The organism is Vibrio sp. 2-1-2a (assembly GCF_032648565.1).
GTDB classification, from domain to species: Bacteria; Pseudomonadota; Gammaproteobacteria; order Enterobacterales; family Vibrionaceae; genus Vibrio; species Vibrio diabolicus.
The window spans coordinates 1-230,686 of sequence record NZ_WBOH01000004.1; the positions used below are offsets into that span (position 1 = coordinate 1).

Genomic DNA, 230,686 nt, shown 5'->3' on the forward strand with positions numbered 1-230,686 from the left:
CATCTGACTTAACAAACCACCTGCATGCGCTTTACGCCCAGTAATTCCGATTAACGCTCGCACCCTCCGTATTACCGCGGCTGCTGGCACGGAGTTAGCCGGTGCTTCTTCTGTCGCTAACGTCAAACGATGCAGCTATTAACTACAACGCCTTCCTCACGACTGAAAGTACTTTACAACCCGAAGGCCTTCTTCATACACGCGGCATGGCTGCATCAGGCTTGCGCCCATTGTGCAATATTCCCCACTGCTGCCTCCCGTAGGAGTCTGGACCGTGTCTCAGTTCCAGTGTGGCTGATCATCCTCTCAGACCAGCTAGGGATCGTTGCCTTGGTGAGCCCTTACCTCACCAACTAGCTAATCCCACCTAGGCATATCCTGACGCGAGAGGCCCTAAGGTCCCCCTCTTTGGCCCGTAGGCATCATGCGGTATTAGCCATCGTTTCCAATGGTTATCCCCCACATCAGGGCAATTTCCTAGGCATTACTCACCCGTCCGCCGCTCGACGCCGCTATCGTTCCCCGAAGGTTCAGATAACTCGTTTCCGCTCGACTTGCATGTGTTAGGCCTGCCGCCAGCGTTCAATCTGAGCCATGATCAAACTCTTCAATTTAAGATTTTGTTCGGCTCAATGAATACTGAACATTACATAAAGTAATGTTTGAATTGACTGTGCTGAATCCGAAGATTCAATGGTCACTTCGTTTCATTGAAACCTAATTTGATACCGAAGTATCGAATTGGATTATCATCAACGAGTGCCCACACAGATTGATAGGTCTATATTGTTAAAGAGCACACTTTGAACTTCTCTTCAAAGTGGACGGCCATTTTAGCTAGATAACTTATCGTGTCAAACACTTTTTTAAGTTATTTATCTGCGAGTTAATTCTTAACTCACTGACCTTGTTGTCTAGGCTTCGCTTAACTTGCTTTCCCTTGACAACGGAGGCGCATTATAGGGCGTTCATTAAGGAACACAAGTGCATTTTAAAAAAAAACTCACCTTTTTAGTTCATTCGTATAGAAAACAGGCAAAAGGTTCTAAAACATTATAGAAAAGGGGCCAAATGGCCCCTTGAATGTGATTTTTATCTCATTTCTTATTGTATCTGTGCAATTACTGATGGGCACGAATTTGGTCATTAGTAACGATTAGCTGCACTTTCTTGTCTGGAACAATTTCACCAGAAAGAATCGATTTGGCTAATGGGTTCTCGACATTCTGTTGAATTGCGCGTTTTAAAGGACGCGCACCGTATACAGGGTCGAAACCAACTTGAGCGATCAAATCAAGTGCTTTGTCAGAAACCTCTAGTTGATATCCTTTTTCTTCTAGTCGTTTCGCCAAACGTTCCAATTGAATAGAAGCGATGGACTTGATGTGTTCTTGACCAAGTGGATGGAACACCACGATTTCGTCAACACGGTTCAAGAACTCAGGACGGAAGTGTTTGCTAACCACATCCATTACCTCACTCTTAATACCTTGATAGTCTAACGTTGCGAAATTCTCTTGGATACGAGATGAACCCAAGTTCGATGTCATGATCACCACCGTATTACGGAAGTCAACAGTACGACCTTGACCATCCGTTAAACGCCCATCATCGAGAACTTGCAGCAGAATGTTAAATACATCCGGATGCGCTTTCTCTACTTCATCTAACAAAATTACCGAATACGGCTTGCGACGAACCGCTTCCGTTAAGTAACCACCCTCTTCATATCCGACATAGCCTGGAGGCGCACCAACCAATCTTGCCACTGAGTGTTTCTCCATGAACTCAGACATGTCGATACGGACCATCGCATCTTCGCTGTCGAACATAAAGCTCGCAAGTGTCTTACAAAGCTCTGTTTTACCTACACCAGTTGGACCTAAGAATAAGAAGGAGCCAATTGGTCGGTTTGGATCAGAAAGCCCAGCTCGACTACGACGAATGGCATTCGATACAACAGAGACCGCTTCGCTTTGCCCTACCACACGATTATGCAGTACGTCTTCCATACGAAGTAGTTTCTCTTTTTCCGCTTCTAGCATCTTGGATACTGGGATGCCAGTTTGCTTAGAAAGTACTTCTGCAATCTCGTTGTCGGTTACTTTATTACGCAATAGTGTCATTTCCTGCATTTCCGCTTGGGTTGCAAGATCTAACTGCTTCTCAAGTTCAGGAATACGACCATATTGAAGTTCCGACATGCGGTTTAGATCACCAGCTCGGCGAGCAAACTCCATGTCCATACGAGCTTGTTCAAGCTCAGACTTAATATGTTGAGTGCCAGAAAGTGCGGCTTTTTCTGTATTCCAAACCTCTTCTAGTTCAGCGTACTCACGTTCTTTTTCATTGAGTTCTTCATTAAGCGCTTTCAAACGCTTTTCACTCGCTTCGTCGTGCTCGTTACTAAGCGCCTGTTGCTCAATCTTAAGTTGGATGATTTTACGTTCAAGCTTATCTAATGACTCTGGCTTAGAGTCAATTTGTAAACGAATGCTTGAAGCCGCTTCGTCGATTAAGTCGATCGCTTTATCTGGCAGTTGACGGTCAGAAACATAACGATGTGACAAACTCGCCGCTGCAACAATCGCTGGATCAGTAATTTCAACGTGATGATGAAGCTCATAACGCTCCTTCAAGCCACGTAAAATCGCCACGGTATCCTCAACGGTCGGCTCATCCACCAGCACTTTTTGGAAACGACGTTCTAACGCCGCATCTTTTTCGATGTACTGACGATATTCATCCAGTGTTGTTGCGCCAACACAGTGCAGTTCACCACGGGCTAATGCAGGTTTGAGCATGTTCCCCGCATCCATTGAGCCTTCACCTTTACCCGCACCAACCATAGTATGGAGCTCGTCGATAAACAGAATGATATTACCTTCTTCTTTAGCGAGTTCATTCAATACCGACTTCAAGCGCTCTTCAAATTCACCACGGTACTTAGCACCAGCAACCAGTGCGCCCATATCTAATGACAGCACGCGGCGACCACGTAAACCTTCTGGCACTTCATTGTTGACAATGCGCTGAGCTAAGCCTTCAACAATTGCGGTCTTACCTACGCCAGGTTCACCGATGATCACAGGGTTGTTTTTAGTACGGCGCTGCAATACTTGGATGGTACGGCGAATTTCATCATCACGGCCGATAACCGGATCCAGTTTGCCCTGCTCTGCTCGCTCGGTAAGGTCAATGGTGAACTTTTCCAATGCCTGGCGAAGCTCTTCTGCATTCGGGTCATTAACTTTTTGACCACCTCTGATCTTTTCGATTGCTTGGCTAACTTTTTGCTCTGTTAAACCGATCTCTTTGAGTAATTGCCCCAATGGTCCGCGATCTTCTAAAGCAGCAAGCAGGAAGATTTCAGACGAGATATAGGAGTCTTGACGCTTTTGCGCCACTTTGTCACACAGGTTAAACAACGTGCCCATCGAACTAGAGAGCTGTACATCTCCACCGATGCCACTGACTTTTGGTAATCGATCTAGCATTTCACTCAATTTAGAGCGTAAATGCGTTACGTCCACATCCAGCATAGTAAGCAATGGACGAATTGGACTGCCATTTTGGTCAAGCAAAGCCACCATGAGGTGAACTGGCTCGATATATTGATGATCGCGCCCTAACGCTAGTGATTGAGCATCAGAGATAGCGATTTGAAACTTACTTGTGAATCGATCAAGACGCATATCTACCTTCCTAACCTCAACTAAAGGAAATTCTTTTGACAGTTAGAAAGATGGATACTCAGAGGAGGAATTTCAAGGGAGTGAATGAATAAAGATAGCTTTGCAAAAATAGCACTATGCATCTTGGCACTTTAGTGCTTATAACTAATCTTCAATCCAAATAAAGGTGGCTTGTCGACCAGTTTTACCATCACGGCGATACGAATAAAAAGAGGCTTTATCTTGGTAAGTACAAAGTCCAGAGTCAAACACTTGTGTCACTCCAGCTCGATTTAGACGTTGCGTTGCCAGCACCGACATGTCAGCAAACCATTTGCCGTCGATATCGCGTGGAGTGAATGCTTGATGCGCCTGTGAGTCAAAATCAACAAAAGCTTGCAGAACATCTTCACCCACTTCAAAGGCTTGAGGGCCAATGGCAGGGCCAAGCCACGCTATCACTTCACCTGAAAATAACGCTAATGCATTTTCGACAATACCATTTGCTAAGCCGCGCCAACCTGCATGAACGGCGGCTACCTGAGTGCCTTGTGTATTCGTCAATAATACAGGTAGACAATCGGCGGTCATCGCTGAACAAACAACATGGCTTGAAGAAGTAAATACACCGTCCGCATCAAGCACTTGTGTTGTTGGTTCATTTGCTTGAGCCACAACAGTCGAATGTGTTTGGTTTAACCAGATTGGCGCATTGGGCATGTTCGCCTGCTGCGCCAACCAAGCTCGGTTCTTCTCTACTAAAGACAAATCATCCCCAACGTGAGTACCTAAATTTAGCCCTTGATAAGGGCCTGTCGAAAAACCGCCTATGCGTGTTGAGGCAAAAGCTTTGACATTTTTAGGCGCACGCCAATTCGGAATGATTGTCTTCATCTTAGAACTCTTCCGGTAAACCGTGCTCTTCCGTATCTTGACGAAGCGCTTCAGTCATCGCCACCATGTCATCAGGCACAGGAGCATGGAACTCAAGTACTTCTCCCGTAATTGGATGTTCAAAGCGTAGCATTACGGCGTGCAATGCTTGGCGATCGAAGCCACGGATCATTGCCGTTAGCTCTTCAGAAGCACCTGTCGGGATGCGAGCACGTCCACCATATGCAATATCACCAAGCAGCGGATGCTGAAGGTAAGACATGTGCACACGGATCTGGTGCGTACGACCCGTTTCAAGACGCAGACGGATACGTGTGTGTTCGCGGAAACGCTCAGCGACACGGTAGTGCGTTACCGCTGGTTTACCCATTGGTGCTACCGCCATAAGCGTGCGCTTGGTAGAATGACGACCAATAGGTTGGTCCACTTTACCGCCCGCTGTCATACGACCAATAGCGATCGCTTCGTACTCTCGAGTAATATTACGTTTTTGCAGTGCGCGAACCAGACGAGTTTGTGCAGGAACGGTTTTCGCCACCACCATCAGACCCGTTGTGTCTTTATCCAGACGGTGCACAATGCCAGCACGAGGCACTTCTGCGATATCAGGGTAATGATGCAACAACGCATTAAGCACCGTACCATCTGGCGTACCGGCACCTGGGTGAACCACAAAGTCACGAGGCTTATTGATAACGATAATATCGTCATCTTCAAAAACGATATCTAGCGGGATATCTTGCGCTTCCCAGCGTTCTTCATCTTCTAACTCGGCTTGCAATGTAATTTCCTCGCCACCCATTACTTTGGTGCGAGGTTTGGTGACAACTTCACCATTAACTTGAACTTTCCCATCAAGCAGCCACTCTTTCAGGCGCGAGCGAGAGAAGTCCGCGAATAATTCGGCGATAGCTTGGTCTAAACGTTGACCTAACTGGCTATCTTTTACGGTATTTGTTAATACAATCTGCTGAGCCATATCGAACTTTTTTAAAAACTGTGAGACTAATGCTCACGACTGTGAAAAAATAGACTATTACGTCATTGTATCTGTTACTGGAAAGAAAGTAACGGCAGCTTAAGAAATATTTAGATTCAAGGAACAGACTCCTGATATGAAACGTCAGACTTTAACAGGCCTTTTAGCGGTATCCCTTCTGTTTGGATGTGCAAGCAAAGAAGAAATCGTTCCTGATGTGCCGCCTTCGGAACTGTATGCAGACGCACAGATTTCTCTTCAAAGTGGTAATTGGCTTTCTGCAATTGAGAAACTGGAAGCATTAGACTCACGTTACCCATTCGGTGCCTACTCAGAACAGGTGCAGCTTGACCTAATCTATGCGTACTACAAAAACGACGACCTTGCTTTGGGCTTGGCAACCATTTCTCGCTTTATGCGTTTAAACCCAACCCATGAAAAAATGGACTGGGTACTGTACATGCGCGGTCTAAGCCATATGGCGCAAGATCGTAACTTTATGCATGATCTGTTCAGCGTAGATCGAAGCGATCGCGATCCTGAGCCAGTAAAAAAAGCGTTTGATGACTTCAAAAAACTGCTCCAACGCTACCCGAACAGTCCATACGCAGAAGATTCACAAAAACGCATGGTTGCGCTAAAAAACCGCCTAGCGAACTATGACTTAGCGACGGCTGACTTCTACCTCCGCCGTGAAGCCTGGGTAGCTGCAATTAATCGCAGTCAAGAGCTACAAAAAGCATTCCCAGACACAGAAGCGGCACGTAAGTCACTGACTATCCAGCTAGAGGCCTACAAGCAACTCGGTTTGGAAGACGCCGTAGCAAGAACTGAAAAGCTTATCGAGCTCAACCCTGTGAAGTAACTGAGCCGCTTCAAACTAAACCGCCACCGTTTTTACCGTGGCGGTTTTTTATTACCCGCAATAGCGTGCTCTGCCCTTGCTTGATGATCTACGGGGCTCTACATATGCTTAAAGTTCCCCTCCCCTTTATAAAAGGATGTGAACGTGACGATACCTAAGCTATGCGCAGTTATGCTGCTCTTATTGTCTGCTTCCGTTTGCGCACTGCAAATATCACCACTCAAGCAACCTCCTTACACTGGGGATCTCGATGTTATTAAAGAGAAGAATGTTTTACGTGTCCTCGTTTCTGCTGATCTAGGCTTCTATTACATTGAAGGCGGTACACCAAAAGGAATAGGTGCAGAACTCCTGGCGCATTTCGAAAAAGACCTTCGTAAGCTCAAACCGAAACTTAACGTGCAAATTATTCCTCTAGCCCGTGACCAACTTCTGCCAGCCTTAGAAAATGGCTCCGGTGATCTAGTCGTCGCCAATCTGACCATTACCAACACACGTAAACAGAAAGTCGATTTTAGTTCACCCATTCTTACTGGTATTGACGAGTGGATAGTCACGAACAAAAGCACACCAGCCATGACTAACATTGAGCAACTGAGCGGCAAAGAGGTTTGGGTACGTGCCAGTTCTAGCTACTTTGAGAGTATTCAAGCACTAAATAAGAAGCTAAATAAAAAAGGCTTGCCACCCGTTGTCGTACATTTTATTGAAGAAACACTGCAAGACTACGAACTGGTTGGGATGCTCAATAACGGCTACGTCAAAGCCATTGTTCTCGATAGTCATAAAGCCAAACTTTGGCTGAAAGTGATGGATGATATTCGAGCTCACCCAGAAATCCCTATTCGTGAAAATGGTAAAATCGCTTGGGCAATGCGGGAAAACAGCCCAAGTTTGAAAGCCGTCGTGAACAAGTTTATTCAGAAATCTCGTTCTGGGACACTGCTCGGTAACGTCATTTACGGAAAATACATCGATAACACAGGTTGGCTAAACAAAGCCCTTAACCCCAACAAAATTGCTCAACTAGAAAAGCTTGCTACGTTGTTTTCACGCTATGGTGAGAAGTACGATATCGACTATCTACTGATCGCAGCCGTCGCTTATAAAGAGTCCGGCTTTAATAACGACCTCGTTGGAAGTCGAGGTGCAGTCGGCATAATGCAAGTTCTACCCAGCACGGCTCGAGACCCTAATATCAATATCAAAAACGTTCGGCAGCTAGAAAACAATATTCATGCTGGCGTGAAGTATTTAGCATTTTTGCGTAAGCAGTACTTCAGTGATCCTGCTATTACGGAGGAAAATAAACTCTACTTTACCTTAGCGGCTTACAATGCTGGCCCCGGGAATGTAGAACGAATTCGTAAACGTGCAGCCCAGCAAGGCTACGATCCTAATGTTTGGTTCAATAACGTGGAAGTCGTTATGCGGAAAAGTTTAAGCTCAACGGTTGGATACGTTACCAGCATTAATCGCTATTACGTTATATACAAACAGCTAGAAAGTTTGGACCAGGTCAAAAGTCTAGAGCGGGTATCACTGGCTCCAAAGGATCCCTTCTTCATGATACCGCTACGAAAAGTCAGTCAAACGCCAGACACAAAAAAGCCGCTTGTACAATAAGCGGCTTTGTAAATAAATTCGTCTGAGATACTCAGTGACTGTCATCACACTTTACGTATAGTTAAATTTTAACCACCTCTAATATTAGGCCGTAAAACTTCCCTAAAAACGAAGACGTTTTCAGCTGAGTACTCTATCCAATCTACGGATTTACTAACCGATAACAAGCAATTTCACGATAAATCTCAGCAGATCTTGAGTGAGATCACATTCATTTTTCATCATAAAAACCCCGAACAAAATAATGATCTTAATCACATTTTTTTATGCTTAAAGCGGTAATCTGAACTCAACCCATGAGGGATGCAACAGAGGAAAAACACTTATGACAATGAATATCACTGGCAAAAACATCGAAATCACCTCTGCAATCCGAGCTCATATTGAGAGCAAGTTTAAAAAACTGGAGAAATGGCAAGTAGACCTAATTGGTTGCCAAGCAACTTTCAGTGAGGAACCAAACAAACAGAAGAAATTCGAAGCGGTTATTAAAGTTCCTAAAGGCCAGCTCATTGCCTCAGCAACTCACGAAGATCTTTACGCAGCTATCAACGAAGTGGAGCAAAAACTAGAACGACAATTGAACAAGCTGACCCACAAACCTGAAGCTCGACGTGCAAATAAGCCTGAGCTAGTGGAAGAAGAAGAGTAAACTGACCAGATTGAGGAAATAGCGCCGAAAGGCGCTATTTTTTTGCTTGACGCTCTCCCCCGCCTTGCTTATTGTGTTTAAACACTCATAAATTAAGCACTATTTATGCATTTAACCTCACTGTTTATTTTTGACTTCTTTTTCCTCCCATAGTCGGAGGGGCGAACTCGTTTGTGAAAGAAAAGTCAAAAACAAACAGAAAGCCTCCCAAATCGGGAGGCTTTTTTATAAGGAAAGAATTGATGACTGACCAACCTATTTCCCTCGAAGAAATTCGTTTGCGCTTGAATGAGTTGGATGACCAACTCCTCAGCTTATTGTCTGAGCGCCGTAAACTCAGCATTGAAGTAGCCAAAAGCAAAGTACAAACCTCAAAACCCGTTCGTGATGCCGTTCGAGAACAACAACTATTAGTTAAGCTGATTTCTAATGGCCGAGATAAATACGAGCTCGACGCGCAGTACATCACTAAACTTTTCCATACCATCATTGAAGACTCTGTGCTTCTTCAGCAAAGTTACCTGCAAAACCTCGTTAACCCGCAACAAAGTCGTAAGCCACTTGCTCGCGTCGCTTTCTTAGGAGCCAAAGGCTCTTACTCGCACTTGGCAAGCCGCGAATACTTCAGCCGTAAAAATACAGAGCTTATCGAGCTCAACTGCGAACACTTCAAAGAAGTGACTCAAACAGTAGAATCGGGCCATGCTGATTATGGTGTTCTGCCAATCGAAAACACCAGTTCAGGCTCTATTAATGAAGTGTACGACCTACTACAACACACGACGCTTTACATCGTTGGAGAGCTAACTCAACCAATCGAGCACTGCTTAGTTGCGAAAAAAGACATTCGTCTGGAAAACATTAAAACGCTGTATTCACATCCTCAGCCACACCAACAGTGCAGTGAGTTTTTAAGCCGTATGAAAGGTGTAAAACTGGAGTCTTGCGCCAGCACAGCAGATGCAATGCAAAAAGTCCAAGAGATGGATCGTGATGATGTTGCTGCAATTGGTAATGCATCAAGCGGTAAGCTATACGGCTTGCAAGCAATTCAAGGCAACATCGCAAACCAAACTGAGAACCATACTCGTTTTATCGTGGTTGCTCGCAAACCAGTTGAGGTTTCAACTCAGATTCCAGCAAAAACCACCTTGATCATGTCGACCTCCCAAGAGGCTGGCTCATTGGTTGAAACACTATTAGTGCTGCAACGTTACGGCATCAATATGACCAAGCTAGAATCACGTCCAATTATGGGGAACCCATGGGAAGAAATGTTCTACGTAGACTTGGAATCCCATCTTGCTTCGACAGAAATGCAACAGGCACTAGAAGAGCTAACAAAAATCACTAAACACTTGAAAGTATTAGGCTGTTACCCTAGTGAAAACGTAAAGCCTACCCAAGTAAAATTGAGTTAATAGACACCAGTGAGTAAAAAGATCATGGCAACCCAAAAAGTCGTAATCGCATCGCTAAACCCAGCTAAAATTAATGCCGTTCAAAGTGCATTTAACAGTGCATTTCCGCACCAAGAGTTCAACTTCGTTGGCGTCAGTGTACCGAGTGAGGTCGCAGATCAACCTATGACTGATGAAGAAACTCATCGCGGTGCACTAAACCGCGTTAAAAACGCAAAAGTAGAGATGCCAAACGCGGAGTACTATGTCGGACTTGAAGCGGGAATTGAAACAAACGTGACGTTTGCGTGGATGGTGATTGAATCGAATACTCACCGTGGTGAATCTCGCTCTGCGAGCTTAATGCTGCCGCCTAAAGTATTGGACAAACTCAAGCATGCGAATGAGCTGGGAGATGTCATGGATGAGGTGTTTGGTACCGAGAACATCAAACAGAAAGGTGGTGCCATCAGCCTGCTCACCCAAAACCAGCTGACTCGAAGTTCGGTTTACCATCAAGCCTTGATTCTGGCTCTGATTCCATTCACAAACCCTGAGCACTTCCCTTCAAATTTATAACGCTCCCCCCATTCGCTAGGTACGAAAAAGGGCGGATATTTCCGCCCTTTTTAACACGTTATCTTAACCACTTGTGATACCAATACCTAAAGGCGAATTGGACTCACTAGCTACTTAGATACCGCAACTTGCTCTAACAAAACCTTGAGTTTGTCTTTCTCTTCATCAGATTTAGACTTTAACTCGTTAGAGCCACGAGTAATAGTGGCAATACCCACGCCAAGCATCTGGCTGATCTGACGTTGAGATAATTCTCCTTTAAGAAGCTCGTTAATAATATTAACGCGTGATATTAATGATTCTCTCTCATCACGTGACATCAGCATGGTTAACAGCATGTCATCTTGCTCACTGTCCATGCTAGTTCGAATTAGCTCAATAATCTGTTGCCAGTCTTTGTACTCGGGTTCGTGCGACATCAAGTTACCTCACTCAATACTTGGTATTGATCTCATGTTGATTCAAGAACGCGCCATCGATACCCAAAAGATCACGGTAATATGTTTCAAACATCAGGATGTTTTGTACATAACCGCGTGTCTCTCTAAATGGAATTGCCTCAATAAAGGCATAAGCATCCACTTTTCCTTGGGTACGCTCTCGCCACGTTTTTACTCTGTTAGGACCTGCATTATAAGCAGCAAGAGCAAAAATACGATTATTATCGTAATCCTCTAATAAGCCTTGCAAATAATGGCTACCAATTTCGATATTTTTGCCCACATTGTAGAGATCCTGCGTACCTTGATAACTCAACTTATATTTACGTGCCGTGTACTTCGCTGTAGCGGGCATGATCTGCATAAGACCACGAGCACCAACTGGAGAACGGGCTTCGACATCCAACGCACTTTCCTGTCGAGCTAGGGACATCATCGTCACGGGATCTATGTTGTGTTTTTTTGCATAAAAGTTAAACCACCAGCGATGCGCAATCGGGAACCTCAGTTCGATATTATCCCACATCTGCGCTTGGATACTCGCGGTCACCGTTAGGTTATGCCAACGCTTAGAAGACGCATAAGCCGCCAACATCGCCTTTTCATCTTTCCCTACGCGGCGCAATAAATGTGCCCATTCACTTTTCGCTGCTGCGATTTTATCCGTCGCGATCAACTCTTCAATACGAACTAACGAGTCTTGGTAGGGTTGAACCACTCGCTTATCAAACTTAACCGTATGCGTAGGGTATTTGATTGATTGTCCAATCGCATTGGCGGCTGCCACACTATAGAAGTTTCGCTGCCCGACCAAAGTCGCTAAACGCTGTTTCCCTGCGATATCATCACCTAACGCAATTTCACTTCGTCCAAGCCAGTATTGCCAGCGAAGCGACGCTTGCTCTTCTTTATTGAGAACGGCAATCCACTCTTGTACGCCCTTCCAATCCGCGTTCTGAATCGCTAAGCGAATGCGAGTTTCAATGAGCGGTAAGTACTGGCTGGTTTTCGTTTTATCATCGCGCCACTTAGCTAGTGACTCAGACTCAGTACGGGTCAATCGAAATGCGATATAGTCAGCCAGGGCTTGCGCCGTTTCTGGAGAAAACTTCTGCCCTTTAATGACGGCATCATACGCACTCTGCGCTTGACTAGTATTCATGCGAGCTAGCTTTTCCAACGCATATTCGCTTTGCGCTCGATTAAAATCATTAGCCGGTTTTTTCTTCGCGAACTCCGCAACGCTTGAAGGGTTATCAAACAACGCCTTCATTTCTTTCGCTTGTTGCCTTGCCTGCGAGGATTTAGGCAGTTTAAGTAAGTAACTCATCAAACTGCCATTACGTGCATCAAACGCCAGTAGCATACGCTGGAGAATCAATTCATCAGTACGTTCACCTGCCTTGTCCCATGCTGCGAATAATGGATCGCACTCATCGGCAATACTTCTGCCACGCAACCACATATGCTCAGCCCCTTTAAACGCGGCGACTTTCTTACCTTGCTCTAACTGAGCCACGTAGAAAATACATTGGTAACGCTCGCCACTTGGAATGACTTTTTGAAACTCAGTAATGGTTTTCCAATCTTTTTGCTTATAAAGATGGTTGAGGTATGGAGCGCGCACACGACGAGAAAAAGGAAACGACTCGTGCTCCGAAATAAATTCGTTCACCTGCTGTGGCGATTTTTCCGGTAACTGTCTAATAAATGTTCGGTAGTCCACATAAGGCGTCAGTGGATAGTCAGAAATTTTAGGACGGATCGAAAGGTATCCGTCGATGTCATTTTTATCTAATAAATCTTGAGCTTGCTCATAAACTTCACGCTGCTTTTCCAAGCTCAGCGCAGCATTAGCACTCAAACTCATCGCACACAGCGCGGCGGCGCAGCATACGTTTTTAGCCAATTCAGATACGTTGAATCTCATTTGTGTCATTTTCCCCAGACATATACTGCCCCAAAGCCTCGTTTTGTTAGCGTTCATGTGATGTTAAGGCAATTTTCACACATGCATCTATTTACACAGAATGCAGATGTACATGTAAAGCAACTTAGTGTATTAAAAATTGTACTCGTGAAACTTTTAAGACGATGGAGACAAGGAGTTCCTAACTTGTGCAGAAAGCACTTCGTCATTTATAACGAATAACAAAAGTGTATACCCTAACCGTGTAAGTTTCCGGTCAGCTCAAAATAAGAAATCCATTCGAAAGGGAAATTCTTGCAATGCGGTAACAAAAACAAAGCACTTGGTATAAAATGATGGGTTTGAATGACAGTTAATTTAGGAACGATCGGCAATGGCTGAATACGTATATACCATGTCGCGGGTGAGCAAGATTGTGCCACCTAAGCGTCAAATTCTTAAAGACATCTCTCTGAGCTTCTTCCCTGGTGCGAAAATCGGTGTTTTAGGTCTGAACGGTGCAGGTAAATCCACACTGCTACGTATCATGGCAGGTATCGACACGGATATCGACGGTGAAGCACGTCCACAACCTGGTCTAAACGTAGGCTACCTACCCCAGGAGCCAGTATTAGACGAATCAAAAACCGTTCGTGAAGTTGTTGAAGAAGCGGTTGCTGACGTTGCTGACGCACTGAAACGTTTAGATGCGGTCTATGCGGCTTACGCAGAACCAGATGCAGACTTCGACGCACTTGCAAAAGAGCAAGGCGAACTTGAAGCTCTGATCCAAGCGAAAGATGGTCACAACCTAGAAAACGCACTTGAGCGAGCAGCAAACGCACTTCGTTTACCTGAATGGGACCAAAAAATTGCGCACCTATCAGGTGGTGAACGCCGCCGTGTCGCTATTTGTCGCCTGCTACTTTCTAAGCCAGACATGCTGCTGCTTGATGAGCCTACCAACCACCTAGATGCAGAATCTGTTGCTTGGCTAGAGCGCTTCTTAGTGGATTACACAGGTACTGTAGTCGCTATCACCCACGACCGTTACTTCCTAGATAACGCCGCGGGTTGGATCTTAGAGCTTGACCGTGGTGAAGGTATCCCATGGGAAGGTAACTACACTTCATGGTTGGAGCAAAAAGACGCTCGTCTACAACAAGAAGCGTCTCAAGAAAGCGCTCGTCAAAAAACCATCGAGAAAGAACTTGAGTGGGTACGTAAAAACCCTAAAGGTCGTCAAGCGAAATCAAAAGCACGTATGGCACGCTTTGAAGAACTGCAAAGCTCTGATCACCAAAAACGTAACGAAACCAATGAACTGTTTATCCCGCCAGGTGAGCGTCTAGGTGATAAAGTTATTGAAGTGAAGAACCTAACGAAGTCATTTGACGGCCGTGTTCTAATTGATGACCTATCATTCAGCATCCCTAAAGGTGCGATTGTTGGTATCATCGGTGCGAACGGCGCAGGTAAATCGACCCTATTCAAGATGTTAAGTGGTACTGAACAACCAGATTCAGGCACAATTGAAATGGGCGATACTGTGAAACTTGCATCGGTCGATCAGTTCCGTGACAGCATGGACGATTCTAAAACCGTATTCCAAGAGATTTCTGAAGGCGCTGATATTATTAAGATCAACAACTTCGAAATCCCTGCTCGCGCGTACTGTTCACGCTTTAACTTTAAAGGCAGCGACCAACAAAAAATCATTGGTGAGCTATCAGGTGGTGAGCGTAACCGTGTCCACCTTGCGAAACTGCTTAAAGCGGGCGGTAACGTGTTACTACTCGACGAACCGACCAACGACCTTGACGTGGAAACACTGCGTGCTCTAGAAGAAGCACTACTAGAGTTCCCTGGTTGTGCAATGGTTATCTCGCACGACCGTTGGTTCCTTGACCGTATCGCGACCCACATCATTGACTACCGTGACGAAGGCCAAGTTAACTTCTACGAAGGTAACTACACCGAGTACATGGACTGGTTGAAGAAAACGTTGGGCCCTGAAGCCGCAGAACCACACCGCATCAAATACAAGCGTATTGCGAAGTAATAGCAACCCGCAAAGTTTGATTGTAATTTGTACAAAGGCCGCTATCATAGCGGCCTTTGTTTTCTTTGTTATAAAAAAGAGCTCATTAGCCCGTCTCGTTCGTTAAGAACATGACATTGCACTTACGTCACTCTGTAGCGACCTCGACACTTTTCAAACAGCAATCGAACATTTTTTGTTCGCATTGATATACTATTCAATTCTGTTTGAAGACATGACGAGAAAATGCACATGGCAGAGAGACGACGCTTTTCACGCATTCTCCATCAAGCGCCAGCGAAGGTAGAACAACGTGACTTGGCAATTGAAGCTAGGATTCAAGATCTTTCCTTACATGGTTTACTCATGAAAGTGGAAGAGACTGAGGCTTTGGATCCAGCCCTTCCAGTCCATGTGACTTTTTCATTTGATCAATCCGAACAAGTGATTACGTTAAAAGCGCAAATTGTGGATGTTTCTAAGTGTGAGATTAGGTTAAAGATCATCAAGATAGACATCGAGAGCATTAGCCAACTAAAACGATTTATAGAATTGAATGTAGGCAATAACGACCTTCTGAACCGAGAGTTAGAACATCTCTCTGATTTAGGAGAAAAATAAATGAACGCCTATTTAAGTAACAATAACTATGTCTAAAAAAATCATCATGCAGATCCCGACGAAAGACGGCGATCAGCAGTTCTATTTGGGCCGCAGTTCGGTCCTAGCAGTATTTGCTTCGGTATTGGCATTACCCGCCGTCGTTGGTGGCGCGTGGTATCTCAATCAACAGCAGATACACAATAAAGACGAACTAACACAAACCATCGCCAAACTAGAAAGTGAAAAGGCCGAAATCACCGCGCTTTATGAAGAACAGCTTGATACCAACCACTCGCTTTCTCAGTCATTGACCGATAAAAACAATCAAATTCAGCTATTAGGAAAACGGGTATTCGACGTCGAATCGGTTCTAGGTCTCGCTGACGAAGAGCTGATGATCGATGAAAACAACATGGCGTTAGAAGAGCGAATTGATGCAGCAGCTATCGATTCCGCGGTTCGAGCAACCATGTTTCGTTTGATTCCAAATGATAGCCCAGTGACATACCAACGTATTTCTTCTTCCTATGGCAGTCGCATTAATCCTATTTCAGGTAAACGACACGTTCATACTGGTATCGATCTTACCTGTAAACGAGGAGAAGAAATCCTCGCACCTGCAGACGGAGTGGTGGAAACCGTTCGCCCGAGTAATCGTGGCTATGGCAACTATGTCACTATTCGTCACTCATTTGGCTTTATGAGCTCCTTTGCTCACTTACAACGCTTTAAAGTGAAAAGCGGCCAATTTGTCAGTAAAGGCGATGTGATTGCTCAATGTGGTAGTTCAGGTAATTCCACTGGCCCGCACCTGCATTACGAGGTTCGCTTTCTCGGGCGAGCACTCAACCCTCAATACTTGATGGAGTGGACACCTGAAAACTTCAATTATGTATTTGAAAAAGAGAAAAAAGTGAAATGGGGCCCTTTAGTTCAATTGATTGATAATGTCGTGCGTCTGCAAGTCAATTTAACCAACTCCCCCTATCGCGACACCAGTATCAATACAGTATCAAGTGAAGATACCAGCAATACCGCGACTAACTGATTTATCTCTCGACATAAAAAAGAGCAGCGTAAGCTGCTCTTTTCGTTTCGGGCTCCACACGGATAGATAACCCGCGATTAACCGCGATGAATATTATCATTCGCCTGTTTGAGTAAGTTTTGGCTCTCATTCATAAATTGTTGTGAATAATCACCAAACCACTCACTCACCTGCTCAAAGCTTTCGACAAATTTGGCTTTATCTTTGCTATCCAAAATCGCAAGTGCTTCGCCGAAGCGTTGGTGGAATCGCTTAATCATGTCGATGTTTTCTTGCGATGAGAGAATAATGTCACCGTAGAGGTTTGGATCCTGACCAAACAGACGCCCTACCATCGCCAACTCCAGGCGGTAGATTGGTGAGCTCAACTTTAACAGTTGCTCAATGTTCGGGTTCTCTTTGCTTAGATGCATGCCGTAAGCAAATGAGGTGAAGTGACGCAGCGCTTGGATTAACGTCATGCCATGATCGTGCTCTTGCGCATCAATCTGACACAAGCTCGCACCCCAAATACCAAACTGTTGCAGCAACCATTGGTATTGATCATTTCCACGCCCATCACAGTACACAATCACCTGCTTGGCAAGGCTCGGCACATCTGGACCAAACATTGGGTGTAAACCAACCACCGGTCCTTGGTGCACATTCAACATTGCTTGCAGTGGCTTAGATTTGATAGAAGTCAGGTCACACAGAATACAGTCTTGTGGCAGATTACCTAGCTTTTCAATCACACCTTCTGTTAGGTGAATTGGTACAGTAACCACCACCAGGCCCGCATCTTTTAGGATGTCATCCGCACGCCCCCAGTCTTTGCTACCAAGCACTTTGACTTGATAACCAGATAACTTGAACATACGTCCAAACAGGCCGCCTAACTGGCCATTACCACCAATAATGACCACTGAGCGTAATTCAGGGTTCAAACACTTAAAACCGGAGTCTTTTTCACTGGCATAAGACTCACGCATGGTACGACGCAGAATATCTTCAATAAGCTGTGGAGGAATTCCCATTTTCTCAGCTTCTGCTCGGCGAGAAGCCAGCATCGCCGCTTCACGATCAGGGGCATAAATAGGCAAACCATGTTCGCTTTTTACTTCCCCAACTTTTTCTACGAGCGCCAAACGCTGAGCTAATAGCTCCAACATTTGCTTGTCGACTGCATCAATCTGATCGCGTAATGCGTTAAGTTCAACTGCCATTGATGTTCCTTAAATCCTGTATTAATTAGCCTTTAGACGATTTTCTAAGAAAGGCACTAGCTCTTCATGTGCATGACGTAATAGTGCCTCAGTTGAATCCCAATTGATACATGCGTCGGTGATAGATACACCGTATTTCATCTCTTCAAGAGCTAAGTCAGAAGATTGATTTCCTTCATTGATATGGCTTTCAATCATAAGACCGATAATAGATTTATTGCCTTCACGGATTTGATGAATCACATCCTCCGCGACTAATGGCTGGCGACGGTAATCTTTACGTGAGTTGGCGTGACTGCAATCCACCATTAGTGATGCATCAAGACCAGATTTCGCCATTTCTTGCTCACACTCAGTAACTGATACTGAGTCGTAGTTAGTTTGCTTGCCACCACGTAAGATCACATGCCCATTAGCATTACCCTGAGTGGTCAATAGCGCTACTTGTCCCTCACGGTTGATCCCCATAAAACGGTGGCTAGAAGACGCAGCTTGCATCGCATTGATTGCAGTTGCCAAACTACCATCCGTGCCATTTTTAAAACCGATTGGCATAGACAGGCCACTTGCCATTTCACGGTGAGTTTGTGACTCCGTAGTACGTGCGCCGATCGCAGCCCAACTAAAAGTATCCGCCAAGTATTGTGGGCTAATTGGGTCCAGAGCTTCAGTCGCGAGCGGGATTTCCATCTCTGCCAATTCCACTAGCAGTTCGCGTCCAACATGCAGACCATGTTCAATATCGAAGCTGCCATCGAGGTGCGGATCGTTAATCAGCCCTTTCCAGCCGACCGTGGTGCGTGGTTTTTCAAAGTAAACACGCATAACAATATACAGTTGGTCACTTAGTTGTTCAGAGAGCGCTTTAAGACGTTTTGCGTAATCCTTCGCCGCTTCCACGTCGTGGATAGAACATGGACCACATACAACCAGCAGGCGATGATCCTTTTTATGAATAATATTAGCGATAGTTTGGCGAGACTCTTGAATAAAGCGGCGCGCTTTTTCACTCAAAGGAAGCTTGGTTTTTAGCTCCTCTGGGGTAATAAGAACCTGCTCTTCGCTAATATTAATATTGCTCAACTCACTTTTCTGCATAACTCTAACCTGTATATTTATTTTTACACCCAACCAAATCCTTGGTGAGACAACTAAGCTTTAACGACAAGATAACAGGCTAAAAAAGAAAAACAAGCGTACACAATAAAAAACATTTGGTGTAAATTTTTATTTACACACAAATAAAAAGCCAAAGTATAATTAACTTTGGCTTCTAATCGGTGTTTTGAATCGTTTACAAGAGGTTTAGCTGGTCAAGCGTTTCATCGCTTCACTCGCCGCTTTCCACTCTTGAGATAACTTGAGATCGCTTAGAAAAAACGACTGTTTTTTCAGTAACGCATCCGCCAGTGGCACTGTTGATACTGGCAAGTTATCCAACACCTCAATGTGTGCTTCACGCTTATTACACATCAATAGCATATCACAACCGGCTTTCAAGGCTTGAGCCCCACGCTCGGCAGGACTACCCATGATGGCAGCGCCTTCCATCGTCAGATCATCGGAGAAAACCAAGCCTTTAAAACCGAGTTGCTGTCGCAAAACTTGTTTCAACCAGTATTCTGAACCACTCGCAGGCTGAGAGTCGTAGTTCGGAAAAATCACGTGAGCAGGCATCATGGCATCTAAAATACCGGCATCAATTTGCGCTTTAAAGATAGCCATGTCTTGTTCAAAAATGTCGCTGCGCTCGTCGTATGGCGTTTCTAAGTGTGAATCAGCAATCACACCACCGTGACCTGGGAAGTGTTTGCCTGTTGTTGCCATTCCAACGCTCTTCATACCCTGCATGTAAGCGGTGCTAAATCGAAGAATGGTATCGGCATCTTCGCCAAATGCTCGGTTACCGATCGCTTTACATTGATGACCTTTATCGAGCACGGGTGCAAAGCTTAAATCAATGTCGTGTGCTATCAACTCCGCTGCCATTAGCCAACCGCCCATACGTGCTAACTCTTCACCATTTTGATGTTTGGCGTATTCTTCGGCTGCAGGGATCAACGAGAAACCTTCACGGAAGCGTTGTACTCGCCCCCCTTCTTGATCCACACCGATCAAAATCGGGCGCTTGGCTGCCTTGCGGATTGATAGAGTAAGTGCTTGAAGCTGTTCACTATCATGATAGTTGCGAGCAAATAGAATTAAGCCACCAACCGTAGGATGTTCCAGAATTTCTTTGTCTTCAGCGGTCAGTTCATAACCCGCGACGTCAACCCATAACGGTCCCATGTTTTCTCCTCAAAATCGGCTGAATATCTCGTATTCGATGAGGTTATTCGCTTCAGATTTGCTTTACAATAAGTGAATGAAGAATTGACGAGATCGGCTATGAAATTTAACGAACTGTACATTGGTGTGATGTCTGGAACGAGTATGGACGGCGTTGATACCGCTCTGGTTGAAATAAGTGATGAGCACGTTCGTCTGGTTGCGCACGACGATTACCCAATGCCCACAGCACTGAAAGAAATGCTGTTATCTGTTTGTACCGGTCAAGCCACAAATTTAAAAGCCATAGGTGAATTGGATCACCAACTTGGCCACCTCTTCGCTGACGCCGTTTTACAACTTCTCAATAAGTCTGGCTACGTCGCGGAACAAATTCGTGCGATTGGTAATCACGGTCAAACGGTATTCCACCAACCTACTGGAGAGTTACCCTTTACCACTCAGTTGGGTGATGCCAACATCATCGCAGTGAAAACAGGGATTGATACGGTTGCAGATTTTAGACGTAAAGATATGGCGCTAGGTGGTCAAGGTGCACCGCTGGTTCCCGCTTTTCATAAAAGTATCTTTGCCATGCAAGATTCCACCACCGTCGTGCTAAACATCGGCGGCATTGCCAACATTTCGGTTTTGCATCCGCAGCAACCCGTGCACGGCTACGATACAGGGCCGGGCAATATGTTGATGGACGCGTGGTGTGCGCTGCACACTGGGCAAAGCTTCGACAAAGATGCACAATTTGCACTGAAAGGAACGGTAAACGCTACTTTGTTGACTCAATTACTTAAAGAAGCTTACCTCGCCATGCCAGCACCTAAAAGTACCGGGCGAGAACTGTTCAATATTGACTGGCTGCATCAGCAACTGGCTCATTACAATTTACCAACCGAAGACGTACAGCGTACACTCTGCGAATATTCTGCGATTACCATTGCCAACGAAGTCGACAAGTTTTCTCATGGCAGCATGCCTCAACTATTGGTCTGTGGCGGTGGAGCAAGAAACCCACTTTTAATGCAGCGATTGACTAAGTTATTGCCACAATGGCACGTTGCGACAACGGCAGAAAAAGGCGTTGATGGTGACTACATGGAAGCCATGGCATTTGCTTGGCTTGCGCAGCGCTATATTCATAGCCTCCCTAGCAATTTACCGGAAGTCACAGGGGCAAGTCGTCTCGCTTCACTTGGCGTACTCTACTCAAAAAATTAATCACGAAGGCTTAAATTACTATGACAAATGACGCGCTTATTGCGGCTCTTTCTCACCTTGTCTCTGAAGGTCGAAATCCTGAAACAATGGATATCGATCTTCTTCCTTCATTCGATATTGTGCAGCGTTTAAACCAACAAGATAAACTCGTCCCAATTGCGGTCGAGAAAGTGCTACCAGAGATCGCTCAAGCCGTAGATAAGATCACGGAAGCATTTAAGATCGGAGGTCGGTTGTTTTACATCGGTGCAGGAACCAGTGGTCGGCTCGGCGTCTTGGACGCTTCAGAATGCCCGCCGACTTTTGGCACGGATCCTGAGATGGTCGTTGGTATTATTGCGGGTGGAAAAGAGGCAATGTTCCGTGCAAAAGAAGGGGCAGAGGACGATCCTGCACTAGGCGAGCAAGATCTTAAAGAGAATGCGCTAACACAACGCGATGTCGTCGTTGGTATTGCGGCAAGTGGACGAACACCGTACGTGATTGGTGGCTTAGAGTATGCGAACGAACTTGGTGCCACCACTGTAGCGTTATCTTGTAACCCTGACTCTCCGATTTCCGATATTGCCGATATTGCGATCAGCCCCGTTGTTGGACCTGAAGCGTTAACGGGATCCACTCGCTTAAAATCAGGGACGGCGCAAAAGCTCGTACTGAACATGCTCACTACTGCAAGCATGATTCGCCTAGGTAAAAGTTATCAGAACTTAATGGTAGATGTGAAAGCGACGAATGCAAAGCTAGTTGCAAGAGCGGCTCGTATTGTTATGCAAGCAACAGATTGTACTAACCAAGAGGCTAAAACGGCTCTCAAAGAAACGGACTACGACGCCAAGTTAGCGATTTTGATGATTTTAACCGGGCTGGATAAAGAAAGCGCGACTGAGCAACTGAAAGCCAAACAAGGATACTTAAGAAAAGTCGTGATCGATCAAGCGAATCAATCTTAATCAATAAAGCGCCTCACTTATTTAAAAGTCAGGCGCCTTTTATGGCTTAATTTAGTAGTTCAATCGTTCAATGTGAGTAATACCGACTTTACCTTCAAGGTCGCTGAACATATGAACCATTGCTGGGTATGGTTGTGCTCCAGGATAGACAACTTCTGCATTACAGAAAAACGCATAGTTTTGTCCGGCTACGACTTGAGTAGCCACAACCAAAGGGGAGTATTTGACGCCGACAAACCCCTCGATACCTTTAGCAAATACTTCTTTATCCTCTGCTTTGAGTTCATTAAATGGACTCCAGCCACCAGCCATTTGCGTTGACATAATGTGATTCCTTTTTTCTGTGCTCACTATCAAGCAATATGAACATAGTTTGATAATGGGAATTTTGCCACAATTATGTTTTGCGGACGGTATCACAACGGCTTTATTGACTATTAATTTGAGTACTCATTCCAGCCACGCTGCCATTCCATACGGAATTTTTGTGCTTGCTCAGTACCCTCACAAACCCCTTCATAATACTGACCAGATAACCCCATTTGATACGCAAAAGCAGGGTTACAGTATTCACGTAGACCCTCTAAATAACCTTGGTCGTAGTCACTTTGCTTAACGCTACCCAACTCACGCAGCTCGCTCATCGTGCGTGATGTGTGTCCGGCTACACCATCTTGATATCCGATCTGATGCCAATCTCCTGACTTGGCAAGATCTTCCGTCGTTGCAGCGCATCCTGCAAGTAAAGCCAGCGCCAAACCTAACGTTGCCTTTTTCATGGTTCTTCCTTAAGTAATTGTTTTCAAAAATAAGCTTACCACTAATTATTGGCGTTTGCCGCTTAGCTTGCAGATTAAACCACTGACGCCTCGAATCAGCCGCTCACTACTGCAATCAACCGTTCGCCATTTTTAAAAACCGCTCAAGCAGCATATCGACCACTCAGTGCTCTATTCGACCACTCATCTACTAACCGAATGCATTTAACACAAGTGACGCATAACATGCATCCTGAGATTAAAAAATTACCCTACCCAACTAAGACCAAGGACAATTGCTATGATGTGGTTTCTAACCTGTGTCGCAGCCCTAATCGGCGGATACTTCATCTACGGCGCTTTCGTCGAGAAGATTTTCGGCATCAATGAAAAACGCCAAACGCCTGCTCACACCAAATCGGACGGTGTTGACTTCGTTCCAATGTCAACAAAGAAAGTTTATCTAGTTCAGCTACTTAACATCGCTGGTGTGGGTCCAATTTTCGGCCCAATCATGGGTGCACTATACGGTCCAGCGGCAATGCTTTGGATTGTTGTCGGTTGTATTTTTGCTGGCGCAGTACACGATTACTTCTCTGGCATGCTTTCAGTGCGTAACGGCGGCGCATCTGTACCTACTATCACAGGTCGCTACCTAGGTAATGGCGCAAAACACTTTATGAATATTTTTGCCATTGTCCTACTGCTTCTTGTTGGCGTAGTGTTCGTTTCTGCTCCTGCAGGCATGATTACTAACCTCATCAATGATCAAACAAGCTTGAGCGTAAGCATGACTACAATGGTTATCGCTATCTTCGCTTACTACATCATTGCGACGATTGTTCCTGTCGATAAAATCATTGGCCGCTTCTACCCACTGTTTGGCGCTCTACTTATCTTTATGTCTGTTGGTCTAATGACAGCCGTTGCGTTTTCTAGCGAACACACAGTAATGGGTGACTTCCAAGTTTCAGACATGTTCTCGAACCTTAACCCAAATGATATGCCACTATGGCCAGCACTGTTCATCACTATCGCATGTGGCGCTATCTCTGGCTTCCACGCGACTCAGTCTCCACTGATGGCGCGTTGTATGGAAAACGAGAAAAACGGTCGTTTCGTTTTCTACGGAGCAATGATTGGTGAAGGTGTTATCGCGCTAATCTGGTGTGCTATCGCTCTGTCTTTCTTCGGCTCTCTAGACGCACTATCAGAAGCTGTGAAAAACGGTGGTCCTGGTAACGTGGTATACAGCGCATCATTTGGTCTGCTTGGTGTGTTCGGTGGTATCCTTGCGTTCCTAGGTGTGGTTATCCTACCAATTACGTCTGGCGATACAGCATTCCGTTCAAGCCGTCTGATCCTTGCTGAATACTTCAACATGGAACAAAAGACGCTACGTAACCGCCTACTGATGGCACTTCCACTGTTCGTTATCGGCGGCATCTTAACTCAAGTAGACTTCGGTATTATCTGGCGCTACTTCGGTTTTGCTAACCAAACAACAGCAGTAATGATGCTTTGGACTGCGTCCGCTTACCTACTACGTCACAACAAGCTGCACTGGATTACCACTATCCCTGCTATCTTCATGACCACGGTATGTGTCACGTTCATCTTAAACAACAGCTCGCTAGGTTTTGGCCTGCCAATGCAACTATCAACTATCGTCGGTATTGTGTTTGCCCTAGCAGTGACTGGTTACGTTATCAAAACCTCTAAGGGTAAAGGTGAAACTGAACTGGCTGACGAAGAGAAACCACAAGCCGTGTCAGAAACAGCGTAATACTCGTCACATCCGAGTGACTAAGATAGGAGCCTGCCAATTGCAGGCTCTTTTTGTTTTATACCCAAGTCACTTTAAGATTCAGAACTCGGAGCGCAGCGTCATTTACTTAGCTGTTCTTATTTATCTGAGCCAAGCATCTTGAGGTGACTTAGGTATACAATAACAACATTGATTCTAGGTTAGGTTCACTATGGAACTGGTCGTTTCCCTTTTACAACAGATGTGTGTGTACTTAGTTTTGGCTTACATGCTAAGTAAAACGCCAATCATCTTACCTTTGCTGAGTATTTCTTCGCGCTTAAGCCACCGCCTAATTTGTTACGTACTCTTCTCTGGCTTTTGTATTCTCGGCACCTATTTCGGTCTGCACATCAACGATGCTATTGCTAATACTCGCGCGATCGGCGCGGTCATGGGCGGGCTGTTTGGTGGCCCAGTGGTGGGTTTCGCCGTCGGATTTACTGGTGGTATCCATCGATACTCTCTTGGTGGCTTTACTGACCTCGCCTGCGCAATTTCAACCACCGCCGAGGGCGTAATTGGTGGCTTGCTCCACGTTTACCTTATCAAGCGAAATAAAGGCGCATTGCTGTTTAATCCAAGCGTCGTATTCAGCGTCACGTTTGTTGCAGAAGTTGTGCAAATGATTTTGCTGCTCGCCGTCGCTAAACCCTTTGATCAAGCCTATGAGCTGGTGTCTGCCATTGCAGCACCGATGATCATCGCGAACTCATTTGGTGCGGCATTGTTCATGAGTATCCTGCAAGACAGAAAAGCGATCTTTGAAAAGTTTTCTGCGACGTTTTCGCGTCGAGCACTCACCATTGCTGATCGCTCAGTGGGAATTCTAAGCAACGGCTTCAACACCGAAAACGCTGAGAAAATCGCGCGTATTATTTATGAAGAAACCAAAGTGGGCGCTGTCGCGATTACCGACCAAGAAAAAATCTTGGCGTTTGTGGGCATTGGCGATGATCACCATAAACCGAACACGCCGATTTCATCGCAAAGCACATTAGACTCCATGGAGAAAAACGACATCATTTATCTTGATGGCGCAGAACGTCCATACCAATGTTCCATCGCAAAAGACTGCAAACTTGGCTCCGCGCTAATCATCCCACTGCGTGCGGGAAAAGAGGTCATTGGTACCATTAAGCTGTATGAACCGAAGCGTAAATTGTTCTCCACGGCCAACATGTCAATGGCGGAAGGGATAGCTCAGCTTCTCTCTAGCCAAATCCTGTATGGCGATTACCAACAACAACAAGCCTTGCTCGCTCAAGCAGAAATCAAACTGCTTCACGCTCAGGTGAATCCACACTTTTTGTTTAATGCACTCAATACTATTAGTGCGATTACTCGTCGTGATCCTGACAAAGCGCGCGAGCTAATCCAAAATTTATCGCACTTCTTCCGCAGCAATTTAAAGCAGAACATTAATACCGTGACGCTAAAGGAAGAGCTTGCACATGTGAACTCGTACTTGAGCATCGAAAAAGCTCGTTTTACGGACCGCTTAGAGGTTGAAATCGATATTCAGCCTGAATTGCTGGACATCAAATTGCCAAGCTTTACACTCCAGCCTTTGGTTGAGAATGCCATTAAGCACGGCATTTCAAACATGCTTGAAGGTGGTAAAGTTCATATATACAGCGAAGCCCACCCACAAGGTCATTTGATTACTGTCGAAGACAATGCAGGCAGTTTTGAACCGCCAAAAGAAAACCACTCCGGGCTAGGTTTGGAAATTGTCGACAAACGTCTCACTAATCAATTTGGGCGTGATGCATCGCTAAAAATTACGTGCGAGCCACATCAATTTACTAAAATGAGCTTTATCATTCCCCCAAAATCATAAAAGCACGCTGAAGCAATAAAGGTAATGTTGGATGTTAACCGCACTCGTCATTGATGATGAACAGTTTGCTCGTGAAGAGCTGACAGAGTTATTGGATGAAACAGGCCAAGTTGAAGTCGTGGGCAATGCCTCAAACGCGATCCTTGGCCTAAAAAAAATCAATGAGCTCAAACCTGATGTGGTGTTTCTCGATATCCAAATGCCTCAAGTCACTGGGATTGAACTACTTGGAATGCTCGATCCAGAAACCATGCCTTATGTGGTTTTTGTCACGGCTTACGACCAGTATGCAATTCAAGCGTTTGAAGACAACGCCTTTGATTACTTGCTCAAACCTGTCGACCCATGCCGTTTAACCAAAACGGTCAAACGGCTAAATAAAGTCATTAGTCAATCCGCCCTAACTCAACAACTGTCTGCTATTACGCCCGACACTTTAGATCAGATTCCGTGCATCGGGCACAACCGTATCGTCATCATGGCCACCGACACGGTAGAATGTGCATACAGTGACATCAGCGGCGTGCATGTACGCTCCACCAGCCAAGCCGCGAGCACTCAACTAACATTAAAAACGCTAGAAGAGAAAACCCCACTGGTACGCTGTCATCGCCAATACTTAGTCAGTATTAAGGCCATCAGCGAAATCAAATTACTCGAAAACGGATTAGCAGAAATCATCACCAAAACTGGCTTTGAGATACCAGTAAGCCGCCGCTACCTTAAAGTGCTCAAAGAGATGCTGGGCATTAGCCACTAACACAAAAAGTTCACACATCACCGCTGAGTTTCCGCTAGCGTATAAATAAGACGCTCCGAAAAGACGAGGCGATGATGTATAAAGTTTTGTTCATATGTAAGCACAATGCTGGACGAAGTGTGCTCGCTGAGTCGATCGCAACCCATATCCTGCCAGCAGAGTTTAGTGTCGCCAGCGGTGGCTCTCATCCCACAGGCACAGTTCACCCGGTGGTGCAAAAATATTTAGATGACCACCAACTTCCCATTCCGCATACCCACACACACTCATGGGAAGAGCGAACTCAGTTTCTTCCTGACATCGTTATTATTCTCTGTGACTCTTTACATCAAGAGGCAGCTCCTCAATGGCTTGCGGGGGGCGTTCGAGTAAACTGGCAAGTTGATGCCTTTCCGACTGAAGGTTCTGATGAAGAGGTGTACGCACATTGCAAAAGGGTTGCTCAGTCGCTTGAGCGAAGAATCACGAAGATGTCCGATATGATTATCGATGGTTTAGGAAAAGACCAAATTCGTGATTACCTAAATGAGTTAAGAGAGATGTAAAAAAGGCGACCCACAGGTCGCCTTTTGAATATTCGATAAATGGAGACTAATCCACTTGCTTGATTTGCAGTTCTTTAGGTACTTCAAAGAACATATTCTCTTCGCGACCAAGTACTTCATCAACCGCTTCGGCACCGACGAGTTCTTTGATTCGCTCTAGAATCTGATTAACGAGCTCTTCCGGAGCAGATGCCCCCGCAGTCACGCCGACCTTTGTTTTGCCTTCGAACCACTCAGGTTTGATATCTTCCGGACAGTCGGTTAAGTAGCCAGGCGTCCCTAGCTTTTCAGCTAGTTCTTTAAGACGTGTAGAGTTTGATGAGTTTTTAGAACCCACCACAACCATCACATCTACGTCACCAGCTAATTCACGTACGGCATCTTGGCGGTTTTGTGTCGCGTAACAGATATCGTCTTTACGTGGACCTTGGATATCTGGGAACACGCGGCGTAGCTCTTCGATAACATCGGCAGTTTCATCGACAGAAAGCGTCGTTTGGCTTACGTAATGAAGATCGGATGGATCTTTCACAATCGCCTTCAGTTTCTCAACATCGGCTGGAGTTTCAACCAAGTACATACCACCGGTTTCACTCGCGTACTGCCCCATTGTGCCTTCCACTTCAGGGTGACCTGCGTGACCAATCAGAACCACTTCCATATTGCGGCGGCTTGCTCGCGCTACTTCCATATGCACTTTGGTTACCAACGGGCACGTCGCGTCAAATACGGTCAAATCTCGCTGCTTGGCTTCCTGACGAACCGCCTGCGATACACCATGAGCAGAAAAAATCACAATGTTGTTGTCTGGCACTTCATGCAGCTCTTCAACGAAGACAGCGCCACGTTGTTTTAGCCCTTCAACCACAAAACGGTTATGCACCACTTCATGACGCACATAAATCGGTGGCTGATACATCTCTAGCGCACGCTCTACGATGCTAATCGCACGGTCTACACCAGCACAAAAGCCGCGTGGGTTAGCTAATAGGATTTTCATTTCATTGCTCATGGAAATTATCTTTATTGGGTTCGCTATTCTACTGACAAAATTTCAACTTCGAAAGTCACGTCTTGTCCCGCTAGAGGATGGTTGAAGTCCACAGTGACTGAATCGCCAGCAATCTCTGTAATAATGCCCGGAATTTCCATACCATCAGGACCACTGAACGCCATGATTGTACCCACTTCTACTTCTGCATCACCTACAAACTTAGTGCGATCCATATGGTGTACATGGTCTGGGTTTGGCATGCCAAACGCGTCTTCTGCTTTTAGCTCAATCGCTTTTTGTGCGCCTGTTTCGAGGCCTATCAAGCACTGCTCAAAGTTTTCACTCAAGCTGCCATCACCCATAACAAATTTCGCTGGTTTACCCATGTTATGAGTACTATCCGCAACCGATCCATCTTTCATTTTAATCGTAAAGTGAAGGGTTACTACAGATTCATTGGTTATTGTTGTCACGTTACTGCTTCCTTGTTCTTGGGTTATTACGCTGTCAGCTTGGTCTTTTTATACATTGATATGCTGATTGGCGCTCCAACATAATAAAAAGCGTCGCTCGAATCAACGGGCGACGCTTAGGGTTATTCAACTTTTCGCAATATACACTGCCACTACTTAGGCTTTCGCCTCGTCTTTCTTTCGAAAGCCGTCAAGAATAATCATCGCGGCACCAATACAGATCGCCATGTCTGCAAGGTTGAACGCTGGCCAGTGATAATTACCCCAGAAAAAGTCCAAATAATCCACGACAAACCCATGTATTACTCGGTCGAATACGTTGCCTACTGCGCCACCAATAATCATGGCATAAGCAATATTATTCCATTTCTCTTTCGCTGGTAGTTTGCTCATCCAGTAAGTCAAAAGACCTGTAACGATAAAAGCAATACCTGTAAATAACCAACGTTGCCAGCCCGCTTGATCACTCAAAAAGCTAAAAGCAGCACCATAGTTATGTACGTACAAAAGATTAAAGAATGGCAAAATTTCTATGCGGTTTGCCCAGCCATATCCCATGTTGTTCATTACAACATACTTAATGCCAATATCAGCTAAAAAGATAACCACCGCTAACCATAACCAGCGAATACCAGATTGCTTTAAAGACAGTGCTTTTTCATTCATTACTTTACCTACAAACAGCCCCAGTAAATACTGGGGCTGTTAATTTTAAAAAAAGTTCAGTCGTTCTAGGTAATTACGCGAATTTACGTACTTCACCTTCGCCTTCTACGTTAGACACACAACGACCACAGATTTTCTCGTGACCTTCAATTGTGCCTACGTCTGGCGTGTGGTGCCAACAACGATCACACTTCTCGCCTTCAGCTGCTGCTACTTCAACAAACAAGCCTTCGATATCCGTGGCTTGTGCTGCATCAGTCTTCTCACCTAGAGGCTTAACTTTCGCCGCAGAGGTTAGTAGAACAAAGCGCAGTTCATCTTCAAGTTTGTTGATCTTCGCCGCTAAAGCGTCATCAGCAAATAGAGTCACTTCAGCTTGTAGTGCACCACCGATGGTTTTCTCTTTACGCGCATCTTCTAGAAGTTTGTTTACTGCACCACGAACCGCTTGGATCTCAGCCCAGAATTCATTGTTCAGCTCTTCACCTTCAGCAAGGCCGAATAAACCGTCGAACCACTCACCAGTGAATACGAACTTGTCGCGCTCGCCTGGCATTTCGTTCCAGATTTCATCGGCAGTGAACGACATGATAGGCGCCATCCAACGAACTAGCGCTTCAACAATGTAGTAAAGCGCAGTCTGACAGCTACGTTGAGCGTTGCCGCCACGTTTTGCTGTGTACTGACGGTCTTTAATTACGTCTAGGTAGAAAGAGCCCATTTCGATCGAACAGAATTGCATTAGACGCTGAGTCACACCGTGTGTGTTGTACTCTTCGTATGCTTTAACAATCTCTTCTTGTGCTGCTAGCGCACGACCAACTGCCCAGCGATCTAGCGCAACCATCTCTTCAACAGGAACGATGTCTGTTTCAGGGTTGAAGCCGCTTAGGTTAGCAAGGAAGAAACGCGCTGTGTTACGGATACGACGGTAAGCATCTGCGCTACGTTTTAGGATTTCATCCGAAACCGCAACTTCACCAGTGTAGTCTGTTGAAGCAACCCATAGACGAAGAATGTCAGCACCTAGCTTGTTAGTTACGTCTTTTGGCGCAACCACGTTACCGATAGATTTAGACATCTTACGACCCTGACCATCAACCACGAAACCGTGTGTCAGTACTTGTTTGTAAGGCGCTTCGTCTTTCATCGCGATAGATGAAATTAGAGAAGACTGGAACCAACCACGGTGTTGGTCAGAACCTTCTAGGTATAGGTCTGCACTGTTGCCGTTGTACTCTTCACGAGCATCAACAACGGAGAAGTGAGTGACACCTGAATCGAACCATACGTCTAGCGTATCGAGTACTTTTTCGTATTGGTCAGCGTCAGCACCTAGTAGTTCAGCGGCATCTACATCCCACCATGCTTGGATGCCTTTCTCTTCAACCAGCTTAGCGACTTTCTCGATCAGCTCTAGCGTGTTTGGATGAAGTTCTGCTGTTTCTTTATGAACAAACAGAGCAATTGGCACACCCCAAGTACGTTGACGAGAGATACACCACTCAGGGCGACCTTCGATCATACCTTCGATGCGGCTTTGACCCCACTCAGGCATCCACTCTACGTTCTTGATTGACTCTAGTGCTTTAGCACGTAGGCCAGCTTGGTCCATAGATACGAACCATTGAGGCGTAGCACGGAAGATGATTGGAGTCTTATGACGCCAACAGTGTGGGTAGCTGTGCTCGTAAGCGTGGTGGTGTAGTAGCGCACCTTTTTCTTTCAGTACTTCTACTACCGCATCGTTCGCTTTAAATACGTGCTGACCAGCAAATAGCTCAGTGTCTGGTAGGTAAACACCGTTTGAACCAACTGGGTTTGCTACTTCTAGGTTGTACTTGTTACCAACCGCGAAGTCTTCTTGACCGTGACCAGGTGCAGTGTGAACAACACCAGTACCTGAATCAGTCGTAACGTGATCACCTAGGATCGCCGGTACAGTGAAATCGTAGAATGGGTGTTGGAATTGAGAAAGCTCTAGAGCCGCGCCTTTAGCAAAACCAAGGTTGTGGAAGTGCTCGATACCAGCACGGTCCATAACGTCTTTCGCTAGTTCAGCTGCAACGATGATACGTTCAGGTTGCTCGCCTTCAACTTGGATAAGCACGTACTCAAGGTCATCACGTAGACACACAGCACGGTTCGCAGGAAGCGTCCAAGGAGTTGTCGTCCAGATGACAATAGAGATATCGCCTTTACCTTCATGGCCTTCAGTCAGCTCAAACTTAGACAGAAGCGCAGCTTCGTCAGCCGCTTTAAAACGAACGTCGATAGATGGCGATACTTTATCTTTGTATTCTACTTCCGCTTCAGCAAGAGCAGAACCACAGTCTGTACACCAGTGAACAGGTTTGAAACCTTTTAGCAGGTGACCATTGCTTGCGATCTTACCAAGAGCACGAATAATGTTCGCTTCAGTTGCGAAATCCATAGTGCGGTATGGCTTGTCCCACTCACCCATGATACCAAGGCGTTTGAAGCTCTCTTTCTGACCTTCAACCTGACCTGCTGCGTATTCACGACATTTCTCGCGGAATTCTGCTGCCGTCACTTTTTGGCCTGGCTTGCCTACTTTTTTCTCTACCATTAATTCAATAGGTAGACCGTGGCAGTCCCAGCCAGGAATGTAAGGTGCGTCAAAACCTGAAAGTGTTTTGGATTTAATAATAATGTCTTTAAGAATCTTGTTTAGTGCGTGACCAATATGAATGTCACCATTTGCGTAAGGAGGGCCATCGTGCAATACGAATGACTTTTTGCCTTTCTTAGCTTTACGGATTTCACCGTAAAGATCTTCTTTGTACCAACGCTTAAGCATTTCTGGCTCACGATTGGCCAGATTGCCGCGCATTGGAAACCCTGTTTCAGGTAAGTTCAGGGTATCTTTATACTCACTCATCGATTCTTAATTCCGTTATATTGGGCGAAAATTAGACATTATGTTGAACGGTGGAATAAACCGCTCAACGCTTAAGCTGACGCAGCCACACCCTTGCTGCTTCAGCATCCAATTCGATTTGTTGTTTAAGTGCTTCAAACGACTCAAACTTTTGCTCATCTCGAAGTTTATGCAAAAGTTCCACTTCTAGTTGCTTGCCATATAAATTGGCATGAAAGTCGAATAAGTGTACTTCTAACTGCTGGCGAGCGCCATTGACAGTCGGTCTTTGACCAATATTAGCGACACCACCAATTGGCTTATTTCCTAAGCCAAGCGCTTGAACAACATAGACTCCGGAAACCGGAGAAACACAGCGTTTCAAAGGAATATTCGCAGTAGGAAAACCTATCGTTCTTCCCAGCTTTCTTCCGTGAGAAACACGACCGCTGATGCTGTAGTTTCTTCCCAGCATCTGTTGCGCGGAATGCAAATCGTCACGCGCCAGCACTTGACGGATAGCCGTACTGCTGACACGTAATTGTTGTAAACAAAAGCTCTGGGTACTCACGACATCAAAACCGTACTTTTCCCCTGCTTCCTGCAGCATTGCAAAGTTGCCAGTTCGGCCTTTGCCAAAGCAGAAATCATCACCAACGACAAGAAACTTAACACCCAAACGCTCGACCAACAAGTCACGGATAAACTCTTCCGCGGTTAAACTTGCAAAATGACGATTGAAATTGACGCAGAGCAAGCGATCAATATCGAGCTTACTCAATTGCACGAACTTATCGCGTAATCGCGTCAACCGTGCAGGTGCCTTGTCTTTGGCAAACAGCTCCATCGGCTGAGGTTCAAAGGTCATCACAACAGAAGGCAATGATAGCCTGTCCGCTTGCTCAGACACTTGCTGCAATACTTGTTGATGGCCTTTATGGACACCATCGAAATTGCCAATAGTCAGCACGCAACCATGATGTCGCGGGGTGATATTGTGAATGCCTCTAATCAGTTCCATTGGATACTGCTTTCTGCCTCTGTTTTTACTTTACACTGTGTGAAACTGACGGATTATATACTAATCACCCTTAGTCTGTCCCAGCTTTTAGGTCTTTTAAGCGTGCTCCAGTTAAAAATAGAACCACTAGGTAAACCACGGCTCCTAGACCGATCAACATTCCTAGTACACCGCTGCGGTGAGCAAAGCTCCAATCTAGCCACACTGACATGTCTTCCAATTGCCATAAGATCGCAGCCACCATCGCCGCACCTGCAATAACCAAACGTATAATAAAGAAGACGGTTCGTTTGGTGATTTGGTATACCCCTGCGATATGTAGACCACGATACAGCAATGCCATATTCACAAACGCCGAAAGTGCCGTCGCGATAGCCAAACCAACGTAACCATAAAAGTACGCAAAAATTGCGTTAAACACCATGTTGGTCACCATCGCAATGATGCCGTACTTTACTGGCGTTTTAGTATCTTGACGCGAGTAATAACCTGGCGCGAGCACCTTGATCAACATGAAGTTCAACAAACCTGAAGCGTAGGCAAAGAGCGACAATGATGCTTGATGTACGTCTTGAGGAGAAAATTCACCTCGCATAAACAGAACCATGAGCATAGGTTTTGCCAGTACCATCAGACCAAGCATTGCAGGAAGGCCTAGCAAGATCACCATGCGCACCCCCCAATCCATGGTTTGCGCGAAGCCTTCACTTTGTGCGTCAACGTGTTTACGTGAAAGCGCGGGTAAAATCACAGTCGCAATCGCAATACCAAACAGACCTAAAGGAAATTCCAATAAGCGGTCTGAGTAATATAGCCAGCTGATCGAACCGGTTTGCAAAAAACTGGCGATGAACGTATCAAACAACAGGTTAATCTGACTGACCGATACACCAAATAAAGCGGGGATCATCAAAGTACGGATTTTCACTACACCCGGATCGCGCCAGCCCCATTTTGGCTTAACCATGACGCCTGCTTTAATAAGGAAGGGAATTTGGAATAAGAACTGGACCAAACCACCTAAGAAAACACCAATGGAAAGCCCTATTTCTGGCATTTCCATTTGCGGCGAGATAAACCACGCCGCCAAAATAATCATCACATTGAGGAAAACAGGGGTAAAGGAGGAGACAGCAAATTTACCTAATGTATTGAGGATAGCGCCCGATAGAGCGACAAAGGTAATGAACCATAAATAGGGAAAGGTGATTTTGAGCATCACGCTAGCAAGCTCAAACTTTGCTGCAGCCGGGCCACCATGCATCCAGTCAAGGAACCAACCAAAACCAAACACTGCAGTGACCACGCCGGAGCCTAGGACACCTAAAATGGTAACAATAGAGACTATCACCCCTAACGTACCCGCCGCTCTAGCAATCAGTTCCCGAGTTTTATCCATGTCGCCTTGAGCATGGCTTTCCGTTAAAACAGGTACAAACGCTTGGGAAAAAGCCCCTTCAGCAAACAAACGTCGTAAAAAATTAGGAATTTTATTGGCGAAGAAAAAGACGTCTGCGCTTGCTCCTGCCCCCATTAAATTTGCCACTACAACATCACGAACTAGGCCAAGAACGCGGGAAATAAATGTCATAGCACTGACGATCATGCCAGACTTGAGTAGTCGTTTACTCACTGTAACCTCGGAATATCACCATAAGACAGCTAACCCTATACTGTTTCTCTGACAGGTGCTGTAAATAGACGTCAAAAATCTATCCGCGGGTTGTAAGGAATAAGTGTGCCTTTCGCGGATAATTATTAGCATTGGTATAAAAATGCTGTTAGAATCCCCGCCATCTTAACCGCGATAACCTCTCTTACCAAAATTTGTTTTGGCTTAGATCGGTTTTTGCACAAATCATTTGACATTTAAGCGCAAATGAGGGATATTCCTCGCCCTTAAATTGTCACAGAACTAAGTTTTTGGGAGTTAGACCCTTGGCAAATAGTAAATCTGCTAAGAAGCGCGCTATCCAAGCTGAGAAACGTCGTCAGCACAATGCTAGCCGTCGCTCAATGATGCGTACTTACATGAAGAAAACTGTTGCTGCTATCGAAGCAGGCGACAAAGAAGCTGCAACTGCTGCATTCGCTGTAGTTACACCTATCCTAGACCGCATGGCAACTAAAGGCCTTATTCACAAGAATAAAGCAGCTCGCCATAAGTCTCGTTTCGCTGCACAAATCAAAGCTCTTTAATAGAGTCCTGGTTTTACAGTGAAGAAAAAACCGACCTTGTGTCGGTTTTTTTATATCTACAAAATTTTCTTAATAAAAAAGCTGGCAATGCCAGCTTTTCTTTTTTCTGCACGCCTATTCAAAGGCATCAGCTTATTTACCTTATAAAGCTCAAACTGGAAAGCACCAATAAAACACTTGAGAACAAAGCAAATTGGTCGATGCGCAGCAACTCTACCATCAAAAGTTTAACGCCACTCTCAAATATTCCAACGAGTTAGATTCACAGCCTAAAATGAACGATATATTAGGTATATGTAATTAACGCTAAGCGCTTTCAGCACAATAAAGACTATGCAGTGTTTTTATTAACGCTTTCACTTCATCACTCTTTAATGTGTAGTACACGGTTTGTGCTTCTTTCCTTGTCGTGACTAGCTCATCACGGCGAAGCCAAGCAAGATGCTGAGATAATGCCGACTGGCTTAGCTCTAACTTTGCACACAGCTCTCCCACGGACAGCTCTTGGTTATGCAGCATACAAAGGATTTGTAGGCGTCTCTCGTTTGCCATCGCTTTGAGCAACACGACGGCTTTTGCGGAGTTCTGCTCCATTTCTTGTAGATTCATGTGTTGGACCTCTAGCTACAACTTACTTATTCCAACCCTGGCCAGCTTGTTGTGTTGCACTGATTTATATATCTAAGAAAATCAAGATACACTTCCAGAGTCTTCATTATTAGAACCTCTAATTTAGTTGTTAGTGATACACCAATATTATCCACCAAAGTGGAGAATTGATGCGCCATCAATAATTAATAGTTTTGCTCACTAAAACAAGTATCTTGAGTTACTTAGGTATTATTTAGAATTATATTTTTATTGATAGTAATCTATTTATTTGCGCAACGATACGGGTTTACTCAAACATTTGACTGAAATCAGCATCACAAACATTTTTTACCGCTGGGTGTTGGATCATTCGTTCCGCAAAAATCACGTAGTACTCTTCTTTTAACCCATCGACATGACCAATTAGCTGTAGATTTCGGTCGTCCTCAATCTCCGACATGTATACGGTCGGCGCTAAGAAAATCACATCATCGTGGTACCGTGCGAAAGCCTTCATCAACGCGACATCATCAAATTCTCCCAACACATTAGGCTGAAGACCTTGACGATCAAACCACTGAATAACCTTACGCCCCATTGCTGTTCGGCTTGCAGGAATCAAAAGCTTTTTCTGTTCCAGAATCTCAGGAAAACGCACATTTTCAATTTCAGAAGAGGCGAAAAAGCTCATACTGCTCTCACCTAGCTTTTTGCTATAAAGGCCAGGGCTTTGAGTTGAGTCAACGGGACAATCCGAGAGGATCATATCCAGCTTGTGCTGAGACAGTCGTTCAAGTAGCAATTCGTGGGTTGACTCATAACAGCGTAAATGAATACTGTTATCTTCCGGGACAGTCGTCATTAGTACTTTACTGACCAAGCGCTTAGATAACGCATCGGCTACGCCAACTTCAAACAGAATGTTCGAGTGCTGACTGTAATTGACGATATCTAACATCTCATAACTCAAACCAAACATTCGGTCGGCGTACTTAAAAACAAGTTGCCCTAACTCAGTTGGCTCAACTGTACGACCATTTCGTTTGGTTAACTTTCCTTTCATGCGTTCTTCAAGCGCTTTAATCTGCCCTGTCACGGTTTGCGGTGTTAGGAAAAGCGCATCGGCCGCTTTAGTTACAGAGCCCTGTTTGCACACCATCCAGAAATAATATAGATGGTTGTAGTTTAGATGTGACATGATCAAGTCCCGAAAAGAAAGTGATGCTTTTTATACCAAATGTGACAGAGACAAACAATAAACTCGACAAAACCATACAATACATTACAAAAACATAAGTTTTACCGAATATATAAAATTAACACTGTCATAAAAGTTGAACTGAGGCGCATTTTCTTTCTAAAGAAAACGCAAAAACCACACAAAACAAAAGTCAAATTTATTCATTAAATTCAAAGGGTTAAAAACCATCAATTTTCCCTGCTCACACCAGTATCAAAAAGAACAATAAAAATTACTCACAGCAAGAAATCTGTAATATTACTGAAATATTTGTTCTCTAACATCGCCCGCAGTTTCAACTACAGACCGAAAAATGAACTGAAAGGTCAACGGAGAAAATTATGATGAACCAAGCTACTTCAACAGTGGCGCCAATTTCGAGCACTGCTCGTTGGTTACGCTGGGCTAACTTGGCATTCATGTTGTATCTGCTTCTTCTAGCAGTATCTATGGTTGGTAGTGGCTTCAAATGGGCAACTGGCGATCAAGCTAAGGTGCTATTTGAGTTTGCCGCTCACCCTGTTGCAGGTCTAATGATCGGCTTGGTGGCAACAGCCTTAATTCAGTCCTCAAGCACTGTAACGTCTATTATTGTAGGTTTAGTTGCAGGTGGCTTACCAGTAGAAACCGCGATTCCAATGGTGATGGGTGCCAATATTGGTACCACAGTGACTAATACGCTTGTTTCTCTTGGTCACGTACGTTGTAAAGAAGAGTTCAAACGTGCATTTGCAAGCGCAACTATTCACGACTTCTTCAACTTACTTGCTGTTGCTATTTTCCTTCCGTTGGAAATGATGTTCGGCATTTTAGAGAAAGTTTCTCATTGGCTTGTTTCTCCACTACTTGCTACTGGCGATATGAGCATTAAAGGCTTCAACTTCATTAAGCCAATAACAAAACCAGTTGTGGGTGCAATTAAAGAGCCACTTTCAACATTCGGTGATACTGTTGGTGGCATCATGCTTATCGTTTTGGGTATTGCGACAATCTTCGTTGCAATTACGGTAATGGGTAAGCTAATGAAGAGCCTAATGGTTGGCCGTGCACGTGAAATTTTGAAAAACGCGATTGGTCGTGGCCCTATTCACGGTATTGTATCGGGTTCAATCGTGACTGTGTTGGTACAATCTTCATCAACAACAACTAGCTTGATGGTTCCACTTGTGGGTACAGGCGTTCTTAAAGTTCGTGATATTTACCCATTCACGCTAGGTGCAAACATTGGTACTTGTATTACGGCGCTACTAGCAGCAACAGCCGTATCGGGTGAGTTTGCGGTATTCGCGCTTCAAATCGCTCTGGTACACCTAGTATTTAATATCATGGCAACACTGTTTATCTTTGGTATTCCGTTCCTACGTGAAATTCCAGTGAAAGGCGCTGAGATGATTTCTGAAATGGCTATCAAGAACAAAGCTGTTGTCGGTGGCTACCTAATGTCTGTATTCGTTATTTTACCAGGCGCGATCTTAGCCCTAACGACATAACAATAACTTACATACCATCGCTTATTGTTTAGGCTCCACATTGTGGGGCCTTTTTTGCGTTAATGACGCTGTTCAAATTCGTTGTCTGGTGATAATTTGCATACTTATGCTGGGCTACCTCATTTGGAGTCGACAACATGACGCAGCTTAATGGCACTATTTCTGATCAGCTACTCGCAATAGACGAAAACCTAACTCAACTGGTTGCTGATATTGATATCCTCAGTAGCGTGAATCCTCTCAATTATGCTCAGGAAAGAGAGCGCTTTATTAAGAACAAATACTCTCAAGAGCCTAACTTCCAATACTCAACTACCAATCTAGATACTCACAGCGCAAAGCGACGTCTGTATGAACTGCCTTTAGAAAATATTCAAGACACCCAATTACAAAAGCTGTACGCGGATGTGATTCAGTCTTACGCAGATAAATTGGATCAAGTGAATACTATCGGTACACAAGAGTTTCTTTATAACTCCTTGCGCTATTACGGAGAGCCGAGCGCCAAAGATATTGCCAACGCCCATTTCATTTTACACCTTCCCACGGAAGAAGAGAGCAAACCGCAGCATGATAGCCGCGCGATAGCACACTTCATGCAAAACTTTGCTCAACGTAATGGATATGAATGTGAAATACAGGTGTTGGATGGGATGTTAGCAAACGCACTCGTTTCGGGATCTCGAGTCAAAATTAACCACGCAGCATACATCACGACCGATGAGTTAGAAGCTCTCGCACATCATGAAATGGGTGTACACCTTCTTACTACGCTTAACGGTCGTCAACAACCACTAAAGGTCCTGAGCTTAGGGTGCCCAGCTAATACAAACACCCAAGAAGGGCTGGCTATATTGTGTGAATATCTGTCAGGACATTTCAGTATCAAACGCCTAAGAACCTTAGCCTTACGAGTCCTGGCGGTAGAGTCGATGATCAAGGATCGCGATTTCCGCCATACGTTCATGCTATTAAAAGAACAGTATAAAACGTCTGACCTTCAAGCATTTACAACGACTGCTCGTGTGTATCGAGGAGGCGGTTTAACGAAGGATTACTTGTATCTAAGGGGGTTCCGAGAGGTGCTCAATGCCTACGATAAACTGGGCGATGACTTTTCATTGTTGCTATGTGGAAAAACAGAACTGAAGTATTTTGAGCTTATCCGCTCATTAGTGAGCAAGCAAATATTCACCCAACCCAAGTTTATTAGCCCGGCACTGTCTGCACCGATGCAGACCAACCCTATTCACCGCTATATTGTCAGTGCACTCAAGTAATACCTTCAAAGTACAAAAAGCAAAAAAGCTCCATTTGGAGCTTTTTTCATATCTTGAAGAACAATACTGGTTACACTGAGAATGGGTAACGAATAGGGTCGTGATGCTCATACCCTTCAACCCAAAAGTCATCCAGTGTGACCCATGTTTCCAGATCTTCTAGAGATTTAATCTCTGGATTGATGTGGAACGTCGGCGCTTTTAATGGTTCACGTTTCAACTGAACATCACGCATCAGTTCAAGCTGATCTTCATAAATGTGCGCATTCACAATCTTATGAAATGCCTGACCAGGTTTCTTGCCCGTGATTTGCGCCATGATCGCCAAGAATACGTAAACTTGAACCATATTGAAGTTTAAGCCAAGCGGTACATCACACGAACGCTGAGTACTGTTCAGGTAAAGCGTATCATCCAGCAATGAAAAATGGTGGCTATACATGCAAGGACGCAAGCACCCCATGTGGAATTCACCCGGGTTGTAGAAGTTCAAGATTTCACCGCGATCATCAACACTACGCGTTAAGTCATCCACTATCTTGCGTAATTGGTCAACATGCCCGCCATCAGGCTTCGCCCATGCGCGCCCTTGGACACCGTAGACACGGCCCATGTCGTCTTCGCCCTTACGATATGGATTATTTAACCAAGCATCATTTAGGTTGGCATTGGCATCCCAGGTTTTCGTGCCCAGCTTACGAAAATCTTCCGCATTATCGTAACCACGAATATACCCTAGTAGCTCTGCAACGGCCGCTTTCCAAAAACTTTTACGTGTGGTGACCAACGGAAATTGATTGTTCGCAACATCGTAGGTTAAATCCGCGTTGATTACGGTCAGGCAGCGCTTGCCTGTACGCTCATTTTCAACCCAAACACCTTGGTCAACGATGCGTTGACACAAATCTAAATACTGTTTCACACCAATACCTTACTTCGTCTTTTGTGGTAATTCGTCTTTGTAATGACCACGTTTGTATGCCCAAACCATCATGAGGACACCGATAACCACCATTGGCAGGGATAAAATCTGTCCCATGGAAATAAAGCCACCGAATAACCCCAAATGAGCGTCTGGTTCGCGCACGTATTCTACTAGGAAACGGAAGGTTCCGTAACCCGCAAGAAAGAGTCCTGAAACAGAACCTAGAGGACGAGGTTTCTTGATGAACCAATTCAAGATGAAGAAAAGTACGATACCTTCAAGCGCCATTTCATAAAGCTGCGATGGATGACGTGGCAGTGGACCACCATTTGGGAAAACGATCGCCCAAGGCACATCCGTTACTCGGCCCCACAATTCGCTGTTCATGAAGTTACCTAAACGCCCCATACCCAAACCAAATGGCACAAGCGGCGCGATAAAGTCGGCAACGCCGAAGAACGTTCGCCCGTTTTTGTGTGCATACCAGAACATCGCGGTAATCACACCCAGTAAGCCCCCGTGGAAAGACATACCACCGGTCCACACTTTAAACAGATACAAAGGGTCAGCCAAGAAGAGCTCAAAATTGTAGAAAAGCACGTAGCCTACACGGCCACCAATCACCACGCCAAGGAAGCCTGCGAACAACAAATCAGAAACCTGCTCTCGTGTCCAACCACTTCCCGGCTTATCCGCACGTCGGTTCGCTAACCATAGAGCAAACATAAAGCCTACAAGGTACATCAAACCGTACCAACGAACCGAAACAGGACCAATAGAGATTAAAACCGGATCAATATTGGGAAATTCAATATATCCCTGAGACATAAATCATTCTCTTCTTATCACAACAAAATAAATATACCCAAGTAACCTCTAGATGCTTGGTTCAGCGAGAATGACTTGGGTACAAACTTAAAGCAGCATGGTCGCTGCAACAAACATTAAGAACACTGCGAATATCTTTTTTAATACCGCAGTTGGAAGGTTAGTTGCCAGCTTCGCACCCACTTTTGTTGTGAGCATCGAGGCCATAGCAATCGCTAATAAAGCGGGAAGATAAACATAGCCAATACTGTATGAAGGTAAGCCTTCCACTTTATAGCCATGTAAGATGAAACCGATCATACCAGAAATAGCAATCACGCAACCACAAACGGAAGATGAACCTACCGCTTTACGCATTTCTATCCCGTGTTTATTTAAAAATGGGACCGATAGTGAACCACCACCAATACCAGCAAGGCTTGATACAACGCCAATCCCCGTGCCATACGCAACGGTCACCGGGCTGCTCGGCATAGGTTTACTGCTCGTAACTTTAATGGAACGGAACATTTGTACTGACAGGCAAAGAACAATGACACCAAATACTTTCGGCAAGTAGTGCGTAGGGATCCACTCAGCAATATTGGCACCGACAAAACCACCTATAACCACACCTGGCATCAACCATTTTACGACGAACATATCGACATTGCCGAGCTTAAGGTGATTCATCGCCGATGAGCCTGACGTGACAATAATACTCGCTAACGAAGTGGCTAGGGCCATGTGCATACTCATTTCTGGAGAGATTCCAGCAAGAGGAAGCAAATACAACAAGGCAGGAACAACTATCAAACCACCACCGATACCGAGTAACCCCGCCATCACACCCACAAAAGCGCCTAGCGCCAACAATAACAAAAATAAAGAGACGGTCACGATTTCCTACTTTTTACCTGCACGGATAAAGCCCGCAAAACCCTGTTGGATGAAGAAGTCATGCATCATTTGATGAATGTCCTCCCCGTAGGACTTTGTCATTGCTTGCTCCGCTAGTTTTTCTAATTCTTCTTGTTGGCTATGACGAATCAAATATTTCACCTTAGCCACGTTGGAGGTGTTCATACTCAAACTGGTATACCCTAACCCAAGTAAGAGAAGAGCGCCAAATGGGTCACCCGCTAGCTCACCACAAATACACACGGGCACCTGATATTTATCACACACCTCATGGATTTGCTTAAGCGCTAGTAGTACCGCAGGATGCATAGATTCATAGACATCCGCTACGCGCGAATTGTTCCTATCTACCGCTAATAAATACTGGGTTAAATCGTTTGTCCCGACAGAAACAAAATCAACACGGTGAGCAATCGTTGGCAATAAATACACCATTGATGGCACTTCGATCATGACCCCAACTTGTGGGAACTGAATTCTATCATCAAGCAACACGGCTTCGCTGTGAGCTTGGTTAATCAAGCTAATGGCATCGTCTAGCTCTTTTACCCCTGACACCATTGGCAATAAGATACTTAAGTTACCGCTTTCTGCACTCGCCCTTAACATTGCACGCAGCTGGATCAAGAAAATATCTGGGTGATCTAATGTAAAACGAATGCCACGCCAGCCTAGAAACGGATTATCTTCTTCGATGGGCAAATACGGCAAAGGTTTGTCACCACCAATATCCAAAGTGCGCATCACCACTCGTTGATTCGGATAACTGTTGAGTATCGCTTGGTATTGATGATACTGCTCATCTTCCGACGGAAAGTGATGCTGAAGTAAAAATGCAATCTCAGTTCGGTACAATCCAACACCATCAACACCTGTATTGATGGCAATATTACTGTCTGCACTGAGCCCCGCATTGAGCATAATTTCGATGTGGTGATTGTCTTGCGTAACCGCTGGGAGTGCTAGGTCCTTGTTTACCATTGCAAACAATTCTGACTCTTCACTCACTAAGCTGCGATACTCTCGCAATAATTGACGGTTTGGCTCTAGGAAGATCTCACCCGTATAGCCGTCGACTATCCCGAGTTTGCCATTCACCACATCCGGATTAATGTTGGCACCCATGACTGCAGGGACCCCAAGAGCTCGAGATAAAATGGCAGCGTGAGAGTTTGCGCCTCCCTCTAATGATACGACAGCTAACAAAAACTCTTTAGGTACAGACGCGAGCAAGGTGGCTGTGAGTTCACTCGCCACCAAAATAATGGGACGATCAATTGCAGAATTTTCTTGCTCACTGTTATGTAGAAAATAGAGCAGCCTTTGCCCTAACTCTCGGATGTCTTGCGCTCTCTCGCGCATGTAGACATCCGACATTCTGGCAAATCGATTCGAGTATGATTCTACCACTTGGCGTAACGCCCAATCTGCCCTGTCTCCTTTTTCAATCTGCTTCTTCAAATCACCACGAAGCATCGGGTCATTGAGTAAGTGCGTAAACAGATCGAAGATCGCCAGCGCATCTTTGTTGATTTCACTGTCCAGCTTTTTCCGCATACGGCGAAAATCATTTAACGCTCGCTCTATCGCCACCAGCAATGTCTCGTGCTCACGTTCCTTATCTAACGTGGACGATGGGAAAACATCCGATAAACTCGGTTGGGTATTGTCGAACCAAAACTCTCCAATCGCGACACCAGTAGATGCAGGCAAACCTTTTAATACCGTGGGTTTAGATGCCAACTGCCAATGCCCAAGATTCTGCGCATGCGCAATAAGCACTGCTAGCTGAGCGGATAACGTGACAAGAAACGACTCTTCCATTTCACTGAACAAGCGCGGTGTTTTTTGCTGGATCACCAACACACCTAAAACTTGTTTGCGATGAATGATTGGAGTGGCTAAAAAGGAGTGGTAAATCTGTTCACCGAGTTGAGGGAAGAATTTAAACTCGGGATGTTTTGAGGCTTCGGCAAGGTTGAGTGGCTCTGCGCTTCGTTTAACCAACCCAACCAAGCCTTCATTGAAGTTGATATGAATACTATCACCTTCAAAAATAAGGCCTTGAGTTGCCATTAACTCAAGGCGCTGCATTTCTTCATTAGCAAGATAGATAGTACAGCACTCAGTGCGAAGGGCAGCACAAGTCTCTTTCACCAATATATCGAGTGCCAGATGCACATCATCGACCCTGGAGACTTTCTCAACTATTTCCCTTAGCTGACTGAGCATGATTATCCTCTACGTTGCTTTTTTCTTTTCCCTTTCGCTTTTCTCTCTCGAAAAGGCATGGCTAAGGATGCAAACTCTTTCATCGCTCGTCGATAAACATCTCGCTTGAAAGAAACAACTTGCCTAACTGGATACCAATAACTCACCCAGCGCCAACCATCAAATTCAGGGGATTTTCCGCGTTGCATATTAATACGAGATTCATCGCATTCTAATCTCAGCAGAAACCATTTCTGTTTTTGGCCGATACAAACAGGCTTGGAGTCCCAACGCACCAATCGTTTTGGTAGCTTATATCTTAACCAATGACGACTTGTTGCAATGATCTTAACGTCTTTTTTCGTTAAACCGACTTCTTCGTATAACTCCCTGAACATGGCTTGTTCAGGAGTTTCACCTTCGTCAATTCCACCTTGTGGAAATTGCCATGAGTGTTGCCCGTATCGTTTAGCCCAGAAGACCTGACCATGGTTATTACATATCACAATACCAACATTAAGTCGGTAACCATCGCCATCTATCACTGGCTAACCTCTATGAATAAATTTTTTATTACCGTGATTTTTCCACATATCCCCATTACTAGCAAACTTACTGATGTGATATGAGCAAGATTTATTACCTTTTCACCATATTTGGATATCTTTTAATCAAACCATACCTTATCAACACAAGAGTGAGACATTGCCCACATTTATTCACCTTTTCTGTGAATAACTTTGTGAAGAATTCAATTCAAATGAGTAATTCTGTTCAACCCCATCACAATCAAAACAAATAAAGAAACAAAAAAACAAACACAACACATTGATAAAAAAGTCTTTATTTTAAAAAATAGCGATAAATCGATCTTCAGTTTCTTGATGATCTTTTCACCAAACTCAGATCGGTCAAAGATCCACCAACAGGCTATTTATCCACACTCACCTGCTATTCGTTTAGATGATTACAACAAAATCAACCCCAAAAATGCATTTTAACCCCTGTTTATTCATACAGACCCCGTCAGGATCTTATCAATACCTCCTTCACCTGTGGATAAGTTATGAATTGATCGTTCTTACACCGCCTCGGTGAAATCTTAAACAGTAGATTTGGCCGGAGTTTGATAAACTATATTTTTTGTAATACCACCTTGTGACTATGAAACCAGAACCACAAACAGAAGCAGAGCTGTTGGAACGCGCGCATGATATGGCAGGACTCAGTTTTGCTGAGTTGGCCGCCGAGGCGAATATGATTGTTCCTGAAAACTTAAAACGTGATAAAGGTTGGGTGGGTCAATTACTCGAATGGCATTTGGGCGCTCCGGCTGGCAGTAAACCTCAACAAGATTTCGCTAAGCTAGGGATCGAGCTGAAAAGTATTCCGATCAGTCACTCTGGCAAACCATTGGAAACAACCTTTGTTTCGGTGGCTCCTCTCACAGGTGTTCATGGTCTTACATGGGAAACAAGCCACGTACGCAACAAGCTGTCTCGTGTGCTTTGGGTACCAGTGGAAGGGGAACGAGAAATTCCACTTGCAGAAAGACGTGTTGGTAGCCCACTGATTTGGTCACCAGACGAAGACGAAGAGCGTATTTTACGAAACGACTGGGAAGAGCTAATGGAGATGATCGTCTTGGGGAAATTTGATCAAATTTCCGCCAGACACGGAGAAGCGCTGCATCTTCGCCCTAAAGCCGCGAATGCAAAAGCCCTCACCGAAGCATATAGCTCAAATGGCAAGCCGATAAAAACTCTGCCCCGAGGTTTTTACCTCAGAACACAGTTTACTGAGCAGATCTTACTCAAGCACTACATCAGCACGCCATCTGAGTAATGTTGTTTCCGCCATTTAGTGCGTCACGAGCGATAACTCGATATCACAGTACGAGGCTGCCTCTTCAGTGCCACATTCGTCATACGCATTGTGCAGCCTTAAGTACGCTTTATCTACCCCTAACCTCAGCAGCTCTTCTTTCACCAAATCTAGCGAACCGAAATGTATCGGATCTTCACCGTCTTTAATCGGCTCAAGTTGATGCTTGTACTCCACTGCTAGCAAATAGTCAGAGACATCAGAACACCCAATCACAAATACTTTGGGAGTTTTATAAGTATCTTTATGGGGACCGTGTAACCACATGTCCAATTGATGCTTCTGCATAACGTACCTCCTTTACACGATCATTTAAGTGTAGTTAGGCTATGTATAGCTTTCGAGTTTGGTCTTCCTTTATACGTAAATCATTTGCGATAGCGGTTAAAAATCCCCTATATTGGAATCACTTATTTAGTCGGTAACTCTTCAAGGACGTGATATGCAATACACAAAACTACCGCACTCATCACTTGAGATCAGTAAAATCTGCCTCGGAACCATGACGTTTGGCGAGCAAAATACAGAAAAGGACGCCTTTGAACAGCTCGACTTTGCCCTTGATCATGGGGTGAATTTCATTGATACCGCAGAGATGTACCCTGTACCTCCCAAAGCGGAAACGCAAGGACTCACCGAGCAATACATCGGTAATTGGTTAGCAAAGAGCGGCAAACGTGAAAAAGTTGTGCTGGCAACAAAAGTGGCTGGCCCTCGTGGTGTCCCTCACATCCGAGACAACATGAGCCTTAATCGTCGCCACATCCATACAGCAATTGATGACAGCCTTAACCGCCTGCAAACGGATTATGTCGATTTATACCAATTACATTGGCCTCAACGCCAAACTAACTGCTTTGGTCAACTCAACTACCCTTACCCAGACAAACAAGAAGAAGTCACATTAATTGAAACCTTGGAAGCGCTGACTGAGCTAGTGAATGCAGGCAAAGTACGCTACATCGGTGTATCAAACGAAACGCCATGGGGTGTGATGTCATTACTGCGTTTAGCTGAAAAGCATGATTTGCCACGCATTGTCTCGATTCAAAACCCATATAACTTATTGAACCGCAGCTTTGAAGTGGGCTTGTCTGAAATCAGCCACTATGAAGGTGTCCAGCTACTGGCCTACTCTCCACTGGCATTTGGCTGCCTGAGTGGTAAATACCTAAACGGGGCAAAGCCTGAAGGTGCTCGATGCACGAAGTGGGAGCGTTTTGCGCGCTACTTTACTCCTCAGGGGATAAAAGCGACCGAAGCTTACGTCAATTTAGCCCAAGAGCATGGTTTGGATCCTGCACAAATGGCACTCGCATTTGTCAATCAGCGCCCATTTGTAACATCTAATATTATCGGCGCGACCAACCTCGACCAATTAAAAGCCAACATCGACAGTATCGATCTAAAACTAAGCGATGAGCTCCTTACTGAGATTCAAGCAATTGGTACAACCTACTCGAACCCTTGCCCTTAACAGTAAAGCTCCCCTCAAACGAAAACAGCTGACCTTCAAGGTCAGCTGTTTATCAAATGAAGTATGACTTCATATCGCACGTTAAGCGTGTTGAATGACTCGATAGCAACTCAGTCAGTCCAACACGCTAACGATTACGTCATTATTCGCGACGTTAAAACTCGACGAAGGTGACGAACTCGACGTTCAACTTTTACTGCATCCGGAACATTGGCGCGTGTGGAACGACCATCGCTATCTAAACCAATATCCCTCAATAGATGAACATTCGTCCATGGAACATCATGAGCAGTGCGGCGTATGGTTCGCTGCCATTGCTTTTCTTCGCGTTTAAGGTCTGCTTTCAATAGCAAAGTTGCCAGTTGTAGGTAAATAGAGTGACGCATAATATTTTCTCCGATTATCGATGTATTCGACTGGGAAAAATAGTGCGTAAAATGAACAGAGGCGCTCTGTTGATACTAAGCCGCTACTTTTCCGCAGCCTAGTAATAAATAAGATAGGTTACGGATTAATTTTTATCTTGTGAGCCAGTGGTATTGGTATCATCCGACTTAAGAGTCATCGGAGCGATAGGCATACGATCAGCGCAAGCAGTGGTGTTAACAACGTAATGTTTCATCTTGCGCCTCCTAGCTAAAAATTAATCCGTTTATGAAAGGTATAACTCATTGAGTTACGGTTAAATTGTAAGCTTTGATGAATATATATCAAACATTTTTTGTCTTTTTGATTAAAAACAAATCAATACACCGCAATTCAGTTTCATATACTTTTCTATATAACATATTCACCTAGGGAATATATGAAATTACGGATTTTATAAATCAAACTGAATACAAAACAAAAAGAGCGGCTTTGTAGCCGCTCCTTCACTGATATTCATTCACCAATTTAACTTCAGAAAGAACAAATTTACATGGCTTGATCAGAAATCAAATTATGTTTGTTCAGTAGTCGATACATCGTCGCGCGTGAAACACCAAGCTCCTTCGCCGCATTCGAAACTTGACCAGAATGCGATTCCAAAACAACCAGTAACGCGTCACGCTCACTCTTCTCACGAATCGATTTCAAACTACGCTTTGAGTCATTACGCTGAGGCAAATCTAGGTGATGCTCTTCAATCATTACGCTGTCAGACATCAGAACCGCTCGTTTCACTTGGTTCATCAACTCACGTACGTTACCTGGCCAGAAATAACGTGTCAGTGCCTTGAGTGCATCCTCAGAAAAGCTTTTTGCTTGCGAGTTATACTCTTTAGAAAACTCTTGTAAGTAGTAGCGCGCTAACAAAGAAATATCGCTCGCGCGCTCTTTTAAGCTCGGGACATTAATGCGTAATACGTTAATGTAGTGATAAAGCTCTTCATTAAAATCTCCGTCAATCAAGGCTTTTTCTACATCTGACGAGTTAGCCGCAAGGATGCGCACATTGACCGCTTTTACACCATCTTTGGTATCAATGGTGCCTTCTTGCAAGAATCTCAGCAGATTCATTTGCTGCTCTTTTGAGATAGTAAGAATGTCATTAAACAGCACCGTACCGCCATCCGCTTGTTCGAGCATACATGCTTCCATATCTTCATCGGCGTTAATGCCAAACACTTCCGCTTGGAAACGTTGCTCATTGAGTGCGCGACAGTTAATTGCCATAAACGGTTTATGAGAACGTGAAGAGACTTTGTGGATAGCGCGAGCAACCGCTTCTTTACCTGTACCACTTTCCCCAGAAATCAGAATACTGACGTCCGTCGGACCGATTCGCTTTACTTGATCGCGTAAACGCTTCATCGGGATAGATTCACCGATCAGCCCCATGTCTAAGCTGCTACCAAAACTAGGCCAAACTTTTTTCTCCAACTTGAGCATACCAAGCTGGTGACCAATCGTGCTTAAAAGCTGGGCATCCGGGATTGGCGCAGTGAAAAAGTCGATACAAAAGTTAACAATGAACTGGCATATGGTGTCAGTGCCAAGCTGAGATTCACGAATAAACGCTAACCAACGCACGTGTTTGTGAGAACTGACTAAGTTCGCCAAACCGTTCAAACTGAATTCGTCATGGCTGAGATCGACAATACCGATACATGGACCAATATCCTCTAACAAAGTATTAGCTTTGCGTAAGTCACCCACTTGGTGACACTTCCAGCCCACTTGCTCAAGTACTGATAACCAAGGCTCATAAGTACCGCCAACTACCACAAGCGATCCCGGGATGGAATCCATCTTAAACTGCCCAGCCATTCTCTAACCCTTTTTCATTGTTAATAGAAATTTTGCGCCACAAACCTATCTTTGCGAGCGGGTAACATTATCGAGACTCCGCGCCCCCACGTCTGTCTCAGTATTAAGACTATGCAATAGATTGAGATTTGGCGAATGTTTATTTGCATATCCTATTAAAAAGCAAATGCAACAACTTGAACTTATTTAACTAAAAGGCATAAAAAAACCACCCGAAGGTGGTTTTTTTGATCATCCTGCCAAATTACGCTTGTGGGCGCATTGCTGGGAATAGGATCACGTCACGGATAGTGTGCGTGTTAGTCAGTAGCATAACCAGACGGTCGATACCGATACCTTGGCCTGCCGTTGGTGGTAGGCCGTGCTCTAGTGCAGTGATGTAATCTGCATCGTAGAACATGGCTTCGTCGTCACCAGACTCTTTAGCTTCAACCTGTGCTTTAAAGCGCGCGTCTTGATCTTCTGCATCGTTAAGCTCTGAGAAGCCATTCGCCACTTCACGACCGCCGATGAAGAATTCAAAGCGGTCTGTAAAGAACGGGTTGTCATCGCTACGGCGAGCTAATGGAGAGATGTCCGCTGGGTAGCCAGTGATGAACGTTGGCTGCATTAGCTTAGGCTCTGCTGTTTCACCGAAGATTTCTTCTAGAAGCTGACCACATGTCCAGAAGTCTTCTACTTCAACATGTACTGATTTCGCGATAGAAACCATCAGCTCACGGTTTTGTAGATCTTCTTCGGTTAGCGCTTGGATTTGCGCGTGATCTGGGTTGTACTGCTTGATTGCTTCAAACATGCTCATACGAGTGTAAGTGCCACCAAATTCAACCGTTTCATCACCGTAAGGCATTGATGTTGAACCTAGAACTTCTTGCGCTACCGAGCTTAGTAGTTCTTCAGTAAAGTCCATCAGATCTTTATAATCCGCGTACGCCATGTAGAATTCCATCATAGTGAATTCTGGGTTATGACGTGGAGAAAGACCTTCGTTACGGAAGTTACGGTTAATTTCGAATACGCGATCGAAGCCACCAACTACTAGACGCTTCAGGTATAGCTCAGGTGCAATACGTAGGTACATTGGCATGTCTAGCGCGTTGTGATGCGTGATGAATGGGCGTGCACTTGCACCACCAGGGATCACGTGCATCATCGGCGTTTCTACTTCCATGAACTGTTTTGAGATCATGAAGTTACGAATTGCAGACATCACTTTAGAACGTACAATAAATGCTTTACGTGAATCTTCGTTCACAATCAGATCAACGTAACGCTGACGGTAACGCATTTCTTGGTCAGTAAGACCGTGGAACTTCTCAGGAAGTGGACGAAGTGCTTTAGTTAGCAACTCGTATTCTTCCATGTTCACGTATAGGTCACCCTTACCAGATTTGTGCAGCGCACCTTTAACACCGATGATGTCACCGATATCAAGACCTTGGTATTTCTCTTTTAGCTCTTTTTGTACGTCTTTAGCAGCGTAAGCTTGGATACGGCCAGATGTTTCTTGAATTACTAGGAATGGACCACGCTTAGCCATAATACGGCCAGCAATTGCAACCACGTGGTTAAGCTCTTCTAGCTCTTCCTTCGTCTTTTCACCGAACTCTTTTTGAAGGTCGCCCGCTAGTGCGTCACGACGGAAGTCGTTTGGGTGGCCGTTTGCTTTGCAGCTCTTTCGGATTTCATCCAGTTTAGCGCGGCGTTCAGCAATCAGCTTATTTTCTTCTAGTACAGTTTCGTTTTGAACAGCATCAGTCATTTTCGATGTATCCTGTTTTTGTCGGTGAAAAGCTTTATAGGCCTGATTTCAGGCTAGCTTCAATAAATTTGTCCAGATCGCCATCAAGAACCGCTTGAGTATTACGGTTTTCAATGCCCGTACGGAGGTCCTTAATACGTGAGTCATCCAATACGTAAGAACGGATCTGGCTACCCCAGCCAATGTCAGACTTAGCGTCTTCATTAGCTTGTTTTTCCGCGTTTTGCTTTTGCAATTCAAGCTCAAATAGCTTCGCTCGAAGCTGTTTCATTGCCTGATCTTTGTTCTTATGTTGAGAACGGTCATTCTGACACTGAACCACGGTGTTCGTTGGTACGTGCGTAATACGTACCGCAGATTCTGTGGTGTTGACGTGCTGACCACCTGCGCCTGACGCACGGTAAACGTCGATGCGTAGGTCAGAAGGATTAATGTCGATGTCGATGTTTTCATCAATCTCTGGATAGATGAACGCAGACGCAAATGACGTATGGCGACGGCCGCCTGAATCGAACGGAGATTTACGAACAAGACGATGAACACCCGTTTCAGTGCGCAACCAACCGTACGCATACTCACCAGAGATGCGAACTGTTGCCGACTTAAGACCCGCGACCTCACCTTCAGAAACTTCAATCACTTCAGCTTTGAAGCCCTTCGCCTCTGCCCAGCGTAGGTACATACGCAGCAGCATGTTGGTCCAGTCTTGTGCTTCCGTACCACCAGAGCCAGCTTGCAAATCGATGTAGCAATCTGAACTATCATGGTCACCCGAGAACATACGACGGAATTCAAGCTTTTCTAGCTTCTCTTCCAACTCAGCAAGTTCTGGTTCAATTTCGTCAAATGTTTCTTGATCTTCTTCTTCTACAGCCAGCTCAAGAAGACCTTCTACGTCTTCTACACCTTGCTCTAGTTGATCAATAGTTTCAACAACCGCTTCTAGCGATGCACGCTCTTTACCCAGTGCTTGTGCACGTTCAGGTTCGTTCCATACATCAGGTTGTTCAAGCTCTGCGTTGACTTCTTCTAGACGCTCTTTCTTCGCGTCATAGTCAAAGATACCCCCTCAGGACATTTGTGCGCTGAGACACGTCCTGCAGACGGTTTTTAATTGGATTGATTTCAAACATGTTTACTCAACATTTTAGAATAGAATTTAACCGAGAAATTCTACTGAAAAATGTGACCGAGATACAGGAAAATTTCGGATGAGAAATCAGATTGCGGTTAGAGAGAGCACGGTCATAAAATTTTACACCCTCTTAGGGGCAACCGTACTCTATAAGAAAGGTTAATCTAGATATTACTTAGCTTCGATATGATCGATCATCAATTGCAGTGATTGATTACCACGAAATTCATTCACATCCAATTTGTAAGCTAAACGTACCGTTTTAACTGATGCATCCGGCCAGCGACGCAAATCGACATTAAATGCAATGCCGTCGATCATCACATTGGTAGGGTGACCTTTGTAAAGCGGCTCTAACATCAATTTAAGATGCTTCTCACCCACCAGCTTTTGATGCAACACTTTAAACTCACCATCAAAGATTGGTTCAGGAAAGGCTTGTCCAAAAGGGCCACCAGACCGTAGCTGTTCAGCGACATGCATAGAGAATTCTTCAGGCTTAAGTTCACCATCTGACATGATCACGCCTTTTAGCGCCGCTTCATCGAGTTCTTTTTTTACCACTTCATCAAATAAACGGCTGAAACGTTCAAAATCCTGCTCTTTAATTGTTAAGCCTGCCGCCATCGCGTGACCACCAAATTTGATGATCAAACCTGGGTTTTGCGTGTCGATGAAATCCAACGCATCGCGCATGTGTAACCCTGGAATTGAACGACACGAACCCTTAATTGTCCCTTCTCCGCCATCAGCAAATGCGATGACTGGACGGTGAAACTTCTCTTTGATGCGCGAGGCCAAAATACCAATCACACCTTGGTGCCAATCACGTTGGAACAAGGCTAATCCGTAAGGAAGCTCACTGCCTTCACCAAACTGGAGACGCTCGCAGAAAGCCATCGCTTCTTGCTTCATGCCTTCTTCAATCTCTTTACGAGTTTGGTTCAAACCATCCAGTTCACTTGCCATACGACGAGCGGCGTGAATGTTGTTACACATCAACAGTTCAACACCAAATGACATATCATCAAGGCGACCTGCAGCATTGATACGAGGACCTAAAGCAAAACCAAAATCGGACGCCACCAAACGACGCGCATCGCGCTTCGCGACCTCAATCAATGCTTGAATGCCAGGGCGCGCTTTGCCCGCACGAATACGCTGAAGGCCTTGGTGCACAAGAATGCGGTTGTTTTCATCCAGTGGGACAACGTCGGCAACTGTACCAAGTGCAACAAGGTCAATCAGTTCCATCAACTTAGGCTCTTGCATGCCCTGCTCAGCAAACCAATTGTGTTTTCGCATATGAACGCATAGTGCCATCATGAGATAAAATGCGACCCCGACACCAGCGAGCGCTTTAGACGGAAAATGACAGCTCTCAAGGTTTGGGTTCACCATTGCATCTACATCAGGCAACACTTGTCCCGGTAAATGGTGGTCGGTAACGAGCACGGTAATACCGTTTTCTTTTGCGTAACGCACGCCTTCGATTGATGACACACCGTTATCTACCGTCATGATCATCTCAGCGCCAAGCTCTAATGCTTGGTCAACGACTTCTGGGCTTAACCCATAACCGTCTTCAAAACGATTCGGTACTAGGTAGTCCACATTGTGACTACCAAGCATACGCAGCGCGAGCACCGACAATGCAGAGCTCGTCGCACCATCAGCGTCAAAATCACCGACAACGATGATGCGTTTTTGTTCTTTTATTGCCTGAAACAAAAGCTCGACAGCTTGCTCAATCCCCCCGAGTTTTTGGTAAGAATGCAAACCACGAGCTGACGTTTCTAGTTGCGCAGGATCCGTAATCCCACGGTTGATGTAGATACGTTTGAGAATCGGAGGAATGGAATCAGGAAGAAGGGAAAGATCAGGTTCAGGACGTCGTTGAATTTCTATCATGCTTGAAAAGAGCCGGCGACTTTGCCGACTCTGCTCCTAAAGGATTATTGTTGCTTTAAACGTTTCAGTAGCTCTGCAGGTGGTAGGTAACCGCCAACCATTTCGCCATTCGGTAAGAAGATCGCTGGCGTACCAGAAATTCCCAATTGGCGACCTAGATTGTAATGTGATTGGATGGTTTCTTTACACTGTTTTAAGTCTTTCGCAGGGTTATCAAACGTACGATTCACTTTCGCGTTGTGCATTGCCGACTTTGGATCTTCAGCACACCAAATCGTCGCCATTTGCTCTGCCACTGGGCCAGTAGCACCTTGGCGAGGGTAAGCCATGTAACGCACTGTAATGCCTAGATCGTTATAGCCTTGCATTTGGCTGTGCAGACGCACACAGTAACCACAAGTGATATCAGTAAATACCGTCACAGCATATTTTTCATCGTCGGCTTTGTATTCAATCATGCTATCGGAGAACTGCGCGATTTTCTCCGCATTAAGCGGCGCTTGGCGCTCTGCAATGACATCTTTGTAACTGCCATCGTCATTGATGGCATAAAGCGTACCGGCGATAAAATGGCTACCATCATTTGAAGCAAACAAGATCCCGCCATTAGTTTGGATTTCCAATAAACCAGCAACTTCTGATGGCTGAATATCAACGATAGATAAACCAAGCTTTGAGAACTTAGTTTTTAATGCTGCTTCATCAAAACTGCTTTGCGCAACTGGTGCCACTTGCTGTGCAGGAGTGTCCGTTTTAGCCTGACTTTCTTCTGCACCACACGCGGTAACAAAAAATGGTAAAGTCAGCAGAGTTAGTCGGCGTAATACGCTCATGAAATTCACCTTAATATAAAATCGTTTTTCCAAGAGGACATGGATGAATCTAACCATTGTTATGCTCTTGGGTGGTGTTGACTGTGGATCTGCTTCAATCGTTCAGTCGCCACGTGAGTATAAATTTGCGTGGTCGATAAGTCACTATGTCCTAATAGCATCTGTACGACCCTGAGATCTGCGCCATAGTTCAATAAATGCGTGGCAAAGGCATGACGCAGTACGTGCGGCGACAGCTGTTCAGTGTCAATCCCTGCTATCAAAGCATAGTACTTAATACGATGCCAAAACGTCTGACGAGTCATTTGCCTTGCGCGTTTGCTAGGAAAAACAATATCAGATGATGTATCACCAAGTAACGCAGGGCGCCCTTGTTGAATAAACGTCTCGATCCAATCTACCGCGTTCTCCCCCATTGGCACTAAGCGCTCTTTACCGCCTTTACCTGTGACACGTACAACACCTTGACGCAAGCTTATGTTTTCCATAGTTAAACTGACCAATTCCGTCACACGCAAACCAGTCGCATACAGCAGTTCCAGCATCGCTTTATCCCGCAATTCCACAGGATCATTCGGGTCTGGCGCTTCGAGCAAGGCGTCCACTTGCTCTTCACTAATATCTTTGGGCAAGCGTTGTGGCAGTTTAGGACTGACCAAGAGCGCACTCGGATCATCAGCACGTACTTTCTCACGATGCAGATATTGGAATAAACGGCGAATTGCCGACAACATACGCGCACGGGACGTCTGCTTGTAATCCAAGTCTACAAGGTAGCTTTGGTATTCTTGCAAGCCAGACAAACTAATGAAATCAAGACGGTAGCGATGTTTCTCCATCCACGTGAGCAACTTCATCAAATCATTTCGATAGGAAGCCAGCGTGTTCTCTGATAGCCCACGCTCCATCCACATCGCATCTAAGAATTGCTCAACAAGCGAAAAATCTTGTTGATTGACAGGCTGTTGTGCCGTCATGAACGCTTCCTTATCTGTTTATATTTACAGTATTTAGATTAAGGCACCTGCAGATCCAATACCATAAAAAAATCATCCCGCTTAGGATATTCGCTGCAATCTTCCTCAATTTATGGTTAGAATCTTCCACAACAGCAACACAAATAACGATGAATATAATGAAAATCGGACTCTTTTACGGCTCAACGACCTGCTACACCGAAATGGCAGCAGAGAAAATTCGTACTATTATTGGTGAAGACCTTGTCGACATTCACAATGTGAAAGAGACACCGTTATCACTAATGGCGGACTACGACTTATTACTCCTTGGCATCTCAACTTGGGACTTTGGTGAAATTCAAGAAGATTGGAACGCGATTTGGCAAGACATCGCAACAACACCATTAAAAGGTAAAGTTGTCGCGCTGTTTGGTCTGGGTGACCAAGAAGGCTACGGTGAGTGGTATTTGGACGCGATGGGCTTACTTCACGATGAATTACAAGCGACTGGCGCAACCTTTATCGGTTACTGGCCAAATGAAGGCTACGAATTTGAAGCATCGAAAGCACTGATTGAAGATGGCAGCAAGTTTGTTGGACTAGCGTTAGATGAAGACTCGCAGTACGAACTGAGTGATGAGCGCATCGAAAAATGGTGTGAACAAGTTCTTGTGGAGTTCCACGACACACTTTAATAGTGTGAACTCTTCAAAGATAAAAATAAAAAGCCCGATGAAGTAGTTCATCGGGCTTTTTAATATCTTGATAGTGCGAAGTTATTACGCTGTTTCTTGTGCTAGCTCTGGACGAGGTTTCGCGATGAAGAACATGCACACAATAGCCGCAAATGTTGGAAGCACCCAACCCATGCCCACTTCGAATAGTGGCAACATGTTAAACGCAGAAACATCAACACCCGATACTTTTGCTGCATCAACCAACGCAAACAACAGAGATACAAGCAGTACCGCGCGGTAAGCAAAACGTGGATTTGGCAGTTTGCTGCGTACAAATGTTAGTGCAACCAACGCAATCGCCACAGGGTACAGCGCAAACAATACTGGCACTGACAGAGAAATCAGTTGTGCAAGGCCGACATTCGCAACCAACGCACAAACAGAACCGTTAATAAGTACCCATTGCTTGTATGACAGTGGCGTTTTCGAGCTGAAGAAGTCTGAACACGCAGAAATCAAGCCAATAGCCGTTGTCAAACACGCTAGTAATACAATTACAGACAGAACGATTTGACCGTATGGACCAAACAGCGCTTGAACGTATTGGCTAAGTACCAGACCACCGTTATCTGCACCAGCAGCAACAGTTGCACTCGTCGCGCCCAAGTAGAATAGTGAGATGTAAACAAACGCAAGACCGGCAGCGGCAATACAACCTGCATAGATCAGATACTTAGTGGTTGCAGAACGCTCAGTAATGCCTTTACCGCGCAGTGCATCAACCATCAGCATGCCAAACATCAATGACGCGAACGTATCCATTGTGTTGTAGCCTTCTAGGAAGCCTTTGGTCAGTGGTTGCGTTAAGTACTCACCGTGCGCGCCCAGCATGTCACCCTGAGGATCAATAAATACCGCGACAGCAAGAATGATCAAACCCACGAACAATGCCGGCGTCAGTACTTTACCAATAAGGTCAATCAAACGGCCTTGGAACCATGAGAACATCATCGCCGCAATAAAGAAGATCACTGAAAATGCAGTGAGATGCGTTTGTGACGCTTCAAGGAAGAAAGGTTTCACCGCCATCTCGTAAGCCACTAGGCCAGTACGAGGCGCAGCAAACGCAGGACCGATGATGATGAAGATCAACGCAGCCATAATAACCGCTGCTTTTTTCGGAAGGTCTTGCGTTAAGTGATCCCAAGAACCACCAGCAACAGCAATAGCAACGATAGTAATAAGAGGTAGACCTACCGCTGTTAGCAAGAAACCAAACATCGCTGGCATTAAGTTTTCACCGGCTAGCTGACCCGCTAGAGGTGGAAAGATGATATTGCCCGCACCTAAAAAGAACGCAAATAGCATAAAGCCTACTGCGATAATATCTGTTAGTTTTAACGTCTGCTTCACAGATAACCCTTGTCTTTTAATTAATGAATGTTGTGTATGCTTAGACCACTTTTTGTATACCTAAAGTCAATAAGTATACGTGGTTCAATCTATAAAATTTTCGCCGCATAATGACGAAAGACTCATCATTTGGCAACCTTTAAGAAAAAAACACCATATTAATTTAGTTTTCAAACTTAAAAGCAGTGGATATAACCAGATCTAAATAACAGACTAGTTCTTTATCTCGATCAATTAACAATACAATTTAATAACCAACAAAACAACAATCTATACAATTAAGAAACAATAGAGAAATTCACTTAATTATTGAGCAAACATAAAACAATCATGAAGAGCAAAAAACTGAAAACTAAAGGCTTCAATTTTAAGCAATTTTGTATTGAGGGCGGCGAGAGTGGTATGCCCGTCAGCACTGATGGGGTCATGCTTGGTGCTTGGATTCAAAGCCCGAACAACGCTCAAATTCTCGATATTGGCACTGGCACCGGGTTGCTTGCCCTGATGTGTGCCCAACGCTTTACAGAAGCTCAAGTAACCGCGGTCGATATTGAATTAACAGCCATTGAAGCTGCGCAAAAAAATGTGGTTCAGTCGCCTTGGTCAGCTCGTGTGAGTGTGCATCATTCTGACGTACTAGACTTTACGCCGACGCATCCATTCCAACGTATCATTTGTAATCCTCCCTACTTCAATAGCGGCGAGCAATCGAAACACAGTCAACGTGCAACCGCGAGGCACACTGATACGCTACGCCACAACGCATTGCTACAACGTTGCTATCAGTTGCTTGATGAACAAGGGAAAGCTAATTTTGTGTTACCAATCACCGAAGGCGAACGGTTTATTGAACTAGCATTACACCAAGGTTGGCATCTATCGCGAGTCTGTCGTGTACAGCCATCAGAAAAGAAACCGGTACATCGACTGTTATTTGAACTGGCGAAGCAGCCTTGCGATACTCAAAAATCACATTTAATAATTCATTCGCATGACGGTTACAGTGACGATTTCGTCCAATTAACCCGCGAGTTTTATCTTAAGATGTGAAATAACATGTGATCCTTATCACCAATCACTTTATAATGTGCGACCTTTTTGTATTCTATGCTGTTGTGGCGAACCATTAACCAAGCTTTGCTTGTGGAGAACTCATTGTGATCAGAACCTTTGCTGAACTTGATCTAGACCAAAACCTACTTGAAGCCATTGAAGAGATGGGTTACGAACGCCCAACAAAAATTCAGGCAGAAGCGATTCCACAAGCGTTGGATGGTCGTGACATTCTAGCGTCAGCGCCAACAGGTACTGGTAAAACGGCAGCCTTCGTTCTGCCAGCATTGCAATACTTGCAAGACTTCCCTCGTCGCAAGCCTGGACCTGCGCGTATTTTGATCCTAACGCCGACGCGCGAATTGGCGATGCAAATCGCTGATCAAGCACGAGCTTTGGCAAAAAACACTAAACTGAACATTTTCACCATCACAGGTGGCGTTCAATACCAAGAGCACGCCGATATCCTTGCGACAACACAAGACATTGTGGTTGCAACGCCTGGCCGTTTAAAAGAATACATTGATGCAGAGCGTTTTGATTGCCGTGCGATTGAATGGTTAATTCTGGATGAAGCAGACCGTATGCTAGACATGGGTTTTGCTCCTACTGTCGATCGTCTATCTAACGAGTGCCGCTGGCGTAAACAAACCCTTCTGTTCTCAGCAACTTTAGAAGGTAAAGGCGTAGAGGGCTTTACCGCTGATCTGTTGAATGACCCAGCAGAGATCGATGCAAAATCGCCACTGCGTGAGCGTAAGAAGATTGCTCAGTGGTACCACCGTGCTGATGATGCAGAACACAAGCTTGAATTACTAAAACACATTATTACTCAGCAAGCAGAACGCACCATTGTCTTCTTGAAGACACGTGAGCGTTTGGCAGAGCTACGAGCGCAGCTTGAGAGCGCACAGATTCCATGTTCTTGGATTCAAGGTGAAATGCCTCAAGATCGTCGTAACAATGCGATTTCTCGCTTCCGCGATGGTACTGTAAACGTGCTGCTCGCAACGGACGTTGCTGCGCGTGGTATCGACCTTCCGGATGTGTCACACGTTATTAACTACGACATGCCACGCACGGCTGATGTCTACCTTCACCGTATTGGCCGTACGGCTCGTGCGGGTAAGAAAGGTAACGCTATCTCAATCGTAGAAGCACACGACCAACCAATGATGGATCGCGTTGCACGTTACGTGAAAGAAGACATCAAAGAGCGTTTCGTGAAAGAGATGCGTCCGAAACACAAAAAACCTGTGTTTAAGAAGAAAAAGAAAAAAGAAGACAAGAAGAAGCCAGCGAAAAAGAAAACCGCTAAGAAGAAGTAATCTTATTGGGGCGAAATAGCCCAAGCTAAAACATAACAAAGGGTTGGCAGTGCCAACCCTTTTTCGTTTGTACTGATAGAGATTAACGTAGACTACGTCTCAATAAGTTTTAGTTTTGCTCTTCGCGTTTAAATACTAACTCTGTTGGTGTCGATTCATCTTCAACAAAGTAGTAACCCGCTGTATCAAACTTAGTCAGATCTGCCACGCTCTCAATACGGTTTTCGATGATGTAACGCGCCATCATGCCGCGCGCTTTCTTCGCGTAGAAGCTGATGACCTTGTATTGACCATTCTTACAATCTTTGAATACTGGCGTGATCACTTGCGCATCTAAGTTCTTTGACTTCACCGCTTTAAAGTATTCATTTGATGCAAGGTTGATAAGCACATTATCACCTTGAGCAGAAATCGCTTCGTTAAGCTTATCCGTAATCACATTGCCCCAAAACTGGTACAAGTTCGTGCCCTTGTCGTTTGCAAGCTTGGTACCCATTTCAAGACGGTATGGCTGCATCAAATCGAGTGGTTTTAGTAAACCATAGAGGCCAGACAACATGCGCAAATGATCTTGGGCATACTCGAAGTCCGCTTCAGATAAGGTTTCGGCGTCTAGTCCTGTGTAAACATCACCTTTAAACGCTAGGATCGCTTGTCGTGAGTTTTCCGTGGTAAACGTTTCACTCCACTCTTGAAATCGCCCAACATTCAAATCGGCAATCTTGTCGCTCACTTTCATTAAAGAGGCAACATCAGCAGGAGTCAGTTTGCGGCAAACATCGATAAGCTCTTTTGAGTATTCGACCAACTCAGGTTGAGTAAATTTTTCTGTCGCTAACGGAGACTCGTAATCAAGAGTCTTCGCTGGAGAAACTACGATAAGCATGACTTTCCCTTCTCTAATTTTGTTTTTTAATAGGGTACAAAAAAAGCCATGCATTGTCTGCATGGCTTTTTACATCGTACTAATAGCTTTCAACTATGAGTGATAGCTCACTTAGTCTTTTTTATCGTTGTACCAAATGCCTTCTTCAAGCTGAGATTTCAGCTCAGGGAAGTCATTCGCATCAAACGTTGGTACTTTACCTTCACCAAGTTGGCGGTTGTAATCTTTTGCTAGCTTAATCACGATGCCAGATAGCAAGATGATTGCCACCAAGTTGACTATCGCCATCAGCCCCATCGAAACATCAGCAAGTGACCATACGACTGGGAGCGAAGCAAGTGCACCAAACATCACCATACCAAGAACAACAACGCGGAAAATGCTTAGGCCCGCCTTATGGTTGTGCTCTAGGAAGATTAGGTTCGTTTCAGCGTACGAGTAATTCGCGATGATTGATGTAAATGCAAAGAAGAAGATTGCCACGGCAACAAAGATGCCACCCCAATCACCAACTTGCGAGCTCAATGCACGCTGAGTTAGCTCGATACCCGTCACTTCTGTTGCTTGACCGACATACTCACCTGACATCAGGATGATAGCCACTGTCGCTGAACAGATAACGATCGTATCCATAAATACACCTAGCATCTGAACATAACCTTGAGATGCAGGGTGTGGTGGGTAAGGCGTTGCTGAAGCCGCCGCGTTTGGCGCAGAACCCATACCCGCTTCGTTCGAGAATAGACCGCGTTTAATACCGTTAATCATTGCCTGTGCAATCGCGTAGCCAAGACCACCAGCCGCCGCTTCTTGCAGACCAAATGCACTCTTAAAGATAAGCATTAATACATCAGGTAGCTTCTCTAGATTAGAGAACATGATGAACAGTGCTAGAGCCAAGTAAAGCAGCGCCATGATCGGAACGATCATCTCTGCGACTTTTGCGATACGCTTGATACCACCGAAAATTACAATCGCAGACAGTACTACAACCGCGATACCAACGTACAGGTCACTCCAACCAAATGCGGTGCTCATTGCATTTGCAATTGAGTTAGCTTGTACGGCGTTGAATACCAAACCAAAAGCGATGATTAGGAAAACTGAGAACAATACGCCCATCCAACGCATGCCCAGGCCTTTTTCCATGTAGTAGGCAGGACCACCACGGTAGTTGCCATCATCATCTTTGGTTTTGTATAGCTGCGCCAGAGTACTCTCTGCAAACGACGTTGCCATACCAAGCATTGCGATCAGCCACATCCAGAAGATCGCGCCAGGACCACCTGCAGTCAATGCAACTGCAACGCCCGCCATGTTACCTGTACCAACACGTGCAGCAAGACTAGTACAAAGCGCTTGGAAAGAAGAAATACCAGCTTTGTCTGCTTTACGACTGTTCTTAAGAACAGAGAACATGTGGCCGAAATGGCGGAACTGAATGAACCCTAATCGAACGGTGAAGTAAATACCAACACCAACAAGAAGATAAACCAGAATCGAACCCCAAAGGAGATCGTTCATCAAATTGATTAAGTCTGTCATGTGTACCTCAAAGTGAGTTGCGCCGGTCTATGCGTCCAAGCCATCCACCAAATTGCCTGCTAAGTGTCAAAGTGTGCTTAGCTTTTTAAGTAATGTTTATGGGCAATCTAGAATCGTAAACGTCGCTTCATGCATCCATTTTACGTACCAGCGTATTTTTTGACGGGCGGATAATGCAACCTAGGAGCGCAAAAATCAATATGCAATCATGATAATAACATTGTTATTTTTCACTATAAAGTCACCAAAAAATAACATAAATGGAAGACTTAACACCCATAAGCCGCAACATTTCAATTACCAAATGCCAACATAAATAATTATCGCCCACCAAACAGAACGGAGACCCATATAATTAAGACCAAGCTAGTATTCACAAGGTGTTACATAAATTTGCTCTAGTGCCTTACCATCTAATTGAACACTATTTCATCAAACTGGTTTTATGCAACTTTGACCTTTGCACTGTCCCCCCACTCGCCAAATCGAATTAACATTGAAAATCTCTCTATTTAATCGTTTTCTTGAGATCGTTTGTGCATTTTTTAGCCACCACATTGCCATGAAAAGTGTGATTTTGAGAATATTTTTGCACGAAAATGTCATGCTACCGACACAAATGCGAAATATATCATGGTTATTCTCACGGCTATTGTGGTACTTAAAAAACTCCACAAGGACTGGTTACAACAGTTTAGCTTAAGAAAGGTAAAGGTGGCTTATGGAAGGCTTTCAACTAGATGACATTTTTAATCTGGATACTACCTCAACAACCAAATCTCGTGCCAAACCAGTAAAGCGAAAGTGGCGTGAAATAGAAGAGATGAACGACAGGCGCAATTTGCTTAAAGAGCTACGCGAACTTGATGCCTGTACCGACTACAACTTGGAAGACATTAAACTCTAATTCAAACAAAAGGCACCTTAAGGGTGCCTTTTGTTTACAGTAACCGTAAACGACTTGAGTTTAGGCGCCAAGATTTAAGTATGAGTACCGTTATTACTCAATAAGAATTTTCCTATCTTTTGGTCGAGAAGCGCAAACGATAAATTTACGTCCAATTCTCAATAAATAAGAAATGCAGCTAACAAACCCGAGTGATACTTTCGCTCGCTCAGGTTTTATCGCACACACTTAAACATACTCAGCATCACTTTGACGCACACGTTCAGCTAACTGTTTATAACGATCGGCAATGGTGTCACCAAAAACTGGGTCATCTTCACTGACGCTCCATAAGCTTTCAACATGCTGCCAATCTTCGGTAGTGAATAACTCCTCAATGAGAGGCAGGATTTTTCGCTCCTCTAACTCCAAGTGGCGTCTTTGTGATTCAATGAAGTCCTCTAGGTGGGCCACAAACATGTCTTGAGGCACAACTGCATCCTGCAGGATCATCTCTATCAAGGAAGCAAACTCTTTGGTTTTACTTGCTAACTCTTGATGTTCTTTCTCTAAGTTTTCCATGGTCTGTTGCTTACCATAGTGCTCAAGAAAGTGGTGATAGAGAATATCTTCTTTCGGATGGTGAACTTTTTCTGAATGATTAGAGAGGTAATCAACTATCTCGCTTACTAATGCGTAGTTGATCGCACGTTCTTCTTTTATCTCATTAAGTTTATGGCGCAGTATCGCCAACAGACGAACCATATAGCCGTGTTCGCGTCGAATTCTTTCGATCATCATAGCGTCTCTCCTTAACACCTACTTTTAATAAGTGTACATGAGAAATTTGCCATCAGCCTCGAGCGTGCTCAAAAAAACAGCGATAATGGCAGCATTATCGCTGTCTCTTCTTTTATACAGTTAATGGCAAATGCCAGTTGATTGGTGCTTTTCCTTGCGAGGCAAGTAACTGGTTTGCTTGAGAGAAATGCTTACAACCAAAAAAGCCTCGGTGTGCTGAGAGTGGTGATGGATGTGGTGCGGCTAACACATGATGTTTATTGCGATCAATAAAGCGCCCTTTCTTCTGAGCGTGAGAGCCCCACAATAAAAACACCACGCCTTCCTGATGCTGGTTTATCGCTTCAATCACTCGGTCAGTGAACGTTTCCCACCCCGTTTTTGAATGTGAATGCGCTTTACCTTGCTCAACCGTCAATACTGTATTGAGCAACAATACACCTTGCTCTGCCCAGCTTTGTAAGAATCCATGCTGAGGGATCTGGAATCCTTCAATATCTTGAGCCAGCTCTTTATACATATTAACGAGTGACGGTGGCGTTTTGATTCCAGGAAGCACGGAAAAGCACAAACCATGCGCCTGATTTGGACCATGGTATGGGTCTTGTCCCAGAATCACTACTTTAACATCGTTAAACTCGGTAAAACGAAACGCATTAAAGACATCTTTCGCTGGCGGGAAAATCGCTTTGCCTGCGGCGCGTTCTGCTTCTACAAAATTCAAAGTGTCTACAAAGTAGCTCTGTTTTTTCTCTTCGCCGATCACATCGTGCCAAGTGGGTGACTGATTCATGGAAAGTTCCTGTCCTAAATTTTGCTTCTATTCTAACGAGCGAAACCCAAACAAACAAAAACTTACCACGAACTTGAGAACAGTAATAAAAGACTAATGCTTCTGTGGCGTTCGAAAATGCCCCTGTCCGGTAATGTGACGATTAGGCATCGGCAAACGAAGCACGCGGCGGCTATATGCGTAAGAAGCAAAAGAGAGTGGTCGAGACATAGTGGCATCCTTCTTTCTTAATTCAAATTGACTTAAGTGGCTAAGAAAGAAAGGTGCCAACTCTGTGATCACATCATTGGTTACCTATCGCCGCTAGATGAAACTGACGCAGTGCGTTGATTTCTTGCTGCCAGATGTCCGGATCAATTGTTTCTAAAATCAGAGGGATACCATCAAAGCGAGGGTCTTTCGCGATGTACTCAAAACAATCCCACCCGATCTCTCCTTTGCCTAATGAGTGGTGGCGATCCACTTTGCTGGCAAACTCAACTTTTGAATCATTTAGATGCATTGCTCTTAAATAGTGCATCCCAACAATACGGTCGAATTCAGCAAAGGTATGCTCACAATCCTCTTTAGTACGCAGATCGTAACCGGCGGTAAACGTGTGGCAAGTATCGAGACATACACCAACACGTTCTTTGTCTTCCACTTGATCGATGATTTCAGCAAGATGCTCAAACTTCCAACCTAGGTTTGTACCCTGACCAGCCGTATTCTCGATTACCGCGATCACATTCGGCACCGCTTTGTGCGCAAGATTGATCGACTCAGCGATCGTCGCTAAGCACTCCTGTTCAGAGACTTTCTTTAAGTGGCTCCCAGGGTGAAAGTTCAGCAGCGTTAAACCCAATTGATTACAACGCTCCATCTCATCGATGAATGCAGCGCGTGACTTATCCAACTTATCCGCTTCTGGTGCACCTAAGTTAATTAGATAAGAGTCATGGGGAAGAATATGTTCTGCGCCGAAACCCAGCATTTTACAGTTCGCTTTAAACGCACTGATGGTTTTTGCTTCTAAAGGCTTCGCCACCCACTGGCGTTGGTTTTTAGTAAATAGTGCAAAAGCATTCGCACCAATCTCACGCGCTCTCAACGGCGCTTGATCGACCCCTCCAGCAGCAGAGACATGTGCACCAATGAGTTTATTCCCAAGCTTGTTTTTCATGTTTGTCATTTAATCACTTTAGACTTTCAGTATTGCTACCTAAATACAGATAGTTGCGTTAATCAGTTTAAACTTTAAGCTCAATTTGTAGTAAACTTACAACAAAATTAGTTATTAAATATTTTTTATATTATCAAATAAATTGTAATTAGTTTGTTTTCAAAGATTTTATTGATTTAACTCAATAAAATCACCTTAATAAAAATAATGTTTTTGGTTGTTTTTTGACTTAAATCAATATTAAAATAGTGGATATTAGCTATATAATACCCAGCTCAACGAAAATTCGAAAATTAACACCAATAATCACCACGTAAGTGGTCTAGGAGATAGTGATGATCCAAGGTATCCAAATTACAAAAGCGGCAAACGACGACCTACTAAACTCTATCTGGCTATTAGATAGCGAAAAAAATGAAGCTCGTTGTGTTGCTGCAACTGCTGGCTACGAAGCAGACCAAGTTATCGCAATCAGCGATCTAGGTGAATACGAAAGCCGTGAAGTAGCAATCGAAACAGCTCCTCGCATCGAAGGCGGTCAACACCTAAACGTGAACGTGCTTAAACGCGAAACACTAGAAGATGCAGTTGCACACCCAGAGAAATACCCACAACTAACTATCCGTGTTTCTGGTTACGCAGTACGTTTCAACTCGCTGACTCCAGAACAGCAACGTGACGTAATCGCTCGTACTTTTACTGAGACTCTATAATTTCTCAGTAAACTAGCTCGCTAGAATTTAAAAAGCTTGGTCAGCAATGACCAAGCTTTTTTTGTTTTTCCATGCATCTAACCGTTCTGTTCCTTTACGGAGCATTTCTCTGTGACGGATCCTTCTTAAACACTTCAGCCAGTGAGGTTGGGTCAAGCCTTTCTCTTTGTTGTGAAGCGCCTTCAGCCCACCAAATGAGTTGATGTATTGTGCGATTCATATAGCTGTCCCACTTCGTCTGCTGCAATTCATCCGCAACGACACCCTTTTCGTCAAACACTTCTTGCGCTTTCGGAATGTGAATCATCGCCGAGACAGGTAAACATCCAAGTTCAGATAAGAAGGTACGCATCGACACTGCAGCTCGAACACCACCCCATTGTCCAGCAGAATAGGTCACGATAGCACTTGGCTTGTAAGAAAACAGCGAACTACCAAAATGGTTAAGCATATTAGCCAAAGCAGGACTCATCGAATGGTTGTATTCAGGACTGACCATCACGTACCCATCGGCGCTTTTAATTTTGTCTGCCAGTTCTCTCAAGTGGGCTGGCACTTTAGCGCGATGGTAAGCAAACTCAGGCTTAAACACGTCGTCAAAGTCGTAGTTCAATGGGTCAATGATTTCGACGGTATGTTGCGAATACTGATTCTTAAACAACGTTTCACAAGCTCTACTCACTCGCATGCCCAAGCGGGCTGGTCGTGGCGGTGTGCTGTCCCTTACTGAGCCTAGAAAAATCAAAAAATGCATGCTTCTATTTCCATCTTTAAGTTCGTTTCTCAATCATAAAGAGAGTCGAGACTTACCGACTATAAAAAAGGCGAATGATTGCTCATTCGCCTTTCGTCGTTCATCATTTTAATAATTACTGTACGCGGCGCAGTACTTGTTTCAATGCTTCAAAGTCTGCGTCGAGATCTTCCGATAGCAGCTCCATCGCAGCGTGCTTCGCTAGTGGCGCAGGAAGGTCGATGTCTGATTCTAGAATATCATCCACCACTTCTTTGAACTTCGCCGGGTGAGCAGTACATAGGAACAGACCGGTTTCACCTTCTTGCAGTTGCTCTTCAAGAACGCGGTAAGCAATCGCACCGTGCGGTTCACATAGGTAGCCCAATGAGTACAAGTCTTTCACAGATTGTGCGCTTTGCTCATCTGAAACCGCGCCTTTACCTAGTGTCTCTAGGCCCCACTCTTTCACTCGGCAGAGCTCTTCAATACGCGGCCAGTTGTTCGGTTGACTTACATCCATTGCGTTCGATGTCGTTGCAACCGTTGGTTTTGGCTCCCACTTACCTGTTTCTAAGTAGCGTGGCACGGTGTCATTGGCGTTGGTTGCAGCAATGAAGCGTTTGATCGGCAGACCCAGCGCTTTTGCCAGTAGACCTGCCGTCAGGTTACCGAAGTTACCACTTGGTACAGACACTACTAGGTTTTCACGCTCTTCCTTACTCATTTGCGCGGCTGCTTCAAAGTAGTAACAGATTTGCGCCATCAAACGGCTGATGTTGATTGAGTTTGCAGAGTTCAGGCCGATCTCTTCACGCAGTGCGGAATCATCGAAAGCTTGCTTAACCAGTGCCTGGCACGCATCGAAGTCGCCATCGATCGCGACAGTGTGAATGTTCTTGCCTAGCGTACAGAATAGCTTCTCTTGCAGTGGGCTAATCTTGCCTTTCGGGTAAAGAATCACAACGTTGATGTCTTCCATACCATAGAAAGCGTGCGCAACGGCTGCGCCAGTATCGCCAGAAGTCGCAGTCAGAATGGTGATCTTGCCACCGTCCGATACCGCCGCAAGAGATTGCGCCATAAAGCGACCGCCAAAATCTTTAAATGCCAGCGTTGGACCATGGAAAAGCTCTAACGCGTAAACACCGTCTTTGACTTGATTGATTGGCGCCGGGAATTGAAACGCTGCGTCCACAAGCGCGTTGACTTGCTCTTCCGCCAGCTCATCACCGATAAACGCTGATAAAATCTTAGTGCTACGAGAAACAAAGTCTTCTGCCAGTAGCGCATCAACGTCTTCAAACTTTGGTAATTCCGATGGGAAAAATAGACCTTGGTTACGGCCTAACCCTTGGCGAACGGCTTGGCCAAAGGAAACTTGTTCATCATTTTCTTTTATATTGTAAAGCTTCATAGCTCACTTCCTGTTACTTTCGAACCCTGCTTATCTAGACGACAAACATGGACGAATCCTTCTTCGTTTTGTACGTAGTTCTGTTCTAACCAGCGAGCAACTCGCTCAGCGACATCTTTCTCTTTGCAAATACTGAACAGTGTCGGCCCACTGCCAGAAATACCGGTAGCCAATGCACCCGCAGAGGCTGCGTATTGACGTGCATTCGCAAAGCCCGGAAGCAGTTTCTCACGATACGGTTCTGCGATCACGTCTTTGATCATTTTTGCAGCTAGCTCTGGCTGACCAGAATGACACGCATGAATAAAGCCCGCAAGGTGTCGACCATGAGCGATGATATCTTGTCGGCGGTATTGAGATGGTAGGATCTCACGCGCTTCTGCTGTTGATACTTTGATACCCGGATAAGCCATCACCCAGTACCAATCGTCAAAACAAGGCACTTCTTGACTGATGATACCCAACTCTTCAAGCATCAACTGGACACCACCAAGGTAACACGGCGCGACGTTATCGTAGTGAATACCACCAGAGATTTTGCCTTCCATTTCCCCCATCAGTGCTAGCAGCTCAGTCTCATTCAGCGGTTGACCATGGAATCGGTTTAAGGCATCCAGCGCCGCAACGATAGAACATGCACTTGAGCCTAAACCTGAGCCTATTGGCATGTTCTTTTCTAGCGTCATTTCAAGTGGTTTTAGCTCAACACCTTTTTTATCTAGCTCGCGAGAAAACACCAGCCAACAATCGTAAACGATGTTTTCTTTTGGCTCTGTAGGCAACTTAGAGACAAAATTACCCGCAGTTTTCAGACTGAACGGCTCAGTCCCTGCCTTAACTTGCACTCTGTCACCTAGCAAGGTCCCATCCACTGGGGACACCGCCGCCCCCAACACATCAAAACCAACACTTACATTACCAATTGATGCTGGGGCATAAACCACTACATCCATATCACTTGAACTCATTCTTGTTATACCCCTAGTTTCCAACCTAAAGTACGCATCACATCCGAGAATACGCCCGCTGCCGTAACCTCAGTACCCGCACCGTAACCACGCAATACCAGTGGAATTGGTTGGTAGTAGCGGCTGTAGAATGCCAGTGCGTTTTCACCGTCTTTGATTTTATACATCGGATCGTTTTCATCCACCGCAGCAATGCTTACTGTGCACTTGCCCTCGTTAATTTCACCAACGTAACGCAGTACTTTGCCTTCTTTTGCTGCTTTAGCTGATAACTCTTTGAAGTAAGCGTCCGCTTCTGGGAGACGCGCCATAAATTCATCAACACTGCCTGAATCATCAAAACCCGGCGGTAGCGCTTGGTCAACAACAACGTCTTCAAGCTCTAGTGACATGCCCGCTTCACGAGCTAGGATCAACAGCTTTCGCGCAACATCCATACCAGACAGATCATCACGAGGATCTGGTTCAGTAAAGCCATTTTCTTTTGCGATATTCGTCGCTTCACTTAAGCTCATTCCTTCATCTAACTTACCGAAAATATAAGAAAGAGAACCGGAAAGAATACCGCTGAAGCGCTCCAGTTCATCACCTGCAGAAATCAGGTTTTGCAAGTTTTCAATAACCGGTAGGCCTGCACCTACGGTTGTTTCATACATCAATTTACGACGGGAGCTACGAGCCACATCGCGAAGCTGATGGTAGTACGCCATGCTTGCTGTGTTTGCTTTTTTGTTTGGTGTTACAACATGAAAACCTGCCGCTAGGAAGTCGGCGTATTGTTTAGCAATGTCTTCACTGGAGGTACAATCAACCAATACTGGGTTGATAATATGATTGCGTTGTACCAAAGAAATCAGACGCGCTAGGCTGAATTCTTCTGTGGCTGCTGACATACGATCACGCCAGTGCTCGAGCGGTAAGCCTTCGCTATCAAGCAAAAGACCTTTGCTGTTTGCTAAGCCACAAACTCGAATCACAATGCCTTTCTCAGCAAGTTTGACTTGTTGGCGTTCGATCTGATCCACCAGTTCGCCACCCACACCACCGACACCAACAACGAACACATCGAGGAAGTGTTTCGAGTTGAATAGGTTTTCGTGACACGCTTTGATCGCCTCAGAAATTTTGTCTTCTGGAATAACGGCAGAAATCGCACGTTCTGATGAGCCTTGTGCTATCGCCACGATGTTCACGTTCACTTCAGCAAGAGAAGAGAAGAAGCGAGAAGCCACACCGCGCGATGTGCGCATACCATCACCAACAAGCGTAATGATTGAAACATTATCAATAAACTCAACCGGTTCTAGTAAGCCATCTTTGAGTTCTAGCTCGAACGCATCTGCCAGCACTTGCTGCGCTTTCGCTTTATCTTCAGCCTCAATACAGAAGCTGATGCTGTATTCAGAAGAAGACTGAGTGATCAGAACAATAGATACACCAGCAGACGACATCGCACCGAATACACGGCTCGCCATGCCTACCATGCCTTTCATACCAGGGCCTGATACGTTAACCATGGTTAGGTCGTTAAGTGTTGTAATACCTTTGATCGCAAGATTATCTTCACCAGTATCTTGGCCGATAAGAGTACCTGCACCTTGAGGGTTAAAGCTGTTTTTGATCAGACATGGAATGTGGAATTGAGCAATAGGGGCAATGGTTTTCGGGTGCAGAACGGAAGCACCAAAATAAGAAAGCTCCATCGCTTCTTGGTAGCTTAGTGATTTAAGTAGGCGAGCATCTTCGACTAAACGTGGGTCACAGTTGTATACACCATCAACGTCGGTCCAGATTTCACAGCAGTCTGCGCGTAAACAAGCTGCAAGAACCGCTGCCGAGTAGTCAGAGCCATTACGACCCAGCGTGACAAGCTCTCCTTTTTCGTTGCCAGCTGTAAAGCCCGGCATAATGTTCACTTGGCCCTGAGGAAGGGGGTTTTGACGGAAGTTTTGCGTTGAAATATCCACATCAACCATAGCTTCAAGATGATCACCTTGGGCATACAGATACTCGACAGGATCGATCAAGCTCGCTTGTTGTCCCTTCGCCTCCAAGACAGCTTTCATCAACTGAATGGAAACACGCTCACCTTTACTAATAATGCGCGCATTTACGTTGTTTGGGCACATACCTAATAGATTGATGCCGTGAACAAATTGACGTAATTGAGATAGCGAGGTTTTCACTTGGTTATCGAAAGCTGAGCCATCAATATTGGGTAGTACTGCTTGGATTTGAGTGAATAGCGTTTTAAACGATTCATCCAACTCTTTGATTTGCAGCTCTGCTTCACCATTGCGCAACGCGCCTTCAATGACCGCAACCAACTTATTTGTTGTTTTACCTGGGGCTGAAAGAACAACCGCCACTTCTTCTTGTTGAGCGTTATTGGCAATGATGTCTGCCGCTCTTAAAAAGCGATCTGCATCAGCTAGTGATGAACCGCCAAACTTCAATACTCGCATCCCTTCCTCCGGTATATCTTCTCAAACTTGTCTAAATTCTGGATAAAAAAGCATAAAAAAAGGCCTGTATCTTGTTGGATACAGGCCTTTTTTGTGAATTTCTTTCGCTCAGCAGCCTGCCCCAACATGTGTCGTGTCGGTAATAATAATGGTCGTGGTCATTACTACTAGGCTGTTAGATGGCATAAATAAATATTCAACGTTAATTGTGTTTGCTTAACTCTACGTTTACCGAGTTTCCGATTCATAGTCAACAAAAAATTGTTTGTTTTTCAGTCTCACAGCGATTTCTGCTAAGCAATCTTATTGATATTTAAAGCTAATTGGATGTTATTGCTCGTTAGGAAATCTGTCGCTTATTTTTGTAGGGGGCTCATCCCATCGTCATCAGTCTCACTTTTTACTCCATAACTAGTCTGATCTTCGTCATAAAGCGTAAGATCAAATTATGAAAGGGAGTTGTTGACACTTAACAACAACTTAACTGTGACCTATGTTCACAGGATCGAATTATTTAGAAAATAGGTGAGCTAGCTTTCATATTCTATGCTTTAATAGTGAGAAGCTTTGGGCGCATACTAATAAAAAAGTTGACACAAGGAGTGGTGAACATGAAAAGATGGCTTTTTCTGTTGCTGTTTTTTGTGCCTGGCGTTTGTCTAGCAAACGAGCTTCCGCCTCTTCCAGGCAAAACATCCCCTTCTCCTCATAAACTATTTATTTCCAGCGACAGCTATCAATCTGACAGTTTCGATGTTTGGAATATCGACACGGGTTATGCGTACGAACTCTTTGACTCAGTAGACGTTTACGTCGGTGCACGAGTCAACAACTCTCCAACCCAAAACCAAAGCGGTTTTTTGAGTGGGATCAGCTATCACTTCAATGATCGTGTCACACTAAAAAGTTCGGTTCGCTCTTACAAGAATGAGACTGCGGAAGGTATTCGCCAAGAAGACAGCAGCCTAGCAGCTGAAGTCTCAAGTCGCGTGAAAATCACCGATAAACTGGATCTTCACGCGACTCTTGATTACCAAGATTGGCAACAAGGTATTGAGGTAGGTTTAGGCTTTCGTTTTTAGAAATCTAATTTTTGCTTTGAAATCAACACACCATTCCAATCAGCGTACACATAATGCTTCGGCTGCACGATTTGGTTTTGCATCGTTAAGGTCACATTGACCTCTCCCATACCTCGCTTCTCTGTCTTAAACGGATTGGTACCAAGTGCTTGCACGCCAATGTCCATCTGAGATATTTGTGCTACGTCGCGTATTGCACCATAGACAATAATGCCTTCCCACCCATTTTCTATTCCGAGTATTGCTAATTGATCGCCAAGCAATGCTTTCTGACACGAACCATGTCCGTCAACAATCAATACTTTCCCCGTTCCATCTTCGCCCAGTACTTCACGTACTTTTGAGTTGTCGTGATAGCAACGTACTGTGACAATTTCTCCGTAAAAAGCGGTGCGTTGACCAAAGTTCTGCAGTGGCAAAGTAAGCAGGGTAACTTGGTCTTCAAATTGGTCACAAATATCGGGTGTAATGTCTCTCATATTTCCTCCGTGAATTTTCTCACCCAAGCAGTGCTTCGGTGAGTAGTATCCTTTCCTATACGAGCCGAGGCTTAAGGGAGCCTAACTTATGCAACACTTTCGGCTGTGAGCACGCAATAAGGTAAAGTTGATCATCAATGACGTAGTAAATCGCGTTTTGTTGAAAGTCATTCGCCAATGCGACCGCCGCCTCTGGTGATAACTCGACGGCAAAGCTTTCCTCATACCATGTAAAAGAGCTGTCACCTACTGTGATAGGCGCGTAATTAACGTGCTGTAGCAGTGTTTCTAATGCTTGATTGCTTATGCAGTTCTCTTCTTTGGACCGCAAATTACTGTATGGGTTCCAAGCGGTTATCACAGCGTAGTTTGAAACGTACCACTCGGCCTCGAATCTGAAAAAAGATTCTGAATAAGCATTCCATAACGATGCGTCTATGTTCGTATTACTTTTTTCTATCATAAGTCTTAAACGATTAATAACAGTTACATTTCATCAATTGATATAAATCAACAAACTGAATGGAATTAACATTTGAGCATTGTTAGCATGCTGTTAACAATATAAAATCCGCTCCATATCTTAGGGTGTTTACGTTTCAGGCCCCACAGAAAGTAGGAAATGAAAGGTAAACAAGCCCTTTAGAATAAACGTCGCCATTGGATACTGGTGAGTTGGCAAAATTCCATGGAGGGCGGATAACTGAAAGAAGTGTTTTTTTGATCAACTTGATTTATTATCAAAATCACATTACCTGTATGTTATATTTTTGCCTAGAATTTATTCTATTAGCACAATTTTGTCACAAATTTAGGTACCGCCAATGCAAACCCCGCAGATTCTTATCGTTGAAGATGAGCAAGTAACTCGTAACACTCTTAAGAGTATTTTTGAAGCAGAGGGATACGCTGTTTTTGAAGCCAGTGACGGTGAAGAGATGCACCAAGTGTTGTCTGACAACTCAGTCAACTTGGTTATTATGGACATTAATCTTCCAGGCAAGAATGGCCTTCTGTTAGCGCGTGAACTACGCGAACAAGCGAACATTGCTTTAATGTTCCTGACAGGCCGTGACAATGAAGTGGACAAGATCCTAGGTCTTGAGATTGGTGCAGATGACTACATCACTAAACCATTCAACCCACGTGAACTGACTATTCGTGCTCGCAACCTACTTAGCCGCTCAATGAGCTCTAACGCGGTGCAAGAAGAGAAGCGTTCAGTAGAAAAGTATGAATTCAATGGTTGGGTACTGGACATCAACAGCCGCTCTCTAGTAAGCCCTGCTGGTGATAGCTACAAGCTCCCTCGCTCTGAGTTCCGAGCTCTACTGCACTTCTGTGAAAACCCAGGTAAGATTCAAACTCGTGCCGATCTTCTTAAGAAGATGACTGGCCGTGAACTTAAGCCGCATGACCGTACTGTAGACGTAACGATTCGTCGTATTCGTAAACACTTTGAGTCTGTTTCAGGTACTCCTGAAATCATCGCGACTATCCACGGCGAAGGTTACCGCTTCTGTGGCGATCTAGAAGACTAATTGAATCGCTAATACGCAAAGGGCTTGCTCATTGAGCAAGCCCTTTTATTTTGGGTTTAGCAATTAGCGGACAATCACTGAATCTAATAAACCTTGTTAATCTTCACGTACTTTTCCACTAACCAGCGCTGTTTACCTGCGTCGTCTAAAAGTACCGCGATATCAACCGATTTTTCTGTGTCCGCGTCTACCTGATACGTGAAAGCTACTTCCCATTGGCTCTCACTATGAGTTCGAGTTTCTAAAGAATCTTCATCCACCCACCACTCTTTTTCCCCTTGCTTGATGATAAGCGCTTCGGCCGTCAGGTTGGCTGGGAGTAACTGGTCTCCTTCAAGGTAAAGTGATCCTTGAATGCTTTGATCTTGTACTTTCCCAACAGTCGGCATCAGGTTCACCCATAAGTTACTTTTGAGCTCGACATTCACCTGGTTAATCGTAATCTGACTGTTTTGTTGCCAGTTCACACTTGGAACGGAACTGCAACCTGCCATCAATGCTATAACCAACGCCAACGGTGCGATTTTTTTCATGTTATTTCCTTTGTTCCAACCAACTTTTGAGGACTTGAATATCGTTTTGGTATTCATTTTTGATCTCTTCAACCCAGTCTGAAATGTTTTCCCACCATGCTGGCATATCGGGAGATTGCGCTTTCTGCGCCACACTTTGGATACGTTTGAGGCCAATCGAACCTGCAGCACCTTTAATTTTATGCGCTTCAGAAACAATCCCATCTTGATCTTTTGCCGTCATGTTTGAGTCTAAGACATCAATATAGTCTGGCATCATGTCTTCAAACATTTTTATGCTGTCGTAGACCGGCTTGGCACCAACAATGTCGACGTAAGACTCTAACATATCCATATCGAGCAAGTGTGTCTCAATCACAGGAGAAGGAGTCGGCTCTTCCACTGTTTCTGGAACGCACTCAGGTTGCTCTTGCTGCTCTACCTGATGCGCGAAGAATTTATCAATTACAGACTGAATGGCGTTCACAGCAAGCGGTTTACTGATGGCATCATCCATACCGTTATCTAAATATTCACGACGATCTTTCATTACATTAGCTGTTAGGGCGACCAATGGAGGCAGATTGTTATAATGCTCGCGATAATAATTTGCGACATCAAACCCCGTCATATCAGGCAGCTGAATATCCAACAACGCCAAGTCATATTTTTCTGGCACAAAGTTCACAAGCGCTTCTTGTCCCGTCATCGCCACGGTAACGGAGTGCCCTAAGCTCTCAAGCAACGATTTGGCCACGGTGACGTTAAGCTCAATGTCTTCGACCATAAAGATGTTGAGATGCACATTATCGCGTTTTGCATCAATGACAGGTTCTTCGAGTTCCACAATAGGAACGTGAATCGATACGGTAAAAGTACTACCAAAACCTTCTTCACTGGCGACAGTAATGTCACCATCCATCATATTGATCAGTTGCTTAGATACCGCCAAACCAATGCCTGTACCGACAGCATGTAGGTTGTCTTTACCTGATTTCACTTGGTAATACATGGCGAAGATTTTATCGAGTTCATCTTCCGGTATACCAATACCTGTGTCTTCCACTTCCATAATAATGGTGGCAAAATCGTCTTCGACATCCGCGCTCACCGTCATCACAACGCCACCTTCTTTGGTAAACTTCATTGCGTTGCTGACCAAGTTCCAAATTACCTGACGCAAACGGGTCGCATCCACTTCAATTGCTTTTGGTAAATCGCTCAAACGTTCTAAGTCAAAACGCAGCCCTTTTTGCTCCGCCATCAAAGCAGAGATGCTTTCAATCTCAGCGACGAAGTCTTCGAAGTTAAGTGGCGCAGGTAATAGTTCTAGCTTGCGGCGGTCAAACTTATCCATATCGATAATATCGTTGAAGATGTTACCTAGCGTAATCGCACTCACATTGATGGTCTGCATGTGTTTGCGCTGCTCTTCTGTCAATGGACTATCGAGAAGCATGCGACTTAAGCCCACAATGCCATTTAGTGGCGTTCGCAGTTCATGACTGATGGTTGAGATGAAAGTAGTTTTATCACGGCTTGCTTTCTCTAACGACTCTTCATGACGTTTACGTTCAGTGATATCACGGCCAAAACCTACCAAGCCAAGGTGACGACCATCTTTGCTGTAAAACGGCACTTTACGCAGTTCAAAGTAATGTTTGCGTCCATCAGGATACTCTAGCCACTGCTCGTAAGTGATGGCTTGATTATCGGCGAAGACCTTTTGGTCAGTATCAACGATGTGCTCAGCGATTTCTTTGCTATACACATCCCAAGGGCTTAATCCGACTAACTGGTGCTCTTTCTTGCCCGTTAGCTCTTCCATTGCCCGGTTACAACCGGAGAACACACCATCGGCATTGCGGTAGTAAATTAAGTCTGGCGAGGCATCAATAAATGAACGCAGTAGTGCAGTGCGTTCCGCAAGCTCTAACTGAGTACGCTCTCGTTGGAACACCTCGTTTTCGAGATCTTGCATCGCTTCTTCACGAGCTTCTTCTGCTTTAATGCGCTCTTCAATTTCTTGGTTGAGCTTTTCGATGTTTTGTTGCAGTTGATAATTCAGTTCTTGGTCTCGCGAGCGCATGTCTTTCAGTTTGGACACCAACTTGGTTAAACGCTGGCGAGACTCTTCTAGCTGATCAACAACAACAGAAAGAAAATAAACCGCCCAAGGTGTAATCAAGAGACCAAAAAACACCGAACGGACAATGTCGATATCGTCGACTCGCCCCTTGAGAGCTAAAGTAATCCCCACCTGCACCACAACGGCTAATGCCACCAGCGCAAGGGCCAGCAAAATCGAGAAACGAACAATCCCCAGTTTGACTAGCAAGTCGACATAATACTGGGCGAGATTTTTCATGGGTTTCATTAACTACTCCATGGTGCTGGCTAGATGTTGCCCTTCAATGATAAAAAACGAGCAGACATATTCGGCCTAACGCAATTTAGGTCTGTGTGATTAGTGAAAAATACGTAGTGCGAACTGCGCTTGCTAAACAAGATAAAAAGATAAGTTAACCAACGAACGCACAGGCTTCGGTAAGTTTAACGTGTTTAATACGGCGATTTAAACAATCAGCTATCAACTAAGAGCAAGCGGTCACAAAGCGTTAGCAAGAACTGGGGTGAATACAGGTGCGATTACGTCCATCAGCTTTGGCTTGGTATAGCGCACTGTCAGCCATGGCAATACCCATTTCCGGTTCATCACCATGTTGAGGAATATAAGAGACAAGACCGATACTGACCGTGAGACGTTCCGAAGCATCTGAGCTGTCGTGCTCCATATCGAGTTGTCGAATTTGTTCATGAATACGCTGCGCTACATTGCTCGCGCCTTCCGTTGTGGTATTCGGCAGGATAAAACCAAACTCCTCACCACCATAACGCGCAACACAATCCGAAGAGCGATTGATGACTTTTGTGAATACGGTAGCAACACTGACCAATGCTTCATCACCTTGCTGATGGCCGTAACAATCGTTGTAATCTTTGAAAAAGTCGATGTCACACAACATGATAGTGAGCGGCAGCTTTTCGCGGGCATGGTGGTACCATAGTACCTGCAGTTGTTCATCGAAGCGGCGTCGGTTCGATACCTGAGTTAAGCTATCCATAAAGCTCAACTTTTCTAACTCTAAATTGGCTCTCTCCAACTTTTGTTCGGCAAGGTAACGTTCAGAAATATCACGCGCCATGATCAGCACACCATTCGTTCCTGAAGCTTTATCTTTAAAAGGCGATTTCACCACATCAAACCACGTACTTTTGCCATCACTGCTAACGACTTTATCTATGTATCGGACAGGCTCTGACTGACGCAATGCATCCAAATCACTAGCGGCTAAGCGAGCGTACATCTCTTCAGGAATGACATCTTGAAGGCGCTTACCGATCAAATCAGACACGTCTGAAATACCTAATGCATTAACGAACGGTTTATTACACGCTTGATAGACCATATTCTCATTGAAGATACCGATAGAGTCAGGGCTAGCGTCAAGAATAGTTTGTAAGATAGTATCCCTTTGCGCCAACGCAACTTCTGTATCTTTACGCCGCTCCATTTCATCTCTCAGGTTTTGCTGCATTTTGTGCCACTCGGTCACATCATGACTAATGGATAATGTACCGATCAGCTCACCACTCGGTGACACAAGGGAGTTTTGATTCACTTCCAATAAGCAACTGCGACCTTGTGGATCCGTCGTCCACTTGCGCTCACTCTTTCTGGTAGCCTCCCCCATGGAAGCCTTTGATGCGCAGGCTTCTTCCCTTCGCCCTTCCCAAAATTGATCAAATGCTCGGTTCGTCGTTAATAAATTCCCTTGGCGATCTTGGGTACAGATTAACTCAGAGAGTGAGTCTAGTGCCGAACGGGCGATCGTTAATTGCGCAAGCTCTTGTTGCTGCTCTTGATGAGTGGATTGATATGGCTGCGCGTAGATGATCCAAACACGGTGATTGCGCAGCAAACTCTTTCTTCCTGACAACTCCACCTTGATAGATTCGCTTTCAGATAAGCGCCAATCAAATACCTGCTGGCTAAAATGACGACTAGAGACACTGTCGAGAAACGACTCAAGCTCACGAATATCGAATAAAGCGGGATACAAATATCCCGTGCCTAGAGAGCGAATACCTAATAACTGCATCGCAGCTTGGTTAGATAACAAGATCTGAGCATGGCCAGTATCCAGCACTATGACTGGATAGGGTGAATCCGTTACGAGTTGCTTAAGTGATGTTTGAAAGTGCAAATAGATCAGTGCTAACGCGCACACGCTAGCAATTAATAACAAGACGACATAGCCATAACCGCCTTGACCATCCCAAAGCCAATTGAGTAACTGATCCATCGTTTAAACCTTTAAAGAAAACTGGTTAAAATATATCAGTTATTTATTGAGCGATCTGCCATTAATTCCGGTTTAGTATAGATAAAAGCGTTTCCCGTTAGGCTTCCTTGAGCACCATGTTCACTGAGGGCTAGACCAATTTCAGTCATCGCCAGCCAGCGATTTTCACACCACAGTGGCGATAATAAGGTAGGTCTACGAGCTGCTGATGAAACGCGATGGTAAATCACGTCCGGTGGCGTCATACGAATCATCTCACTGGCAATTGCGACATATTCTTCTAGCTCTGGCGCCTCTAACCGTCCTGCACGCCACGCTTTCGCCATGGTGCTGCCTTCCACAATATGCAAGCCATGTAACTTAATGCCATCCGTGCCCACGGCTAACACTTTTTGCAGCGTCTCAATATTATCGTCGCGGCTTTCTTTCGGTAATCCAACAATTAAATGAGTACAAACCTTGATTCCGAGTGTTCGCGCGCGCTTAGTGATTTCGGCATAACATTCGAAATCATGACCGCGATTGATGCGCTTAAGGGTGTCGTTATTAGCGGTTTGAAGTCCTAACTCTAGCCAAATTTCATAACCTTGCTGTACATAGTCAGACAGCAAATCTAATACGGCATCAGGCACGCAATCTGGACGAGTCCCGACACACAATCCCACAATATCAGCCGCTTTTAGTGCTTCTTCATACATATTTTTCAGCACTTGCACTTCCGCATAAGTACTGGTGTAAGCCTGAAAATAAGCGAGATACTTCTTCGCTCGATGAATTTCGCCCGCACGATCTTTCAACTGATCGTGAATACTCTTTATCTGTACTTCTTCATCCGCAAACGAAGCCACATTACAAAAAGTACATCCTCCCCGACCAATAGTGCCATCTCGGTTAGGGCAACTAAATCCACCGTGCAACGTTAGTTTATGAACTTTTTCACCGTATCGACGCTGAAGATCTTGGCCGATTGTATTGACCAACTCATGTAACTGCATAAATTCTCACCAACAATGAACCGTAATCAATCTCACTACGATCTGTGTAAATAAATTACATCCCTGCAAGAAAAAACACACAATACTAGTCAATTCAAACAAACATCATACGGCTCAAAATCAATAAACCTGCATAAATACAGATAAAAAACGTTCATGTTGCGTAAATGTTAAACTAAAAATGCATAATTAAACGAAAAAATTGGGTCACAACGTCGACTTTTTCATTGCATTCTGAAGTGACAAAATTGTAGGATACTTACACAACCCCGTTATTTTTGTGACTTTTATTACAAAGTACACTGCGGGATTTGTCGGTGTTATCCCACTCCTACCTATATAAATCACTAAATAGTGGCAATAAATAAAGGGATACCACCAAGGATTGTTTTTCTCGCAAAACTTTTCCTGCGAGATACGGAAAGGAATCAAGATCGATCAACCTAGATCGGTGGCGATAATAAATATAAAGGACAAGACGTAATCAATGGTCTAGGTGGCATTTGCCTGCCTGGTGCTTTTGCGTCGACATTGAACTGGAAGGATGTATCTATGGTAGATAGAGAGCAAAATCCACAGGGTCTATATACTCCTGAATTGGAGCATGACGCGTGTGGTATCGGTTTTGTTGCTCACCTTAAAAACCGTAAATCTCATGAAGTAGTGACTCAAGCATTGGATATGCTAGCTCGCATGGAGCACCGTGGTGGTCAAGGTTGTGATCCATGCAGCGGTGATGGTGCGGGTATCTTGCTACAAAAACCTCATGAATTCCTATTAGAAGAGGCCGTTAAGCTCGGCATTAAACTGCCTTCATTTGAAAAGTATGGTGTGGGTGTCGTACTTTTCCCGAAAGACGAATACAAACGCGAGCAATGCCGTGACATTCTAGAACGCAACGCTCAGCGTCTAGACCTTGAAGTTATTGGCTACCGCGTTTTGCCAACCGATAACTCGATGATCGGTGCCGACCCGCTAAGCACAGAACCTCAGTTTGAGCATGTGTTTATCTCTGGTGGTCCAGGTATCACACCTGAAGAGCTAGAGCGCAAACTGTACGTACTTCGTAACTACACTGTACGTGTTTGCCTAGAAAGCGTTTCGAACATTGGTGATGACTTCTACATTAACTCAATGTCTTACAAGACATTGGTGTACAAAGGTCAGTTAACGACCGAGCAAGTCCCTCAGTACTTCCTTGATCTGCAAAACCCGACCATGGTGACCGCACTGGCACTGGTACACTCTCGCTTCTCTACCAACACCTTCCCGAAATGGCGTCTTGCACAACCTTTCCGTTACATTGCCCACAACGGTGAAATCAATACAGTTCGAGGTAACTTGAACTGGATGAAAGCCCGTGAGGCGATCATTGAATCCGATCTATTTACCCAAGCTGAAATCGACATGCTGCTTCCTATTTGTCAGGAAGGCAGTTCGGATTCATCTAACTTTGATATGGCACTTGAGCTCCTAGTTCTTTCTGGTCGTAGCCTGCCGCACGCATTGATGATGATGATCCCGGAAGCATGGCAAGAAAACAAAAACATGGATCCTAAGCGTCGCGCGTTCTATCAGTACCACGCGAACATCATGGAACCATGGGATGGTCCGGCTTCAGTATGTTTTACTGATGGTGTTCAAGTTGGTGCGACACTCGACCGTAACGGTCTGCGCCCTTCTCGCTACACAGTGACCAAAGATAACTTCCTAGTAATGGCATCAGAATCTGGTGTTGTGGATATTGAGCCAGAGAACGTTGAGTTCCGCGGTCGTCTACAACCAGGTCGCATCTTCGTTGCAGACTTAGAGCAAGGTCGCATCATCTCTGATGAAGAAGTGAAAGACACCATCGCAACAGCGCGGCCTTACGAAAAGTGGGTAGAAGAAAACCTACTAAGCTTGAAGAAGCTGCCAGATGCGAGTAACCAATTCAGCCAACCTAAGCCAGAACATCTTCTACACCGCCAACAAGCGTTTGGCGTAAGTACTGAAGAAGTGAACGAAATCATCGTTCCGATGGCGAATGACGCGAAAGAGCCATTATCAGCCATGGGTGCCGACTGGCCTCTTGCGGTTCTATCTCATCAGTCGCAACATCTTTCAAACTACTTCAAGCAGCTGTTTGCACAGGTAACTAACCCACCGATCGACCCGATCCGTGAGCGTATGGTGATGTCGCTGAACACTTACTTGGGTAAAGACCAAAACCTTCTGACTGAAACACCACTTCACTGTCAGAAAGTCGAATTGGAATCGCCTGTTCTGGCGAACTCTGAGCTTGAGAAACTGCGTGCGATCGATAACGAGCATCTTCAGGCGAAAACGCTAGATATCGTATTCCAAGCCAGTGAAGACCAAGGCAAGCTTGAGCGCGCACTAAAACGTATCTGCCAATACGCAGAAGACGCGGTTATTGATGGTTACTCAATCATCCTGCTAACTGACCGCGCAGTGAACTCAAACCACGCCGCTATCCCAGCCATGCTGGCAGTTGGTGCAGTGCATCACCACTTGATCCGCAAAGGTCTACGTGCGAAGTGTGACATTGTGGTTGAAACCGGTGACGCGCGTGAAACGCACCACTTTGCAACGCTAATTGGTTACGGTGCCAACGCCGTTAACCCATACCTAGTGATTGAAACCATCATTGAGCTTCAGCGTACGAAGAAGCTGGCTCCAGAAGCGAACCCTCGCGATCTGTTCAACAACTACCGTAAAGCGATCAATGGCGGTCTTCTGAAGATCTTCTCGAAGATGGGTATCTCAACCCTGCAGTCGTACCACGGTGCGCAAATCTTCGAAGCCTTAGGTATTCATAAGTCAGTGGTAGACAAGTACTTCACAGGTACAGTTTCTCGTATCCAAGGTCTCACCCTTGACGATATTGCTAAAGAAGTGCTCGTTCGTCACCGCATCGGTTACCCACAACGCGAAATCCCAATTCAAATGCTGGATGTGGGTGGTGTTTACCAATGGAAACAGCGTGGTGAGAAGCACCTATTCAACCCAGAAACCATCTCGCTACTGCAAGAGTCTACGCGCAACAAGAACTACGATCAGTTCAAGCAGTACGCGACAGCAGTCGATAAACAAGGTGACAACGCGGTAACTCTGCGTAGCCAGCTAGAATTCATTAAGAACCCAGCTGGTTCTATCTCTATCGACGAAGTCGAGCCAATTGAAAGCATCGTGAAACGCTTCGCGACAGGTGCAATGTCATTCGGTTCTATTTCTTACGAAGCACACTCCACATTGGCTGTTGCGATGAACCGCCTTGGCGCAAAATCGAACTCTGGTGAAGGTGGTGAAGACCCAATGCGTTTCGAGCGCAAAGAGAACGGCGATTGGGAACGCTCTGCAATCAAACAGGTAGCTTCGGGTCGTTTCGGCGTAACCTCTTACTACCTAACCAACGCTGATGAGCTACAAATCAAGATGGCTCAAGGTGCGAAACCAGGTGAAGGTGGTCAGCTACCAGGCGATAAAGTAGATGACTGGATCGGTGCTACACGTCACTCAACTCCGGGCGTCGGTCTTATCTCGCCACCACCACACCACGATATCTACTCAATCGAAGATTTGGCTCAGCTTATCTACGATTTGAAGAACGCGAACCGCGCGGGCCGTGTAAACGTGAAGCTGGTATCGGAAGCTGGCGTAGGTACGATCGCTTCTGGTGTAGCGAAAGCGAAAGCGGACGTTGTACTTATCGCAGGTTTCGACGGCGGTACAGGTGCATCCCCAATGTCTTCAATCCGTCATACCGGTCTTCCTTGGGAACTTGGTTTGGCAGAAACGCACCAAACGCTACTGAAGAACGGTCTACGTAACCGTATCGTGGTTCAAGCAGATGGTCAGATGAAGACACCTCGCGACCTTGCAGTGGCAACACTACTCGGTGCAGAAGAATGGGGCGTGGCAACCGCAGCCTTGGTGGTTGAAGGTTGTATCATGATGCGTAAGTGTCATAAGAACACCTGCCCTGTCGGTATCGCAACTCAAAACAAGACGCTTCGTGAGCGCTTTGATGGTCGCGTTGAAGACGTCGTAACCTTCTTCCAATACATGGCACAAGGTCTGCGTGAAATCATGGCTGAACTTGGCTTCCGCACTATCGATGAGATGGTCGGTCAAGGTCAGAAGCTGAAGATTCGCCAAGACGTTTCTCACTGGAAATACAAGAACCTAGATCTGTCTCCTGTTCTCCACGTTGAGCAACCACGCGAAGCTGATGGTGTATTCAACCAAGCTCAGCAGAACCACAATCTAGAAGAAGTACTAGACCGCAAGCTGATTCAAGCAGCGATTCCTGCACTCGAGAAAGGCGAAGCGGTGAATGCCGAGTTCCCTATCGTTAACACGGACCGCTCTGCAGGTACCATGTTGTCGAACGAAATCTCGAAAGTGTACAAAGATGCCGGTCTACCTCAGCCAATGAACGTGAAGTTCAAAGGTTCTGCGGGTCAGTCATTCGGCGCATTCCTAGCTAAGGGCGTGAAGTTCGAAGTGGAAGGCGACGCGAACGACTACTGGGGTAAAGGCTTATCTGGCGGTACGTTAGTACTTTACCCAGATGCGAAATCAAGCATTGTCGCAGAAGATAACATCGTGGTTGGTAACGTGTGTTTCTACGGTGCCACTTCGGGTGAGTCTTTCATTCGCGGTATGGCTGGCGAACGTTTCTGTGTTCGTAACTCAGGCGCGAAAGTAGTAGTAGAAGGCGTCGGTGACCACGGTTGTGAATACATGACGGGCGGTGCAGCAATTATCCTTGGTTCAACAGGTCGTAACTTTGCCGCAGGTATGAGTGGCGGCGTGGCTTACGTATGGGATAAATCAGGCGACTTTGAGTCGAAACTGAACCCAGAGTTAGTAGACCTAGATCCAATCGAGCAAGAAGACAGAGATCTATTACTCGACATGCTAACTAAGCATGTTCAATTCACAGGAAGTGAAGTCGCTCAGTCTTTCCTAGACAACTTTGAAGCAAGCCTAGCCTCTATGGTTAAGGTAATGCCGCGTGACTATAAAGCGGTGCTTCAAAAGCGTAAAGCTGAAGCACAGTCTCAAGGAAACGAAACTCAAGTGGAGGCCGTATAATGGGTAAGCCTACTGGATTTTTAGAGCATGGTCGTGAACTACCACAGAAGATCGACCCAGCTGAACGCATCAAGAACAACAAAGAGTTCGTTCTGAACGAGGAGTTTGGTGACAAGATCAATACTCAAGCGTCTCGTTGTATGGATTGTGGTGTGCCGTTTTGTCATAACGGCTGCCCTATCGGTAACATCATCCCAGAGTTTAACGATGCGGTTTATCGTGATAGCTGGGAAGAAGCATGGAACATTCTAAGCTCAACCAATAACTTCCCAGAGTTTACTGGTCGTGTTTGCCCTGCTCCATGTGAAAGTGCTTGTGTACTTGGCATCAACCAAGACCCAATCACCATCTGTAACATCGAGAAAACCATCGTAGAAACGGCGTATCGTGAAGGGTACGCCAAGCCAAAAACGCCACGTTCTCGCACTGGTAAAACGATAGCGATCATTGGATCTGGACCAGCGGGTCTTGCGGCTGCTGAGCAGCTAAACAGCGCTGGTCATACTGTGACAGTATTCGAGCGAGACGAGAAGGTTGGTGGTCTGCTGCGTTTCGGTATTCCAGATTTTAAACTGAGCATGGAAGTCATTGATCGTAAGATCAATCTAATGGCAGAAGCTGGCGTTGAGTTTAAAGTAAACCAACACGTCGGTGTTGATGTAAATGCTCAGCAACTGCGTCAAGAGTTCGATGTGGTTCTACTGACGGGTGGCTCAACGGTTCCACGTGATTTGCCAGTTCCGGGTCGTGAGCTCAAAGGCGTTCACTTCGCAATGGAATTCCTAGGTCAAAACAACCGACGTGCAAATAACATGGACCTGAAAACGGAAGAGATTCACGCAAAAGGTAAACATGTGGTTGTCATTGGTGGTGGTGATACCGGTTCAGACTGTGTAGGTACGTCAAACCGTCACGGCGCAGCAAGCGTAACTCAAGTGGAAATCATGCCGATTCCACCAGAGAAGCGCCCAGCCAATATGCCTTGGCCTCAATACCCAATGATCCTACGTACTTCGACCTCTCATGAAGAAGGTGTCGATCGTCACTGGAACATCCTGACCAAAGAGTTCATCGGAAATGACAAAGGTGAAGTCACAGGCCTTCGTCTTGCTGATATCGTTTGGCAAGATGCAAAACCAGACGAGCGCCCAAGTTTCAAAGAAGTAGAAGGCAGCGAGCGAGTGATCCCATGTGATATGGCATTCCTAGCAATGGGCTTCTTACACCCAGAACCTACAGGCGTGCTTGCTCAACTGGATATCGCGCTAGATGATCGCGGTAACGTAGCAACTCAAGGTTTTGCTACTAACCAAGAAGGCGTATTTGCTGCTGGTGATATGCGAACAGGCCAATCTTTGGTGGTTCGTTGTATCAACGAAGGTCGCGAATGTGCTCGTGCTATCGATGACTACCTAATGGATGGCACAAACCTAGAAGCAAAAGCAGATTCACTGATGCTTTCTGCTTAACGGAAGTATTCACGCTTCCCTCTTTCAATGCCATAAATAGCCATCAGCGATATCGATGGCTATTAGCAAAGAAAGAAAACAATTCCTTCCAATCTTTCTATTTTGACCAGCATTTTATGCTGGTCTTTTTTATTTCCCACAGAATCAAATGTTACTTTTTTGTAACAATCAATTTTCTATCTATTTGAAATCATTAAACTATTTTAGCTTATTAAATGGTAAATCGCATATTCACGTGATTATCCACTAATAACTTGACCTTTTTTACAATAAGCTATAGCTTGTGAAGTTGATGAAAATAAAACACTCAAAAAATGTTAAATATTTCACAGCTTTTATTGAATAAATATACATAAAACCATAAAGGATGACGCATATTCAGTCATCACTATCAACGTAAGCAGTGTTGATATATCTGTCGGGATGACGGATAAGCAAAGGGAGAATTGCAATGGCTCTTTATGATCCAAGTCTTGAGAAAGACAACTGTGGATTTGGCTTGATCGCGCATATGGAAGGCGAACAAAGCCACAAGCTGGTTCGTACAGCAATTTCTGCACTTGACCGAATGACCCACCGTGGTGGTATTGCCGCCGATGGTAAAACCGGTGATGGTTGTGGTCTTCTATTACAAAAGCCCGATTCCTATTTACGTCTTATTGCTGAAGAAAATGGTTTCAACCTTGGCAAGCAATACGCCGTAGGGATGATTTTCTTCAACCAAGATCCGGTCAAAGCTCAACTCGCTAAAGACATCGTCAACAGAGAACTTGCGCAAGAGACGCTAACAGTGGCCGGTTGGCGTGAAGTTCCAACCAATTCAGAAGTGCTCGGTCCAATTGCGGCTAACTCGCTTCCAAATATTCAGCAAGTCTTTATCTCTGCACCGGCTGGTTGGCGAGAGCGTGACATTGAACGCCGTCTCTACATCGCACGCCGTCGCATCGAGAAACAAATCACCGAAGATCCTGATTTCTACATCTGTAGCTTGTCGACTCAAGTTTTGGTGTACAAAGGCCTGTGCATGCCTGCGGACTTGCCTCGCTTCTACCTTGATCTTGCTGATCTACGCATGGAATCCGCTATCTGTCTGTTCCACCAGCGTTTTTCTACCAATACTCAACCGCGTTGGCCATTGGCTCAGCCGTTCCGCTATCTTGCTCATAACGGTGAGATCAACACCATTGAAGGTAACCGCCAATGGGCGCGCGCGCGCGCTTACAAGTTCTCGTCACCACTGCTGCCCGATCTTCAAACTGCAGCACCATTTGTGAACGAGACAGGTTCAGATTCCTCCAGCTTAGATAATATGCTGGATCTCTTCTTAGCTGGCGGCATGGATATCTTCCGTGCCATGCGCATGCTTGTGCCACCAGCATGGCAAAACCACCCAGATATGGATCCGGATCTGCGGGCGTTTTACGACTTCAACTCCAAGCACATGGAACCATGGGATGGTCCTGCAGGTATCGTACTGTCCGATGGTCGTTATGCTGCTTGTAACCTAGACCGAAATGGTCTGCGTCCTGCACGTTATGTAATTACCAAAGACAAGTTGATCACTCTGGCATCTGAGGTAGGGATTTGGAATTACGCCCCAGATGAAGTTGCCGAAAAAGGGCGTGTAGGGCCGGGTGAATTGCTCGTCATCGACACTCGTAAAGGTAAGCTTTGGCAGTCTAGCGAGATCGATAATGATCTGAAATCTCGTCACCCTTATCGCGAATGGATGGAAAACAACGTTCGCAAACTCACACCATTTTCTCAGCTACCTGAGGATCAAGTAGGCGAGCGCAGCTTTGATGAAGACTTACTTAAGACTTATCAAAAGCAATTCGCGATGACTAACGAAGAAGTCGACCAAGTTCTGCGTGTACTCGGAGAAATGGGCCAAGAAGCCGTTGGTTCTATGGGTGATGATACTCCAATGGCAGTGCTCTCCTCAAAAGAGCGTTTGGTAACTGACTACTTCCGCCAGAAGTTCGCTCAGGTCACCAATCCACCGATCGATCCACTGCGTGAAAAACACGTGATGTCACTGGCGACCAGTATCGGTAAGGAAATGAATGTCTTCTGTGAAACCGATGGCCACGCGCATCGCGTAACATTTGATTCGCCTGTACTGCTTTATTCAGACATGCAGCAACTGCTCGAGCTTGGTGACGATCACTACCGTAATACCATTCTAGATATCAACTACGATCCACAAGAGAAAGATCTTAAACAAGCCATTAATGATCTCTGTGAGCAAGCAGAGCAAGTCGTACGTGAAGGCACGGTTTTAGTGGTACTTTCAGATCGCGCTTTGGTCAAAGGCAAGTTACCAATTCCAGCCGCAATGGCTGTCGGCGCCGTTCAAACTCGTTTGATTGATGCGAACCTACGTTGCGATGCCAACATTGTAGTCGAAACCGCAACTGCACGTGACCCACACCAATTTGCTGTCTTGCTTGGCTTTGGTGCTACTGCAGTTTACCCATACCTTGCTTATGAAGCGTTAGGTAAACTGATTGATGATAAGGCACTAGAGAAAGACTACCGCGATGTGATGCAAAACTACCAATACGGCATCAACAAAGGCCTGTATAAGATCATGTCGAAAATGGGGATCTCAACCATCGCCTCTTACCGCTGCTCACAACTGTTTGAAGCGGTTGGCCTGAGCCAAGAAGTGGTTGATTTGTGCTTTAAAGGTGTCACAACTCGTATTGAAGGCGCGAATTTTGACGACTTCCAGCAAGATCTTACAAACTTATCTCGCAAAGCATGGGCGAAACGTAAATCGATTGATCATGGCGGCTTGTTAAAGTATGTCCATGGAGGTGAGTATCATGCTTACAACCCGGATGTTGTCGGCACGCTGCAACAAGCCGTTAAATCTGGCGAAAGTAACGACTATCAGAGCTTTGCCAAGCAAGTGAATCAACGCCCTGTTGCCATGCTGCGTGACTTAATGTCGCTGAAAAAATCAGACTCACCGCTGCCACTCGAGCAAATAGAACCACGCATTGAACTGTTCAAACGCTTTGACTCTGCGGCCATGTCCATTGGCGCACTTAGCCCAGAAGCGCATGAAGCACTTGCAACGGCGATGAACCGTCTTGGTGGTTACTCTAACTCGGGTGAAGGTGGTGAAGATCCTCGCCGTTTCGGTACTGAGCGTAACTCACGTATCAAACAGATTGCTTCTGGCCGATTTGGTGTAACGCCTCATTACCTGACTAATGCGGATGTACTGCAAATCAAGGTGGCACAAGGTGCGAAACCGGGTGAAGGTGGACAGCTACCAGGACACAAAGTCACCGCAGAAATCGCAAAACTGCGTTATTCGGTACAAGGCGTGACTCTGATCTCCCCTCCTCCGCACCACGATATCTATTCGATTGAAGATTTGGCCCAGCTGATCTTCGACCTTAAACAAGTCAACCCGAATGCGCTGGTTTCGGTAAAACTCGTCTCCGAGCCAGGTGTCGGCACCATCGCAACGGGCGTAGCAAAGGCTTACGCTGATCTTATTACCATCTCGGGTTACGACGGTGGTACTGCAGCAAGCCCATTAACTTCGGTAAAATACGCAGGTAGTCCATGGGAATTAGGTCTAGCAGAGACGCAACAAGCACTGGTTGCTAATGGTCTGCGTCATAAGATCCGCCTACAGGTAGACGGTGGTCTAAAGACTGGTCTAGACGTGGTTAAGGCCGCGATTCTTGGTGCAGAAAGCTTCGGATTTGGTACCGCGCCAATGGTTGCTATGGGTTGTAAGTTCCTGCGAATTTGTCACCTCAATAACTGTGCAACAGGGGTTGCGACTCAAGACGAAACGCTGCGTAAAGAGTACTTCAAAGGCTTACCTGAAATGGTGATGAACTACTTCACCGGACTGGCAGAAGAAGTGCGCGAGCTGCTTTCTGAGCTAGGCGTTGAAAAACTGACGGACTTGATTGGTCGTACCGATTTACTTGAAGCAGTAGAAGGCTTTACCGCGAAGCAAACCAAATTGGATCTATCCAACATTCTAGAAGCTCCCGTCTCGCCTGAAGGTCATCCGCTGTTTTGGACGGAACCAAATAAACCGTTTGATAAAGCTGAGCTCAATCAAAAGATCATTGATGATGCCATGCATGCGGTAGAAAACAGCCAATCGGCAAGTTTCTTCTACAATGTCATCAACACTGATCGTTCTGTGGGTGCACGCTTATCTGGCGAAATAGCGAAGCGCTATGGCAACCAAGGTTTGGCAGCTTCCCCTATTAAAATCTACCTTGACGGCACAGCCGGTCAGTCGTTTGGCGTTTGGAATGCGGGTGGCGTAGAGCTTTACCTCACAGGTGATGCGAATGACTACGTAGGGAAAGGCATGGCAGGCGGCAAGATCGCCATTAAGCCTCACTTAGGTACAGCGTTCAAGTGTCATGAGGCCACCATTATTGGTAACACGTGTTTGTACGGCGCAACGGGCGGTAAACTGTTCGCAGCCGGTAAAGCGGGTGAACGTTTTGGGGTACGTAACTCAGGTACGATTGCCGTCATTGAAGGAGCTGGCGATAACGCTTGTGAGTACATGACAGGCGGTATTGTTGCCATTCTAGGTGCAACAGGCGTGAACTTTGGTGCAGGTATGACAGGAGGCTTTGCCTATGTTCTGGATGAAAACCAGAGCTTTGAAGGTCGAGTCAATACTGAATCTGTCGAAGCCATTTCATTGTCCGATCTATACATCCACCAAGAGCATTTGCGCGGCCTGATTGCGGAACACCTTGAAGAAACAGGGTCGAGTCATGCAGAAGATATTTTGGCGAACTTTGATGAATGGATTCCAAAGTTCTATTTGGTGAAACCACAAGCGGCAGATCTTCGCACGCTACTTGGTCACCAGAGCCGCAGTGCTGCAGAGCTGCGTGTTCAAGCACAGTAATCATGGAGGATGTTTGAATCATGAGCCAGAACGTTTATCAATTTATCGATGTTCAACGTGTCGATCCGGCGAAAAAGCCTATCAAAGTTCGTAAGATCGAGTTCGTTGAAATCTATGAACCGTTTACTAAGCAGCAGGCGACTGCACAAGCGGATCGCTGCTTAGATTGTGGCAACCCATACTGTGAATGGAAGTGCCCAGTACACAACTACATCCCTCAATGGCTAAAACTGGCAAATGAGGGACGTATTCTTGAAGCTGTTGAGCTATCGCACCAAACCAATAGTTTACCTGAAGTATGTGGGCGCGTTTGTCCTCAAGACCGCCTATGTGAAGGTTCATGCACGCTTAATGATGACTTTGGTGCCGTCACCATCGGTAACATAGAAAAGTACATTACCGACAAAGCCTTTGAAATGGGCTGGAAGCCAGATATGTCCAAGGTGGAGTGGACCGATAAAAAGGTCGCAATCATTGGAGCTGGCCCAGCAGGCTTGGCAGCCGCTGATATCCTAGTGCGCAATGGCGTTAAGCCAGTCGTGTTTGACCGCTACCCAGAAATCGGCGGACTACTGACTTTCGGTATCCCTTCGTTCAAGCTTGAAAAAGGGGTAATGGAAAATCGTCGCCGTGTGTTCACTGAAATGGGCGTCGAGTTCCGCATGAACGTGGAAGTCGGTAAAGATGTACAAATGCAAGATCTAATCGATGAGTACGATGCCATTTTCTTAGGCGTTGGCACCTATAAATACATGCGTGCAGGACTAGAAAATGAGGATGCGCCGGGTGTGTATGACGCGCTGCCATTTTTAATTTCGAATACCTACAAAGTCATGGAGCTTGAGAACAACCAACCTTTTATCGACATGGCAGGAAAGAAAGTGGTCGTGCTTGGTGGTGGCGATACCGCAATGGACTGTGTACGAACCTCTATTCGCCAAGGAGCCTCCAATGTGATTTGTGCTTATCGTCGTGACGAAGCCAACATGCCAGGTTCACGTCGAGAAGTGAAAAACGCTAAAGAGGAAGGCGTGAAGTTTATGTTTAACCTGCAACCACTCGGTGTGGAGGTCGACGCCTCAGGTAACGTATCGGGCGTTAAAGTGGTAAAAACTGCTTTAGGTGAGCCCGATGATGCAGGTCGTCGCAGACCAGAACCAGTGGAAGGCAGTGAACATGTATTGCCTGCGGATGCCGTGATCATGGCATTTGGTTTCCAGCCACACAAAATGGACTGGTTAGAACCGTATGGTGTCGATTTAGACCAATGGGGACGTATCAAGGCACCTGTTGAGCAAGCGTTCATGTACCAAACCAGCAATGCGAAAATCTTCGCTGGCGGTGATGCGGTCCGTGGCTCAGACCTCGTCGTAACCGCCATTGATGAAGGGCGAAAAGCGGCAGAAGGCATTCTTGATTACCTAGAAGTCTAATCACAGCTAACATCACAAAAAGGATCCTATTATTGGATCCTTTTTCTTTTGTATCCATATAATTAGAAGCAAAATTATAAGAGTAAATACAATGAAAAAAGCCGCTCTCCTTTCCATCACTTTACTCAGCCTTACAGCCTGCAGCCAAGGAGTCACCAGTATGCCAGATCGTTCTCAATCACCTTGTGGTGACAAACCAAATTGCGTTTCAACTCAAGACTCAAGAGACAAGTTTCAATTAGCACCTTTTTTGCTCACTGAGTCCGCAACGTTAGATGCCATTGAGCAAGCCGCGCTTCAACTTCCTGGCGCCAAAACCGCGGTAAAAGAGGGTGATTACCTTCGGATAGAATGCACATCTAAAATCATGCGCTTCGTGGATGACCTCGAATTAAAAGTAGCAGGAGACAAACTGATTGTTCGCTCAGAGTCACGTGTGGGCTATTCTGACTTTGGCGTAAACAGAAAGCGCGCCGAACAATTACGAGAAAAGCTCACTCAAGCTAAGCTCATCAAATAGAAAACTGCTCACGGGGAGTGCTATACTCTCGGCCAACTAAAATATTTACCGAAAGAGAGTGTTATGAAAGTTGGTATCATCGGTGCGATGGAACAAGAAGTGACCATCCTGAAAGAAGCAATCACAAACTGCAAAACCGTAAATAAAGCAGGTTGTACGTTTTTCTCTGGTCAAATTAATGATGTAGAAGTAGTCGTACTACAATCAGGTATCGGTAAAGTTGCAGCTGCAGTAGGCACTACCATTCTTCTTGATGAATACCAGCCAGATGTTGTGATTAACACAGGCTCTGCTGGTGGTTTCGATTCAAGCCTCAATCTAGGTGATGTCGTTATCTCAACAGAAGTTCGTCATCACGATGCAGACGTGACCGCTTTTGGCTATGAAATTGGCCAAATGGCTGGCCAGCCTGCTGCATTCAAAGCAGATGAAAAGCTAATGGATTTAGCAGAAAAGGCACTAGCGCAAATGGAAAACACTCATGCAGTTCGCGGCCTGATCTGTACTGGCGATGCGTTTGTTTGTACTGCTGAGCGTCAAGAGTTTATTCGTAAGCACTTCCCATCCGTTATCGCGGTAGAAATGGAAGCATCTGCTATCGCTCAAACTTGTCACCAGTTCAACACGCCGTTTGTTGTTGTGCGTGCAATCTCTGATGTCGCTGATAAAGAGTCACCAATGAGCTTTGATGAGTTCCTACCGCTAGCAGCAAAAAGCTCTTCTGAAATGGTATTCAAAATGCTGGAACTCATTAAGTAAACGACTCATTCATGGAAGAAGTTTTTCAGTCATTTTATGCCAACGGTGCGCTCCTTATAATGTGGGGCGCACTGCTCTTTCACCTTCTTTTACCAATCCCCCGTTCATCGCATCCCATCACTTTATGGCGAAAGTTAGCTGAGCAGCTCGCCAACAAAGTGAACAATAATCACAGTTACTCACAGAGCCTGACCTCCGGCAGTCTTGCATTGGGCTTGATGCTATTGCCTTGCTTGCTCTTGCTGATTGCAGTGGAGCCATTCGTTTGGCAAGTGCCTTTATACGAATTAGTGCTATTGATCATTGCTTTGGACTGGCGCAACAGCGAAGCCTTAACAAAACAACTCGTCACAAGTATGTCGAGAGAAGACAAAGCTCAGTGCCGACAATTACTAAGACCATACCTTAATCGCGATACTGACAGCCTCTCGATCATCGGCATAGGTAAAGCAAGCTCAGAAGCTGTGATTATGGGATACAGCCGCAACGTAATCGGTGTGTTATTTTGGTACGCACTAGCAGGTGGTATTGGTGCGTTAATGTATCGACTAGCCACAGAGTTAGCTCGAGTTTGGTCCCCTAGCCGACGCCAATATTTGCCCTTTGGTAAACCTGCCGTTCAGCTGGTTGCCGCTCTGGATATTATTCCACTTCGTCTCTTTGCCATACTTTTAGCTGTAGGAAAGAACGTAAGCAATGTGCTTTCTGGTGCACAGCAACAAGCGAAGTCTTGGCCACTACCCGGGCCCGCCTGGGTGTTGTGTACCATCGGACACAAACTACAACTCTCTTTATGCGGCCCTGCTATCTATCAAGGTATACGTGCGGAACGCGCAAAAATCGGTGGACGAATCGCCCCATCGGCTATTCACCTTTCACAAATACATACGCTGCTCGTTTGGCGAGTCTTCGTTTGGATAGCTATCCAAAGTCTGCTTTTAGGAATGATTTATCAAGGATTATGATGAATAAACTATGCTTCGCATTAACGCTGTTTGTTTCGACAGCGACCTTCGCCCAAACACCAGCGCAACGCATTGTAAGTTTAGCTCCGCATGCCACTGAAATTGCCTTTGCGGCAGGGCTAGGAGACAAGCTTGTTGCTGTCAGCGAAATGAGTGATTATCCAGAGCAGGCAAAGCAGCTGGAAAGAGTCTCTAATTACCAAGGAATTAAATTAGAGCGCATTATTGCTCTTCAACCGGATTTAGTCATTGCTTGGCCGGCAGGAAACCCGGCAAAAGAGCTGGAGAAAATTAAACAGTTCGGCATTCCTATCTATTATTCCACTACAGGCTCACTGGAAGATATCGCCAATAATATCGAGCAGCTAAGCCAATACAGCGAAACCCCGCAAATAGGACAAAAGGCCGCTGAAGATTTTAGAACGCAACTGAATACACTAAAAGAGAAGTACAACACGCACGAGAAAGTTCGTTACTTTTATCAGTTGAGTGAAAAGCCTATCATCACTGTCGCCGGGAAGAACTGGCCAAGTGAAGTCTTTACTTTTTGCGGTGGTGAAAACATTTTCGCAGCATCCAGCGCGCCTTATCCTCAGGTCAGCATCGAGCAGGTCATCACTCGCCAACCAGAGGTTATTTTTACTTCTCGTCACGCAATGAGTAATGATGGTATGTGGGCAGAGTGGAGCAATGAGCTTCCCGCACTTAGAAATAAACACATCTGGTCTCTAAACTCAGATTGGATTAACCGCCCAACCCCACGCACACTAAATGCGATCACAGAAGTGTGTGAGCACTTTAAAAGCGTTCGTCAAAAACGCTAACGATTTCGTGGCAAATACCGTACAATTTCCGCCCATTTTTTCTCACACTATATAAAGGTACTAAGTAACATGGACTCCATGCTGCTTTATATGATCGATTTGTTCGGTACCGCTGTTTTCGCTATCTCTGGCGTGTTACTGGCGGGCCGTTTAAAAATGGATCCATTCGGCGTTATCGTTCTCGGCAGTGTGACTGCTATTGGTGGCGGAACAATCCGAGACATGGCGCTAGGTGCCACTCCTGTATTTTGGATAACAGATACTACGTACTTATGGGTGATATTTGTTACGTGTCTACTAACCATGCTTGTTATTCGAAGACCCAAGCGACTCTCATGGTGGGTATTACCCGTTTGTGATGCCATCGGCCTTGCAGTATTTGTAGGAATAGGTGTAGAGAAAGCCCTCGCTTACAACGCGTCTGGGATGGTCGCAGTGATCATGGGAGTCATTACTGGTTGTGGTGGTGGTATTATACGTGATGTACTGGCTCGCGAAGTTCCTATGGTATTAAGAAGTGAAGTCTACGCTACGGCATGTATTATTGGCGGCATCTTCCATACGATGGCGGTAAACATGGGTTATGACCACTCAACGGCTTTACTCGCTGGTGTAATCTCAACGCTCATTATACGTCTCGGTGCTATTCGTTGGCATCTATCCCTACCAACTTTCGCAATTAATCGTTAAAAACAAATTACATGATTCGGTCATGGAGTCGACTGAGTGTCGGCTCCTCTCATTTATACTCATTTGATTCGCCAACTCTTGTACAATTCGCTAAATTATTTCAACCATTCCTAACTTTCATTAATCATTATGTTGCTTGAAGGTATTGAGACGTTACTTGTCCTCAGTAAAGAAAAAACCATGAGCCGCACGGGCAGCCAACTCTATATTAGTCAATCTGCGGTGAGTAAGCGCATTTCGAATCTAGAGAAGAAGTTAGGAAAAAAATTGATTGAGCCAAGTGGTCGGCACATAAAGCTGACCTCCGATGGCCATGCGCTCATCAACACGATCGAGCCAACGTTCAATGAGTTAAGAGGTCAGATCTATGATCAGCAAGAAATAGAAGATACTTCTTTGATCAAGATAGACTGCTCTGAAACCTTAGTCGCTGGATACCTTAGTGTGATCATGGCAGAACGCTTTGCCCATGACCAATACATACGAATATCGACCAATCATACACCACGCATTATTGAGAACGTCAAATCAGGTAAAGCGACACTGGGATTCTGTGCTGGTTATTTACCGCCTCATCATGGATTAATGAGCCTTCACCTCGCTGATGAACCTTTTTCAATCGTCAGTAGATACCCACTTTCGCAACTACCCAAAGCCATTTTGACCAATGACTTAACCAATCCTGCCAACACTTACCAACAGGCTATTTTGTCAAAATACGGAATTGAGCCTTTGATGGAAATGGATTCATACACTGCGGCAGCACAACTGGCTTTGGGCGGAATGGCTCCTGCTTTAATTCCTAAATCTATCCTGAAGACACTTAATATCACACCCAAATTCTGCTATGACTTTGAAGAACTAGGACAGTTAATTCGACCAATACATATCTGCTTGCGCCACAGCACATATCGCAGCAAACGAGTTAAAGCACTGACAGAATCCATTGCTGATGTTGTTGCCAAAGAAGTTTCGTTGCCATAAGCATCGACATCACAACAACTAGACAATTGAAGTAGAGTATAATGTAAAAGTGTATTTCATAGTCATTTTACAAAAACATAGTACTCACTTAAAAACCATCGAGAACTAAGTTCCTCAGAATAATGGTATCCATGACTTTCAGCATAAGACAGCAGCCACTCATTAAATATATAAGAAAACAAAAAGCTAGAAACTAATAAAACAAAAGATAATTTAAAAAGATTTTTAAGTTTTTCTTTATTTGGCTTTCTCTTAGTAGAAACAGTATAAATAGAAACATAAGAAAGCAAAGCAAATAAAAAACCGGATGAAAATAACTGAATATTCTGACCACCTAAAGATAAACTTTCTTGATCGGATGAAATTGATCCAAAAAAATCCAACAAATCAGATACCGGAAGATAAATCATAAAATATGTACATATAGGAAATAGAATTGAACCTATAATAAATGTTCTATAATCTATTTCTTCATTTTTCATAATGAAAAACCACTATTTTTAAAGCTTTGCATCGCTCGGTATTGGTTTGTTTTATCTTTCATTTTTCCACCTCTTCTTTTTGAGACCAAAATAGCATAATTTCCTTTTGGAACCTCTTTGTAAGGTTAAATTCTTCATTTATTTTACTAGTTGTAAAGCTGGCAACAACACCGACAAAAACAACCACAAACAGAGCCTCTGAACCACCAGCAGCGACAAAACCTACAGAAACCATCGTTTTTAATGTTATACTAGCAACTAAAGCAGCCAAACCCACTTTAATAATGTCACTTGCTATAACTCCAAATAATTTAGCCAATACTCTTTTATTTGACTCTTTAAATAAATACTCAGCTATTATATAAGATGTGACAAAAATAACAGTAATAACTGCACCTTGCTTAACCGTCTGTAATACCTTTTCTTTTCCTATAACAAAACTTACGGCCATCGGTGGCGAAATCTTACCAGACAAAGCCATAACTTTTCTTTGTAAACTAGGTGTTCCTTTAATTACAATATGATTAAAACCACCATACTTCTCAACTGCAATAGGAGCTGCGCTACCTAACAAGGCTACAGCAACTCTACCTAAATACGCCAAATCATCTACAGTTGCATAGTAGTTTGCAATAAATTCTAACTTACCCTTTAAACTATTCCATCGAAGCTGTTCATGCTTAGGGATAAATTTAATAACATATTTATCAAATTCATTGATAGAAATGCATAGCATTCTAACTTTATTAAATGAAAATTGTTTATTACTTTTTCATTTTAAGTACGATATCACGCTATAATGAAATCATAGATATATCAGTATTTCTTTACATATGATTCATGAATAAGCGTAGTTGAACGTAGAGAACGAGTTATAACACTGACAAAATCCATTGCTGATGTTGTTGCCAAAGAAGTTTCGTTGCCATGAGCATCGACATCACTATAACTAGAGGACGAATCCATTTTTGCCCTTTACTTACCACGACCTTCGCCCCTAACTGAGCACCAAGAAAACCGCCAACAGCCATAATTAAGCCAAGCTTCCACACTGGCAACCCAGCTAAGATAAAAAAGAGTAGTGCCGCAATGTTTGACGTGAAATTGAGGATTTTGGTTCTAGCAGTGGCTTCGACCAAAGAAAAGTGACCTAGTGCAACAAAACAAACAGTAAAAATAGATCCAGTCCCAGGGCCAAAAAAGCCATCATAGAAACCGATCCCGCCACCAATGCATAGCGCAAACATCGCTTCAGATAACTTTGGTTCTCCATCGATTTTACGCGTACTTGGCGCGAGTAAAAAATAGAGGGAAATGGCTATCAAAAGAACAGGGATCAAACTGGTGAGTACGCTAGCATCAATAAACTGCACAGCCTCGGCACCGATTGCTGCGCCTATAAAAGTGCAGAGTATCGCGAAACGCATTTCCTTTAGGCTGACAATACCGTTACGCACGAAATACCAGCTAGCAGAGAAACTGCCAAACGAACTTTGTAACTTGTTGGTTGCTAGAGCTTGAGTCGGACTCAACCCCGCTGCCAAAAGCGCAGGGAGCGTAATGAGCCCTCCCCCACCAGCCATCGCATCAATAAAGCCTGCGGCAGTCGCAACAAAAAATAGAGCCAACAAAATCTCAACCGTGATTTCCACTACACATCCTTTTTATTTAAAGAGGCATCAAAGAGGAAAAACGGTAGCACTTATTCACAAAACCACCAATGGAAAGTCAAGACACCAATCTATTCCTAATTTTCATCTTTGTGAAATTTTCATTTTAGTTTCACAAAAAAAAGATACATGCCTCAAGGATACGAATGAAATAGTATTTTCATTGTGTCAGCCGTGTAGGCAAGGTCATAATAAAATTATGGTTTCAAGGAGAAAACGATGTACCCTGCAATACAACAAGACTCAAGTAGCAATACCAAAGAAGTACATATAGTATCAGTAAGCGTATTTGATGACTTAATTAACAAAAACATCAAAAGGAAAGGTGTTACTGAAAAATGGAAAGTTATCAAAAATAAACTAGAAAATACTGCAAACTATTACACAACAGCCGATGATCTTATATTTTTAACAAAACTAGCGAATAATCTAAGCGGAGCAACAAACCCTGTCCATATAAATTACTATTCTGGCCAACCACATTTTGTCTTTACGGGGACACCGGCCCTGAGAATAAAGTTAAGTGCTTTGGGTTCTCATGCACCGACTCCAACAATTACTAACTTTGCTGTAGGTCCAAAAAGTGCTATCCAGTCTATTAAAAGTGGAACAATTATTACAATCGTACTAGTAAGCTCTTTTAGAGCAATGGAACACTTCTTTTCGGAAAAGAATAAATCAACATTACTGAGTTTGTTTGGCACAATAACTAGTGACATCCTAAAGTTAGGAATTTCATCCGCAATTGCTGCAATTGCTGTAAAAGGAATTTCTGGAGCTACTACTATTTTCGCTCTAACTTCTGGCCCATTATTTTTAGCTATAGGTATAAGCTTGGTTATTGGGAGCATATTAAATCATATAGATAAAAAGCATAATATAACAAAAAAATTCAAATTAACATTAGAGAAAAAACTAGATGAATCAATAAAAAATGAAATAAATCAAGAAGAAGCAAGAATAAAAAATTTAATTGGTTCTACATATATAAAAAATGGAATGTTTTTATGAAAAAAGAAGACAACCTAGATCTAACATCAACATTTTTAACATCACTGTTATTCCTTTCTCTAGGATTGTTATGCATTTATTTTTTTTACAACGATACCATAAATAACATAAAAGACATATATAACGAAGAACGTATTATAGAAATTTCTCAGGGATCATTTTATGGGTTATTTGGAAGCTGGGTATTTATATCTATATTTATTCTTTTAATTACTGTGTTTTTAAAAAAAAGAAAATTATCATATAAGAAAGAAGGCATGTTCATTAAAGTTATAATCTCTTTTTCAATTATAACAATTATAGCACCAAGTGCATTTGTGTTTCTCACTAAAAAACACTTAACAAATCAGGGTTACTCTGTTTCAATTGATAAAGAAGACTCCTGGCTACAAGATAAGGTTTATATTTTCAAAAAATAAACTTCAATTTATGTTACATAAAAGAAATTAAAATTTGAGAAAAAATTCAATTAGCATAGCGAACATCTCAATAAGTGTATGTTTATACTTGGCATTGACTATTGGTCTGACTATTAGCTTAAGCATTTGGAATGACTGGTTTTCTTTTACTCAACACATTGATCTAGATACGTACCTTCTTACATTGGGAGCTATTACGGTTGTTGTTGTATGCATTCCAAACATCCTGACAATAAGCAAAGGATTAAGTATTGCTGCAAAAATAAACTTAATCACTATCTCTTTTATCATTCTTACCTGCAGTATCAACTTTGTTGTAGCAAGTGGTAGTACTATTTCTTCATCTTTAGGAACATTGCTTGCCATAGTTAGCTTGATGCTCTTCAAAAGCAAAGCATACCAATCGTTCCTAGCACACTTTAATGCTCTTCATTTTAGAAAAACCTCAATATAAAAAAGCCCGCTCAAATGAGCGGGCAATGAGGTTGTCATGTAAGCCCTGATTAACGAGCTTACTGATTTTTATCTGTTACGCGTCTAGACTCGCTTTCACTTTAGCGTGTAACTCTTGAACCGAAGTTACTGACGCTTTTGCGTCTGCAGTGTGAGACATACATGTAGCGAACGCTGCGTTCAGTGTCGTTGTGTAGTTCACTTTCTCTGCCAGTGCGCCGCGACGTAGAACTTTCGAATCTTCAATCGCTTGACGACCAGCTGCCGTGTTTACGATGTAGGTGTATTCGTTGTTCTTGATGCGGTCAAGAATGTGTGGACGACCTTCGTGTACTTTGTTTACCAAACGTGGGTTAATACCCGCTTCGCCCAGAATTACAGCAGTACCGTGTGTCGCATCCAACTGGTAACCCAGTTTCACTAGCTTAGAAGCTAGGTCAACAACACGCTCTTTATCGCCTTCACGTACAGACAGTAGCGCACGACCACCTTCAGGGTAAACTGCACCACAACCTAGCTCTGCTTTCGCGTAAGCTTCTGCGAATGTTGCGCCAACGCCCATTACTTCACCTGTTGAGCGCATTTCTGGGCCCAATAGCGGATCAACGCCAGGGAACTTGTTGAACGGCAGAACCACTTCTTTCACTGAGTAGTAAGGAGGGATAATCTCTTTAGTAAAGCCTTGTGACTCTAGAGATTGACCCGCCATTACACGTGCAGCGATTTTCGCTAGAGGTGCACCTGTCGCTTTCGATACGAATGGTACCGTACGAGCAGCACGAGGGTTCACTTCGATTAGGTAAACGTCGTTGTCTTTCACAGCAAACTGCGTGTTCATCAAACCGCGTACACCGAGTTCGAACGCCAGCTTCTCAACTTGCTCACGCATCTTGTCTTGAATTTCCTGACTTAGCGTGTATGCAGGCAGTGAACATGCAGAGTCACCAGAGTGAACACCGGCTTGTTCGATGTGTTCCATGATACCGCCGATAACGACGCGTTCACCGTCACAGATAGCATCAATATCAACTTCGGTTGCATCATCCAAGAAACGGTCTAGTAGAACTGGAGACTCGTTCGATACGCTTACTGCTTCGTTGAAGTAGCGACGCAGGTCTTGCTCATCGTAAACAATTTCCATCGCACGACCACCGAGTACATAAGACGGGCGAACAACTAATGGGAAGCCAATTTCTTTCGATTTTTCAACCGCCTGTTCCATCGTTGTTACTGTCGCGTTTTCTGGCTGAAGTAGACCTAGACGGTCAACAGCTGCCTGGAAGCGTTCACGGTCTTCCGCACGGTCGATAGCATCTGGGCTAGTACCAATGATTGGAACACCGGCCGCTTCTAGAGCACGAGCCAGTTTAAGTGGCGTTTGACCACCGTACTGAACAATCACACCTTTTGGTTTTTCAACGCGAGCGATAGACAGTACATCTTCCAGAGTTACTGGTTCGAAGTACAGGCGATCAGACGTATCGTAGTCAGTAGATACCGTTTCTGGGTTACAGTTAACCATAATGGTTTCGTAACCGTCTTCACGCAGCGCAAGTGATGCGTGTACACAACAGTAATCGAATTCAATACCTTGGCCGATACGGTTTGGACCGCCACCAAGAACCATGATCTTGTCTTTGTCTGTTGGGTTTGCTTCACACTCTTCATCGTAAGATGAGTACATGTAAGCCGTGTCAGAAGAAAACTCAGCGGCACACGTATCTACACGTTTGTAAACCGGGTGAATATCAAACTGCTCACGAGCACGGCGAATTTCACTTTCAGCGACACCAAGAAGTTTAGACAAGCGCGCATCAGAGAAGCCTTTACGTTTCATCTGGCGAAGCACTTCTTTGGTCAAACCTGCGTAGCCGCCCGCCTTAACTTGCTCTTCGAGTTTTACGATTTCTTCGATTTGAACCAGGAACCAACGGTCAATTTGAGTCAAGTTGAACACGCCGTCAACTGACATGCCAGCTCGGAATGCATCGGCGATGTACCAGATACGCTCGGCGCCTGCTTCTTTAAGTTCGTGACGAATCTTAGTCAGTGCATCTGGTGCTTCTAAATCGACCATCTCGTCAAAACCAGTTGCGCCAACTTCTAGACCACGAAGTGCTTTGTGAAGAGATTCTTGTTGGTTACGACCAATTGCCATTACCTCACCAACCGATTTCATCTGAGTAGTCAGACGGTCGTTTGCGCCAGCAAATTTCTCGAAGTTAAAGCGAGGAATCTTAGTTACGACGTAGTCGATAGTTGGTTCGAATGATGCTGGTGTTGCACCGCCGGTGATGTCGTTTTGTAGTTCATCCAGAGTAAAGCCAACAGCCAGTTTCGCGGCAATCTTAGCGATTGGGAAACCTGTTGCTTTTGACGCTAACGCAGAAGAACGAGATACACGTGGGTTCATCTCGATGATAACCATACGGCCATCTTTCGGGTTGATACCAAACTGTACGTTTGAACCACCTGTTTCAACACCAATTTCACGTAGAACGGCTAGCGATGCATTACGCATTAGCTGGTATTCTTTGTCAGTCAGTGTCTGTGCTGGTGCTACTGTGATTGAGTCACCCGTGTGGATGCCCATTGGATCAAAGTTTTCGATTGAACATACGATGATACAGTTGTCCGCTTTGTCACGAACTACTTCCATTTCGTACTCTTTCCAGCCGATTAGTGACTCATCGATAAGAAGTTCGTTGGTCGGAGATAAGTCCAGACCGCGACGACAGATTTCTTCGAACTCTTCTTTGTTGTACGCAATACCACCACCAGTGCCACCCATGGTGAACGATGGACGGATGATACAAGGGAAGCCAACCATATCTAAAACTTTGTAAGCTTCTTCCATGCTCTTCGCTGTATCTGCGCGAGGACACTCAAGGCCGATAGACTTCATCGCTTTATCAAAACGAGAACGGTCTTCCGCTTTGTCGATTGCATCAGCCGTTGCACCGATCATCTCTACGCCGAATTCTTCTAGTACGCCGTGTTTCTCTAAGTCTAACGCACAGTTAAGTGCAGTCTGGCCACCCATGGTTGGCAAAACTGCATCTGGACGCTCTTTTTCAATGATCTTGCGTACCACTTCCCATTGGATTGGCTCGATGTAAGTCGCATCAGCCATCTCTGGGTCAGTCATGATGGTTGCTGGGTTCGAGTTAACCAGAATAACTCGGTAGCCTTCTTCACGAAGTGCTTTACAGGCTTGTGCGCCAGAGTAGTCAAACTCACATGCCTGACCGATAACAATCGGACCAGCACCAAGAATTAGAATACTTTGAATGTCAGTACGTTTTGGCATTATCTACTACTCCGAATTAAGCGCTGTGTTTTTTGATTAGTTCGATAAAGTGGTCAAATAGCGGTGCCGCGTCATGTGGACCTGGGCTCGCTTCTGGGTGACCTTGGAAGCTAAATGCTGGCTTGTCTGTGCGGTGAATACCTTGCAAAGAGCCATCAAATAACGATACGTGAGTAGCACGTAAGTTTTCCGGTAACGTTGCTTCATCTGCCGCAAAGCCGTGGTTTTGCGAAGTGATCATAACAACGTTACGCTCTAAATCTTTTACTGGGTGGTTTGCACCATGGTGACCAAACTTCATTTTCACGGTTTGTGCACCTGACGCTAACGCAAGGATTTGGTGACCTAAACAGATACCGAAGATAGGTAAGCCTTTTTCTAGGAATACTTTTGTCGCTTCAATCGCGTAAGTACATGGTTCTGGATCACCAGGGCCATTTGATAGGAAAACACCGTCCGGGTTCATCGCAAGCACTTCTTCCGCTGACGTTTCAGCAGGAACAACCGTTAAGCGGCAACCGCGGTCAACCAACATTCGTAGGATGTTGCGTTTTGCGCCGAAGTCGTAAGCAACGACGTGGTATGGCAGCTCGCTGTCATCTTTCGCCTCTGGAAGTCCACCTTCAAGCGTCCACGAACCTTGTTTCCATTGATACGCTTCTTTCGTTGTAACTTCTTTTGCAAGGTCCATTCCTTTTAAGCCTGGGAATTCTTTTGCTTTCGCTAGAGCCAAAGCTTCATCTAGGTTATTACCCGCAACAATACAACCGTTTTGAGCACCTTTTTCACGCAAGATACGAGTGAGCTTTCGCGTATCAATATCAGCGATGCCAACGATATTTTGAGACTTAAGGTAATCAGAGAGGGATTGTTCATTACGGAAGTTAGAAGCGATAAGAGGAAGATCGCGAATCACAAGGCCTTGTGCATGAATGGAAGAGGATTCTTCATCTTCGGAAGTGGTTCCGGTATTGCCAATGTGAGGATAAGTAAGGGTGACGATTTGCTGAGAATAGGAAGGATCAGTGAGGATTTCTTGATACCCCGTCATCGAGGTATTAAAAACGACTTCACCAACGGAAATACCATCTGCCCCTATGGACACTCCGTGGAACACTGTCCCATCTTCTAGGACTAACAGTGCTAATTTACCCAAGACAACCTCCAGAATAAAAATGCAAAAAAAATAAATCAAACTGCAAACATGCCTTCCTTTACCTATAAAATCTACATAAATAGGTATTTCAGACAAATTGGCGGTATTCTAAAGTTGGACTGGAAACCTGTCAACCTACAATCAAAAATAAATTATCAATTTCTAGCGAGTAAGGTCATTTCGAATCAGTAAGGCTCAAAAAGACAACTTTTGAATGCTATTACATAGGGAGGGATAGAGGTTTAATGAATTTTACAAATTTGAACTTTTTAGGGATCACAAAAAATTATGAGTTTTTAACGCAAACGTTCACTAAGACAAAAACAGGAACACTTTTAACGGTTACACCTAAAAACAAAACCAAAACAGACAAAAACACAATAAAAGTAAGTGCTAAAATCTTCTCTATCAGAATCATTTTATTTACAAATAATTCTATAGATATAAAAAAGCCGGCTAGCGCCGGCGAATAATTATGTATTTAGAGTTCATTCAATCCCAAAACATCTGTCATGGTATAAAAGCCCGCAGATTTAGCACTCAACCAAACGGCAGCCTTTACGGCCCCATTAGCAAACGTCATGCGATCAGTCGCTTTGTGCGTTATTTCCACTCGTTCCCCGATATCAGCAAACATAGCTGTATGCTCACCGACGATATCGCCAGCGCGAATCGTAGCAAAGCCGATCTCATCTTTTGTTCGTTCACCAGTAATGCCTTCTCGGGCATAGACAGCTACATCATTCAGCTTATTACCCATCGCACCAGCAATAGCTTCTCCCATTCCGATAGCGGTACCAGAGGGGGCATCAACTTTATGGCGATGGTGTGCTTCAACAATCTCGATATCACAGTAATCCCCCATCACTTTGGCCGCTTTCTCAAGAAGCTTAAAGACAAGGTTTACGCCTACAGAATAATTTGGTGCCATCACAACAGGCACTTGCTTGGCTGCTTCATCAATAAGATCACGCTCTGCATCGCTGAAGCCAGTCGTCCCAATCACTATGCTCTTGCCGTATTTCTTACACAACTCGAGATTCGCTAATGTGCTTACTGGAGCGGTGAAATCGATGATTACATCAAAATTATCGACGTCTTTAGCAAGATCATCTGTTAAGAGCACATCGAATTTACCTTCACCACAAAGTTCACCGATATCGACGCCGACAAGTGAAGACTCAGGTCTTTCTGATCCCGCGCTCACTGTCGCTTCAGGATTAAGGTGTGAAGCTTTAACCAAATTACGGCCCATTCGGCCAGCTGCTCCTGCGATTGCAATACGAACCATTGCGCTTTCTCTCCTTCTCTAGATAACGAGGTTTGCTCTCGTTCTCTCGTTTTGCTTAATCTGTTTAAACTAACAACATACTATGGTTACCACAAGCAAGTTCATCGAGCTTAAGCAAACTCTTTTACAACACGCTCCAAGATAGGTACGTTCGCTTCAGGAAAGGTGTAGTCGCCCAATTCGCTGATCTCAACCCAGCATCCTTCTTGACCTTCTCGACCGTAAGGCTCATTACTGAATTGAGATACTGTAATAAAATCAAACTTGAGTGATTTGTCTGGATAGTCGTATTCCAAGTGTTCAAAAGGGGCTTGCTCAATAACTTCAATTCCCACTTCTTCTTCGAGTTCTCTTGTAATAGCAAGCTCAATACTTTCTCCCGGCTCGACTTTGCCACCCGGAAACTCCCAAAACCCGCCTTTGTGCTTATCATCAGGACGCTTTGTAATAAAGATCTTTGATTTGTCTTGGTTAAAAATAATTGCCGCGACTATGTGAATTCTTTTCATGGGGATTCCTAACTCTCAAGACCGTTGTACTTTACTATTGTGACAACGAGCTTCTACATCTCAAAAACTTTCTGACCTATCAAACTTATGGAATTTGATAGCCAAAGAATTTATTTAAAAAAAGAGTCGCCTAAGCGACTCTTTGAAAAATAATCCGACTAACAGATTAGTCGATTTTGCCGTGGCACTGTTTGTACTTCTTGCCACTGCCACAAGGGCAAGGTTCATTGCGACCGACTTTACGTTCATCACGTACCATTGGTTGATTTGAACCTTCTTCAGATTCTTCGCCTTCAGAAAGCGGATTTTGTGCTGCAGCGTGTTGCGCTTGTGCACGACGAGCGGCTTCTTCAGCTTGCGCACGACGCTGTTCTTCCATACGTTCAACTTCTTCTTGTTGCTGAACGCGAACACGAGATAGAACAGTAATAACGTCTGTTTTCAGCGCTTCTAGTAGACCCTCAAACAGTTCAAACGACTCACGTTTGTATTCTTGTTTTGGGTTCTTCTGTGCGTAACCGCGTAAATGGATACCTTGACGCAAGTGATCCATCGCAGCCAAATGCTCTTTCCAAAGCGTATCCAGAGTCTGAAGCATGACCGATTTTTCGAAGTTGCGAAGCACTTGTGCACCCACCACTTCCTCTTTCTCTTTGTACACTTCAACGGCTAGGTTGATGATCTTTTCACGTAATGCTTCTTCGTAAAGCTTGTCGTCTTCTTCAAGCCATTGTTTCACTGGCGCATCAAGATCGAAGTCCGCTTTCAAGCGCTCTTGTAGACCTTCAACATCCCACATATCTTCTAGTGACTGTGGTGGAATGTACTCATCAATAACCGCTGTTAGCACATCTTCACGGTTTTGCTCGATCATGCCGCTGATGTCTTCAACGTTCATTAACTCGTCACGCAGTTCGTAGACAACCTTACGTTGATCGTTCGCTACATCATCGTATTCAAGCAGCTGCTTACGGATATCAAAGTTACGACCTTCCACTTTGCGCTGTGCTTTTTCAATTGAGCGAGAAAGCATTTTCGATTCAATAGCTTCACCTTCTTCCATACCACTTTGAATAAGGCTCGCCATACGATCAGAAGTGAAAATACGTAGCAAAGAGTCTTCCATAGATAGGTAGAAGCGCGATGAACCCGCATCACCTTGACGACCAGAACGACCACGTAGCTGGTTATCAATACGGCGAGATTCGTGGCGCTCAGTACCGATGATATGTAGACCACCAGCTTCTAGCACTTGGTCATGCACCACTTTCCACTCTGCTTTAATCGCATCGATTTGCTCTTGAGTTGGGTTCTCTAAAGCTTCAACTTTTGATTGCCAGCTACCGCCAAGCACAATGTCCGTACCACGACCGGCCATGTTGGTCGCGATAGTTACCGCACCAGGCATGCCCGCTTCAGCAACAATTTCCGCTTCTTTCTCATGGAATTTCGCGTTCAATACGTTGTGTTTGATCTTAGCCTTCTTCAATGCGTTAGAAAGAAGTTCTGACTTTTCAATCGACACAGTACCAACAAGCGTTGGCTGCCCTTTGGCAACACGCTCTTTAATATCTTCAATGATTGCCGCAAACTTCTCTGCTTCAGTACGGTAAACCACATCTGGCATATCGTTACGAATCATCGGCTTGTTGGTTGGGATAACCACCGTTTCCAAACCATAGATAGACTGGAATTCGAACGCTTCAGTATCCGCTGTACCTGTCATACCTGACAGTTTTTCGTATAAACGGAAGTAGTTCTGGAAGGTAATAGAAGCCAAAGTTTGGTTTTCGTTTTGGATCTTAACGCCTTCTTTCGCTTCTACTGCTTGGTGAAGGCCTTCAGACCAACGACGACCTGGCATTGTACGACCAGTATGTTCATCAACGATGACCACTTCGCCTTCATCAGTAACGATGTAATCAACGTTACGCTCGAATAACACATGAGCACGCAAAGCAGCATTCACGTGATGCAACATGCTGATGTTAGCCGGAGAGTAAAGTGTATCACCTTCCTCCATCAGACCGTTTTTCACCAACAGTTCTTCAACGTATTCTTGACCCGTTTCAGTTAGGTATACTTGCTTTGATTTTTCATCAACAGTGTAGTGACCATCACCACGGTATTCTTCAGAGTCTTCTTTATCCTGCTTTTTCAGATGCGGGATCAAAAGGTTGATTCGAGTGTATAGCTCAGAGCTATCTTCAGCAGGACCAGAAATGATCAAAGGAGTACGAGCTTCATCAATTAGGATTGAGTCCACCTCATCGACAACTGCAAAGAAGCGATCACGCTGTACACGGTCTTCGCTACGGAAAGCCATATTGTCACGAAGGTAGTCAAAACCAAATTCATTGTTGGTTCCGTATAGAATGTCAGCTTGGTACGCTTCTTTTTTCTCTTGAGGAGGCATGTTTGGCACGTTTACGCCAACGGTCATACCTAAAAATTCAAATAGAGGGCGGTTCGTCTCAGCATCACGTTTAGCTAGATAATCGTTCACTGTTACGATGTGAACGCCTTTACCAGCAAGAGCATTTAAGTAAGCTGGAAGCGTTGCAGTCAGCGTTTTACCTTCACCTGTACGCATCTCCGCAATTTGACCCGCATTTAGAACCATACCACCGATAAGCTGAACGTCGAAGTGACGCATGCCGTAGACACGCTTAGATGCTTCACGAACCGTAGCAAAAGCTTCAGGAAGTAGTTTATCAAGAGTTTCACCTTTCTCTAGGCGCTCACGGAACTCAACCGTCTTTGCTTTTAACTCTTCATCACTTAGAGCTTCGAATGTTGGCTCGTAGTTATTAATTTCTTTTACAATTTTTCTAAGGCGGCGCAGTGTTCGGTCGTTGCGACTGCCAATCACTTTTGTCAGTAGCTTAGTTATCATTTTTCGTGAATCTCTCTTTAATCAGACCGTTCCCGATCTACTCATAATGCCTTCAGTCTCTGCCAGTTTGGAACTAAGAATACTGAGATAAATCATTTATCAAAGATATTGAGTTCAAACATCCATATTTCAAGGCTAAGTTTCGAAACAATGTGGCTTAGTGTAAGGATTTTTCATCGATACAACCATAAATAGACGTATTTGTTTGAAGCACTCTGAAGTTTTTACTTAAAGTGGTGACTGATTAGACGATATTGCATACCACAATATGTGTAATCTATTCAGAGCAGACTTTGCTTTTTACCTTGCTACATTGTAAAACTGATGCGAAAGACGCTAATGTAAACTATACCTTGATAGAAAGCTGCTCTAGAATAGCTGATATCTCAACAAAATTAGATTTTACCTATGCGTGATCACCGTCCAACCTCGACTGAAGATGTTATTGCTGAGTCACAGTTCAAGCAGATTCAAGAACATGCTGGAGAAATCTTACAGCTTAACCAAGCTTTGCAAGAGATCTTACCCAAAGGGACGGCCGATCATTGCCGGGTGGCGAATGTTCGTAACGGCCACCTATTGATCGATGTTTCTAGTGCCGCGATCAAAATGAAGATCGATTACGATCGCCTCATGATCCTAAATAAACTTCGTACTCAAGGCTTTGCCAAACTGATGAGCGTTGAAGTGAGGATCAATCCATCATTATACCGCAATCGTTTCGAACAAGACGACAGACCTAAACGTCCACCATTAACAGAATCTGCAGCAAAGTCATTGATGACGATTGCCGACATGGCACCGCCTAAAATTCAAGAGCGTTTAAAGCGATTGGCCGATATGGCAGAAAAGAAAGACCGTAAGTAACCGTTATTTCAATATGCTGAAAGCTCGAATGCTATTAATAAGCCCAAGATTAAAGCCAAATAGCAAAAAACCAGGCATAAGCCTGGTTTTTTATTAATTTTAATGCCAAGTATTTACGCAAGCACCATATTTGGTTCAGCGAATGCTACTGGTGAGCCGACTTCTTCTTCGAATGTAGTCCACTCCCACGCTTCCTGATCAGCAAGAACTGCTCGCAGAAGTTGGTTGTTCAAACCGTGACCCGATTTAAAGGCGCGAAATTCACCGATGATTGGGTGACCACACATGTAAAGATCACCAATCGCATCCAACACTTTGTGAGTCACAAACTCATTTTCAAAGCGTAGACCTTCTTCGTTAAGAATACGGTAATCATCCAATACGATAGCATTGTCGAAACTACCACCCAATACTAGGTTTTGAGATTGTAGATATTCGATATCACGCATAAAGCCAAACGTACGTGCACGAGAAATTTCACGAACGAAGCCTTTTGAAGAGAAATCAAACAGCAAGCGCTGTTCGTCTGACTCAATAGCAGGGTGATTAAATTCAATTTCGAAGTCCATGCGGAAGCCGTTAAATGGTACAAACTCTGCCCATTTATCGCCATCTTCAAAACGAACTGGCTTTTTAATACGGATGAAACGTTTTGGCGCATTTTGCGTTTCGATACCTGCTTGTTGTAGCAAGTATACAAATGGGCTAGCACTACCATCCATAATTGGAATTTCAGGTGCGTCTACTTCGACAACAATGTTGTCGATGCCCATACCAGCAAGTGCCGCATTCAAGTGCTCTACAGTTGAAATACGCACACCTTCGTCGTTTACCAAAGCAGTACATAGCATGGTGTCACGAACAGAAGCTGGATCAGCTGGAAAATCTACAGGTGGGTTTACATCTGTACGACGGTAAATGATACCTGTATTTGCAGCAGCCGGGCGCAGAGTAAGCGTGACTTTACGACCAGAGTGGAGGCCCACACCAGTTGTTTTCACTATTTCTTTCAGAGTACGTTGTCTGATCATCTGCTTGCCTCTCAAAAATTTGCTACAAAACACGGCCGTCTGTAACGTCGACCGTGAATGCTACCATAATTTTGAGCCATGTCAAATTTATGGATTAAAGATTAATCAGCCTGACGACGCAAAAATGCCGGGATATCTAAATAACCACTTTCCTTCTCTTGCTTCGGAGCCGCAGAGCTTTGGCTCGACGATGCTGGAGAAGAAGAAACTGTATTTGTAGGCTGAGGAGTTACCTGTGGCTTCTCTTGCACTTGATTATTTTGCAAGGTTTGTGCCGGTTTCTCTTCAGCTTGCGTTGCCGCCGCTTGCTGTTGTGGTTGAGCCTGCGGCGTCGGAGCCACTTTCGCTTTACCACCCGCAACTAGCGTGATATCTGGTTTTTTCTCATTGCCAATACCTGTCGCTACAACTGTTACGCGGATTTCGTCCGTCATATCTGGGTCTAGAGAAGTACCGATAACAACAGTTGCATTGTCAGAAGCAAATGCTTTCACTGTATTACCAACCGTCTCAAACTCGTCAAGACGCATATCCAGACCTGCAGTAATATTGACAAGAACACCACGAGCGCCCGCTAGATCGATGTCTTCCAGAAGTGGGCTAGAAATTGCCATTTCAGCCGCTTCTTCAGCACGATCTTCGCCTTTAGCAATACCGCTGCCCATCATCGCGTGACCCATTTCAGACATTACTGTTCTTACGTCCGCAAAGTCGACGTTGATCATGCCAGGGCGAGTAATTAGCTCTGCAATGCCTTGAACTGCGTTCTTAAGAACGTCGTTCGCACTTGCAAAAGCTTCTAGTAGCGTGACACCACGGCCAAGTACTTTAAGCAGCTTTTCGTTTGGAATCGTAATCAAAGAGTCAACGTGCTTAGACAGCTCATCGATACCTTGCTCAGCGAACGCCAAACGCTTTTTGCCTTCAAAGCTGAACGGTTTTGTCACTACCGCGACAGTTAGAATGCCAAGCTCTTTAGCTACTTCAGCAATAACAGGTGCTGCACCAGTACCTGTACCGCCACCCATACCAGCTGCGATAAACACCATATCGGCGCCAGTTAGGGAATCTTTAATTCTATCTCTGTCTTCGAGAGCTGCGTCACGGCCAACCTGTGGATTAGCACCTGCACCCAGACCTTTGGTGATATCGCCACCGATCTGAATAACATTGCCAACGCTTGTCTTACGAAGTGCTTGCGCATCAGTGTTGACGCTGATGAATTCCACACCTTCGATGGATTCACGCACCATGTGTTCAACGGCGTTACCACCGCCGCCACCAACCCCAACGACCTTGATTACTGCATCGTCAGACATTTCCATCATCGGTTCAAACATGTGTTGTCTCCGTTTATCCTGCAACTCAGGTTAAAACTCTTTTTGTATCCAGTTACGCAATTTATCGAAAAAGCCAGTAACAGATGAGCGTTTAGGTTCATTATAATCGCTATCGTCGCTAGACTGCATGTCTCTTGCGTAATGAAGTAATCCAACTGCCGTAGAATGGTACGGCTCTTTTACATAGTCAGTTAATCCGCTGACTTCGAGCGGTTTGCCGACCCTTACTTGATTGCGGAATACGCGTTCCGCACATTCTATCACTCCGTCCATTTGCGCAGCACCGCCGGTGAGTACAACTCCCGCAGCTAGATGGTGCTTTATACCCTCTTCGCGCAATTTCGCTTGTACAGAGTCAATAGTTTGGTTAACCAGTCCCATAAGCTCAGAGTAGCGTGGCTCAATCACTTCTGACAACGTTTGACGTTGCAGACTACGTGATGGTCGCCCACCTACGCTTGGTACATTAACCGTGTCATCCTTACTGACCAGTTCACTCAAAGCACAGCCATATTTGACTTTTATTTCTTCAGCATCGCTCACTGGCGTACCAAAAGCAAAAGCAATATCGCTGGTTACAGCATTTCCTGCGTACGAAAATACTTCTGTGTGACGTAACGCACCGCCAGTCCAGATGGCCACATCCATCGTGCCGGCGCCAATATCCACCACACAAACTCCAAGCTCTCTTTCATCCTCGGTGATTACTGCATTACTTGCAGCAAGCCCAGAAAATACGAGTTGCTCTACTTTAAGGCCGCATCGTTCTACCGCCTTAATAATATTGCGTGCCATGTCATTATGGCATGAGATAAGGTGGACACTTACTTCCATTCTTACCCCAGATAAACCAAGCGGATTTTTGATTCCCTCTTGGTAATCAATGGTGAACTCTTGCGGAATCACATGAAGGATTCGCTGTTCATCACCGATTTTAATCGATTTTGCGGTATGGATAGCGCGATCCATGTCTTCTTGAGACACTTCTTCATCTGAAATCGTGCCCATACCTTTTTCAATTCGGCTTGCGATATGCTTACCAGACAACGAAATGAAGACTCGGCTGATCTGGCACTCGGCCATCAATTCAGCTTGATCAATTGCACGTTGTACTGATTTTACAACCGACTCCAAGTCATTCACGCCACCTTTATCCATGCCACGTGAAGGGCTACTACCTGCGCCAATAATATTAATTTGACCGTCTGGTAGAACCTCACCCACTAGAGCCGATACGGTTGCAGTGCCTATATCTAGACCAACAATAATGTTGTCATCAGCGGCCTTAGTCATCTGTACTCTCTTCTAACTCTTGTTCAGGAAACCAACCAACTGCGGCTCCTGTATCGTACCTAAGATCGATATAACTGATTCTTTGCGTGTCACTGCCAAGCTTGTTATAGAGCTTAAAAAATCGCTCTATACGCTCAAGAAGAGACTCTTTACCGAGCTCTAATCGAATACCGTTATCAAGGATGATTTGCCAAGCTCGTCGCTCGTTTAATACCAGAGACGATATCGCTAAACCCAATTGCTGAAACTTAGGACTCAAATCACGGTAAGTCTGTAAGACTTCTGGTCCGCTGTCTTTGGGTCCGTACAGTTTCACTTTTTCTTCTTGTAACAGAGCCACATCGCCATCAAAAACAAACCCATTTTTATCTAACAGTTCGTTGCCATTCCAAATGGCTTCAGGTTGATGCTCTGTCAAAAAAACTTTTACTGTATCCGGCCACTGCTTTCGGATTGCGGCATGTGCCACCCATGGCAGAGCTTCGACACTTTGCTGTAATACATCAATATCCTGAGACATAAATGTACCGATGTGATCTATTCGACTAAATGCAGCCTGCACATCGTCAGCTTGGACATACTCCAGTTTTCCCTGAAGTACTATTTTGGAGAGAGGTAACCTTTGGTCATCCCACATCCAACTGATCGCCGAGTACAAAACAGAACTAATTAAGGTCACAACCACAACGAAAAATAACGCACCCAAGATTTTCTCTTGGCGACCACGGTTATTATCCGTGTTTGGTCGCTCGTCATTCAGTGCAATATTCAACAACGTCTTCGTTTCCTGACTTTTGTCGTGTACTTTTTACCCACATAATTACGCAGAGGTAAAAGTCTTGACTTTAACCTTGGGATTATACTGAGCTCTTGTAAACTATCAAACACTGATAGCAATAAATCACAATGATATTGACGCAAAATCGAGATCTGAGCCTTTATCTGTCCTTCGCGCCAACAATCTATGTTAACCAAGCATCTTGTTTATATTTAATTCAAGACCTGCCAGTTGTTTCGCCACTTTACCAACATCACCCGCACCTTGCGTTAAGATTAGGTCGCCGTCTTGTATAACGTTAGCTAAAACTGAAGGTAATTGCTCGATTTCTGGAACAAAAATCGGATCTACCTTACCTCGGCTGCGAATTGTGCGACACAATGAACGTCCATCAGCTCCTGCAATTGGCTTTTCACCAGCGGCATAAACATCCAACATGATTAATACATCAACTTGCTCTAGCACATTCGCAAAGTCATCGTATAGATCACGAGTACGGCTATAACGGTGTGGTTGGAAAATCATAACGAGACGTTTATCTTGCCAACCGCTTCGCGCAGCATTAATGGTCACATCAACTTCTGTTGGGTGGTGTCCGTAATCATCCACTAACATGGCATGACCATTACCGGTATCAAACTCGCCAAGGTGATCAAAACGTCGTCCCGTGCCTTGCGTTCCGGCCATTGCTTTTAGAATTGCATCGTCTTCAATGTCATCTTCGGTAGCCACTGCAATCGCAGCCGACGCATTAAGTGCATTGTGACGACCTGGAATGTTCAGAGTGATATCTAGGTTGGCACGCCCTTTACGTACTACCGTAAATTTGCCTTGCTGACCTTCTTGACGATAGTTTTCAATGCGTACGTCAGCATCTGCGGAGAAACCGTAAGTAATCACTTGACGACTAATACGTGGGATTAACTCTCGAACCACAGGATCATCAATACAAACAATAGCTTGGCCGTAGAACGGTAGATTGTGTAGAAAATCAATGAAGGTTTGCTTTAACGTTTCAAAGTCACCCCCATAAGTATCCATATGATCGGCTTCAATATTAGTGACGATACTTACCATTGGTTGCAGGTGCAGGAATGACGCGTCGCTCTCATCCGCCTCAGCAATTAGAATACGACTCGAGCCTAAACGAGCATTTGTACCTGCGCTTTTCACCAAGCCGCCGTTTACAAACGTTGGATCAAGACCGGCTTCAGAATAAATTTGTGTCACGAGTGCCGTCGTCGTCGTTTTACCGTGCGTGCCCGCAACGGCAATACCATGACGGAAGCGCATCAATTCAGCCAACATCTCTGCGCGGCGTACGATTGGGATACGTAACTCACGTGCCGCCATCACTTCTGGGTTTTCTTCGTTGATCGCCGTTGACACAACAACCACACTGGCTTTTTCTACATTGCTCGCTTGATGGCCGATAAATACGGTTGCACCTTTTGATACCAAACGCTCTGTCACTGGGTTCTCTGATAGGTCAGAACCTGTGATTTGGTAGCCTTCGTTCAACAGCACTTCTGCAATGCCGCTCATGCCCGCACCACCAATACCGATGAAGTGGATGGATTTCACGCGGCGCATCTCTGGCACCATGGCGCGAATCTGAGCTAAGTCTTGTGTATGTTGGATTGTCATCAATTCTATTCTCAATAATTCGTTAACGCTTTTCGGTCAAAGCGACAATGGCTTGTGCGACAACTCGGTCGGCATTCAATTTAGCAGCGCCACGCGCTTGCTCAGCCATCGTAAGTAAAGCTTGGCGATCCAATTGTTGGATCTGCTGAGTCAGAGACTCAACGGTTAAATCTGGTTGTTCAATCATTTTCGCTGCGCCGCATTCTACTAGATGATCTGCATTCAGTGCTTGTTGGCGATCTTTATGCATAAAAGGAATAAAGATCGCACCAACGCCAGCAGCAGAAACTTCAGAAACGGTTAACGCCCCTGAACGACAAACTAAAAGGTCAGCCCATGCATAAGCCTCTGCTACGTCGTCAATGAACTCTGTGACTTCTGCATTTACCACACCATTAGCTTGGTATGCTGCGTTCACTTCTTCGGCGGAACCTTTGCCCGCTTGATGACGAATACGGTAATCACCGCCCAACTTTGCCATCACTTCTGGCACAGTTTGGTTAAGAATGCGTGCACCTTGGCTACCGCCCATCACCAGAATACGAATTGGGCCTTGGCGATCTTGCATTCGCTCTGCAGGCGCTTCTAATCTTGTTAGGTCTTCACGAACTGGGTTACCGACTACCTCAGCATTAGGGAACGCACCAGGAAAGGCCTGAAAGACTTTCTTAGCAATTTTTGATAGCCATTGGTTTGTCAAACCCGCAACCGCGTTTTGTTCGTGCAGAACAACAGGAATACCGCTCAACCAAGCCGCAATACCACCGGGGCCACTCACATACCCCCCCATACCTAACACGGCATCGGGCTTCCAATGCTTCATGTGCGCGCGAGCTTGCATGATGGCATTAATAATTTGAAATGGAGCTGCAAGCAGACGCTTTACGCCTTGACCTCGTAACCCTTTCACTTTGATAAAATCGATTTCAATGCCATGTTTTGGCACCAAATCCGCTTCCATTCGATCCGCCGTGCCTAACCAACGGATCTCCCAGCCTTGCTCTTGCAGCTGTTTTGCTACAGCTAACCCTGGGAATACGTGACCGCCAGTACCACCAGCCATCACCATCAAACGTTTATTTTGTTTCATTAGTTTGTTGTTCTGATTGTTGTTGCTCGCGTTTCAAGCGGCATTCGTAATCGATACGCAGCAATATGGACACTGCGACGGACATAATAATCAGACTGGAACCACCATAACTGATTAGCGGGAGTGTTAAACCTTTGGTTGGTACGATACCGGCTGCAGCACCAACGTTAACCAACGTCTGGAACGCAAACCAAATACCGATACCGAAAGCCAGATAACCGCCGAACATTTCGCCTTCTTCAAACGCACGCTTGCCGATGTAAACCGCTTTTAACACTAAGCTAAAAATCAACATTAAGACCAACACAACGCCAACAAAACCGAGCTCTTCAGCAAGTACGGCAAACACAAAGTCGGTATGCGCTTCCGGTAGATATTCCAGTTTTTGAATTGAGTTACCGAGACCCTGCCCAAACCATTCACCACGACCAAACGCCATCAAAGACTGAGTCAACTGATAGCCACTACCAAATGGGTCTTCCCACGGGTCAAGGAAGGAGGTTACTCGTCGCATACGGTATGGTTCGACTAAAATCAAACCTACCACAGCGCCGATACCTGCCACCATCAACGCGAGAAACTGAGTCAGTTTTGCGCCTGCGATAAACAGCATGCCAAACAGTGTTACTAGCATCACGACGACTGTACCCAAGTCTGGCTGACCAAGCAGTAATACTGCGAAGAAAGCAAACACCATGATTGGCTTCATAAAGCCACCAAAGAAGGTTTGTCGTACTTCGTCTTGCTTTCGGACTAAGTAACCAGACATGAAGATAAACAGCGATAGCTTCGCGACCTCTGCTGGCTGAAGGTTAAACAGCCCAAGAGGTATCCAACGAGACGCACCATTGACCGACTTACCCGCCAAGAGCACGATGATCAGCAGTGCGAAAGAAGCCCAAAGTAAGTAATGGCTCTTCTTAAACCACTCTTGCAAAGGCACTTGCAAAATAACAGCGGAGGTCCCTAACGCCAGCACGAGAAACGTCGCATGACGAAACATAAAGTGGAACGGCTGTTCGGTTAATCGAGAGCTGATTGGAAATGATGCAGAGGTTACCATGACCAACCCCGTCAACATCAAACCCAGTGCAATCCACACTAGCTGACGATCAAACATCGCCTCTGGGGCTGGATGCTTGAGCCAATTGCCAATACTGCGTTTAACGTTACCTAAACCCACGAAGTGTGTAACCTTTAATTATGCATATTTCTGAGCAAGAGCAGCGAAGACATCGCCTCTTGCCATAAAGTTGTCGAATTGATCAAAGCTAGCACATGCTGGAGACAGCATCACCATATCACCCGGTTTTAACTGCGAAGATACTTGTTGAATCACATCTTCCATGGTGTCGAAACGTATTGCAGATTCATGTAGTGGCATAAATTCATCGCCATCAGCGCCAAAGCAACACAGCTGCAAGTTAAGCGTTGCGAAGATCGGTTTTAATGGCGAGAAGTCAGCACCTTTGCCAACACCACCAACGAGCAAGTAGAGCTTACCTGTCGACTCCAAACCAGATAGCGCAGCCATAGTGCTCGCAATATTAGTTGCTTTAGAGTCATTCACCCATTTTACGCCTTGATTATCCGCAACCACCTGGCATCGGTGTGTCAGTCCCGTGTAATTTTTAAGTGCATTCAATGCGTTGTGATAGTTTACGTCCGCAGCTTTTAATAGCGCTAAAGCAACCAGAGCATTAGATAAGTTGTGCTTACCAACCAACTTAAGCTCATCACTTGCGACGACTCGTTGACCGTGATCGAGCAGCCAAGTACGGTTGCCATCCACCTCGAGACCAAAGTCCTGATTGTCGCTGCCAAATGTCACCAATGGCATCTCTGCATCTGGGAAGGTTTCTTGATCATCACGGTTCACTACCGCAAGAGCAGCGTGGTCAAAAATACGCAACTTAGCTTGTCGATAGTCAGACATGCCTTGATAACGGTCCATATGATCTTCAGAAAGATTCAGAAACGCAGCGGCTTTGAGCTTTAAGCTTGACGTCGTTTCCAACTGGAAGCTTGAGAGTTCAAGCACATATAGGTCTGCGTCATGTTCTAGTAAATCCAAGGCAGGAACGCCGATATTGCCGCCAACGCCAACATCCAAACCCGCGGCCTTGGCCATCACGCCTGTGAGATCGGTGACAGTGCTCTTACCGTTTGAGCCCGTAATCGCAATCACAGGCTTCTGCACCGCCCAGGCGAATAACTCAATATCACCAACTACTGTCGTGCCTTTTTCCAATACGGCTTGGATCTCTGGTGTCGCTAGCGCAATACCAGGGTTGGTCACGATAAGATCAGCGTGAGAAAGCCAGTCTGCATTCCAACCACCACTATGCAGTTGAACATCTTCCGGCAAGCGCTCTGCCCCCGGAGGGTTTACGCGAGTATCAATGACTTTGACCACAAGCTGTGGCTGATTTTTTCTTAGGTGTTTAACGACAGAGAGCCCGGTAATACCGAGCCCTACGACGACAACACTATGTATGTTTTGCCAACGTTCCATATTTGATCACACTGTAAATCTTGTTCTTGGAAAGTGCGATTAACGCACTTTCAATGTCGCAAGACCAATCAGAACAAGAACCATAGAAATAATCCAGAAGCGCACGATTACGCGCGGTTCTGGCCAACCTTTCAATTCGTAGTGGTGGTGAATCGGTGCCATACGGAAGATCCGCTGACCACGCAGTTTGTATGAACCCACCTGTAGAATTACCGACAGCGTTTCCATCACAAATACACCGCCCATGATCACCAACACCAACTCTTGGCGAACGAGAACAGCAATGGTGCCTAATGCACCACCAAGCGCTAGTGAGCCCACATCACCCATGAACACTTGTGCTGGATACGTGTTAAACCACAAGAAACCAAGGCCTGCACCGACGATTGCTGTACATACGACAACCAACTCAGAAGCATGTGGTAGGTATGGAATATGAAGGTATTCAGAGAAGTTAACGTTACCCGTCGCCCATGCAATAACCGCGAAGCCTGCAGCAACAAGAACCGTTGGCATGATTGCCAAACCGTCTAGACCATCGGTCAGGTTAACCGCGTTACTCGTACCGACAATCACAAAGTAAGTCAGGATAATGTACATCAAACCAAGTTGCGGCATGATGTCTTTAAAGAATGGCACCACGAGCTGAGTGGCTGCAGTGTCTTTACCGTAAGCGTACAATGCAAAAGCCACGACAAACGCGATCAACGACTGCCAGAAGTACTTCCAACGCGCGATCAAACCATCGGTATTTTTGCGCACCACTTTACGATAATCATCAACAAATCCGACTGCACCGTAGCCAAGCAAGACCGTCAATACCGCCCATACATATGGGTTGGATAAGTCAGTCCAAAGCAAGATTGTGATTGAGATGGCCGCTAAGATCATGATACCGCCCATCGTTGGAGTACCACGCTTACTAAAGTGAGATTCAGGACCTTCGTTACGTACTACCTGACCAATTTGCAGCATTTGCAAACGCTTGATCATGATTGGTCCCATCCATAATGACAGACCCAGAGCGGTTAATACGCTTAGAATTGCTCGAAAAGACAAGTATTCAAACAATCGGAAAAAAGACAGGTATGGCTGTAGCAGCTCGGCAAGCCAAATAATCATTAATAATACTCCTTCAAAGCAGCAGCGACTTCAAACATACGTGCACCGTTCGCTCCTTTCACCAAAATCGTATGGTTTTCAGGAACGGCTTGGTCTAGATGCTGCTTGATGTATTCAATCATCTCTTGGTGCGTCTCAAAATGAATGCCTTGGCAAAGCTCACTGATCACCTTGGCGTCTGCACCAAATGTGAGAACATGTTCAAATTTTTGTGGGGCAGCATGTTCCCCGACTTGACGATGAAGTGCAAGACTTTCCTCGCCCAATTCCGCCATATTACCTAAAATCAGCCAGCGCTGACCTGGAAAAGCAGCCAATAAGTCAACCGCCGCTTTCATGGCTGGCACGCTTGCGTTGTAGCTGTCATCAATCAATTTGATTTTTTCGCTCAGCACTTCAACCTCGACGCGACCTTTCACTTTGTTTAAATGTTTAAGGCCAGCGCGAACCTCTTCTAATGTGGCTCCCATTTGTAACGCAATAATAGAAGCTGCGATTGCATTCGCCACGTTGTGTTGACCTATAATACCCAGAGACAGTTCAATTTCTTGTGAGCTTGCTGCGATATGTAGGTTAAAGCTGGCCTCTCCCGCGGCATTCATCACGATATTTGATGCATAGTAATCAGCCGCAGAATTACTTTGTGAGAAGGTGATAACTTCCTTATCCGCCAGCACGCTTTCCCACTTTGTTTCGCCATTGCTGTCTAAATTGACAATCGCAATACTACCTGCAGCAAGACCTTGGTAAATTTCACCTTTGGCTTGTTTCACGCCATCAATAGAACCAAAGCCTTCAAGGTGCGCGGCGGCTACATTATTCACTAACGCGATATCTGGTTTTACTAACTGCGTTGTGTAAGCAATTTCACCGATATGATTAGCACCAAGCTCAATCACGGCATAGTCGTCATCCTGCTGTGAGCGCAATAACGTCAACGGAACACCAATATCATTATTGAAGTTACCTGCAGTAAACAGCACTTTGCCTTTCAATTGCAGAATGCTCGCGACCATTTCTTTGACGGTCGTTTTACCACAACTGCCTGTGATGGCAACGGTAGGTGTTTGGCAAGTTTGATGCACCCAAGAGGCTAACTCACCCAGTGCCATTTTGGTGTCCGACACCACGACTTGTGGCACATTCACATCTAGACGTTTTTGTACGAGTAAAGCACCAGCGCCTGCATCCACCGCTTGTTGGCAAAAGTTGTGCGCATCAAAGCGCTCACCCACCAGCGCAACAAATAAAGCACCGTTGTCAATCGCTCGTGTATCAGTAGAAACCGCGTCGATAAGTAGATCATCGCCGAATAGCTCACCGCGAGTGATGTTGGCAATTTGCGATAACGTTACTTTGATCATGAGGTCAATCCTAAAAGTTGCATAGCGGATTCGCGGTCGGAGTAATGAATCGTTTCGCCATTCCGAATCTGATAATCTTCATGGCCCTTCCCAGCTAACAAGATAATGTCGTTTGGCGAAGCGTTCTCAACCGCATATGACAGTGCTTTGAAGCGGTCATGCTGCACAATCGCTTCGGCAGGTTTTGACAGCCCAGCTAACATGTCTTTTACAATCTGAGCCGGCTCTTCGCTGCGTGGGTTATCGTCAGTCAACACCACTCTGTCGCCTAGACGCTCTGCAATTTCCGCCATCATTGGGCGCTTACCTGCATCGCGATCGCCTCCGCAACCAAAAATAGCCCACAGCTGCCCCTCACAGTGAACTCGTAAAGCTTGCAGCGCTTTTTCTAAAGCATCAGGAGTATGGGCATAATCGACCACGACTTTGGCACGGTCCTCTGTCTGGAATAACTCCATTCGGCCGAGTACAGGTTGTAACTGACCTGCGGTTTCGAGTAACGCTTGTTTATCCTTACCTAAGCTTAATAAAGTCGCAAAAGCGAGCATTAAGTTGGTTGCGTTAAACTCACCAATCAGTGGCGCATGCAATTGACCTGAGCCAAATTTACCATCGAATTGGATAGTAATCCCCGACTCCGCGTAACGGACATCTCTCGCCCAAATTGCGCTTTCAAACTCAGTGTTCGGTTTAAGTGAAACCGCAATCGCATTGCTTAACTGCGTCGCCCATGTATGACCGACCTCATCATCGACATTGATAATGGCACGTTCACATTGATGTTGTGTAAACAACCCCAGCTTTGCATTGGCGTACTCTTCCATCGTGCCATGGTAATCTAAATGATCACGACTTAGATTAGTAAACACACCCGCCGCAAACGACAACGCCTTGACACGGCCTTGCGTTAAGCCATGAGAAGAGACTTCTAGCGCGGTGTATGTGGCTTGTTGATTTGCGAGAGAGGAGAGCGTTTTCTGAATTTCTACAGCATTCCCTGTTGTATTCGCGGCTTGCTGTAAATTGTCGAGAAAACCATTTCCCGTCGTGCCCATCACTGCCGCTTTGTGGCCAAGTAGCTCTAGCCATTGTGCAATTAGCTGGGTAATGGTGGTTTTACCGTTGGTGCCGGTGACACCAATCAAATCCATATCTGGGTAAGCATAGAGCTTTCCAGCGATTGCAGATAAACGTTGATCCAACGTATCGAGGTAAATAACGGGAACGTCATCGATGATTTCCACCGTGCCGTGTGCTTTTAGATCGCAGGCTTGCGCTAGAACCGCATTGGCGCCTTGCTCAATGGCAGAGGCAATGAAGTTACGCCCATCCACAACATGGCCAATCACCGCAACAAACGTGGTTCCAGGCTGAACTCTTCGGCTGTCGAGCTCCAATTCAGAAACAAGAACGGACGATAAGCTAGGGCAATCCACCCAAGGGGAAAGCAGCACGTCCATACTGATGGCTTTAGTCATATTTGTTCTCCGAGCTTTGGCTCAGGTTTTCTTAATTTTGTTTGCTCAGTAAGCCACTCAGCTTACTGCTGGAATTTGTTTTCGTCTGGTGCAACATTGAGTATTTGTAGCGCGCCTTTCATGATTTCAGAGAAGACAGGAGACGCTACCGAACCACCATAGTAATCATCACCTTGAGGCTCGTTTACGATCACAACCAATGCAATTCGCGGATCGCTAACCGGAGCAAGCCCTGCCGTATAAGTGATGTACTCATCGCTGTATCCACCTGCAGACGCTTTACGTGAGGTACCTGTTTTGGCTCCCACTCGATAACCAGGAACTGCCGCTCGACGAGCTGAGCCTCCTTTTTGGGTTACGGTTTCCAGCATGTCCAAGACCTGGCGTGCGTACTTTGCACTCACTACTTGGCGCGACATGTCATGATCATTGCTTTCGATAATATGGATTGGCTCGTATTTGCCGAGATTTCCAAGCGTCGCATAGGCATGCGCTAACTGGATTGGCGTTATCGATAGACCATAACCAAACGCAATCGTGGCACGTTCAATAGGAGACCATCGTGTTCGTGTCGGGAAGATACCAGTCACTTCCCCAACGAGGTTCAGACCAGAAAGCTCACCAAAGCCCACTGAGCTGTACAGACCGAGCAACGCCTCTACTGGCATTTGCATTGCCAGCTTCGTCACACCGATGTTACTCGATTTTTTGAGGATCGTGGTCAAGCTCGCTTTACCCACGCGGGATACATCTCTTACTCGGCTACCACCTAAACGAAGTACACCATTACCGGTATCTACGATGGTATCTTTATCGGCTACCCCATTTTCTAAGGCGGCTAAAATAACGAAAGGCTTAATGGTGGAGCCTGGCTCCATCGAGTCCGTGATCACTCGGTTACGCATTTTATAGCTTTGCCAGTCGCTACGATTGTTAGGGTTGTAGGAAGGCGCATTCACCATGGCCAATACGGCGCCGGTTTTCACGTCCAACATAACAACGGAGCCTGACGTGGCGCGATGGTCCGCAACGGCTTGTTTAATCGCACGATAAGCAATCGCCTGTAGGCGCTGGTCGATTGTCAACTGGAGTGACTTACCTTCTTGCTTGTCTTGCCACGCAATGTTTTCTACGACGCGACCATAACGGTCTTTACGAATGGTTTTCTTACCTGCGGCGCCAGTAAGCCACTCATCGTAGCTACGCTCAACACCCTCTAGACCATGCCCATCAATCCCCGTCACCCCAACTAAGTGAGCACTAACCTCACCGGCAGGATAGTAACGACGAGATTCTGACTTAAGACCCACACCAGGCAGCTTTAGCTCACGAATATAGTTCGCCATGGCTGGACTCACTTGGCGCTGCAAGTAAATAAAGCGGCGCTTTTCATTGTGCTTGATCTTGTCTATCAACCCTTGTCGGTCAACACCAAGAACATCCGCTAATGCATACCAACTCTTGGTCTGGCTTAAGGCATTTTCTTTAAATATCGTCGCGGGATCCGCCCAAACGGCCTCAACAGGCACACTGACAGCGAGCGGCTCACCATTTCGGTCCGAAATAATACCGCGTGCAGAAGGAATGGATTTCACACGAACCGAGCGTAGGTCACCTTGTTTAATCAGGTTATCCGGTTCAATGATTTGAATATAGGCTACGCGCGCCACCAAAAGTGCAAATGCACAAAAGACAAAAAACAGTAATATATGGAAGCGCCAACGAATCAGAAAGGATTCTTCAACCGCCACTTTCACTGCTTTTTTCTCGGTTTTCGTATCCCCCGAAGCGTTTTTTTCTTTCGCGACAGGTTTACGCTTGTTGCTTGGTTTCGTGTTGGTTTTCTTTCTAATCATTTGAGCGTGACAACCACTTCTTTATCGCCATCAGGTCGTTTCATTTCAAGTTCTTTTTTGGCAAGGTCTTGAACACGACTGTGTTCCGCGAGGGCCGTTTCTTCCAACATCAGGTTGCGCCATTCGCTATCTAAACGCTCTCGTTCAACCAAAGTGTGATCTTTTTCGGTGATCGCTTGACGCGCATGGTGGGTAGCAAATACCACTCCCATTGCCGATGCCACGATCAATAGCAACAACAGTAATGGCCAGCGACCAACGGTGATAAGATCCGTTGCAATCAACTTAGCAAGGTTAGGAGTGGGTTTCGTCATAATAATTAAAGCTTTTCTGCAATTCTTAGCACAGAGCTGCGCGAACGAGGGTTCATTTCAATTTCTTGTTTGCTTGGCTTAATCGCTTTGCTCACCGCTTTCATATTCGCACTACCAAGAGCACGAATTTGCTCTTCAGTCATTGGAATGCCGTGTGGCACTTCAGGTCCTTTGCTCTCTTTACGGATAAAACGTTTGACCATACGGTCTTCCAGAGAGTGGAAACTGATGACAGATAAACGACCTTCAGGAGCCAGAATACTTGCCGCGCCTTTTAGTGCCGTATCAATTTCTTCTAACTCACTGTTGATGTAAATACGAAATGCCTGGAACGCACGAGTCGCAGGGTGTTTTTTCTCTTTAAAGCTTTTGGGTGCAGCATCTGAGATCAGCTTCGCGAGCTGGCCAGTACGTACCAGTGGTTCATTTTCTTCGTCTTCACGGTAGGCAACAATCGCTTTGGCAATACGGCGCGCGTGTTTGTCTTCACCAAACTCACGAATCACCCAAGTAATATCATCTAAGTCAGCTTCCATTAGCCATTGAGATACGGGAATACCTGATGTTGGGTCCATACGCATATCTAGCGGGCCGTCTTTCATAAAGCTAAAGCCACGCTCTGCGTCGTCTAACTGCGGAGAAGAAACACCTAAATCCAGTAGAACGCCATCAACTTTGCCAACCAAGTCATACTCTTCAGCATACTCAGCAATACCAGAAAATGGACCATGAATGATGGTGAAGCGAGGATCATTGATTTTGCCTGCTTCAGCTATCGCTTGAGGGTCACGATCGATACTGTACAGTCGACCGTTTTCGCCGAGTTTAGATAGAATAGTCCGGCTGTGACCGCCACGGCCAAATGTTCCATCGATATAGATACCGTCTGGTTTGATAGCTAAGCCATCAATGGATTCATTTAATAACACGGAAATATGTTGGAAGGTTTCGGTCATAGCTTTCTCGTTGAATGATCTTGAAGCGATTTTAAGATACGTTGCTCTCTCATGCTGAATATTTATAGCAAAAGATCAACCTACCATAGTGTACTGATTTCCCACATCATCGCCACCTCAAGTCTAAAGTCAGACGTGATTTAACGCCAAGTTTATTGGTAATGACAGGGTTTGCGTCAATAAAATGCAAAAAACCCATCACTACAAAAAGTAGTGATGGGTCTCGAATAGTTGGAGTCGACACATAAGCCGGGTTCTGTTCCGCTTGCGCGGCGGTAGCCATTCGTCTAGGCCAGCAATCGCTCACTGGCTCAAGCAACCTACCCGCCTCCTTACGCGAGCAACGCAATGTGGAGGCCTATTTGGTCTTGCTCCGGGTGGAGTTTACCCTGCAACGAACTATTGCTAGTCGTCCGGTGCGCTCTTACCGCACCCTTTCACCCTTACCTGTGCCCTAGGGCCATCGGCGGTCTTCTCTCTGCTGCACTTGTCGTAGGCTTGCGCCTCCCAGGCGTTACCTGGCACCCTGCTCTATGGAGCCCGGACTTTCCTCCCCTTTACCAGTCTCCCGAAGGACGTCAACGTCAGTCTCCCAAAGGACTTCAACGTCAGTCTCCCGAAGGACATCAGTAAAGCAGCGACTACCCAGTCAACTCCGAGGGCGGATTGTATAGAGTTATCTACTCAGAGTCTAGTGAGATCACAGATATGATGAAATGAATGCATTGAGTGGTGTTTTTTTAACCTAACCATTAAACATTGAGCCTAAAAAAGGCCGATATTTTCACATCGACCCACTTTACAATGTTTCTCGTTAGCAGTGCTTAGTCTAAGTTTTCTAAGCCCCACTTATACAACGCATTCTTCTTCAAGTTATGAATTTCTGCCACCAAAGCCGCTGCTTTTTTCAAAGGCAGCTCTTTGGTTAAAATCCCTAATGTACGCAAGGCTTCATCTGGCAATGAATCGTCCGCGGTTTCGCGATGACCATGTACCAACAATACCATTTCGCCACGCTGTTGGTTATCGTCACTTTTCACCCACTCAATTAACTCACCTAATGGCATGCCTTGAATGGTTTCAAAGGTTTTCGTTAGTTCTCTCGCCAACACGACTTCTCTATCTGGGCCAAGAACGTCTAACATGTCTTGTAGAGAGTCCAAAATACGGTGCGGTGACTCGTAAAAAATACACGTACGCTCTACCGAAGCAATCTCTAGGAATTTATCCTTACGGCCTTTGCTTTTCGGTGGTAAAAAGCCTTCGAAGCTAAAGCGATCGGATGGCAAGCCTGATGCACTTAACGCCGTAATGACCGCGCAAGCACCAGGAAGCGGCACAACTCTAACGCCCGCTTGACGACATTTTGTCACCAAATGGTATCCTGGGTCGCTGATAAGTGGCGTACCAGCGTCAGAAACTAACGCGATAGACTGACCGGAAAGCAGCTTTTCTACCAAAACCTGTGCTTTTTGCTGCTCATTATGATCATGCAGAGCAAAAGTTTTGGTTTGAATATTGAAGTGAGACAGTAATTTACCCGTATGTCGAGTATCCTCAGCAGCAATGATGTCCACCGTCGACAGAATTTCGATAGCACGTTGGGTGATATCCGCTAAATTTCCGATTGGAGTCGGTACGATATAGAGAGTTGGCCCCTCATTCGGCAACTTATTTTTATCTGTCATTTGTTTACCATCACTTCAACGATTAATATAGAGACAATTTTGTACAAAATTATAGAGAACTCACGGCAATGATTAACCATAAGAGACTCAGTGTACCACGCATACTTACTCCTGTTGCACTAGCAATTACGCTCGCCGCCTGTTCTTCAGGTCCAAGACAGCCTGATGGCGTTGATGTAACACTTGAGCCTACTCAGTCTGTTCAGAACTATATGATCCAAGCTGATAGCACGGAAGGCAGTTTACAAAATGACTGGTTGATCATGGCAACCAAAGCCGCTATTCAAGCGAACCAGTTTGATCAAGCAGAACTGTTGATCAAACGTCTGGCTCGACAACAGTTGACCGAAGTTCAGCAAGCGGAGTGGCAACTGGCGCGTGCGACCATACAGCAAAAGCAAGGCAATTACTCGCAGTTGCTGCAATTGTTAAACTTTAAACCTTGGTGGAAATTGCCAAACGAGCAATGGAAAGACTATTACTTGATGCGTGCCGACGCTTATCAAGGCCTTAACCAAGCGTTTGAAGCAAACCGCCAGCTGGTTGCATTTGGTCAATACGCCTCGTCAGCAGAGCAGAGGGAAATCTCTAGCCGTATTTGGATGAACTTTGGCAGCTACTCAGAATATGAACTCACCTCATTAGAAACAGAGCCGAATGAGGATGTTCTAGACGGCTGGCTTCAGCTGGCTGTTTATGCAAAAACGCTATCGGGCAACCTGTCCCAACTTAAAAATACGCTAGAGCGCTGGTTAAGCGAAAACCCTTCGCACCCTGCTGCTATCTACACACCAGAAGAGATTCAAAACATTCTCTCTCTTGATATCGTGAAGCCAAACAATACTGCTTTATTGCTGCCGCTGACGGGTAAGTTCTCGCCACAAGCGCAATTAATTCGTGATGGTTTTGTGTTTGCGATGATGAATGATCGTAATCGAGATCCTAGTGCAACACTTACGGTGATTGACACCAATGCGTATAACGCTGACCAAATTAAACAACGCTTGATCAATGAAAACATCGATTTTGTTGTTGGCCCTCTAGAAAAAGAGAACGTGGAGTTGTTACACACAACCATGGATGGCTCAGCAAATGGCCCTACCATTCCAGCCCTTGCGCTAAATATTCCCGAGGATGTGCAACCAGATAGCAATATTTGCTACTTGGCATTATCACCGGAACAAGAAGCCGCACAAGCTGCAAAACACTTGTTCAGCGAAGGCTACAACTTCCCTCTTATTCTTGCACCAAAAGGCAGCTTTGGAGAGCGTGTAACTGAGGCTTTCAACAAAGAATGGCGAAAGTACAGCTCTAACAAAGTCGCAGCAAGTTACTTTGGTGACAAGCGCCAACTTCAAAAAGACATCAATGAAGTATTTGGCCTGCAAGAGAGCAAGCAGCGTATCGCCCAGATGCAATCATTAATGCGAATTAAGCTTGAAACACAGCCACGTAGCCGTCGTGATGTTGATGCGGTTTATATCGTAGCTAGAAGCACTGAGCTGACTTTGATCAAGCCGTTTATCGAAGTAGCGATTAACCCTGATGCGAAAGCACCACAAATCTTCTCTAGTTCGCGTAGCAACAGTGGCGGCGCGACATACGAAGATCTAACAGGCATCATCTACAGTGACATTCCATTGCTGATTGACCCAGATCCTAGCGTGACCGCTGAAATGAACGAGCTTTGGTCAGAGCAATCTAACATGGAAAAACGTTTGAAAGCACTCGGTATGGATGCATATAAATTGATCGGTGAACTTCCACAAATGAAGGTCGTTCCTGGTTACTCAGTCGGTGGCCAAACCGGTATTTTAAGTATCGACAACAACTGTGTTGTACAGCGTGAATTGAGCTGGGCTGAGCGTGGGGCTCTTTAGTAAGCGCCAAATCGGAAATCAATATGAAGCTCTGGCGAAGCACTATTTGCAACGCCAGGGCTTGCGCTTTATTGAACAAAATTTCCTGACCAAGGTCGGTGAGATTGATTTAATCTTCCAACAAGGTGAAACTATCGTGTTTGTTGAAGTCAAATATCGTAAGAATGATCACTTTGGCTCAGCAGTAGAAATGGTAACGCACGCAAAAATGCGCAAGCTAATCAAAACTGCACAAGTTTGGCTTAGCCAACAAAAGCGCTTAAAACACAATATCGATTATCGGTTTGATGTCATCGCTATTCATGACAATGGGCGAGATATCAACTGGATAGAAAACGCAATCTCTGAAGGATAAGCGATGCTAGACAGCATTAAAGACAGCTTTACAGAAAGTATTCAAATTCAAATCGCAGCAGCAGAGGCGCTGCCCGATGCCATTACTCACGCGGCCCAAGCGATGGTCTCAAGCTTGCTCAATGGCAACAAAATTTTATGTTGTGGTAATGGCGGCAGTGCTTCAAACGCTCAACAATTTGTTTCTTGTCTTTTAAACCGTTTTGAAACTGAGCGCCCTAGCCTGCCTGCAATGGCCTTAACAGCCGATAATACAACCCTGACCGCTGTTGCAAACGACTACCACTACCAGGAAATTTTCTCAAAACAGGTACGAGCGTTTGGCCAGCCAGGCGACATTCTGCTTGCCATGTCGACTAGCGGTAACAGCAAAAATATTATCAAAGCGATGGAAGCGGCCGTAACTCGAGACATGACGATTATCGCGCTAACAGGCAAAGATGGCGGTGAGATGGCAGGACTGCTTGGTGAGAACGACGTCGAAATTCGCATTCCATCACACCGCACTGCACGTATTCACGAAGTACATATGGTGACACTCCATTGTCTTTGTGATCTTATTGACCAGGTGCTTTTCCCTGCTCATGAAGAGTAACCAAGACTGAGGGTCAGAATTATGATACGTAGCCTCGTTATCTTATTAACAGCATTGAGTTTAAGTGGTTGCGCTGGCTTGTTTATCGCTGGCGCTGCAACCACAGCAAATATTGTCACGGACACACGCAGTACAAAACAAATTTGGCAGGACAACAACATCGAATTCGAAGTTGCGGCGATCGGTAATAAGGCGCCGTTTAAAGGTGAAGTTCGTGTGGTTGCCAGCTCCTACAACGGTACGGTTGTTCTTATGGGTCAGGCTCCAACGCAAGACCTTATTCATGCTTTAGAGCGAAGAGCTCGAGAAGTTAGTGGTGTGAAAGTCATACACAATCAAATCAAACAAAAAGAGCCACTCACTGTCACTCAAATTAGCAACGACAGTTGGATCACAACCAAAGTAAAATCAGCCTTGCTGACCGACTCTGAACTCAATGGCGTTAAGGTTAAAGTGATCACTGAAGACGGCGACGTTTTTCTGTTTGGTTATGTCACACCAGAGCAAGGCGAGCGAGCGACAGAAATCGCGCGTAATATCTCTGGCGTAAAACAAGTCATTAAAGGGTTCCAATATGGCGAAATGGAACCTGTTGAAGTGGACTTACCGAGTGACGGTGTACAAACAATAGAAAGTGAGACAAACGCGGAAAATGAAGCCAACGTCGAAGCATTTACGATTGAGTAATTGCGAAATATCACTTGAAAACACGTCAAGACACTAAAAAGAAAAAAGCAGCGTTACGCTGCTTTTTTATTATTTAATCACTCTTAAGCTTGGTTTACCTTTTGGTCGAGGAGCATCATCCTCTTCGGCATCCGAATCAGAGGCTAACTCAGAAGGCTCATCGCTAACCGTTGTAAACGATGGGGATGATTCTTCCTCGGTCATCGCTTCTTCTTCGATGTGAGTGTACGCTTCTTCTGGTTCAAACATAGTACCAGCACCATTCTCACGCGCATAAATAGCTTGGACAGCATACACAGGCACAATTACTGAGTGTGGACGACCGCTAAAGCGAGCATGGAAGGTAATCGCATCATTACCTAACTCAAGATTACCCACCGCACGTGGTGCAATATTCAAAATAATTTGACCATCTTGAATAAACTCAACCGGTACACGTACGCCCGGCATCGTTGCATCCACAACCAAGTGAGGAGTCAAGTCATTGTCTACTAACCAATCGTAAAATGCGCGAAGCATATACGGGCGGCGAGCAGTCATTTTTGCAATATCCATAACGTGTTTAAAATAGCTTAGCGAACTAGGCGCATTTCACGTTCAGCTTCAGTTAAAGAAGCAAGGAACGAATCACGTTCAAATACGCGGTTCATGTACACCTTGATTTCTTTTGAACCAGGGCCAACCAGATCGATACCAAGTTGAGGCAGACGCCACAATAATGGAGCTAGGTAACAGTCGATCAAGCTGAATTCTTCGCTCATGAAGTACTCATATTCAGCAAAAATTGGCGCTAACGTCAGAAGATCATTACGCAGCTTTGTGCGTGCTTTTTCTGATTCTTCCGCATTACCTTTCATCACTTTTTCAGCGAGTGAATACCAGTTGCGTTCGATACGGTACATCATCAAGCGGCTGTTGCCGCGAGCAACAGGGTAAACCGGCATTAGAGGTGGATGAGGGAAACGCTCGTCCAAGTACTCCATGATGATTTTTGAATCGTAAAGAGCTAGCTCACGGTCAACAAGAGTTGGCACTGATTTATATGGGTTTAGCTCAACAAGCTCAGCAGGAAGGTTTGCTTCATCAACAAGCTCAACTTCAACACTTACGCCTTTTTCAGCTAGTACAATGCGAACCTGATGGCTATACAAATCTGATGCACTTGAGAAAAGAGTCATCACAGAACGTTTATTGGCAGCTACAGCCATGGAGCCCTCCAGTACACTTACAAATAAAAACAATGGAGGCTAAGCCTCCATTGTACATCAATTAAAATTGGGAATTAGCACGGTATTTTAGCACAATTAATGCACATCGCGCCAATACTCTTTCTTGAGCATCACGACAACGATGGTTAGAAGCACTAAGAAGCCCATTACCCACCAACCTAAAGCATGACGCTCAAGCTGCACAGGGTCACCTGAATAAACCAAGAAGTTCACTAGGTCACCAACCGCTTTGTCGTATTCGCCTTCGCTCAGCTCACCCGTACCATCTGTTTCAGTACCAACAACAACTTGTACTTCTTCGCCATCTACGATTTTCGTATCGTAAATCGGCGTCGGGATGCCTTGTAGCTCTTCGAGCACATGTGGCATACCAACACTCGGGAAGACAATATTGTTCACGCCGAATGGACGAGATGGATCAACATAGAAAGAGCGTAAGTAAGTGTATAACCAATCAGCACCACGAACTCGTGCAACCAACGTAAGATCTGGTGGTGGAGCACCAAACCAGTTTGCCGCTTGCTTCGGTGGCATTGCGTTGACCATTAGATCACCGATTTTCGCTTCAGGATTGAAAATCAGGTTTTCTTTCATTAAGTCTGTTGGAATTTCCAAGTCTGTTGCTACACGCTCATAACGCTGATACTGCGTTGAGTGACAAGCAAAACAGTAGTTCATGAACAACTTCGCACCGTTTTGTAGCGAAGCTTTATCCGTTAGGTCAACATTCGCTTTATCAAGCGGAACGTTAGCCCCCGCTGCCATCGCTAGTGATGGCAACATAGCAAATAGAATTACAATCCACTTCTTCATTTGAATGTCACCCTCTCTGGTAATGGTTTGGTTGCTTCATTTTTGCTGTAGAAGAACAGCAACACAAAGAACATGAAGTAACACAAGCTAAAGATCTGAGATAGTAGTGTGTACGTTGGTGTTGCAGGTAACGCACCTAAAATACCCAGAGCGATAAAGGCGATAGTGAACTGTACAATATTCAACAGATGAAGTTTGCTACGGTAACGGTATGAACGAACTTTACAACGATCCAACCAAGGTAGAACAAACAGCACTGCAATTGACGCACCCATTAGGATAACACCTAATAGTTTGTCTGGAACCGCACGTAAAATTGCGTAAAACGGCGTGAAGTACCATACAGGAGCAATGTGCTCTGGTGTCTTCAGTGGGTTGGCCGCTTCAAAGTTAGGCGGTTCAAGGAAGTATCCTCCCATTTCTGGGTTAAAGAACAGCACGTAACAGAAGAAGAACAAGAAACCAGCCACACCAACTAAGTCCTTAACCGTACCGTATGGGTGGAAAGGAATAGAGTCGATAATGTCGTATTTCTTCGTGTAGTAATCGTGGAACTTGAACTGTGTCTTGTAATCATCGCCCATTGAACCTTTTGGTAGCTTAGTTTCGATACCATCAGGGTTGTTTGAGCCGACTTCGTGCAGCGCCAATACGTGCAGAACCACAAGAAGAAGCAGAACGATAGGCAGTGCAATAACGTGTAGTGCGAAGAAACGGTTTAACGTTGCACCAGAGATGATGTAGTCACCACGGATCCAAAGCGTTAGGTCATCACCGATAACAGGAATCGCACCAAACAAAGAAATGATTACCTGTGCACCCCAGTATGACATCTGACCCCATGGCAGTAGGTAACCCATGAATGCTTCAGCCATTAGAACAAGGAAGATCAACATACCGAAGATCCACAGTAGTTCACGAGGTTTTTGGTATGAGCCGTAGATCAGGCCACGGAACATGTGCAAGTACACAACAACGAAAAACGCAGATGCGCCAGTTGAGTGCATGTAACGTAGAAGCCAACCGTACTCTACATCACGCATGATGTACTCGATAGAAGCAAACGCACCGTCACCAGAAGGAACGTAGTTCATCGTTAGCCAAATACCCGTTAGGATTTGGTTAACCAGAACCAGCATCGCCAGAGAACCGAAAAGGTACCAAAAGTTGAAGTTCTTAGGCATTGGGTATTCAGACAAATGCTTTTTATAAGCATTCATTGCAGGAATACGCTTTTCAACCCAGTCTAACATTGCTTGCATTATGCATCCCCCTCATCAACACCCACAATGAGCTTGGTGTCGCTCAAATACATGTGCTTAGGAACGACAAGGTTCAATGGAGCAGGTACCCCTTGGAACACTCGACCAGCCATATCGAACTTAGAACCATGACAAGGACAGAAGAAGCCAGATCTTACGCCCTGGACCTGCTCTGAGAAAGAGTCTGGTAGATAGGTTGGTGAACAACCTAGGTGAGTACAGAAACCAACAGCGACAAAAAACTCTTCCTTAATCGAACGAAACTCATTCTGAGCGTACTCAGGCTGCTGTTCCATTTCAGATTGCGGATCACGAAGCTTATCGCCGATCGTTTTTAAGTTATCTAGAACGCTTTGAGTGCGGCGAACAATCCATACAGGTTTCCCCTGCCACTCGACACGAACCAGCTGACCTGGTTCAATTTTACTTATATCCACTTCCACCGGTGCACCTGCCGCTTTGGCTTTGGCACTCGGATTCCATGATTTGATAAAAGGCACGGCGACGGCGACTGCCCCTAACCCACCAACAACTGCCGTTGTAGCGGTTAGAAAACGCCTGCGACCGTTATTTAAAGGCGCGTTGCTCATCCAAACATTCTCCCATTTGCTCCCTTTGGATCGTTATTATTCCGCTTATAAGAGCATGGCTAACAAATAATGAATTTAGTTCTATTTATTGGAGGGAAATGATAAAGAAAACCCTACTTTTTGACAAGATAAAGCTACCTTTTTGTAACATTTGTGAGGCAAATCGCTCGCGTCGTCACAAAAGCGGCAGAATTATAAAAAATTGATGTGATTTGTAACAAGAAAGCACAACATGGAAGTTCTGCTGAAAGCTATTCAAACCTTTTATCTTGGTAGTTTTCAGTTAATTACACAGCAAAATATTTCTTAGTGCGCATTCAACTTACGTTGTTTGTATTTTCACTTTTGTAGCACGCCGCATACGCAAAAAAGACGAGTAGGCATTTTAAAACATGTTGCAGGGATATTAAGACGTAAAGGCACCCACAGCAGATAAATAAGCTTATAACGTATGGTAAGGAAGAAGCCTTACTCTGAACCTAGTTATAAGTGAATACAAATGGATATTGATAGGCTGGTATAAAAACAAAAAAGCCCGGCATAGAGCCGAGCTTTTGGTACACAGTTTCCAGAGTAACTCTGAAAAGCAGAATTTCCAATAAGAGGAAATTAACGCTTAGAGAACTGTGGACGACGACGTGCTTTACGTAGACCAACTTTCTTACGTTCAACGCAACGAGCGTCACGAGTAACGTAGCCAGCTGCGCGTAGAGCAGGACGTAGAGACTCATCGTATTCCATAAGCGCGCGAGTGATACCGTGACGGATAGCACCAGCTTGACCAGAAATACCGCCGCCTTTAACTGTTACGTAAAGGTCTAGCTTTTCAGTTAGTTCAACAAGTTCTAGAGGTTGTTGTACAACCATGCGAGCTGTTGGACGACCGAAGTATTCGTCAAGGTTACGCTTGTTTACTACAATGTTGCCGCTGCCTGGTTTAATAAAAACACGTGCAGCTGAGCTTTTGCGACGGCCAGTGCCGTAGTATTGATTCTCTGCCATTTTCGAAATCCCCAATTAGATGTCTAGTACTTGTGGTTGTTGAGCAACATGGTTGTGCTCAGCGCCTGCGTAAACTTTAAGCTTACGGTACATAGCACGGCCTAGAGGACCACGTGGAAGCATGCCTTTAACTGCAAGCTCAAGAACCATCTCAGGTTTACGATCGATCAACTTTTCAAAAGTGATAGATTTTAGACCACCTGGGAACTCAGAGTGACGGTAGTACACTTTGTTCTTAGCTTTGTTACCAGTTACAGCAACTTTCTCAGCGTTGATAACGATGATGTAGTCACCAGCGTCAACGTGAGGAGTGTATTCAGCTTTATGTTTGCCACGTAGGCGAGATGCAATTTCACTTGCTAGACGACCAAGAGTTTTACCTTCAGCGTCTACAACGTACCAGTCGCGTTTTACAGTTTCTGGTTTAGCAACGAAAGTTTTCATGCTAATAATAACCCGTTAATTAAAATTTAAACTTTAAGGAACACCGTTCTGGTGCTCCCACACTGTCTAAGAGCCCAGTCATCACCCCTTCGAGTCGTTGGTACTCTCGACCTTCAATTTCGAAATAACTTCGATAATCCGGTCTGCAGTAACGGTGGGTCGCAGGATTATAGAGAAGAGCGAAGAAAAAATCACCTTTTTTTGCGCCAAATCACTAATTTTTTCTTCACTTTTTAAGAACCCACTAGATTTAGGCCAAATGCTCACGCGCGAGGTACTCATGACTTTGCATCTCAGTGAGCCGAGACAAACAGCGCTTAAATTCAAACTCGAGCTGCCCCTCAGTATATAAGTCTTCCATTGGCACTTCAGCAGAAATAATCAACTTCACATTGCGCTCGTAAAACTCATCGACCAGTGCGATAAAACGCCTCGCAGCGTCATCTATTTTTCGGTTCATCTGTTGAACGTCCGCCAATAATACCGTGTGATAAATTCGGGACAGCTCAATGTAGTCATTTTGACTGCGAGCGGTTTGGCATAACTGAGCAAACGACGCATGCAGAACCCCATCACTCGCTTCAATTACCTCAAGCTGACGGTGATTAACTTCGATTTGATGAGCGACGATCTGACGTTCGCCCGTCAGCTGCTGATAATACTTGTTGAGATTAATGTTGGCCTGTTCATCAAGTGGATAATGGTATATTTCGGCCTGTTCAAGCGTTCTTAAGCGATAATCAACGCCACTATCAACATTCAACACGTGACAGCGTGCCAAAATCATATCAATTGCAGGCAAAAAGCGCGCTCTTTGTAAGCCATTACGATATAAGTTCTGCGGTTCGATGTTTGAAGTCGCGACTAGGATCATCTGCCGCTTGAACATCTCTTGGAGTAACGTTGCAAGGATCATGGCATCCGTAATGTCAGAGACAAAAAATTCATCAAAGCAAACCACATCCGCTTCTTCTTTGAATTTATCCGCTACTTTTGCTAGCGGATTTTCGACATCACCTAACAGCTTCAACTCATCATGTACTCGATACATGAAGCGGTGAAAGTGTACGCGCATTTTTCTTTGGGTTGGTAAAGCATCAAAAAACGCATCCATGAGGTACGTTTTACCGCGTCCGACTCCTCCCCAAAAGTAAAGACCTTTTGGGGGCTCAGGCATGTCGATTTTTTTCCCCATGAGCTTTTGCCATTTGGAAAGCTGGGGCACAGGAGCTGACTGAAACTCAACGATAGCATGGTAAAGCTTATCTAATGCAACGACCGCTTGATACTGAGCTTCATCACGCTGAAACCCGTGTTCTGCTATGTCTTTTTGATATTGTTGTAGTGGTGTCATCGTATTAAGTCGTATAGAGGTACTGGGAAAAGGGTTACCTCGGGGTCAACTTTGAGAATAGAGAGAAGTAGTTATCAGTCCCCGAAGACATACTGCTATTTTTCTTTATCGGCTGTTCAAGCCATAGTAACATGGACTGGCACCGCGTGTAACTAAGTAGTAAAAGACTTGTTAAAACAACTATAAGGAGCAGTTATGCCTTGGATTTATGCCATTGTGGGTTTGCTGGTCGGTACAATCGTAGGCGTAGTCATTAGTAGACTAACCACCCCTGAATACAAGAAACAAAAGTCTGTGCAGAAAGAACTTGAAGCGGCCAAGTTTGAACTAGAGCAACAACGTCAAGAGCTCGTCGATCATTTTGCACAAACCGCAGAAATGTTGGATACACTAGGTAAAGATTACACCAAGCTGTACCAACATATGGCTAAGACCTCTTCTGAGCTTTTGCCAAACTTGCCAGAGCAAGACAACCCGTTTGATAAGAAAACGGCAATGTCTTCTGAAGCTATTGCAGAAGATCAACCAGAGTTTAGCGAACAGCCAAAAGACTACGCCAATGGCGCAACGGGTCTTTTAAAGGATCAAGAGAAAGAAATCATTAATGCTCCCGAAGCGGTAACCGCAAAAGCATCATAATCTTCTCTTACCTCTACCTATTAGGGCCGATACATTTGTATCGGCCCTTTTTTGAACTTTTTCTCCTTACCTTTGCTCTAACTTGGATGTGAACTGCCTCCCCCTTTGATTATCCGAACTAGGCCCTATATTAGTTATTAACAAAGTGAACTAACCGTTCGGATATTTCTTTTTGGCAGACATGTTTCAAGAGGAGTTATTGGATGAAAAAACCACTGCTTGCGCTCACCGTTCTATCTCTGAGTTTGGGCTCTATTATTGCGCCACTTCAAGCCACCGCCGCATTACCTTTAAATGTGGATGGCCAACAGTTACCTAGCTTGGCGCCCATGCTTGAGAAAGTAACCCCTGCTGTTGTGAGTATTGCTGTAGAAGGCAAACAAGTACAAACCAGCCGTATTCCCGAACAATTTCAATTCTTCTTTGGACCGGACTTTCCGATGGAGCAAAGGCGCGAGCGCCCGTTCAGAGGTTTAGGTTCTGGTGTCATTATTGATGCGAAAAAAGGGCATATCGTCACTAACTACCACGTAATCAAGGGCGCGGATGAGATTCGAGTTCGCCTCTATGATGGTCGCGAGTATGACGCTACGCTCGTTGGCGGCGATGAGATGGCCGATGTTGCGTTGCTTAAATTAGAAAAAGCGAAAAACTTAACGCAAATTAAAGTCGCAGATTCCGACAAACTTCGCGTAGGTGACTTTACGGTTGCGATTGGTAACCCATTCGGACTCGGTCAAACCGTGACGTCGGGCATCGTCTCAGCGTTAGGCCGTAGTGGCTTAAACGTTGAAAACTTCGAAAACTTCATCCAAACCGATGCCGCAATTAACAGCGGTAACTCTGGTGGTGCATTGGTCAACCTTAATGGTGAGCTGATCGGTATTAATACTGCGATTTTAGGCCCTAACGGCGGTAACGTGGGGATTGGCTTTGCGATTCCGTCCAACATGATGAAAAACCTCACCGAGCAAATTCTAGAGTTTGGTGAAGTCAAACGCGGCATGTTGGGTGTACAGGGCGGTGAAGTAACCTCTGAGCTGGCTGATGCATTGGGTTACGAGTCAAGTAAAGGGGCCTTTATTGGCCAAGTCGTACCAGACAGCGCAGCCGATAAAGCTGGATTGAAAGCCGGTGATGTAATTGTATCGGTAAACGGTAAAGCGATTAATACTTTCTCAGAGCTCCGCGCAAAAGTGGCAACGCTGGGCGCAGGAAAAGAAATCACGTTAGGTGTAGTTCGAGATGGTAAGAATAAAACCTTTGATGTAACGCTTGGCGAATCTACAAATATGAAAGCCAAAGCCGAAACATTACACGAAGGGCTCAAGGGTGCTGAGTTAAGCAATACGACACCAAGTGATGCAATTCAAGGCGTTAAAGTATCGAGCGTTGCAGATAACTCTCCGGCTGCTCAATATCAATTACAACAAGGGGACATCATTATCGGTGTAAACCGTCAGCGCGTGAAAAACCTTGCTGAGCTTCGTGCAATCGTGGATAAGCACAAAGGCGTATTAGCTCTGAATATTCAGCGTGGCGAACGTACTATTTATCTTGTTATTCGTTAGTCACTTTCAAAGTGATAGGAAATAAGGTTTTCGATGCATAGCATCGAGTAATAAGCCTCGAATACTTTTCCTTATCGCTCAATAGCTAATGAAAAGGGCAGCACGATTCCGTGCTGCCCTTTTGTTATTTTTCAATGTAATGCTATTCTTCATCTTCTATGCCATTTTGGCGCTCATGCATGGAGAGGATATGCTCAGCTTTTTATTACGTTCTGTCTTTTTAGGCTTGGCTACTGCCGCAGTGGTATTACTGGCGGTACCATCTTTGCGCAACAACGTAATTCCTGCCGCGCTAGATCCGCAACCTGTTAATATCGCGTCCGTTGAGTTGACATTTAATCAGGCGGTGCGAAGAGCAGCACCTGCCGTAGTAAACATCTACAGCCGTAAATATGTTGAAAATGATCGCAGTAAACTCTCGACTCAAGGTCTGGGTTCAGGTGTCATTGTCAGTGAGAAAGGCTACATCATTACCAACTACCATGTGGTTGCTCAAGCAGACCAAATTGTTGTCGCATTACAAGACGGTAGAGCCGCGGCAGCTCAGCTAGTTGGCACGGATAAACGCACAGATATTGCCGTACTGCGTGTCGAAGGTTCGAATTTACCTGTTATTCCTCTTAACTCTAATTACAAACCACAAGTTGGTGATGTGGTCCTAGCCATCGGTAACCCATACAACCTTGGGCAAACCACAACGTTCGGTATTATTTCAGCAACAGGACGCTCATCTATTAGCGACGGTCGCCAAGCATTTATTCAAACCGATGCCGCCATCAATGAGGGGAACTCTGGTGGCGCCCTAGTGAATACTCAAGGTGAGCTCGTCGGCATCAATACCGCCTCTTTCCAGCAAGCGACCGATTTAGAAACTTACGGTATTTCCTTTGCGATCCCTGCGCCACTAGCCAGCAAGATCATGCAGAAAATCATCGCTGATGGTCGCGTGATTCGTGGCTATATTGGTATCGACGGCCAAGATATTAATGCGGTCACTGCTCGCCTACTTGGAAATGAACACATAGGTGGTATTGTCGTGCTTGGTATTGATCCAAATGGCCCAGCCAATGCAGCAGGCTTCCAAAAGCAGGACATCATTATCAGTATTGATGGCAATAAAGTGCAAGGGCGTCAGAGCGTCATGGATATCGTCACCGATTTACGTCCTGGCACCACCGTGGACGTCGGCATCATTCGCAAAGGAAAAGAGATGAGCTTGAAAGTCACCATTGCCGAAGACAAGCAAGAAGCATAAAAAATCCCAGCCATTGGCTGGGATTTTTATTTGTGCGTTACTCGCTATCGCTCGGTGTTTCCGTCGTATCGGAATCATCCAGCTCAACTTCAATGCGAGTGACTCGCTGCAAACCTCTTGGTAATAACCCACCTCGGCGACCACGTTCGCCACGGAAGTTATCAAGGTCAGACGGTTTAAGACCCAACTTTCGCTTACCCGCGTACAGCGTTAACGATGCACCTTTTGGTAAAGACATTAAGTGAGATAGTACTTCTTCTCGCTCTTTTGCTTTAGCAGCAGGAATGTTGATGATCTTATTCCCTTTACCTTTCGCCAGTTGTGGCAGGTCTTTGATTGGGAACAGCAGCATGCGACCTTGGTTAGTAATTGCTAAGATTTCATCAGAATCTAAATCTTCAATCGCTTTTGGCGTCATGACCTCAGAGTTAGCCGGTAAAGTGACCAGCGCTTTACCACTGCGGTTTTTAGATAGCAAGTCAGCGCCTTTACATACAAAGCCGTAACCTGCATCTGAGCCCACCAGCCACAGCTGCTCTTCTTCACTCATGATAACTTGGCGAATACTGCTACCAGCCGTAATATTCAAACGACCGGTAATCGGCTCACCTTGACTACGAGCAGAAGGCAGCGAGTGCGATTCCAGAGAGTAACTTCGACCGTCACTACCTAGGAATACCGCAGGCTGATTACTCTTACCTCGTGCGTGCGCTAAGTATTTATCACCCGACTTATAGTTCAGGCCTTCTGCATCTACGTCATGGCCTTTCGCGTGACGAATCCAACCTTTCTCAGAAAGCACAACCGTGATTGGTTCGCTTGGAACAAGATCACGTTCAGTAAGCGCTTTTGCTTCTGCACGCTCAACCAATGGAGATCGACGGTCATCACCGTATTTCTCTGCGTCTGCTTTGATTTCTTTTTTCAGTAGTGTGTTTAGACGACGCTCAGAACCGAGTAGCTGTTCTAGCTTCTCACGCTCTTTCTCTAGCTCGTCTTGCTCACCACGGATCTTCATCTCTTCTAGTTTGGCTAAGTGACGAAGTTTGGTGTCTAGAATCGCATCCGCTTGGATATCGGTAATACCAAAACGTGCCATCAATACCGCTTTAGGATCATCTTCAGTACGGATGATCTCAATCACTTCATCTAGGTTTAGGTAAGCAACCAACAAACCTTCCAAAATGTGTAAGCGAGCCATGACTTTGTCTAGGCGGTGTTGTAGACGGCGACGTACGGTCGTGCGACGGAACTCAATCCACTCTGACAGAATTTGCACCAGACCTTTAACTTGAGGACGATTATCCAAACCAATCATGTTCAAGTTAACGCGGTAGCTGCGCTCAAGATCCGTTGATGCGAACAAGTGGTTCATCAACAAATCACAATCGACGCGGTTTGACTTAGGTACCACAACGATACGCGTTGGGTTCTCGTGATCCGACTCGTCACGAAGATCGTCAACCATTGGTAGCTTCTTCGCACGCATCTGGTTGGCGATTTGCTCAAGCAGTTTTGCACCCGATACTTGGTGTGGCAGAGAGGTGATAACGATATCAGAACCTTCTTTGTGCCATACCGCGCGCATCTTGATGCTGCCGCGACCGTTGCGGTAAATCTTCTCAATATCCGCTTGCGGCGAGATGATTTCTGCTTCTGTTGGGTAATCCGGACCTTTAACATATTGCATCACGTCCGGCAGTTCTGCTTTTGGGTTGTCGATCAAATGAATAGTCGCATCTGCGATTTCACGAACGTTATGCGGTGGGATGTCTGTTGCCATACCAACCGCAATACCGGTTACACCGTTAAGCAGGATATGAGGCAGGCGTGCTGGCAACATTTGTGGCTCTTTCATTGTGCCATCAAAGTTAGGTTGCCATTCAACCGTACCCTGGCCCAGTTCGCCTAGCAATACTTCAGCAAACTTAGACAGTTTTGCTTCGGTATAACGCATTGCCGCGAATGATTTCGGGTCATCTGGCGCCCCCCAGTTACCTTGACCATCCACTAATGGATAGCGGTAAGAGAATGGCTGAGCCATCAATACCATCGCTTCGTAACACGCTGAATCACCGTGCGGATGGTATTTACCTAACACGTCACCAACGGTACGTGCAGATTTTTTGTATTTTGCTGATGCAGAGAGACCAAGCTCTGACATCGCATAAATGATGCGTCGTTGAACCGGCTTTAAGCCATCACCAATGTATGGCAAGGCGCGGTCCATGATGACGTACATCGAGTAGTTCAGATAAGCGTCTTCAGTGAACTTGCGCATTGGCAACTGTTCGACGCCATCGTAGGTAATTTCTGTAGACATCCGTTACACCTCTGCCAAGTCGCCGTTGTTTTGTAGCCAAGAACGACGGTCATCTGCACGCTTTTTGCCCAGCAGCATGTCCATCATTTCCATGGTCGCCGTAGAGTCGTCAATGGTTAGCTGCACTAAGCGACGCGTGTTCGGATCCATGGTGGTTTCACGCAACTGAAGTGGGTTCATCTCACCCAGACCTTTGAATCGTTGCACGTTGATTTTGGCTTTCTTCTTCGACAAGCGCTCTAAAATGCCATCTTTTTCATCGTCATCGAGAGCGTAGAACACTTCTTTCCCGCAATCGATTCGATACAGAGGCGGCATCGCCACATAGATATGACCCGCTTCAACCAGTGCACGGAAGTGACGAGTGAACAGTGCACAAAGCAGCGTTGCGATGTGAAGACCATCCGAGTCCGCATCGGCAAGGATACAGATCTTACCGTAACGCAACCCCTCAAGGTTATCGCTGTCAGGATCAATCCCCAAAGCCACTGAAATATCGTGTACTTCTTGAGATGCTAATACTTGGTCAGCAGAGACTTCCCACGTGTTCAAGATCTTACCACGCAATGGCATCACGGCTTGGAACTCACGGTCACGTGCCTGTTTTGCCGAGCCACCCGCAGAGTCCCCCTCCACAAAGAAGATTTCAGTGCGACTTAAGTCCTGTGCTGAACAGTCGGTCAACTTACCTGGCAGTGCCGGGCCGGACGCCACTTTCTTACGTACGACTTTTTTAGCTGCACGCATACGACGGTGCGCGTTAGCGATACAGACTTCTGCCAATTGCTCTGCTAGCTGAGGCTTTTCGTTCAACCAAAGACTGAACGCATCTTTTACTACGCCAGAGACAAATGCCGCAGTTTGACGAGAGGACAGACGTTCTTTGGTCTGGCCTGCAAATTGCGGATCTTGAATTTTAACCGACAACACGTAAGAACAGCGGTCGAAAACGTCATCACCCGTTAGCTTCACGCCACGAGGTAATAGATTACGGAACTCACAGAATTCGCGCATCGCTTCTAACAAGCCTTGGCGTAGACCATTAACGTGCGTACCACCTTGAGCGGTTGGGATCAGGTTAACGTAGCTTTCGGTGATCATCTCACCACCTTCTGGCTGCCAAATTACCGCCCAGTTTGCCGCTTCGGTATCCGCCAAGAACTCACCAGTAAATGGTTCTTCAGGAATAACTGGGTAGCCTTTTACGCCTTCCGCAAGATAGTCTTTAAGACCGTCTTCGTAGTACCACTTATAGTCTTTACCATTAACTTTGTCGGTTAATGTAATTTCTAAACCCGGACACAAAACCGCTTTTGCGCGCAGATTATTGACTAGGCGCGTAACAGAGAAGTTAGCCGAATCGAAGTACTTCGCATCAGGCCAGAAATGCACGCTGGTACCGCGATTGCGACGACCACATGTGCCGGTTACGGTCAGGTCAGAGACTTTATCACCGTGCTCAAATGCAATTTCATACACTTGGCCATCACGACGAACGGTTACTTCAACGCGTTTTGACAACGCGTTTACTACCGAAATACCTACCCCGTGCAAACCACCAGAGAATTGGTAGTTTTTGTTAGAGAACTTACCACCTGCGTGCAGCTTGCATAGGATTAACTCTACGCCTGACACTTTCTCTTCAGGGTGGATATCAACAGGCATGCCTCGACCATCATCGATCACTTCTAGTGATTGGTCGGCATGTAGGATGACTTGTACTTTTGAGGCATGTCCGGCTAGCGCTTCGTCGACACTGTTGTCGATAACTTCTTGGCCCAAATGGTTTGGGCGCGCTGTATCCGTATACATCCCTGGTCGGCGACGTACTGGCTCTAAGCCATTCAGTACTTCAATGGCACCAGCATTATATTGTTCAGTCATAATACGGAATTATTCTCAAAGTTTACTTGTTGCCTGAATATCACCAATGGGTGAACCCATACTCAGGAAACGAAAAAGCCACCCTGTTCACATCACTAAGTGCTTGTAAACATGATGCATAACAAAGTAGCCAGGGTCCTCGACCCTTAAGATCTTTTGGCAAAACATAGTCGGAAAGCATACCGCCCATGTCAAGAAACGGTTGGATATATCAATAAAAACTATGAGCCTTTTCCAATCGCTTTCGAATTACAGTTCTAGAAATTCGATAATCTGTGCAGGATAACGCTCAAAGCCTACAAAACTGTGATCACCGCCTTGTTCTACTGTTTGCTTAGCGTCTGCAAACTTATCTACCGCTTGTCGATAGTCTAAAACCTCATCTTCTGTTTGCTGCAACAACCAGAAAGAATGTGGCGACGCGATGCTTTGTACATCAAGAGCTTTTAACTCGTCAATATGACAAGCTTCAAGTGTATAGGTTTCGTGCGTATAAGGGTTAGTTTGCTCACCCAAATAATCTACTAACAACTCATAGGGCTTAACCGCGGGGTTGACCACAACCGCTTTAAATCCAAACTTGTCATTTAGCCACGTTGACATAAAGCCGCCTAATGAGCTGCCCACCAGACCAATGTTATAGTCGTCTTTATATTGCTCGATGATATCCAACAACATTTTCGCCGCTTGTTGAGGATAACAAGGTAACTGGGGAACAATCACTTTGATATCAGGACGATGCAGCTCGCAGTATGCTCTTATCACATTGGCTTTCATTGAGAGTGGAGAACTGTTAAAGCCATGGATATACAGAAGAAGTGAAGGTTTACTCATAGATATCTCGCACAAAAAAGCGAGCCCGAACATAGAGCTCGGGCGCGTTAGTATCCGTTAGAAGAGAAGTCTGGTTGGAACTGGCCATCAGGAAGTCGGCCCACTTGAGTCGTAATATCACCACAAGCGTGCAGCTGCAGTTCACGCCAACCAGGCGAAGTCGTATCGAGGGCAAAATCATCCGAGTTAGGCTTAAACTGAACACACGTCGAGGGTGTTGCCATCACTCGAATACCATTATGAAGCACATTCATGTCTTGATGAACATGTCCACAGAGAATGCCTTTCACGTTATCAAAACGATCGACAACCTGCCAGAACGCTTCGGCATCTTTTAAGGTATGTTGATCAAGCCACGCGCTTCCCACCAATAATGGATGGTGATGCAGCAACACAAGCGTGTGCCTTTCGGGGTGTTCTGCTAACTTTTCTTCGAGTAACGCTAACTGCTGGTCACTCAAGCGTCCGTGGGGAACGCCAACAACTTGCGAGTCTAAAAGAACCAACTGCCAATGCGCGCCAAGCAATACATGCTCTGCCGCTTTGATTTGTTGCGAAGGTAATACACTGCCCATATTGGGCTTGTAGTCATGATTACCAGGCAACCAAAAGCAGTCTTTCTCTAGCGGTTCAATGCCTTCGGCAAAGCGCTGGTAAGATTCTGCACTATGGTCTTGGGAAATGTCCCCTGTCGCCAAGATGTAATCAAACGTCACGTTGCGGCGTAAAACATCAGCAACAACAGCGTTAAAGCTATCGGCCGTTTTTACGCTCAGCAAACTTCCCTCATCGGCAGCAAACAGATGAGTATCCGTAATTTGTAAAAGGTTGATGCTGTCACTAGATGATTGCAAAATGAAAACCTGATTCGTCCACTATATCGTTATTTGTTATTTTCCTTTAGTGACGTGACGATCAATTGAAGGCAAGTGGTGTTCTACTGATACCACTTCGTAAACAAAACGTCAGCCATTCACCGAGGAATGTGTTTAGTTGATGCTTTTCATCTTTCTGCATCAGTTGGTCGTTGGGATAATCATACTTAGCTTTTATGCGAGAGAACTCTCCGCTTGAGCATACTTCGGCTACTCTCGCATCGTGATAAAGCCTGACAGACATCGTCGGTAAAGGAAACACTGGCGTTTCATCACTCTGACATATCTCAACAACTGTGGTGTATTTTGTGATTTCATTCACGGTCAATTGGTAAACCATGTTCGCCGCTTGGTAGCAACGTACATCCCCAACTTCGGCAGAAGCAGGCAATAAGGCGTTCAATTTAGCGTAGTTGGTCTCATAGGTTCTCATTAGACCCGCTAAATCAACATGATACCTCTGTTTTTCAGCCACTTGTGCCATTACTTACTCTCCACCATTTGGGGTTGCCCCCACTGTGACTTCAACTCTTGATGGTTTAATTGCAACCATTGCAACGCAATAATCGACGCACCATTTTCAAATTTTCCGTCTTTCACCCATTGATATGCTTGCTCACGACTCAAAACATGTACGCGAATATCTTCATTCTCATAGTCTAAACCATGAATGCCGTGCGCTTTAGATGCGTCCACTTCACCAACAAATACGTCCAACTTTTCCGAGCAACCGCCAGCAGAAGGATAATAAGAAGTGACTGGCGCAACACGCCCCACTTGTATCCCCGCCTCTTCGACAGCTTCTCGGCGAATGACGGCTTCGGCTGATTCATCACGGTCAATCATACCCGCGACAATCTCTAGCTGCCATGGGTGTTGATGCTCTAAGGCTCCTACTCGAATCTGTTCAATGATAACCACTTGATCCGTATTTGGATCATAAGGAAGCATCGCTGCAGCATGACCACGCTCGAACATTTCTCGTTCGACAACCTCGCTCCAACCTCCAGCAAATAGCTTATGCTGAAAGCGATATTTCACCATTTTGAAAAAGCCTTCAAATAAGGTTTCTTTCGAGATGACTTTTACATCTTGCGAAGTAAAATCCTTTTGTTGTTTGTCACACTGTTGCATTCGACACCTCTCTGAGTGAATCTTGTAGTTTACTCATTGTTATTCGCTTGCTCAAAGGACTTGGCTCAACTTTTTGTACAATAGTTACAAATTAATTTAAGTATTTGGTGAAAATTTATTGCACAACTGGATAATTACGTGTAAAAAAGTGCAAACTTTAGAGTAAATATCGTGCAAATTGAGTTAAACTACTGAGAATTAACCAATCTATTGACCGCGGGAATAGAAAATGAAAAAATTGCTTCCACTATTTATCAGTGCAGCGCTAGGTAGCATGAGTACGTCTGCGTTCGCAGACTCTTTGGCTGAAATCTACGACTTAGCAAAACAAAATGATCCACAATTGCTCAGTGTAGCAGCACAACGTGACCAAGCTTTCGAAGCAATCACCTCAAGCCGTAGTGCTCTATTACCACAAATTAACCTAACAGCAGGTTACAACTTAACTCGTGGCGATACTGAATACGACTCAAATCTAGTCAATGACGTATCAAACGATGCCAACGCTCTAACCGCTGGTGTTAGCTTTTCACAAGCACTTTACAACCGCGCATCTTGGATCTCGCTAGATACCGCTGAGAAAAGTGCTCGTCAAGCAGACGCAACTTACGCTGCGACTCAACAAGCACTAATTCTTCGTGTTTCACAAGCGTATTTTGAAGTTCTACGCGCACAAGACAACCTTGTTTTCGTCCGTGCAGAAAAAGCCGCAGTGGGTCGTCAACTAGAGCAAACAAAACAGCGTTTTGAAGTAGGTTTATCTGCGATCACTGACGTACACGACGCGCAAGCTCAGTACGACCAAGTACTGGCGGATGAAGTGTTAGCAGAAAACGCACTGACTAACAGCTACGAGTCATTACGTGAAATCACCGGTCAAGAACACAAAGATCTCAACATCTTGGACACTCGCCGCTTCACTGCTAGCCCATCGACCGTGCCTGCTGAATCACTAATTGACGAAGCAAAAACCAAAAACCTGACCTTGCTGTCTTCACGTATTCTTCAAGATATCGCACGTGACAATATTTCACTAGCAAGTTCTGGTCATCTACCGACGCTGTCTCTAGACGGTGGTTACAACTACGGTGATACGTCTCATAGCTCTCGTGACAACACCACAGACAACTTCAATATCGGTGTGAACCTTGCGGTGCCGCTATACACGGGTGGTAACGTCACCTCTCAAACCAAACAGGCTGAATACGCGTACGTGGCAGCAAGTGAAGATCTTGAAGCACAATACCGCAGCGTAGTAAAAGATGTTCGCGCACAAAACAACAACATTAACGCCTCTATCGGCGCACTACGTGCTTATGAGCAAGCCGTTATTTCTGCGCGCTCTGCACTAGAAGCAACAGAAGCAGGTTTTGATGTGGGTACTCGTACTATCGTTGACGTGCTAGACGCAACTCGTCGTCTATACGATGCGAATAAAAACCTATCGAACGCTCGTTACGACTACATCTTAAGTGTTCTTCAGCTACGCCAAGCCGTTGGTACGCTAAGCGAACAAGACATCTTAGACGTTGATGCAGGTTTGAAAGCAGCAAAATAATTGCTGACTGAATGCTTCAGTTCTCAATAAATAAAAACGCCAGTTGATTTATCAGCTGGCGTTTTTTATTGCTTGCAGTTAGACGAAAAGTATCTCAGAACATCAAGTATCAAAAAGGCCGCACTTGGCGACCTTTTACAAACAAATAGCGTTTCAATGCCAACAAATCGTAGGCTTAGCCCTTACCGCCTTTGATTGCATTGATGATTTCACTGGTTGAGCACCCATCCTCAAAGTTCAATACACGAACTTCGCCACCTGCAGCAATGACTTCTTTACCACCAGCAATTTCTTCTGGTTTGTAGTCACCACCTTTTACTAGCAAGCTTGGCAGAACTTCCGAGATCAAACGTTGCGGCGTATCTTCACTAAATGGTACTACCCAATCCACAGCGCCCAAACCTGCCAATACCGCCATGCGGCGATCGGTTGGGTTCACAGGACGACCAGGCCCTTTAAGACGCTTCACTGATTCATCGGTATTCACCGCAACAATCAGGCGATCACCAAGTTCAGCAGCATGGTTTAAGTAAGACACATGCCCAGCGTGAAGAATATCAAAGCAGCCGTTTGTCATAACGACTTTCTCGCCACGTGCACGGGCTTTTTTCACTGCTTCAATCAGCGCTTTTTCTGAAATCACACCGTAATCCGTGTCTTGGCTGCCATGTACCGCTTCTGCCAGTTCAATTTCAGACAAGGTCGAGGTGCCAAGCTTACCAACAACAACGCCAGCTGCCGCATTCGCTAGTGCACACGCTTCTTCGAAAGATTTACCCGCCGCAACTGAAGCTGCAAGTACAGAAATCACCGTATCACCAGCACCTGTCACGTCGTACACTTCTTTCGCTTGAGTCGGAAGGTGGAATGGCTCTTGACCACGGCGGATCAACGTCATGCCGTTTTCACTACGCGTAACCAGTAGCGCTTCAAAATCAAACTCTTCAACAAGCTGAAGTGCTTTTTCAACCAGCTCTTGGTCTGATTTTACTTTGCCAACGACATCTTCAAACTCTTTCATGTTTGGTGTTAAGAGTGTCGCGCCGCGGTAGCGTTCAAAATCCGCACCTTTAGGGTCAATGAAAACTGGAATGTGTGCTGCGCGCGCTTTTTGGATGTATGCCTGAACATGCTCTAACGAGCCTTTTGCGTAGTCAGACATAATCACGGCTTTAACGTTTGGCAGAGCGGCATCCATACGCGATAGCACAGGTGCAGAATCCGTGTTTTCAAATTTATCTTCGAAGTCGAGACGAATAAGCTGTTGTCCACGGCTCATTACGCGAAGCTTCGTGATCGTTGGGTAATCAGGCAGTGCAACGAAATCGCACTTCACATTGAGTGAGCTCAGCGTCTCCGTTAGCACTTTTGCAGGCTCATCTTCCCCTGTTAGACCAACAATGTGAGCATGGCCACCTAGTGATGCGATGTTCATCGCAACGTTCGCAGCACCACCAGGACGCTCTTCATTGTTTTCTACTTTTACAACAGGAACCGGCGCTTCAGGAGAAATGCGTCCGGTTGGGCCATACCAGTAACGATCTAGCATGACATCACCGATGATGAGCACACCAGCGCTGTTGTAATCAGGTAGAATTGGTTTCATTGTTGGTCTCCAAAAATTAAATCGAAGTGAGTTTATCACAGCCCTTATCGAGGCTAAATATATGGTCTTAACTGAACCACTGATTCCAAGCCTGTTTTACCCACTCCCTTTCGGCAACAAACTTATCTTCCACCACATCAGCATCTAAATTGAGTAGATTTCTCCGGTGTATTTCGTTTCGCATTGTCGTGTAGGCACGTATCAACTGCATTGCCTGGTCTTCGTCCATGACATTTTGTGCAATGAGCGTTTCAAAGATGCGCACATTATCACACCAACGCGTTAACTTCGGCTTATCGTGACTATAGTTGAGCACTAAGTACTGAGCGAGAAATTCGATATCGGTAATCCCTCCCACGTCTTGCTTGAGCATAAAACGGCCGGGCTTTTTCCCCCCAAGATGGCCGCGCATTTTCTCTCTCATTTCGACAACGGCTTTTTTCAGTTCCGCCCGATCGCGCGCTTTGCACAACACATCATGTCGCGTATTGTGAAATGCAATAGCAAGGGGTTCATCGCCGTAAATCAAGCGCGCGCGCACAAGTGCTTGATGCTCCCATGTCCAGGCTTCTTGATGCTGATAATCGTCAAACGCATCGGTTGGGCTAACCAACAAACCTGACGCGCCAGACGGGCGCAAGCGGGTATCGACTTCGTACAAAATGCCGGAAGCGGTGCGAGTCGAGAAAATATGGATGATGCGCTGCGCTAGGCGAAGGTAGAACTGACGGCCGTCGATTTCCTTTTTGCCATCTGTATAGACATTGACTGGGCAGTCATGCATGAAGACGATATCCAAGTCGGAGTTATAGCCGAGTTCCCAGCCACCGACTTTGCCATAACCAATGACGGCAAAACCCTTCTCTTCACGATCTTTCACATGCGTTGGCTCGCCGTATTTTTCGGACACTTGCAACCAAGCCTGACTGACCACAGCATCAACGATAGCTTCCGCCAAATAGGTTAAGTGATCACTCACTTTCATCACCGGCAATGCACCAGCAATATCCGCCGCCGCAATACGTAAAATGCAGATTTGCTTAAACTGGCGCAACGCTTCCATTTGCTGCTCCATATCATCTTCTGGAATACGGGCCAGATAATCACGCAGCTCTGTGCGGTAACTGTCTAATGGGATTGGATTGTACAACTGTGCAGGATCGATCAACTCATCGAGTAAGATCGGATACCGAGATAACTGCTCTGAAATCATTGGGCTTGCGGTACACAAACGTACGAGCTGTACTAGAGCCGCTGGGTGCTCATCCAATAACTCCAGATAAGTTGTACGTGTGCAGATATTGTGCAGTAAATGCAACACTCGCGGTAAACCAAACTGTGCATCAGGGTGGGCAAACACCGCATCAAACACCTTCGGCATCAAACGGTTTAACACTTCGCGTCCACGCGGTCCTAACGTTTTTTTAGCCAGATCGGTTTTAAAGTTGATGATGGTTTTCGCGCATGAAGCAAAGTCTTCAACCTGAATATCCTGCTGCAAGATATGTTCAAGCACATCTTGTTTGTTCGCCATATCCCATAACTCATGAAAATGACGAGCAACCGTAGTGCCCTCATCTTCTTCATCATCACCAATTAACGACTCAAATACTTGATGGACATTCGCCATGTGCTGCTGAGTTTGCTCAATCAGTTGGTCCCAAGAGGTCATTTGCATCGCGGTGGCGAGCTTTAAGCGTTCGGTTTCGCAATCAGGCAGCGTCTGGGTTTGCTTATCCGCCATCGCTTGCAACAAGTTTTCTAATTGACGCAAGTACTTGTATGCAGCTTCTAGACTGCTGACTTCTTGCGAAGTGAGTAACGCCAGCTCTTCAATGCCTTGCAGCGTTTCCAACAACCCTCGATTACGAAGAGAAGGCTCGCGCCCCCCTCGAATTAATTGAAAAACTTGGGCGATAAATTCAATTTCTCGGATGCCACCTGCGCCTAACTTGATGTTGTTGTTCAAACCTCGGCGACGAACCTCACTACTGATCATCGATTTCATCCGACGCAAAGACTGAATCGCACTGAAATCAATATAGCGACGAAAAACAAAAGGACGCAGCATTTGGCGTAGCTCTTGGTATTGCGGGTACATTTCGCACCCCATCACTCGAGCTTTGATCATCGCGTAACGCTCCCAGTCACGTCCCTGTTCTTGATAATAATCTTCAAGCGCAGCATAGCTCATGACTAATGGACCACTCTCACCAAACGGACGCAGTCGCATGTCGACACGGTAGCAAAAACCATCGAAGGTTTGTTGATCGAGCGCTTTGATGATGCGTTGACCAAGGCGAGTAAAGAACTGGGCATTGGCAATGCTGCGGCGCGCGCCTTGTGTCTCACCGTTTTCTGGATACGTGAAAATCAGATCGATATCGGAAGAAAAGTTTAACTCGCCGCCACCCAGTTTCCCCATGCCGATAATCAACATCGGCTGTACTTCACCTTCCTCACTCGTCGGCGTTCCCCACTCCTGACAACACGCTTGATATTGCCATTGATAGGTTTCAAAAATCATCGCTTCAGCCAACTCGGATAAGTGGCTTAAAGACGTTTCTAGCGACCATGCATGCGTAAAATCCTTCCACGCAATGTACACCATTTCTCGGTTGCGAAACTGACGCAACACGCGATGACCAGACATCTCATCCGGGCATTTTCCCAGCAGTGCCGCAAGACGTGAACGGTAAGATTCTTGACGACTTGGTTGCGCTAACATGTTTGGCAACTCACGCGCTAGGACTTCATCGCGATGAATGGCTTCGGTAATAAACTGGCTTAAGCCCGCCACATAGCGAAATTGCTGCGCAATCTCATCTGGCCAAAGGGGAAAATAACCTGCCTCTTGAGCATTTTGTACGGCAGATTCAGCGATAGAAATCAGTGGCGAAGGCAGCTGCATTTTTCTTCCTTGTTTGAAAAGCACGGTAACTCATTCTTTATACCAGACTTAAAGCAAATAAAAACGCCCACAAAAGGTTTGTGGGCGTTTTATCAAAAGTTCTGGATGGAATATTAAACTTGGAAAGATTTGATCTTCTTGTCTAACTCGCCAGCATTATTTTGCATCATTTCAGAAGTTTCTAGCAGCTCTGTCACAACCACAACCGAGGCTTCTACCAGCTCACGTACATTGGTGAGGTTTTGACTCATCTCTTCTGCAACACTGCTTTGCTGACCAGACGCGGTCGCGATTTGGAAGTTCATGTCATTGATTTGCGTCACTTGCCCAACAATACCATCGAGCTCAGATCCAGCATTAGAAACCAGCTCGTTTCCATCGGCCGCTTCCACTACGCTTTTCTCCATGAGTTCTACAGCAGATTCTGCACTGGTTTGCAGCTGCGCAATCATCTCTTGAATTTCTACCGTCGCTTGTTGTGTACGTTGTGCAAGGTTACGAACTTCATCTGCAACCACCGCAAAACCTCGACCCGCCTCGCCAGCTCGCGCAGCTTCAATAGCCGCATTCAGTGCAAGCAGGTTAGTTTGTTCAGAGATACCTTGAATCGTACCCACAACACTACCAATGGATTCAACACGTTCTTCGACCTGGTTAACCGCCTGCGCCGATGAAGCGATGTCCGACGAGAGTTCACTCATTTTCGCCATCGTACTTTGCAAGAACTGTTGACCAGAAATCGCTTGTGCGGAAGCTTGCTCTGTAAGAGAAGACGCAGTCTGGGCATGTTCTGCGACGGTTTGCACCGTCGACGACATTTCACTCATCGCCGTCGCAAGTTGATCAATTTCGTTAAACTCTTCTTGCGCCGACTCTTTCGTTTCCGACATGCTCAGCGTCATCACTTCCGTGAGTGTGGATAACTCATCAGAAGCATTAATTTGCATTTGAATCACATCGTGCAATTGGCGACGTGTCTTTTCTAATTCACGTGCCACGTCTCCGTATTCATCTTTACAATCCATACCAAATGGCACGGAGAGGTTCTTGCTCGCCATCAGTTTGATCGCGTCGCTCAGATACTGCGTTTGACGCAGCATCACTCTAGCCGCCGCTAATAAGAGCACGACAAAAACCACAATCAATAAGGCGGTTTGCCAAGCAACTTGCGTTAAGTATGCTTCGTAATGCTGTTGGGCAACTTGCGCGTTTTGTGTCGCCGCTAAAAGTGAATCGTAAAAGGTGTTCGCGTCCCACAGTTGTTTTGCCACAATCAGGACAGTACTGAAGACCATCAACATGACCATTTTAGGAACCAGTCGAATGTCGGATATGACCCTTTCCCATGGCTTAAATGCCAGCTTTTCCATTGTCAGTTCTCCACCGAGTCTTATATAGTCTTTATCTATAATCTTTATATTACTTATAGTTATGTTCGCGTTTAGCGTGGTTACGCGATTTATTTCGAGCTTCGTATGAAAAACAATGATATCAAAGACAGCACACGACCGATGGGCCTGTTGTCACTAATATTGTCTTTTATGGCACTATTTGTGATCTCTGGCTTGTTGTTTTTCCCGATCGATCACGAAACCCGTCAAGTTCTTATCGGTCTGGATTTCATAATCTGTAGTATTTTTCTATTACAGCTCACCATTGATTTGATCCGGTCCACAGATCGGTGGTTGTTTCTTAAACGTCATTGGATAGATTTCGTGGCGAGCATCCCATTAATAGAGCCACTGCGCTTTGCTCGTATCTTTCATATTCTTCGAGTGGTATTAGTACTGCGCTCGTCAAAGTTCATTTTGCATCAGCTCAAAGAGAACCGCCGCGAAACCACGGTCGCCTCAATATTACTGTTGATGGTGATCCTCATTACGCTCGGTTCTAGTGCCATGCTGTTTATCGAAGCGAAAAACCCAGAAGCGAATATTCGCACTGGCGCCGATGCTTTGTGGTGGGTATTCGTAACGATCTCAACCGTTGGTTACGGCGATCATTATCCGGTGACCTCAGTAGGAAAGTTTTTAGCCGTCATCATCATTGTTTGTGGTGTGGGGATCTTTGGTATGATTTCGGGTCTTATCACCTCTATCCTTACTGCCCCGACAAAACAACAGACGCACAGCTCAATCAATAAAGAACGTATGCTCGAGCAACTCCTAAGCCAACAAGCGCAAATACTAGAACGACTCGACTTCATAGAACAAGAGCTGCAACAAAGCAAAACAAAGACAAAAAAATAGGACCATGCGGTCCTATTTTTTGTACAGGTACTCAAGGTGATCATTCACGCCAATAAGGCTGCACTTCCACACTGATCGCTCGGGTTTGATCCATTGCATGCAAAATTGAACGCTCTTGACGGTGCAACCAGCGTTCTAACTGCTCTTTTTCTGCGTCTTCCAGCATATCTACCAACGGAAGCAAGTGGTTCAGCATTAGCAGATCATCGATACCATGCACCAGATCCGCCCATGGCAAACGGAAGCTGTTACGCTCATCCGAGTTATATAGACTCGCGAAACCAATACCAGTATAGAGATTACGCAGCAAGCGATAGCGCTGATCAACGTACTCTTGCGCCGTCAGGTCGCGCTCTGCAGGGAAAGCTTCCATTAGTTCTGCCCAAGTGCGATCGAGCTGAGTGACTGAAAACGGCATGATATTACTTGCCATTTTTTCGCGCGCTTTTTCATCAAGAAACGGCTGCCAGCCACGCGCTAAGATCCAGCGACTAAGATCCAGCAATAACCCGGTGTAACGCGCGGAATTGAGCAACCCTAGCACTTCTTCACGGCTTGGCAGCTCTTGTAACTGCTGAGTCAACTCAGATACTAAGAACTTACGCGCATCCAACTTACGCAGCACGTTGCCTTTGTCATCTAAGAGCTCTTCAAGGTGTGCATGCTCATCCAACCAACTCAGCTCTTCTTCCAACCATTTGAGCTCTTGGCGCAGAATCGCACTCGCGCGACGAGGGACAACACCACCAAAAATGGTCAATGTTTGACGAATAAAACGAATGGCATTGCTGATTTCACGTAGCGCTTCCACATTGTCACGCTCAGCATAAATTTGCTCGTGATAATGCCAGTGAGATAGGGCGTGTTCTAAAGAGTTGATCAAGCAGTATTCAACGGTATCCGTCGGGCTACTGTCCACAAGCGCCAACGATTTTACTTCATCACCTGCATAGCCACTTGCAAGTCGATAGCCTTTCGCCGCTTTACTCAAGTTACCCAAACGCATGCCACCTTGCTCACAAAAGCTACGTGCTAGTGTAAATAGGGCATCGGTTTGGCCCGATTTAAGTTCCAGTTCAACTTCGCAAATCGGTTCTTGTTTCTCTTCCCCATCTTCACCTTTGGCTACGACCATACCTTGGTCAAACGCCACTTCTATTTGGCTACCGTCTGGCATGCCAATCAGCCACTGTTCACGTGTGAAGTTGGTCGAGAATAACGGCATAAGCTCAGATTGCAGCGTTTCTGCGTCTTTACCTGGCGGCCAAATGTCTACAGGATGAAGCGACAGGTTAGGCTCGTCGCTAGTGTGCTCAGCATTGTATTCTGGTCTTTGATGTAAGCCTGCGACGACGCGTCCTGCTGTCTTTACGGTTTGGACGAATACATCATCAAAACGGCGAATTCTTAAACCAATGTCGTGCTTTCTCAGCCATTTATCGGCGGTATCAAAGTAGGTGTTACCCAAGTCACGACAACTATGCTGAAGTACTTTTGTCTCAGAAATTTTTTCTTTTAAAGTTTCTGAAAATTCAGGAGAAACAAAAAACTTCAGTTCTATTTCGGTTTCCATAGCTATACCTTTCAAAGCAGATAGAAACAGGATATTGCGTAATTTCTCGCACGGCAAGAGAGAAATATCGCCGGAATGATGATCTAAAACAGTTTTAATGAGCGATTTAATGCGTTACCATGCGCGCCTTTATAGCCATCGTTCAACATTTCGCCAAGCACTCAGAAATGGTGTATGTTTTTTTAAGGTTATAGTTATTAGGTTGAATGACCATGCCAGTAAATACAATTATGGGGTTATTTGCAAAGTCCCCAATTAAGCCTTTGCAACGCCACGTTGTGTGTGTCAACGAATGTTGTTCACACTTGGTGAAATTCTTTGAAGTATCTTCAAAGGGTGACTGGGAAAAAGCATCTGAAATCCGTGCACAAATTTCTCACCTAGAGAAAGAAGCGGACGTGCTGAAACGTGAAATCCGTCTAAAACTGCCTCGCGGTTTGTTCATGCCAGTAGACCGTACTGACATGCTTGAGCTTCTGACTCAGCAGGACAAACTTGCAAACCTGGCAAAAGACATTGCTGGCCGTGTATATGGTCGTCAACTTGTCATTCCTGAGGCTCTCCAACCAAACTTCCTCGCTTACGTTCAACGTTGTCTTGATGCGGCCGATCAGGCGCAAAAGGTAATCAATGAACTTGATGAATTGCTAGAAACCGGCTTCAAAGGTCGTGAAGTGACGCTCGTCGCTGAAATGATTCATCAATTAGATGTCATCGAAGATGATACCGATGCTATGCAGATTGAACTTCGTCAACAGTTGATGGCGATTGAGTCTGACATGAACCCTATCGATGTCATGTTCTTGTACAAGATTCTTGAATGGGTAGGTGGTATTGCCGACCAAGCGCAGCGCGTAGGTGCTCGTTTGGAAGTCATGCTATCTCGATCTTAAAACATAAAGTTAACGACATAACGAAGAGCATAATGAACACGTGTCATAGGGACGATGACTATTTTCATCGTCTTATGGTTTGGCGCGCGTAAAATTTTGTTCCGCTTGTTATAAAACAACTAGGTATTACGATGGATATCCTTGCGAACTACGGCACTGTCCTGATTATTGTTGCAGCGATTTTTGGTTTCATGATGGCGATTGGTATTGGCGCGAACGACGTTGCTAATGCGATGGGTACATCAGTAGGTTCAAAAGCGCTAACCGTAAAACAAGCTATCATCATTGCGATGATCTTCGAATTTGCAGGTGCTTACCTTGCAGGCGGTGAAGTAACCGACACTATCCGTAAAGGTGTAATCGAAACTTCTTTATTTGCTAGTCAACCTGACGTTCTTGTCTACGGTATGATGTCTGCTCTTTTGGCTGCGGGTACATGGTTACTTCTTGCCTCTTACATGGGCTGGCCAGTATCTACGACTCACTCAATCATCGGTGCAATCATTGGTTTTGCATGCGTATCAGTAGGTACTGAAGCGGTTGACTGGGGCAGCGTTCAAGGCATTGTTGGTAGCTGGATTATTACACCTGTGATTTCAGGTTTCTTTGCTTACGTTATCTTTGTCAGCGCACAACGTCTGATTTTTGATACTGAGAACCCGTTATTCAACGCCAAACGTTTTGTTCCTGTTTACATGTTCATCACAACAATGGTGATTGCACTTGTAACTATCAAAAAAGGTCTAAAACACGTTGGTCTTCACCTAACCAATGGCGAAGCTTGGATGTGGGCAGCAGCAGTTTCAGCACTCGTGATGGTTGGCGGCTACGTATACATCCAGAAAAAATTCGCTAATCGCGAAGAAGACCGCAGCTTTTCTGGCGTGGAAGGTATCTTCAGCGTTCTGATGGTTATCACCGCTTGTGCAATGGCATTTGCACACGGTTCAAACGACGTTGCAAACGCCATTGGTCCACTGTCTGCTGTAGTATCGACTGTTGAACACATGGGCGAAATCAGCACGAAAAGCACCATCGCTTGGTGGATTCTACCTCTTGGTGGTATTGGTATCGTGGTCGGTCTTGCGACACTGGGTCACAAAGTAATGGCAACCGTTGGTACAGGTATCACTGAGCTAACTCCTAGCCGTGGTTTTGCAGCTCAGCTAGCAACCGCTTGTACTGTTGTTCTAGCTTCTGGTACTGGTCTGCCAATCTCAACCACTCAAACATTGGTTGGTGCGGTTCTCGGTGTTGGCTTTGCTCGTGGTATCGCGGCACTAAACCTGGGCGTGGTTCGTAACATCGTGGCATCATGGATCGTTACACTACCAGCAGGTGCACTATTGGCCGTTGTATTCTTCTACGGACTTCAAGCGATGTTCGCTTAAGACACTCGTCAATAGAATGTAAGCGCTTTGTCATTATTGACTCAAACGCACAGAAAGGGAGGCTTTGCCTCCCTTCTTTGTTGCACCGAAGTTTGAAACTGCATACTATTCGTCTATTTCCGGCTCCAATCATTCGGTGCCAACGCTGTCTCCAAGAAAAATCGTTAAGGGATTTACTGTGAAAAAACTAATCATCACGGTTTTGTTTACTTTGCTAGCAGCGCCAGCGGCCCTAGCAGCAGACCGTTATATTTCTGATGACCTCTTCACTTTTATGCACTCAGGTCCAAATAACACCTACCGTATTATTGGTAGTGTTAATGCCGGTTCTAAAGTACAACTTATTAAAACCAACCGAGATACTGGCTATACGCAAGTTCGTGATGACCGCGGTCGTACTGGTTGGGTACAAAGCAAGTTTGTGACAAACCAAGAAAGCATGGCGATTCGCCTTCCTCGCATTGAGAAAGAGCTAGCAGAAGTGAAAGAGCAGCTTGCTAACGCTCGTAAAACTTCTGATGCAGAGAAAGCCGGCCTTGTTACCTCTCTAGAAACGCGCAACCAACAAATTTCCGATCTTGAGAATAAATACTCTGAGATCAGCGACCAGCTTACTTCTGTTGAAACAGAAAACCGCGAGCTGCGCGCTAAACTGGATACACAAAAAGACGACATGCTGCTTAAGTACTTCACTTATGGCGGCGGTGTTGCAGGTTTAGGTTTGCTATTTGGTTTGATTCTTCCGCATGTCATGCCTCGTAGAAAACGTTCACCTGCGGGTTGGGCATAAGTCCTTAGCCCTTTTATCTATAAAAAAGAATGCAAAAGCCAGTCGATATTCGACTGGCTTTTTTGTTTGCTTAGTTTTACGGAAATCTGCACTACTCCCCCATTGAACTAGATGCTCGACGACGATCCGTTGCGCCATAAAGCTTGCCATCTTTTAGCTCAATTGCATTCAAACCACTTACCACTGGAATAACGTGTACTGGGTAGCCAAGCTCCATAAACTCCGGCACCAACATTTCTGCGAAGGTTTTCTTCTCCACCAGCAAGCCTGTTGGGTCATACGGCTTCGTGCGGTCTATCTTGGTACCGTACTGGATGTTTGGTAAGTCAATAGCCTCTTGCGCTGATAAGTTCCAATCCAGCACGCCAACCACGGTTTTGAGTACATACCCCGGGATTTGCGAACTTCCTGGTGAACCGACAACCAAACGCAAGTTATCATCACTGTCCATCACCATTAATGGCGTAATGGCTGAGCGTGGACGCTTACCCGCTTCAATCGAGTTTTGAGTAGGCTTACCGTTAAGCGTTGGTTGAGGTGAAAAGTTTGCCATTTGTGCATTCAAGATAACGCCATCAACCATGACACCAGATCCCATTCCCGTGCCAACGGTGCTGGTCATAGCAATCGCATTACCTTCCCTATCAACGATAGAAATGTGCCCTGTATCTTTGCTCTCGAAGCCTTGATATTGCGCATACTGAGTTTGCGTTATCTGTCCGGCTTTTGGATTCTCTTTCGAGGTGCCATTATCAGGGATTAAATCACGTCTCTGGTCCAAATAGGTTTTAGATAACAATTGTTCAACTGGTGCTTCCACATAATCCGGATCTCCGGCATACGCAATACGATCAGCTTTTGCTAAGCGCATCGCCTCGGTCATTAAACGCCAAGGCTCTACATCCGTTTTCGCCATATGGGCAATGTCATAGGGTGCAAGCAGTTCAAGACTCTGAGCGACCATCACACCGCCAGAGGCCGGGTAACCAAACGAAACTATTTTGTTGCCTCGATAATCGCTTTCAATAATATCGCGAGATTTCACCTGATAGTTTTTAAAGTCCTCTAACGACAATTTCTCATGCTGATCGTTAATACGACGATTCACCGTATCAACAATATGTTGACCAAGTGCACCACCATACAAATAGCGATCGCCTTGCTGAGCTATTTTCTCTAGCGTCTCAGCCATTTTAGGGTTCTTCATTAACGTCCCTGTTGGCTTCACTTCATCATCTTGCCAATACAAGGCTTTAATTTCTGGATCGCGAAGCAAACGCGTTTGCTCTCGCACGACGATATCATAGGTATAGCTGTTCATCGCGTACCCATCACGCGCGAGCTTAATCGCAGGTTGAACCAACTCAGACCATGGTAATTTGCCGTATTGCTCATGAGTGGAATAAAGCAGACGTAAGGTGCCCGGCACTGCAACGGAGCGAGGCCCTAAAATTTCATCGCGGCTGAGTGCTTTCCCATTTTCAATAAACATCTCAGGGTGAGCGCTAGACGGCGCTTCATCTCGCCCATCAAGGGCTAAAAACTTCTGCTTGTCATGTTGATAAAACAGCGCGAAAGTACCGCCTCCAATTCCCGTCATATCCGGTTCAACCACAGACATCACCATCTGCATCGCGACCATGGCATCAACGGCGTTCCCGCCCTCTTTCAATATTGAATAACCAGTGCTGCTCACGTAAGGGTTGGTCGCACTGACCATAAAATCTTGTCCGTTATTATCTGGTGTTATAGGGAAAGGGATCGGCTTTGCTGCGTAACTTAACGACGCAACAACACTTAAAGAAAAAATCAGAATACGCATGTGTCTCTGTGTAGACTCCTGTTATTTCATGGGGTCTAACGTGGACCTGGTCGTGATGACGAAGTTCGTCAATATGGCGTTTTTTTACACAACGCTGACTGGAGTCATTCTACTAATACATGACTGATATTGATGTAATTTAAACAACTGAGAAAAGCTATATTTAGCTTGTGTGAGTCCCTAAAAATCATCACTCAAATAGATGAAAAAAGACCTTATGAGAAACAAAAAAAGCCAGCGACATGACCTCGCTGGCTTGATGATTTACTATAAAAAACGGCTACCCTTTCCACTCATACAACGCTGGGATACGAATTTGCTCACCTTGGAACTCGACAATCACCGCTTGCGGTTGTATTTCTCTTAATGTGACCTGCCCATCAACAACATCTCCTTGATGATATTCAACATTGTTAATTTTCACCCAGCGGCGATTTTCATCACTGGCGTACATGTGAGTTTGCAAATTGAGCGCAGGTAAACGCCCTTGCCATTGATGAGCGTTGCGCTCTAAATCGTTCACGCGCACCGTTTGTGGTGAAGGCGCATCATCTCGGGATAACGCATTTTCGACCTTTCGCGCTAAATCAGGAGATAATGAGGACAAGTCAAGATCATCCAGAGACAAACCTAGGTCCTCTTCAACCACTGAAGTGCCTTGAGTTGATACAGATGTTTCTATCTCGTCTTTGTTTGCTGTATTACTCACGTATTCATCAGATGTTGCAAACGTACCAAAATCACGAGACAGCTCTGCACTTGGCCACTCTCTTGGCAATTGCGCCAACTGAGTAGTTTCAGGATAGTCCAATGCTTTGAACGGTTGTTCCGCTTCCATCTTAGCCTTAGGGGCGGAAGTACTAGCTTCAGCATGAGGCGTAAGGAGATCTAAATACCAAGCAACTCCGATTGCAGCAACGGTGATTGGCAGCAAGAACAGACCTATATGTTTCATGGCTGACATTATGCGTCCTCCTTCTCGATTCGTGCCAGTTGAGGCGCATCTGGCTGCACGTTTTGTTGAAGACGATCTAGCGTCCGCTTACCTGCAATGCCGTCGACCCCAATACCTTGCCAACGTTGGAATAACTCAACTCGCTCTTTCATCGCACCATCAAAAATAGACGTTTCAAGCAGTGGCTCACTTACCGCTTCTGCTAATAGTCGGTCTAATACTTCGATCGCTGGGCCTTCCATGTCTAAACGTAATGTCTCTTTCAACGGCGCTTGCCACAGTTCAATGATATTGCCTTGCCACATCGGCTTTAGCCACGAAATAGGCAGACGCAGACGCTGCTTGCCATTGAGCACTTCGACTTTGTCATTGCCGACGGCGTACAAAATGACATACCCAACATCACCTTGATAATTCAACTCCAAAATCACAGGGCGATTTTGTTGCATCAGCAGCGGCCAGGTCGCCATTTTACGCTCACAACGCATGGTCGATTGGGGCTCTAATAAACAAAGATTGTCGCGAACCGATGCTTGATAACCCCACAAACGATACAAATCATTCACGGCGAGATTCGACTGTTTTTGTGCTAACAATAAGTCACGCTGATCATCTGTCAATTGTTGGTTGACGACTATTGGCGTTGGCTCCTCTCTTGGTGCGGTCACTTGCGCCAACACTGACGTTGCTTGAGCTGGCATATAATTCACGACAGCCCACCCCGTACCCAATGCAGCAATAAGACCCACCGTGACTGAGCCCCAAGCAGGCCAACGGAAAGTACGGCGCTCTTTTTTATCTTGCTGATAAATATCTGCCTGAAACTGCATCACCTCTTCACAGGCCTGCTGAACAGTTTGCTTATCCACCACCACATTACCTTGGTGATAACTGATGTTGAGAGATTTATCACAGATAAGATTAATCAAGCGCGGGATGCCGTGACTGTATTTGGCAATGAGTTTACAAGAAGCACGATTAAACAGTTGCTGGTCACCACCTGCCGTATGTAATCGAAACGCGATGTAATCTTCTGTCTCTTTTTCATCCAACGGCAACAAGTGATAACGCCCAGTAATGCGCTGAGCGAGCTGGCGTAGTTGCGTCGTTTGTAATAACCGCTGTAATTCAGGCTGTCCGACCAACAACACTTTGAGCAGTTTTCTGGTATCGGTTTCCAAGTTGGTCAACAAACGTAGCTGCTCTAAAACGTCGGCAGCAAGGTGTTGAGCCTCATCAATGACCAGCAATGTCTGCCAGCCTGAGCGATAATTACGCAGCAAGTATTTGTGAATCACTTGGTTTAGCTGTTTGAGGTTTGCATCTGGCGGGTAAGTAATTTTGAATTCATCGCAAATAGCTTCGAGCAAGTCTCGACTCGAAAACGTGGGATTTAGGATCAGACCCGCTTTGGTGTTATCACCTAAATTCGCCAGCATCGCTTTTGCGACGGTCGTTTTGCCTGTACCCACTTCGCCAGTAAGCATAGCAAAACCACCGCCATCGCCTAGCCCGGCTTGGAGATGTGTGATTGCCTCTTTGTGACGTTGGCTTAAATACAAATAACGTGAGTTTGGAACAATCGAAAATGGTTGTTCTACAAACCCAAAAAAGTCCTTATACATTAGGCTCTCCAGCTAAAAAACCACCAGGGAATAGTCAGATATAATATAAACATAGCTGCATCTACTCTCGGGAGTAAAGAAAAGTACCATTGCTTGCTACAATGTCCAACGGCATATCAACAAATTAAGAGGTAATTCGTGCAAGTTTATTTAGTAGGTGGCGCAGTTCGAGATAAATTGCTCGGAATTGATAGTTATGACAACGACTGGGTGGTCGTAGGTGCGACTCCCGAGACGATGCTGTCCCAAGGGTACACCGCCGTTGGTAAAGACTTTCCTGTATTTTTGCACCCAAAAAGTAAAGAAGAACATGCACTTGCGCGAACGGAAAGAAAGTCAGGGTCTGGTTACACTGGCTTTGAGTGTTTCTTTGATCAAAGTGTCACCTTAGAAGAAGATTTAATTCGTCGTGATTTAACCATTAATGCAATGGCAATGGATGATGCAGGTAAGCTCCATGATCCTTACGGCGGCCAGCAAGATCTCAATAATAAACTACTACGTCATGTCTCAGACGCCTTTGTCGAAGATCCTCTACGCGTTTTACGTGTCGCTCGCTTTGCTGCCAAGCTGGCTGATCTAGACTTTACGGTTGCCGACGAAACCATGCAGTTAATGCGCCACATGGCAGAATCTGGAGAGCTGAGCACACTGACTCCCGAGCGTGTTTGGCAAGAATGGCATAAATCCCTCTCCACCCCTCGCCCTGATATTTTCTTATCGGTTCTAAGAGATTGTGGTGCATTGACCGTTGTTCTACCTGAAATTGATGCACTATTTGGCGTACCTCAACCAGAAAAATGGCATCCAGAAATCGATACGGGCATCCACACTTTGATGGTGGCAGAGCAAGCCGCAAGATTGAGTGACTCACTCCCCGTCAGATTTGCCGCCCAAGTGCATGATTTGGGCAAAGGGGTGACACCAGAGAGCGAATGGCCAAGCCACAAAATGCATTGTCATACAGGATTAAAACTGATCAAAAAGCTGTGCGAGCGTGTCCGGGTGCCGAATGAGTTTCGTGATTTAGCCTTGATGGTGTGCGAACAGCACTCCAATATCCATCGTGCGGCCGAGTTAAAGCCGCAAACCATCATAAAAATACTCAACAAATTCGATGTGTGGCGCAAAGCTGAGCGCTTAGAAGATATTTTAATATGCTGTCAGGCTGACCATGCAGGTCGAAAAGGGTTAGAAGAGAAGCCTTATCCTCAAGCTGAGATTTTTACCCACGCTTATCAAGCCGCAGCCGCCGTAGATGTTCAGAGCATCATTAAGGATGGATTTAAAGGCCCGGCAATACGTGATGAACAAGAAAAGAGACGGATTGAAGCGGTAAGAGTCGCTTTGAATAAATGATCTGAGCTCAGATTAATTAACCGAATTGTATTCATGCCAGGTCATTCCAGCGGGCCTTAGCGAGACTAGGAATCTAATATCAGCACGCAGGGAAGTTTTAGAAGTGGCCAACGCCACAAGAAACTCGGAGAGAAGGTTCTGAACCTCGCTCCTTCGTCGCTGTTCAGAATGACGTTGTGGTTTAGGTATGCAGCTTGCGGTTAAGCAAGCTGCCAATCCGTCGTGTTATCAGGCGCTAAGCAAGAACGCAAACAAACCGAAACCTAGAATCAGACGGTAAATCACAAACGGTGTCATGCCCATTCGTGAAATCATCTTTAAGAAAAAGTGGATACAAATATATGCACTGATAAACGATGTGATGATACCAGTCAGCAAGAAGCCAATATGGACAGGTTCACCACTGGTCACTAGCTTCATGCCTAAATAGCTACCAGCTAATGTAATGATCGGGATCGACATTAAAAATGAAAAGCGCGCAGCCGCTTCTCGAGTAAAGCCGAGGTAAAGTGCAGCCGTAATGGTCGCCCCTGAACGCGACGTTCCAGGAATCATCGCTAAGGCTTGGGCAATACCGATAAACACGGCTTTCTTCCAACCCGTTTGGTATTCATCCGCAACCAACTTAGCGTTTTTGTCTACCCACCAAAGCAACAAGCCAAATACGATCGTTGTGGTCGCGATGACATAAGCGCTACGTAGATACACTTCAATGATGTCTTTCATCAACAAGCCGAACACACAAGCTGGAATCGTCGCAATCACGATCATCCAAGCAAGTTTTGCTTCTTTACTCCTATCTCCTTTAAAGATCGAAGCAAATAATGCCTGGAACAGAGTGATCACTTCATGACGAAAATAGATCACTACCGCCATTAATGTACCGACGTGAACAGCAACATCAAAGGCTAGACCTTGGTCTTCCCATCCCAAAATGGCGGAGGGCAGGATTAAATGGGCTGAGCTCGAAATAGGCAAAAACTCTGTCAGACCCTGAATCAGAGCCAGAATAAAGGCTTCAAAATAACTCATGTAAACAACTCAAATTAAAAATGAAAAAGAAACAGGTTTGAGTGAATCGACTGGCTGCATTGCATGCCAAATATCTGCGACTGTGCGTCCATCGCCTGGGATCACTAATTGAGGTTCGAGATCATACAGAGGCTTTGTGACAAAAGGATATTTGTAAATATCACTGCGAGGTAGCTCAGGTTTTTTCTTGGAGACGCATTCACCGAACAACACTATATCGAGATCCAGTGTTCGATCCTGATACTTTTGCGCATTTTCTTCGCGTCCCCACTTAAATTCAATCTCACGTAGCTGATGACTCAACTCTTCTAATGACAACTCGGTACGCATTGCAACGACAAAGTTGTAGAAGTTCCGGCTGCTAAAGCCAATAGGTTCACATTCATATACCGGCGATACGAGGAGACTTTCTCCAAGCTGTAGCAGCTCCTGATACGCAGCGAGCGCATGTTGCTCTCTTTCTACATTCGTACCAACACCGATATAGGTGGTGATCATGCTTGACCTCGCTCAATCACGACACCAACAGCGCGTGCTTGTGGCACGGCACCAGGTTTTGCTAAACGGATTTTCACCCAAGGCACAGAGAAACGCTGCATGATAAGCTCTGCCACTTCTTCGGCTACGCGCTCAACCAACAGAAAACGACCATTTTCAATATGGTTCAGTACCGCCTCACTCACTTGCGAGTAATCCAACGCATCTTGCACATCATCACTTTTACCCGCAGGCTTATTGTCGTGCGCCATTTCGATATCCAGAACCAACTTTTGTTTAATTTGTTGTTCCCAGTCGTACACGCCAATCGTGGTGATTACTTCTAATTGTTCAATAAAAACTTTATCCAGAGCCATCTTATGTCCTTCTATTACAGAGGTCGGATACCCGTGAGGGGTAATTTGATCGTAGTATTCTATACCTAAGTAACATTTACTTGGGTCATCACAATGTTACTTAGGTATAAACTGCGAAAGCATCTTTATATACAAGAAATCACATAATGCAAGCTCTATCACAGTGAGGATTTCTGCATTATGTGAATTCGAGGTATGATAGCAACTACGCGGGAACCGAGCATTAAATTCCAATCCATCAAGGACTTCTATGGACGCACTGGCACTGATAATGACAATGGCCGCCTATTTACTGGGTTCGGTTTCCAGTGCGGTTTTGATCTGTCGACTCTTAAAACTGCCAGATCCACGCAGTGTAGGCTCCAACAACCCTGGAGCAACGAACGTATTGCGTATTGGCGGACGAGGAGCCGCTGTTTCAGTCTTGTTGTGCGATATGCTCAAAGGCACCATCCCCGTGTGGGGCGGATACTTTCTTGGTATCGACCCTATCATTCTTGGCGTCATCGCCATTGCTGCCTGTCTTGGGCACATGTACCCCATCTTTTTCCACTTTAAAGGCGGAAAAGGTGTCGCAACCGCGCTTGGCGCTATCGCTCCGATTGGTTTGGACTTAACAGGATTAGTGATGTTAACTTGGCTGTCAGTCGCCGCGCTATTCCGCTATTCATCCTTAGCGGCTCTCGTCACGGTTTTGGTCACTCCGTTTTATACCTGGATGTTTAAACCGCAATACACGTTACCTGTTGCTATGCTGTGTTGCTTAATCGTATTTAAGCATCATCAAAATATTCGGCGGCTTTTGTCTGGCGACGAGCCAAAAATCGGCGAGAAGAAACTGACACAAAAAAACTCGGCTTAATGCCGAGTTTTTCGTTTAAAGAGGGATGCATTGGTTATGCATGAACTCGATTCAGGAAGTTCAACAACATTTGGTTGACGAACTCCGGCTGTTCTAAACAACTGATGTGTCCCGCTTGCGGAATTTCTACCAACTCACTGCCCGTGATACAGTCTTTCATTAAATACGATTCGAAAACCGGGCGAGGCTTATCTTCACAGCCCACCGCAATTAACGTCGGCAGAGCGAATTTTTCCGAATCTTCAATCACATCACGGCGACCAAACACCATGCGCCCCATGCGAGCTACTTCAACCGCACGCTCACCGTTGAGGTCTTCTAAACTGCGTTTGAATGAAGCGACCAACTCAGGGTTATCCTGATCGACGTTGTTGGCAAAGAACAGCGGCACAACGGCTTCAATAATTGGCGCAGGCACCGCTTGGACTTGGCTGATGGTATCAAGCATTGCAAAGTACTTTTTATACGTAACTTCTGGCTCCCAACCAATGAAGGTATCCATCAATACCAGTGATTTCACACGTTGCGGCGCTTGAGCCGTTAGCTCCGCTCCCCACATGCCGCCAACAGATAAGCCCACCACCGAAAACTCTTCAATGTCCAAATGATCCATCAACGCCAACATATGTTGTGCATAATCAACTAATGACTGTGTCGATGTAGGGGCTGCTTCTGACTCACCATGTGCCCACAAATCTGGCACAATACAACGATATGACTGGCTTAAAACTTCAATTTGTGGCGCCCACATTTGGCTACCCCACAAATAACTGTGACCAAACAGTAATACTGGACCATCACCTTTATCAAGGTAAGCAAGTTGCTGACCTTCAATTTCAAACTTATTCATTGTTATATCCATTTCTTATTCTTCCGCACCATCCTATCACTGAAACGATACCGAACTGCTCGCATCAGTCAGAGTGTAAACGAAGCTTTTCATTGCATAGCTAAAAATAAAGGCCTCTGATGAGCAGAGACCTTTATCGTAGTGAATCTATTTCAAACCTACCGCATAAGTTTGATTAAGCGACTGGCGTCAGTTGGTCAATCGGCCAACGTGGGCGAGCCTCTACCGACATATCGGCCACTTCGCCATTCTTCAAACGCTGCATACCAGCGTAAGCGATCATCGCACCATTATCCGTACAGAACTCAGTTCGTGGGTAGTAAACCTCGCCGCCAACTTTCTTCGCTAGCTTCTCTAACTCTGCACGTAAACGACGGTTAGCACTCACACCACCAGCAATAACAATACGCTTCATGCCTGTTTGCTCAAGCGCGCGTTTACATTTAATCGCCAATGTTGCACACACGGCTTCTTCAAATGCCAGTGCGATGTCTGCGCGAGTTTGCTCGTCATCGCCATTCGCAGCAATCGTATTTGCTGTAAAGGTTTTCAGGCCAGAGAAACTCATATCCAAGCCAGGGCGATCAGTCATTGGGCGCGGGAACTTAAAACGGCCCGGTGTGCCTTTTTCCGCCAGTTTAGATAATAGTGGGCCGCCTGGGTAATCCAAACCCATTAGCTTCGCTGTTTTATCAAACGCTTCGCCCGCCGCATCATCAATCGACTCACCCAGAATTTTGTACTCACCGATGCCTCTCACTTCGACCATCATCGAGTGACCACCCGACACCAACACTGCCACAAACGGGAATGGCGGTGGGTTATCTTCCAGCATTGGAGCCAACAGGTGACCTTCCATATGATGAACAGGTACCGCTGGCACTCCCCAAGCATAAGCAATACTGCGACCAATAGTAGCGCCCACTAATAGTGCACCAACGAGACCCGGCCCCGCGGTGTACGCGACACCATCAATGTCTTTCGAAGTTAAGTTCGCTTCTTTTAGTGCCTCTTTAATAAGAGGAATGGTTTTCTTTACATGGTCACGTGAAGCCAACTCAGGCACCACACCACCGTAATCTGCGTGCAGTTTTACTTGGCTGTAAAGCTTGTGTGACAGCAGACCTTTTTCATCGTCATAAATCGCGATGCCAGTCTCGTCACAAGAGGTTTCAATACCGATAATGCGCATGGTTTTCTCAGTATGCTTTCTGTATAGAGGAAATTTGGGCGTCATATTACCTCGCCTTGGTGCTGCAAACAAATTTTGTACAGACAATAATCGACAAAAGGCTTTACAAAGTAGTTGTGATCGGATTAAAATTCCGCACCATTTTTGATCAAGCTGGTAAGAGACCAAACAATTGTGATTTGGTCTGTTGAATGCCAGCGTTAACGAATAACCCCTGAGGTGAAAGGCATATGCCAGTAGTTAAAGTACGTGAAAACGAACCGTTCGACGTTGCTCTACGTCGTTTCAAGCGCTCTTGCGAAAAAGCAGGTATCCTTTCTGAAGTGCGTCGTCGTGAGCACTACGAAAAACCAACTACAGTTCGCAAACGCGCTAAAGCAGCAGCTCAAAAGCGTCACGCTAAGAAGCTAGCTCGCGAAAACGCTCGTCGCGTTCGCCTGTACTAATAACTGAGCTCCAAAAGGAATTTAGTTATGGCTCTGATTGATCAACTCAAAGAAGAGCAAAAATTAGCGATGAAAGCCAAGGACAAATTACGCCTTGGTACTATTCGTTTAGCCCTATCAGCAATCAAGCAACGTGAAGTTGACGAGCAGATCACTCTGAACGATGACGACATTCTTGCAGTATTGACCAAAATGGTTAAACAACGTCGCGACTCTGTAGCGCAGTATGAAGCAGCGGGTCGTCAAGATCTTGCTGATGCGGAACAAGCAGAAATTACCGTTCTTGAGGACTTTATGCCTCAACCACTGACAGACGAAGAAGTAGCGGCTCTTATCGAGAACGCAATTGCGGAATCTGGCGCAGCTGGCATGCAAGACATGGGCAAAGTAATGGGCGTTCTGAAACCGCAAATTCAAGGGCGCGCAGATATGGGTAAAGTAAGCGGTTTAGTTCGCGCTAAACTGGCTTAAGATACCCCACCCAATTGCAGCAAGCCGTGCTATCCTTTGGAACGCACGGCTTGTTTGTATCTGGATGAATGGAATGAAATAAGTGAGCAACACGCTTATTCTTTTAAAGCATTCACTCCACTCATCATCTTCTTTTTTTGTTAGGTTTTATGGCTGGACACATCCCTCGCAGTTTTATCGATGACCTTCTAGCTCGACTTGATATTGTCGATATCATCGACGCACGTGTGAAACTTAAGAAAAAAGGCAAAAACTACGGCGCATGCTGCCCGTTCCACAACGAAAAGACGCCGTCATTCAGCGTCAGTCAAGAAAAACAGTTCTACCATTGTTTTGGTTGTGGTGCGCACGGAAATGCCATCGACTTTTTGATGGAATTCGACCGGCTAGAATTCGTCGAAGCCATTGAAGAACTCGCTTCATACTTGGGCTTAGATGTTCCTCGCGAACAACGTAGCGGCGGTAATGGTTCGTTCCAGTCAGGCCCACAAGCAAGCAGCAGTGAAAAACGTAATCTATACGACTTAATGGGCAGCATTGCTCAATTTTATCGTAACCAACTCAAGCAGCCAGCAAGTAAAGTGGCGATTGAGTATCTAAAAGATCGCGGCCTGTCTGGTGAAATCGTCCAGAAGTTTGGCATCGGCTATGTGGCTGATGAATGGGATTTAGTTCGTAAGAACTTTGGCCAGAATAAAGAAAACCAAGACATGCTCGTCACAGGCGGCATGTTGATTGAAAACGATAAAGGCAACCGCTACGACCGATTCCGTGGTCGAGTGATGTTTCCTATTCGAAACAGACGCGGTCGAGTGATAGGCTTTGGTGGTCGAGTATTAGGTGATGGGACACCGAAATACCTCAACTCACCCGAAACCCCGATATTTCATAAAGGTAAAGAGTTGTATGGCCTTTATGAAGTACTACAAGCGTACCGTGAGCCACCACAAATTTTAGTGGTTGAAGGCTATATGGATGTTGTCGCGCTTGCTCAATATGGCGTAGATTATTCCGTTGCCTCATTGGGTACCTCTACAACGGGCGATCACTTGCAAGTGTTATTCAGGCAAACAAGCACCGTCGTATGTTGTTACGACGGTGACCGAGCAGGCCGTGAAGCAGCGTGGCGTGCCATGGAAAATGCATTGCCTTACCTAACTGATGGTCGCCAGTTAAAATTCATGTTTTTGCCGGATGGAGAAGATCCCGACTCTTATATCCGACAAAACGGAAAACAAGCATTTGAACAACAAGTGTCTAATGCGATGCCCTTGTCTGAATTCATGTTCAGCTCATTGACTCAGCAAGTCGATATGAGCACGAAAGAAGGCATGGCAAAGCTGAGTACCCTTGCTGTTCCTCTCATCGACAAAGTCCCAGGCGGCACTTTAAGACTATACTTGAGAGAACTGCTTGGCCGCCGTTTGGGTTTGGTTGATGAACGCCAACTACAGCAGCTAATTTCAAAACAAGGTAAAGAGGATAAAAGGCCTCAACCTCATAAAGAAATCAAGCGAACGCCGATGCGAGAAGTGATCGCGTTACTGATTCAAAACCCACAATACGTAAGTATGGTGCCAGATCTAACTAGCGTTAGAGATTTACCCATTCCTGGTCTAAGTTTATTTGTTGATGTACTTGATAAATGCCAAGCGCATCCCCATATCAACACAGGCCAATTATTAGAGCATTGGCGAAACAGCCAAAATGAGACCCTTCTGTCTCGTCTCGCGAGTTGGGACATTCCACTCGATGAGGACAACCAAGAAGAAATATTTTTAGACTCACTGGATAAAATTATTGCCCAGTGCGTAGAAAAACAAATTGAAAACCTGCAGGCCAAAGCAAGAAGTGTCGGTTTATCAGCCGAAGAGAAAAGGGAGCTGCTAGCACTTATGCTAGATTTAAAAGCGTAACCCTGTTTAATTAGTCAGCAACGATTTAATTTGTTATAGTAAGTGGTTTGCATTTCGCATACTGATTCCTTCACCAGATTACGAAGTTGGATACCGTCTATGGATCACAATCCGCAGTCACAGCTAAAGTCACTTGTTATTAAAGGCAAGGAACAAGGCTATCTGACCTACGCCGAAGTAAATGACCACCTACCTGCTGAAATCGTAGATTCAGAACAGGTAGAAGACATCATTCAGATGATCAACGACATGGGCATTAAGGTAGTAGAAACTGCTCCCGATGCTGATGATTTAGCACTGAACGATGACACAAATATTACCGATGAAGATGCAGCCGAAGCTGCAGCCGCTGCACTGTCTAGCGTAGAGAGTGAGATTGGTCGTACCACAGACCCAGTACGTATGTACATGCGTGAAATGGGTACTGTCGAACTTCTAACTCGCGAAGGCGAAATCGACATCGCAAAACGTATTGAAGAAGGTATTAACCAAGTTCAATCGTCTGTTGCTGAATACCCAGGTACGATTCCGTACATTCTTGAGCAATTTGACAAAGTTCAAGCTGAAGAACTGCGTCTTACTGACCTTATTTCAGGTTTTGTAGACCCAGATGCTGACGACACCGCTGCACCAACGGCAACACACATCGGTTCTGAACTGACTGAATCTCAGTTAGAAGAAGAAGACGATGAAGACGTTGATGACGACGAAGATAGCGATGACGATTCAGATGATTCTGAAGAAGATGTAGGTATCGATCCAGAATTAGCGCTAGAGAAATTCAACCAACTACGCAGCACCTATCAAAATCTTCAATTAGCAATCAACGAGTACGGCTATAACAGCCCGAAAGCAACCGTTGCTAATGAAATGATGCTAGACGTATTCCGCGAGTTTCGTCTAACGCCTAAACAGTTTGATCACCTAGTGAATGAACTGCGTACTGCTATGGATCGCGTTCGTACTCAAGAACGCCTGATCATGAAGTCTGTGGTTGAATACGGCAAAATGCCGAAGAAATCATTCATCGCGCTGTTCACTGGTAATGAATCAAGTGAAGCTTGGTTGGATGAAGTTCTTGCTTCAGACAAGCCATACGCTGAAAAGATCAAACGTAACGAAGAAGAAATCCGTCGTTCAATCGCTAAGCTAAAAATGATTGAAGAAGAGACTTCTCTAAACGTACAGAACATTAAAGACATCAGCCGTCGTATGTCTATCGGTGAAGCAAAAGCTCGCCGTGCGAAAAAAGAGATGGTTGAAGCGAACTTGCGTCTTGTAATTTCTATCGCGAAGAAATACACCAACCGTGGCCTACAGTTCTTGGATCTTATCCAGGAAGGTAACATCGGTCTGATGAAAGCGGTAGATAAGTTCGAATACCGTCGTGGTTACAAGTTCTCGACTTACGCAACGTGGTGGATCCGTCAGGCAATCACTCGTTCAATCGCAGACCAAGCTCGTACGATTCGTATTCCGGTACACATGATCGAAACGATCAACAAGCTAAACCGTATCTCTCGTCAAATGCTGCAAGAGATGGGTCGTGAGCCATTACCGGAAGAACTGGCTGAGCGCATGCAGATGCCAGAAGACAAGATTCGCAAAGTTCTGAAAATCGCTAAAGAACCTATCTCAATGGAGACACCAATCGGTGACGACGAAGATTCGCATCTAGGTGATTTTATCGAAGATACAACGCTAGAACTTCCGCTAGATTCTGCAACAGCAACTAGCCTTAAAGTGGCAACGAAAGACGTGCTTGCAGGTCTAACGCCACGTGAAGCGAAAGTACTTCGTATGCGCTTTGGTATTGACATGAACACTGACCATACTCTAGAAGAAGTTGGTAAGCAGTTCGACGTTACTCGTGAGCGTATCCGTCAGATCGAAGCAAAAGCACTACGTAAACTTCGTCACCCAAGCCGCTCAGAGACTCTGCGCAGCTTCCTAGACGAATAATCGCAGCGCATACAAGCTTTTAGAAATCAAAAAAGGTGACTTTAGGTCACCTTTTTTATTATCTACTGTGCTAAGTGGATAAAAACTAAGCGCAATTGCCCTAGTTGGTATCTAGACACCTTGCAACGCTTCCCCTATAATCGTTGTCCTATTAAGGCCCCTTAGCTCAGTGGTTAGAGCAGTCGACTCATAATCGATTGGTCCGCAGTTCAAGTCTGCGAGGGGCCACCATATTCTAGAAGGCGTAGCAGGTTAGTACCTGCTACGCTTTTTTTGTACCTAGTGATTTTGGGTGTAGTTGTGGGTGTAGTTAGGAAGTTGCTTAGCTCACAATTTTGGACGCTTTGCTGAGCTTGCCAACATTTTTCCATCACGAGCAGAACAGAAAATTCGATAAGATAATAAAAAAGCGCCCCCTTATGTGAAAGGGGGCGCTTTTTTATTATCTGCCTATTTTACTCAATTCCGTGTTTACGATCATACCAAATAGCTAACAAAGGCAAACCGATTGTACCAACGGTAACTAGAGCTAAAAATAAAAGTTGAGCTAAAGTCATACCCGTTACATCCAAAAGTTGTACTAACATATTGAAACCCGCCCTAGTGTTCTTGTGGTTATATTTTAACCTAAAAATACAAAACTTGATAATGTGCTTACCGGCCAAGATAGATAACTGTAATCTCTTCTCGCTCATGCCCTAACTCTCTACTAATAATAAGGCGAGCTTCTTTATCTGCACTTTTTTGTTCTCTACTCAGTTCTCTGCTAGTTAAACCACCCGCTTTAGGTGCATTCATTCCTGTCAGTTCTATGTATCGCTGTTGAGCATATTGATGGCGTAGACCATGGTTCTTGCATAACCCAACCTTCCTACAAGTATTTTCGTAGTGCTTTAGCTGTTGAATGTACTTTTTGCCTGCGGGAATCAGAGAGCCTCTTGGGGCAATAGCTATAGCTCGTTCTAATACCTGCTTTTGATATTCGTTTCTGATTGGTACCTCTCGCGCCTTGCCACCTTTAGTCCAAGAACCCATTAAATGAATTCTATCTGCTTTAATCGCTATACTGGGGTTAAACTTCAAAGCTTCTTCCCGCCTCAGACCGAATGCAGATTGTAGCTCTAACGCTATTTTTATATATGGGTCTGAGATTGCGTTAAACTTTACTTCATCAAGCTCTTTCGCCTTGTTGGTACTATTGTCACTGAAAACTCTCTTTCCTATCCCCAACTCTTCATTGGACTTGGGTAACAAATGCTCACGTCCAGTCTTTTCGAATACCCAACGAATATGTGCCATTCGGTTTTTTATAGTTCCAACGCTTAAGCCTTGACTTTGCCAATGCTCAACCAAAAATTTTACGTGCTTTAACTTAAGTGTATGTGGAGTTAAGTGCCTGTACCCTCCTCTCTTTAATTGTTTTTCGATTTGGATGAGGATGTTTTTACGTGCAGCTTGAGATGCATAACTCCCATCAATGTTGCGCTTCATTAACAAAACTAGGCCGTGTCGTAAGTTTGGTTTGCTCATGACTCTTACTCCTAAACAAATAAGAGCCATATAGCTCATATGGCTCTATCTACTTGAAAAATGATGGAGAAAACGTAATCAAACCACGTGAACCTGATGGTTAGTGATAAGCCCAATTCAAACTTATGGTTAGTAAGATGAATGCCTCAGAGGCGATTAGGGCAAGAGTGATGGTTTGTGTATCGATAGTTACGAATGTCGTACATGATCTACTTGAAGAAGCGTGAGCATCTACGAGAAGAGCATTATGACGTCACAATGCTGGTTACGTTTCTTTCTCCTATTGAACATTTATGATTTATGAAGAGTCTTTATAGCGACGGCTACTTTTTTATTTACGTGATGAGGCTACCAAGCCGTCACTTGGCTGTCACCAAGTGACCCCGCTTAAAAGAAATAACGAGAATATAGAAAAAATAAGGTGGTGCGCTCGCGGTATACCTCCTGTCACTACCTATTTCACAGCTAGTGACAGGAGGGCTTCAACGTGCGTTCTTTATGCTGTTGAGCAGTGGTTCTTTGATACCATCAATACATAGGACAGCTTCTTGCAAAGACGATTCAAGGCGTGGATCAAAGTAACCATACTGAACGAATATCTGACGTTTGATGTCATCTGGAGATTTCAAGTAATTGATTATATTTTCATCTGTAAGCTTAAATGGTGGCTCTTGGATTAACATGGCCGTAATTGCTTTAGCCATGACTGCGCGATGCTGCAAGTCCAAACTCGTGACAGCATCTCTAAACATACCTTCTATGTCTTCCATGTAGCGCTTCCAAATAAATTCGTCCATCTGCACCATACATCCCCCTTTACGTTGTTTTGTTCGCACTGCGAACATTCACTTACAGTATCACTATAAGCGAATCAGAAAATCTTAATGTGAACAAAGCCAAGAGCAATGAATAAAAAGTAATGAAGATGCTCTTCTAAGCAGTAATTAGGTTAATACTAAGGCCTAACTAAAGAATGCTGCTGACCTTCACGAATTTGATAATACCTGCTTTTAGAGCGTCTTCACGGACATTTCAACTAATAAGAACATCGATATGCAAGGTGACCCACTTAGTTTAGTTTGCTAGCATTTTTTGCGCGTTTAAGATTCAGGAAAAACCAATGAGTACAAAAGCTTACCTATCTATAGAGAGCATCATGAGTGGTTGTCTATCAACAGGCTGCAATACTTTCTATTCTATGGGAAACAGCTATCAGCTAGGTCATGAGGATGAGATTACCGTCCTATCTTTCTCTCATTCGATTGCACACGATAGCCGCTCGATCCATGCTCCAATTCAAATTGTTAAGAAAATTGATAAATCTTCACCAGTATTGGCTCAAGCGTGCTCCGATGGGGAAGAGTTAAAATGCCGCCTGACTTTTTATAGGCCAAATCATAAAGGTGGGGATGAGCTTTTTTATGAGATAACGTTGAGTGGCGCCCTAATTAGGTCAGTTTCATCTCATATGCCACATGTCGTCGACTTCAACGAAAGCGAGATGACAGAAACTATCGCTATTTCATACAGGGATATTAACTGGCGTCATGTTGGAGCAAACACTGCTGCTTTTGCATCTTGGATACAGCCACTTTCCGAACTTAAGGAAAAAGCAACCCAATGAGCAATATTCCTACGCACATAGAAGAAGACGAAGTAAGAGTTGCAGTTAGAGGCTTGCTTCGTCAAGCTAACATGTACAGCATGAGTCACTTGCAAGACCCAACCGTCCAACATCAATTTCGGGAAGAATATCGTTTTCTTGGTCAATGCCTATTGAATGATTACAGAGATGGGATTCTAGTAGGGAGCAAAATTGTTCGTCTGGTAAAGCAAGAACGACAAAGCTTGATCGATCAGGCATTTGAACTAGGCAAGTATAGTATTGGAATAGTTGCTGGTGCAGGCCAGCTCTCAGTTGGGTATGGACTATGCGTTACGAGCTCTGTTTTCTCGATTGTTGGCGCTTCTTGGTGTGGAGGTGTTGGAGCTCCAATGATGGCTCATGGAGCTAATAACGTGTTCGAAAACTCATATAATATTGCTGGTAACATCGACCAAAACTGGAACGGTCGATATACAGGAAAGTACGGCAATAATACTGGTTTTATGAAAAAAGGCTATCGAATCGCAGCAAAGCATATGGGGCTATCAGAGCAAGATGCAGATACAGCATTTGCTACTGTTGACTTAGCTACTAGTGCTTATGGTCTGGCAAATAAGAAAAAAGTAGTACAAACTTGGACAAACGCACCAGACTCTAAACAGCTAATGCTATTTAACTATGCAAAACGAGACTATGAAAAAGGATTTAAAGCCATGAGTAAAGGGGCTTTAGGTATAGAGTTTTCAGCCAACTACTTTACTGCACAGGGAGCATTAGAGCCGTACTTTAAGGAAAAGGAATAATGCCTTTATTGGAATATATTTTACTGAGTGTTCTCGGGGTATTGATTTGCCATTATTTTTCAGGTTTCTATTCTAAAAAAAATAATATTATTGCCTTCTTGGGATACTTATTTATTTTAGGTAACTTTGGTGGGCAGCATTATAATGTATTGTTTAATAAAGAGTTTGTTGGTAACTGGCTGTTTTTCATTGAAACAAACAATAGCTACTACACTGATACCTACAGATTTGTCGCTATGCTTTTCTTATTCTTAACAACTCTGACGTTACCACCATCTAAGTTTGGCAAACTCTTCAAGCGTATCTCTCGTCGCTCTTGATTAAGGTTCCTCGTAAACAGTAAGCCTATACATTGGTCCAATATTTAACTAATGCGGAACCAAACTGCCAATCCCTACAAGTGGAATTCACGTTCGCAGTGAGAAAAAAGCGAGGTCCATAGCCTCGCGTACATAAGTTTAATCTTTAAAAGCATGCTCTTGTTCTACTAGCCATTCAACAAAGTCTCGCTCACGCCACCCCAAACAACGTCCGTTGATTTGAATTGGTTTAGGAAAACATTTGTCTTTGGCCCACCAACGCCAGATCGTCCTCGGACTGCGACCTAGTGAATCTGAAACTTCTTTAAGGGACATAATTCGGTCTCTTGCCATGAGCATCCTCCTTTTCTCATTTGATGACTGAATCAGTATCTTTGATAAAAAGAGGCGTAACGGTTTTAAGAGGTCGATTGATTGAATTGATCAGATGTTCGCAGTGCGAACGACATAAACTTGGTTTTTCTCAATTTACTTCACTTACTCCACTTTAAGTGAGGTAAGTGAAGTAAAGTTATGAACATACAACCTCAGAAATGTGGACGATAGCTGCTTGGAAACAAATACAGCCTGTAGCCATCTTTGTAACGAGTTTCAATTTTCCCCTCATCAGCTAATCGCTGTAGAGCTCTGCCGACATGAGCAACATAGTTACATGGTATGCCTAAGATCTGGCTAATGTGGCCTGGTGCAAGCCATTCAGTCTGGCTTCGATTATCATCAGCCTCCATTGATATTCGCTCCTGAAGCATTTTATACCAACGCCCTTTATCCAAATATTTATCTGATACCGTATCAACCAGAGCCTGCTCGTCCATTGACAGTACCCAAGGCTCACCAGCTTCATACATGTGCTTGACCTCCAGCCAAAACTGCCGCAATGACTCGGGCTCTTCTTGGCGAAGGCTGCCAGTTCCGTTGTATTGCCACCCGAGAATCCGATTCACAGTAGTCATATCAATGGGTTCATTGAGTTCAATCACACCAAACCGAGTATTACCCGTTCTGTCCTTCAAGAAGTCTTGGCCGTTTACCGTCGCTATCAAAAGCGTTTGCCTCGGTTTTTTGAGGTCGGTACGCGCATAGGGCAACCTGATTGTGTCTGCCTCTTGGGATATAAAGGCTTTCAGCTGACCTTGACTGTGCTTTGTTGAGGACTCCAGTTCACCGAGTTCAACAATCCATGACTTAATAATAGGTAACACGCTATCTTTGCAGCGGGGATCTAATGCCCGACCTCCAAGAAATGCCCCTTGTACGATGTCACCTATTCTTGATAAGAAAGCGGTTTTTCTAAAAGACTGCTTACTCTGAAGCACTGGAACTAACTTACTGCTAAACCGAGGCTCGTATAGCGCCGCAATACAACCTACAAGCCACCTCCGCATAATTAGCTCCGTAACTTCAGGTCTCTTAGAACGGATGCACCCAATAACTTTCTTCACTCGTTCGACGCCATCCCATTCAGAGTCAGCCAGATGCAAAACAATAGGGTGATATGAACGCTCCTTTGCCAAAACATGTAGATGATCACCAATTGCTGCTTTTGGTACATCGAATCTTGCACAGTCGCTTATCAGCTTACTCATTAACACCTCATATTGCATAACCTTACCGTTATGGAGCACTTCTATCTCAGTGTTCATCGCATTTAAGTAAGGGACGTATCCTTTGTGATCTAACAGTACCCTCAGGTTGTCATCTGTATTGAGAATAAGCTTCTTAAACCCTTCTTTTTTCTTGTCTGGAAAATCGAGTTGAGACTCGCTCGGCTGACTTTTATCACTTGCTGCTGTCACTTTTCCCCCCTTGACTCTCCATCCAGTTATCTAGCTCAGACTCTCGCCACCCAAGGCAGCGTCCATTGATCAGAATGGGTTTCGGAAATGTTTTCTCTTTTGCCCACCATCGCCAAATAGTTTTGGGAGTTCGCCCTAAGGCTTCTGATACCTCTTTCAAGGACATGATTCGGTTATGTGTCATCAACTTTCTCCTTATCTCATCAAGTGACAGGAGTTAGTATCTTGGAAAAAAAAGGAGGGAGCGGTTTTAGGAGGTCGATTGCTTTAATTGATCTTGATAAAGAAGTTGTAACCAAAAGAAGATGTTCGCAGTGCGAACAAAAGATAAAAATTGGCGTCAAAAGTCCTCGCAATAAAGAGTGAAACCAATTTGTGGACAAAACTGTTTTACGGGTTTAACTAAACTGTCATTTGACGGATTACCAGAGATATAGCAAAACCTCTAATCGGTAGGCCGAAACCAGTCACCAACTACAATTCAGTAGAACAGTTTTTAAAAGCGGATAAGGCTATACCTTCGAATTCTCATTCGACTACTTACGACTTAATCATCAACGACCAGCCATTTTTGGCTTGGCTATGAGTATCAGGCTTTATCACATATTGATCATGGGTGTTTCTTTAGCTCTATTTTTGATTTTAAGCGGAAGTTTGCCTTCTGCCCCCCCATGATGGTGCGTTTCGGCATGCCCAAAAGCTGCAAATACTGTTCATAGGTCATAAAAGGCATATTTATTACTATTTGATATGAAAGCATGGTGCTATCCTAGTAAGCTATTGAATGTTTAATATTGGCTCATAGAGCTGCCGGTCTAAACGTCTGAATGCGAGAATTACTGATCGTATATGCTAGAAAAACAGTAGCAATTACTGCCTTTTGATTATGAAGGTGGTAAAAATGTGACCGAAAGACTATGTGAAACGCTTGTAGAAGGTGAGCCACTTCCGAATAGGCAAATGACTGAAGAGCAGTTCGAAAGTCTAGAAGAGAAATATCTTATGATATTGACGTATTTAAAATTCTCAATGGCGAACTAACGAAATTACGAACTCTCACATTCGATAAAGCACTTTTATAAGAAACAGCTATTGAGAGTGCTATCGCAATCTATGACGGTGACTCTACCTTTATCATGTATAAGAGTTCACAGCAAGCCGTAGCCGGAACCTACCTAGTAGATATGGACGCCCCTCTCCCTAAACGAAATCCAACGTATTCTGGGTAAAAAAACTAGCTATCAGTTTTAATGGAACGATGATTACTATTGATGAGGGTGATGTGAAGGTTGTGAGTCGGGTTGATTTAGTAATATCAAAATCGAATTTGTAGGCTGTAGACACCAATAATGTAGCGAACGATTAAAAATTTATTATTTGACAGATTATATGAAAATTTTACTTCTATCAGATTTACATGCCGTTTTAGAAAATGACAGCCAAAATCTAAGCAACTCAAGGCTTCACCTTGATCAGAATGGAAATGGTGAATGGGGTAACGCACTTATAAGTTACATCAGCACACTTAACATCAAGTATGACTTAATAGTCTGCTGCGGGGATATTGCTAACAAAGGATCTAAAGCATCTTTCTTGGCTGGGTGGACGTTTCTTAACAATTTGAGTCGCACGTTACCCAATGCAAAATTAGTATGTGTACCAGGTAATCATGACCATCAGTCAAGACCAGACCTTAGTGACCCAGATGGTTTTTCTCCAAAACATCAATTGCAGTTTTGTGAACCACCTTTCCCGTTTAATTGTCATGAAAAGAATACACACTTTTGGGCATGGAACTGGGTTTTAGACGATAGTGACCCCCAGTCAAACTTAGTTTTACTAAATACAAGCGCTTATCATGGCTTTAGTAATGAATCACATCATGGCAGAGTGGCTCTCGAAACAGTCGACCAAATAGAGAAAAGACTTGCCAACCAATCAAGTCCCAAAGCAATAAACATTCTTATCTGCCACCATCATCCACAAAGAATGGAACATGCACATGATGATTATGACGGTCAACAAATGAGCGGCGGACAAAAGCTACTCAACTCATTGCAGAAAGTAGATCAAGGTCCATGGCTAATTTTACATGGTCACAAGCATTATTCCTGTATTTCAAAAGCTTCAAGTGAAGGTGAAGATCCACCAATAGTCTTTTCGGCAGGCAGTGCATCTGCAAAATACGCAGACCTCATAGATAATCAATTTTATTCAATCGATATTGACATAACAAAAACTTCTGAAAACGAACGAGTTATTGGTACATTTGAAACGCATCAGTTCTCTGTTGGCAGCGGCTGGAAGCCTTCAGCTTCCACCAATATGCCAGCTAAAAGTGGACTTGGTTCAAATATCAATTCACGAACATTGATTAATAGAATAAAAGCTCTTTTAAAAAATGAAGCATTTTTAGAAGAAACTGACATAAAAGATATAAACGACGAACTCCGATATTTTTTGCCTGCAGAGTTCAAAAAATTTAAGAGTAGGTTAGAAAAAAATTCACTAGTTTCTGACATTGATGAAGCAAACCAGTTCATTTTACAGGTAGGGCCAGCCAATGCTAAATAGAATCCCAAGTGTCAGCGATTCTTTCAACGCAAAAACATCAACCACCGAGGATCTCTGCGAAACTTTTATCACAAATGAATTTTATGACAAATTAGCCTGTCCAAACCACTGTATTATGATCGGACCTAGAGGCAGTGGTAAAACAACGCTCATGAGAATGTTGGACATTGAATCTCTTGAGCTATGGAAATCAGAAAAAGCAAGTGAATATAGAAAGACCATCAATTATTCAGGTGTATTTATACCCACAGACCGTTATTGGAAAACACAATATCAAAAAATTGAAAATAAATTAAAAGGTGATGAAATATCAAAGAAAGAAAAATTACGATATGACACCGCAATTATTCTTTTGGAACAATTATTTTCTTATCACGTTTTTGAAAACCTCCTCTCTGTAGTTAATTACAGATGCAGCAGAACAATAAAGAAAACTAACAATTTTAAGAACGTGGAATTTACTAAAGAATCTGAAGTAGAGCTAGTTCACAGCCTAAAAAACATCCTAAATGTTGAACCAAGAATAAATTCTTTAAAAAGTCTTTTAACAGAAGTCATCTTAAAAAAACAACTTATATCCAATACCGTAAACAACCTTATATCCAACGATGATGTTGATGTCCAAGAAGTAGGTCACTTTGATTTAATAAGTAATCTAGAAAGTGTTGTTGCTATCGTTAACACATACTTTGAAGAAAAAAGTGGAAAATGGGCGTTTTTATTTGACGAGTTGGAACTTGCACCAAACCAGATAATCAAACCACTGGTAAACGAAATGCGTGGTGGGCATAGGGATATTATATTCAAACTTGCTCTATCACCTTATCACAAAGGTGTCTCTATAACTGATGACACCGATAGTGCCATGAAAGCTCAAGATATAGAATTGATTGACCTAACAGGTCTAAGTGACAATGGGGGTAATAACTTCGCTAATTCACTATGTACCGCTCTATTTCAAAGAAAAGGGCTCTATAACAATATTGAGCATTACTTTGAAGAACCTAAAGATATAAATATCGACAAAGATTTTAACGATTTGTCAGCGAAGGACCCTTCCTTCAATAACTATCTTATTGAAAGAGGTTTCAAGTCTGATATCTATACTAATCAGAATAGCCAACTTAGAAAAATAAAATTTATTGTGCATCTACGGAACTTTAAACGTAGTAAAGATGGTAAAAAACATGCACGAAGAAGACCTGCCGACTACTATGGTGGGTTTGAAAACATATGTAAATCGGTCGAGTATAATCCTAGAATGCTTATCGGTTTAATGAATAAATTTATTAATCATGCTAAAGATGGGAAAATAAGTTTAAATCAGCAATTAATAAGCTTACAAGAATACTTTCATGACTACCGTTCGTTACTAGGCACAATTGCAGTAGATTCCGGAGACGATAAATTTAACAATATATATGATTTAATATCAGAGATCGCACTATTTTTTAGAGACGAAATTCATGGACCACAGTTTAAAACCCAACCTAAAGGTTCAATAGCAATCAAAAACAAAATAAGTGATGAACTCAATGAAATAATAGGATATGCACTTAATGCTGGCGCACTTATACCAATCGATACTGAGATAGGTTCGTTAAATGATTTAAACTCTAGTAAACGCTGCAGATTATCTTATATCTTCTCACATCATTATGACCTGTTAATGACTAAGCAAAGTGAGATAGATATCGTAGATCTAATAGAACAAACTAAGCTTAAATCGACTAGATTGAAAATCGTTGACTTACTAGGTTTTACTAACTATCAACAATACTCTTTGGAGCTTGAATGAAAATACTAAGTGATAGCTTTAATGGACCGTATGACTTATCAATATTAGGATTAGGTTACGAAGAACGAGCGTCAAGTAAATATAACCAAGAAAAAGACTTACTTGGTGAAGTCTTAGCTTTGGGTTACCTGACACATACTGAGATTCTTCATTATAAAGCTAATAAAGATAAGTATGTGTCAGGGCATAGCAATGTCTTTGAAGGAAATGATAAGGATGTTAAATCATATTTGAATGAATGGCTTAAAGAAAAGATTGGTGAAAAAAATAAACCTATCAATGTATTAATAGATATCACAGTTTTTTCCAGATCAAGACTTGCTGCACTATTATATATTTTGGTGAAAAGCCTGCCTAAAAGCTCTATCTTAACTATATCTTATGAAATATCGAAGTTCGTTTCTGCACCTGATGGGCTATCTCCAATAAAAAAAGTGGGAGATATTATACCTGAACTATCTGGCACTATAGGGGATCTAAATAAACCAACAGCGTTAATCTTAGGTTTAGGTTATGAAGACGGCAAAGCTCTTGGATTAGCAACTTATCTTGAGCCAGAGTTCAATTTTGCTTTAGTCCCAATTGGTGTTGACAAAAAATTTGACGATTTAGTTGTTAAAAATAATCAGGCATTCTTAAATGAGATCCCTAGTTCGAGAATTGTCCATTACAGATTAGATCAACCTTATAACACATACATTGATATGAGAGACCTAGTAAGTGCGACCTCTTCGTTTGCGACACCTCTTATAGCCCCGTTAGGACCTAAAATTCTAACAGCCATTAGCGTTCTTATTGCTATTGAATTTAATGAAAAATTGCCTGTTTGGCGAGTATCTTCCGACTATGAAGAAAAGCCAGTAAACAGAAAACCTAGTGGAACCAGTGTTAAACTTTCGGTTATGATTTAAATAAAGACGCCCATATTTTTGTGGGCATTTTTTTTACTTACACAGTAACTCTGACTCTATGCCGTCTTCACTAGCCTAAGACCACCACCTAAGCAATAATCGCTAGCAAACAAATGGGGCAATTTCGAGTTAGAAAATATCACGGGCAAATCAAATAAGAATGAGATCGCAATGTGTCACTTACTACTTTCGATGCATCAACAATAAATAAAAAGTAATGCAGCGTTCGCACTGCGAACGTCAATCCACCTTCACCAAAGACTAACTACATTTGATCCCGTGTCTTCCACTCTCAATAGCTTCGTCTCCCATAGCTCAAGGGCATGCCTTTTCTCACTTAGATACTCGTATCTATCGTAATGTTTTGAGCTCACATCATTCAGTGCATGGTTCTGTAGCCTATCTCTCAATGCTTTACTTACACCCAGCTCTCCCATCAAGGTTTTACACGTACGGCGCAAATCCCTGGGGATGAAATGCTCAAAGTGTGGGTGATCATCTCGATAACGAGCAATGGTTTGACTCAATGAATCTAAGCGAACGTGGTCATTGTCATCTTTATGATGAGGGAAGATAAATGGACTAGCTGAGTTGCTTTCTCTGAGCCTTTCTAAGATAGACATCGCTGATTCAGTCAAAGGGACCAAATGGCTACGCTTGTTTTTCGAAAGGTCAGGAGTGATAAGTAACGTTCGTTCATCCCAATTGATTGCCGTCCATTTTGATGCTGCAATCTCATAAGGTCTTTGTCCACCAGTATGAATACAAAGAAGAATAAGGCATCGCATCATTTCTGAGGCTCGAACTCCTTCTATATCAAATTCAATATCATGCATAAACTGATGTAATTCCGTGAACGTTAGATAGCGCTCCCCTACTCGCTCTGCATCTTTTTGTTTTGGTATAGAAGATACTGGGTTAAGGAGGAGACCAAACTTAGCGTCTCTCAAGTAATTCGCAGGATCATTGTCATGTGAAAGGCCATAATTAAATGCGGCATGAAGGTAGCTTCTGACTCGATTGCTTTGTGTAGCGGCACCACGTTGTATCATGTGAGCTAATATCGTAACGATATTAGACGTCGTCACATCACAAGCCTTTGTTTCTTTGGAGATAAATGGATAAACCTCTTTCTCCAGTGACCGATAAACGTTTTGATAAGTCCGCTTCCCCTCTTTTTTCATTTGGTTTACATAACTTTGAAACAGCAACTCTAAGCTTCCCTTGCTCTCCTCCTCTCTTCGAGCTACTTCACGCTTTTTCTCTGCGTTGGCTAATTCAAATTTAGGATCGAATCCCTGCTTTAACATTAAGCCCAGTTTATGCGCCTCTTTCCGCGCATCAACAAGACTGAGCGCCGGAAATCGCCCTAACTGAATAAAGAGACGTTTACCCTCGCGGTAGTAGCGAAAGACAAACCCTTTATTTCCACTAGCAAACACCTTCACTCCAAGACGTCCAGCGCCTTTAGTTCGGTCATCATCCCAAACGTAATACGCATTACTTTTAGGCTTTAAACCCACAATTTCTTTTTGCGTAATTGCCATAACAGTTCCTTTGTTGCGCAACTACACCCAAAGTTAAATTGGGTGTAGTTGTGGGTGTAGTTAGGAGGTCTCTTAATGACAGTTTGTGAGATATCACAAGATAAGGCAAGTCAAACAACTCACTATTTATCAATAATTTAAACACAATTTGAGATAACATGGAATTTGATAAAACAAATATTATCACGACTCATAATCGATTGGTCCGCAGTTCAAGTCTGCGAGGGGCCACCAAATTTCGAAAGGCGTAGCAGGTTAGTACCTACTACGCCTTTTTTGTGTCTGCTGACTTTGGGTATGGGTGTAGTAATTCGTTGCTCATCTCATCAACAACTTCAAACTTATTACCTTCCTCGGTTCTACCCTCTCTTTCTTTTCGCTTATTACCAATCTTTCTATATAGTCGTAGAAACAAAATGTCTGCTCGCTATTTAAACCATTGACCCTTTTTCGACTTCTGATAGGGTGGACATGTAAACGTATGGACGTCTAAAACAAAAATGGAGTTACAATGAAAAGTATTCGTCACCTAAAGAAACTAGCTTTGGTTCTCACGGCAGTAGTTGGCTTAAGTGCTTGTGGAGAAAAAGATAACTCTGTCATTAAAGTGGGAGCAACCGTAGGGCCTCATGCTCAAGTAGTTGAAGCAGTAGCGAAGGAAGCAGCGAAGCAAGGCTTGAATGTAGAAGTCATCGAGTTTTCTGATTACGTGACACCCAATGCCGCGCTTAGTGATGGTAGCATCGACATTAACAGCTATCAGCACCAACCATTTTTAGACAACTTCAATAATAGTCATGACGCCCAATTAGTGTCGATTGGTCAATCCATTCTGATGCGCATGGGGCTTTATTCTAACAAGTATCGCTCATTACAAGAGCTTCCACACAATGCACGCATAGCAATTCCAAACGATCCAACTAATGGTGGTCGTGGTCTATTGCTACTCGCCGATGCAGGTTTAATTGAGCTTAAACAAGGTGTTGGCCACAAAGCCGCCCTAACTGATATTACAAAAAATGCAAAGTCGTTTGAATTTGTCGAGGTAGATGCCGCCCAGTTACCACGAACATTGGATGATGTAGACGCGGCTGCGATCACAATGAACTACGTAATGTCTTCTGGTTTAGACCCGAAGAAACAAAGTATCTATCTTGAAGCAAAAGACGCACCGCTGGCCGTCATGGTCATCGCTACTCGTGACGCAGACAAAAATAATGAAGCGTATAAAAAATTCGTTTCTATTTACCAATCTCAAGCAATTCGTGATTATCTCGATCGTACGTTCAAAGGCACAATAGAAGCAGCTTTTTAATCAATAAAGCAACGAATACTTTGCCCACGAATCAGATAGGAAAGAGGCTGATGTTTCTCATAGCCTCTTCTTTTCACTCCTCACTCAATCGGCTTATTGTCGACTTTCAGCCTCTAATCTCATAGCTAAATAAGCTTGGTCCGCAGAAACCAATTCAGGGCGGTTAATCAACTTCCAAAGGAAGTATGGTGGGATTAAAAATACGACAAAGTAGAGAGATTCATGGAAGAATACATCGGCTATCGCTTGCTGATGCTCCCAGAGTGCCGTCAGTGCAAAGAGCTCTAACATCACACCTAAAACACCAAAGACGACAGAAACAACAATCGCTAAACCCAGTAGTTCTCTAATAAAGTGCTTGTATGCCATGATACTAATTCCTTCTAGCAATAAGTCATACTAACTTACGCTCATAAGAAAGAAGCCAGCTTGACTATTATCAAACTCCCCTCATCACAGTTAAGAACTTAGTTTTATAAAAAAGGACTTGTATATAGCACCATTGAAGATTGACCTCTCTATCACAATACAATGACATCATTTCTCGACTTTGAGACTAGCCTTTTACATTTATCAGCAGTGTAAACCAGAGGTCATAATGAAAAAATATACTTATCCTTTACTTGCTATCTCAGGTGGTCTTTTATTGACGGGCTGCGGTAGCGACGACTCTTCATCCGATACAGAAGCAGCCACTTTTTCTCTCAGCGTTTCCGATGCGCCTGTCGACGATGCCAACAAAGTCGTCTTAGCGTTTAAAGATGTTGTCCTTGTACCATTTGACCCAGAAACTGGCGAACAGACTGGAGAACATATTCTGTTAGATGTTAGTGACAATGGAACACTACACCAAGTTGATCTAATGGAATATCAGGGAAGTAACGCTAAAACGATCATTAGCGAGCAAGACATCGCTCCTGGTGATTATGCTATGTGTGTGTACGCTAAAGACGGCAAACAATTAAACGATACAACGCTGTCATACGTAGAGAAGACAGATGGCAACATCAAAGGCTTAGTTGTGCCTAGCCGAGGCAGTTGTTTTGGTTTTAAACCAGATACGAGCGATCAAGGTCGCTTGAAGTTTTCGCAAAAAGGTCAGTATGTAAAAGTTCATACTGGTCATAATAGCTATGTTGTCGAGTTTGATTTGCGTAAAGGCCTGGCAGATCCAACAGGCAAAGATTACATGAACATGAACTCTAATGCGGTAAGCTTAGTAAACGCATCAGAATCAGGTCATATCGGTGGTGAAGTCAGTGAAATTCAGTATCAAGCGTGTGAAGCAGACAGTGCAGCATCAAATGCAATAAATGACGTTCCTGCCGTTCACTCAGTCTATCTTTACGCAGGTTCGATGGATCGCTCAACCATGGGCGATATGGGCGCGATGGAACCACTCCAAGCTCCAGTTGCAGTAGCTAACGTGAATGAATCGCAAGACGAAGAAGGTAATACAACCTACAGCTACGAGTTTGGTTACATGGGCCCAGGCACCTACAGTATTGGGTACACCTGTACCGCGTATGTTGATACACCAGATAACCATGAAACATCAGAAGATGGCTTCCTGATTTATCAACATTACACACCTGTTGATGTGGTCGAAGGTGAGCATACAGAGCAAGATATTAATCCTATCCTATAGCTCTCGTCTTATCGAAAGCCGCTCATCGTGTGAGCGGCTTTTTGACTATTATTTTAATCCGATAAGTAATACTGAACGGTTGAGACCACTCGTACTTTCTTAATGTAAGGCGTGTTGCTGTCTCGGTCATAAATCGAGAACTGCCCTTGCGTGGCACGTTTGATCTTACCCAATGAACTCTGTGAATCTTTGGCAAACTTTTGCGCCACTTCGCGGGCGTTTTTGGTCGCCTCTTCAATCATGTCTGGCTTTACATCATTCAGCTTAGTAAAGCTGTACTCAATGCGGTTCGCGTACGGGTCCTGATTCAGCAGTACGCCTTGTTTTCCTAGCTCACCAATCTCATTAATTGCCGCTCGAACCACATCGACACTTTGACTATAAACCGTAACGGTCCGCGAGGCTAAATAACGAAACTCGATATCTTGCTCACTCCCGTATTGCTGTGCTTTTCGGTCAATGACAGCAGGAGAAGAAAGGGAAACGCTCGTTTCAGGGAGCCCTTTGGCACTTAAGAAATCCAGAATCAAACGCGTTTGCTGATCGATGTCATCAAACATAGCCCCCATATCATTACTCGCTAAGGTGAACTGAATTGGCCAGATCACTGTATCGGCAGAGTACTCTCGTTCAGACAATCCCTTCACCGTTACCACTCGCTCATAGGCTTTGTATTTGACTGCCGTTTGCTGAATAAAAAAGCCCAATACTCCTAAACCAATTATCAGACACAGCCCGAGCCATATTGACGCTCTATTGGAAATCTTCTCCATTCATCCTCCTAATTTCGCCAAAAGTAACAATTCGTCGTATCGATAACATAGCTCAACTATGGCCAGAAAATGGCGACCTAAAGCCAAGTTTTTGTCATGTCGTTCGAAATGGTGAATAGAATAAATTACAATTGAACAGTGTTTTATTATGGTTTTTAAGATTATGTTGAAAATAAAATGGCTGGTAGTTCTGAGCGGATTATTTGTCTCAACGGCTTGTTTGAGTACTGACGACTTAGTAATGGATGACAACTCAACACAAGCCCCCCAAGCGGGTATGTGCGATGAAGATCAATGCGAAGGGAAAAGCTTTGATGGTCGCATTCTGCTAGATAATGAGCCGACCAAACAGGTCTTGAGCTCACTAGAAAGTCTCGGTGAAACGCTCAACTCTCTGAGTATCCTGATGTTTGCTGGCGACAAAACGTAACGCTAATACGTCCCTATCCCCTCGCCTTTGGTCAACAAAGCTTCACCAGTTTGTCACCAAAGGCTCATGGATTTGCCTCTGAACTGTCATCTGTAATTTCTACTATCCGATCAGCCACTTGTACGCTGAGGTAAATATGGATAGTTCAACCCCTTTTCGTCTCCCTCGTAAAACGCCGTTCGGCATTGGTGAAAACGTTGCAGAATGGGCAACGGGTTTAAGTCAGCTCGATAAATTCTACGCCCAACGCCCCGTGAATGCGGATACCAAAACTTTCTTGCGATTTACGCTGGATATTTTGGGGATCGACTATCGCATTGCCCATGGTTCGCTCGACGCAGTGCCAAAGCAAGGCGCAACCGTCATTGTGGCGAATCACCCTCTCGGTTGTGTTGAAGGCGTGATTCTCGCCGAGCTACTATTGATGATACGAGACGATATCCAAATTTTAGCGAATCAGTACCTAAAAACCGTACCAGAGCTCGACCAACTTTTTATTGGTGTCGACGTATTCGAAGGCAAAGACGCCGTCAAATCGAATATGAAGGCCCTCAGAGCAGCCAACAAACACCTTGCGAATGGCGGCTTGTTATTGGTTTTCCCTGCGGGTGAAGTGTCGCAGTTGGTGGATGCCAAACAACAGCGTTTAGAAGACAAAGAATGGAGCCGCAGTGTCAGTGCGTTAATTCGTAAGAACAAGGCCGCCACTGTTCCCGTCTTCATTCGTGGACAGAACTCAAAACGCTTCTACATGGCAGGTAAAATCCACCCTCTTTTACGCACCTTGATGTTAGGAAGAGAGCTGCTCAACAAGAGCGCAAAAACCATTGAGTTGTCCTTTGGGCAAGCAATCAAGTTTAAAGAACTCAATAACCTCAACGATGATCAGATCGTCAATTATCTGAGGCTTAACACCTACCTGCTTAACCGCGATGTAAGTGCCACTCAGCAAACGGTCTCAGACAATGATCTCTTACCTATTGCAGCAGGGTTACCCATAGGCCAATTGCTTGAAGAGCTGCACAGCTTACCAAAAGAGTCCAAGCTGCTAACAAGTGGTGAGTTCGATGTTTACTGCACGGAGTCGCAGAATATCCCTTCTCTACTGCATGAAATCGGTCGCCTACGTGAGCTCAATTTTCGACAGGTTGGCGAAGGGACCGGACAAGCGATAGACATCGATCATTTCGATCATGATTACCTGCACCTATTTGTGTGGGATCGTGAGAACCAATGCATGGTAGGTGCTTACCGTCTTGGATTAGTTGATCAATTATTGGCGAAATATGGCGTAGAAGGATTGTATTCGCGCACCTTGTTCAACTATGACCAACGCTTTCTCGATCAAATGGGTAAGTCGATTGAAATGGGTCGTTCTGTGATTGCCGAGCAATATCAAAAAAGCATGAGTGCCCTACTCTTACTCTGGAAAGGCATAGCGACTTTTGTCCATCAACATCCCGAATACACGCACTTATTTGGCCCAGTGAGCATCAGCAACGATTACAGCCATACCGCGCGTCAATTGCTGGCACAATCGATGACCCTACACCACTACGACAACGACTGCGCCGAATACGTCACTCCGTCAAACCCACTGCCAGAAACCAACTTAAAGTGGAATACCAGCATGCTAACCGCATTGGGAGATTTACAGTTGCTATCTCGCGTGATCGCTCGAATTGACGAAGGCAAAGGCGTTCCGGTATTACTGCGCCAATATTTGAGTTTGAATGGTAAGTTGGTGTGCTTTAACGTCGATCCGGCGTTTAACAACGCACTGGATGGATTGATTATGGTGGATTTACGCGATGTGCCTGAGAAAACGCTTGCACGTTACATGGGCAGTGGAAACGCGCGCGAGTATTTAGCTCTGAACCATTAACCGTCGTCGGAGGTATCGCACTGCTCAAAATCGCTCTAAACAACACAACGCGAGCAGCGTGATGCGTTATTTACCCATAAGACATTAAAAACAAAGTGTTTAGTTAAACTCATCGCAAAAAGGGCAGTCATCTCAAGCTTTAATCCACAAAACGCCAACATCGCACAAACGTTCACGTTATAAACTTTCACAAAACCTCAAAATGGTCATAGATCACATTTTTAATCAAACCTGACGTCAAACAAAATGTGACATTGATCATCTCGAGCATTTAATTTGAATTGAAAAAGAAATTAAAGGTGATCTTAATCACAATGAATTTTGATTTTATATTTGTCAGAAGATCGAATTGATCACTAATATTTTTATTGACAGATTTGAAAGTCATTTTTTGTTATTAAGTTACATATCAATTAATTGATCATCATCACTTAAAAAATGCTTTTCATCCGAAGAAATGCGGGGGTTGATCACGAAAAACCCGTCGTCAGTTCCAATTGGAAAATGTGTGGTAAATTGATTGGGTACTAAGCAATCAAACAAGCGGTTTTGGCGAACCGTTTACGACAACATATTCATCAGAACATCGAACGGGGAATTGTTATGATATCACCAGATGCCAAGATCAAGATACAAAATTTTGGTCGTTTTCTGTCAAACATGGTAATGCCTAACATCGGCGCGTTTATCGCGTGGGGCTTTATCACTGCTCTATTTATCCCAACCGGATGGCTACCAAATGAGACGTTAGCTTCCATGGTTGGTCCTATGATCACTTACTTGCTGCCACTACTGATCGGTTACACCGGTGGTAAATTAGTGGGCGGCGATCGCGGCGCGGTCGTTGGTGCAATCACTACCATGGGTGTGATTGTCGGTACCGACATCCCAATGTTTATGGGTGCAATGATGGTCGGCCCAATGGGCGGCTGGGCAATCAAAAAATTCGATAACTACATCGACGGTAAAGTAAAAAGCGGCTTCGAGATGTTGGTGAACAACTTCTCTGCGGGCATCATTGGTATGCTGTGCGCCATTTTGGCTTTCTTCCTTATCGGTCCATTTGTCAAAGTGCTTTCAGGCGCATTGGCAGCAGGCGTAAACTTCCTTGTTTCAGCGCACCTTCTGCCACTGACTTCTATTTTTGTTGAGCCAGCGAAGATCCTGTTCCTAAACAACGCGATCAACCACGGCATCTTCTCTCCACTGGGTATTCAGCAAGCGTCTGAAACTGGTCAATCGATCTTCTTCTTGATCGAAGCGAACCCAGGTCCTGGTCTAGGTATTCTGCTGGCTTACATGGTGTTTGGTAAAGGTACGGCTCGTCAAACGGCAGGTGGTGCATCCATCATCCACTTCTTCGGCGGTATCCACGAGATTTACTTCCCTTACATCCTAATGAACCCTCGCCTAATCCTTGCGGCTATCGCAGGTGGTATGACGGGCGTATTCGTTCTAACTATGTTTAACGCAGGTATCGTTTCTCCAGCATCACCAGGCTCAATCTTCGCAATCTTGTTGATGACTCAGAAAGGTTCAATCGTTGGTGTTCTAGCGTCTATCGCAGCCGCAACAGGTGTGTCATTCGCCGTAGCAGCACTGCTAATGAAGACACAAACGTCAACAGAGGAAGACGGTGATGAAGCAGCACTAGAAAAAGCAACATCACAAATGAAAGACATGAAATCTGCATCTAAAAACGATGCGGTGGTAAATAGCCAAAGCAAAGGTGACGTAGACCTAGCGACAGTACAAAGCATCATTGTCGCTTGTGATGCGGGCATGGGCTCGAGTGCAATGGGCGCGAGCATGCTACGTAAAAAGGTTCAAGACGCAGGTCTGAACATCCACGTAACCAACCTTGCTATTAACAGCTTACCAGAGAGTGCAGATATCGTGATTACTCATAAAGACTTAACGGATCGTGCACGTAAGCATGCTCCAAATGCACACCACATTTCATTGACGAACTTCCTAGACAGCGAAATGTACAACCAGCTAGTCACCAAACTACTAGCAGCACAAAACCAATCCGCAGCCAATGACGACCAAATGGTGAAAGTGTCAGTCATGGCGGCGAACGACGACTGCTTTGAGCCACAGCAGCCATCGGTATTCCAAATCCAGCGTGAGAACATTCACCTAGGTTTGAAAGCAGCCAACAAAGAAGAAGCCATTCGCTTTGCAGGCAACAAATTGGTTGAACTTGGCTACGCAGAACCAGAATACGTAGACGCAATGTTTGAGCGTGAAGCGTTGGTTCCAACTTACCTAGGCGAATCTATCGCAGTACCTCACGGTACGGTAGAAGCGAAAGATCGCGTGAAGAAAACCGGCATTGTAATCTGCCAATACCCATCGGGTATCCAATTTACTGAAGATGACGACGATGTCGCGAAACTGGTTATCGGCATTGCCGCTAAGAACGATGAGCACATCCAGGTGATCACCACCATAACGAACGCGCTCGATGAGCCGGAAGCAATTGAGAAGCTAACCAGCACCAACGATGTAGAAGAAATTCTAAACATCCTTGGCGGCCAGCAAGCGGCTTAATCACTCCTTTAATTTGCTCCTGAGGCAAACGAGGTCAGCTGTCACCCCCTATGCGGTTGGCCTCACCCTAGTTTCGTAAGTCAACATTTTCAGATATTGGTAGGTAAGAATTATGAAAAACGCAGTTCATTTTGGTGCAGGTAACATCGGTCGTGGTTTCATCGGTAAACTCTTAGCAGACGCAGAAGTCGAGGTCACTTTCGCTGACGTTGATGCGCCGTTGGTAGACCAGCTCAGCCACAAACAAGAATACAAAGTGAAAGTCGTGGGCACCGAGTGCCAAATCGACACTGTTACCCACGTCACAGCGGTAAACTCAGCCAGTGATGACGTGATTGATCGCATCGTCAAAACCGATTTGGTTACCACAGCGGTCGGTCCAAACGTATTAGATATCATCGCGAAAACCATCGCGAAAGGTATCGCCAAACGTTTTGAAGCTGGTAATGACGCGCCACTTAACATCATCGCCTGTGAAAATATGGTGCGTGGTACCACACACCTAAAAGGCGAAGTATACAAACATCTGGATGAATCGCTGCACACAAAGGCAGACGAGTTGGTTGGCTTTGTTGATTCAGCAGTCGATCGCATCGTGCCACCAGCAGAAGCCGCCAACGATGACCCACTAGAAGTCACGGTAGAAAGCTTTAGTGAATGGATTGTGGATGAACAGCAATTCAAGGGCGAAATCCCTGACATCTCAGGCATGGAAAAGACCAACAACCTAATGGCCTTTGTCGAACGTAAGCTGTTCACCCTAAACACAGGTCACTGCATTACCGCTTATTTAGGTTGTTTGAAAGGGCACCGTACCATTCGTGAAGCAATTGAAGACCCAAGCATTCATGCTGAAGTAAAACAAGCAATGCACGAAAGCGGAGAAGTACTGATCAAGCGCTACGGTTTTGATCGCGACATGCACAACGCTTACATCGAAAAGATCCTAGGACGCTTTGCCAACCCATATTTAGTGGATGAAGTGGATCGCGTTGGACGACAACCAATTCGTAAATTGGGTGCAAATGATAGATTAGTGAAGCCATTACTCGGTACAATCGAGTATGGCACTGAAAATAAAACACTTTTGAAAGGCATTGCCGCTGCCTTGAAGTACACTAACGACACCGACCCACAAGCGGTGGAATTACAAACCTCATTAAAAGCCGTGGGCGTAAAGAAAACGCTAGCAACGTACACTGGCCTGGCTGAAGACAGTGTTGAAGTGGCTCAAATCGAAGTGATTTACCACCAGCTTTAATCGAATCAAGGGGAGCTCTGCTCCCCATAAATATAATTTTAAACAGTTACTCAGTATATGGCAGATAACATCAACGAAACCGAGATCATTGAACGATTAAACAGCGCGCCATCGGTACGAGGCTTTTTTATTGCAGCAGTCGATGTGTTCAACGATTCCATCGACGGGCTAATACAAAGGATCTTTCGTAAAGATAACTTCGCCGTGCAATCGGTTGTTGGTCCCCTACTGCAAGACTCCGGACCGCTGGGCGATCTCTCCGTTCGTTTGAAACTCCTATTTGGCTTAGGCGTACTCCCAGACGATATTTATCATGATATCGAAGACATCATTAAGCTTAAAAACCGACTCAATAGCGATGCATCCGACTACGAGTTCACTGATCCAAATATTCTAGAGCCAATCAAAAAGCTGCATCTGGTGAAGAAAATGGGCATGGTGCAATTGGAAGTCAGCGAACCCGATGACGACATCGATCTTGAGTTTTACCAACTCCAGCTTCAGCGCCAACAACAAATCATTAAGTCCGGCCTGTCACTCGCGATTGTCGAAATTTGCAATGAACTGGGCAAGGACAGCCCTTTTTAACCCAACCTCCGGCAAGGAATGCCTTCTCAACTAGCCTCTTTTCTTTACGTATCCTTTCTGTATAACGTGCGTGAAAGCCATCACAGTCCATATTCGTATGTCTCTGTAATATCGGACCAATCTATCGCTGGTATTGAAACGGTATGGCATGCTTTCAATCGAAGACACTAAAACCAAATGGGCGTTTTTCCAGAAACACCATTGGGTATCTCCAGAATTTTCCCGCACTCCCGTACTTGAGTCGTGGGAGCGTTGCATAAAGCAATGCAGCCCTTATACCTGGTCAAAACCACATATTGCCTCTGGCTTTACCTTCTCATCTCTGATGAAACGCAACGAGCACCTCATCGAATGCGCCACGACAGTACTTGAAGACACTTACGACATGCTAGGAGACGAAGACCTGCTATTGATGGTAACTGATGGCAACGGCTGCGTTCTTTCCGTTGTGGGACATGACTCAATGCAACAAGAGATGCAGGTACTCGGCATTAAACAAGGCTGTTTTCTATCTGAAGGAAAAATTGGCACAAATGCGGTCAATCTTTGTATTAGTACTCATATCCCGTGTGAAGTATTCGCAGCAGAACATTTCAATCGCCACTTACATTCTTATGCCTCTGTAGCAGCACCTGTTTTCGACCAATTTGGCAAGTTACGCGGCACAACATGCCTTCTCAAAAAAGCAGAGAACTATAAGAAAGAAAACTTAGTCATCATCGCGTCGAGCGCGAAAGAAGTCAGCTTGCAAATCCATATTCAGTCGGAACAAGAAAACATTAACCGCCTCACTTGTGCTCACAACGCAACACTAGAATGCATGGATGACGGCCTTCTTGCCTGGGATGAAGAAAGCCGTATCACCATGGTAAATCATCAATCAGAGCGCTTGTTAAACATTGAAGCCAGTCAGGTCTTGGATAAAGAAGTCTTTTCTGTTTTACGCTTCCCGCCAAATGTCCTCAATAGTATTGAGTCGGGTGCAAACATCAACCGCAAACTCACAACGGTAGAAGTTCGTGGAGAGTTTGTTGAGGCAATCATTACCTTGCGTCCACTCAACGACGGCACACACTTATTGTTCTTGCACCCTATCGATAAAATTCGCGAACTTGCTCAACAACAAATAGGTGGCAGTGCGCGCTATACATTCAGCACTTTGCCTGTCATTTCACGAAAAATGAAGCACGTCATTACCGTGGCAAAGCGGGCCATAAAGTCCAAATCACCGATTCTAATTACGGGTGAAGAAGGTGTAGGAAAAGCCACTCTCGCCATGGCGATTCATAACGAAAGCACCTACAAAGAAGGGCCGTTCATTACGCTCAACTGCCGCTCCATCAATACAGAGCAACTGGTCAAAGAAACCCTGGGATACGACGAGGGACAAGGCATGCCCTCTAAGTTTGAACTCGCCCATGGCGGTACGCTCTTTTTGGAAAAGGTGGAATATCTGTCGCCCGATTTACAAGCCGTGCTACTTAAGTTGTTAAAAACTGGGCTCGTCAGCCGCAGCGACAGTTTGCGATTAATCCCCGTAGACTTTCAACTTATTACGAGCACCGCTTCAGAGATCAGCGAGTATGTCACTCAGCGCTCATTTGGTCGGCAACTTTATTATGAAATCTCCTCGAACGAGCTGCATATTCCACCACTACGAAAGCGTAAAGAAGACATTGAATTTCTCGTCCAGCAGCTTATCAGCCATTATGAACGCCGACACAATGTCACAATCTCGATAGAGCCAGTCGCACTGGAAGCGTTGATGAATTTTCGTTGGTCAGGCAACAACTCTGAACTAAGAAACCGAACTGAGCGAATTTTGCTGAACCGCAGTTCCAACTTAATCAAGCTGAACGATATTCCTGAAGACATTAAACTGAATTCTCGCCATACCGCAGAAAATACGCCAGTAATCACGTTAGAAGAAGCCGAGAGAAGAGCGATTGTTCAGGCTTGGAATCAGTGTGATGGCAAAATGCATGATATGGCGAAAGCATTGCAAATTGGCCGCACGACCTTATGGAGAAAAATTAATAAGTTTGGGCTGCAGGAGCAAATGAAGCTGTATTAAGCCAAGAAGTGGCGTTCCTACAAAAGTAAAACCGGCGTAAGCACGCCGGTATACGTGTACTAACGATAAAGGTATCGATTAAACATCGACAGACAACTGACGAATCTGCGCTTTTAGTCCCGGCAACAAACTCGCACTGGCGCTGAATTTTCGTAACCCAACACGAAGCAATGTTTCTGTGGCATTTGGATCGCCTGCCATCTCACCACACATACTGACCGGTATGCCCGCGCGATCGCCTGCTGCACACGTGAGTTCAATGGCTTTTAGTACCGATGGTTCAAAGTAGTTCACCAATTCGGCAACGGCGGCGTTGCCTCGATCGGCGGCCATAACATATTGAGTCAAATCATTGGTGCCAATAGAGAAAAAGTCGACTTCTTGGGCTAACGCATCTGCATTTAATACCGCGGCTGGTACCTCAATCATAATACCAACAGGCAAATGAGTCGCATCCAAGCCGAGTTGGGTTGCTTGATGTGCCAACAGCGCTTTTACTTTTCTCACTTCTTCAACCTGAGCCACCATCGGTATCATCAATTGAATATTCGGTTGCTCGTGAAAAGCTCTCAGAATGGCTCGAAGTTGGGCGGTAAACAATGACTCATGTTGAAGGCACAACCGCACCCCTCTCAAACCTAAAAATGGATTATCTTCCGCTGGCATAGGGTAAGCGGCTAAAGGCTTATCACCGCCAACGTCTAGACTACGAATCGTAAGTGGCTTATCACCAAGTGCGGCGGCAATATCACGATACACTTGGTATTGCGCTTCCTCAGTCGGCAACTCATCACTGTTTTGAAACAGAAACTCAGTCCGGAATAGACCAACCCCCTCAGCTCCTGATGTTAGTGCATCATCAATATCTTTCGGTCCACCAATATTGGCGAATACTGGAATATGGACACCATCACAGGTGACTGCGGCTTGCTGAGCACTCGCTAGTGCACTTTGTCGGGAGTTTTGCCACTCAATTTGCTGAGCTTCTAATTCCTGTTGTATGGCATCTGAAGGAGAGAACCATAAATGCCCTCGAAAGCCATCAATAGTCACCACTTGACCAGCACGCACAGCATCAAGGCAGCCCTGAGCTTTAACGATGGCAGGAATCCCCATCGCACGAGCAAGAATCGCACTGTGAGAGGTTTTCCCTCCCTCACTCAAACAGATACCAAGCACTTTCGATTTATCAAGCCCGGCCACATCAGAAGGCATCAGGTCGCGGGCCAACAAAATACTCGGTTCCTGAATGTCGATGGCATTAGGCGTTACGCCTGTCATTTCGACCATAACTTGGCGTGCGATATCATGCACATCTGCTTCGCGCTCCCGCATGTACTGACTTTCTGCCTGGCGAAACTCTTCGGCCAACGTTTGCAGTGATTCTATCCAAGCTTGCTCGGCTATCATGCCCGTTTGAATTCGCGCCTCAACCGATGCCCATAACTCTAGGTCACTGAGCATCATGCTATGAGCAGAAAATATTTCCCCTTTCGGCTGCTTCGCTTGCTCCTGCAAATGTTGAACAACCACGCCTATCGCACGCTTAACCCGTTCAATTTCATCTTGTTCACTTTGGAAATCACGTTCAGGCACAGCTGGCATTTCATGAGTAAAAAGGACAACTGGAGCAGTAGCGATACCGTCATTGACTCGAATACCAACAACAGCACCTTCAATCTGACTTGGGGCCATGTCATCGAGCAAAGTATCCGAGCTTTCTTCAGGTTCGACAATGCCTTGCTCAACCGCCTCTTTTTCTCCGAAGTGCTCATGAGCTAAGGCTTCAAATGCCTTAATTGCTTCACTAGATTGAGGTCCGTGTGCGCATAAGGTGATCGTCTCTTGACTACGAACGCCAAGTTTCGCAATGCTGTTTAAGCTTTTCGCGTTCACACGGCGCTCGCCTTTTTTCAACCATAATTGGCACTCAAAAGGCGCGAGTGCACCAACAATGGCCGCAGCGGGACGAGCATGTAATCCATGCGGATTTTGCACTACCCAATCAAATGTCCGCTCTTGCTCAAAGTTCTCTGATACTGGCGTTATCTCAGCGGATGTTAGTGGCTGATCACCAAGGTGCTCTCGTTTTACGCTTAACGCATTCTGTGCCTCTTCGACTACCGTCGATAAAGGTAGTCCGGCGGCAGCAGCCACCGACGCCGCCATGGTTCCTTCAACAATAGGGGCCGAGATAAGGGTGACATTTTCCCTCACATGATCATCAATCAGATCCAGAGCCATTTCCGTGCTAAGCAACGCGCTGCCAAGATCCATCAACACAACAACCCCTTGTTGATCATGTACCTGCTCAATCGCTTCCATCACGGCTATGGCATCGGTTCCGATCGGGTTCTCTGGATCATCAATCCCAGCCGCAATCGCAAGCTTGGCTTTGCCTTGCGTCATTTGGGTGGCAAGTTCGGCCACCCCTTCTGCAAGGCGACGACTATGAGATACAACTACAATTCCCACCATCTTAATTACCTGCTATTGCCTGCTGTAGTGCTTTAATCATTAACAAAGAAGAGGTTGCGCCGGGGTCTTGGTGACCAATACTACGTTCACCTAAATAGCTTGCTCGCCCTTTTTTCGCCAACATTTCAATCGTGGAAACCGCGTTCGTTTCTGCTAGCTCAACCATTTCATTCAATAAATGGTCAGCGCTCATGCCATTTTCTAACGACGCCTTCACGCTAACTAAAACGGGTAACCAAACATCACACATGGTTTTATCACCCAGTTCCGCTTTACCACGAGACACCACGCCATCCACACCGCTTTTTAGTGCATCAACCAACTCTTCAAACGTTAGTTGCTCTCGAGTTCCGACAGCGGCAGCCGTGCGAATAAACAGCGTGCCATACAGCGGGCCACTTGCCCCACCGACACTAGAAAGCAAGGTCATGCCCGTATTCTTGAGAATGCTGCCGATATTTTGGTCCGCAAATTGCGGCAGTTTTTCCGCGACTTTTTTAAAGCCTCGGTTCATATTGAGACCATGGTCTGCGTCACCAATATCACGATCAAGGTCGGTCAGAAAATCTTGATTCTCTTGATACGTTTTTGCACATAGCTCTAACCAGTGAACGATATGTTGTTTTTCAATTTGCATGTTTGCTCCCCCCTGTTACCACTTGATCGCGGCCGTATCGACAGGAGCATCAAACAGCTCCAACATCTCTTTATCTGCCTTCAGCAACGTAATTGAAACGCCTTCCATATCGAGTGATGTACAGAAGTTACCAACCATATTACGCACGATACGGAACCCTGCTTGCTCACAGTTATGAGCAAGACGGCGGTACACTCCGTAAAGCTCTGAAGTTGGCGTACCGCCCATACCATTCACCATCACAATGTAGTCGTGTTCAGCAGCAAAAGGCTCAATGCTGGATTCCACTTCATCCCATTCACCTTCGTCACGATTCCAAATACGCAAAGTGCGCTGATAAGGTGTGTTTTCAGCAACTTCAGCAAACATTTCATCCACTAACGTATCGACGTCGGTGTATTTCACTCGCTTGATACCTGGTTCACCATGGATACCAACACCAAACTCCACTTCATCATCTTCCAGAACAAAAGATGGTTTACCCGCCGCTGGCACAACACAAGCATTAAGCGCCACGCCAAATGAACGACAGTGATTATTAACGCGACGAGCCAGTGCTTCACATTGCTCCAACGAATAACCTTTGTTCGCGGCAGCCCCAACGAACTTCTCAACCAATACCGTTCCAGCGACGCCACGGCGACCAGCGGTATACAGGCTGTCTTTGACTGCAACATCGTCATCCACCAACACCGACCCAACTTTAATGCCATCGGTATGAAGGAGCTCCACGGCCGTTTCAAAGTTCAACACGTCGCCGGTGTAGTTTTTAATGATAAACAGCACGCCCTCACCAGTATTCACTTGGTTACCACATTCGTACATTTGATCAGGCGTAGGTGAAGTAAATACCTCACCAGGGCAGGCGCCTGTCAGCATGCCTTTACCAATAAAACCTACGTGCAAAGGTTCATGACCACAGCCACCACCAGAAACCAATGCCACTTGCCCCGGCGTTTCCTCATGCCACATGTAACGAGGTTCGTAATTAGCTTTTAGCTCAGGGCGGGACAATGCCAGGCCCTCCATTTGCTGCAATACAACATCATCGACTTGGTTAATTAACTTTTTCATCGTTCTATCTCATTCCATTTATATTTTTATGTAGGGTATGAATTCATCTTAAACAGAGAAAAAACGTGCTCAACAAAAATCAATCCGTTTCATATTGAAACAACGACTTCGGTATTTTCGTTTCAATATGAAACGAAAAACGACGAATTCGCTTGAATAGTGATCGGCGCCATAAAGCATGGTGATGCTTATTACTTCTGACAGTCGGTTTGACACAGAGGTCATAAAAGCATGGAACAAAACCAGAGATATCCTTCACCACTTACCTCACCAAACCTAATATAAACCTTATCGCTACAATGGATTTTCATTGCAGTCCAAAACACACATAAAAAAGGTTAAAGGTTTGAATTATGGACAAAATTATTATCAGCCCAAGCAAATACGTCCAAGGTGAACAAGTACTTACATCTATCGCTCACTATGTGAAAACATTGGGTGAACGTCCGTTAGTCATTGCCGATGAGTTCGTGACTAACCTGGTTGGTGATGACGTCAAACAAAGTTTTGCTGACGAAAAGCTTCCACTCACTATGAACATTTTTGGTGGCGAATGTTCGCGCGTTGAGATTGAACGCATCACGGACATTTGTGCGACTCAAAAACACGATGTCATTGTCGGTATTGGTGGCGGTAAAACCTTAGATACAGCAAAGGCTGTTGCGTTTTACACCAAAATTCCTGTCGTGGTGGTTCCTACGATTGCCTCGACTGATGCGCCGACATCAGCTCTTGCGGTGATATACACACCTGAAGGTGAGTTTGCAGAATATTTGATGATCCCTAAAAACCCAGACATGGTCATCATGGATACATCAGTCATCGCAAAAGCCCCAGTTCGCCTACTGGTATCGGGGATGGGTGATGCGCTTTCCACCTACTTTGAAGCCAGAGCCAACATGACCTCTGGTAAGGCAACAATGGCTGGTGGTTTAGCGACACGTTCAGCGCAAGCTCTTGCGAAGCTCTGTTATGAAACCTTGCTTGAAGATGGTGTAAAAGCAAAAGCTGCGGTAGAAAATGGTGTGAGCACCAAAGCGGTAGAAAATATTATTGAAGCCAATACATACCTAAGCGGTATCGGTTTTGAAAGCAGTGGTCTAGCGGGTGCTCACGCTATTCATAACGGCCTAACTAAGCTTGAAGAGTGTCATCATCTCTATCATGGTGAGAAAGTCGCGTTCGGCACACTTGTTCAATTGGTGCTAGAAAACGCAGCGATGGAAGAGATTAATACGGTTCTCGCCTTCTGCCGATCGGTAGGTCTACCAACCAACTTATTTGATATGGGCGTTAAAGAGCTTAATCACGATAAGTTGCGCGAGGTCGCCGAAGCCTCAACGGCCGAGGGAGAAACCATCCACAATATGCCATTCCCAGTGACGGCAGAAAATGTCTACTCTGCTATTCTAACCGCTCATCAACTGGGCCAATAACCCAAATAACTTCAAACGAGTTTGAGTCTCAAAAGGCAAGCCAAGGTTTGCCTTTTATGCTTCAACTGACTTATCACTTCCATTGACACCTGCCGATGGCAACATCATAACAAACCGCGTCTTGTCTTTATCTGATGTTACTTTTATCTGTCCTTCATACGCTTGCACGATAGATTGGGTAATCGACAAACCTAGCCCTGCACCTACGCTACCTACATGTTGGCGAGATTTATCTGCGCGATAAAACCGGTCGAAAAGGTACGGTAAGTTTTGCTCGGCAATGGTGTCGCCTTGGTTGCTGACCGATATCGTAACCTGTTCATCAACCTCTTGAACGTCAATCACAATGGTTGAATCAGCATACGCATGACGAATCGCGTTGGAGAGCAAATTGCCCACTGCACGCTCAAACATGTTTTTGTCCATATAGAGCTGACCGTCGCCTGAGCTCACGATTCGCACCTCGGCATCTTCGGCCAATATTTCAAAATACGCGACCAAGCGGTCAATTTCCTCCTGCACCGCAAACACTTCGTCATGGCGATGAATGAGCTTGTTTTCAGCCTTGGCAATGTAGAGCAAATCGTTGATAGTTTTCGTGATGCGGTTGAGTTCTTCCAACGTTGAGGCAATCGCATCCTGATACTCTTCAGGCGTTCGACACGCACCTAAAATGACCTGATTTTGCGTGGTAATGTTGGTGAGTGGCGTTTTTAACTCATGTGCTATATCAGAAGAAAACTCCCTCAAGCGGCGAAAACCAGTTTGCAACCTATCGAGCATCGCGTTGTGTTTGTTGGCTAACTCGCGCAGTTCTATTGGCAACGAATCGGGGTCGAGACGAATGCCCATTTGCTCTGGTGATATCTGTTGAATGTGCTGATTCAATCCCACAATCGGCTTCAACCCACGTTTTACCATCCAACCGCTCAACGCAGAAGAGATCACAAACGCCAAACCGAGCGCCCAAAACAAAATCCAGTCGAGCTTATCCAAAAACAAAATATGGTGATTGATACTCATGCCGAGCACCACCTGATACTCCCCAGCTTGAAACGCAAACGCGCGAATATTCAGCGAGTCCTCACTCCATTCGATGGCGCGCTCGTGATTTAAGACCTGAGGAGAGCTAATGCTGTAGGCTCGGTTCTGAGGAATCGTCAGGCTCGAATTCTGATACACGTTCTGCTTGCCTTCAAACACCCACATGTAGAGCGTGCTGTTATTCGCTTGCTTGAACACATCCTCTGGCGAGCGTTTTAACGCTTTCTCAATGGCATTGAACTTACTGGAAATATAGCTGAAATCTTGCGAATAAAAGTGGCGCTCAATGGCGTACTGTAGGATGAAAGCCAAAGAAAAATAGGTCACGAACGTCATGCTAACAAACATCAGCACGAGTTTATTTTTCATGGAAAAAGGGAGCGAGAACTTAGGCATCACGACTCTCTTCGAGTTTGTAGCCCATCCCTCTGACAGTGTGAATCAGTGGTTTATCGAACGGTTTGTCCACTTTGCTACGCAGACGTTTGACCGCCACATCAATCACATTGGTATCGCTGTCAAAGTTCATATCCCACACTAACGACGCAATGGTGGTACGTGAAAGCACTTGGCCAGTTTTGCGCATCAACAACTCAAGCAGGGCATATTCTTTGGCGGTAAGCGACATCGACTGCCCCGCGCGCGTGGCAACGCGTTTGATCATATCAAGTTCTAAATCTGCCACACGTAATGTTTGCGGCGATGCGACCACTTGCGCGGCAATATGATGACGAAATACGTTTTGAACACGCGCCAGTAGCTCCGCAAACGCGTAAGGTTTTACGACATAGTCATTGGCACCCAGCTCAAAACCGCGCACGCGATCTTCCACTTGCTCCTTCGCTGTCAGCATGATCACTGGGGTGTGAATCCCGCTACTGCGCAATGTATTAAGCACCTGCCAACCATCGAGTTTAGGCAACATAATGTCGAGGAGGATTAAGTCATATTCTTCACTGGTAGCGTGATAAAGCCCATCGACCCCATCATGCACCAAATCCACCACATACCCAGATTCAATCAAACCTTTTTGCAGATATTCTCCGGCTTTGTGCTCATCTTCGACGATCAATATTTTCAAGTTCACTTACCTAGTGTGTTAGCGGGAGGATGAAATCCCAGTATAAAGATCGAAAAAGAGTATGATGTGAACCACACCATACTCTTCCCGATTGGCAAACCATTATCGATTGTTATCGCGTTCGGCATAATGCACTTTGACATTCACTTTGCCCAAATATTCCAACTGACCATCTTCATTCATGCGTTCTTGCACGGTCACGAAGCCACCATCTTTTAAATGCGTACTGCGAGACTTCACATTAAACGTCAGGATATTGAGCTCTTTATTCAGTTCACGAGCCGACATGGTTTTAAGTGAATTGAGTTCAGACAGTGCCTGTTGATAAGCCTCATCTGACGTTGCTGTCGGCGTAACTGAGATGGTTTTCATCTCTTCGCGGCTCACGTAGTTGCCACCAGTGAAAAGTGGTTGAGCGAATGCAGATGCGCTAGTCATTGCCATTACCGTTACAAAAAGAGCAGTTTTGATTGCGTTCATGTTGTTAACCTTTGAGTGCTTGTTTTCAATGAGGTCATTATTGAACACCGCCTCTGACACCACCCTTTCAACAAAATGACATTTTTGTCATGAAAGTAACCTACTGGCGAAGGCCCTTGAGCGTTCCATTACGCTTAGAATAAGACAAAAAAAACGGCACATACTCTCGCATGTGCCGCTTGGGATTTTTGCTGTTAAGCGTAATTACTCAACCGTTACCGCTTTCGCTAGGTTACGTGGTTGGTCTACGTCCGTACCTTTGATCAGTGCTACGTAGTAAGACAGCAACTGCATTGGGATGGTGTAGTAGATCGCCGCCGTGATTTCACTAACGTGAGGCATCGTGATGATCTTCATTGTCTCATCGCCTTCGAAGCCTGCGTCTGCATCTGCGAATACGTATAGAAGGCCGCCACGTGCACGTACTTCTTCAACGTTTGATTTTAGCTTTTCAAGTAGGTCGTTACTTGGTGCAACCACAACAACAGGCATGTCAGCATCAATCAGCGCTAGAGGACCATGTTTCAGTTCACCCGCCGCGTAAGCTTCTGCGTGGATGTAAGAGATCTCTTTCAATTTTAGAGACGCTTCCATCGCGATTGGATAGAATTCACCACGACCTAGGAACAGTGTGTGGTGCTTGTCTGCGAAATCCGTCGCTAGTGCTTCAATGTCTTTCTCGAAAGAAAGTGCCGCGTTGATTTGCTTAGGAAGTGCGTGTAGCGCTTCAACAATCTCTTTTTCTTTCTCTTTGCTGACGCGACCTTGCTCTTTACCTAACGCCGTAACCAGCATCAATAGTGCAGAAAGCTGAGTCGTGAACGCTTTGGTTGAAGCGACACCGATTTCGACACCAGCGCGAGTCATGAAAGCAAAATCAGATTCACGAACCAAAGAAGAACCTGCTACGTTACAAATGGTCATCGCCGCCATGTAACCTTTCTCTTTCGCAAGACGAAGTGCTGCTAGCGTATCGGCGGTTTCACCAGACTGAGACAACGTGATCAATAGGCTGTTTGGACGAGTCACAAACTTGCGGTAACGGAATTCAGACGCAATTTCTACATCACAGCTCACGCCAGCAATGTCTTCAAACCAGTAACGCGCTGTCATACCTGCGTTGTAAGACGTACCACACGCAACGATTTGTACGTGCTCTACTTTACTTAGAATGTCTGCCGCATGAACACCGATCGCATCAGTTACAACGGAGTCTGCCGTGATACGGCCTTCCATTGTGTTGATCAACGCTTTAGGTTGCTCATAGATTTCTTTTTGCATGAAGTGGCGGTATTGGCCTTTATCGCCAGCATCATGTTCTGCGTTAGATTCTACGATTTCACGCTCAACCAGCTCGCCCGTTGCGTCAAAGACAGTAACTTCACGGCGAGTGATTTCTGCCACATCACCTTCTTCTAGGTACATGAAACGGCGCGTTACATTCAGTAGCGCAAGTTGGTCAGAAGCCAGGAAGTTTTCACCCACACCAAAACCAATTACGATCGGGCTGCCTGAACGCGCTACTACGATGCGTGAAGGATCTTTGCGATCCAACGCTACCGTGCCGTATGCGCCTTCAAGTTGTTTTGCTGTTTTTTGTACTGCTTCTAGTAGCGTTTCTGAAGTGCGAAGTTCCCACTCAACCATGTGTGCGATAACTTCTGTATCCGTTTGAGATTCAAACACGTAACCACGAGATTGAAGCAATTCACGAAGCTCTTCGTGGTTTTCGATAATACCGTTATGTACAACAGCAATATCGCCAGACATATGTGGGTGTGCATTAACTTCAGATGGTTCACCGTGCGTCGCCCAGCGAGTGTGTGCAATACCCGTTCCGCCGATCACTTTTGCTTCTTCTACTGCATCAGCCAATTCTTGCACTTTACCCAAGCGACGAACGCGCGTTAGGTTTGACTCGCCATCAACAACAGCAACGCCAGCTGAGTCGTAACCGCGGTACTCTAAGCGGCGTAGACCTTCAACCAAAATTTCTGCAACATCTCGTTGTGCTACTGCACCTACGATTCCACACATGTGTTTATCTCCGTTTGTAGTTTTGTTCTTCCCTAGCCATGTTTCAGATAGAGGCAGCAAGCAAAGGCCTGTATTCAGAGGGAAGTGAAATATGAAACTGGTTACATTATTAGATTAGGCGCAAATGACTTTCACGCCATGTTGTTCAATCTGTATTTTGTGTTCTTGCTGAATATCAGCATCCGTCACTAGCACATCAATTTGATGCCAAGCGAGCTCTAAATTCGGGATCTTACGACCGATTTTTTCCGATTCGATCATGACGATCACTTCGCGCGACACTTCCGCCATTACCTTACTCAAACCAACCAATTCATTAAATGTTGTGGTGCCGCGTTCGAGATCGATGCCATCCGCACCGATAAATAGCTGGTCAAAGTCGTAAGCTCGTAACACAGATTCGGCTACTTTGCCTTGAAAAGATTCTGAGTGCGTATCCCAAGTCCCGCCAGTCATCAGCAGTGTTGGTTCGCTCTCTAATTCATTAAGGGCGTTAGCAACATGCAATGAGTTGGTCATGACAACTAAGCCACGTTTGTCATTCAACTGTTGAATCAACGCAGCCGTCGTACTGCCACTGTCGATCACGATGCGATTATGGTCTCGAATCAGTGATGCCGCTGCTTTTGCCAAGTTTAGCTTTCGAGTCGAAACATTAGCGCTCAATTCTTCGTGAATGACTTCTGTTGGGATAGCAATCGCACCGCCGTAGCGGCGTAGAAGTTGGCCATTTTTCTCTAAAGAAGCTAAATCCTTTCTAATCGTGACCTCTGAGGTTTCGAATTTCTGAGCGAGTTCGTCAACGCTGACTTCTCCTAGCTCAGAAACCAAGTTAGAAATGGCGTGTCTTCTTAGTTGAGTGTTTCGTTTCGACATTTACGTTTTGAATTTAAGTTTCGATGTGAAACTTATTATAGTCAAACCGAAACTTTCAAGTCCATTTATTTCGATCCAAAAAATTAATATTTCTCGATAAAACCTTGTCCTAAGACAATTCTTAAACAGTGATATTGGATTCATTCAGTGGTAGAATTCGCCACCGAAAAGAAAAAAAATTACAGAATTGAAGGCTATTTTTTTGCAACTTTCTGCATATAAAGTGGGATTAGTCACAAAAAGGTAACCAAAATCGCCGATCTTTTAGTCATAAAATGACTAAACTTGGTGAAAGACTTTCAGAATCTGAAGTACTGATAATGAGGCGAAAAATCGGTGGGTGACAGGCACTAAATGTCATCAATAACGCCCTAACTTCAGAGTAAACAACCGACTTTCAAATTGTAACTATACTTACCGGAGAGTATCTTCCATGAAAAAGACCAAAATCGTATGTACGATTGGCCCTAAAACTGAATCTGTAGAGAAGCTAACTGAGCTAGTGAACGCAGGCATGAACGTAATGCGTCTTAACTTCTCTCACGGTGACTACGAAGAACACGGCACTCGTATCGCGAACTTCCGTAAAGTAATGGAAGCTACTGGCAAACCACTAGCAATTCTTCTAGATACTAAAGGTCCAGAAATCCGCACTATTAAGCTAGAAGGCGGTAACGACGTTGATCTAGTAGCTGGTCAAGAATTCACTTTCACAACTGACACTTCAGTTGTAGGTAACAAAGATAAAGTTGCAGTAACTTACGCAGGTTTCGCAGCAGACCTAAACGTAGGTAACACTATCCTAGTCGACGACGGTCTAATCGAGATGGAAGTTATCTCTAAGACTGAAACAGAAGTTAAATGTAAAGTACTTAACAATGGTGCACTAGGCGAGAACAAAGGTGTTAACCTTCCTGGCGTTTCTGTAAACCTACCTGCTCTATCTGAAAAAGATAAGAACGACCTTAAATTCGGTTGTGAGCAAGGCGTTGACTTCGTAGCTGCTTCTTTCATCCGTAAAGCTTCTGACGTTCAAGAAATCCGTGAAGTTCTAGCGGCAAACGGCGGCGAGAACATCCACATCATCTCTAAGATCGAAAACCAAGAAGGTGTTGATAACTTCGACGAGATCCTAGAGCTTTCTGACGGCATCATGGTTGCTCGTGGTGACCTAGGTGTTGAAATCCCAGCTGAAGAAGTAATCTTCGCTCAGAAAATGATGATCGAGAAGTGTAACCGTGCACGTAAGATGGTTATCACTGCAACTCAAATGCTTGATTCTATGATCAACAACCCACGTCCTACTCGTGCGGAAGCAGGCGACGTTGCTAACGCAGTAATGGACGGTACTGACGCAGTAATGCTTTCTGGTGAAACAGCGAAAGGTAAGTACCCAGTTGAAGCGGTAACTATCATGGCTCAAATCGCGAACCGTACTGATTCAGCGCTAAAAGCTGAGCTAGGTTCTCGTCTAGACAGCCCACGTCTACGTATCACTGAAGCAGTATGTAAAGGCGCAGTAGACACAGCTGAGAAACTGGCTGCTCCACTTATCGTTGTTGCAACTGAAGGTGGTAAATCTGCACGTTCAGTACGTAAATACTTCCCAACTGCAAACATCCTAGCACTAACAACAAACAAGAAAACAGCAGCACAACTTGTTCTAACTAAAGGTGTGACGCCAGTTGTTGTTGATTCTATCGAAAGCACTGACGCATTCTACGTAGCAGGTAAAGAGCTTGCTCTAGAATCTGGTCTAGGTAACAAAGGCGACATCGTAGTGATGGTTTCTGGTGCTCTAGTCGCTTCAGGTACTACGAACACAGCTTCTGTACACGTACTATAAGACTGAACTTTTCATACTTCAGTTGATTGATAAAGAGGGCTTATGCCCTCTTTTTTTATATGGCTTTCTTGCTCTAATAATAGCCTAACTGTATCATTCACCATGCGCAGAATTGCGTACTGTTTAATTTTGTCGTCACGATTAAAATTTCTATGAGGTGTATGTGTCCAGTCCCACTCTTACCGACAAAGTATCAAAAATGATCCGTCAGGATATTCTCGATGGCGTGCTTAAACCGGGTCAAAAACTCGTGGTTGCGGAACTCAAAGAGAAGTACAACGTAGGAGCGTCACCCATTCGCGAAGCTTTGGTGCAGTTATCGTGGAGCAAATACGTCAAACTCGAGCCGCAAAAAGGCTGCTGGGTTGCACCTGTATGTAAAGATGAGTTGAATGACTTGTACGAGAGCCTACAAATGGTCTCTGCATGCCTACTAAATAAAGCAATTGTGATTGGCGATGAAAATTGGGAACTGGACGTCCTAACCGCTTATCACAAGTTATCCCGCTCTAAATCTGGCGAAAGCTTTTGCTGGAAGGAATGGGAAGAACGCCATAATCAGTTTCTTACTGCGCTGTTTGAAGGCGCTGGCTCTGCCAATATGTTCGGTTTTTTCCGTGATCTACTCACACAAATTAAGCGTTACCAATATTTTGCTATGCAAATGTTAGGTACTGGAAACCCAGGGCACTGTAATATCGATGAGCAAGAAATGCTGATGAAGACGTCGTTAGATAAAAAGAGCCAGGATGCTTTAGGTTATCTAGAGCGTTATTTGAAACAGTCAATGCAGTGTATCGAAGGGGCCATCGACAACCAATATCGCATACTGGCTAGCGAATAACGCAGAGGCTAAAATAAGCATAAAAATCGGGGTCTATCCCCGATTTTTTGTTTTTGAAAAAGAGCTAAGCAATATCATCGAAACTATGGCATAGCGATACGCAGTTACGCCCTGCACTTTTGGATTCATACAAGGCAATATCAGCACATTTATAAGTGCGCGTGCGATCAGAAGTTAAATCACTATACCCGGCGCTAACGGTAATCGCTCTATCACTGCGCAGTTGAACCGCCACACGTAACCGGTTCAATACAACTTCTGCTTCTTCGAGTGTGGTATGCGGCATGATCACCGCAAACTCCTCACCACCGACGCGAGACACAAAGTCAGTACTGCGCACCTCTTTAAGAAGAGTCTCAGCGACACTGCAAATCACTTTATCCCCTTCATCGTGCCCAAGTTCATCGTTAATACGCTTAAAGTGGTCAATATCAAACAACGCCAAACATGCAGGGGGACTGTCAGGATAACGCTCAATAATCCCGGCATATTGCGCTAATTGCTCTTCAAATTTTCGACGGTTCCACAAGCCCGTCAAACCATCTTTTTCACTGAGGTTGCGTAGCTTTTCTTCCAGCTCTTTTTGCTCGGAAATATCCACCAGCGACGTGATGTAATAGCTTACTTTACCTGACTTGGTTAAGTTTGCCTGAATGCGCATAATGGCGGTAAATACGTGATTAAACTTGGTTCGACAACGAACCTCACCTTCCCAAACGTGCTCGTTCGCAAGCTTATTCCAAATATTGAGGGTCGACTCGAGATCTTCCGGTAAGAAAATTAGATTATGCGCATTCCAGCCTTGAGTATGCTTGGTGGAATAGCCCATCATGTTTTCAAACTCTTGGTTCACCATAATGATTCGATGCGACGCATCTGAGATCATCACCGCAGTCATGCCATCAAGTGCAGCCCGAGCTAACTTCGATTCCATACTATGACGTCGATAGTGCAGGGCCAACGCGGTCGTTGGTAAAGTAAAACCAAACACCAAACTTAATACAAAAAACGCTTCTTGGATTAAGTCATCGATATCTCGCTGAGATCGAGATAGTAACTGATCATTCGTGAGATCAATCACTAGATGAAGTGGTTCACTAGAAACAAATTGGATCGTGCTATACGCTATCAAATTCGAGCCGTTGTACTCATAGCCCGAAACTTCTGAGATCATCGTGCGCCAAATGTTGGGGTACATCCGGCCAAAATTAAATTGAGAACGAGCTGGAATAATGTTGCCGTACAAGCGTGATGACTTAGGACTCGCGATATAAAAGCCATCACTTTTAATTAACTCAATATGAAAATCCCGCACCGGTGAGTAGTTGAGTCGAGAAGATAAATACTCAATATCAACATTAAGAACAAGATACCCTTCGCGTTTCCCATTGAGAGAAATCGGCATCAGAATACGCAGTGAAGGGCTATAAGGGTAAACAAGCTCACCATTTTCCCGCTCCAGCTCAATCCCCCACGACGCAATTTCATCATTACCTAAACCTTGCGCGTAATGAAAATAATCCCGCTCTGACTTGTCATGTAATTTGAGGGCGGGTGCAGCGATACCCGTTTTGAAATCGTAATTAATCCGTGCTTTTTCCTGACCGGTAATATCAAGAAAACGAATTTGTTTATATAGCTTTTGGTTGATCGCAACCGAGATCCACATATCTTCTAAGATAGAAAGGTTGACCCGGTTCGGCTGACGTAGATAGTCGTAAAGACTTTGGCTGTGACCGAGAAGATCGCTGATCGTCTCAATTTGATCCTGAATATTGTTGTATTCGCGACCAGTATAAGCCAGTTGGTGTAATGCTTCTTGAGCGGTATTCTCAACGTTACTCTCTAGTAACGTCAGATATTTCTGATAATAGTAAACTGCAGTGAGCGCACTAAAAAATAGTGCTGTCGCCAACAATGTGCCGACTCGCTTAGGTATTTTCACGCGTCTACTGCCTATAATGCTTACTAAAACGACAATTATATCATTAATTGTTATTTTCTAAACAAAAAGCCACTTAGATTAAGTGGCTTTTCTATATGCAATAAGATGGCTAAGGTTTGAGTGCGCGCTCACCTCGGGCAATGCCCACTACCCCACTACGAGCAACTTCGACGACTTCAGTTACTTCAGATATCGCTTGAATGAAGGCATCCAACTTTTCACTCGTGCCCGCAAGTTGTACCGTGTATTGAGCAGCAGTGACATCCACGATCTGGCCACGGAAGATGTCTGCCGTCCGTTTCACTTCTGCTCGCGCAAAACCGCTGGCTTTCACTTTCACCATCATCAGTTCACGTTCGATGTGCTCATACTCGGTGACTTCTTGTACTTTCAGCACATCGATCAATTTGTGTAACTGCTTCTGAATTTGCTCCAACTGCATCTCATCAGACGTCGTGGTAATGTTCATTCGCGACAGCGTTTCATCATCTGTCGGTGATACCGTCAAAGATTCAATGTTATAACCACGTTGAGAAAACAAACCAACAACACGAGACAACGCACCCGGTTGGTTTTCCAATAGCAGTGAAATAATGTGTCTCATATTAAGTTCTCTCCGTTTTGCTTAGCCACATTTTATCCATACCCTCACCTTTGATTTGCATCGGGTATACGTGTTCGGTTTCGTCTACGTTGATGTCCACAAACACCAGACGATCTTTCATATCCAACGCTTTTTGTAGCCCTTCTTCGAGCTGATCAGGCGTTTCGATACGAATACCGACGTGACCATAAGCTTCTGCAATCGCTGCAAAATCAGGAACAGAACTCATGTAAGAATTAGAGTGACGACCTTGATAAATAATGTCTTGCCACTGTTTTACCATGCCTAGGAATCGGTTGTTCAGGTTGATGATCTTCACTGGAATGTCGTATTGCATGGCTGTCGAAAGCTCTTGGATATTCATTTGAATACTGCCATCGCCCGTAACAACCACGACTTCTTCTTGTGGCATGGCAAACTTAACACCCATACCAGCCGGAAGGCCAAATCCCATAGTGCCCAATCCACCCGAGTTGATCCAACGGCGTGGTTTGTTAAATGGGTAGTAAAGTGCTGCAAACATCTGGTGCTGACCCACATCAGAAGCAACATACGCATCACCATTGGTCAGCTTGTGCAAGGTTTCAATCACTTGCTGTGGCTTAATTCGCTCTGGTGACTTCTCATAAGCCAAACAATTGCGGTCACGCCACACCTGAATGTCATCCCACCATGCGGTGATGGCATCTTCATCGTTCCCACCTTCTTGCTCTGCCAGCAGGCCAAGCATGGTTGTAAGCACTTTTTCCGCAGAGCCGACGATAGGTAAATCCACCTTCACGTTTTTCGAGATCGATGATGGATCGATATCAATATGCATGACTTTTGCGTTTGGGCAGTATTTTTCAAGGTTGTTCGTCGTGCGATCATCAAAACGCACACCGATACCAAAAATAAGATCCGCTTCATGCATCGCCATATTGGCTTCGTAAGTACCGTGCATACCCAGCATGCCCAGTGAGTTTTTGTGCGTCCCAGGGAATGCGCCTAGTCCCATCAACGTACTGACTACTGGAAGGTTCAGCTTGTCGGAGAGCTCTAAAATATGTTCATGAGCGCCAGAAATCACAGCACCACCACCGATATAAAGCACTGGTTTTTTCGCTTCTAACAGCGATTTAAGCGCTTTTTTAATCTGGCCTTTATGACCCGACGTCGTCGGCTTGTAAGAACGCATTGAAAGCGTTTCTGGGTATTGGTAAGGCAGTTTGATTTGCGGATTCATTACATCTTTCGGCAAGTCAATCACTACTGGACCAGGTCGACCTGTGGTCGCGATATAAAACGCTTTCTTGATCGTTTCAGGAATATCTTCCGCTTTTTTCACTAAAAAGCTGTGTTTGACCACTGGGCGAGAGACACCAACGATGTCACATTCTTGGAAAGCATCATTACCAATTAGGCTATTAGGTACGTTACCCGAGATAACGATCATTGGGATGGAGTCCATATAAGCCGTGGCAATACCAGTAATGGTATTGGTCGCGCCCGGGCCTGAACATACCAGTACGACACCCGGTTTACCGGTAGCGCGAGCATAACCATCTGCCATATGAGTGGCGGCTTGCTCATGCCTTACAAGTACGTGTTTGATTTGATCGGTTTTGGCATGCAGTGCATCGTAGATATCCAAAACGGAGCCACCTGGGTAGCCAAAGATCTGCTCTACGTGCTCTTCTATCAGAGATTGAACCACCATCTCTGCGCCTGACAACATTGCTGTCATAATTGCTCTCCTTAGCCAGTTTCCTCACCGTAAGGTCAACGGATTGGTCTGGTTTTACATAGTCTAGGTCTTATTCGTAGCCTAATCGAAATACTTCCACGTTTTCGGCTATGTCTTGCGTTCGTCATAACATCCCGCAAGGTTACCCAACAAATGTAACGTTTTATTATCAACGGGTCTAATGAGAGATTGGTCTACTTTTTGAACAAGATGCTAGTAATTAGAATGTTAGTAGGAATAGCAGCCGCACTTACCTTATTTCACAGTACAACCTAAAAATTTAACGTTCAAAAAAAGAACATTATTTCAGAACCTTTTAAGTATAGGGTGCTAAATAGCTGTATTTGGTGAGCAAAATAGAAAGAATCAACACAAACAAAAATCCCCAGTAATGCGCAATCACATCACTGGGGATATTTTCATCAATATAAAATCTAAGTCAGCTTAAGTTACTTTTTCTCTGACTTTTCCTTATACATTTCTTCAATTTCATCTTGGTATTTGTCATTGATGACTTTACGACGCAGTTTTTGAGTTGGCGTTAACTCACCATCATCCATAGAGAAAGCTCTTGGTAACAGTTTAAACTTCTTCACCTGTTCAAACTTTGCCAACTCTTTTTGGAGATCGTTAACACGCTTCTCAAGCATTTCGACCACTTGGTGATGCTTAATCAATTCAACGCGATCGTGATACTTGATATTCAGCTCTTTCGCATACTCTTCAAGAGAATCAAAACACGGCACAATCAGCGCCGAGACAAACTTACGCGTGTCCGCGATAACCGCGATTTGCTCGATGAAGTGGTCTTTACCAATCGCCCCTTCAATCATTTGTGGAGCGATGTATTTACCGCCAGAGGTTTTCATCAGTTCTTTGATGCGATCAGTGATGAACAGGTTGCCATTTTCATCAATGTAACCCGCATCGCCAGTTTTTAGGAAACCGTGCTCATCAAAGGTCTTTTCGGTCTCTTCTGGCATTTTGTAATAGCCACGCATCACCATTGGACCACGCACCAGAATCTCGTTGTTCTCACCGATCTTCACTTGCGCGCCAGGCATCGACATACCAATAGAGTCTGGGTTAAAGCACTTATCATCCCAACACGATACTGTCGCCGTGGTTTCAGTCATGCCGTAACCTAACTTCACATTGATACCAATCGCGTGGAAGAATCGGCCTATGGTTTCATCTAACTTCGCACCGCCACACGGCATAAAGTTGATTTGTCCACCAAGTAACGCACGCAGCTTGCTCAGAACCAATTTATCCGCCAATTCATATGACTTGCGCAGCATGAGCGATGGCTGACGTTTTTCTTGATGACAAGCGGCCATTTTTGCACCCATGTTCACAGCCCAAGTAAACATAATCTTACGGTGAATCGGTGCGCGAGACACTTTCTCATGAATCGCAGAGAAGATCTTCTCATAGAAACGCGGTACGGCACACATCACGGTAGGTCGTACTTGGCTCAGTGCATCACGTACCTGCATGGTGTCTTGCAAATAGCAGTTGGTCGCCCCTTTGTACAACACATAAAAGGTCCAAGCGCGTTCAAATACGTGTGACAACGGAAGGAAACACAGTGACACATCACTTTGAGAAAGGCTCAAACGTTGATCGTGCCCTTCCAATTGCGCCGCAATGTTTGCGTAGTCCAACATGACACCCTTAGGTTGTCCTGTTGTGCCCGAGGTGTAGATCAACGTGAGTAGATCATCTTCCTTTGCTTGCTCTAAACGTGCGTCCAATTCAACTTGGTATGTGGCATCGCCTTTGGCGACAAATGCTTGCCAAGAGATAACGAAATCATGCTCGCCAAGTTCGATATCATCAGACATGGCAACAATGAGCTCTAACTGCTCGCACTGGTCGAAAATGCTCACTGCTGCGTCAAATTGTGGCTGCTCACCAACAAACAGCACTTTAACGTCTGCGTTGTCAATGATGTACGCCGACTGAGCGGCGGTATTGGTTGGGTAAATAGGTACTGTTACGCCGCGTAGTTGTAGCGCTGCAATATCAGCAATCGTCCATTGCGGCATGTTGTTCGAGAAAATGCCGATTTTATCTTGGACTCCTAATCCCTGAGCCAAAAGTGCAAGTGATAAAGCATCAACTTGCTGACCAAATTGCGTCCACGTAATACCTTGCCATTCCTCACCCACTTTATGCTTGAGTGCAACGCGTGTACCACCGTTCGCAATTTGTTCACGAATACGTTTAACGATATGAAAATCTAACTTGGCCATTCTTTTACTTACCTTTTGGCTTACAGGCGTAAGCTAATTGAGCGAACAAGTGTACTCACGGCTTGCTAAAACGCAACTGACCAGTATCAAACTTATCACTAATAAGAGACAACTATCACTTATACGTCGCGAACATACCCAAAACTGCTGAATGATTACTCTATTTAACTTACTGTTTCGATTGTTGATTGCTAAAACAAAAAGCCCCGAGAGACAAAAAATCTCTCGGGGACCAATGAATTGTAAAAATTGATGATTACCAATATGGTCTTAACCGATAAGACCAAACGTCATCTTATTTTGCGGCAACCACTTCACCACAAGTGATCATCAGTTGATCGCGCAGCCAAATGTGGCCTTTATCTTTTTCACTTGATTCATGCCAGCTTAAGAAGCCGCTGATTTCCTTGTTTGCAAATGGGAAGTCTAGAATTTGCAGCTGATCGCTGTTTACCGCATTTTCTGCCATCCAACGTGGCGCGATAGTCACAAGTTCAGATTGACCCACCACATATAGTAGGTTGCTTAGACTAGAGCCTTCGTACGCGGCTTGGCAATCCAGTTCACGATATGCTTGTTCTGAGAAGCTGCGTTGACCGTGCACTTTCGATAACTTCGCATGTTTTTCGTTAAGCAGTTGCTCGGCCGTTACACCACCTTGAATGCGTGGGTGTGTTTTTGACGCGATAACCACTAATTCATCTTTGAAGATTTCAGTACTTGAGAAACCTTGCTCATCAAAGCGAGCATAATCGATCACGAAATCAATTTCTTGATAGCGCATACGCTCAGACAACAGACGGTCAAATTCTGCATCTAGGTGAAGCTGAACATTTGGTGCTTGTTGATTCACTTTTGCCATGATCTTCGGAGCAAAACGCATGTCACAAGGGCTGCAAATCGCCAGCTTAAATAAGCGAGTCGAAGATTCTGGTTGGAATACGGAGCTAGGAAGTTCATTACGAATCAGCTGTAATGCTTGGCGAATTGGGCCAAACAACTGACGAGCGCGTTGCGTTGGCTGAATACCACGGCCCTGACGCATAAACAGCTCGTCGTTAAACATCACTTTTAGACGTGCCACGGCATTACTTACTGCCGGCTGAGACATGCCTAAGTTATGTGCTGCACGAGTAATATTTTGCTCTTGCATCACAGCATCAAATACAGTCAGTAGGTTTAAATCTACACCACGCAAAGTGCTTTCCATACGGTAGCTAGCAATTGCGCTCATCGCATCTTTCTTCTCTAACATTGAGTGCGCCTCTTTTGTAATCGTCAACTTTGTTCATTAAATTCATAACGAATAGAATCCCATCTCGCACAAAAGACGGCGGCTGGATTCGAATCATTTTACGAATAGATAACCTAACTTTTTATTATATTTGCCGTCCGGATACTTCCGGTTCGAACTGTACTATCAACTAATCGATTGCGGTTTCGCAACTAGATTGATATTTAATCAGTAAATTTTAGCCGATTAGGTATTTACCCCTTAAATAACAACAGCTTGATAAAAACATAAAAAACTATAAAACACGTAAAAGCGCATTCTTTGAGGAAGTATTTAGCAAATTGATGAGACGGATGGTCACCACACGCATGCATTTATCTCAGTTATTAGTCGAGGGCAAACCAACAGATGACGACTATATCTCTGAGTGAAACTTGCACTTATCAGTCAAATTATCAGCAAATACACATTGAATAGAAATGAAAGAGAAAGAATAAAAATGCAGCCTTCTAGATTGAAAGGCTGCAACAAAATCGTGTCAAAAATAGGAAGGAACAATGTACTTAGAACAACGTACTTAAATGTTCGACACGTAACTTGGGAAATCAACTTGCTCCCACAACTGT

Annotated in this window: 194 protein-coding genes, 1 tRNA gene, 1 rRNA gene, 1 other RNA gene and 2 other annotated features (1 of these 199 cut by a window edge); of the genes, 75 read left to right on the forward strand and 122 right to left on the reverse strand. The window is 44.9% G+C overall.

What is annotated here, in order from left to right:
- The 4 genes from F7Y48_RS11780 to rluD all read right to left on the reverse strand — a co-directional run.
- Positions 1–614, reverse strand: a 16S ribosomal RNA gene (locus F7Y48_RS11780); the annotation flags it as partial.
- Between the two features lie 507 nt (positions 615–1,121).
- Positions 1,122–3,695, reverse strand: coding sequence for an ATP-dependent chaperone ClpB (gene clpB / locus F7Y48_RS11785; RefSeq protein ID WP_316684323.1), 2,574 nt, complete (start codon positions 3,693–3,695; stop codon positions 1,122–1,124).
- A gap of 144 nt (positions 3,696–3,839) precedes the next feature.
- A complete protein-coding gene (pgeF, locus tag F7Y48_RS11790) occupies positions 3,840–4,568 on the reverse strand; it encodes a peptidoglycan editing factor PgeF (protein ID WP_006743119.1) in 729 nt (242 codons plus the stop codon).
- 1 nt (position 4,569) lies between these two features.
- On the reverse strand, positions 4,570–5,547 hold the full coding sequence (rluD, locus tag F7Y48_RS11795) for a 23S rRNA pseudouridine(1911/1915/1917) synthase RluD (protein WP_005385913.1): 978 nt from the start codon (positions 5,545–5,547) through the stop codon (positions 4,570–4,572).
- Positions 5,548–5,683: 136 nt separating this feature from the next.
- On the opposite strand from rluD, the gene F7Y48_RS11800 reads away from it, so the two are divergent.
- From F7Y48_RS11800 to yjjX, 5 genes are all read left to right on the forward strand, one after another.
- Complete coding sequence (locus tag F7Y48_RS11800) at positions 5,684–6,412, forward strand: outer membrane protein assembly factor BamD (protein WP_006743118.1); 729 nt, start codon at positions 5,684–5,686, stop codon at positions 6,410–6,412.
- Positions 6,413–6,583: 171 nt separating this feature from the next.
- Entirely contained in the window at positions 6,584–8,038 is a 1,455-nt protein-coding gene (locus F7Y48_RS11805) for a transglycosylase SLT domain-containing protein (RefSeq protein ID WP_395206061.1), read from the forward strand.
- 325 nt (positions 8,039–8,363) lie between these two features.
- On the forward strand, positions 8,364–8,690 hold the full coding sequence (gene hpf / locus F7Y48_RS11810; protein WP_005397484.1) for a ribosome hibernation-promoting factor, HPF/YfiA family: 327 nt from the start codon (positions 8,364–8,366) through the stop codon (positions 8,688–8,690).
- 108 nt (positions 8,691–8,798) lie between these two features.
- Positions 8,799–8,920, forward strand: a sequence feature (Phe leader region).
- Positions 8,921–8,932: 12 nt separating this feature from the next.
- Positions 8,933–10,111 carry a prephenate dehydratase gene (pheA, locus tag F7Y48_RS11815; protein WP_005397485.1) on the forward strand — a complete coding sequence of 393 codons (1,179 nt, stop codon included), beginning with the start codon at positions 8,933–8,935 and terminating at the stop codon, positions 10,109–10,111.
- A 24-nt stretch (positions 10,112–10,135) separates the two neighbouring features.
- Positions 10,136–10,669: an inosine/xanthosine triphosphatase gene (gene yjjX, locus F7Y48_RS11820; protein ID WP_046873939.1), complete on the forward strand. Its 534-nt coding sequence runs from the start codon at positions 10,136–10,138 to the stop codon at positions 10,667–10,669.
- 110 nt (positions 10,670–10,779) lie between these two features.
- Here the strand turns inward: yjjX and trpR are convergent, their stop codons facing one another.
- Positions 10,780–11,088, reverse strand: coding sequence for a trp operon repressor (trpR, locus tag F7Y48_RS11825; protein ID WP_012842123.1), 309 nt, complete (start codon positions 11,086–11,088; stop codon positions 10,780–10,782).
- 13 nt (positions 11,089–11,101) lie between these two features.
- Positions 11,102–13,048, reverse strand: a complete 1,947-nt coding sequence (gene sltY, locus F7Y48_RS11830) for a murein transglycosylase (protein ID WP_395206058.1) — start codon at positions 13,046–13,048, stop codon at positions 11,102–11,104.
- A 364-nt stretch (positions 13,049–13,412) separates the two neighbouring features.
- On the opposite strand from sltY, the gene ettA reads away from it, so the two are divergent.
- The 3 genes from ettA (at position 13,413) to F7Y48_RS11845 (ending at position 16,710) form a co-directional block, all read left to right on the forward strand.
- Positions 13,413–15,080 carry an energy-dependent translational throttle protein EttA gene (gene ettA, locus F7Y48_RS11835; protein ID WP_005381894.1) on the forward strand — a complete coding sequence of 556 codons (1,668 nt, stop codon included), beginning with the start codon at positions 13,413–13,415 and terminating at the stop codon, positions 15,078–15,080.
- Positions 15,081–15,311: 231 nt separating this feature from the next.
- A complete protein-coding gene (locus F7Y48_RS11840; protein ID WP_046874174.1) occupies positions 15,312–15,680 on the forward strand; it encodes a PilZ domain-containing protein in 369 nt (122 codons plus the stop codon).
- 28 nt (positions 15,681–15,708) lie between these two features.
- Positions 15,709–16,710 (forward strand): M23 family metallopeptidase, encoded by a 1,002-nt coding sequence (locus F7Y48_RS11845; protein ID WP_005397491.1) that lies wholly within the window; start codon positions 15,709–15,711, stop codon positions 16,708–16,710.
- A 77-nt stretch (positions 16,711–16,787) separates the two neighbouring features.
- Here the strand turns inward: F7Y48_RS11845 and tyrA are convergent, their stop codons facing one another.
- The 3 genes from tyrA to nagZ form a co-directional block, all read right to left on the reverse strand.
- Positions 16,788–17,915: a bifunctional chorismate mutase/prephenate dehydrogenase gene (gene tyrA, locus F7Y48_RS11850; RefSeq protein ID WP_301658604.1), complete on the reverse strand. Its 1,128-nt coding sequence runs from the start codon at positions 17,913–17,915 to the stop codon at positions 16,788–16,790.
- Positions 17,916–17,936: 21 nt separating this feature from the next.
- Entirely contained in the window at positions 17,937–19,013 is a 1,077-nt protein-coding gene (locus F7Y48_RS11855; RefSeq protein WP_005397501.1) for a 3-deoxy-7-phosphoheptulonate synthase, read from the reverse strand.
- Positions 19,014–19,220: 207 nt separating this feature from the next.
- Entirely contained in the window at positions 19,221–20,204 is a 984-nt protein-coding gene (gene nagZ, locus F7Y48_RS11860) for a beta-N-acetylhexosaminidase (protein ID WP_316684343.1), read from the reverse strand.
- Positions 20,205–20,303: 99 nt separating this feature from the next.
- Between nagZ and F7Y48_RS11865 the strand changes: the two genes are divergently transcribed.
- Entirely contained in the window at positions 20,304–21,416 is a 1,113-nt protein-coding gene (locus tag F7Y48_RS11865) for an anhydro-N-acetylmuramic acid kinase (protein WP_316684344.1), read from the forward strand.
- A gap of 20 nt (positions 21,417–21,436) precedes the next feature.
- Entirely contained in the window at positions 21,437–22,366 is a 930-nt protein-coding gene (gene murQ, locus F7Y48_RS11870) for an N-acetylmuramic acid 6-phosphate etherase (RefSeq protein ID WP_316684345.1), read from the forward strand.
- Between the two features lie 51 nt (positions 22,367–22,417).
- Here the strand turns inward: murQ and F7Y48_RS11875 are convergent, their stop codons facing one another.
- Positions 22,418–22,690, reverse strand: coding sequence for a hypothetical protein (locus F7Y48_RS11875; RefSeq protein ID WP_012842127.1), 273 nt, complete (start codon positions 22,688–22,690; stop codon positions 22,418–22,420).
- Between the two features lie 113 nt (positions 22,691–22,803).
- On the reverse strand, positions 22,804–23,145 hold the full coding sequence (locus F7Y48_RS11880) for a DUF2799 domain-containing protein (RefSeq protein ID WP_012842128.1): 342 nt from the start codon (positions 23,143–23,145) through the stop codon (positions 22,804–22,806).
- A 280-nt stretch (positions 23,146–23,425) separates the two neighbouring features.
- On the opposite strand from F7Y48_RS11880, the gene F7Y48_RS11885 reads away from it, so the two are divergent.
- The 4 genes from F7Y48_RS11885 to F7Y48_RS11900 all read left to right on the forward strand — a co-directional run bounded on the left by F7Y48_RS11885 (position 23,426) and on the right by F7Y48_RS11900 (position 28,079).
- Entirely contained in the window at positions 23,426–24,910 is a 1,485-nt protein-coding gene (locus F7Y48_RS11885) for a carbon starvation protein A (protein ID WP_005381914.1), read from the forward strand.
- 193 nt (positions 24,911–25,103) lie between these two features.
- Positions 25,104–26,774: a sensor histidine kinase gene (locus F7Y48_RS11890; RefSeq protein ID WP_005397519.1), complete on the forward strand. Its 1,671-nt coding sequence runs from the start codon at positions 25,104–25,106 to the stop codon at positions 26,772–26,774.
- Positions 26,775–26,805: 31 nt separating this feature from the next.
- A complete protein-coding gene (gene btsR / locus F7Y48_RS11895) occupies positions 26,806–27,534 on the forward strand; it encodes a two-component system response regulator BtsR (protein WP_006743107.1) in 729 nt (242 codons plus the stop codon).
- A gap of 71 nt (positions 27,535–27,605) precedes the next feature.
- A complete protein-coding gene (locus F7Y48_RS11900; RefSeq protein WP_041852992.1) occupies positions 27,606–28,079 on the forward strand; it encodes a low molecular weight phosphatase family protein in 474 nt (157 codons plus the stop codon).
- Between the two features lie 46 nt (positions 28,080–28,125).
- Here F7Y48_RS11900 and ispH read toward each other — a convergent pair whose 3' ends face one another.
- The 6 genes from ispH to murJ form a co-directional block, all read right to left on the reverse strand.
- Positions 28,126–29,091: a 4-hydroxy-3-methylbut-2-enyl diphosphate reductase gene (gene ispH, locus F7Y48_RS11905; protein WP_046873946.1), complete on the reverse strand. Its 966-nt coding sequence runs from the start codon at positions 29,089–29,091 to the stop codon at positions 28,126–28,128.
- A 23-nt stretch (positions 29,092–29,114) separates the two neighbouring features.
- Positions 29,115–29,546 carry an FKBP-type peptidyl-prolyl cis-trans isomerase gene (fkpB, locus tag F7Y48_RS11910; RefSeq protein WP_012842130.1) on the reverse strand — a complete coding sequence of 144 codons (432 nt, stop codon included), beginning with the start codon at positions 29,544–29,546 and terminating at the stop codon, positions 29,115–29,117.
- Positions 29,547–29,702: 156 nt separating this feature from the next.
- Positions 29,703–30,212, reverse strand: coding sequence for a signal peptidase II (gene lspA, locus F7Y48_RS11915; RefSeq protein WP_268845346.1), 510 nt, complete (start codon positions 30,210–30,212; stop codon positions 29,703–29,705).
- A 73-nt stretch (positions 30,213–30,285) separates the two neighbouring features.
- The gene (gene ileS / locus F7Y48_RS11920) at positions 30,286–33,114 is read right to left on the reverse strand and encodes an isoleucine--tRNA ligase (protein WP_268845347.1); all 2,829 of its coding nucleotides are present in this window, start codon (positions 33,112–33,114) and stop codon (positions 30,286–30,288) included.
- A gap of 64 nt (positions 33,115–33,178) precedes the next feature.
- Positions 33,179–34,114 (reverse strand): bifunctional riboflavin kinase/FAD synthetase, encoded by a 936-nt coding sequence (gene ribF, locus F7Y48_RS11925; RefSeq protein ID WP_316684346.1) that lies wholly within the window; start codon positions 34,112–34,114, stop codon positions 33,179–33,181.
- Positions 34,115–34,184: 70 nt separating this feature from the next.
- Entirely contained in the window at positions 34,185–35,747 is a 1,563-nt protein-coding gene (murJ, locus tag F7Y48_RS11930; protein ID WP_046873949.1) for a murein biosynthesis integral membrane protein MurJ, read from the reverse strand.
- Positions 35,748–36,052: 305 nt separating this feature from the next.
- Here murJ and rpsT point away from each other — a divergent pair, with 305 nt between their 5' ends.
- The gene (gene rpsT / locus F7Y48_RS11935; RefSeq protein ID WP_005381938.1) at positions 36,053–36,313 is read left to right on the forward strand and encodes a 30S ribosomal protein S20; all 261 of its coding nucleotides are present in this window, start codon (positions 36,053–36,055) and stop codon (positions 36,311–36,313) included.
- Between the two features lie 306 nt (positions 36,314–36,619).
- Here the strand turns inward: rpsT and F7Y48_RS11940 are convergent, their stop codons facing one another.
- Positions 36,620–36,922 carry an ArsR/SmtB family transcription factor gene (locus F7Y48_RS11940; protein WP_005397309.1) on the reverse strand — a complete coding sequence of 101 codons (303 nt, stop codon included), beginning with the start codon at positions 36,920–36,922 and terminating at the stop codon, positions 36,620–36,622.
- Positions 36,923–37,211: 289 nt separating this feature from the next.
- The gene (gene nhaR / locus F7Y48_RS11945) at positions 37,212–38,102 is read right to left on the reverse strand and encodes a transcriptional activator NhaR (protein WP_005381942.1); all 891 of its coding nucleotides are present in this window, start codon (positions 38,100–38,102) and stop codon (positions 37,212–37,214) included.
- A gap of 386 nt (positions 38,103–38,488) precedes the next feature.
- On the opposite strand from nhaR, the gene F7Y48_RS11950 reads away from it, so the two are divergent.
- Both F7Y48_RS11950 and F7Y48_RS11955 read left to right on the forward strand, forming a co-directional pair.
- Entirely contained in the window at positions 38,489–39,634 is a 1,146-nt protein-coding gene (locus tag F7Y48_RS11950) for a Na/Pi symporter (protein ID WP_031780616.1), read from the forward strand.
- Between the two features lie 137 nt (positions 39,635–39,771).
- A complete protein-coding gene (locus F7Y48_RS11955) occupies positions 39,772–40,914 on the forward strand; it encodes a flavohemoglobin expression-modulating QEGLA motif protein (protein ID WP_109168802.1) in 1,143 nt (380 codons plus the stop codon).
- Between the two features lie 70 nt (positions 40,915–40,984).
- Here F7Y48_RS11955 and F7Y48_RS11960 read toward each other — a convergent pair whose 3' ends face one another.
- From F7Y48_RS11960 to rppH, 5 genes are all read right to left on the reverse strand, one after another.
- Positions 40,985–41,836, reverse strand: a complete 852-nt coding sequence (locus F7Y48_RS11960) for a thymidylate synthase (protein ID WP_104969081.1) — start codon at positions 41,834–41,836, stop codon at positions 40,985–40,987.
- 9 nt (positions 41,837–41,845) lie between these two features.
- Positions 41,846–42,667, reverse strand: coding sequence for a prolipoprotein diacylglyceryl transferase (gene lgt / locus F7Y48_RS11965; RefSeq protein WP_005381948.1), 822 nt, complete (start codon positions 42,665–42,667; stop codon positions 41,846–41,848).
- A gap of 87 nt (positions 42,668–42,754) precedes the next feature.
- A complete protein-coding gene (locus F7Y48_RS11970) occupies positions 42,755–43,546 on the reverse strand; it encodes a sulfite exporter TauE/SafE family protein (RefSeq protein ID WP_006743341.1) in 792 nt (263 codons plus the stop codon).
- A gap of 6 nt (positions 43,547–43,552) precedes the next feature.
- On the reverse strand, positions 43,553–45,799 hold the full coding sequence (gene ptsP, locus F7Y48_RS11975) for a phosphoenolpyruvate--protein phosphotransferase (RefSeq protein WP_237309063.1): 2,247 nt from the start codon (positions 45,797–45,799) through the stop codon (positions 43,553–43,555).
- A gap of 2 nt (positions 45,800–45,801) precedes the next feature.
- On the reverse strand, positions 45,802–46,323 hold the full coding sequence (gene rppH, locus F7Y48_RS11980; protein ID WP_005381953.1) for an RNA pyrophosphohydrolase: 522 nt from the start codon (positions 46,321–46,323) through the stop codon (positions 45,802–45,804).
- Positions 46,324–46,942: 619 nt separating this feature from the next.
- Between rppH and mutH the strand changes: the two genes are divergently transcribed.
- Positions 46,943–47,623, forward strand: a complete 681-nt coding sequence (mutH, locus tag F7Y48_RS11985; protein ID WP_237311982.1) for a DNA mismatch repair endonuclease MutH — start codon at positions 46,943–46,945, stop codon at positions 47,621–47,623.
- Between the two features lie 15 nt (positions 47,624–47,638).
- Here mutH and F7Y48_RS11990 read toward each other — a convergent pair whose 3' ends face one another.
- On the reverse strand, positions 47,639–47,950 hold the full coding sequence (locus F7Y48_RS11990; protein WP_005397320.1) for a DUF6482 family protein: 312 nt from the start codon (positions 47,948–47,950) through the stop codon (positions 47,639–47,641).
- A 154-nt stretch (positions 47,951–48,104) separates the two neighbouring features.
- Between F7Y48_RS11990 and F7Y48_RS11995 the strand changes: the two genes are divergently transcribed.
- Positions 48,105–49,139: an NADP(H)-dependent aldo-keto reductase gene (locus F7Y48_RS11995; protein WP_316684353.1), complete on the forward strand. Its 1,035-nt coding sequence runs from the start codon at positions 48,105–48,107 to the stop codon at positions 49,137–49,139.
- Positions 49,140–49,273: 134 nt separating this feature from the next.
- Here F7Y48_RS11995 and F7Y48_RS12000 read toward each other — a convergent pair whose 3' ends face one another.
- The 7 genes from F7Y48_RS12000 to xerD form a co-directional block, all read right to left on the reverse strand.
- Positions 49,274–49,525, reverse strand: a complete 252-nt coding sequence (locus F7Y48_RS12000) for a hypothetical protein (RefSeq protein WP_005397324.1) — start codon at positions 49,523–49,525, stop codon at positions 49,274–49,276.
- Positions 49,526–50,054: 529 nt separating this feature from the next.
- Positions 50,055–51,389 (reverse strand): cyclic-di-GMP-binding transcriptional regulator VpsR, encoded by a 1,335-nt coding sequence (gene vpsR / locus F7Y48_RS12005; protein WP_046873964.1) that lies wholly within the window; start codon positions 51,387–51,389, stop codon positions 50,055–50,057.
- Positions 51,390–51,633: 244 nt separating this feature from the next.
- Positions 51,634–53,151, reverse strand: a complete 1,518-nt coding sequence (gene lysS, locus F7Y48_RS12010) for a lysine--tRNA ligase (RefSeq protein ID WP_005397328.1) — start codon at positions 53,149–53,151, stop codon at positions 51,634–51,636.
- Positions 53,152–53,185: 34 nt separating this feature from the next.
- Positions 53,186–54,284, reverse strand: a protein-coding gene (prfB, locus tag F7Y48_RS12015) for a peptide chain release factor 2 (protein WP_100068604.1) whose coding sequence is annotated in 2 segments (ribosomal slippage) — positions 53,186–54,208 and positions 54,210–54,284 — 1,098 coding nt in all. Because the reading frame shifts where the segments join, the coding sequence is not laid out codon by codon here.
- A gap of 173 nt (positions 54,285–54,457) precedes the next feature.
- The gene (gene recJ / locus F7Y48_RS12020) at positions 54,458–56,197 is read right to left on the reverse strand and encodes a single-stranded-DNA-specific exonuclease RecJ (protein ID WP_006742673.1); all 1,740 of its coding nucleotides are present in this window, start codon (positions 56,195–56,197) and stop codon (positions 54,458–54,460) included.
- Positions 56,198–56,241: 44 nt separating this feature from the next.
- On the reverse strand, positions 56,242–57,030 hold the full coding sequence (dsbC, locus tag F7Y48_RS12025) for a bifunctional protein-disulfide isomerase/oxidoreductase DsbC (RefSeq protein ID WP_316684354.1): 789 nt from the start codon (positions 57,028–57,030) through the stop codon (positions 56,242–56,244).
- Between the two features lie 59 nt (positions 57,031–57,089).
- Positions 57,090–58,007, reverse strand: a complete 918-nt coding sequence (gene xerD, locus F7Y48_RS12030) for a site-specific tyrosine recombinase XerD (RefSeq protein ID WP_005397336.1) — start codon at positions 58,005–58,007, stop codon at positions 57,090–57,092.
- Between the two features lie 158 nt (positions 58,008–58,165).
- Between xerD and fldB the strand changes: the two genes are divergently transcribed.
- Complete coding sequence (gene fldB, locus F7Y48_RS12035) at positions 58,166–58,684, forward strand: flavodoxin FldB (protein WP_005397338.1); 519 nt, start codon at positions 58,166–58,168, stop codon at positions 58,682–58,684.
- Positions 58,685–58,768: 84 nt separating this feature from the next.
- Here fldB and brnQ read toward each other — a convergent pair whose 3' ends face one another.
- Positions 58,769–60,079: a branched-chain amino acid transport system II carrier protein gene (gene brnQ / locus F7Y48_RS12040; RefSeq protein ID WP_006742676.1), complete on the reverse strand. Its 1,311-nt coding sequence runs from the start codon at positions 60,077–60,079 to the stop codon at positions 58,769–58,771.
- Between the two features lie 330 nt (positions 60,080–60,409).
- Here brnQ and F7Y48_RS12045 point away from each other — a divergent pair, with 330 nt between their 5' ends.
- Positions 60,410–61,129 (forward strand): tRNA1(Val) (adenine(37)-N6)-methyltransferase, encoded by a 720-nt coding sequence (locus F7Y48_RS12045; protein ID WP_152814507.1) that lies wholly within the window; start codon positions 60,410–60,412, stop codon positions 61,127–61,129.
- Positions 61,130–61,236: 107 nt separating this feature from the next.
- Positions 61,237–62,460 carry an ATP-dependent RNA helicase SrmB gene (gene srmB / locus F7Y48_RS12050; protein WP_005396291.1) on the forward strand — a complete coding sequence of 408 codons (1,224 nt, stop codon included), beginning with the start codon at positions 61,237–61,239 and terminating at the stop codon, positions 62,458–62,460.
- Between the two features lie 109 nt (positions 62,461–62,569).
- Here srmB and yaaA read toward each other — a convergent pair whose 3' ends face one another.
- Together yaaA and F7Y48_RS12060 are read right to left on the reverse strand one after the other, a co-directional pair.
- The gene (gene yaaA, locus F7Y48_RS12055; protein ID WP_316684355.1) at positions 62,570–63,346 is read right to left on the reverse strand and encodes a peroxide stress protein YaaA; all 777 of its coding nucleotides are present in this window, start codon (positions 63,344–63,346) and stop codon (positions 62,570–62,572) included.
- Between the two features lie 111 nt (positions 63,347–63,457).
- Positions 63,458–64,891 carry an alanine/glycine:cation symporter family protein gene (locus F7Y48_RS12060; protein WP_005396293.1) on the reverse strand — a complete coding sequence of 478 codons (1,434 nt, stop codon included), beginning with the start codon at positions 64,889–64,891 and terminating at the stop codon, positions 63,458–63,460.
- 721 nt (positions 64,892–65,612) lie between these two features.
- On the opposite strand from F7Y48_RS12060, the gene F7Y48_RS12065 reads away from it, so the two are divergent.
- A complete protein-coding gene (locus F7Y48_RS12065) occupies positions 65,613–65,798 on the forward strand; it encodes a DUF3545 family protein (protein ID WP_005396294.1) in 186 nt (61 codons plus the stop codon).
- A gap of 228 nt (positions 65,799–66,026) precedes the next feature.
- Here the strand turns inward: F7Y48_RS12065 and F7Y48_RS12070 are convergent, their stop codons facing one another.
- The 3 genes from F7Y48_RS12070 to nfo form a co-directional block, all read right to left on the reverse strand.
- Positions 66,027–66,578 (reverse strand): hemerythrin domain-containing protein, encoded by a 552-nt coding sequence (locus tag F7Y48_RS12070; protein ID WP_005396296.1) that lies wholly within the window; start codon positions 66,576–66,578, stop codon positions 66,027–66,029.
- Positions 66,579–66,690: 112 nt separating this feature from the next.
- Complete coding sequence (ung, locus tag F7Y48_RS12075) at positions 66,691–67,371, reverse strand: uracil-DNA glycosylase (RefSeq protein ID WP_005396298.1); 681 nt, start codon at positions 67,369–67,371, stop codon at positions 66,691–66,693.
- 283 nt (positions 67,372–67,654) lie between these two features.
- Positions 67,655–68,542 (reverse strand): deoxyribonuclease IV, encoded by an 888-nt coding sequence (gene nfo, locus F7Y48_RS12080; RefSeq protein ID WP_006742681.1) that lies wholly within the window; start codon positions 68,540–68,542, stop codon positions 67,655–67,657.
- Positions 68,543–68,868: 326 nt separating this feature from the next.
- Between nfo and grcA the strand changes: the two genes are divergently transcribed.
- Positions 68,869–69,246, forward strand: a complete 378-nt coding sequence (gene grcA, locus F7Y48_RS12085) for an autonomous glycyl radical cofactor GrcA (RefSeq protein ID WP_005381814.1) — start codon at positions 68,869–68,871, stop codon at positions 69,244–69,246.
- Positions 69,247–69,340: 94 nt separating this feature from the next.
- Here grcA and F7Y48_RS12090 read toward each other — a convergent pair whose 3' ends face one another.
- The 5 genes from F7Y48_RS12090 to thrL all read right to left on the reverse strand — a co-directional run bounded on the left by F7Y48_RS12090 (position 69,341) and on the right by thrL (position 75,015).
- Positions 69,341–70,000 (reverse strand): NAD(P)H-dependent oxidoreductase, encoded by a 660-nt coding sequence (locus F7Y48_RS12090; RefSeq protein WP_316684356.1) that lies wholly within the window; start codon positions 69,998–70,000, stop codon positions 69,341–69,343.
- Positions 70,001–70,115: 115 nt separating this feature from the next.
- Positions 70,116–71,396, reverse strand: a complete 1,281-nt coding sequence (gene thrC / locus F7Y48_RS12095) for a threonine synthase (RefSeq protein WP_053809747.1) — start codon at positions 71,394–71,396, stop codon at positions 70,116–70,118.
- Positions 71,393–72,349, reverse strand: coding sequence for a homoserine kinase (gene thrB, locus F7Y48_RS12100; protein WP_041852994.1), 957 nt, complete (start codon positions 72,347–72,349; stop codon positions 71,393–71,395). Before thrB ends, thrC begins: the two co-directional genes overlap by 4 nt.
- A 20-nt stretch (positions 72,350–72,369) precedes the next feature.
- Positions 72,370–74,829 (reverse strand): bifunctional aspartate kinase/homoserine dehydrogenase I, encoded by a 2,460-nt coding sequence (thrA, locus tag F7Y48_RS12105; protein ID WP_316684357.1) that lies wholly within the window; start codon positions 74,827–74,829, stop codon positions 72,370–72,372.
- A gap of 53 nt (positions 74,830–74,882) precedes the next feature.
- Positions 74,883–75,002: a sequence feature (Thr leader region), on the reverse strand.
- Positions 74,938–75,015 carry a thr operon leader peptide gene (gene thrL / locus F7Y48_RS12110; RefSeq protein ID WP_074192076.1) on the reverse strand — a complete coding sequence of 26 codons (78 nt, stop codon included), beginning with the start codon at positions 75,013–75,015 and terminating at the stop codon, positions 74,938–74,940. It overlaps the preceding feature by 65 nt.
- A gap of 425 nt (positions 75,016–75,440) precedes the next feature.
- Here thrL and F7Y48_RS12115 point away from each other — a divergent pair, with 425 nt between their 5' ends.
- Entirely contained in the window at positions 75,441–75,911 is a 471-nt protein-coding gene (locus F7Y48_RS12115) for a ribonuclease regulator (protein ID WP_316684358.1), read from the forward strand.
- On the opposite strand, the gene F7Y48_RS12120 is transcribed toward F7Y48_RS12115, so the two are convergent.
- A complete protein-coding gene (locus F7Y48_RS12120; protein WP_005396309.1) occupies positions 75,908–76,390 on the reverse strand; it encodes a putative 4-hydroxy-4-methyl-2-oxoglutarate aldolase in 483 nt (160 codons plus the stop codon). The two genes, F7Y48_RS12115 and F7Y48_RS12120, sit on opposite strands and share 4 nt — an antisense overlap.
- Positions 76,391–76,445: 55 nt before the next feature.
- Complete coding sequence (locus F7Y48_RS12125; RefSeq protein ID WP_046873976.1) at positions 76,446–76,853, reverse strand: DUF3293 domain-containing protein; 408 nt, start codon at positions 76,851–76,853, stop codon at positions 76,446–76,448.
- Between the two features lie 361 nt (positions 76,854–77,214).
- On the opposite strand from F7Y48_RS12125, the gene arcA reads away from it, so the two are divergent.
- The gene (gene arcA / locus F7Y48_RS12130; protein WP_005381824.1) at positions 77,215–77,931 is read left to right on the forward strand and encodes a two-component system response regulator ArcA; all 717 of its coding nucleotides are present in this window, start codon (positions 77,215–77,217) and stop codon (positions 77,929–77,931) included.
- Between the two features lie 83 nt (positions 77,932–78,014).
- Here the strand turns inward: arcA and F7Y48_RS12135 are convergent, their stop codons facing one another.
- From F7Y48_RS12135 to F7Y48_RS12150, 4 genes are all read right to left on the reverse strand, one after another.
- Positions 78,015–78,464 (reverse strand): hypothetical protein, encoded by a 450-nt coding sequence (locus F7Y48_RS12135; RefSeq protein WP_316684359.1) that lies wholly within the window; start codon positions 78,462–78,464, stop codon positions 78,015–78,017.
- A 1-nt stretch (position 78,465) separates the two neighbouring features.
- A complete protein-coding gene (arcB, locus tag F7Y48_RS12140; protein ID WP_258432317.1) occupies positions 78,466–80,820 on the reverse strand; it encodes an aerobic respiration two-component sensor histidine kinase ArcB in 2,355 nt (784 codons plus the stop codon).
- 241 nt (positions 80,821–81,061) lie between these two features.
- Complete coding sequence (locus F7Y48_RS12145) at positions 81,062–82,810, reverse strand: diguanylate cyclase domain-containing protein (protein WP_316684361.1); 1,749 nt, start codon at positions 82,808–82,810, stop codon at positions 81,062–81,064.
- 35 nt (positions 82,811–82,845) lie between these two features.
- Positions 82,846–83,805: a TIGR01212 family radical SAM protein gene (locus F7Y48_RS12150; protein WP_316684362.1), complete on the reverse strand. Its 960-nt coding sequence runs from the start codon at positions 83,803–83,805 to the stop codon at positions 82,846–82,848.
- Positions 83,806–84,357: 552 nt separating this feature from the next.
- Between F7Y48_RS12150 and gltB (F7Y48_RS12155) the strand changes: the two genes are divergently transcribed.
- From gltB (F7Y48_RS12155) to F7Y48_RS12200, 10 genes are all read left to right on the forward strand, one after another.
- Positions 84,358–88,908 carry a glutamate synthase large subunit gene (gene gltB / locus F7Y48_RS12155; RefSeq protein WP_316684363.1) on the forward strand — a complete coding sequence of 1,517 codons (4,551 nt, stop codon included), beginning with the start codon at positions 84,358–84,360 and terminating at the stop codon, positions 88,906–88,908.
- Positions 88,908–90,377 carry a glutamate synthase subunit beta gene (locus F7Y48_RS12160; protein ID WP_253652064.1) on the forward strand — a complete coding sequence of 490 codons (1,470 nt, stop codon included), beginning with the start codon at positions 88,908–88,910 and terminating at the stop codon, positions 90,375–90,377. The genes gltB (F7Y48_RS12155) and F7Y48_RS12160 overlap by 1 nt, the downstream gene beginning before the upstream one ends.
- Positions 90,378–90,828: 451 nt before the next feature.
- Positions 90,829–95,292 carry a glutamate synthase large subunit gene (gltB, locus tag F7Y48_RS12165; RefSeq protein WP_316684364.1) on the forward strand — a complete coding sequence of 1,488 codons (4,464 nt, stop codon included), beginning with the start codon at positions 90,829–90,831 and terminating at the stop codon, positions 95,290–95,292.
- A gap of 20 nt (positions 95,293–95,312) precedes the next feature.
- Entirely contained in the window at positions 95,313–96,725 is a 1,413-nt protein-coding gene (locus F7Y48_RS12170; RefSeq protein ID WP_005396322.1) for an FAD-dependent oxidoreductase, read from the forward strand.
- 91 nt (positions 96,726–96,816) lie between these two features.
- Positions 96,817–97,245 carry a DUF1499 domain-containing protein gene (locus F7Y48_RS12175; RefSeq protein ID WP_041852996.1) on the forward strand — a complete coding sequence of 143 codons (429 nt, stop codon included), beginning with the start codon at positions 96,817–96,819 and terminating at the stop codon, positions 97,243–97,245.
- Positions 97,246–97,308: 63 nt separating this feature from the next.
- Positions 97,309–98,004, forward strand: coding sequence for a 5'-methylthioadenosine/S-adenosylhomocysteine nucleosidase (mtnN, locus tag F7Y48_RS12180; protein WP_005396324.1), 696 nt, complete (start codon positions 97,309–97,311; stop codon positions 98,002–98,004).
- An 11-nt stretch (positions 98,005–98,015) separates the two neighbouring features.
- Positions 98,016–98,969, forward strand: a complete 954-nt coding sequence (locus F7Y48_RS12185) for a cobalamin biosynthesis family protein (RefSeq protein ID WP_258507562.1) — start codon at positions 98,016–98,018, stop codon at positions 98,967–98,969.
- Positions 98,969–99,793: a vitamin B12 ABC transporter substrate-binding protein BtuF gene (gene btuF, locus F7Y48_RS12190; RefSeq protein WP_012842144.1), complete on the forward strand. Its 825-nt coding sequence runs from the start codon at positions 98,969–98,971 to the stop codon at positions 99,791–99,793. Before F7Y48_RS12185 ends, btuF begins: the two co-directional genes overlap by 1 nt.
- A 69-nt stretch (positions 99,794–99,862) precedes the next feature.
- Positions 99,863–100,483 (forward strand): TRIC cation channel family protein, encoded by a 621-nt coding sequence (locus F7Y48_RS12195; protein ID WP_005387377.1) that lies wholly within the window; start codon positions 99,863–99,865, stop codon positions 100,481–100,483.
- A 129-nt stretch (positions 100,484–100,612) separates the two neighbouring features.
- Positions 100,613–101,467 (forward strand): LysR family transcriptional regulator, encoded by an 855-nt coding sequence (locus F7Y48_RS12200; protein ID WP_316684365.1) that lies wholly within the window; start codon positions 100,613–100,615, stop codon positions 101,465–101,467.
- A gap of 62 nt (positions 101,468–101,529) precedes the next feature.
- Here the strand turns inward: F7Y48_RS12200 and F7Y48_RS12205 are convergent, their stop codons facing one another.
- The 3 genes from F7Y48_RS12205 to F7Y48_RS12215 all read right to left on the reverse strand — a co-directional run bounded on the left by F7Y48_RS12205 (position 101,530) and on the right by F7Y48_RS12215 (position 103,601).
- On the reverse strand, positions 101,530–101,949 hold the full coding sequence (locus F7Y48_RS12205; RefSeq protein ID WP_258507564.1) for a hypothetical protein: 420 nt from the start codon (positions 101,947–101,949) through the stop codon (positions 101,530–101,532).
- Between the two features lie 58 nt (positions 101,950–102,007).
- Complete coding sequence (locus F7Y48_RS12210) at positions 102,008–102,685, reverse strand: hypothetical protein (RefSeq protein ID WP_253644074.1); 678 nt, start codon at positions 102,683–102,685, stop codon at positions 102,008–102,010.
- 136 nt (positions 102,686–102,821) lie between these two features.
- Positions 102,822–103,601 carry a TSUP family transporter gene (locus tag F7Y48_RS12215; protein WP_253644075.1) on the reverse strand — a complete coding sequence of 260 codons (780 nt, stop codon included), beginning with the start codon at positions 103,599–103,601 and terminating at the stop codon, positions 102,822–102,824.
- 237 nt (positions 103,602–103,838) lie between these two features.
- Between F7Y48_RS12215 and F7Y48_RS12220 the strand changes: the two genes are divergently transcribed.
- The gene (locus F7Y48_RS12220; protein WP_074192041.1) at positions 103,839–104,630 is read left to right on the forward strand and encodes a hypothetical protein; all 792 of its coding nucleotides are present in this window, start codon (positions 103,839–103,841) and stop codon (positions 104,628–104,630) included.
- The gene (locus F7Y48_RS12225; RefSeq protein ID WP_074192040.1) at positions 104,627–105,049 is read left to right on the forward strand and encodes a hypothetical protein; all 423 of its coding nucleotides are present in this window, start codon (positions 104,627–104,629) and stop codon (positions 105,047–105,049) included. The genes F7Y48_RS12220 and F7Y48_RS12225 overlap by 4 nt, the downstream gene beginning before the upstream one ends.
- A 529-nt stretch (positions 105,050–105,578) precedes the next feature.
- Here F7Y48_RS12225 and carB read toward each other — a convergent pair.
- From carB to secA, 5 genes are all read right to left on the reverse strand, one after another.
- Entirely contained in the window at positions 105,579–108,812 is a 3,234-nt protein-coding gene (gene carB / locus F7Y48_RS12230) for a carbamoyl-phosphate synthase large subunit (RefSeq protein ID WP_047009081.1), read from the reverse strand.
- A gap of 16 nt (positions 108,813–108,828) precedes the next feature.
- Entirely contained in the window at positions 108,829–109,968 is a 1,140-nt protein-coding gene (carA, locus tag F7Y48_RS12235) for a glutamine-hydrolyzing carbamoyl-phosphate synthase small subunit (protein WP_046873990.1), read from the reverse strand.
- A 481-nt stretch (positions 109,969–110,449) separates the two neighbouring features.
- Positions 110,450–111,259 (reverse strand): 4-hydroxy-tetrahydrodipicolinate reductase, encoded by an 810-nt coding sequence (gene dapB, locus F7Y48_RS12240; protein WP_258507571.1) that lies wholly within the window; start codon positions 111,257–111,259, stop codon positions 110,450–110,452.
- A gap of 110 nt (positions 111,260–111,369) precedes the next feature.
- Positions 111,370–111,768 carry an 8-oxo-dGTP diphosphatase MutT gene (gene mutT, locus F7Y48_RS12245; RefSeq protein WP_005396433.1) on the reverse strand — a complete coding sequence of 133 codons (399 nt, stop codon included), beginning with the start codon at positions 111,766–111,768 and terminating at the stop codon, positions 111,370–111,372.
- Positions 111,769–111,934: 166 nt separating this feature from the next.
- Positions 111,935–114,664 (reverse strand): preprotein translocase subunit SecA, encoded by a 2,730-nt coding sequence (gene secA / locus F7Y48_RS12250; protein ID WP_005396435.1) that lies wholly within the window; start codon positions 114,662–114,664, stop codon positions 111,935–111,937.
- A gap of 408 nt (positions 114,665–115,072) precedes the next feature.
- Between secA and F7Y48_RS12255 the strand changes: the two genes are divergently transcribed.
- The gene (locus F7Y48_RS12255; protein WP_005396436.1) at positions 115,073–115,531 is read left to right on the forward strand and encodes a DUF721 domain-containing protein; all 459 of its coding nucleotides are present in this window, start codon (positions 115,073–115,075) and stop codon (positions 115,529–115,531) included.
- A gap of 113 nt (positions 115,532–115,644) precedes the next feature.
- On the opposite strand, the gene lpxC is transcribed toward F7Y48_RS12255, so the two are convergent.
- The 16 genes from lpxC to rsmI all read right to left on the reverse strand — a co-directional run bounded on the left by lpxC (position 115,645) and on the right by rsmI (position 134,003).
- Entirely contained in the window at positions 115,645–116,562 is a 918-nt protein-coding gene (gene lpxC, locus F7Y48_RS12260; protein WP_005381871.1) for a UDP-3-O-acyl-N-acetylglucosamine deacetylase, read from the reverse strand.
- Between the two features lie 101 nt (positions 116,563–116,663).
- The gene (gene ftsZ, locus F7Y48_RS12265; RefSeq protein WP_012842149.1) at positions 116,664–117,902 is read right to left on the reverse strand and encodes a cell division protein FtsZ; all 1,239 of its coding nucleotides are present in this window, start codon (positions 117,900–117,902) and stop codon (positions 116,664–116,666) included.
- Positions 117,903–117,932: 30 nt separating this feature from the next.
- Positions 117,933–119,195, reverse strand: a complete 1,263-nt coding sequence (gene ftsA / locus F7Y48_RS12270) for a cell division protein FtsA (protein ID WP_012842150.1) — start codon at positions 119,193–119,195, stop codon at positions 117,933–117,935.
- Positions 119,188–119,970 (reverse strand): cell division protein FtsQ/DivIB, encoded by a 783-nt coding sequence (locus F7Y48_RS12275; protein WP_012842151.1) that lies wholly within the window; start codon positions 119,968–119,970, stop codon positions 119,188–119,190. Before F7Y48_RS12275 ends, ftsA begins: the two co-directional genes overlap by 8 nt.
- A 192-nt stretch (positions 119,971–120,162) precedes the next feature.
- Positions 120,163–121,620, reverse strand: coding sequence for a UDP-N-acetylmuramate--L-alanine ligase (gene murC / locus F7Y48_RS12280; protein ID WP_005396442.1), 1,458 nt, complete (start codon positions 121,618–121,620; stop codon positions 120,163–120,165).
- A gap of 22 nt (positions 121,621–121,642) precedes the next feature.
- Positions 121,643–122,710 carry an undecaprenyldiphospho-muramoylpentapeptide beta-N-acetylglucosaminyltransferase gene (gene murG / locus F7Y48_RS12285; RefSeq protein WP_258507575.1) on the reverse strand — a complete coding sequence of 356 codons (1,068 nt, stop codon included), beginning with the start codon at positions 122,708–122,710 and terminating at the stop codon, positions 121,643–121,645.
- Complete coding sequence (gene ftsW / locus F7Y48_RS12290) at positions 122,697–123,893, reverse strand: cell division protein FtsW (protein WP_005396444.1); 1,197 nt, start codon at positions 123,891–123,893, stop codon at positions 122,697–122,699. The genes murG and ftsW overlap by 14 nt, the downstream gene beginning before the upstream one ends.
- Before the next feature lie 18 nt (positions 123,894–123,911).
- A complete protein-coding gene (murD, locus tag F7Y48_RS12295) occupies positions 123,912–125,225 on the reverse strand; it encodes a UDP-N-acetylmuramoyl-L-alanine--D-glutamate ligase (RefSeq protein WP_316684367.1) in 1,314 nt (437 codons plus the stop codon).
- Positions 125,226–125,264: 39 nt separating this feature from the next.
- Positions 125,265–126,347, reverse strand: coding sequence for a phospho-N-acetylmuramoyl-pentapeptide-transferase (mraY, locus tag F7Y48_RS12300; protein WP_005372931.1), 1,083 nt, complete (start codon positions 126,345–126,347; stop codon positions 125,265–125,267).
- On the reverse strand, positions 126,347–127,711 hold the full coding sequence (locus F7Y48_RS12305; RefSeq protein ID WP_316684368.1) for a UDP-N-acetylmuramoyl-tripeptide--D-alanyl-D-alanine ligase: 1,365 nt from the start codon (positions 127,709–127,711) through the stop codon (positions 126,347–126,349). Before F7Y48_RS12305 ends, mraY begins: the two co-directional genes overlap by 1 nt.
- Positions 127,708–129,189 carry a UDP-N-acetylmuramoyl-L-alanyl-D-glutamate--2,6-diaminopimelate ligase gene (gene murE, locus F7Y48_RS12310; protein WP_316684369.1) on the reverse strand — a complete coding sequence of 494 codons (1,482 nt, stop codon included), beginning with the start codon at positions 129,187–129,189 and terminating at the stop codon, positions 127,708–127,710. Before murE ends, F7Y48_RS12305 begins: the two co-directional genes overlap by 4 nt.
- 62 nt (positions 129,190–129,251) lie before the next feature.
- Entirely contained in the window at positions 129,252–131,045 is a 1,794-nt protein-coding gene (locus tag F7Y48_RS12315) for a penicillin-binding transpeptidase domain-containing protein (protein WP_316684370.1), read from the reverse strand.
- On the reverse strand, positions 131,042–131,359 hold the full coding sequence (ftsL, locus tag F7Y48_RS12320) for a cell division protein FtsL (RefSeq protein WP_012842154.1): 318 nt from the start codon (positions 131,357–131,359) through the stop codon (positions 131,042–131,044). Before ftsL ends, F7Y48_RS12315 begins: the two co-directional genes overlap by 4 nt.
- Before the next feature lie 5 nt (positions 131,360–131,364).
- On the reverse strand, positions 131,365–132,315 hold the full coding sequence (rsmH, locus tag F7Y48_RS12325; RefSeq protein ID WP_006743238.1) for a 16S rRNA (cytosine(1402)-N(4))-methyltransferase RsmH: 951 nt from the start codon (positions 132,313–132,315) through the stop codon (positions 131,365–131,367).
- A gap of 229 nt (positions 132,316–132,544) precedes the next feature.
- An RNA gene (rnpB, locus tag F7Y48_RS12330) (RNase P RNA component class A) lies at positions 132,545–132,972 on the reverse strand.
- A 167-nt stretch (positions 132,973–133,139) separates the two neighbouring features.
- A complete protein-coding gene (gene rsmI, locus F7Y48_RS12335) occupies positions 133,140–134,003 on the reverse strand; it encodes a 16S rRNA (cytidine(1402)-2'-O)-methyltransferase (RefSeq protein WP_226421555.1) in 864 nt (287 codons plus the stop codon).
- 68 nt (positions 134,004–134,071) lie between these two features.
- On the opposite strand from rsmI, the gene F7Y48_RS12340 reads away from it, so the two are divergent.
- Genes F7Y48_RS12340 through F7Y48_RS12355 form a run of 4 tightly spaced genes read left to right on the forward strand, consistent with a single transcriptional unit; the run spans position 134,072 to position 137,519 of the window.
- A complete protein-coding gene (locus F7Y48_RS12340; protein WP_048626628.1) occupies positions 134,072–135,883 on the forward strand; it encodes a penicillin-binding protein activator in 1,812 nt (603 codons plus the stop codon).
- Complete coding sequence (locus F7Y48_RS12345) at positions 135,870–136,238, forward strand: YraN family protein (RefSeq protein ID WP_316684372.1); 369 nt, start codon at positions 135,870–135,872, stop codon at positions 136,236–136,238. Before F7Y48_RS12340 ends, F7Y48_RS12345 begins: the two co-directional genes overlap by 14 nt.
- A gap of 3 nt (positions 136,239–136,241) precedes the next feature.
- Entirely contained in the window at positions 136,242–136,832 is a 591-nt protein-coding gene (locus tag F7Y48_RS12350; RefSeq protein ID WP_005372901.1) for a phosphoheptose isomerase, read from the forward strand.
- Between the two features lie 21 nt (positions 136,833–136,853).
- Positions 136,854–137,519: a BON domain-containing protein gene (locus F7Y48_RS12355; protein ID WP_005396458.1), complete on the forward strand. Its 666-nt coding sequence runs from the start codon at positions 136,854–136,856 to the stop codon at positions 137,517–137,519.
- Positions 137,520–137,588: 69 nt separating this feature from the next.
- Here F7Y48_RS12355 and sspB read toward each other — a convergent pair whose 3' ends face one another.
- From sspB to zapE, 8 genes are all read right to left on the reverse strand, one after another.
- Positions 137,589–138,074: a ClpXP protease specificity-enhancing factor gene (gene sspB, locus F7Y48_RS12360; protein WP_031780550.1), complete on the reverse strand. Its 486-nt coding sequence runs from the start codon at positions 138,072–138,074 to the stop codon at positions 137,589–137,591.
- A 17-nt stretch (positions 138,075–138,091) separates the two neighbouring features.
- A complete protein-coding gene (gene sspA / locus F7Y48_RS12365; protein WP_005372897.1) occupies positions 138,092–138,727 on the reverse strand; it encodes a stringent starvation protein SspA in 636 nt (211 codons plus the stop codon).
- A gap of 96 nt (positions 138,728–138,823) precedes the next feature.
- Positions 138,824–139,561, reverse strand: a complete 738-nt coding sequence (locus tag F7Y48_RS12370; protein WP_005372881.1) for a cytochrome c1 — start codon at positions 139,559–139,561, stop codon at positions 138,824–138,826.
- Positions 139,558–140,823 carry a cytochrome b gene (locus F7Y48_RS12375; protein ID WP_005372880.1) on the reverse strand — a complete coding sequence of 422 codons (1,266 nt, stop codon included), beginning with the start codon at positions 140,821–140,823 and terminating at the stop codon, positions 139,558–139,560. Before F7Y48_RS12375 ends, F7Y48_RS12370 begins: the two co-directional genes overlap by 4 nt.
- A complete protein-coding gene (petA, locus tag F7Y48_RS12380) occupies positions 140,823–141,413 on the reverse strand; it encodes a ubiquinol-cytochrome c reductase iron-sulfur subunit (RefSeq protein WP_005396462.1) in 591 nt (196 codons plus the stop codon). Before petA ends, F7Y48_RS12375 begins: the two co-directional genes overlap by 1 nt.
- A gap of 609 nt (positions 141,414–142,022) precedes the next feature.
- Positions 142,023–142,415, reverse strand: coding sequence for a 30S ribosomal protein S9 (rpsI, locus tag F7Y48_RS12385; RefSeq protein WP_005372876.1), 393 nt, complete (start codon positions 142,413–142,415; stop codon positions 142,023–142,025).
- 15 nt (positions 142,416–142,430) lie between these two features.
- Positions 142,431–142,859, reverse strand: coding sequence for a 50S ribosomal protein L13 (gene rplM, locus F7Y48_RS12390; RefSeq protein WP_012842158.1), 429 nt, complete (start codon positions 142,857–142,859; stop codon positions 142,431–142,433).
- Positions 142,860–143,109: 250 nt separating this feature from the next.
- Positions 143,110–144,213, reverse strand: coding sequence for a cell division protein ZapE (gene zapE, locus F7Y48_RS12395; protein ID WP_316684373.1), 1,104 nt, complete (start codon positions 144,211–144,213; stop codon positions 143,110–143,112).
- 195 nt (positions 144,214–144,408) lie between these two features.
- Between zapE and zapG the strand changes: the two genes are divergently transcribed.
- The 3 genes from zapG (at position 144,409) to degS (ending at position 147,678) form a co-directional block, all read left to right on the forward strand.
- Complete coding sequence (gene zapG, locus F7Y48_RS12400) at positions 144,409–144,852, forward strand: Z-ring associated protein ZapG (protein WP_258432480.1); 444 nt, start codon at positions 144,409–144,411, stop codon at positions 144,850–144,852.
- 203 nt (positions 144,853–145,055) lie between these two features.
- Positions 145,056–146,423: a Do family serine endopeptidase gene (locus F7Y48_RS12405; RefSeq protein ID WP_258432481.1), complete on the forward strand. Its 1,368-nt coding sequence runs from the start codon at positions 145,056–145,058 to the stop codon at positions 146,421–146,423.
- Positions 146,424–146,613: 190 nt separating this feature from the next.
- Positions 146,614–147,678, forward strand: coding sequence for an outer membrane-stress sensor serine endopeptidase DegS (gene degS, locus F7Y48_RS12410; protein WP_005395921.1), 1,065 nt, complete (start codon positions 146,614–146,616; stop codon positions 147,676–147,678).
- Between the two features lie 37 nt (positions 147,679–147,715).
- Here degS and parC read toward each other — a convergent pair whose 3' ends face one another.
- From parC to nudF, 6 genes are all read right to left on the reverse strand, one after another.
- Positions 147,716–150,001, reverse strand: a complete 2,286-nt coding sequence (parC, locus tag F7Y48_RS12415) for a DNA topoisomerase IV subunit A (protein WP_124008979.1) — start codon at positions 149,999–150,001, stop codon at positions 147,716–147,718.
- A 3-nt stretch (positions 150,002–150,004) separates the two neighbouring features.
- Positions 150,005–151,885, reverse strand: a complete 1,881-nt coding sequence (gene parE, locus F7Y48_RS12420) for a DNA topoisomerase IV subunit B (RefSeq protein WP_006743361.1) — start codon at positions 151,883–151,885, stop codon at positions 150,005–150,007.
- 249 nt (positions 151,886–152,134) lie between these two features.
- On the reverse strand, positions 152,135–152,719 hold the full coding sequence (yqiA, locus tag F7Y48_RS12425; protein WP_258507594.1) for an esterase YqiA: 585 nt from the start codon (positions 152,717–152,719) through the stop codon (positions 152,135–152,137).
- Positions 152,720–152,766: 47 nt separating this feature from the next.
- A complete protein-coding gene (gene cpdA, locus F7Y48_RS12430; RefSeq protein ID WP_316684374.1) occupies positions 152,767–153,573 on the reverse strand; it encodes a 3',5'-cyclic-AMP phosphodiesterase in 807 nt (268 codons plus the stop codon).
- A gap of 61 nt (positions 153,574–153,634) precedes the next feature.
- Complete coding sequence (locus F7Y48_RS12435) at positions 153,635–154,078, reverse strand: DUF1249 family protein (RefSeq protein WP_005395930.1); 444 nt, start codon at positions 154,076–154,078, stop codon at positions 153,635–153,637.
- A complete protein-coding gene (nudF, locus tag F7Y48_RS12440; protein WP_012842164.1) occupies positions 154,078–154,728 on the reverse strand; it encodes an ADP-ribose diphosphatase in 651 nt (216 codons plus the stop codon). Before nudF ends, F7Y48_RS12435 begins: the two co-directional genes overlap by 1 nt.
- Positions 154,729–154,957: 229 nt before the next feature.
- Between nudF and tolC the strand changes: the two genes are divergently transcribed.
- On the forward strand, positions 154,958–156,286 hold the full coding sequence (gene tolC / locus F7Y48_RS12445) for an outer membrane channel protein TolC (protein ID WP_012842165.1): 1,329 nt from the start codon (positions 154,958–154,960) through the stop codon (positions 156,284–156,286).
- 175 nt (positions 156,287–156,461) lie between these two features.
- Here tolC and hldE read toward each other — a convergent pair whose 3' ends face one another.
- The 3 genes from hldE to F7Y48_RS12460 form a co-directional block, all read right to left on the reverse strand.
- On the reverse strand, positions 156,462–157,892 hold the full coding sequence (gene hldE, locus F7Y48_RS12450) for a bifunctional D-glycero-beta-D-manno-heptose-7-phosphate kinase/D-glycero-beta-D-manno-heptose 1-phosphate adenylyltransferase HldE (protein WP_114323136.1): 1,431 nt from the start codon (positions 157,890–157,892) through the stop codon (positions 156,462–156,464).
- A gap of 67 nt (positions 157,893–157,959) precedes the next feature.
- On the reverse strand, positions 157,960–160,803 hold the full coding sequence (glnE, locus tag F7Y48_RS12455; protein WP_316684375.1) for a bifunctional [glutamate--ammonia ligase]-adenylyl-L-tyrosine phosphorylase/[glutamate--ammonia-ligase] adenylyltransferase: 2,844 nt from the start codon (positions 160,801–160,803) through the stop codon (positions 157,960–157,962).
- Positions 160,804–160,916: 113 nt separating this feature from the next.
- Entirely contained in the window at positions 160,917–162,173 is a 1,257-nt protein-coding gene (locus tag F7Y48_RS12460) for a methyl-accepting chemotaxis protein (protein ID WP_005395942.1), read from the reverse strand.
- A gap of 105 nt (positions 162,174–162,278) precedes the next feature.
- Between F7Y48_RS12460 and F7Y48_RS12465 the strand changes: the two genes are divergently transcribed.
- Positions 162,279–163,052: a potassium channel family protein gene (locus F7Y48_RS12465; protein ID WP_182036187.1), complete on the forward strand. Its 774-nt coding sequence runs from the start codon at positions 162,279–162,281 to the stop codon at positions 163,050–163,052.
- 40 nt (positions 163,053–163,092) lie between these two features.
- Here the strand turns inward: F7Y48_RS12465 and F7Y48_RS12470 are convergent, their stop codons facing one another.
- Positions 163,093–164,625 (reverse strand): inorganic triphosphatase, encoded by a 1,533-nt coding sequence (locus F7Y48_RS12470; RefSeq protein ID WP_257887261.1) that lies wholly within the window; start codon positions 164,623–164,625, stop codon positions 163,093–163,095.
- A gap of 212 nt (positions 164,626–164,837) precedes the next feature.
- Between F7Y48_RS12470 and F7Y48_RS12475 the strand changes: the two genes are divergently transcribed.
- The 3 genes from F7Y48_RS12475 to F7Y48_RS12485 all read left to right on the forward strand — a co-directional run bounded on the left by F7Y48_RS12475 (position 164,838) and on the right by F7Y48_RS12485 (position 167,699).
- Complete coding sequence (locus F7Y48_RS12475) at positions 164,838–165,518, forward strand: TIGR00153 family protein (protein WP_031780508.1); 681 nt, start codon at positions 164,838–164,840, stop codon at positions 165,516–165,518.
- Positions 165,519–165,649: 131 nt separating this feature from the next.
- Complete coding sequence (locus F7Y48_RS12480; RefSeq protein WP_005395948.1) at positions 165,650–166,909, forward strand: inorganic phosphate transporter; 1,260 nt, start codon at positions 165,650–165,652, stop codon at positions 166,907–166,909.
- A 178-nt stretch (positions 166,910–167,087) separates the two neighbouring features.
- The gene (locus F7Y48_RS12485) at positions 167,088–167,699 is read left to right on the forward strand and encodes a TIGR04211 family SH3 domain-containing protein (RefSeq protein ID WP_031780509.1); all 612 of its coding nucleotides are present in this window, start codon (positions 167,088–167,090) and stop codon (positions 167,697–167,699) included.
- Positions 167,700–167,790: 91 nt separating this feature from the next.
- Here the strand turns inward: F7Y48_RS12485 and ggt are convergent, their stop codons facing one another.
- From ggt to F7Y48_RS12500, 3 genes are all read right to left on the reverse strand, one after another.
- Entirely contained in the window at positions 167,791–169,521 is a 1,731-nt protein-coding gene (gene ggt, locus F7Y48_RS12490; protein ID WP_316684376.1) for a gamma-glutamyltransferase, read from the reverse strand.
- A 280-nt stretch (positions 169,522–169,801) separates the two neighbouring features.
- Positions 169,802–170,485 carry a general secretion pathway protein GspB gene (locus F7Y48_RS12495; RefSeq protein ID WP_005395951.1) on the reverse strand — a complete coding sequence of 228 codons (684 nt, stop codon included), beginning with the start codon at positions 170,483–170,485 and terminating at the stop codon, positions 169,802–169,804.
- Positions 170,485–172,101, reverse strand: a complete 1,617-nt coding sequence (locus F7Y48_RS12500) for an ExeA family protein (protein WP_258507604.1) — start codon at positions 172,099–172,101, stop codon at positions 170,485–170,487. Before F7Y48_RS12500 ends, F7Y48_RS12495 begins: the two co-directional genes overlap by 1 nt.
- Positions 172,102–172,239: 138 nt before the next feature.
- On the opposite strand from F7Y48_RS12500, the gene F7Y48_RS12505 reads away from it, so the two are divergent.
- Positions 172,240–173,460, forward strand: coding sequence for a multifunctional CCA addition/repair protein (locus F7Y48_RS12505; RefSeq protein ID WP_258507606.1), 1,221 nt, complete (start codon positions 172,240–172,242; stop codon positions 173,458–173,460).
- Positions 173,461–173,688: 228 nt separating this feature from the next.
- Here the strand turns inward: F7Y48_RS12505 and F7Y48_RS12510 are convergent, their stop codons facing one another.
- Genes F7Y48_RS12510 through folB form a run of 3 tightly spaced genes read right to left on the reverse strand, consistent with a single transcriptional unit; the run spans position 173,689 to position 175,346 of the window.
- The gene (locus F7Y48_RS12510) at positions 173,689–174,492 is read right to left on the reverse strand and encodes an undecaprenyl-diphosphate phosphatase (protein ID WP_006743204.1); all 804 of its coding nucleotides are present in this window, start codon (positions 174,490–174,492) and stop codon (positions 173,689–173,691) included.
- A gap of 9 nt (positions 174,493–174,501) precedes the next feature.
- A complete protein-coding gene (gene folK, locus F7Y48_RS12515) occupies positions 174,502–174,990 on the reverse strand; it encodes a 2-amino-4-hydroxy-6-hydroxymethyldihydropteridine diphosphokinase (protein WP_109168771.1) in 489 nt (162 codons plus the stop codon).
- Positions 174,987–175,346, reverse strand: coding sequence for a bifunctional dihydroneopterin aldolase/7,8-dihydroneopterin epimerase (gene folB, locus F7Y48_RS12520; RefSeq protein ID WP_005436044.1), 360 nt, complete (start codon positions 175,344–175,346; stop codon positions 174,987–174,989). Before folB ends, folK begins: the two co-directional genes overlap by 4 nt.
- Positions 175,347–175,596: 250 nt before the next feature.
- Here folB and plsY point away from each other — a divergent pair, with 250 nt between their 5' ends.
- A complete protein-coding gene (plsY, locus tag F7Y48_RS12525) occupies positions 175,597–176,208 on the forward strand; it encodes a glycerol-3-phosphate 1-O-acyltransferase PlsY (protein ID WP_005379857.1) in 612 nt (203 codons plus the stop codon).
- Between the two features lie 34 nt (positions 176,209–176,242).
- On the opposite strand, the gene F7Y48_RS12530 is transcribed toward plsY, so the two are convergent.
- Positions 176,243–177,058, reverse strand: coding sequence for an alpha/beta fold hydrolase (locus F7Y48_RS12530; RefSeq protein ID WP_258507609.1), 816 nt, complete (start codon positions 177,056–177,058; stop codon positions 176,243–176,245).
- A gap of 175 nt (positions 177,059–177,233) precedes the next feature.
- Positions 177,234–178,250 carry a tRNA (adenosine(37)-N6)-threonylcarbamoyltransferase complex transferase subunit TsaD gene (tsaD, locus tag F7Y48_RS12535; protein WP_046874179.1) on the reverse strand — a complete coding sequence of 339 codons (1,017 nt, stop codon included), beginning with the start codon at positions 178,248–178,250 and terminating at the stop codon, positions 177,234–177,236.
- A 230-nt stretch (positions 178,251–178,480) separates the two neighbouring features.
- Here tsaD and rpsU point away from each other — a divergent pair, with 230 nt between their 5' ends.
- The 5 genes from rpsU (at position 178,481) to F7Y48_RS12560 (ending at position 183,276) form a co-directional block, all read left to right on the forward strand.
- Positions 178,481–178,696: a 30S ribosomal protein S21 gene (gene rpsU, locus F7Y48_RS12540; RefSeq protein WP_001145625.1), complete on the forward strand. Its 216-nt coding sequence runs from the start codon at positions 178,481–178,483 to the stop codon at positions 178,694–178,696.
- 27 nt (positions 178,697–178,723) lie between these two features.
- Complete coding sequence (locus F7Y48_RS12545; RefSeq protein WP_005395984.1) at positions 178,724–179,167, forward strand: GatB/YqeY domain-containing protein; 444 nt, start codon at positions 178,724–178,726, stop codon at positions 179,165–179,167.
- A 149-nt stretch (positions 179,168–179,316) separates the two neighbouring features.
- Positions 179,317–181,083 (forward strand): DNA primase, encoded by a 1,767-nt coding sequence (gene dnaG / locus F7Y48_RS12550; protein WP_258507611.1) that lies wholly within the window; start codon positions 179,317–179,319, stop codon positions 181,081–181,083.
- Positions 181,084–181,182: 99 nt separating this feature from the next.
- Positions 181,183–183,045 (forward strand): RNA polymerase sigma factor RpoD, encoded by a 1,863-nt coding sequence (rpoD, locus tag F7Y48_RS12555; RefSeq protein ID WP_005395986.1) that lies wholly within the window; start codon positions 181,183–181,185, stop codon positions 183,043–183,045.
- Positions 183,046–183,200: 155 nt separating this feature from the next.
- Positions 183,201–183,276, forward strand: a tRNA-Ile gene (locus F7Y48_RS12560).
- A gap of 224 nt (positions 183,277–183,500) precedes the next feature.
- On the opposite strand, the gene F7Y48_RS12565 is transcribed toward F7Y48_RS12560, so the two are convergent.
- The 3 genes from F7Y48_RS12565 to F7Y48_RS12575 all read right to left on the reverse strand — a co-directional run bounded on the left by F7Y48_RS12565 (position 183,501) and on the right by F7Y48_RS12575 (position 185,381).
- The gene (locus F7Y48_RS12565) at positions 183,501–183,632 is read right to left on the reverse strand and encodes a hypothetical protein (protein WP_017634400.1); all 132 of its coding nucleotides are present in this window, start codon (positions 183,630–183,632) and stop codon (positions 183,501–183,503) included.
- A gap of 67 nt (positions 183,633–183,699) precedes the next feature.
- Positions 183,700–184,575 (reverse strand): phage integrase N-terminal domain-containing protein, encoded by an 876-nt coding sequence (locus tag F7Y48_RS12570; RefSeq protein WP_033906066.1) that lies wholly within the window; start codon positions 184,573–184,575, stop codon positions 183,700–183,702.
- Between the two features lie 482 nt (positions 184,576–185,057).
- Positions 185,058–185,381, reverse strand: a complete 324-nt coding sequence (locus F7Y48_RS12575; RefSeq protein WP_025768387.1) for a hypothetical protein — start codon at positions 185,379–185,381, stop codon at positions 185,058–185,060.
- A 314-nt stretch (positions 185,382–185,695) separates the two neighbouring features.
- Here F7Y48_RS12575 and F7Y48_RS12580 point away from each other — a divergent pair, with 314 nt between their 5' ends.
- From F7Y48_RS12580 to F7Y48_RS12590, 3 genes are read left to right on the forward strand one after another with little or no spacing between them, the layout of a single operon-like run.
- Positions 185,696–186,199 carry an Hcp family type VI secretion system effector gene (locus F7Y48_RS12580; protein WP_023624872.1) on the forward strand — a complete coding sequence of 168 codons (504 nt, stop codon included), beginning with the start codon at positions 185,696–185,698 and terminating at the stop codon, positions 186,197–186,199.
- Positions 186,196–186,984: a DUF4225 domain-containing protein gene (locus F7Y48_RS12585; protein WP_316684377.1), complete on the forward strand. Its 789-nt coding sequence runs from the start codon at positions 186,196–186,198 to the stop codon at positions 186,982–186,984. Before F7Y48_RS12580 ends, F7Y48_RS12585 begins: the two co-directional genes overlap by 4 nt.
- Positions 186,984–187,304, forward strand: a complete 321-nt coding sequence (locus tag F7Y48_RS12590; RefSeq protein ID WP_316684378.1) for a hypothetical protein — start codon at positions 186,984–186,986, stop codon at positions 187,302–187,304. The genes F7Y48_RS12585 and F7Y48_RS12590 overlap by 1 nt, the downstream gene beginning before the upstream one ends.
- A gap of 138 nt (positions 187,305–187,442) precedes the next feature.
- On the opposite strand, the gene F7Y48_RS12595 is transcribed toward F7Y48_RS12590, so the two are convergent.
- The 3 genes from F7Y48_RS12595 to F7Y48_RS12605 form a co-directional block, all read right to left on the reverse strand.
- The gene (locus F7Y48_RS12595; protein ID WP_257976918.1) at positions 187,443–187,643 is read right to left on the reverse strand and encodes a helix-turn-helix transcriptional regulator; all 201 of its coding nucleotides are present in this window, start codon (positions 187,641–187,643) and stop codon (positions 187,443–187,445) included.
- A gap of 188 nt (positions 187,644–187,831) precedes the next feature.
- A complete protein-coding gene (locus F7Y48_RS12600; protein ID WP_316684379.1) occupies positions 187,832–189,100 on the reverse strand; it encodes a VapE domain-containing protein in 1,269 nt (422 codons plus the stop codon).
- Complete coding sequence (locus F7Y48_RS12605; RefSeq protein ID WP_020840053.1) at positions 189,084–189,284, reverse strand: helix-turn-helix transcriptional regulator; 201 nt, start codon at positions 189,282–189,284, stop codon at positions 189,084–189,086. The genes F7Y48_RS12600 and F7Y48_RS12605 overlap by 17 nt, the downstream gene beginning before the upstream one ends.
- A 1,205-nt stretch (positions 189,285–190,489) precedes the next feature.
- On the opposite strand from F7Y48_RS12605, the gene F7Y48_RS12610 reads away from it, so the two are divergent.
- From F7Y48_RS12610 to F7Y48_RS12620, 3 genes are read left to right on the forward strand one after another with little or no spacing between them, the layout of a single operon-like run.
- Complete coding sequence (locus F7Y48_RS12610) at positions 190,490–191,674, forward strand: metallophosphoesterase (RefSeq protein ID WP_316684380.1); 1,185 nt, start codon at positions 190,490–190,492, stop codon at positions 191,672–191,674.
- Positions 191,664–193,472: a hypothetical protein gene (locus F7Y48_RS12615; RefSeq protein WP_316684381.1), complete on the forward strand. Its 1,809-nt coding sequence runs from the start codon at positions 191,664–191,666 to the stop codon at positions 193,470–193,472. Before F7Y48_RS12610 ends, F7Y48_RS12615 begins: the two co-directional genes overlap by 11 nt.
- Complete coding sequence (locus F7Y48_RS12620; RefSeq protein WP_193837539.1) at positions 193,469–194,383, forward strand: hypothetical protein; 915 nt, start codon at positions 193,469–193,471, stop codon at positions 194,381–194,383. The genes F7Y48_RS12615 and F7Y48_RS12620 overlap by 4 nt, the downstream gene beginning before the upstream one ends.
- A 251-nt stretch (positions 194,384–194,634) precedes the next feature.
- Here the strand turns inward: F7Y48_RS12620 and F7Y48_RS12625 are convergent, their stop codons facing one another.
- The gene (locus F7Y48_RS12625) at positions 194,635–195,930 is read right to left on the reverse strand and encodes a tyrosine-type recombinase/integrase (RefSeq protein WP_193837538.1); all 1,296 of its coding nucleotides are present in this window, start codon (positions 195,928–195,930) and stop codon (positions 194,635–194,637) included.
- 511 nt (positions 195,931–196,441) lie between these two features.
- On the opposite strand from F7Y48_RS12625, the gene F7Y48_RS12630 reads away from it, so the two are divergent.
- Entirely contained in the window at positions 196,442–197,245 is an 804-nt protein-coding gene (locus F7Y48_RS12630; RefSeq protein ID WP_258507017.1) for a MetQ/NlpA family ABC transporter substrate-binding protein, read from the forward strand.
- Positions 197,246–197,338: 93 nt separating this feature from the next.
- On the opposite strand, the gene F7Y48_RS12635 is transcribed toward F7Y48_RS12630, so the two are convergent.
- Complete coding sequence (locus F7Y48_RS12635) at positions 197,339–197,614, reverse strand: hypothetical protein (RefSeq protein ID WP_048626615.1); 276 nt, start codon at positions 197,612–197,614, stop codon at positions 197,339–197,341.
- A 229-nt stretch (positions 197,615–197,843) separates the two neighbouring features.
- On the opposite strand from F7Y48_RS12635, the gene F7Y48_RS12640 reads away from it, so the two are divergent.
- On the forward strand, positions 197,844–198,893 hold the full coding sequence (locus F7Y48_RS12640; protein ID WP_282150193.1) for a DUF4382 domain-containing protein: 1,050 nt from the start codon (positions 197,844–197,846) through the stop codon (positions 198,891–198,893).
- 53 nt (positions 198,894–198,946) lie between these two features.
- Here F7Y48_RS12640 and F7Y48_RS12645 read toward each other — a convergent pair whose 3' ends face one another.
- Positions 198,947–199,666 carry an SIMPL domain-containing protein gene (locus tag F7Y48_RS12645; protein ID WP_006742751.1) on the reverse strand — a complete coding sequence of 240 codons (720 nt, stop codon included), beginning with the start codon at positions 199,664–199,666 and terminating at the stop codon, positions 198,947–198,949.
- Between the two features lie 163 nt (positions 199,667–199,829).
- Between F7Y48_RS12645 and F7Y48_RS12650 the strand changes: the two genes are divergently transcribed.
- The 6 genes from F7Y48_RS12650 (at position 199,830) to dhaR (ending at position 208,460) form a co-directional block, all read left to right on the forward strand.
- The gene (locus F7Y48_RS12650) at positions 199,830–200,096 is read left to right on the forward strand and encodes a hypothetical protein (protein WP_031780245.1); all 267 of its coding nucleotides are present in this window, start codon (positions 199,830–199,832) and stop codon (positions 200,094–200,096) included.
- Between the two features lie 136 nt (positions 200,097–200,232).
- Complete coding sequence (locus tag F7Y48_RS12655) at positions 200,233–201,981, forward strand: lysophospholipid acyltransferase family protein (RefSeq protein ID WP_316684382.1); 1,749 nt, start codon at positions 200,233–200,235, stop codon at positions 201,979–201,981.
- 603 nt (positions 201,982–202,584) lie between these two features.
- Positions 202,585–204,537, forward strand: coding sequence for a PTS mannitol transporter subunit IICBA (locus F7Y48_RS12660; RefSeq protein ID WP_006742749.1), 1,953 nt, complete (start codon positions 202,585–202,587; stop codon positions 204,535–204,537).
- Positions 204,538–204,649: 112 nt separating this feature from the next.
- Positions 204,650–205,798, forward strand: coding sequence for a mannitol-1-phosphate 5-dehydrogenase (locus F7Y48_RS12665; RefSeq protein ID WP_316684383.1), 1,149 nt, complete (start codon positions 204,650–204,652; stop codon positions 205,796–205,798).
- Between the two features lie 57 nt (positions 205,799–205,855).
- The gene (locus F7Y48_RS12670; protein ID WP_193447931.1) at positions 205,856–206,386 is read left to right on the forward strand and encodes an MltR family transcriptional regulator; all 531 of its coding nucleotides are present in this window, start codon (positions 205,856–205,858) and stop codon (positions 206,384–206,386) included.
- Between the two features lie 148 nt (positions 206,387–206,534).
- Positions 206,535–208,460 (forward strand): dihydroxyacetone kinase operon transcriptional regulator DhaR, encoded by a 1,926-nt coding sequence (gene dhaR, locus F7Y48_RS12675; protein WP_316684384.1) that lies wholly within the window; start codon positions 206,535–206,537, stop codon positions 208,458–208,460.
- 78 nt (positions 208,461–208,538) lie between these two features.
- Here dhaR and ptsP (F7Y48_RS12680) read toward each other — a convergent pair whose 3' ends face one another.
- Genes ptsP (F7Y48_RS12680) through dhaK form a run of 3 tightly spaced genes read right to left on the reverse strand, consistent with a single transcriptional unit; the run spans position 208,539 to position 212,649 of the window.
- On the reverse strand, positions 208,539–210,938 hold the full coding sequence (gene ptsP / locus F7Y48_RS12680) for a phosphoenolpyruvate--protein phosphotransferase (RefSeq protein WP_316684385.1): 2,400 nt from the start codon (positions 210,936–210,938) through the stop codon (positions 208,539–208,541).
- Between the two features lies 1 nt (position 210,939).
- Entirely contained in the window at positions 210,940–211,575 is a 636-nt protein-coding gene (gene dhaL, locus F7Y48_RS12685; protein ID WP_253652022.1) for a dihydroxyacetone kinase subunit DhaL, read from the reverse strand.
- Between the two features lie 15 nt (positions 211,576–211,590).
- Positions 211,591–212,649 carry a dihydroxyacetone kinase subunit DhaK gene (gene dhaK / locus F7Y48_RS12690; RefSeq protein ID WP_316684386.1) on the reverse strand — a complete coding sequence of 353 codons (1,059 nt, stop codon included), beginning with the start codon at positions 212,647–212,649 and terminating at the stop codon, positions 211,591–211,593.
- A gap of 353 nt (positions 212,650–213,002) precedes the next feature.
- On the opposite strand from dhaK, the gene F7Y48_RS12695 reads away from it, so the two are divergent.
- Entirely contained in the window at positions 213,003–214,085 is a 1,083-nt protein-coding gene (locus F7Y48_RS12695; RefSeq protein WP_006742744.1) for a glycerol dehydrogenase, read from the forward strand.
- A gap of 54 nt (positions 214,086–214,139) precedes the next feature.
- Here the strand turns inward: F7Y48_RS12695 and F7Y48_RS12700 are convergent, their stop codons facing one another.
- The 5 genes from F7Y48_RS12700 to F7Y48_RS12720 all read right to left on the reverse strand — a co-directional run bounded on the left by F7Y48_RS12700 (position 214,140) and on the right by F7Y48_RS12720 (position 219,603).
- Positions 214,140–215,525: a heavy metal sensor histidine kinase gene (locus F7Y48_RS12700; RefSeq protein ID WP_203346682.1), complete on the reverse strand. Its 1,386-nt coding sequence runs from the start codon at positions 215,523–215,525 to the stop codon at positions 214,140–214,142.
- A complete protein-coding gene (locus F7Y48_RS12705; protein ID WP_005487426.1) occupies positions 215,518–216,210 on the reverse strand; it encodes a heavy metal response regulator transcription factor in 693 nt (230 codons plus the stop codon). Before F7Y48_RS12705 ends, F7Y48_RS12700 begins: the two co-directional genes overlap by 8 nt.
- 102 nt (positions 216,211–216,312) lie before the next feature.
- Complete coding sequence (locus F7Y48_RS12710) at positions 216,313–216,690, reverse strand: DUF3316 domain-containing protein (protein WP_021823444.1); 378 nt, start codon at positions 216,688–216,690, stop codon at positions 216,313–216,315.
- A gap of 204 nt (positions 216,691–216,894) precedes the next feature.
- A complete protein-coding gene (gene glmS / locus F7Y48_RS12715; protein ID WP_005392238.1) occupies positions 216,895–218,727 on the reverse strand; it encodes a glutamine--fructose-6-phosphate transaminase (isomerizing) in 1,833 nt (610 codons plus the stop codon).
- A 114-nt stretch (positions 218,728–218,841) separates the two neighbouring features.
- Positions 218,842–219,603 (reverse strand): DeoR/GlpR family DNA-binding transcription regulator, encoded by a 762-nt coding sequence (locus F7Y48_RS12720; RefSeq protein ID WP_005392240.1) that lies wholly within the window; start codon positions 219,601–219,603, stop codon positions 218,842–218,844.
- A 433-nt stretch (positions 219,604–220,036) separates the two neighbouring features.
- Here F7Y48_RS12720 and pykF point away from each other — a divergent pair, with 433 nt between their 5' ends.
- Together pykF and F7Y48_RS12730 are read left to right on the forward strand one after the other, a co-directional pair.
- Positions 220,037–221,449 carry a pyruvate kinase PykF gene (gene pykF / locus F7Y48_RS12725; RefSeq protein WP_005392243.1) on the forward strand — a complete coding sequence of 471 codons (1,413 nt, stop codon included), beginning with the start codon at positions 220,037–220,039 and terminating at the stop codon, positions 221,447–221,449.
- A gap of 157 nt (positions 221,450–221,606) precedes the next feature.
- Entirely contained in the window at positions 221,607–222,293 is a 687-nt protein-coding gene (locus tag F7Y48_RS12730) for a GntR family transcriptional regulator (protein WP_258507032.1), read from the forward strand.
- A gap of 64 nt (positions 222,294–222,357) precedes the next feature.
- On the opposite strand, the gene F7Y48_RS12735 is transcribed toward F7Y48_RS12730, so the two are convergent.
- The 6 genes from F7Y48_RS12735 to F7Y48_RS12760 form a co-directional block, all read right to left on the reverse strand.
- A complete protein-coding gene (locus F7Y48_RS12735) occupies positions 222,358–224,238 on the reverse strand; it encodes a GGDEF domain-containing protein (protein ID WP_065644967.1) in 1,881 nt (626 codons plus the stop codon).
- A 109-nt stretch (positions 224,239–224,347) separates the two neighbouring features.
- Positions 224,348–224,842, reverse strand: a complete 495-nt coding sequence (ilvN, locus tag F7Y48_RS12740) for an acetolactate synthase small subunit (protein WP_005392253.1) — start codon at positions 224,840–224,842, stop codon at positions 224,348–224,350.
- A gap of 1 nt (position 224,843) precedes the next feature.
- Positions 224,844–226,568, reverse strand: a complete 1,725-nt coding sequence (locus tag F7Y48_RS12745) for an acetolactate synthase 3 large subunit (RefSeq protein ID WP_005392255.1) — start codon at positions 226,566–226,568, stop codon at positions 224,844–224,846.
- Between the two features lie 449 nt (positions 226,569–227,017).
- The gene (locus tag F7Y48_RS12750) at positions 227,018–228,826 is read right to left on the reverse strand and encodes an AMP-dependent synthetase/ligase (protein ID WP_258635500.1); all 1,809 of its coding nucleotides are present in this window, start codon (positions 228,824–228,826) and stop codon (positions 227,018–227,020) included.
- 295 nt (positions 228,827–229,121) lie between these two features.
- Positions 229,122–230,081: a LysR family transcriptional regulator CalR gene (gene calR, locus F7Y48_RS12755; RefSeq protein WP_005379693.1), complete on the reverse strand. Its 960-nt coding sequence runs from the start codon at positions 230,079–230,081 to the stop codon at positions 229,122–229,124.
- A 556-nt stretch (positions 230,082–230,637) separates the two neighbouring features.
- Positions 230,638–230,686, reverse strand: the final stretch of a protein-coding gene (locus tag F7Y48_RS12760; protein WP_005392259.1) for an MJ1255/VC2487 family glycosyltransferase. 998 nt of this gene lie beyond the right edge of the window; 49 of the gene's 1,047 nt are visible here — the last part of the coding sequence; its start codon lies beyond the right edge, outside the window — the gene reads right to left on this strand; the stop codon is at positions 230,638–230,640.

What these genes read in the sequence shown, in the direction of transcription:
- btuF (WP_012842144.1), top strand. Translation starts at nt 98,969, where the DNA reads ATGAATAAACTATGCTTCGCATTAACGCTGTTTGTTTCGACAGCGACC.
- thrC (WP_053809747.1), bottom strand. Translation starts at nt 71,396, where the DNA reads ATGAAGCTTTACAATATAAAAGAAAATGATGAACAAGTTTCCTTTGGC.
- F7Y48_RS12185 (WP_258507562.1), top strand. Translation starts at nt 98,016, where the DNA reads ATGGAAGAAGTTTTTCAGTCATTTTATGCCAACGGTGCGCTCCTTATA.
- xerD (WP_005397336.1), bottom strand. Translation starts at nt 58,007, where the DNA reads ATGACGGCACAACAGCCTGTCAATCAACAAGATTTTTCGCTTGTTGAG.
- nhaR (WP_005381942.1), bottom strand. Translation starts at nt 38,102, where the DNA reads ATGTCACATCTAAACTACAACCATCTATATTATTTCTGGATGGTGTGC.
- F7Y48_RS12530 (WP_258507609.1), bottom strand. Translation starts at nt 177,058, where the DNA reads ATGAATAAGTTTGAAATTGAAGGTCAGCAACTTGCTTACCTTGATAAA.
- F7Y48_RS12405 (WP_258432481.1), top strand. Translation starts at nt 145,056, where the DNA reads ATGAAAAAACCACTGCTTGCGCTCACCGTTCTATCTCTGAGTTTGGGC.
- F7Y48_RS11995 (WP_316684353.1), top strand. Translation starts at nt 48,105, where the DNA reads ATGCAATACACAAAACTACCGCACTCATCACTTGAGATCAGTAAAATC.
- F7Y48_RS12255 (WP_005396436.1), top strand. Translation starts at nt 115,073, where the DNA reads ATGCGTGATCACCGTCCAACCTCGACTGAAGATGTTATTGCTGAGTCA.
- vpsR (WP_046873964.1), bottom strand. Translation starts at nt 51,389, where the DNA reads ATGGCTGGGCAGTTTAAGATGGATTCCATCCCGGGATCGCTTGTGGTA.
- hldE (WP_114323136.1), bottom strand. Translation starts at nt 157,892, where the DNA reads ATGAAACCAATTCTACCTGATTACAACAGCGCTGGTGTGCTCATCATC.
- lpxC (WP_005381871.1), bottom strand. Translation starts at nt 116,562, where the DNA reads ATGATCAGACAACGTACTCTGAAAGAAATAGTGAAAACAACTGGTGTG.
- glmS (WP_005392238.1), bottom strand. Translation starts at nt 218,727, where the DNA reads ATGTGTGGAATCGTAGGTGCAGTAGCACAACGAGATGTTGCAGAAATT.
- F7Y48_RS11865 (WP_316684344.1), top strand. Translation starts at nt 20,304, where the DNA reads ATGAAATTTAACGAACTGTACATTGGTGTGATGTCTGGAACGAGTATG.
- murD (WP_316684367.1), bottom strand. Translation starts at nt 125,225, where the DNA reads ATGGAACGTTGGCAAAACATACATAGTGTTGTCGTCGTAGGGCTCGGT.
- F7Y48_RS12220 (WP_074192041.1), top strand. Translation starts at nt 103,839, where the DNA reads ATGTACCCTGCAATACAACAAGACTCAAGTAGCAATACCAAAGAAGTA.
- F7Y48_RS12500 (WP_258507604.1), bottom strand. Translation starts at nt 172,101, where the DNA reads ATGTATAAGGACTTTTTTGGGTTTGTAGAACAACCATTTTCGATTGTT.
- F7Y48_RS12115 (WP_316684358.1), top strand. Translation starts at nt 75,441, where the DNA reads ATGAAAAGATGGCTTTTTCTGTTGCTGTTTTTTGTGCCTGGCGTTTGT.
- btsR (WP_006743107.1), top strand. Translation starts at nt 26,806, where the DNA reads ATGTTAACCGCACTCGTCATTGATGATGAACAGTTTGCTCGTGAAGAG.
- rluD (WP_005385913.1), bottom strand. Translation starts at nt 5,547, where the DNA reads ATGGCTCAGCAGATTGTATTAACAAATACCGTAAAAGATAGCCAGTTA.
- F7Y48_RS12630 (WP_258507017.1), top strand. Translation starts at nt 196,442, where the DNA reads ATGAAAAGTATTCGTCACCTAAAGAAACTAGCTTTGGTTCTCACGGCA.
- dhaR (WP_316684384.1), top strand. Translation starts at nt 206,535, where the DNA reads ATGCTTTCAATCGAAGACACTAAAACCAAATGGGCGTTTTTCCAGAAA.
- clpB (WP_316684323.1), bottom strand. Translation starts at nt 3,695, where the DNA reads ATGCGTCTTGATCGATTCACAAGTAAGTTTCAAATCGCTATCTCTGAT.
- mraY (WP_005372931.1), bottom strand. Translation starts at nt 126,347, where the DNA reads ATGATTATTTGGCTTGCCGAGCTGCTACAGCCATACCTGTCTTTTTTC.
- F7Y48_RS12565 (WP_017634400.1), bottom strand. Translation starts at nt 183,632, where the DNA reads ATGTTAGTACAACTTTTGGATGTAACGGGTATGACTTTAGCTCAACTT.
- fldB (WP_005397338.1), top strand. Translation starts at nt 58,166, where the DNA reads ATGAAAATCGGACTCTTTTACGGCTCAACGACCTGCTACACCGAAATG.
- F7Y48_RS12370 (WP_005372881.1), bottom strand. Translation starts at nt 139,561, where the DNA reads ATGAAGAAGTGGATTGTAATTCTATTTGCTATGTTGCCATCACTAGCG.
- dnaG (WP_258507611.1), top strand. Translation starts at nt 179,317, where the DNA reads ATGGCTGGACACATCCCTCGCAGTTTTATCGATGACCTTCTAGCTCGA.
- murQ (WP_316684345.1), top strand. Translation starts at nt 21,437, where the DNA reads ATGACAAATGACGCGCTTATTGCGGCTCTTTCTCACCTTGTCTCTGAA.
- F7Y48_RS11855 (WP_005397501.1), bottom strand. Translation starts at nt 19,013, where the DNA reads ATGCAGAAAAGTGAGTTGAGCAATATTAATATTAGCGAAGAGCAGGTT.
- F7Y48_RS12210 (WP_253644074.1), bottom strand. Translation starts at nt 102,685, where the DNA reads ATGCTATGCATTTCTATCAATGAATTTGATAAATATGTTATTAAATTT.
- lgt (WP_005381948.1), bottom strand. Translation starts at nt 42,667, where the DNA reads ATGTCTCAGGGATATATTGAATTTCCCAATATTGATCCGGTTTTAATC.
- sltY (WP_395206058.1), bottom strand. Translation starts at nt 13,048, where the DNA reads ATGACACAAATGAGATTCAACGTATCTGAATTGGCTAAAAACGTATGC.
- F7Y48_RS12205 (WP_258507564.1), bottom strand. Translation starts at nt 101,949, where the DNA reads ATGAAAAATGAAGAAATAGATTATAGAACATTTATTATAGGTTCAATT.
- tolC (WP_012842165.1), top strand. Translation starts at nt 154,958, where the DNA reads ATGAAAAAATTGCTTCCACTATTTATCAGTGCAGCGCTAGGTAGCATG.
- parC (WP_124008979.1), bottom strand. Translation starts at nt 150,001, where the DNA reads ATGTCTACAGAAATTACCTACGATGGCGTCGAACAGTTGCCAATGCGC.
- F7Y48_RS12225 (WP_074192040.1), top strand. Translation starts at nt 104,627, where the DNA reads ATGAAAAAAGAAGACAACCTAGATCTAACATCAACATTTTTAACATCA.
- F7Y48_RS12585 (WP_316684377.1), top strand. Translation starts at nt 186,196, where the DNA reads ATGAGCAATATTCCTACGCACATAGAAGAAGACGAAGTAAGAGTTGCA.
- dhaK (WP_316684386.1), bottom strand. Translation starts at nt 212,649, where the DNA reads ATGAAAAAGTTAATTAACCAAGTCGATGATGTTGTATTGCAGCAAATG.
- zapG (WP_258432480.1), top strand. Translation starts at nt 144,409, where the DNA reads ATGCCTTGGATTTATGCCATTGTGGGTTTGCTGGTCGGTACAATCGTA.
- F7Y48_RS11805 (WP_395206061.1), top strand. Translation starts at nt 6,584, where the DNA reads ATGCTGCTCTTATTGTCTGCTTCCGTTTGCGCACTGCAAATATCACCA.
- F7Y48_RS12175 (WP_041852996.1), top strand. Translation starts at nt 96,817, where the DNA reads ATGAAAAAAGCCGCTCTCCTTTCCATCACTTTACTCAGCCTTACAGCC.
- F7Y48_RS11990 (WP_005397320.1), bottom strand. Translation starts at nt 47,950, where the DNA reads ATGCAGAAGCATCAATTGGACATGTGGTTACACGGTCCCCATAAAGAT.
- degS (WP_005395921.1), top strand. Translation starts at nt 146,614, where the DNA reads ATGCTCAGCTTTTTATTACGTTCTGTCTTTTTAGGCTTGGCTACTGCC.
- F7Y48_RS12720 (WP_005392240.1), bottom strand. Translation starts at nt 219,603, where the DNA reads ATGTCGAAACGAAACACTCAACTAAGAAGACACGCCATTTCTAACTTG.
- ribF (WP_316684346.1), bottom strand. Translation starts at nt 34,114, where the DNA reads ATGGAACTGATTAGAGGCATTCACAATATCACCCCGCGACATCATGGT.
- arcB (WP_258432317.1), bottom strand. Translation starts at nt 80,820, where the DNA reads ATGAAACCCATGAAAAATCTCGCCCAGTATTATGTCGACTTGCTAGTC.
- ispH (WP_046873946.1), bottom strand. Translation starts at nt 29,091, where the DNA reads ATGAGCAATGAAATGAAAATCCTATTAGCTAACCCACGCGGCTTTTGT.
- plsY (WP_005379857.1), top strand. Translation starts at nt 175,597, where the DNA reads ATGGACGCACTGGCACTGATAATGACAATGGCCGCCTATTTACTGGGT.
- F7Y48_RS12570 (WP_033906066.1), bottom strand. Translation starts at nt 184,575, where the DNA reads ATGAGCAAACCAAACTTACGACACGGCCTAGTTTTGTTAATGAAGCGC.
- folK (WP_109168771.1), bottom strand. Translation starts at nt 174,990, where the DNA reads ATGATCACCACCTATATCGGTGTTGGTACGAATGTAGAAAGAGAGCAA.
- F7Y48_RS11885 (WP_005381914.1), top strand. Translation starts at nt 23,426, where the DNA reads ATGATGTGGTTTCTAACCTGTGTCGCAGCCCTAATCGGCGGATACTTC.
- folB (WP_005436044.1), bottom strand. Translation starts at nt 175,346, where the DNA reads ATGGCTCTGGATAAAGTTTTTATTGAACAATTAGAAGTAATCACCACG.
- F7Y48_RS12605 (WP_020840053.1), bottom strand. Translation starts at nt 189,284, where the DNA reads ATGACACATAACCGAATCATGTCCTTGAAAGAGGTATCAGAAGCCTTA.
- F7Y48_RS12655 (WP_316684382.1), top strand. Translation starts at nt 200,233, where the DNA reads ATGGATAGTTCAACCCCTTTTCGTCTCCCTCGTAAAACGCCGTTCGGC.
- carB (WP_047009081.1), bottom strand. Translation starts at nt 108,812, where the DNA reads ATGCCAAAACGTACTGACATTCAAAGTATTCTAATTCTTGGTGCTGGT.
- sspA (WP_005372897.1), bottom strand. Translation starts at nt 138,727, where the DNA reads ATGGCTGTAGCTGCCAATAAACGTTCTGTGATGACTCTTTTCTCAAGT.
- F7Y48_RS12125 (WP_046873976.1), bottom strand. Translation starts at nt 76,853, where the DNA reads ATGATAGAAAAAAGTAATACGAACATAGACGCATCGTTATGGAATGCT.
- sspB (WP_031780550.1), bottom strand. Translation starts at nt 138,074, where the DNA reads ATGGATATTGCAAAAATGACTGCTCGCCGCCCGTATATGCTTCGCGCA.
- pykF (WP_005392243.1), top strand. Translation starts at nt 220,037, where the DNA reads ATGAAAAAGACCAAAATCGTATGTACGATTGGCCCTAAAACTGAATCT.
- rplM (WP_012842158.1), bottom strand. Translation starts at nt 142,859, where the DNA reads ATGAAAACTTTCGTTGCTAAACCAGAAACTGTAAAACGCGACTGGTAC.
- rpsI (WP_005372876.1), bottom strand. Translation starts at nt 142,415, where the DNA reads ATGGCAGAGAATCAATACTACGGCACTGGCCGTCGCAAAAGCTCAGCT.
- thrB (WP_041852994.1), bottom strand. Translation starts at nt 72,349, where the DNA reads ATGGATGTAGTGGTTTATGCCCCAGCATCAATTGGTAATGTAAGTGTT.
- mutH (WP_237311982.1), top strand. Translation starts at nt 46,943, where the DNA reads ATGAAACCAGAACCACAAACAGAAGCAGAGCTGTTGGAACGCGCGCAT.
- F7Y48_RS12635 (WP_048626615.1), bottom strand. Translation starts at nt 197,614, where the DNA reads ATGGCATACAAGCACTTTATTAGAGAACTACTGGGTTTAGCGATTGTT.
- F7Y48_RS12090 (WP_316684356.1), bottom strand. Translation starts at nt 70,000, where the DNA reads ATGCATTTTTTGATTTTTCTAGGCTCAGTAAGGGACAGCACACCGCCA.
- ilvN (WP_005392253.1), bottom strand. Translation starts at nt 224,842, where the DNA reads ATGAGACACATTATTTCACTGCTATTGGAAAACCAACCGGGTGCGTTG.
- tsaD (WP_046874179.1), bottom strand. Translation starts at nt 178,250, where the DNA reads ATGCGCATTATCGGTATTGAAACCTCTTGTGACGAGACTGGCATCGCG.
- dapB (WP_258507571.1), bottom strand. Translation starts at nt 111,259, where the DNA reads ATGGTTCGTATTGCAATCGCAGGAGCAGCTGGCCGAATGGGCCGTAAT.
- F7Y48_RS11950 (WP_031780616.1), top strand. Translation starts at nt 38,489, where the DNA reads ATGAACCAAGCTACTTCAACAGTGGCGCCAATTTCGAGCACTGCTCGT.
- ggt (WP_316684376.1), bottom strand. Translation starts at nt 169,521, where the DNA reads ATGCGTATTCTGATTTTTTCTTTAAGTGTTGTTGCGTCGTTAAGTTAC.
- secA (WP_005396435.1), bottom strand. Translation starts at nt 114,664, where the DNA reads ATGATAACTAAGCTACTGACAAAAGTGATTGGCAGTCGCAACGACCGA.
- ileS (WP_268845347.1), bottom strand. Translation starts at nt 33,114, where the DNA reads ATGAGTGAGTATAAAGATACCCTGAACTTACCTGAAACAGGGTTTCCA.
- lysS (WP_005397328.1), bottom strand. Translation starts at nt 53,151, where the DNA reads ATGACTGATGCTGTTCAAAACGAAACTGTACTAGAAGAAAATAAGCTG.
- F7Y48_RS11890 (WP_005397519.1), top strand. Translation starts at nt 25,104, where the DNA reads ATGGAACTGGTCGTTTCCCTTTTACAACAGATGTGTGTGTACTTAGTT.
- murC (WP_005396442.1), bottom strand. Translation starts at nt 121,620, where the DNA reads ATGACAATCCAACATACACAAGACTTAGCTCAGATTCGCGCCATGGTG.
- pheA (WP_005397485.1), top strand. Translation starts at nt 8,933, where the DNA reads ATGACTGACCAACCTATTTCCCTCGAAGAAATTCGTTTGCGCTTGAAT.
- yjjX (WP_046873939.1), top strand. Translation starts at nt 10,136, where the DNA reads ATGGCAACCCAAAAAGTCGTAATCGCATCGCTAAACCCAGCTAAAATT.
- murE (WP_316684369.1), bottom strand. Translation starts at nt 129,189, where the DNA reads ATGACTAAAGCCATCAGTATGGACGTGCTGCTTTCCCCTTGGGTGGAT.
- trpR (WP_012842123.1), bottom strand. Translation starts at nt 11,088, where the DNA reads ATGTCGCACGAACCCGAGTACAAAGACTGGCAACAGATTATTGAGCTA.
- F7Y48_RS12700 (WP_203346682.1), bottom strand. Translation starts at nt 215,525, where the DNA reads ATGCCTAAGTTCTCGCTCCCTTTTTCCATGAAAAATAAACTCGTGCTG.
- ftsZ (WP_012842149.1), bottom strand. Translation starts at nt 117,902, where the DNA reads ATGTTTGAACCGATGATGGAAATGTCTGACGATGCAGTAATCAAGGTC.
- petA (WP_005396462.1), bottom strand. Translation starts at nt 141,413, where the DNA reads ATGAGCAACGCGCCTTTAAATAACGGTCGCAGGCGTTTTCTAACCGCT.
- gltB (WP_316684364.1), top strand. Translation starts at nt 90,829, where the DNA reads ATGGCTCTTTATGATCCAAGTCTTGAGAAAGACAACTGTGGATTTGGC.
- F7Y48_RS12145 (WP_316684361.1), bottom strand. Translation starts at nt 82,810, where the DNA reads ATGGATCAGTTACTCAATTGGCTTTGGGATGGTCAAGGCGGTTATGGC.
- yaaA (WP_316684355.1), bottom strand. Translation starts at nt 63,346, where the DNA reads ATGCTTATCGTAGTTTCTCCAGCGAAGACTCTTGATTACGAGTCTCCG.
- F7Y48_RS12510 (WP_006743204.1), bottom strand. Translation starts at nt 174,492, where the DNA reads ATGAGTTATTTTGAAGCCTTTATTCTGGCTCTGATTCAGGGTCTGACA.
- F7Y48_RS12195 (WP_005387377.1), top strand. Translation starts at nt 99,863, where the DNA reads ATGGACTCCATGCTGCTTTATATGATCGATTTGTTCGGTACCGCTGTT.
- rsmH (WP_006743238.1), bottom strand. Translation starts at nt 132,315, where the DNA reads ATGACCGAAACCTTCCAACATATTTCCGTGTTATTAAATGAATCCATT.
- F7Y48_RS12695 (WP_006742744.1), top strand. Translation starts at nt 213,003, where the DNA reads ATGGACAAAATTATTATCAGCCCAAGCAAATACGTCCAAGGTGAACAA.
- F7Y48_RS12545 (WP_005395984.1), top strand. Translation starts at nt 178,724, where the DNA reads ATGGCTCTGATTGATCAACTCAAAGAAGAGCAAAAATTAGCGATGAAA.
- parE (WP_006743361.1), bottom strand. Translation starts at nt 151,885, where the DNA reads ATGACTGAACAATATAATGCTGGTGCCATTGAAGTACTGAATGGCTTA.
- rpsU (WP_001145625.1), top strand. Translation starts at nt 178,481, where the DNA reads ATGCCAGTAGTTAAAGTACGTGAAAACGAACCGTTCGACGTTGCTCTA.
- F7Y48_RS12340 (WP_048626628.1), top strand. Translation starts at nt 134,072, where the DNA reads ATGATTAACCATAAGAGACTCAGTGTACCACGCATACTTACTCCTGTT.
- F7Y48_RS12615 (WP_316684381.1), top strand. Translation starts at nt 191,664, where the DNA reads ATGCTAAATAGAATCCCAAGTGTCAGCGATTCTTTCAACGCAAAAACA.
- nfo (WP_006742681.1), bottom strand. Translation starts at nt 68,542, where the DNA reads ATGACAAACATGAAAAACAAGCTTGGGAATAAACTCATTGGTGCACAT.
- F7Y48_RS12065 (WP_005396294.1), top strand. Translation starts at nt 65,613, where the DNA reads ATGGAAGGCTTTCAACTAGATGACATTTTTAATCTGGATACTACCTCA.
- murG (WP_258507575.1), bottom strand. Translation starts at nt 122,710, where the DNA reads ATGAAACAAAATAAACGTTTGATGGTGATGGCTGGTGGTACTGGCGGT.
- glnE (WP_316684375.1), bottom strand. Translation starts at nt 160,803, where the DNA reads ATGCAGCTGCCTTCGCCACTGATTTCTATCGCTGAATCTGCCGTACAA.
- F7Y48_RS12435 (WP_005395930.1), bottom strand. Translation starts at nt 154,078, where the DNA reads ATGGCACAAGTGGCTGAAAAACAGAGGTATCATGTTGATTTAGCGGGT.
- F7Y48_RS12665 (WP_316684383.1), top strand. Translation starts at nt 204,650, where the DNA reads ATGAAAAACGCAGTTCATTTTGGTGCAGGTAACATCGGTCGTGGTTTC.
- mutT (WP_005396433.1), bottom strand. Translation starts at nt 111,768, where the DNA reads ATGAAAAGAATTCACATAGTCGCGGCAATTATTTTTAACCAAGACAAA.
- F7Y48_RS12135 (WP_316684359.1), bottom strand. Translation starts at nt 78,464, where the DNA reads ATGAAAAAAATCGCACCGTTGGCGTTGGTTATAGCATTGATGGCAGGT.
- F7Y48_RS12645 (WP_006742751.1), bottom strand. Translation starts at nt 199,666, where the DNA reads ATGGAGAAGATTTCCAATAGAGCGTCAATATGGCTCGGGCTGTGTCTG.
- ftsL (WP_012842154.1), bottom strand. Translation starts at nt 131,359, where the DNA reads ATGACGAAACCCACTCCTAACCTTGCTAAGTTGATTGCAACGGATCTT.
- F7Y48_RS12640 (WP_282150193.1), top strand. Translation starts at nt 197,844, where the DNA reads ATGAAAAAATATACTTATCCTTTACTTGCTATCTCAGGTGGTCTTTTA.
- F7Y48_RS12200 (WP_316684365.1), top strand. Translation starts at nt 100,613, where the DNA reads ATGTTGCTTGAAGGTATTGAGACGTTACTTGTCCTCAGTAAAGAAAAA.
- F7Y48_RS12620 (WP_193837539.1), top strand. Translation starts at nt 193,469, where the DNA reads ATGAAAATACTAAGTGATAGCTTTAATGGACCGTATGACTTATCAATA.
- rpoD (WP_005395986.1), top strand. Translation starts at nt 181,183, where the DNA reads ATGGATCACAATCCGCAGTCACAGCTAAAGTCACTTGTTATTAAAGGC.
- F7Y48_RS12575 (WP_025768387.1), bottom strand. Translation starts at nt 185,381, where the DNA reads ATGGTGCAGATGGACGAATTTATTTGGAAGCGCTACATGGAAGACATA.
- F7Y48_RS12475 (WP_031780508.1), top strand. Translation starts at nt 164,838, where the DNA reads ATGCCAGTAAATACAATTATGGGGTTATTTGCAAAGTCCCCAATTAAG.
- lspA (WP_268845346.1), bottom strand. Translation starts at nt 30,212, where the DNA reads ATGAATGAAAAAGCACTGTCTTTAAAGCAATCTGGTATTCGCTGGTTA.
- F7Y48_RS11845 (WP_005397491.1), top strand. Translation starts at nt 15,709, where the DNA reads ATGTCTAAAAAAATCATCATGCAGATCCCGACGAAAGACGGCGATCAG.
- F7Y48_RS12170 (WP_005396322.1), top strand. Translation starts at nt 95,313, where the DNA reads ATGAGCCAGAACGTTTATCAATTTATCGATGTTCAACGTGTCGATCCG.
- thrA (WP_316684357.1), bottom strand. Translation starts at nt 74,829, where the DNA reads ATGCGAGTATTGAAGTTTGGCGGTTCATCACTAGCTGATGCAGATCGC.
- arcA (WP_005381824.1), top strand. Translation starts at nt 77,215, where the DNA reads ATGCAAACCCCGCAGATTCTTATCGTTGAAGATGAGCAAGTAACTCGT.
- F7Y48_RS12610 (WP_316684380.1), top strand. Translation starts at nt 190,490, where the DNA reads ATGAAAATTTTACTTCTATCAGATTTACATGCCGTTTTAGAAAATGAC.
- ptsP (WP_316684385.1), bottom strand. Translation starts at nt 210,938, where the DNA reads ATGGTGGGAATTGTAGTTGTATCTCATAGTCGTCGCCTTGCAGAAGGG.
- F7Y48_RS11900 (WP_041852992.1), top strand. Translation starts at nt 27,606, where the DNA reads ATGATGTATAAAGTTTTGTTCATATGTAAGCACAATGCTGGACGAAGT.
- F7Y48_RS12315 (WP_316684370.1), bottom strand. Translation starts at nt 131,045, where the DNA reads ATGATTAGAAAGAAAACCAACACGAAACCAAGCAACAAGCGTAAACCT.
- hpf (WP_005397484.1), top strand. Translation starts at nt 8,364, where the DNA reads ATGACAATGAATATCACTGGCAAAAACATCGAAATCACCTCTGCAATC.
- nagZ (WP_316684343.1), bottom strand. Translation starts at nt 20,204, where the DNA reads ATGGGACCGTTATGGGTTGACGTCGCGGGTTATGAACTGACCGCTGAA.
- F7Y48_RS12060 (WP_005396293.1), bottom strand. Translation starts at nt 64,891, where the DNA reads ATGACAGACTTAATCAATTTGATGAACGATCTCCTTTGGGGTTCGATT.
- dhaL (WP_253652022.1), bottom strand. Translation starts at nt 211,575, where the DNA reads ATGCAAATTGAAAAACAACATATCGTTCACTGGTTAGAGCTATGTGCA.
- F7Y48_RS12710 (WP_021823444.1), bottom strand. Translation starts at nt 216,690, where the DNA reads ATGAACGCAATCAAAACTGCTCTTTTTGTAACGGTAATGGCAATGACT.
- rsmI (WP_226421555.1), bottom strand. Translation starts at nt 134,003, where the DNA reads ATGACAGATAAAAATAAGTTGCCGAATGAGGGGCCAACTCTCTATATC.
- F7Y48_RS11840 (WP_046874174.1), top strand. Translation starts at nt 15,312, where the DNA reads ATGGCAGAGAGACGACGCTTTTCACGCATTCTCCATCAAGCGCCAGCG.
- yqiA (WP_258507594.1), bottom strand. Translation starts at nt 152,719, where the DNA reads ATGAGTAAACCTTCACTTCTTCTGTATATCCATGGCTTTAACAGTTCT.
- F7Y48_RS12160 (WP_253652064.1), top strand. Translation starts at nt 88,908, where the DNA reads ATGGGTAAGCCTACTGGATTTTTAGAGCATGGTCGTGAACTACCACAG.
- zapE (WP_316684373.1), bottom strand. Translation starts at nt 144,213, where the DNA reads ATGACACCACTACAACAATATCAAAAAGACATAGCAGAACACGGGTTT.
- tyrA (WP_301658604.1), bottom strand. Translation starts at nt 17,915, where the DNA reads ATGGCAGTTGAACTTAACGCATTACGCGATCAGATTGATGCAGTCGAC.
- thrL (WP_074192076.1), bottom strand. Translation starts at nt 75,015, where the DNA reads ATGCCATCTAACAGCCTAGTAGTAATGACCACGACCATTATTATTACC.
- F7Y48_RS12650 (WP_031780245.1), top strand. Translation starts at nt 199,830, where the DNA reads ATGTTGAAAATAAAATGGCTGGTAGTTCTGAGCGGATTATTTGTCTCA.
- ung (WP_005396298.1), bottom strand. Translation starts at nt 67,371, where the DNA reads ATGAATCAGTCACCCACTTGGCACGATGTGATCGGCGAAGAGAAAAAA.
- F7Y48_RS12590 (WP_316684378.1), top strand. Translation starts at nt 186,984, where the DNA reads ATGCCTTTATTGGAATATATTTTACTGAGTGTTCTCGGGGTATTGATT.
- gltB (WP_316684363.1), top strand. Translation starts at nt 84,358, where the DNA reads ATGGTAGATAGAGAGCAAAATCCACAGGGTCTATATACTCCTGAATTG.
- F7Y48_RS11955 (WP_109168802.1), top strand. Translation starts at nt 39,772, where the DNA reads ATGACGCAGCTTAATGGCACTATTTCTGATCAGCTACTCGCAATAGAC.
- F7Y48_RS12660 (WP_006742749.1), top strand. Translation starts at nt 202,585, where the DNA reads ATGATATCACCAGATGCCAAGATCAAGATACAAAATTTTGGTCGTTTT.
- F7Y48_RS11875 (WP_012842127.1), bottom strand. Translation starts at nt 22,690, where the DNA reads ATGTCAACGCAAATGGCTGGTGGCTGGAGTCCATTTAATGAACTCAAA.
- F7Y48_RS12150 (WP_316684362.1), bottom strand. Translation starts at nt 83,805, where the DNA reads ATGCAGTTACATGAGTTGGTCAATACAATCGGCCAAGATCTTCAGCGT.
- F7Y48_RS12355 (WP_005396458.1), top strand. Translation starts at nt 136,854, where the DNA reads ATGATACGTAGCCTCGTTATCTTATTAACAGCATTGAGTTTAAGTGGT.
- F7Y48_RS12750 (WP_258635500.1), bottom strand. Translation starts at nt 228,826, where the DNA reads ATGGCCAAGTTAGATTTTCATATCGTTAAACGTATTCGTGAACAAATT.
- calR (WP_005379693.1), bottom strand. Translation starts at nt 230,081, where the DNA reads ATGTTAGAGAAGAAAGATGCGATGAGCGCAATTGCTAGCTACCGTATG.
- F7Y48_RS11800 (WP_006743118.1), top strand. Translation starts at nt 5,684, where the DNA reads ATGAAACGTCAGACTTTAACAGGCCTTTTAGCGGTATCCCTTCTGTTT.
- F7Y48_RS11940 (WP_005397309.1), bottom strand. Translation starts at nt 36,922, where the DNA reads ATGAATCTACAAGAAATGGAGCAGAACTCCGCAAAAGCCGTCGTGTTG.
- F7Y48_RS12460 (WP_005395942.1), bottom strand. Translation starts at nt 162,173, where the DNA reads ATGGAAAAGCTGGCATTTAAGCCATGGGAAAGGGTCATATCCGACATT.
- mtnN (WP_005396324.1), top strand. Translation starts at nt 97,309, where the DNA reads ATGAAAGTTGGTATCATCGGTGCGATGGAACAAGAAGTGACCATCCTG.
- F7Y48_RS12070 (WP_005396296.1), bottom strand. Translation starts at nt 66,578, where the DNA reads ATGATGATCGAAAGAATTCGACGCGAACACGGCTATATGGTTCGTCTG.
- F7Y48_RS12350 (WP_005372901.1), top strand. Translation starts at nt 136,242, where the DNA reads ATGCTAGACAGCATTAAAGACAGCTTTACAGAAAGTATTCAAATTCAA.
- F7Y48_RS12495 (WP_005395951.1), bottom strand. Translation starts at nt 170,485, where the DNA reads ATGTCAGCCATGAAACATATAGGTCTGTTCTTGCTGCCAATCACCGTT.
- dsbC (WP_316684354.1), bottom strand. Translation starts at nt 57,030, where the DNA reads ATGAGCGTATTACGCCGACTAACTCTGCTGACTTTACCATTTTTTGTT.
- F7Y48_RS12000 (WP_005397324.1), bottom strand. Translation starts at nt 49,525, where the DNA reads ATGCGTCACTCTATTTACCTACAACTGGCAACTTTGCTATTGAAAGCA.
- F7Y48_RS12375 (WP_005372880.1), bottom strand. Translation starts at nt 140,823, where the DNA reads ATGCAAGCAATGTTAGACTGGGTTGAAAAGCGTATTCCTGCAATGAAT.
- F7Y48_RS12580 (WP_023624872.1), top strand. Translation starts at nt 185,696, where the DNA reads ATGAGTACAAAAGCTTACCTATCTATAGAGAGCATCATGAGTGGTTGT.
- nudF (WP_012842164.1), bottom strand. Translation starts at nt 154,728, where the DNA reads ATGCAACAGTGTGACAAACAACAAAAGGATTTTACTTCGCAAGATGTA.
- F7Y48_RS12625 (WP_193837538.1), bottom strand. Translation starts at nt 195,930, where the DNA reads ATGGCAATTACGCAAAAAGAAATTGTGGGTTTAAAGCCTAAAAGTAAT.
- ettA (WP_005381894.1), top strand. Translation starts at nt 13,413, where the DNA reads ATGGCTGAATACGTATATACCATGTCGCGGGTGAGCAAGATTGTGCCA.
- F7Y48_RS12465 (WP_182036187.1), top strand. Translation starts at nt 162,279, where the DNA reads ATGAAAAACAATGATATCAAAGACAGCACACGACCGATGGGCCTGTTG.
- F7Y48_RS12120 (WP_005396309.1), bottom strand. Translation starts at nt 76,390, where the DNA reads ATGAGAGACATTACACCCGATATTTGTGACCAATTTGAAGACCAAGTT.
- recJ (WP_006742673.1), bottom strand. Translation starts at nt 56,197, where the DNA reads ATGATAGAAATTCAACGACGTCCTGAACCTGATCTTTCCCTTCTTCCT.
- F7Y48_RS12045 (WP_152814507.1), top strand. Translation starts at nt 60,410, where the DNA reads ATGAAGAGCAAAAAACTGAAAACTAAAGGCTTCAATTTTAAGCAATTT.
- F7Y48_RS11880 (WP_012842128.1), bottom strand. Translation starts at nt 23,145, where the DNA reads ATGAAAAAGGCAACGTTAGGTTTGGCGCTGGCTTTACTTGCAGGATGC.
- pgeF (WP_006743119.1), bottom strand. Translation starts at nt 4,568, where the DNA reads ATGAAGACAATCATTCCGAATTGGCGTGCGCCTAAAAATGTCAAAGCT.
- F7Y48_RS12745 (WP_005392255.1), bottom strand. Translation starts at nt 226,568, where the DNA reads ATGACAGCAATGTTGTCAGGCGCAGAGATGGTGGTTCAATCTCTGATA.
- F7Y48_RS12670 (WP_193447931.1), top strand. Translation starts at nt 205,856, where the DNA reads ATGGCAGATAACATCAACGAAACCGAGATCATTGAACGATTAAACAGC.
- F7Y48_RS12480 (WP_005395948.1), top strand. Translation starts at nt 165,650, where the DNA reads ATGGATATCCTTGCGAACTACGGCACTGTCCTGATTATTGTTGCAGCG.
- F7Y48_RS12470 (WP_257887261.1), bottom strand. Translation starts at nt 164,625, where the DNA reads ATGGAAACCGAAATAGAACTGAAGTTTTTTGTTTCTCCTGAATTTTCA.
- ftsA (WP_012842150.1), bottom strand. Translation starts at nt 119,195, where the DNA reads ATGACTAAGGCCGCTGATGACAACATTATTGTTGGTCTAGATATAGGC.
- F7Y48_RS12305 (WP_316684368.1), bottom strand. Translation starts at nt 127,711, where the DNA reads ATGATCAAAGTAACGTTATCGCAAATTGCCAACATCACTCGCGGTGAG.
- grcA (WP_005381814.1), top strand. Translation starts at nt 68,869, where the DNA reads ATGATCCAAGGTATCCAAATTACAAAAGCGGCAAACGACGACCTACTA.
- F7Y48_RS12595 (WP_257976918.1), bottom strand. Translation starts at nt 187,643, where the DNA reads ATGCTCATGGCAAGAGACCGAATTATGTCCCTTAAAGAAGTTTCAGAT.
- ptsP (WP_237309063.1), bottom strand. Translation starts at nt 45,799, where the DNA reads ATGCTCAGTCAGCTAAGGGAAATAGTTGAGAAAGTCTCCAGGGTCGAT.